Below are 230,686 nucleotides of genomic sequence, written 5' to 3'. Positions count from 1 at the left end.
TCAACGCCGAGACCGGCCAGCGGATCGAGGTACTGCCCGGCCGCGAGGCCGCCACTTTGGAAGCCTGGCTGCGCGAGCATCCTGGCATCGAGGCCGTGTGCCGGGACGGATCGGCCACCTACGCCGAGGCGATCCGCCGAGCCCTGCCCGACGCGGTCCAAATCAGCGACCGCTGGCACCTGTGGCACAACCTCGCCGAGGCCGTCCGCAAAGAGGTCGCCGCACACAGCACTTGCTGGGCGAAAACAGGCCCACCCCCGGCCGATGGCCGCCAGGCCGCCACCACCCGAGAGCGTTGGCAGCAGGTCCGCGCCCTGCGCGAGCGTGGAGTCGGACTTCTGGAGTGCGCACGCCGCCTGAACCTGGCTCTCAACACCGTCAAGCGCTACGACCGCGTTGCCGAACCCGAGCGGCTCATCCGCGCCCCCAAGTACCGGCCCACCCTCGTGGATCCCTACCGCGATCACCTGCGCCAACGCCGGCTGGAGGACCCGGCCGTCCCCGTCACCCATCTCCTCCAGGAGATCAGGGATCCGGGCTACACCGGCAGCTCGAACCTGCTCGTCCGCTACATCAACCAGGGCCGTGTCGAGGCCGACCGGCCCGCGCTCTCGCCCCGGCGCCTGGCCCGCTACCTGCTCACCCGCCCCGACCGTCTCAAGGATCACCAGCGGGAACGAATCGAGGCCGCCCACGCCGCCTGCCACGAGATGACCGCTCTGGCCGACCTCATCCACCGCTTCGCCGCGCTACTGGAACCCGCTGACGGAAATGCCGCCCTGCTGAGCACGTGGATCGCCTCAGCCCAGGCCGAGGACCTGCCACACCTGCACGCCTTCACCCGCGGCCTCGAGAAGGACCGTGCCGCAGTTGACGCCGCCTTCACCCTGCCGTACCACAACGGCGGCACCGAAGGAGTCAACAACAAAACCAAGCTGATCAAGCGCCAGATGTACGGCCGCGCAAGCTTCCCCCTCCTCCGCCACCGCAACCTCCTGGGCTGACCACACCCACCGTCACCACCGACTACGGAACAGACCCATTCGCTGGACAGACCCCACCCCGGCGGGATCGCCCGGCCAGTTCTGGTGTGCCGGTGCGGGCGGCGAGATCGGCCGCAGCGCCGACGGCAACTGGCCGCTCTGCGCCCCCACGGCCCACCTCACCCACCAGCTCGTCTTCCCCGACTGCTGGGACGGCAAGAACCTCGACAGTCCCGACCACAAGTCCCATGTCGCGTTCACCTATGACGGCAAGTGCAGCGGCGCCTACCCGGTCGCCATCCCGAACCTCTCGTTCGTCATCGACTACCCGACCAGTGGTAGTGCCGGCAACCTCCGGTTGGCCACGGGCATGGCATCGTCCATCCACGGTGACTTCTTCAACGCCTGGGACAACGCTGCCCTCGGGCACCGCGTGAAGGACTGCATCACCCAGAAGGCCAAGTGCAACTCCGCCGGCACCTTCTGACCCTGCGGTCGGTGTGCGCTCTGGCGCTGCTGGCTGTCGGCTGCACCGCGCAGCCGACAGCCGGCAGGTCGTCGGCAGCGGCTTTCAACGCCACCGACACCGCTTGGATTCAGCTGATGATCCCCATGGATGAGCGTGCGCAGTTCCTGACCGAGCTGGCTCCTTCCCGCACAACAGACCCGACGCTGGCCACGCTTGCGGCGAAGACCGGATCGACACTGCGCGGAGACCTGCGCCGCCTCCGCGCCGCGCTGCAGCTTTCAGGCATCCCCGATACCCGCCCCCACGAGGGGCACAACATGCCGGGCATGGTCAGCCTCGACACCCTCGAAAAGGCGTCCCCCACAAACGGCCAAGCGTTCGACCGGATTCTCACCGACGCGCTGAGGGCCCATTTCACGCAGTCCCGGATGCTCTGCGCCAGCGAGCAAACCCAACGCCGGGCCGACACGGCGAAGGCACTGGCCGCAGCCATCGCGAAGAGCGCAGCCGAACAGACCTCCCGGCTGGACAAGCTGCGAGCGGCCCAGCCTGCGACGTCCGGCGCCGAGACCACGGTGACGCCCTGATGAGGGACTGCGCACACCGGGAAGGGTACGAATCCGGGTGACCGACCGACACCGGGCAACCTGACAGCGCCTCAGATTCGAGCTCGGAGCGAGAGGTATATTTGTGGCGCAAAACGCCTTAGGAAGCGTCAGAAAACGCTCTGACCTGCGGAAATTCCGGAAACTCCGGAGCCGTGTGCGCAGGTTCGAATCCTGCCTGGGGCACCCACAACATGGGAACGGGCATGTCGGTTTTGCCGTGTTCGTCCATGCTGGGTGTCATGATCGGGCGCGCTCACCTCGGTGAGTGCGTCCGATTTTTTGTTCCACGGCGCTAGCTCACGGGTGACGGACGTCAGTTCGTCAAGCTGATGTCCGGGGATGGTCACCCTCAGGGTCACTTCTTCGCGTGGCCGGCTGTAGCGGACTTCTAGTCCGAATGCGGTGTAGAGCCGTCGTTGGATTTCTTCCGGGACCAGGGCGAGGTCCACGTCGAGGAGCGGGAGTGCCTCCAGCAGTGCCGCGTTGTCGGAGTGGCGAGCGGCCGGTTTCGGTGTTTTCAGGCGGGCGAGTTGTTCGGCGAGTTGTGTGCGCTGGGCGCCGAGCGTGGCGTGCTCCCGGCGGATCGCGTCGCGGAACTGCTTTTCCTGGTCCGGGTCAAGATCTCCCGGGTCGTCGTCGGCGCCGAAGCCGTCGGCGAGGGTGCGGATGAGTCGTGCCTGACGCCGGCCGATGGCGCTGATGGCCTGTTCCAGGGCTGCCTGTTCCGTGGCGGTGCGGTCGCCGGTGTCCTGTGTGGTGTGGGCGGTTTGGAGTGCGGTGGTGAGGTGGCCGCGCCGGTCGGGCCCGAAGATTCTGGTGGCGAAGAACCGGGAAATACAGGTGATCAGGATTTCCTCGCGGATCCACAGACTCTTCGGGTGCTCAGGGAACCAGGGCAGATCACGGTGTTCGTTCGCATCGGGCTGGCAGGCGAAATACGGAATCCGGTGGCGGGTCTTGCCGAACATGCGGCGCCCGCAGATGTCACAGCGCACGTAGGACCGCAGGACATAGGAGCGCCTGGTGGCAGCATGCGTGTTGGCTCCACAAGCGGTGCGGGATCCCTGGCGCTTGCTGCCCACGCTGGAGGCGACATCGAACAGTTCCTTGGTGACCAGAGGCTCGTGGGTGGGGCGCTGGGACCAGATCCACTCCTTCGCATCGTTGTTGCGTCCCCCCTTCTTCGTCGCGCGGCGGTTCCAGACCTGATAGCCCGTGTATTTGGGATTGCGGAGAATCTCCCGCACGGCGGATCCGGTCCAGCGCCCGAGGGCCGCGTCGGGGCGGGTCGGCTCAGGCGGCGGTAGGTGGTGAGGTCCCGGTTCAGCCGGCCGGCGATGGCGTCGTAGCCGAGCTTGTCCAGCCCGCGGAGCTGGAAGATGCAGGTGACCGCCGGGGCCCGTGGCGGGTCGGGGATGAGCCGGTGCTTGGTACGGCCCTCGGCGCGGCGGGCCGGGACGGGGTGGGGCACCTTCTCGGCCAGATAGCCGTAGGGCGGCTTGCCCACGTTCCAGCCCTGGGAGATGTGCTCGACGAAGCCGTCCCAGGACAGCTCCAGCATCTGCAGTACGTACCACTCCGAGACCGCCTGCTTGACGCGCCGGGTGAGGGTCGGTGTGGCGCGCTTGGCCCTGGGGCCGGTGACGATGGGCTCGTCGGCAGCGCACAGCGCGACCCCGGCCTGCTCCAGTTCGTACTCGATCTTGGTGCCGAAGTAGGTCCGGCGGGCGACGCGTTCGATCGACTCGCAGATCACCGCGGCGAAGCGGCGGTCGGGGCGCTGGGCCTCTTCGAGGAGATCGGAGATGCTGCCGTCACGCGGGATGGGGATGCTGAACTGCCGGTGGGCGAGGGAATGGCCCCGCTGGTCCAGTTCCTTCCGGCCGGACTCCACGTCGTAGAAGCGGGCCACGATCACCCACCCGGGCGGCAACGCCGCCCGGGCATTGCGGAGCTGACGCGGCAGGGACAGCGTCGGGTCCTGGGCGTCCTCGGTGGACGTACGCCCCAGCCAGGCCACCGGCACACTCACCGGGACAGCTGCCGCGTCCGGGATGCCCGGCGCGGACCACGGCCGACCGGGTAGCGGGGTGCCCCAGGGCGGGGCGCCGGACGAGAACTCCGACATGTGCTGTCCCTTCCGACAGGTCAGGGCAGGAGCTCACGCCCGGCTGTCTCGAGCCGCGCCGCCGCGGTGGGCGTACAGCCACTCCAACACCATGCGGACCGCGACCGCTTGGCGCCGAGCCAGAGCGTGGGCGTCCTCGCCCTCGACGACGACGTACTCCACGACCACCCGCAAGCCGTCGTCTATGCAGGGCAGTTCGTCGGGGATGCGGGCGACCGACGACCATGGACGCTCCACCTCGGCCGTGCCGTCAAGACCGCGATCTTGTTCCTTGGCCCTGGGATCCGGTGAGGTACTCACGGTCCGTCTTCCGGCCGGGCGACACCCGCATGCGCTGTATGCGGATCGGTGTGCGCGTGCCAGCCGCGGTGACCTCCGAGAGCCAAGCCGTATGCCGCCGAGAACCGCCTGTCGATCGGGAGATCAGTGGCCTCCACGGTGACTCCTCCGGGCGCAACCTCGGTGCCGGATCGACGCCACGGGTTCATGTGCGCGGACGGTTCTGGCCGTGCGCGCGGATGCTTCAGGGCAGCGGTGCGCCGTTGCGGTACCCGCGGCGTTCTGGCCCGGCCGGGTGAAGACCAGGACGTCCTCGTGCTGGACCACCGCGAGCGGGATGCCCTGCCGGCGGGCGTCGCGGACGTTCTTCATCTGGAAGAACGACGGGCGCGCGATCAGTCCGCCGTCGCGGATGCCCGCGAGGAGGGCGACGCACCGCTCGGCCGGAGTGAGGCCGGCGGCCTGTCCGGCGGCCAGGACGGCCGAGGGCAGGTCGACGAGTTCGCCGCGCTCGCGCCAGGGACGCGTGGTCACGACCACGGTGCCGCCGGGGCGCAGGACACGTCGGCACTGGGCAAGAATCTCGGTGAAGGCCTCCAGGAGCCGGTCGGTGGAGACGTGGGCGAGGTTGGAGGGGTCGTGGCTGTAGCGGTAGTCCTTCTTGGCCACGCCGCGCTCGCCGGTGTCGCGGGTGGAGCGGACCTGTCCGTGCGCGGAGTTGCCGTACGGCGGTGAGGTGACCACGAGGGCCACCTCACCGTGCAGCGCGGCGGGGATGAGCCGGCCGAGGTGACGGGCGTCACCGCGGTGCACGGTGCCGGTGCCAGCGTCCGTTTCGCGGGTGGCGGAGGCCGCGTTGCGGCGGGCGAGGCTCGCCCACCGGGGTTCGTACTCGACGCCGATGGCGTGGCGGCCGAGATGGACGGCCTCGACGAGGGTGGTGCCGATGCCGCACATCGGGTCGAGGACCAGGTCGCCGGGGCGGGTGTAGGTGGAGATGGCGTGGGCGGCGATCCGCGGGAGCATCTTGGCAGGGTGGGCCGCCGAGCCGGGCACGTACCGGCCCCTGCGCTGGACGGGAGCAGACGTAGGTGCGGTGTTCCACACCGAAAGAGGAGAGGACACAGCGATACCTCCTTCGACCTGGGCCTTACGCGTGACGGATCGTGGACAGGGCGATGAGGTCACAGTGCCCCACGCCGCGCGAACCGTCTGCGGGAAGAGCGGGTACCAGGCCGTCTCCGGCGGGGCGGCCGTAGACGACCACGATGTGCTGCAGATAGCGGAAGCCGGCCGTGCGGGCGGCCGCGATCAGCGCGCCGAGCGGGTCGGTCAAGCGTCCGGACTCCCGGCGCTGACGCGTGGCCAGGAGAAGAAGCCCGCTATCGGGGAGGAGCCGGTGGACACGGTGGAAGAAACCCGACCAGCCGTCCTCCACAGCGCAGGGCATCCCGCTTCCCGCGGCCGGCAGCTCGCCGGTGCGAGTGGGGAGTGCGTCGGGGTGGAGTTCGGCGAGGAGGATAGACAGCCCCTTCGCTTCGCCCTCACCATCGGCTGACGTGAAGGACATGGAGGGGATCCGGGCGTCCATCCCGGGTGCCGCGTCCCGGATCGCGATCTTGAGCAGCGGCAGGGGCCGGTGGGGCGGGCGTCCGACGAACTCGGTCCGGACCCTGTCGATGGCCCAGGCAGGCAGCACCGCCCCGGGGATCGGAGCGACGTTGGGCTCATCCGAGCCGGGACACCAGACGGTCATCGGCAGCGGATGCTGGGCGGTACGGGGACGGGGAGCGGTAGAACTCGACATGGGCTGAGCGGCACCGGAAAAGAAGGCTCGCCGTGCTCGTGCTGACGCGAGTAATAGAGACTCACCGGCCGATCTTTGTCACCCCCTCACGCGCATTCAGCCTCCCGGACCACCCGCTCCCCCTCCAACAGCTCCCCGGTCACCCTCATCACCTATGACGTCTGCGCAGGTGGACCTACGTACGAACCAGTCACGGGCCATCAGCGAACCACCCGCGAACCACCCCCGCTCGCGCGAGAGAACGGTGCCGGCACCGTGCCGGTAACGGGCGTCATCGGACCACCCCCGCTCGCGCGGGAGAACCCCCGCCTCGGCACCCGCCGCACCGACATCAGCGGACCACCCCCGCCCGCGCGGGGAGAACGCCGAGCTGCTCCAGGATCTGTTTCCCGAGGTCGGACCACCCCCGCTTGCGCGGGGAGAACAACGTCACTGTCAACAACAGCATCGCGCCCACCGGACCACCCCCGCTCGCGCGGGGAGAACCCTTCACGATCAGGTGGTTTGGAGGGGCTTGGCCAGTTCTTGAAGTGCGTTCTGCGGCATGGCATCAGTCTCGCAGAGGCGAACGACCGAGCGTCTGGGTTTGTTCATGCGAGCCCGTCTCCCATGGGGTCATTGCTTCCGCGCGATCCGGTTGTCGGAGCGGGTCTCCCCGATGAGTCGGCCAGTAGATCAAGTACGCATGTCCGGCTAGTGCGTTGGCCACGAACGTTCGCTGGGTCGGTGTGACACTCCTGTCGGTGTTCGCGGTGCGCAGGCGTCATCCTCGTTGGCAACGTGATGGCTGTAGGGGATGGGGCGAAGATGGCAGATCCGGTCAGGGCACGGCGATTAAGTGATCAGGAAGGGCAGCGGCTGCAGCAGATCGTTCGGCGGGGCCGTCACGAGTCGGTGCGGATGCGCCGGGCGCTGATCATCATGGCCTCGGCGTCGGGCACCACCGTGGCGGCGATCGCCCAGCTGGTCACCGCGCACGAGGACACCGTCCGCGACGTTATCCACGCGTTCAACGACAGGGGGCTGGCCGCGCTGGACCCTCGGTGGGCGGGAGGCCGTCCCCGCCTGATCAGCGATGAAGACCGTGAGCGAGCTGGCGCTGTGCCGTCAGATCGACCTGACGGGCCTCGGTGGCCTGGCGGGCGGTCGAGCGGTCGAGCGGTCGAGCGGTCGAGCGGTCGAGCGGTCGAGCGGTCGAGCGGTCGAGCGGTCGAGCGGTCGAGCGGTCGAAGGACGGTCCCAGCCGGTTCGCGTGGTTGGTGATCGTGCCGACCGACCACTACGTCTGACGCGATGTCATTCCTGCTGACGCCGTCAGCGTGGAGCTGACGGAGACGTTCCTCGTCTTCACGGGAGAAGGTGCGGGCCATGGCCGGCTCACCCCCTTATGCGTGCGGGATGACGGATGACCGGTCAGGCGCTGACGGGCAGCAGGAACCGTCATGGTGATGGTTGCGTCGCAGATTCCACAGTCGGCTCACGTGGGGGTAGTCGTGACAACCGTGGTGACCTTGGTGACCGCTATCGGCGGCTTAATCGGCCTGATCGTCTCGTTGTTGTACGTGGCGAAGCAGACCAGGGCGGTCCTTGATCAGGTGCGCACTGGTAACAACCTGGCGGGGAACAGCGCACTGGATGTGCCACTCGCCAACCTCCGGGACGTCTACTTCAAGATGCTGGAGTACCCCGGCATGCGTGCGTACTTCTACGAGTCCAAGGCAGTGCCAGAGAGCGATCCGGAGCGTGAGCGCGTTTTGATCCTCGCGGAACTCCTGGCGGACGTTTTGGAAGGCGGGCTCATGTCCACTCGCCGTATTCCAGAGTCGGAGTCCTACGAAGACTGGCGGGACTTCTGCCAATTCATCCTGACGCACAGCCCTTCGACGCGCCTGATCACTTCGGAGCACCCGATGTGGTGGCGAGAGCTTCTCGCTCTATGACGGCTGGTGCGTTGGCCACGAACGTTGCCGGGGGTTGGTCAGGCGGCTTTGGGGTGTGGGCGGCCCCAGCGTTGTTGGCGTTCGCTGCGGATCTTGGCGCGTTCGCGGCGTTGGGCGGCCAGGACGTCGGGGTGGCGGGCGTTGGCGTTGCGCCAGCGCAGGTAGTCCTGGAGTCTGCGGGCGAGCACGGTGTGGTTGGGATGGTTCGAGCCGCCCATCACGAAGTTGCGCAGGGGCCCGAACCGGGCCTCGATCGGGTTTGCCCATGATGCGCTGGTCGGGGTCAGGCACAGCTCGACCTTGTTCTTCTTCGCCCAGGCCCGGACGGCCGGGGTCTTGTTCGCCGAGAGGTTGTCCATGATCACGTAGACGGGGGCGCCGTCGGGTCGGGCGGCCCGGATGGACTTCAGTGCCGCCAGGCTGTGGTCGCCGCCCTTGCGGCGGCGGGCCACGCCCCACAACTGGTCGTCCCCCAGGGAGTAGCAGCCGTGGAAGTACCGGATCCCGTGGGTGCGGTGGTAGGTGGCCGGCAGCCGGTCCGGCCTCTTCTCCCGGGCCCAGCCGGTCCCGGGGCACGGCCGGATGGACAGCGGGCCGAACTGGTCGAACGCGAAGCACCGGTCGGGGAAACGGCTGGTCACATGCTCGATGCGGTCGAGTTTGGTGTCCTTGTCGGGGTCGGTGGATTCCTTCCAGGTGCGGGTGCGCTGGAAGGAGATCCCGTGCTCGCGCAGGATCTGACGCAGCCGTTCGCGGCCGATCCGCACCCGGCGGCCGGGATTGCGGGCCAGGTAGTCGGTGAGCTTGCGCAGGCTCCACTGCGTGAACGGGCGCCCCAGCGCGGTGGGGCGGGTGGTGGCCGCCTGGATGATGAACTCGCGGTCCTCATCACTGATCAGGCGGGGACGGCCTCCCGCCCACCGAGGGTCCAGCGCGGCCAGCCCCCTGTCGTTGAACGCGTGGATAACGTCGCGGACGGTGTCCTCGTGCGCGGTGACCAGCTGGGCGATCGCCGCCACGGTGGTGCCCGACGCCGAGGCCATGATGATCAGCGCCCGGCGCATCCGCACCGACTCGTGACGGCCCCGCCGAACGATCTGCTGCAGCCGCTGCCCTTCCTGATCACTTAATCGCCGTGCCCTGACCGGATCTGCCATCTTCGCCCCATCCCCTACAGCCATCACGTTGCCAACGAGGATGACGCCTCCGCACCGCGAACACCGACCGGAGTGTCACACCGACCCGGCGAACGTTCGTGGCCAACGCACTAGCGTCGCAGGGGTAGGCAGTCCCGGCCCGCGGGAACGCGACCGCCACGGTTAAGTTAGCGCTCACACTCCAAGGTGGTGGGATGGAGAGTGCATGACGCATCGCCGGGACATCTTCGGGCGACCGTTCACATGAGACTGACACAACCTTCAGCGGAACCTCAAGAGGTGTGCAGGGACCGACCGTGGGAGGTTCGGGGATCCGGCATCCCGCGACGCGATGCTCGCGGAGCCTCACGGGGTGGCCTTGTTGACACCGCGAGCGGAGGGGAGCACTCTGCTCCCGCCGCCGGACCGGGCTTTGCATGCTGTCGGCCGGCGCCTCCGTCCAGCATTGTTAGCGCTCACTTTCTGCTGGTCGGTTGACCTTCCTCAACTAGCCCAGGGAGATCCCTTTGTTCAGCACGGCAACGAGTCTGCTGCACCCGCCGGAAGGCGCGGGCAACGGCGGTCGGGCGAACGCCCACGCCGGCCGCGACCGCAGGCGAGCCGCGCGTTTCGGCCGCCTGCCCACCGCCCGGTATCTGGTCGCCGCCCTGGCCGCCGCCGCCCTGGCCGCCTCGGGGCTGGCGGCCGCCGGCACCGCGCGGGCCGCGTCACCCGCACCGGTCGCCGCCGCCCCCGCGTCCACCAGCCAGTTCCACGGAGTGAACTGGGCCGACCCCAACGACAACTTCATCACCGGGCCCAACCTCCCGGTGGGGCTGTCGCAGTCGGACAGCTACGCGACCGTCTACGCGAAGTCCACCGCCATCCTCAAAGGCTTCCAGGGCCTCGGGGCCAACACCGTCCGCATGGGCTTCAACGCGGCGACCACCTCGGGAAGTTGGTGGGGCAGCTACACCGCGGCGCTCGACGCCGCCACCGATCTGGGCATGAACGTCATCGTCGCCCCCTGGTTGCAGGGCGGGAAGGTCAGCGATACCGCGTCCTTCAACCAGATGTGGGACACGATGATCAACAAGTACGGTGCGAAGAGCAACTTCTACTTCGACATCATGAACGAGCCGTACTCGTACAGCGCGACCGACCTGAACAACTTCGAGGCGTCGTGGCTGGCGCGCTACCCGAACCTCCCCCGCGGCCACGTGATCGTTCCCGGTATATGGGACGCGAGTCTGTGCTCCACCGGCAGCGACTCCCGGCTGTCCGGCACGCTGCTGTCCATCCACATCTACGGGATGTTCGGTGACTCGCACACCACCGAGGCCGCTTGGGTCAACGACTTCACCAACCAGCTGTGCGGTCACGCCGACCGGGCGGTGCTCACCGAGTTCGGCGTCCCCATGAACACCGGCGCCAACTACAACGGCCCCAAGGACGGCAACAACGACCTTTCCTACCTCTACGGCATCACCGACACCGTCCGCAACCTGGGCATGGGCTCGGTCCTGTGGACCGGTGTCAAGAACGCGACCCAGACGCAGGGCCCCGGGCCGTGCGAGAACGCCTCCTGCGCCATCACCACCCTCAGCGGCAGCGGCACCAACCTCTCGGTGAGCGTGACCAACCAGTCCGGTCTCGACCGGCTCCAGTGGGGCTGGGGCACCGGCACCAACCCTGGCGGCGGGACCGGCACGGGCGGCGGCAGCGTGCTGCGCGGCGCCGGCTCCAACCGCTGCCTCGATGTGCCCAACGCCTCTTCCACCAACGGTGTGCAGACCGCGATCTGGGACTGCAACGGCGGCGCCAACCAGCAGTGGAACCTCACCTCCGCCAAGGAGCTGCGCGTCTACGGCAACAAGTGCCTCGACGCCGCCGGCAGCGGGACGTCGGCAGGGACCAAGGTCGACATCTGGGACTGCAACGGCGGCGCCAACCAGCACTGGAACGTCAACAGCGATGGCACCGTGACCAACGTCCAGTCCGGCCTGTGCCTGGACGTCACCGGCGCCTCCACCGCCAACGGCGCCCTGGTCGAACTCTGGAACTGCACCGGCGGCAGCAACCAGAAGTGGAGCAGGCAGTAGGCAGTAGATAGCAGGTAGCAGGCGGTCGTTGCCGGGACCCTGACGGGTCCCGGCACGACCGCTCCCCCGCGGCCACCCGGGTGTGCGCGCGGGCGGTACGCCCCCGCGGGCTGCCGCCAAAGAATCGGTTCGCGTCGTCGACGCCGAACGAGAGGGTACAAGCTCCGCAACAGCGTCGAACGCACCATCAACAAGATCAAGGACTGGCGTGGCCTCGCGGTCCGCTACGACAAAAAGCCTGAAAGCTACCAGGCCGGACTCGAATTATGCGCCGGCCTCCTCTGGATCCGACACCTCGGATCACAGCCTTGATCACAACTCCACACAGGCCCTCGGTTGCCCTCATCTCATCCGATGTATCACAGGGGGAGTGGCAGCCGTGCGGCAACGGGACAAGACTTTCCAGGCGATCGAGGTCGGCGACGGCGGCGACGGGCGGTGGGCCGCCTACGCCCGGGCCCTGTGGCAGGAGATGGAGGGCCTGCTGACCGTGGAGGGCCGGACTCCGGAGGGCGCGGAGCGTGTCCGGGCGCTGTTCGGTGCGCACATGCCGGAACTGGTCCCGGTTCTGGACCGCCTGGCCGGCCAACTCGACCGGCCCGAGGCGGAAGCCCTGCTCACCCATGCGGCATTGCGGCCGTTCTCCCAGTCCTGCACCCAGATCGGCCGGAACGGCACCCTGTTGCGCAACTATGACTTGCCGCCCGATCAGTGCGAGGGGACCATCGTCTCCTCGCGCTTCCTGCGCCCCGTGATCGGGATGCAGGACATGCTGTGGGGCTTGCTGGACGGGATGAACGATGCCGGTCTCGCGGTCTCGCTCACGTGGGGCGGACGCTCCGCCTACGGACCAGGATTTTCCATCCTCATCGTGGTGCGCTACCTGCTGGAGACGTGCGACACCGTCGATGAGGCGGTCGGCAGGCTGCGGTCCCTGCCGGTCGCCGTCCCACAGAACCTCACCCTTGTCGATCCCAGGAAGGCGGTGACGGTGTTCGTGGGGCCGGATATGTCGCCGACGGTGGCGCCGGATGCCTGCGCCGCCAATCACCAGCACCTGCCCGTGACCGACGAGCAGGAGCGGGCCTTGCGGACGCAGGAGCGGCTGCGCGCTATACGCGCCGCGGGTACGGACGTGGCGGCGATGCTGAAGCCGCCGCTGTATCGACCTGTCGATGCGCAGGGGTCGAGAACGCTCTACACAGCCCGCTACCGGCCCGTCGAGGGCCGTGTGACGTACTACTGGCCCGGTGAGTCCTGGCAACAGTCCTTCGGCGACTTCACGCCCGGATCCCGCACCGTGACCTTGGGCCTGGCCGGCTGAGAGGCTTTCCGACCCCGCTCACCCCTGCACGAAGATCTTGCAGGAACATGCTTTCACCCCCCGCTGACAGGCCCTCCCCCGACTGGCCCTGCCATAGCCGCACAGTGAACCGGCAGGGGCTCGGCACCGCTCCACTGGTCGGACGAGCGCCCCGCCCGATACATCCCCAGGCGTCTTTCGCTACGTGGGCACCAATCCACAGGTATTGACAATTGCTCATGCGCTCAGGGTGCAGGAGTCGGCCGCCAACAGAACCGAGGGCGAAAATCCCCGGTTCACAGGGGGATGCGCCCTGTGAGCGTCAAAAGCCTCCTGCCGGATCCGAACCGACGACCTTCGCTTTACAAGACCGAAAGTGTTCGTGCTGGGTAGTGCCGCACCGTGCCGACTGGTGATGTTCTGCCTGATCAGAACAGGTACAGCGAGTTGAGTTGTACCGACCCGTGCTGCACCGTCCAAAGGCGTCTGTCCACCGGCTGTCCACCGGCGAGGCTCTGAGGACAACGCCTGGCGGCTCACCGCCGACCTACTGGCCTGGCAGCATCCGCCTCGGAGGCCCGCAGCGAGGCCATTGTCCGAACTGGACAACACTGCTCTCGGATGGTCTTGCCGAGCATACCGACAGGCCGCCCAGAATCTTGTCCATAGCCGACTTTCAGCCGCACCGCCGGTGTCCATATCGCTCGCCAGCCCACACGCAGTCGGAGCAAACCCCCGCGCACGGCACCGACGGCCAAGCTCAGCGAGGGGATCCTGCGCGCCAGCCGAAGAAGACTCATGCGGTGAAGGAGCAGCAGTTGCCCAGCGACCGGCCCGCACGGGCGCAATGACCTGCGGAAAGAGAGTCGGCGTGTACGAACTCAGACGCTCGGCCAGTCGCTTCTGCGAGACTGGTCCCATGCTGCGGCGCTCACCCCAAGGAATGGCAAAGCCCCTCCAAACCAGCAGGTCGTGAAGTGTTCTCCCCGCGCGAGCGGGGGTGGTCCGGCGGGGTGGTGGCGGCGTGGGTGGGTTGCCCGGTTCTCCCCGCGCGAGCGGGGGTGGTCCGCAGGCGGGCCGGTCGGCATGGCTGCTCGCCGAGTTCTCCCCGCGCGAGCGGGGGTGGTCCGCCACCTGTGTGAGCGCGCACCCGATCCAGGTGGCCAACGCCGATGCCAACGGCACCGTCACAGACCTGTCGGGGCCGGTCTGGGTCATCGCCGACGTGGTGGTCGCCGCCATCCGGGGCGCCTACGTGCCGCCCCCGCCCGGCAGCGACCGCGACGCGCTGCCACCCGAGCTGCGCCGGCTCATCGCCCCGCAGATGCGGCCCTACCTGTCCACCGCGTGCGAAACCGCCGACGTCTGCCGGCGGGCCGCCGAGGTCCACCCCGACCGGGGTGACGAACTCCGCGACTGGGCGGCACGGGAACACGGCGACTGTCGGATCACGCGGAAGCAGGACATGGCGGGATGCGGGTGCGACTGCCACGGGGAGGCCATTCCGTGATCTGCACCCCCTGCGCCGACGCCGCCGACCGTGGCGCGCCCCGTACCGACCACCGTGACGACGCCGGATGCACCTGCGGACACCGGGTCGAGCGGTACGAGACCGTGACGGGACAGATCGCGGGCACAACGGGCGACAACGGGTCCAAACCCCCGCCATCACTGGGAGGATGACCGCATGGCGAAGAAGACCGTGGAACACAAGGCGGACAAGGGAAAGACGCTCACGCTCGACGAGGTGGCCGCGTTCGTTCAGGACGCGATGCGATCAGGCGCGAACGGGGACGAACTTGTGGGCGGCCGCATCTCCTGGGGCGGGAAAATCCAGAAGCTCAACGTCGAAGTGCAGACACCGGCCGCCGCCGCGAGACTCGACAAGGCCTGAGCCAACGGCACTCCCCGGCCCCTGCGGTTCTCCCCGCGCGAGCGGGGGTGGTCCGTCGGTGGAGGCGAGACAACCGCCCATCGCAGCGTTCTCCCCGCGCGAGCGGGGGTGGTCCGCTCGGCACCCGCGTCCACGTGCGGGCGCAGGCGTTCTCCCCGCGCGAGCGGGGGTGGTCCGGCGCTGGAGCGCTACCGGGAGATCGGCGGGGTGTTCTCCCCGCGCGCGAGCGGGGGTGGTCCGTCGACTCGGACGGTGGCGCACCCGGCGGTCGCGTTCTCCCCGCGCGAGCGGGGGTGGTCCGCTGCGCGCCGAACTGGTCCAGGTCGCTGCCGTGTTCTCCCCGCGCGAGCGGGGGTGGTCCGGTATTGAACTCGGCCAGAAGAGAATTGACGGCGTTCGGCGCAACGCCACGCGTAGTCGATCAGGTCCGGGTCGTGCACGTACCTGTCACGGCTGTTGTCGTAGTGCCGTATCCGCCCATTGTGCCGGGCGCAGAGCGGCCCCCGGATGTAGCCGTGCCGGTGGCAGTGGTCCCAGACCATGATGTTGACGGCATCTGGCGGCGGATCGGAGTCCGTGGTGCAGTACGGCCCCCAGCCGGCCAGCGCACACGGGTAGGTCGCGGCGGACTCCCCAGAGCGGTGCGTGGGCCGGTATGCGGTCCGCCAGGGGGTCGGGCCGATCACCGAGACCTGGAGGCCGGAGCGTGATGACCAGCCAACTCAAAGTGTTGCAACTCCCGCGCGGCCACCTCAAAGCTCCTCCGCTTCGATCTTCTCGTAATGGCGACGGACGGCTTCGCCCAATCCTGGGCGCAGGGTCCCTTCCGTAGCCGCTCGCTTCTCGGCCTCCGAGGCCATCCTTGTCTCCATGGCAGGAGTGCCCACCCCGAACAGAATCTCCGGACGGCCGTCGCTGCCCCACCTGATGTACGGATTGGGGGGCGTCCGCATCCCGATCTGCGCCATCTCGTAGCCCCACTGGGCAGAGGAGCGCAGCAGGTCTTCGACAACTTCCCTGCGCAGGACGGAAGTGTCGGGAGTTGACGTCTGTTCACCGGCGATGGCTGCAAGTTCGACATCGCTGGCCACCGCGGCCCGCACGATCGCACTGGTGGCGGGCGTTATGGCCTCGAACTCGGCAGGCCCCATCTTCCCTCGCACGTCCCGCTTCTCAACGTAAGCCGCGATCCACTTCCGCAGGTTCGGGTGTTTCTTCATCGTTCGGCTGCCATAGCCCAACAGCACCAGCACGACGACGGGCCACTTCAACGAGGCGATGAATTCCAAGACGCTCACGGCGTCATCCTGCCGCGCGAGTTGGCTGACCGTGGCCGGTTCACCCAAACCCCTCGACTGTCGTACTCGACACATGCTCTACTGGGTGCATGACCGCACCGATCCGTCTGACGAAGCCCACGATCGCGGTGCTTGACGTCCTCATGGCCGCGACCGACGACAACCCCGCCTGGGGCCTGTCGATCTGCCAGGACGCCGACCTCGGGTCCGGCACCGTCTACCCCATCCTCGACCGGCTGTTGCGCGTCGGCTGGGTCGAGAGCTGTGAGGAGACCGGCCCTCACCCTGGTCGGCCGGCGCGCCGGTATTACGAACTCACCGGCAATGGCCGGGCGGCAGCTCAGGCCGCACTGTCCGCGCGCCGGAACCGCATGCGTATGTGGGCTCCAGTGCAAGGCGGTGCCCAACCGTGATCGTGGTTCACGTTCTGAGGTTCACGGCGTCCATCTACGGGGTCTTCTACGTCCTTGTCTGCACCGCCCTGTTGGGATCGTCATTGGCCTGCCACACGCTTCCCTCGGCGCGTCAACGTCTCCGTGAGGGGGCGCGGACGGCTTTATACGGCGCGCCCATGCTCGCGGTGTCCACGATTGAGTGGGCTGTCGAACGCGATTTCGCGAGCAGCGTCAATGCGGCCTACGGGGGGATGATCCTTACGGCGGTCCTCACGGGTCTTGTGTGCGCGGTGATCCGAGGGGTTCGCAGGACGCGTCTCGCTGATCGACAGGCCGGGCGCCTTCGTCTGTCGCGCCTCGTCTCGGTCGCTGCCGCGGTCGCCGGTGAGGGCAGGAACCTTCGTGGACCGTGGCTGGCTGATCTTGCTGGGGATCCGGCTTCCGGCTGCGCGTTGACCGAGCGGCAGCGTCGTCACATGGCGGTGGGTTTCCTGATCGCCGCGTTCCGGATGCGGGCTGCTGACGTGACGCGCCCGGTATGGCGGCGTGTGGACTGGCTGCTGTCCCGCGAAGAGCGCACCAACACGCTGATCACAGCGCTCGCCGGCGCCCTGGCGATCTACTTCGCCATAACGGACGGCGTCCACGCCCTGCTCACTGCGGATTGGCAGTCGTGCGCCGGCCTGGGGGGTGGTCTGTTCGCAATGGCGCGGTGGCTGCGGCGGATCCGCGGTATCGAACTGGCGGAGCGGCGGCGTCGCACCGGCGGCGAAAGTTAATCGAATGCGTCACCACCTCCGCCCCCTGGTTCTCCCTGCGCGAGCGGAGGCGGTCCGACACCCGCGCGGAAGGGCGCCGCCAGGCGCCGGTTCTCCCCGCGCGAGCGGGGGTGGTCCGGTCCGCACGTACCGGATCCCGTCCCCTTCGGAATTCTCCCCGCGCGAGCGGGGGTGGCCCGGACGAGCGGCGGAGCGGTGCGCGGTAGGGCTGGCTCGCCCCGCGGGAGCGGGGGTGGGCCTCGTCATCGGCCTGCCACCATGCGGCCAGAAGCGTTCTCCCCGCGCGAGCGGGGGTGGTCCGCTGGTGTTCCCCTCGCGGTCCAGGACCCGGTAGTTCTCCCCGCGCGAGCGGGGGTGGTCCGGATCACCATGGCCGTACTCACGCATGCCCAGAGTTCTCCCCGCGCGAGCAGGGGTGGCCCAGTTCGGGTGGGTCGAGTTCAGGTTCGGCGTCACGTTCTCCCCGCGCGAGCGGGGGTGCCCCGGACTCCCGCTTCCTCACGGTGTCAACGTGACGTTCCCCGGCGCGCGGGCGCATGTCTGAAGCCGCCGAGTCCTGGATAAGTCAAGGCGCGATTCCAAGTGAGGCAGCCGCTCTAAGATCCATCTGAGGGCGAAGGGGCTGCCCTGACGCGGTTATCCGCAGGAGGCCAATCACGGCACCCTACTCGGTCCGGTGTTTGTCGGTGGCTGCTCGGGGCTATGGAGTGGGTCGCCGGGCACGGTTTCGGCCGTAGCCGCAAGCTCTTCGTCCTGGGGGCGAAAGGCGATGAGGGTGAGGCCGTCGAAGTCGAGGGGGATGCGGCGGCGGTCGCCGGCGGTGTGGAGGGTGAAACCCTGCTCGTTGGCTTCGGGGTGGAGGAGCACGGCGGCTCCCGAGCCGATGGAGGCAGAGACGACCGCCCAGAGTTCGGTGCGGACGCGGGCGGAGAGGGTGCCGACGTACAGGCCGGGAGTGGGTTCGATCATCCAGCGGGTGAGGGCGCCACGGACGTGGTCGGGAACGGCGGTGGTCGCCAGGACGGTCATCGTCGGCATGGCCACCCAGCCATTCCGGTCGCCGCGCAGCACGCGTGCGGGGCTCGGTCATAGCCCATCGGGCACCTCCTGCGGGGCGTAGTTGACGCCGGCGGGCACGGAACCGGCCTCCGGGTCCCAGAGGTTGACCATGTCCACGGCGTGGCCGTCGCCGATGGGCTCGGCTTCGTCGGGGGCGAGGAGGGCCTGGACGTCGGCGACAATGCGGGGCAGGAGCCTGTAGAGGCGTAACTGCTCGCGGAAGCTTCGACGTGCCGCGGCCTCGGGATTGGTGGAGGCGTGGAGGGAGAAGGCGAGGGGGACGGTGAGTTCGGCTTCGTAGAGGTCGGCGATGTCGTAGACGAAGGCGAGTTGGGTGCCCTGGTGGACGAAGCCGAGAGCGGGTGAGCAGCCGAGGGCGACGAGGGCGGAGTGAACGATCCCGTACAGGCAGGTGCTGGCGGAGGACAGGGCGAGGTTGACGGGGTCCTGGATGTCCCACGCGTCAGGGTCGTAGGCGCGGCGGAAGCGGCCTATGCGGTGCTGCTGCGCGAGAAGTCTGGATGGTTCAGCGGGCGAGGAGGACGCGTTTGCGCAGGAGGTCGAGGTTGGCGCGGCCGAACATCTGCCGTTTGAGCATTTTGATGCGGTTGACGTTGCCCTCGACCGGTCCGGAGCTCCAAGTCAAGGTCAGGCCGTTGCGGACGGCGTCGAGGTCGCGGCGCAGGTTGCGGGCGAAGGATGCCAGGACCGGCAGGGTGTCGGCTTCGACGCCGGTGATCCATTCCTCCAGGCGGTGGCCCTGAAGGTGGGTCATCATCGTGGCGAAAGAGCGGACGTGGCCGGTCAGCCGTCCGAGTTCGGGATCGCGGGCGAGGATGTCCTTCAAGGTGACTGCCTTGCCGGTGCTGAGGCGTTCGGGGTGCGTCATGATCCATCCGGTGACCTCGCGGACAGACGGGGGCTTGGGTCCGCTGCGCGGGATCTGCCCCAGACCGTCGCGAAAGCGCCGCAGGTGCCGTTGCACGGCTAACTCTCCACCCCGGTAACCGCGTTCGGTGATCTCGCGGAACAGCTGTGTGGCGTTGCGTATGCCCTCGTTCCAGCGGCGGTGCAGGTACTCGGTGTGGGCATCGACGATGTGGACCCGTTGCTCGGTCTTGGCGATCAGGTCGTCCGCCGACCGGGCCTGAGCCAGCTTCCGCACGGTCGCCGGATGCATGCCCAGGCTGCGGCCGATCGCCGCATAGGACTCGCCCCGGACACGAAGATCCCGCACCGCCGCGTAGTTGTGGCGCATCCGGGCCACGATCTTCTTCTCCGGCAGAGACTGCAAGACCGGCGGCGACTGCGTCGACGCCGGGGCTTGCGGCACGGGTTCGGCCAGGGAAGCGCGGTGCGCGTTGAGGATCTTTTCGACGACCTGGCCGAGGTTCTGCCACAGGTGGAACCGGTCGGCGACCTGGTCTGCCTTCGGTGCCCCCCGCCGGGCGCCGTCACCGTACCCGCTGGCGCGGTCGCGACAGATGACCTCCACCCCAGGATGCTCGCGCAGCCAGGCCGCGAACGCCTCACCGTCGCGCCCATCGATCACATCCACCGGCCGGCGGGTCTCCATATTCACCAACACCGTGCCGTAGCGGTGCCCGCGCCTGGTGGCGAAGTCATCAACTCCCAGCACCCGCACCGTTTCCAGCCGCACTTCTGGGATCGCGCGCACGCGCCGCAGCAGCGTGTCCCGACCCACCGGCACCCCCAGGGATGAGGCCATCCGAGCCCCGGCCCGGCCGGCCAGCGCCAGCCCGATCGCGGTCAGCATCTCCTCCAGCATCGGCGTGCACCGGCTGTGCGGCCGGGTCAATCCGGGAACCTGCTCGGCGAAGGTGATCGCCGGGCAGCCGCCGTTCGAGCAGCGGAACCGGCGGACCAGCAACTCGATGACCACCCGCGCACCCCCGACCGCCATATCGGCCAGACACCGCCCGTAACGGCCATGCACTACCTGCGACAGGCTCCCGCACCAACGGCAGCACGCCGAACCCGCACGCACCCGCGCGGCGAGCACCACCCTCCCCTCCGACCGTTCAATCTGCTCAATCACCAGCCCCGACAGGTGCGGGAAGAGGACCTCAACGACACCAGGAGTACACAGCGATCATGATCACAGAAGTCGCGCAGACGCCGTCGCTGCGTCCGGATCACAAGATCGGCGACAGAGCCTCATTGGGATCTGGCTCACTTTTCGTGGTGGCGGAGGGTGACCGGCATGATGCATGGCTGTGCTCAACATCAACTTCCTTGTCAGGACAGTCTTTTCCGGGCTGTCCCCGCTGGTTGTCGGGGATGTCGCAGACCGGGGCGGCGACATCGTGGTGCGGGCCTGCACGCCTGATCGGCCGGTGGCGTGTCCGGGGTGTGGTCTGCTGACAGCAAGGGTTCACGGCTACTACATGCGGCGCCTGGCCGACGTTCCGGTCGACGCGCGGCGCGTAGTCCTGGAGGTCCGGGTGCGCCGTTTGCTCTGTGCGTCCCCGCGGTGCCCACGGCGGACGTTCCACGAGCGGTTGCCCGGTCTGCTGGAGCCTTACCAGCGGCGCACGCTGCGTCTGACCAGGCAGATCAGCGTTCTGGTCAAGGAGTTGGCCGGCAGAGCCGCGGTGCGGGTGCTGCCCGTGCCGGCTGCGGAGTTGTCGCGGCACACAGCACTGCGCATCCTGGTGCGTGTCCCCTCACCGGCCCGGCAGGTGCCAAAGGTGGTGGGGGTGGACGACTTCGCCCTGCGCCGCCGCCATCGCTACGGCACGATCGTGATCGATGCACGCACCCGGGACCGCATCGAGGTGCTGCCCGATCGTGAGGCCACCACCCTGGAAGCCTGGCTGCGTCAATATCCGGGTATCCAGGTCGTGTGCCGCGACGGGCCGGCCGTCTATGCCGAGGCTATCCGTCGTGCGCTGCCCGATGCTGTGCAGGTCGCCGACCGCTGGCATCTGTGGCACAACCTGTGCGAAGCCGCCCTGAGCGAAGTCAGGGCACACAGCACCTGCTGGGCCACCGTGCTGAACGCGCCCCTCCACGACGGGCCCCGTGCCCAATCCACCCTCGAGCGCTGGCACCAGGTCCACGACCTGCTTGACAAGGGTGTGGGCCTGCTGGAATGTGCCCGTCGTCTGCAACTGGCATTGAACACCGTCAAGCGCTATGCCCGGGCTGACCAGCCCGAACGCATGCTCCGCGTCCCCAAGTACCGCTCCAGCCTCGTCGACCCCTACCGCGAACATCTCCGCCAACGCCGGGCCGAGGACCCCGGCGTCCCCGTCCTCCACCTCTTCGAAGAGATCAAGACCCTCGGCTTCACCGGCTGCCTCAACCTCCTGCACAAATACATCAACCAGGGCCGCGCGGACGCCGACCGCAGCCACATCTCCCCGCGCAGACTCGCCAGGATGCTCCTCACCCGGCCCGACGACCTGGCCGCCGGACATCGCGAACTCCTCGACCAGCTCACTGCCGCCTGCCGCGAGATGACCCGGCTGGCGTCCCATATCCGGGCCTTCGCCCAGCTCCTGGTACCCGACCAACGAAATGCCCGCGCCCTTGAGGACTGGATCACCCAGGTCCGGACAGTGGAATTGCCCCACCTTCACGCCTTCACCCGGGGCCTGGACCGTGACCACGACGCCGTCATCGCCGCTCTTACCCTCCCTTACCACAACGGTGGCACCGAAGGCGTCAACAACAAAACCAAGCTGATCAAGCGTCAAATGTACGGCCGGGCAGGCTTCCCGCTCCTCCGCCACCGCATCCTGCTGGGATGACGTAACCCTCCGCCACCACGGAAAGTGAGCCAGATCCGTTTATTAGACACTCCCTCGAACGGGTGACACGGCATCCGAACACCGCCACAGAGCGAGGCCGAGATGGTTCTCTATTGCGGACTGTCGACGGGTCGTCAAGCACGACCAGGCACGGTGACGGCGACGACAGGCAATCCGAATCGGAGAACAGTGACAAAAGCACTGATACAGGAACATTTACGCGGCGTGGGCTATTTGTGGGACGCGGCGGTTGACGGCCCGTCAGATAACGCGCTGACCTGCGGTGACTTTCTGTAAAGCCCCGGCCTCCGGAGCCGTTTCTCTTCTTCCAGCGACTGACGGCCCGTCTCAGGCGGTCGGATGCTGGGCCGTCCCAAATACGTCCCATGGGCGGCCAAGGAATAACGCGGGGCAGTGCATTAGCGCAGGTCAGAGCCATAGAGGATGGGACACGCCGGGTGTCTTCTAAGCGCTTGGTCCCTGTTGAGGCCGACATGTGTCTCCCTGATGCCGCGTGGCGCAGTGGACGCCAGGGCCTCCAGTAGGTCTCGATTGCTGCTACGTGATCGAGTGGCTGCTGTTGCACCGTGCCTATGGAAGTGCCGGTGCCGGGGGTGCCCTTGCTTCTAAGCTCTGCTGCGAAGCTTGGAACCGTAGCTCCCGGAGGACAGCCGCACATGACCCGCTACTGTGTCGTACCCGACCGGAAGGAGCTGCTGGCGGTCTGGTCCACCGGTGAAGGGGACCTCGCCGTCCTCGTCGCGGCGTTGGGCTCCGCCGACACCGGCGAACTCCTCGGCATCGCCCGTGCCTTGACCGAGCTCTCCAGTGCCGCCTGGCGCACCTATACCCACCCTGCGAGCGCGGCCGGGTCCTCCCTTGAGCCCAACAGTGAGGGGTGGCGGCGCGAGGAGGAGCGCAAGCAGTTCGGTGCGGTCGCCGATGCGCTCGTCCAGCCGAACCTGCCGAGCGGTGGCGGGCTCATCGTCTCCTACAGTCGTCTCCTTGAATCGGCTCACCGTCTGGGCCGCGCCCTGCACCAGCTCGGTGCGCCGGACCTTGCGAAGGCGGTTGCCGCCGAGGTCGCCGTGGAGCTGGCTGCCGTGGAGAGCGCTGAGCTCGGTGATCTCAGCGGGCGGGCTCAGCAGGCTGTTCTGCTCAGCCGGGAGGATGCCTCGCCCGTCCAGGTCGCGGCTGCCGACGAACTCCTGCGCGACGACCCGCTCGGCCCCGGGGAGCTGTTCACCCTAGTCGACCCCACCGCGGCCGCCGTTGCTGCCGCTCACTGGCTCGACGCGGCAGCACAGGTCGCCGCCGATGCCAGCGGGCAGGACCCCACTCAGGTGGTCGTCGAAGCCGACAACATCGAAGCGCTCCCCCACGCGACACCCACGGTTGTCCTCGGTCTCATTGACGGCGGTGTCAGCCCGCGCGAAGCGGTCACCGGCCTGGTCCGCCACGCACTGCACGTCGCCGACGGCCTTCTGTCCGACCCCACGGCACTTCGTGACGAGCTCGAGGATCTGGAGGAAACCGTCGCCCAGTACACCGGCGACGAGGACCCCGACCTCGACGGTGTCGCCTTGCGTCTGACTCCACTCGATCCCCGGCGCCCGGCCCGTGATCTCCTCGAAGACCTCATCACGGGCATCCACGGCTGCTGGCTCCTGTACAACGAGTACGCCGAAGACGACGCGGAGGCCGCCACCGGCGACGCGGAAGACTGGGACGACGAGGAAGCCGAAGGGCACCACAACCGCAGCCGCGCACGCTTCGCCCAGCAGGTGCGCGTCCTAGCAGAACGCCGCCACAGCCGGCTCATCTGAACTGCCGCCCCACCGAGGGGCGGAGCGCTCAGCTGCCCGCCGGCCGGAAATCTCGTCCGTGCCGGGGGGACACCCCGGTGATTCCCGGCCAGCCATCAAGGGCTGCTGCAGGCCGCTCAATTCCGCCGGATTCCCCCGCTGACCCTGCCCGGAGTTCCGGAATATTCGCCGCTGCCAATCGGAACGCCCGCAACCGCGACTTTTCCCTGTGCTGCTCGATAACACGGAAATCACCGTCAGGCAAACCGGCGTTTCCGAAGAGACTGGAAGCATCAGCCGCAGCCGACGGGCCGTGTTCTCCGGTGGAGAACTGCCAGCCCACCAGCTGGACTTCGCGTGCTTTTCGTCCATTGTTGTGCCGAGCCCCGCAGGACCGAGAATCCGCCGATTCAGCCGTCCCTCCGTCAATCGAACTCAGGATGTGCATGTCGCTGAGCAACGCGCCGCTGCCCGCCCGGCAGAGAACCCGGGAATCCGGCGCCGTACCCGATGAATACCCGCCTGGCCACGCGCCGACGGAAATGCTGACCACGCAGGAAATCGCCCGGCTCCTTCGGGTGGACCCCTCCTCCGTCCGCCGCTGGCGCTCCCAGCAGCCGCCGCAGGGCCCGCCCTTCGTGCGGCTGTCGCAGCGCAAGGTCCTCTACGACGCCACAGACCTCCAGCACTGGCTGGAGCAGCGCCGCACCGACACGGAGCAGGTGGCCGCCTGATGCCCTACATCCACCAACTCCCCCTCGCCGTAACGCTGCGGGAGGACATCGAGCACCGCCCCGGCCGCCCCCTGCCCTACAAGGCCCGGGTCCGGTGGACCGACCCGCACGACCATGAGCGCCGCTCGCTGTCCCAGTCCCACCCGACGCAGGAGTCCGCGCAGGAGTGGATCGACTCCCTGCGCGCCTCCGCGGCCCGCGGCATCGACCCTGCCGCCTCCACGCAGAGCCTGGCCGCCTACGGCAACGCCCACATGGAGCTGGCGCTGCGCGGTCTGGAGCCAAAGACCACCGACCCGTATCTGGCCGGGTGGCGGCTGCGGGTGGTGCCCGCGCTCGGGCATCTGCCCGTCACGATGGTCACCAACGGCGCCGTCGACCGCACCGCCTACGCGTGGATCGCCGACGGCGAAGGCCGCTCCACCGTCAAGAACACCCTGGCCGTCCTGGTGCGCGTCATGGAGCAGGCCGTGCGCGACGGGCTGATCACCACCAACCCGGCCCGGATCAGCGGCTGGCAGAAGCAGTACAAGCTCGCCGAGGACGAACTCGACGACCCCCGCTCCCTGGCCCTGCGGGACTGGGCCGCGCTGCAGGACCTGTCCGCCGCACTGGTCGCACGCTCCCACGGCCACTACCCCGGCTGGGGCGAGGCGGTCACCTTCGCCGCCTGCACCGCCGCCCGCATCGGCGAAGTCTCCGGCGTGCGCGTCAAAGACCTCGACCGCACGAACTGGATCTGGACGGTGCGGCGCCAGACCACCCCCTCCCCCGGCGGCCTCACCGACAAGAACACCAAAGGCAAGATCGCCCGCCGCGTGCCCCTCATCGAAGAAGTCCGCCCGATGCTCGCCCAGCGCCTGCTCGCCCTCGGCGGCGAGCCCGACGCCCGGCTGTTCACCGGACCCCTCGGGGGCCGCATCACGACCGCCGTCCTGCGCGATGCCACCCACTGGGACGACGTCATCCGCTCGCTCGGCTACCACCACCTGCGCCGCCACGACCTGCGCCACACCGGCCTGACATGGATGGCCGACGCCGGCGTCCCCCTGCACGTCCTGCGCCTGATCGCCGGACATGGCTCCCTGCAGACCACCCAGCGCTACCTCCACCCCGACCTGCAGGCCGTCATCCGCGCCGGCCACTCCCTCACCGCCCACCTCACCCAGGCCCCACAGCCCACCCCCGGCCTCGCCGCAACCCTCACCGCCCTGTAGGAACCCGACAACCACAGGACGGAACAAAAACTCCCGGTCCCCGGGAAAACAGATCCTGATCTGCACGTTTCCTTCAGCCCCGGTCCCCAAACGGTCCCCAGGGGCTGACGGATCGTCAGGTGAAAACCGTTGCCGGGAAACGGCGAAGAGCCCGCTGACCTGGCCATATGCCAGTCCAGCGGGCCCTTCAGCACCGTCGGGACGACAGGATTTGAACCTGCGACCCCTTGACCCCCAGCGTTCGACAAGGGATGACAGCAGGTGACACGTAGTCCAACGTGCCCAGGTCAGGGCCTGTTACATCCGCCCCGTATGCAACCTACTGCCGCCTCGTGACACCCAGTCCGTGAGAGCCCTGTGAGAGGCGCGCAGGCCGGAACACGCTCCCTCGCCCCAGCTTAGAGCCCGAGCAAGGCACGAACTCCTATGAACCTGTGCCCCACCCAACGGCTGGTCTATGTGCACTCCGTGCTCAAGTCAGCCCTGGAGCACGCCATCCACGAGGAGGAGATCCCGCGCAACGTCGCCCACAACGTCCGCACGCGCCATAGACGTTCCTCAGCGATACCTTCGCCCCATGTCTATTGAACTGACGGCCCGCCTCCTGGCATGGAGGCGGGCCGTCGGGGTTGTGCCAGATGTTACGAGCCTAACTCAGCTTCCCGCATCGGACTCTTCCCTGGAGCATTTCAGCTGAGCGTCGATCTGATCTGCCGTGCGAGGGCCTCGATAGGTCCAGTACTGGTCGGCCGCGAGCCGTGCTTTGCGGACCTCCCCGAGGTCGAAGACATCACCTGTTCCATCCCCTTCAACGGGTGAGTAGTCGACTTCGATCCGTTCCGGAGTCGCGTCAGGCGCCGGTGGATTGGAGCTGCGCAGGAAGCCCTTCCCGGACCAGAGGTCGAAGACGCCTCGGGCAGCTACATTGCTCTTCGGAGCGGTGGCAGACCAGATGACGGGAGGCGATGCATCCTCCGTCGCATCAGCATCGATGACCGAGACGCGCAGCACTCGTTCCTGGGGGCACAGGGGAATCTTTATCTCAATGGCTCCCTTTGATTCACGCGCACCGAAGTAGAACGGTTGAGGGTCCGTCGGCGCCACGGCGCATCCAGTCGTCACAAGCGCGAGACCCACTGCACACGCTGCCGCCGAGGCTATGTGGTTGTGTTTCAGCAACGATACCCACCATCTCGCAGTCCCGCGCCTCGTTCCCACCGATTCCGGCAGGGGTTGCTTCCAGCGCGAGCATACATCCAGCCGAAGATAAGTCCGTGACGCTCCCATTGCGCGCGGTGTTTCGATTCGTGTCTGATCCGAGCTCGCGTCACGGTGTACGGGGCTCCACCGGTGAAATATGTCGTGCCGATGGTGGTTCCGCCGCGTGCGTGAAGCAGTACGCCGCCATGGCAGACCCTCATCCCATATCTACGAGAGCAGTGATATCCCAACTTCCTGCTGAGCGCGGCTGACGTCCAGCCCAGAGCTTTCGCCTCGAACTTGTGCACGGGGTGGCGTACCGCGTGCCAGAGCTTTCGGAACGGCCACTGCCCATTGAGGTGGGAGTGTCTAATAAACGGATCTGGCTCACTTTTCGTGGTGGCGGAGGGTGACCGGCATGATGCATGGCTGTGCTCAACATCAACTTCCTTGTCAGGACAGTCTTTTCCGGGCTGTCCCCGCTGGTTGTCGGGGATGTCGCAGACCGGGGCGGCGACATCGTGGTGCGGGCCTGCACGCCTGATCGGCCGGTGGCGTGTCCGGGGTGTGGTCTGCTGACAGCAAGGGTTCACGGCTACTACATGCGGCGCCTGGCCGACGTTCCGGTCGACGCGCGGCGCGTAGTCCTGGAGGTCCGGGTGCGCCGTTTGCTCTGTGCGTCCCCGCGGTGCCCACGGCGGACGTTCCACGAGCAGTTGCCCGGTCTGCTGGAGCCTTACCAGCGGCGCACGCTGCGTCTGACCAGGCAGATCAGCGTTCTGGTCAAGGAGTTGGCCGGCAGAGCCGCGGTGCGGGTGCTGCCCGTGCCGGCTGCGGAGTTGTCGCGGCACACAGCACTGCGCATCCTGGTGCGTGTCCCCTCACCGGCCCGGCAGGTGCCAAAGGTGGTGGGTGTGGACGACTTCGCCCTGCGCCGCCGCCATCGCTACGGCACGATCGTGATCGATGCACGCACCCGGGACCGCATCGAGGTGCTGCCCGATCGTGAGGCCACCACCCTGGAAGCCTGGCTGCGTCAATATCCGGGTATCCAGGTCGTGTGCCGCGACGGGCCGGCCGTCTATGCCGAGGCTATCCGTCGTGCGCTGCCCGATGCTGTGCAGGTCGCCGACCGCTGGCATCTGTGGCACAACCTGTGCGAAGCCGCCCTGAGCGAAGTCAGGGCACACAGCACCTGCTGGGCCACCGTGCTGAACGCGCCCCTCCACGACGGGCCCCGTGCCCAATCCACCCTCGAGCGCTGGCACCAGGTCCACGACCTGCTTGACAAGGGTGTGGGCCTGCTGGAATGCGCCCGTCGTCTGCAACTGGCACTGAACACCGTCAAGCGCTATGCCCGGGCTGACCAGCCCGAACGCATGCTCCGCGTCCCCAAGTACCGCTCCAGCCTCGTCGACCCCTACCGCGAACATCTCCGCCAACGCCGGGCCGAGGACCCCGGCGTCCCCGTCCTCCACCTCTTCGAAGAGATCAAGACCCTCGGCTTCACCGGCTGCCTCAACCTCCTGCACAAATACATCAACCAGGGCCGCGCGGACGCCGACCGCAGCCACATCTCCCCGCGCAGACTCGCCAGGATGCTCCTCACCCGGCCCGACGACCTGGCCGCCGGACATCGCGAACTCCTCGACCAGCTCACTGCCGCCTGCCGCGAGATGACCCGGCTGGCGTCCCATATCCGGGCCTTCGCCCAGCTCCTGGTACCCGACCAACGAAATGCCCGCGCCCTTGAGGACTGGATCACCCAGGTCCGGACAGTGGAATTGCCCCACCTTCACGCCTTCACCCGGGGCCTGGACCGTGACCACGACGCCGTCATCGCCGCTCTTACCCTCCCCTACCACAACGGTGGCACCGAAGGCGTCAACAACAAAACCAAGCTGATCAAGCGTCAAATGTACGGCCGGGCAGGCTTCCCGCTCCTCCGCCACCGCATCCTGCTGGGATGACGTAACCCTCCGCCACCACGGAAAGTGAGCCAGATCCGTTAACTGGACACACCCGGCCGAGGTGGGGTTGGTGCCGCTCAGGGCTGGTCCGGCGGGGGCCCGTCGGAGACGTTGCCCTGGTCGGGGTTGGTCATGGAGCCGGGGTCGCGGACGGACTGCTGCTCCGTGGCGCTGGCCACGACAAGGCCGGTAGTGGCGTCGACGTAGACCTGTGCTGTGGCTGGCTTGATGGCGAACAGCCACTGGACCCGCCATTGGTCGCCGCGTTGGACCGCGAGCAGCTCGCTGTCCGCCACGCTGGCGTGGGTACCGCCGGGAAGCGTCTTTTCCGCTGTGGCCAAGGCGGTGGCGGCGGCCTTCGCGTTGCTCACCTTGATGGGTGGGAGCGATGTTGGATCATCGACGTGGCGGACGAGGAGTTGCGAGACGCGCCCGCCGGTGTCGATCTGCACGTCGAGCCGCATCGGCATGAGGACGCCGTTGGCGTCCCGGCGCCGCCAGCTGACCACCCAGCCGAACTGCGCACTGTCACCGACCGGGTAGGTACGCGGTTGCGCGTTCTTCAGCCCCCAGGGGAAATGGTCGCGGGCGTACCGGGAGGCGATGGGCAGGGCGTCCTGCGGACGGCGGGGCGCGGAAGTGAAGCCCGTGACGGGGAAACTGGCCTGCGTGACGGTGGTGGAGGATTCGAGGCTCGCGAGGAGTTGGGTGGTGTCGGGCCAGCTGAGCGTGGCAAAGCCGTCTTTGAGAGTAATGAGCAGTTGGGTGGGGGCGCCGTTGGACCCCGGCTGTACCTGCACGTTGACGATGGTGTACCGGTTGCCGAAGGCTTCGTGGATCGCCTTTTCCGCAGCCGCCTTCTCCTTGCCGCTCGCCAGTTGCAGGCTGGTGGCGTCGACCGGGATCTGCGTGATCAGGCTCGCCCACAGTACGGCCACGACCGCGAGTACCACTCCGGAGACCTGGGCGGTGCGCCGCGCTCCGGCTCCCGCATCGGGGAGGGGTCGTCGGGTGAGACGCAGAAGCAGCCATCCGATTGCCGCTCCCGCCAGACCGCCGAGGGCGTTCATCTCCACGTCGCTGGTGTCGCACAGCCGGCCGACCGCCGGGACGAGGGACTGCGTCAGCTCGGTGACCACCGGCAGCAGGATCGTGAGCCCCAGGACCGGCGCGAGCGCGCGCAGCGCGAGAGCGGCGAACAGGCCGACGGGAACGAACAGGACGAGGTTGAGGAGACCCTGGTTGGTGTGGAAGGGCTGCATCAGGTCGTGGTTGACGACGCACCTGCGAGTGAGCACCCCTCCGCCGGGCGTGAGCAGCGTGACTGAGGCCTCCGCGCCCAGTGACGCGCCCAACCCGGCCCACTCGAAGGAACGTCCGTCCGCCCGCCGAGCCAGAACGAAACACAAGGCGGCTCCGGCAAGAGCCATGACAACTGCGGTACTGACGGATCCGTACAGTCCACTGGTGATCCCGGAGAACATCGAGCGCGTGATTCCCATCGAAGAGGAGGACGAGGAAGGGACGGCCGTGCTCCGGCGCCCCCGGGGAGGGGACGCCGGAGCAGGCACAGGGGGAGAACTATCAGCAGCCGGTGGCCTGCGGAGTCTGGAACTGTCCCTGGCCCGAAACGGAGATGATGCCGACGGTCAGAGTGCAGTAGGCGACGCCGGTTCCCGTCCAGGTCCCGGTCTTGGTCTGGCCCGACGACTCGGTGACCGAACCGGTCCACCGGGTTGTTCCGCCGGCGGTGAATCCCAGCTTGAGAGTGATCGCCGACCCGCTGGTCTTGGTGTACCAGGTCGAGATCACATCGTTGGTGTACTTGCGGTGGAACAGGCCGCCGCTCGACAGCGACGTGCACACGTAGTTGGTGTCGAGTTGTCCGTCGCTCGGGCAGCCCGCCGTGGCCGGCGAAAGCGTTCCCTGCGAGGTGGCTTCCTGGGCGTCTGCGACGCCGGCACTAGCAACGACCCCCAGTACGGCAGCCGCAGCAGCGATAGCCAGACGACCGGATCGGGGTGCTGTGACACGCATGATCGGATGTCCCCTCCACGGACCCCCCCCCCGCGTCGCCCCGAGCCAAAATGAAGCAGGCGTTCGAGGCGCTTATGATCATACGGATGAACGGGTGTGACTGAAAGCGATTTAAGTATCACCTGAGGTTGCAGAGTCGAAATCTGACGAACCGTCCGCATTTAGCCCATCACTTGGAGTGATGATGGTGGTCTAGGGGCTGTCCGATGGGTCGTGTGAGCTGATCAGGGCCGTGGGAGGCACAGATGAGCTTCTCCGAAGGCGCCGTCGCCGCGGTCGGGGCCGTCGATGAATTAGTGGGGCGCTTCGCGCTCTGTGGCTGTCGCGTGCATGACGTAGTTGGCGAGGTCGCTGGGGTCGATCAGGCGGGTGGGGATCGGTTCGGGGTGGTGGCCCAGGTCCTCCAGGAGGGGGCGGACTTGTTTGATGAGTGCTCTCATCTGGTTCTCTCCGGTGCGGAAGAGGTAGGAGGTCAGCGAGCGGGACAGGCCGCGCTGGTCGAGGACGGCGGCCCAGATGATGTTCTCGGTGGTGAGTTTGCGGTGCTGGGGCCGCTGCTTGGGCGGCAGGGCGTCGAGGCGGTCACGGACGCTGTTGGTGAGACGGTCCAGGTCATGGCGCTCCAGGCCGGTCAGGAGTGGGTGCGTGGCCAGGACCGCGCCGTAGGTGTGTGCGTGGCGGGGATGTGACCGGGGGCCGGGCGGTTGGAGCGGGATGTCGGGGAGTCCGGGTTGGGGTGGGATCGTGTAGTTCCACTCCCCGTGGAAGGCGTCGGGGCGGATGGTCAGGGCGGCCGCGTGCTGCTCGCTGATCTCGATCCCCGTGGGGTAGCTAGCGGTGTCCAGGCGGGCGGTCACCGTAAGTCCGGTGCGGGTGGTGGTCGCCGAGATCAGGTTCAGGGCGGTCTCGTAGCTGGTCAGGGGGTGGGCGCGCCAGTTGAGGGAGATGAAGGAGAACAGGCGGTGCTCGACCCGGTTCCATTTTGATGTTCCCGGCGGCAGGTGACGCACGCTGATCTCGAGGCCGGTCTCGGTGGCGAGGACGGCGAGGTTGGCCTTCCATGCCTTGGCGCGGGAGCTGTTGGAGCCGCCGCCGTCCGCGGTGATCAGCAGCCGTTTCGCGTGCGGGTATGCGGCTCGTCCTTCTTCCTGCCACCAGCGGCGCAGGCTGGAGACGGCAAATGCTGCGGTGTCGTGATCGGTGCCCACCACGACGAAACCGGTGTTGCGGCCCAGATCGTAGATGCCGTAGGGGATCGCGGTGCCGGACGCCTGGGAAGGGAAGTCGTGGTCGAGGACCTTGACCGGAGCGCCCGGCGGGGCCCACTCGCGCCCGGGCCGGGCAAAGAGGCCGATCTGCTCCTTCTTCTTGGTGTCCACGCTGATCACCGGCTCCCCGGCCTGGAGGAACTCGGCCACGGTGGCGTTGAGGTGCCGGAACTGGGCGTCCCGGTCCGGGTGGTGGCTGCCGGCCAGTACCCGCGCGTTGCCGCGCAGGCTGAACCCGGACGCCTTCAGCAGGGCCGCGACGGTATCGCGGCCCACACTCCGGCCCTGGGCGGCGAGTTCGTCCGCGAGGCGGCGTAACGACTTCGTCGTCCACGTCAGCGGTCTCATCGGATCGCCCTGCGTGCTGTCTTCTACCAGCGCCAGCAGGGCCGGCACCAGATTCGGGTCCTTCACCGCCAGGGCTGGGCGCCCTGCCCCTGGCCGCCGCACCCGCCCGTCCGGCTCCCCACCCGCATCGAGTTCCGCCAGGCCCCGGCGGACACACCCCTTCGAAACACCCGCAGCACGTGCCACCACGGTGATCCCGCCATGCCCGAGCTGCCGCGCCTCCGCTGCATACACGATCCTGCGCTGCCGCTCGTTGAGATGAGGCGTCACCGCCTCCAGCTTCTCCCGCAGCGACCCGATCGACCCATAAAAGCCCCCCATACCACGCCAACGAGCCCAACTACCGGAAGAAACTCACTAATTCATCGACGGCCCCACGAGTACTGCTGATGTAGCGATCTCGAATTTTCCAGGTCAGTGCCGAGGACCTGTCTCCCCGAAGGCTGGAAATCGAAGACGTACGGCCCGCGCTCGCCGGCCACCGCCAGCCCCTGCCCGTCCGGCAGCCAGCAGCACCCCCTTGCCCCTCCCTCGACGCGCATCATGGCCATTGTCTGTCCCGACGCAATCTTCCAAATCCGCACGGTCCCGTCAGCCCCCGCTGCGGCGATCCATCTGCCGTCAGGGGAGATCGCCAAGGTGAGCACAGTTTCGAGGCGGCCTGCCAGAGGCTGCCAGCCACAGCCGGATACGGTGTCCCAGATCCGCACGGTCCCGTCTGTGCCGGCGGCGGTGATCCATCTGCCGTCAGGGGAGATCGCCAGCGCACGAACAGGCCCGCTGCCTGTCAGGGCCCGCACTTTGCGTCCGGACGCGATATCCCGGATGTGGACTCCTGTGCCGGCTGCGACGACAAGCCAAGTGCCGTCGGGTGCGATCGCCAGCGCCCGTGCGGAAGAGGGAAATTGCCACAGGGTCTGGACGATGCGACCGCTTGCCATGTCACGGATAAGGATGCGGGTGCTGTCGACAGTGGCGATTCGTGTCGCGTCGGCAGAGAGCGCCATCGCACGCACCGCGACGGAGTGCCCGCCGAGCCTTGCGCGGACACGGCCGGTGGCGGCATCACAGACCCGCACCGTGCGGTCGTCGTCGAGGATGACCAACCGGGTGCTGTCCCCGATCACGGCCATGGCGCGAACCCTACCTGTTCGGTCAGGAAGGCTCCGGATGACCCGACCTGTCGTCAGGTCTATGATCCGCACCCTCCCGTCATCTCCGGCGCTGGCGAGCCACGCGCCGTCGGGTGAGGCGGCCACCGCACGACTGCCGGTCACATCGCTTAGGCTCGTCGCGTCCGACGGCCCGGAAGAGTCCCAGATGCGGACGGTCTTGTCGTCTCCGGCGCTGGCGATCCAGCTGCCGTCGGGAGAGATCGCCACGGTCCGGACCAGCTTCGTGTGGCCCGTCAGTTTCGCCGTGGCATGACCCGCCGCGACGTCCCAGATGCGGACGGTCCTGTCGTCTCCGGCGCTGGCGATCCAGCTGCCGTCCGGGGAGATAGCCACTGCCCGGACGGCTCCCTCGTGGCCGGTGAACGTCCCTGTGGCCTCGCCTGTTGAGAGGTTCCAGGTCCTCACCGCGCCATCGGAGCCGCTCGCGGCAAACCACTGTCCGCCGGGCGCGACCGCCACGGAGTACATATCATAGGAGGCTCTCGGTGCGGCGATCAACTCGCCGGTCTCCACGTCCCAGACCCAGGCACGTCCAGCGCCGCAAGTGACGATCCGTGTGCCGTCGGGAGAGATCGCCACTGCCGGGTCTGTGTAACTCGCAACCGTGTCGATGATCCGGCCTGTCACCGGGCTCCACATCCTGACCCGGCGATCGCCACTGGCGACAGCCAGCCAGGTGCCGTCCGGGGCGATCGCTGTGTTCAAGCCCCAATTGGCGAGGCCGAGGGTACGGCGGACCTGGTACGTTATTGCGCTCCAGATCCGCACGGTCGAATCTCTGCTTGCAGTGGCGAACCACATGCCGTCTTTCGAAATGGTGACCGAGAGCACCCCGTCTGTGTGATTCATGAGTCGGCCGGTGGGCTCGCCCGTGCCAACGTCCCAGATGCGAACGATTCCATCGACGTCAGCGCTGGCGATCCAGGTTCCGTCGGGGGCCACGTCCACCGACAGCACCCAGCCGGTGTGACCGGTCAGGATACGGCGCAGCTCGGGGCTGGACGAGTTGGCCGGGGCCCACCGGATATAGAGCGTAGGCCGGGACGAGCGCCACGTGGCGACAGCCGCGCGCCACATCTCGGACTCGGCTAGGCAGCTGTGCAGCACCGCCGATTGCGAGTAGCCGGGATCCGTGGGTGCCAGCAGGTGTGTGACGCGGCTAAGCTCCCGGGCGGCGAGCCGCGCTCGGGGAGTAGCGACGATGTCCAGATCTCTGATGGGTGCGAAGGCTGCACGGGACTCCAGCCGCCAGGCGATCCAGCGCAGATCGCACGCCAAGGTCTCCGCTTCCTGCGTCCGGTCCGCCCCGATAAGGTGCGTGACGAGATGGTCGGCGAGATAGCCGTCCGGCATCTCCCACCAGGCTCGGGAACTAACGTCCGTACCGCTCTGCGGCGGCACCGGGGGAATCGGGAACGCGGCATCGACCAGAGCACCGTGCAGTGTGCGCAGACGCTCCGCGCTGAGGCGGCCCTCGAGGAAATCGCGGATGACGTCGTGCAGGCGGACACGTCCGCCGCCGTTCGGGTCGAGGCTGATCAGAGACAGTCCCGCCAGGCTCGCGCATAGATCGCGGCTCTGTTCCTCGCTCATCGCGGACGTCGCGGTCCACAGCGCCACGATCAGATCGACCGGGATGGTCTCATCCTCGGCGAAGACCGCGAGCTCCGCGAAGCGGTCGTAGCCGCCTTCCCCCAGTAGGAGGGTCCCGGCTTCGATGGTGGCACCCACGGCAGTCTGCCGCTGCCGGGAATCGTTCAGGTCCACCCCCTCCTCGTCCAGGCTGGTCGGGCCGAGCTGGCGCAATTGTTCCAGCACGGCGGCGCCCGCAGCAGCCGGCTCGACCCCGGTGGTCACCCGTTGGTAGATGAGGCTGTTGGCGAGCCGGAGCAGCAACGGCCAGTGTCCGGTCGCCCGCAGTAGACCGCGGGTTGTCTCCTCGGGCAGGCCGCATGGCAGGCGGAAGCCGAGCATCCGCCGCGCCTGCTCCGACGTCATCACGTCCACCTCGACCCCCCGGGCGTCGGCCGGTAGCAGCTCCGGCAGCCGTGTGGTGACCAGCCGCGGCGAACGACGGCCACCGCGCAGGAACGGATCGAGCTGCTCGCGCCACCACACATCGTCCACGATCAAAAGCACCGGCGGTCCTTTGTCCAGCAGCCGCCCAAGATGGGCTCCTGCCATGCCGGGGTCCTCGAACTCGGTGCTGTCACCGGTGATGAAACGGGTGACCTCGGCGACTTTCGCCGAGATGGCACTCGGGCTGCGCACGTCACGGCCGAGTACGGCCTGGTAGATCCTCCCCCGGAAGTGTTGCTGCGTGCGCTCGTCCGCCCAGACCATGGCCGCCAGCGTGCTCTTGCCGAAACCGCCGGCACCGTACAGGCCCGCGCTGGCAGTGATGCCTACCGCCCGTCGGCCTGCACGCCGTGAGCAAAGTGCCTTCACGATGTCGCCTGTCGCCTGGGAACGGTCGATGACCCACTCCGGCAGCGGGGGAGGCGACTGCGGTAAGAAGTTCTGCTCCGGCTCCGCAGAGCGTCCATCCCGCAAGATCACCACCACGGCCGCCAGGGCACTTATCGCCACCAGAACAAGGAAGGACGTCCACGGACTTCTGCGCAAGTGGTCCAGCAGGCCTGGCCACCGGTCCTCGCCCGTCGCCGCGTTCCCGGCCAGTGAAGCGCCCGCCGCAGCGGCCACGTCGAGAACGGCGAGCACCGCAAACATCGAGGTGCTGCGACGACTCATGGTGACCCCCCTGTACCCACCGACAGAGGATAGTGCGCGCCGAAGGCGTCGGGCCGGGGAATGTGGACTCTGGGATCCGCTCCGCCAGCCGGTCGGACGGACACCTCCTGCGCGCCTCGCTGCCGGAGGTTCCGGCAGCGGTACGCGCCGGCAGGCTCATCGACGTCGTGGGCCAGGAGGCCGGTGCCGAGGACGCTGTGCTGCAGCTGTGCGTCCTGGTCGACGTCCTCACCGCCCGGCCCTGACCGGGCGAGCGGCCACGCACCCGCCCCGGGGGGCCGGGCCGTCCGTACGCGGGTCTGTCGGCCCGCCCCGGCGCTATCTGGGATCAGCCGGTCTCGTGGAGCGCGTGGAGGTAGCACATCGGTTCGGCCGCGAGCAGGGATCGCGGGTCCCGGAAGGCGGTGAGAAGGAGCGCGCGGGTGTCGCGCCCGGCGGCGAGGTCGACGCGACAGTCCAACGGAAACAGCGGGACCTCCCGCCGGTGCCCTCGCCGGTGACCGGTGAAGTCGAGGCCCGGCTGATCGCCCTGGCGTGCTCCCAGCCCCCGGCGGGCCGTGCCCGGTGGTCGCTGCGGCTGCTGGAGGAGCACGCTCCGGAGCCGTTTCTCTTTTCGCCCGTGTCAGGCGGGTAGATGCCGGTCATCCCAAGTGCGTCCCAACTACGGCCCTCGGCCGCTGCAGAGCCGGGCATTTTCCCAGGTCAGGTCCATAGATGGTGGGATACGCGAGGCGCCTTCTCAGCGCTCGGTCCTTGTTGAGGCCGGCATGTGTCTCCCTGGTGCCGCGTGGCGCGGTGGACGCCAGGGCCTCCAGTAGGTCTCGATTGCTTCTACGTGATCGAGTGGCTGTGGTTTCACTGTGCCTGTGGGAAGTGTCGGTGCCGGGTGTGCCCTTGCTTCTGAGCTCTGCCGAGAAGCTTGGAACCGTAGCTCCGGAGGACAGCCGCACACGACTCGCTACTGTGTCGTGCCTGACCGGCAGGAGCTGCTGGCGATCTGGTCCACCGGTGAAGGGGACCTCGCCGTCCCCGTAGCGGCGTTGGGCTCCGCCGGCACTGGCGAACTCCTCGGCATAGACCGTGCCTTGACGGTCCTTTCGAGCGCTGCTTGGCGCACCTATGCCCACCCTGCGAGCGCGGCCGGGTCTCTTGAGGTGGCGGCGCGAGGAGGAGGAGGAGGAGAAGCAGTTCGGTGCCGTTGCGGAGGCGCTTGTCCAGCCGAACCTGCCGAGCGGTGGCGGGCTCGTCGTCTCCTACAGTCGTCTCCTTGAATCGGCTCACCTGAGGTTCCCCCGAGATGCGGGGAAGGGTGACAGCAGGTCAGATGGGTCTCATGAGAGGAGCCCTGACGATGCCTGCCCCGAGGAAGTACCCGCTGGAGTTGCGTGAGCGTGCGGTCCGGATGTACCGGGCGGCCGAGCCGAAGCCGGTGATCCGCCGCATGGCCGAGGATCTCGGTGTCCACCACGAGGCCCTGCGCAACTGGATCCGCCAGGCCGAGGCCGACGCCGGCGAACGGGAGGACGTGCTGACCACTGCCGAGCGCGAGGAGTTGGCCGCCCTTCGCAGGGAGAATACCCAGCTCAAGCGGGCGAACGAGGTCCTGCGGACAGCCTCGGCTTTTTTCGCGGCCCAGCTCGACCCGACCCGGCCCAGGTGACCGCGCTCCTCGATGAGCACGCGCACCTGGGGGTCGAGCCCGTACTCCGGGAACTGCACATCCCCTCGTCCACCTACTACCGCTGGCGCCAGGCAGAAAAGGAGCCCTGTGAACGGCGCCGTCAGGACACGGAGCTGACCGGCCGGATCCGGCAGGTCCATGAGGAATCCGGCGGGGTCTACGGCTCGCCCCGTGTCCATGCCGTCTTGAAGCGCGGTGGAGTGCACGTCGGCCGCAAACGGGTCGAGCGCCTCATGCGCGAGGCCGGTCTCGTCGGCATCAGCCCCCGCCGCGGCAAGGGGTTCACCCGCCGCGATCCGGACGCCGATCTCGCCCCTGACCTCGTGCAACGCGACTTCACCGCGCCCGCGCCGAACCGGTTGTGGGTCACCGACCTCACCATGATCCCCACCGGGGAGGGGCCTTTGTGGCTGTCGGCGATCCGCGACGCGTTCTCCCGCCGCGTCGTGGCATGGGAGACCTCCGCCCGCGCGGACGCGGACCTGGTCCTGTCCTCGTTGGAGTATGCCCTGGCCAGCCGTGAGGTCGCCCCGGGCGAACTGGTCCACCATGCCGATCACGGCTGTCAATATACGAGTATCAAGCTGACGACGCGCCTGGTCAGAGCGGGTATCCGGGCGTCCATGGGCTCCGTCGGGGACTCCTTCGACAACGCCCTGGCGGAGAACCTGTGGATGATCATCAAGACCGAGTGCATCCGCGGCCGCGTCTTCGCGACCAGGGCCGAAGCCAATCTGGCGCTCTTCGAGTACATCGACGGCTTCTACAACCCCCGACGCATCCAAAAACGCCTCGGCTACCTCAGCCTGATCGAGTTCGAGGAGAAGCGCTACGCCGACCAGGCAGCGGCCGAACCGGTGAACCTGAAACCAAGCCAACCCGCCCTGACCAGCTAGTCAGCCACTCCCGCACAGCGGGGGAACCTCAGTCGGCGACCTCCGTCGCGTCCATCCGGCACTCGGGGCAGCACAGCTTCTCGCTCTGCTTCTTGCTGTACTCAGCCCACGCTTCGAGCGAGCCGGGCGTACTGAACTTGTGCGGCCTCTCATCAGCAGCCGCGCACACCAACCCCAGGACCCGGAGTTGGTACTCCACGTGGACCAGCGCTCTGAACGACTCCTGCTGCGAGTCCGGCGCAGCGACGAGGTCCGCGATGGTCACATGCACTCCAATGTGCGCAGAGGGGCGAGAGAGCGATAGCTGACACCTGAACATCAGATTGCCGTCGCTCTGTCAAACAACCTAGCAGTCAGCGCTGGTGAGCATGCCCGCCGGACGCCGGGAAACTCTGGCGGCGAGGGCCGTGCGGTGTACGGCGCGCGCACCCGAGGTGCTGATCCTGTCGCGCCAGCCTTCGGAACTGACCACCGCTAGAACGCGATGTGCAGGCTCCGAATAGCGCATAATCGGAACACTGCCTCTTCCCCAGTCCGGCATGACCAGGTCGCGGTATACGAGAACCGCAGACGGATGGACTTGGTGCGCTACAGAGTCTTCGACGGCGGCTTGCTGAGCCTGATGCTGATCGAGTCGTCGCCCGCGTCTGTCGGCCGGGGCGGGTGAGGCAGCGCAGACGGGTGGGAGAGACAGCAGCTAACGGCGCGGTTCGGGCGGTTTCAGACTTCCCGAATGCCTGCAAGAGCTAGACGAGGCATTGTCCGCGTGGGGGCGAAGTAGAGGTGGCCCGGCTCCAGGACTACATCGCTTATCGGCGGATGGTGAACCTTGCCCGCCTCCTCTTCCGTCCGTCATACGGGGTGATCCTCGTGTACCTCACCCTCGACCCAGAGACGGTCGAGGTGCAGGAAGGCTTCACGCGCGACATGCGCGGGATCGGGCACCTCGACACGGGCGACCTGGAGGTCCGGATCGCGTCGAAGGCCGATCTGGTCAAGGCGGCCCCATTGATCAAACGAGCGTTCGGGACGGCCTGAGAGGGCGGCAGAGATGATGGCTCCCGACCGCCCGGCGGGATGGACGGTCGGGCACAGAGCGAGGTCGCCAAACTGATTCTTCTCACCACCACTGACACGAACGGCATCCTCCCCCGGCTGCACGAGTTCCTCGAAACCGCCGCAGACATGACCAACATCGTTGACCGCCTCGGCGAACTCGACGAAGACCTCTACTACATGGCCGTGGACGCCTGGGAGGACATCAACACCGCGCAGCGCCGCACCAACGCCGCCACCAGCACCTCTCCCGCCGCCGGCACCCGGCCCACCACCGCCGCCCCGGCCCCGCCTGGCGGAGAGAATGTTCCGCCCCTCACAGCGCACGTGCACGCGCCACCATCGACCTACCGATGAGGACGTAGGAAACGACGGCCATTCCCAGCAGAATCAGCATCCATCCCCAGGATCGGGCGAATCCGAAGAGTGCTGCGTCCCGGAGGCAGCGAATGCCGTAGGTCACCGGGTTGGCCCACGAGGCGTACCGCAAGACGGGAGCCATTTGGGCCGACGGGTAGAAGGAAGGGCTGGCAAACAGCAAGATCGGGGCCGCGACGTTGATCGTCACCATGAAGCGCTGGAAATCCTCGAACCGCGTGGCGACCAGCAGATACAGACCGTTGAAGGCCATGGATGCCACCACGATCCCGCATAGCACCGCCGCCCAGTGACTGGCCGACCAGCGGAAGGTGAACACGCCCAGGGCGACGAGCAGGGCCGCCGTGCTCTGCAGCAGGATCAGCAGTGTGGTCATCACGATCTTGCCACCGACGTAACTCGCCCGGCGCAACGGATACGACCACAGTTCCACATCCATACGGCCCATGCGCTCCTGGAACAGGGACGTGCCGGTGGTCGTGGCGGCGGCGAGCATCGATGACAGCAGTACTGCCGGGACCGTGAACTCGGAATAGCCGACCACCCGGCCCTCGTAGCGCACGTGCTGGACGAGGTGGGAAAGCGACGTGGCGAACAGAAGCAGGTACACCGCGCTTGGAGTGACGGCGAGCAGCAGGTTGGTCCGGTTTCGGGTGAGCAAGCGGTATTCGCGGTACAACGTGGCGCCGAAGTCGTGGTTGCCCGACGGGCGGCGGTCGCGCGCGAGGGAAAGCATCGAGCCAGGGCTGTCAGCGGTCATCTGCTGCTCCCACCAGTTCGATGAAGGCGTCTTCCAACGATGGTGCCCGGTACTCGACCGAGTTCACGCCAATACCGAGCGCTTCGGCGTCGGCGAGGAGGGCCGGAAGGCGCCCCCGCACATCTCGGCAGGTCACTTCCACCCAGTCAGCGCTGACATGGATCCGCAAATCCGGCTGTTCCAGCAGAGCCGCCAGCCGGGCCGTCTTCGCCGGGTCCGACGGCCGCAGTAGCGCGGCGCGATCACCGCACCGCTCGGCGAGGTCGCGCGGCGCGGCGAAATCCACGAGGTGACCTCGGTTGAGTATGAGCACCTTCTGGCAGTTGCGTTCTAGTTCCTCGACGTAGTGACTGGTCCATACCACGGTTGTCCCGTGTTCCCGGCGCAGGGTGTCGAGCAGCGCCCAGACCTCGCGTCGACCGCCCACATCGAGTCCGGCGGACGGCTCATCGAGAAGCAGCAGCGGCGGTGAGCCAAGAAGCGCCCGGATGACCTGTAGCCGCCGCAGTTCACCGCCAGACAGCGAGAAGGTGAGCTGGGAAAGGTTCTGCTCAAGCCCGAAAGCGCTGATCAGATCATCCACCCAGGCACGGACGTCCCGCCAGCGCAGTCCCTTGAACCTGGCAGCAATCCGGAGGTTGTCCAGGGCCGGCAGCATCATGTCGAATGGCCCGGTCTGGTGGACGACCCCGATGTCCTGCTTGGCACGTCCGCCGTGGGCAGCCGGATCCGAGCCGAAGACTTCGACCGCACCGCTGTCGGGCAAGGTGGCACCGCAGAGCAGCTTGATCAGGGTGGACTTGCCCGCGCCGTTGGGACCCAGCAACCCGACGACGGCTCCAGCGGGAATATCGAAGGACAAATGGTCCACCGCGTTGCGCGGCATGTCTTTGTACTTCTTGACCAGGTCCTGCACGTGTACCGCTGCGGTCATGAGGCACCTTCGGCGGCGACCGACTGCTCCTCCTCAGTCACGATGCCCTCCTCAGCGAGTCCAGCCAGGAAAGTGCGGACGTCCTGGGCCACTTGGGCGCCCCAGTCCGGATCCTCTGGTGCGTAGCGGCGCGCCATCTCGGTACAGATGGCCTCCGTGGTGGCGCCTTCGGCGAGCAGAGGCCAGACTTCAGCCGCAGTGCTGTTTAGCGTGCGGAACTCGCCCGAGGCCGCGTCGTACATCCGCACCTCACCCTCTTCGGCGATCCACACAAGGTCCTCACTGATGCGGTAGAACACGTCTTCTCCGTTCGGATTCTGCCGTCAGGTGGCGAGGGGGAGCAGCCGGCGGCCGTCCAGCTTCCAGTCCTCGTAGACCGGGTGGACACTGTCGTCCCTGACCATGCGCGGGAGCAACAACTCCGCTTGGTTCGCGAGGAGCTCCGGGCCGGTAACTCCGTTAGCCCGCCACCAGGAGGTGATCATGGAATGGCGGAGAGTCCGGCACAGATGACGTCCGTTGCGGTGGATGTCGCCAGTCTCCGCCAGGTGGTAAGCACGGCACCCACCGCCACAGGCCGCCCGGATGTAGCAGCGGCGGCAGTCGCTGAGGTTGTCGCCCTCGAACACGCTGTTGTGGCGCATGTCCGCTAGCAGGGGCGTGGCGAATATCTCGGCGAGGGTCTGCTGCCGGATGTTCCCGGCCTTGTGTACACGTTCGGTGACCAGTTTGCACGGGTAGACAGTTCCCAAGGAATTCACGTAGATCTCGTTGCCGCCCATACCGCAGTTTCCGGCGATCGAACAGGGTTTGCTAGCCGTTGGGCCGTCTGGCAGCAGGTTGTCGGCCTTCGGATTGGTCCACATGAATTTCTGGATCTTCTGAAACTCGGACCAGCCGAATTCATAGCCGTCGGTTGCCGCTCTGCCGAGGTCTGAGTGGTACATCATCCGCACCCTTCGGACTTTGAGGTCGCCGACGAAGTCGCAGAGGTCTTCGAGCGCGTCCACGTTGTCCGGAGTGACCACGTGGTTGATCGTGGGAATCACACCGGCCTCGTTCAGCAGCCGCAGCCCTTCGCGGGTCCGGGCGAATGTCCCTTTGCCGCGGGTGCGCTCGTGGAGCTCCTCGGTGCCGCCGTCGATGCTGACCGTCACCGTATGGAAGGTGTCGGCAATTCGGCGTGCGGTCTCGGCCTTACGGATCAAGGTAGCGTTGGTGATCATGTTGACGGTCATGCCAAGGCTCCGGGCATGGCCCGCCACGTCGAACAGGTCCTTGCGCAGCATCGGTTCGCCGCCGGTGAAGATGAACTGCTTGACGCCCATGGCAGCCGCCTGCTCCACCACATCGAGCGATTCCTGCGTGGACAGCTCACCCGGCAGACGCTTCTCCGAGGAGGCGTAGCAGTATGGGCACCGCAGGTTGCACCCGTCGGTAATGGCATAATACACCGTGGTCAAGGCGGGTTCGGCAGGGCGGACCGCCGGCCGGTGGCCCGGTATGTACACCATCCACTTCAGGACCAGCCTGGCCAGGAACTTCTCTGTGCGGGTGTCGTCGGTGTCCGGACGGGGGCCACGTGGCACGGCGGTCAACTGCCGCAGGAGTCCCATGTCCTGCTCGTCCAACATGCACCAGGCGGCGAGTTCAGGGTTGGCGACCAGTAGATTTTGCGAGCGCCGGAAATACACGAGATCCTCGGGGACAACTAAGTCGTCCCAGTACTGCAGCAGCTTCATCTCCACCTCCGCTGTGGGGGTGGGGCCCAACGCTGCGTTGGGCCCCACAGTCACGCCTGACGCCTGACGCCTGACGCCTGCCGCCTAACGCAGCGTCAGATGTCGAGCTCGGTCTCGTCCTCGGCGTTGCCGGAACCGGCGCCGGCACCGCCGGAACAGTTGCAGAGGCACTTGCCGACCGGAACGGTTTCGAGCGGAAGGATCTCGGGCCTTATCCAGGCGGGGATTTCCATACCTTTTCCCTTTCCCTTGGGCGCAGCAAACGGTTGCCGTAATTTTTCCAACCACGAATCAACAGTGGGCTTGAAACGCGGCAACGGGAATTATATCCCGCTATAAACGAAGTATGGAGAGCCGTCTCAGCACGTGTCAACCAGCCGATAGCCCTGCTGCCGGTTGCTCTCACCGATTCCGGCCGAAAAGGAAGATCAACGGCCAAGCGTAGTCATCACACTGCGTTGACAAAGGTGATCTCTGATGACACGACAGACCGGTGGATGAATACGATACCGACACGTTGGGCGGCAGCTCCGACCGTGTCAGGAGGGACAGGCGGACAGGCCGCGCCCTACGGGCAGCAGCAACCACAGCAACCGTCAGTACTTCACGCACACAATCGACTACCAGAGGTGACCGACGATGGCTGTGCCCAATGTGCCGGATTTGGCCAGGAGTACGCCCCAAGATGCCGCTGAAACGGCCAGAGCCTCTTCGATCGATCAGGTGTGGAGCCAGATGTCGAGAGCACGGGTGATCGTGCTCACCCAGTCGTAGCGCTTGACACATCGCGTGGCCTCGGGCCGGGACACTCTCAGCTTGTCGACGGCGTACGTCCCGCAGCGACCCAAGTCAGTGATGAAACCGCCCCAGAAACGGCCCAGTCCCTCACCTGCTTCACCAGGCGGCCGTGCAGGCTCTGCCAAGGAGGCTCGTCCTGGTGTGCGGCCGGCCCCTTTTGACGTAACAGGCACGGGCGACGGGCTGGTGCGGGCTCCGGGTGCGCGCTGACGGACGCGCACCACCCTGGGATCCGCCCCAAAGTCCCAGTGAACCGTTCCGGGTTCGGTGGAGACTCTAGATCTTGACTGTGACCTGGGGTTTTGTGTCGGCTTGGTGGTGGTTGGCTTCGTATTCTGCGGGTGGGATGTGCCCTATTTCACCGTGGAGGCGGTGGTGGTTGTACCAGTCGACCCATTCGGCGGTGGCCACTTCGACGTCGGACAGGGTTCGCCAGGGCCTGCGGCGCTTGATCAGTTCGGTTTTGAACAGGCCGATGGTGGATTCCATCAGCGCGTTGTCGTAGGCGTCGCCGACGGAACCGATCGAGGCCGCGATGCCCTCCCGTTGGAGGTGCTCGGCCAGGGCGAAAGATGTGTATTGGGACCCGGCATCGCTGTGGTGCACCAGTTGCCCGGGCTGATGGGGGTTGCCTTCTCGGTCGCGCTGCCCCAGGCCCATCTCAACGGCGGACATCACGAGTTCGGTGTGTTTGGTGGTGGCAGCGGACCAGCCGACGATGCGGCGGGAGAACGTGTCGACGACGAAGGCCACGTAGACGGTGCCGGCCCAGGCCGCGACGTGGGTGAAGTCGGCGACCCAGGTCCTGTTCGGCGCCTGGGCGACGAAGTCGCGATCGAGCAGGTCCGGGGCCCGCTCGGCAGCCCGGTCCTGGACCGTGGTGACGATCTTCTTCCCGTGGACCGCACCGGTGATGCCGAGCTCGCGCATCAGCCGCTCGACCGTGCAGCGGGCGACCTGGTGGCCCTGCCTGCGAAGCTGGTGCCAGATCTTGCGGGCCCCGTACACACGGTAGTTGGCCTCGAACACCTGGAGGACCAGGGCCTACAGTTCCGCGTCGCGCACGGCCCGGGTCGAGGGCGGGCGGCCCTTGGCGGCGTAGTACGTGGAGGGTGCGATGCTGATGCCGTGCTCGGAGAGCACGGTGCAGATCGGCTCGACGCCGCCGAAGCGGTCCCGGTGCTCGTCGATGGACGTCACGAGCGAAGGTGTGGCCGGTCGAGCTCGGCCGCGAAGAAAGCCGAGGCCGCCTTGAGGATCTCGTTCGCCCGCCGAAGCTCCGCGACTTCCTTCTTCAGCGCTTTGACCTGCGCGGATTCCTCCGTCGTGGTCCCCGGCCTGGTTCCGGAGTCGATCTCGTCCCGGCGAACCCACTGGCGCACCGTCTCGGCCGTGCCGATGCCGAGCTTGCTCGCGACGGCCTTCATCGCGGCCCACTCGGTCTCGTAGTCCGGGCGCACCTCGGCGACCATGCGCACCGCACGACGCCGCAGCTCAGCGGGATAAGGGGAGGGACGTGCCATAACTCGATCCTCTCAAAGAATCGAATCTCCACCGAACCCGGAACGGTTCAATTGACTGATCCCGGAGCGCCGGACACAGACCCTGCCGACATGAGCACCTCGGCCGCACCCTGATCCGGAACCAAAGCTTCGCGCGCTCAGGGGTTCAAGACTTTCTACAACGCCCACAGACCCTACCGGCCCTGCGCCAAGCCACTCCACTCCGGCCACTCCCCCACCTACTCGACGAACCAGCACAGAACAGCCATTTCCAGGTCCATCGACGAGACCGACGCAGCGGGACACTCCACGAATACCAAGATGCCGCATGGCCAGGCCGGATGATTTATCGGCACCCACAGAGCCGGATGAGGGAAACCAACCGCCTGGCTCCGCGGCTTCAAACGACTCCGCATCCGCTGGGAACGCCGAGCCGACATCCACGAAGCCCATCTCAAACTTGCCTGCTGCCTCCTCAGCCTGCGGCAAATCAACTCATTGCTTTAGCCGTTGTAAGATCAGATAGCCGGCAGTGAATTCTCAGCAACCCTTATGATTCAACATCGCCGCTCCCCGCTTGATGGGCTTCACGACCAGCCGCTTCTCGCTCGGCAAGGTTAATAGCCTCGTACCAGGGAGCCAGTGCCTGTCGCAATTTCTCAGCGTGATGAGCAGAGAGCGAAGGGTCACGCGCCACGGATGCCGTACGCGTAACAACATCACGAGCCGCATGAATCATCTCGCGCAAAGATGGTTCAAGGGCGTCAAGTGGTGACGCCTCCGGGGAGCCATCTACCCAGGTCCACGGCCCGTAGCGAACGAACCGCGTCGCGACATGCGCATCAGGCAACCGGTCATGATGCACAGAAAGGTAGGTCTCGGCTTCCTTCCGCGTCGCGAATCTGCCAGCCGACTCTTCACCCTCCAAAACCGCATATTCACGTACCATGACAGGGCTCAAATCAGGCATTCCGACTCCCAGCCTTTACTCTCATAAGCACATTGCATTTCGACGACAAGAAGACTCCGACATCCAGTCATCATCGGAAAATTAGGACATGCATCCAATACGCACTTAAGGACGTGAGCACGCAAGCATTACATTGAGAATCTGTATAGCCACTGGAATAAAATAACTCTTCGCAGAGCAGATTTTGCCCCGCCTTTAGATCTCAGAGGCAGCATATCTCCTACGGAATCGCTCCCGATCCCCCTTCAGCGGCTTCAGATTGAAGCTGTAGCGACGGCAAGACCGACCTCCTCGACACCTGGTTCGACAGAACCATGCACATCCACACCAGCGGCACCGACACCAACAGCAACGTCACCATGACCGCCGGAGCCTCCATCGGCAGCAACTGGGAAAGCGCGAAATTCCTCATGGCCGGCGACTTCAACGCAGACGGCAAACCCGACCGCCTCGACGTCTTCTCCGGCCAGCTCCGCTACAGCCAAGGCAACGGCAACGGCACCTTCGGCGCACCGGTCGTCATCGACCCCTCCACCGCCTGCGGCACCATGCGCCTCGTGGACTGACACCGCACCGCGATTGCTGGTCACCGCCACAGGGGCTCCCTCAATGCGTTGAAGGAGCCCCCAGCGGCATCAGGCTTTCCATCTCCAAGCGAGCACCTTCCCGACACAAGGGACAGGCACCTTGAGATCATCAACTCAGCTTGAGATCCGAACACTGCCCACCCCGGCAGATGACACGGGTCAAAAGGTCCCCGCAGTTCGAGCCGCTGACCTGCGGGGATGCCGCCGGGGGGACGGCTTCTCACAAGCCCTCACATCTGAAACGGACAATCCAGACGCCAAAAGCCTGCCCCCGCGAAGCGGAGACAGGCTCTGACCTGCGAAAACACCGTCGGGACGACAGGATTTGAACCTGCGACCCCTTGACCCCCAGTCGCGAAGAGGACCGGGATTTCCCCACCATTCGGGACGAACTCCCCCCGCATTACGTGCAGTTATGCGGCAATCGATCACCAACGCGAGCGGCGTGCGGTCCCCGATCGGTCCCCAGCAACCTATTCCGATGCTTCACAAGACGTCTCCATCTGAGGATGCCTCGCTTGGCCACACCTGACAATCGAACATCGGCACTGCATTCGAGAGGTCCGTGCCCTCAGCAGGAAACACCGGTCCCATCCCCCAGGCCGGCTGCGGACTCAGTCTGCGAGCCGTGGGCAGGATCGAAGATCCGCATCGGCGCTGAACACGCGGGGCGCCTTGTTGTGCCGTCCTCGGTTCCCAACGTCCGCCCACTGGACCCGTTGCCCTCACCAGCCACGGATCCGTGGAAGATCGGCGCTCGGCAGCCGAAGACGCGACCGACTCGGCAGCATCCACTAGAAGTACCAACGTGCCGTCTGACTTGCACGGAAGAGGTCTTCGGCAGGCGCAGCGTCAGGCTGGATGCCGGAAACGGCGACACTGCGGGCAGGCGACGCCGCACGCCACCGCCCGATTTCACTCGACGGTGACGGCGTTCACGTCCACCGTGCCCAGGGCGTGGCGCACCAGGACGGCGTCGGCTTCCGGCAGCGCCACGTCGTACGACCCGTCACCCGTCACAAGGATGTACCGGCGGAACTTCCGCATCAGCGGAACTTTCTCACCCTCGCCCTCCAGCGACAGCGGGGGCGCCAGAGTGACCCTCTGCTTCGTGCCGATCTGCCCCCGCCCCCACAAGGGCGCCCGCCCGGCAGTCAGATGCAGTGCACCGATCATCGTCCGGGGCGTCGACTGCCCGCCGATGGATTTGCTGTGCGCGGCCACAATCAGGGTCTCCCCCGCGTCCAGATCCGCGCAGTCCCCCTCGGGCGAGCGACGCTGTATCCCGATCCAACTCAGCCAGACCTGCAGTGCCGATCTTGTCCCCGCAGCGCGCCGCACGTTATCTCCTCGAGGAATGGATCATGGTGCCGACACTGTACAGGCTTCAACAGCAGGCAGCCTCGCGAACATGTCAAACACTCGCGCTGTCGGCACCGGCCGCCCAGGACCAGGCGTTGTCGGTCAGGACGCGTTCGATCCGGGTGATGCCCAGGGCGGCGAATTGGGCGGCTGCTCTGCGCAGGAACACGGCTCAGGTGGCGACTTTCTCGTCGGGGGGGATCTCGCTGCAGGCAAGGCATGTGTGGTCGTAGACGTCGGAGTTGGACGCAGTCGAAGCCGACGCCATGCCGGGTGCCCCTGGTTTGCCTGCCGGCCCTGGATCCGCCCGCCGCCGTCGGGGATCCGGCCGAGCTTTTTCACGTCGATGTGGATCAGTCGACCTCGCGGGACGGGCGAAGCGGACGGCGGAGTTCTCCGTCACCCCCGTGGTATTCGGCAGTGCCTCCGCCCAGGACGCGCCCTCCTCGGTCGGCCTCCAGGTCTCCTACGACGACGGGGCCTCCCGGCACCGGGCGGACCTGAAGCGGAAGAACGACACCTGGACAACGTCCCTCGGCGCGCCGAGCCACGCCGGCTACGTGTCCATCCGGGTCACCGCCGAGCAGCGCAACGGCCACGGCGTCACCCAGACCGTCGGCCTCCGGTAACCCCACCATCTCCAGTAGCCCCGCCAGGACCGGCCGGCGCCCCTGCCCCTGCCCCTGCCCCTGCCCCTGCCCCTGCGGAAAACTCATCCGCCTCGGTGGGGCGCGCGGGTCGGGGGCTCGGGTCCTCAAAATGGGGCGTCACGTACGGCTGGTGATACCCCGGCACGATGGTCGGTCGTGCGGCTGCGACCGGCTTACCTGCCTGTGGCGAACGCGTTCGTCATGCTGCGCCCGCTGCCGATGAGTGACGGGGACGGGCCTTGGCCCAAGACCCCTGTTCGAACTCGCCCTGCGCACCTGACTCCGCAAGGGCGACTTCCTCGGCCTGCGCTGGGAAGACCTCGACCTGGCCGGCGGAACCGCCAGCATCCGCCGCACCCTCCAACGCACCAACAGCGGCGGCCTGACCGCCCTGCCGACCAAGACCCAGAGCTCGGAGCGAAGGATCGCCCTGCCCACCGAGTGCCTGCGCTCCCTCGAACAGCACCGTGCCCGGCAGCGCCAAGAGCGTGAAGCGGCGGGGACGGGCTGGAAGGCGAGTGGCTACGTCTTCACCCGGCCCGACGGCTCCCCGATCGAGGGAGCCACCTTCACCCGGCATTTCAACGCCCTGCTCCGCCGAGCTACCCTCCGCCGCATCCGGTTTCACGATCTCCGGCACTCAGCAGCGACGCTCCTCCTGGAGCAGGTCGTCGAACTCGTCGTGATCAAAGAACTCCTCGGCCACGCCCACATCGGCGTCACCGCCACCGTCTACGCCCACGTCCGGCTCCGCCTCAAACGAGACGCCATCGACCTCCTCGGCAACGCCCTCCGAAGTCCTGCCGAGACCATCGAGCAGCCCGACGACGGCGGCGAACCACCACTTCGTGCAGCACCCGTCCGCTGACGTTGCCGTCAATTACTGCCGTCAAACCGCAAAAACGGCCCTTGCAGGTGGCACCTGCAAGGGCCGTTTCTTTGCGCTTGGGGCGTAGCGCCGGAAACCTTAAATCGGCTCGCCCGCAACTCCGCTAAATCCGACGAGACCGTTCCTCTTCGCCATGTCAAGAATCTCAGGGAGATAATCCAGTTGGCGAACCGAAAGGGTTAGGAGGACGTACTTACCCGCATCGTCCGGCTCCTCTTCTAGGTCGAACCGAGACGGCTCCAGAACGTCGTCCACATCCGGCCACCTGGTCAGCAAATCCTCCCGGAACCGCAATACGTCAGGACTCACGACAAGGTCGCCGGTGTCGCCCTCAGCAAGGTTGTCGAAGACTTCCTCGGGGTCCCCGACAGAGCGCTTCCAGAAGGCGAAGTCGCTACTCACAGGCCATCCTCTCAAGTTAGGGGTTGCAGATCGGACAATCTGTACCGCGCCGGACGACCGAGGTTTCAAACCCGTACGTCTTCGCTAGCCATTCGTCCTTCCTTCGCTGACCCCTGGTGTAATTCGATTTATTCACCTTCACTTCATAAAGGTGAAGATTTCCGTCCGGATTCCTGACCGCGATATCCACTTGACGCCTGCCGTAAGGGGTCCACAGATCAAGTCCATTCCCGTAGCTCTCGCTGTAGATGTCAGACTTGTCATAGAACTTCTCAAACGTATCCGTCATTTCATCGACACCGGCAGCGCCACGGGCTTTGTCATGTGGACGAATTCCGCAGTTGCTGTTGCTGTTGTGAACAAGTACCGGCGTACCGCCCGCGAGTACATAGTACGTGTGCAAGTCGCGGACGGTGAGGTTGTAGGCGGCCTGGAGTCGGTGCAGGTGGGTGACGGCAACGACGGCGATGTTGTCGCCATCGGAAGTCCGAAGGGTCATGCCTGGCTTGAGGTCGGCGGCGTCGATCCAGGCACGAGCGCTGGGTGACCAGAAGGGGTGGTGATCGGTCGCGGTGACGGAGTTGGTTTTGCCGGCGTAGGTGACCGTGACGGTGGTGAAGTCCGTGTCGACCGGGTTGACGATGGTTGCGTCGACGGCGCGGGATCCAGATGCCGACGATTCCGGATCGGTCGATTCGACCTGGTCACCGACCTTGAGTTTGTCGATCGGTTTGACTGTGCCGTCCGCGAGAAGCACGAGGGTGCCTGCGGGGAAGCTGTTGCAACCTTTGGGGGCCGTGGTTCCCTTGCCGTCCCCGCCTCCGTGCTCGCCTTTGAGCATGTTGCCTTCGCCGGCCCAGTCGTCGGGGCTGCCTCCGAATGCGGCGAAGTTCGCGCCGATGAGGTCCGACACGCTGGACCCGTAAATATTCTTGGGACAGCCGCCTACATCGCTGCAGGCCATGAAGATGTCGGTGCTCAGCCTCTGGGTGAGGATGGCCACCCCGTCTTTGCTGGTGGCCTGATTCGGGTCGTTGCAGTAGAAACTGCCGTCAAGTTCGCAGTCTTTGGAGATGCGCTTGTCGAGTGCGGTGGCGAAGGCGAGCCAGTTGTCCCAGTCGCGGGGGATGACAACGGTGGGGTACACCTCGACGGTCGCTGGTTCTGCTGTGGCTGCCGGTGAGGTGTCGCCGTGGGGCGGGAATTGAGTGCCGTCGGAGCAGTGGCCCTTCGCGCAGCGGTCCTGGATATCAGACACCACGTCGTTGACGTGGTGGTTGTCCCCGGTGCATTGGTTCGCCCCGGTGCTGCACTCCTCCTGCCGCTGGCCGGTGGGGTCGGAGAATGTCAGCGGGTTGTTGTTGCTGTAGGTGTATGCGGCCAGGGACTGGGGGTCGTCGGGGACGAGCAGGGGGTCGACGGAGATGAAGCGGCCGGTGGCTGGCTCGTAGTCACGGGCGCCGAGGTGGGTGAGTCCTGTGGCGGTGTCTTTGGTACCGCCGATGAAGCCACGGGTGCCGGCCCAGACGGTGGGGGCGGGGCCGCGGTCGGTGCCGAATGGTGTTTCGTAGTGCTGGGTGAGGGCGCCGGTGGCTGCGTCGATATTTGCGTCGGCGGTGCCGTGGGCGTCGGTCACCTGGAAGGTGATCTTGTTGTCGTCGCTGCGGACGGCGACGGCTGCGCCGAGGGGGTAGTAGCGGGTTGCGGTGGGTTTGGCGGCGCCCTTGACGTAGTTCACCTCGGTGTTGCCGAGGTAGAGCGTGGTGTTCTCGGCGGCCGGGTTGGCGGTGTCGACGGTGTGTTCGGTCAGTCGGCTGCCGTCGGTGCCGTAGACGTAGTCGGTGGTTCTGTTGGTGGTGATGGTGGTGGTGCCGGTGGTGGTGCCGACGGCGTCGGTGGCCTGGTTGAGTGTCCCGTCGGTGCCCCAGACCAGTGTCTGGTCGTCGGTGGTGCCGGCTTTGGGCTCGAGGTGGCGCTGCAGGGTGTTGCCGGCGCTGTCGTATGTGTAGGTCTCGTTGACTGCGGCTGCGGTCCCTACCGCGGTGGCGACGCTCTTGAGGGTGTGGGGGCCGGAGGAGGTCGCCGGGTAGCTGTATGTGCGCGTCGTGTCCGGCGCGGTGGCGCCTGCGGGGTTGTGCTGGGTTTCGGTGCTGCGGGTGCCGTCAGTGTTGTAGGCGTAGGTGCTCCAGTAGGGCGCGGGTCCGCCGAGGGCTGCGCCGGCTGGTGCGGTGGGGCAGGACCCCGCCGCGGGGGTGAATGCCTCGGTGAGGCGGGCGAGGTAGTCGTAGCTGAAGCACTGCAGATCGGTGCCCGTGCGGGAGGCGTCCGCCAGCGAGGTGACGTCGCCAGCCTCGTCGTAGGTGTACTGCGTCGCCCGCGCCGCGCCTGTTACATCCTGCTGGTCGGTGCGGCTGCCATGCAGCCGCTGGGTGCCCCACTCCCAGGAGTTGGTGACCCAGAGGTTCTTGCCCCCGGCGTTGAGGGTGGACTTCAGAGGCTTGTCTGTCAGGTCGTAGCTCTGTGCGGCGAGGTAGGAGGAGAGGTTGCTGCTGATCGTGGCGGGGCGGTGCTGGGTGTCGTAGGTGAAGGCTACGACCTCTGCCGACAGGTTTCCGACTGCGGGGTAGCTGGTGGACTGGACGGTTCCGTCGAGGTTGTACGCGGTGATCGTCGAGTAGTTGCCGGCCAGTCCTTGCTGACCGGCGATTGCGGGGGCGGTCTCGCCGGGGATGGACGGCACCGTGAGTGTGGTCTTCTTCGCCCGGTAGAGGGCGTCGTAAGTGTTCACGGTGTTCTTGTACTGGTATGTGGTGCCGCCGAAGGTGACGTACCGGGTTGAGCTGGCGAGGTGGCCCAGGGCGCCGGTGGGGTCCCATACCTGCGAGGTGAGGAGGGGGCCTGTGGCCGTGCCATCGTGGGTTTCGATCTCGCGTGAGAGGTTGTCGTATACGTGGGTGACGGTTTTGGTCCGGGCATCCGTCGTACTGACCAATTCGCCACGGTCGTTGTACTTGCTCGACGTTGATCCGCTGTCGGGGTCTGCGGCGTTGACGAGGTTGCCGGACTGGTCGTAGGTCCACGTCCAGACGTTGTGCGACGGGTCGGTCAACTGAGCGAGTCGACCCGCGTGGTCGTATTGGTAGGCGGTGGCATCGAATGCGCCGACAGGAGTGTCTGCCTTGTACTGGCGCAACTCGGTGACGTGGCCGGCCACGTCGCTGAAGGTGGTGGTGGGGGTACCGCCCTTCGGCGGGGTCACGGTGACGCTGTTTCCGCCGTACGTCGTGATCGTCTTCGACAAGACGGTGCCCACGCCGTTTCCTGCCAGCAGCGTTGACTGGGTTACCCGGCCGAGCCCGTCGAACTGGCTGGCGGTCTGGGTTTCCACACCGGTGGTGTCATCGACGCTGGACAGCGTGCCCGACGGGGCGCTTTCCGCGTAGTAGGGGGCGTAGGTCAGCTTGGCCTGGCCTCGCTCGTCGTAGAAGGTGTCGGTGAGGATCCGGCCGCCGTCGGCTCCGGGCGACTGGGTCTGCCGTATGCGGCCGAAGCCGTCGTAGAGGGCGTACGACGTGTCTTGCGACGCGTCGTTGTTCAGTGTTTTGGTCGCGACGGATCGGATGTCGGTGTCGGCGTCGTTGTAGACGAACTGCGAGTTGGGGGTCTGTCCATCGCCCTTGGAGCGGTTGGGCAGCCAGACTTTCAGCGGGCGGCCCAGGGCGTCGTAGATCACGTCGGTACGGAGGAGTGCGGGGTCGAGGGCGATGCTGGGGAGCCCGCGCAAGGGTTCGTAGGCGGTGGTGCTGGTCTCGGCTCCGGCACTGGTGGTGGCGTTTGCGGGGGGTGTGGTGATGACGACCTTGGTGGGCCGGCCGGTTGTCGGGGTGTAGGTGGTCAGGGTGGTGCGGGGTTTGGTGTCAGCCGTGGTTCCTACCGTGGTGACGGGCGCTTTGGACTCGTCAGTGGGGTCGAAGACGCTGCTGGAGGCCCGGGTGGTGCTGGACAGTGGCCGTCCGTAGGAGTCGTAGGTTGCCGCGTTGTCCAGGTAGGTGGCTGTCGTGCCGTGCCGTGACTGGAGGGTCTCTGTGAGTGAGGCGAGACCCTTGGTCGGGGCAACCCCATATGCCTTGTTGTCGTAGCGGACCCGCACGTCGGAGATCACCGCGGATGTCCCGTCGGGCTGGGTGTCCCGGTTCACGCTTGCGGAGCAGGCACCTGCGACGGTCTCCGTGCGGATCGCGCCGGTGAAGATCCAGGCGGTGGTGTTGTCGGCGTATGTGGTGCGGGTGCACTGGTCGTCGGAGGTGACGGACACATCGCCGAGGGCTTCGGAGACAGCGGCCCGGCCGTAGGCGTCGTGCGTGGTGTTGCTGCGGGCTTCCCGCCACAGGCTGCCAGCGCCGTTGTCCAGTGAGGTGAAGGAGCGGTTGGTCGAGGTGGCGACCATGTTCGCGGTGGTGGTTCCCCAGTCGCGTACCCGGCTCGCGGTCTGTTTCTTCCAGGGGGTGTTGACGGACTTTTCCAGGATTTTCCCGCCGGGCCTGTCGTAGGTCTCGGTGCGGTATTCGAAGCCGGACCACGCCTCGTCGTCGGTGAGGGTTGTGCCCTCTCCATCGGGTACCTGAATGGTGCGGGTCTTCGTGGCGTCTGTGGGGTTGTTGCGGTCGCCGTCCATCCCGCGCAGGAAGTAGTGGTCTGCTTGTGTAGACATTCCCGCGGTGCCGCCGGTCTCGACCCGGACGTGGCCGTGGCCACGCCACTGGGACCACGTCTTGAGTTTCTCCTTGGTCAGGCCTTCGTCGTCGTCGTAGGCCCATGCGCCGCCGTCGAGGTAGGAGTAGTGCGTGACCATATCGGGTGCGCCGCCGGTACGGTCGGTGGAGATGACCGCGTCGACGACGTATTTGTTGAACCACTCCGTCGTGACCGGCACATCGTTGGTGGGCTGGTACATCTGCGGGAAGCAGCGCGTGGTGTTGCTCTGCGGGGTCGGCAGGTTGTCCCAGTCGCACGCGGCCTGGGAGTAGTTGACGTCCGTCTGGCCGCCCGACTCGTCATCGATGCTGCTCAGCCGCTGCTTGAAGAAGGGAGCGCGGCCGTCACCGGTTTTGTCGAGGCGGTTCTGCCGGACGTCGTAGCCGAGGGTGGTCGGCGGCAGGGGGGCGGGAGCGGTGCCGGCCAGGCCGGTGTGGGTGACGGAGTCGAGCAGCAGCTGGTAGTCGTTGTCGGCGGTGCCCCATGTGTGGTGCAGGGCCCAGGAGTCGATGTCCTTGTAGGTGCCGTTGGTCTGCAGGGTCTGGGTGGTGACACCGGTTAGGCGGGTGCGGGTCCAGAACGTCGGGGAGTAGCGGCCGGCATCGCAGTCGGTGCCGGCCTTGCAGTTCATGTCCCAGGGGGTGTCATACCAGTACTGCCGGTTTGTATCGATGTTCGCCGGGTTGCACAGTGAAGCGGTCGTTTCCAGGCAGCGTTCCGCTGTCGCGAAGCTGACCTTGGCCATCGGTTTGATGGTGCCGGAGTAGATGTCGCCGCTCTGCTGGCCATATTCGATGTGGTCGAGAGTGGCCGCGCGTATGTAGGGGGTGTCGTCGCTGGCCTTCAGATTGCGGCCGTAGGAGTTGGTTTCGGGGTTGTACCAGTAGGTGATGTCGTTGCCGGTTGGGTCGATGACCAGGTCGAGGTTCCAGCGCCAGCCCTGCTGGCACCAGGAATCGGCGAAGGTGGCGGCGTGGCAGGGTTCCGTGGCGTCGTCGCCGAAGACAGGAACGGTTTCTACCGATTTGGTCTCGGGGTTGCCGGTGGTCCAGTTGGTGAGGCGGTTGTAGCCGAAGTAGTAGCGGGTGCCGTTGGTGGTGATCGCTTCGAAGTACTCGCCGTCGTTGTCTCCGTTGCCGCGGGTCAGGTCGCGGGTCCGGATGACTTTTGTGCCGTCGTCGCCCTTGATCCGCCACTCGTCGGCGGAGACCGGGATCAATTCGCCGGCGTGGCCAGCGAAGCTGATGGTGGCGTTGTCGTAGGCCCAGCACATGTCGCCGGGCTCGACGCCGTTGGTCTTGACCCCGTCGTCTCCGCACGGTTTGTAGGACCGCTCGACGAACCCTGGGTCCATGTCAAAGCCGTCGCCGGCCCAGGAGCCCTGGTTGTTGCCGTTGGACGTCCGGCCGTCGACTGCGCCTGAGCTGTACGCGAGCCCGACGTCCGGCAGCAGGCCGCCGGGCACTGCGGGGACGGGCATGTTGTAGTTCCACGAGAAGGAGCCGCTGTTGAGCGATGTGCTCCAGGTGGAGGCGGGCGTCAGGGGTGATGCTTTGTAGTCGCCGGCGAGGCTTGCCGGTCCTGTGGTGGCGCCGAGGACGACGATTCCCGCCGACGCGGTGGACGCGCGGGCCGACGGGGTGGTTGTTGACGTGGCGGGGACGTCCACGGCGTCGGTGGTGACTGTCTGCGTCTCTTCGTTGTTGGTGCTTTTCAGTGGGGTGCTGTTTCGGCACTGTGGAAGGGCGGGAGTCGTCAGGGCGCAGGCGGGCAGTTGCACGATGTGCAGGCGCTTGCCGTAGCCGGCGCCGGCGGCGCCGGCGAAGGCGCTGTAGTCGAGGCTGACCTGGGTCTGCCCTCCGTGCCCGGCGGCGCCGGTCACCGACATCAGTACTCCGTCGATGCCGGCTTTCGCCGCCGCGGAGTGATCGAGAACGCGAACGGTTGCGGTCGTCGATCCGGTCAGTGAGGCGAGCCTGACCGGCAGCTTGCCAGCCTTCACCATGGTGCCCGTTGCGGCTGACGACTTGGCCGCGGTCGATGCCTTGGCGTTCGGTGCCTGCAGCGTCAGCGTCGCCGATCCGCCGGCAGGCCAGGCCGCTTTGGGTGTGCGGGGAGCGGAGACGGTGTGTACCGTCTGGCGTGGTTTGATCTTGGCGTTCACGACGTGTACCGGCTTCTCAGCAGATACGGCCTGTGGGCCCTCGTCTGCGGACGCGTCGGTGAGCGCTGCGGGCACTGCCTGCAGCATCGTGGCCACAAGGGCTGCGGAAATGAACCAGCCGATCCTGCCCCTGGCTGATCTCCAGCCGAACGTGGTCCTGCCCGTACTCGCCAATTCCCCACCCCACTCAAAATGCGGCTCCCTGGATGGAGCCGCAGACGGTCGAATCAGGCAGACGAGCCCTGCGGGTCGTCGGTGCCGCCGTGCTGTGTCGCGGAAGGTGGCGGCGCGCGCCGGATTGCGCGCGCCGCCGGTCGGTTCGGTCCCGCTCACGGACCTGTGGTGCTGTCCAGTTCTTCGCCGTTGGCCAGCGTGATGATCTGGGCTGAGCTCAGGACCCCCTGATAGGCCCAGACATCGTCGATCTGGCCGGAGAAGTACTCGATCTCCGGTCCCGTCGCGTGGTTCCGTCCTATCTGCAGGCCCGCGGTGGCCTCGAAGGGCTGGTTGGCGCCTGCGACGGAGGTGTGATTGATGCAGGTCCCCGAGGTGTCGTCGTCGTCGCAGACCTGGTCCTCGAGTTGTCCGTCGATGTAGAGCGACAACTGGTTGGAGAACGAGTCGTACGCGATCGCCACATGGTTCCAGTTGCCGAGTCCCTGGGCGGGATTGCTGTGGGTGGCGATGGTGTGAACGGCGGTGGTTCCTGTGTCGACCGTCTCGACCTGCCATTCGCCGACGACGGTGTCAAAGGCGGGGTCATCCGGGGAGTCGGGGTCGTGGTCGGTGCGGATGTAGTGCCATCGGACCGTGACGGCGCTGTCGGTTCCGTTGCCCAGGGACCACAAGGTCATGTCGCGGGTGGCTGCTCCGGCGGTCTGTTCCCATCCGGCGATGGTGAAGCTCTGCCCGGTGTGCAGGGGCGGCGTACTGGTCGCCGCGTAGTCGCCGGTGCCGTCGAGGCTCAGAGCGCCGGTGCCCACCAGCGGTGTGTCGGTGTTGATGCCGGCCTGGTCGTGCAGGGTGAGCGGGCGGAGGTTCAGGTCGTCGGGGGAAGTGGTGGTGCCGGTGTTGAGCTTCCAACGGCCGGCCAGCAGCGGACGCTGCTGGATCATGGTCTGAATTTCGGACGGGGCCAGGGGCCGGTCGAAGACGCGCACGTCGTCGATGTCGCCGCCGAAGAACTCGTCGTTGGCGCCCTCCCGGTTGACCGCACCGATCTGCAGGCCGCCAGGAGTCGACCAGGGGCTGGTCTGGGTGTAGGAGTTCGAGCCGACCAGGTAGCCGTTGACGTACAGCTGGATGCGGTGTGCTGTCGCGTCGGCGACGCCCACCAGGTGGGTCCACTCTCCGGTGGTCGGCCCGATGCAGGGCACCCCGTTGCTGTCGGGCTTTCCGACCGTGCAGACGGGCTGATTGGCGTAGATCAGTGGTGCGGTCGCGGAGTCGGACTGGTAGCGGGCGAACACCCAGTCCTTCCCGGAGGCGGAGTAGTAGAGGGAGAACTGCCCGTTGTGGACTCCGTTCTGGGTGACGGCCATTTTTGCCTTGGTGTCTCCGGCTACGGGGGCAGGCAGTTTCACCCATGCCGAGACGGAGAAGCTGCGCGCGCCGTCGACCTGCGGGCCGGGCGTCCTGGCGTATCCGGTGGAGCCGAAGTGGGCTGCCTTGTTCACCACGCCGGGGCCGCCGAGGGTGACCGCGCCGGACAGGTGGGCGCCGGTGGTCTGCGGATTGCCGGTCATCGTGGTGCCGGTCTGGTCAAGGGACCAGACGGCCTTGGCCGGCAGGCCGGTGCTCGGGGTGCCGTCGGCGGCAACGGTGGCGGCTTCTGTGCCGGACAGGGCCCGGTCCCAGACCTTCACCTCGTCCAGGGCGCCCTTCCAGGCGTCGGCGTAGGTGTCCTTCCACAACATGCGCCCGAACTGCATGACTCCTCGGACATCGGGGACCGAGGGTGCCGCCACCGGGGTAGAGCCGACTCCGTTGACGTAGATGGTGATGGTGCCGGTGGTCTGGTTGTAGACGCCGGTCAGGTGGGTCCACTGGCCGGCGACCACCGGGGCGCTGGATGCGACCGACTGCCAGGCGTAGCCGGCGGCGTCCAGGGTGGGGATCTTCAGCGTCCATTTCCCGTCGTAGAGTCCCAGGCTGAAGCCGCCGTTGTAGGTGCCGTCCTGGCTGACCGCGGCCTGGCCGACGGTGGTGTCCGAAGTCTTCACCCAGGCGGAGACGGTGAAGCTGGCCGGGGTGTCCAGCACGGCCCGGTCGGTGGCCGCGTAGTCGGTCGGCACCGAGGACGCGTCGGTTGCTCCGGGCAGGGTCAGCGCGGTGTTGGTGTGACCATCCGCGCCGCCGGCCGCCCCGCCGTAGAGGGTGGCGTTGTACGTTCCGCTCCGGCCCGCGAGATCCGTTGTTCCGCCCTGGTCGTCCATCGACCAGCCGGCCCGGTCGGGGTCGCCGGCCATGACGTTGAAGTAGTACGAAGTAGCGACCGAGCCGTTGCCGGCGGCGTCGACGGCTCTCACCGAGAGGAAGTGCGGTCCCTCCTGCTGCATCAGCAGCAGGACCGATGCCGGCGCCCCGGCAGTGGTACTGACCGCGTGGGCGGAACTGGCGCTGGTGTCCAAGGCGTACTGGTAGCTGACCGCGTCGCTTTTGACACTGGTGAAGGTGAACGTGCCGTAGTGGCCGACTCCGTTGATCCAGGGCAGAGGTGCGGTGGCGTCGGCGGAGCCGGGGAAGGAGGCGGAGGTTGTCACGGGGCCGGGCGGCTTCTGCGAGTCGATCGTGAAGTAGCAGTCGGTCTGGACATCACCGGCCGAGCTCCACGGTCCCCACTGCGCGCCGTCCCAGGCACGGACCTCCCAGCCGACCGTCACGCCGGTGTTGCCGGGCACCGACGCCGGCAGCGTGGCCGAGAACATCGAGCCGGACGCCTTGAACGTAGTAGTGCCGGGCGAATTCGCTTCGGCCCCGGTGGACCACCAGTGACGTCCGAAGCCCGAGCTGTTCGTCCATGCAGCGGCGAACTGCACCCCGATCTTCTCCCCGTCGAGGTCGTAGACCTTCGCTGTCACCTGGGGCCACTTGTTGACCGGGACCACCGCGGTCTGGCATGCCGACCCCGGAGACATTGACAGGTCCTTCATCAGCGGCTGCTTGGGCGGCAGGTTGTACTCAACCCGCATCGACCCGTCGCTGGTGAAGCGCTTCCACTCGTCGCCGTTGGCCGACGTCTCGTCTTGAGCCTTCAGCCCCAGCGTTAGATTCGCCGAGTTGGCATCCGAAGTCTTCTGAAGCTGCGCCCGCAGCGCCGTAGACTCGTCCCCACCGAACTCCTGGTAACCGGCGGGGCAGGAGGAGCTCCACCCCTTCGACTCGCTGACCGTCTGCAGCCGGGTCGCCCAGAACGGCGACGACCCTGTGGTGCTGCTGGCGTTGTTCCACGTCGTGCCGGAACTTATGGCCTTGGTCGCGTACAGCTGCACGGGCTCATTGGTGCAGCTGTAGGAGTGTGATTCGTACACGTCGAACTCCGCGGACAGGATGTGCTTGCCGGCGAACGGCTGGCCCTTGACTGGCAGGGCGTACAGCACGCGTTTCACGTCCCCGGCCGCGCAGGAGGAGTCGACGCAGTAGCCCATGCCGAAGTCGCCGGAGAACTTCCAGTAGGAGTTGCTGGGCCATGCCTTGGAGATGCCCGCCCAGCTGCCGGCGTGCGGGGTGGTCCAGTTCGGGTCGATCATCACCGGGTAGACCGTGCCGGGAGCGTCCAGCAGGGTCTGGTCGGGGGTGAGGGCCAGGGTGTGGTCGCCAGCCGGGATGTCGACGCCAACCGGGGCGGCGTGCGGCCCGCCGGAGTCGTCGGCCAGGGAGACCTGGCCCGTGGTCTTCGCTACCGTCTTGTTCCCTGAGTCGCTGGCCGGCGGGTCGATTCCTGCTGCGGCGCTTCCGGCGGCTGTCGAGTCGTACATCACCGGGATGGGAGCGGTGAAGACCGTTCCGCCGCCCGCGGCGTCCACGGCCGACAGTGAGTTGTCCGTGTTCTCCTTCACCGTCAGGTCCGTGCTCGACAGACCCAGCCGGACCTGGTCCAGTTGCGGGTTCTTCGCGGCCTCGGCGGACTTCACCACGATCGTCTGCGCGAACCCGCCCGTGGTGGCCGTCATCCGCAGGTCGACATCGGGAAACACCGACGGGTAGGTGGCTGTCGCCCCGTCAAGGACCGGGGCCGGCAACGACGTCGGCCAAGTCAGGCTCAGTTCCTTGCCGGCCTGGGCCATCCGGACCAGCGGCTGCGAACCGCCCCCGGAGAACTCCACGTCCGAAAGCACTGCCTTGGGGGCGACGGACCCGTCGGGCAGCGTCGCCAGCCTCGTGTCGATCAACGCCCAGGCCCCGTCCTTGCGGGTGCGGACCGGCTGGCTGTGGACCGTGGCCACCAGCGTGCCGTCAGCCTGCGCGGTGACATCGGTCGACTCCGTCGTCAGCGCCGGCACCGCCACATCCTTGCCGGACTTCCGGGCCGCAGCGAGGGCCAGCGACTCCGGGGAGTCCACCGGCGCGGACACCGCGCTACCGCCCGGCGAGCCGTCAGCCAGAACAGGATCGTCGGCAGACGCAGGAACGGCCCCGCCGGCCAGCACCGCCCCCGACAGCACCGCCGCCACGCCTAGCTGTGCCACGAAACGGCGTCGCCGCGCGCCGAAAACGCGCATGCCTCTTACAGCCATACCCACCCTGTCCCACCCCATATGAAACCCAAAGCAAATGGCCTCCGGATCAAACAGGGAACCCACAGGATTCGTCAATGTGACCTAGGTCACATTGACGCTTCCGCAAGCTGCAACTATTACACGCAAGAAAGACCAAGGGAATGGAATTTTCAAGAGCTTGAAATAATAACTCGAACCGCAAAAACCTGATCAATGCGGGAAAAGTCGCAATTATCACCCCGTACTGCACCCTCATGTTTCCTGCGGTGCGCAAAAACACGGAAGACACCAACAGCACCTCTCGCTGGCATCGGATAACCCGCCCCAAAAAACCTCCGCCCGCCGGCAATACTTGGGCGAGCCGCTCTGCACAGACCCGCAGAGACGGCACGTCACAGTCGGCACGCCCATCAGCGACGAAGATCGGCGATCCGCCCGAAGCGGCAGCCCGCCGCCACAGAACCGAGGGCGAAAACTCCCGGTTCACAGGGGGATGCGCCCTGTGAGCGTCAAAAGCCTCCCACCGGATTCGAACCGACGACCTTCGCTTTACAAGACCGTGAGTATTCGTGTTGCCTGGTGCCCGGTCGTGCTGTCTGGTGCTGTTCTGCCTGATCAGAGCACGTGCGGCTTGTTGGCCTGTGCTGCCTCGTGTTACCTCGTCCAAAGGCGTCCGGCCACCGGTCGGCCACCGGTGGCCGCCGGAGGGCGGCTCAACAGGGTTGTAGGTTGCCGACAGATGCCTATCGGGGGGCAGTCAACTCCCACGAAATTGGGCCATCTGAACCTCTCCAGGATAGCTGGTGGCCGAGTCGATTGGAGATCGTCTCCTCGGTAGTGGCACGCCTCTGGAGCGGAGTGGTTGAAGCGGAGACGACCTCCTGCGGCCCACCTGATCCGTCCCTCTTACTCGGCCCTGAACCCGTCTTCCGTCCGGGTGAACAGCGCTCCCCCCCAGTTTGATCACACTCCTGACACACAGTGGTCATCCCGATACCCTGCCGAGTAGCGACTTGGCCTGAGCGCTGAACTGGGTTGGGGGCACCCGAACTTCAAGGTCAGCTCGCGAGTCGCTTTCATGGAGGTAGGGGGCGTTTTGTGACGGCAGTCAGGAACTGGCTCGGCGAGGACTGGGAGGCGTGGTGCATGCTCCTCGTCCGCCGTCGGTACGGTGCCGAGCAGGTTCAGGTAGTGCCGGCCAAACACAAGGGCGATCTCGGTATCGAAGCGTTCACTTACGACGGGTGCGCCTTCCAGTGCTATGCGGCCCAAGAGCCAATCCCGGTATCTGAGCGCTATGAGAAACAACGCGACAAGCTCACACGCGATCTGGCAAAGCTTGAGAACAAGCAGGCGGAGTTCCTGAAACTGCTTGGCACGGTGCGAATTAAGCGATACCTGCTAATGGTGCCGTTCTTCGATTCACACGAGCTCGTCCAGCACGCCTCGACTAAATCAGACGAGTACCGGAAGAAGAACCTGGGAACGCTCGACAGCGACTTTCAGGTTGTCGTTGTGGATGAGGCTGCATACGCAGATGAGGCTGAGGCCTTGCGACTCCGCCCAGAAATTCTGGTGGACGTCCCGGATCATACACGGGCAGATATCCAAACCTGGAAGCAAGCGAACGAACTCGCCGTGGAAACTGCCGATCGCAAACTCCGGCCTCTAATCGCCACAGATCCGCAGAGGCTCTCAGTCCTAGAGTCCTTGATCACGCAGTACATCAAGGGAGAGAACGCGCTCGGAAGCCTTCGACAGAAATACCCAGACAACTGGGAACTGACACGGAGATATCGAAGCCATAAAGAGAGTCTTCTGGTCCTTCAGTATCCGACCGGTTCGCTGAATATCACTAGCTTGGCGCAGATAGCAAAAGAAATCGACGATGAGCTCAAGGCGGCCGTTCCTGCTGCGGATTCGATTCTCAGGACTACCCTTGCCTGGGCATCTATCGCAGACTGGATCATGCGCTGCCCTCTGGACTTCTCCTAGATGGGGCCCATAATGCTGAACGCTGACGAGCTAGCTGACCTCTTCGCTTCCACGGAAGCCAATATCACGTTTACTCAGCGACCTGATCCGATCCCAGGGGATCTGCGGATCGGCTGGCGTCTGTCTGCCCTCGCTATCGTCCTCGACAAGTGCCGTGGAGGAACTGCAAACCCGGAACAAATTCATCTGCTGATTTGGGCACTGCGTTCATCATCGTCTCGTGAAATGATTCAGCGCTGGATCTCCGGGGAGAGAATGCCTGATGACTTTGCAGTTCGATACGACCCCGCCTTGAGTCGCACGATCTCCATTGCGGTAGCTAGCGGCCTCGCCGAACGGCGGCCCAATCAATCGATCGCCCTGACTTCTCAAGGCAGTGCGCTCGCCAGAACTGTTTGGTCTGACCGGGAAGTCCTTCGCGAAGAGAAAGGCTTGCTCTCCTCACTGCCAGGCAAGATTACCCAGAAAGCCATTCGCGACCTGATGTCTTGGAGCTAGGCATGTTGAAATTGCGGCATCTCCGCATTCGCGTTGAGACATCAGGCCCGGAGTGCGGAACCGATATCGAGTTCACGGATGGGCTGAACATCCTTCGAGCCGACAATTCCAGCGGCAAGTCTACGTGCATGCAGGCAATCCTCTACGCACTGGGGCTGGAAGGCATGCTCAGTGCGAAGCGAGATGTCCCGCTACCACACGCAATGACGGACCTCATTGAAGTCGAAGGGACCGAATACCTCGTACAAGAGTCCTGGGTCGCACTAGAGATTGAAAACTCCCGGGGCGAGGTCGTTACCGTTCGACGTTCGGTGAAGAGCTATTCGAGAGACAGGGCGCTCATCGAGGAGTTCGAGGGTCCGTGCTTGACAGAGTCCAGGCCATTGGTGCACTCCCGCGACTACTTCGTCAGGCGGGCCGGCGCGGCCCAGCGGGAACAGGGATTCCATTACCATCTGGCACAATTCCTTGGCTGGTCGCTGCCGATGGTGAGCCGACTCGATGGCAGCGAGGTTCCGCTGTACCTGGAGTGCCTGTTCCCATACTTCTTCGTCGAGCAGAAGCATGGCTGGTCCGGGATCCAGGCTCGAATCCCAACTCACTTCATGATTCGCGACGTTAGCCGGCGAGCAGCAGAGTTCATTCTGGCACTCGACGAGTACGAGGCGATTCTAAAGAAGCAGCGACTGGATGCAGCAGCTGCCATCATGGAGTCCGAGTGGCGGCAGACCGTCGAACGCATGGCTGGCGTCGCAAAGGGTGGGTCCGTGGTACTTCGCGGATTCCCGACCAAGCCGACTGAGAGTCCCGCGATCACGCCCGAGGCTGTTATCGCAACGTCCGATGGCTGGATTAGCGTAGACGCCGAGCTGGAACGCCAGCGTGCACGGTATGCCGAGCTCGAAGACTTGGTGATCCCGACGACTGAGGAAGACTCGGGTCCTCTCGAAATCAGGATTTCCGAACTTCAAGACCAGCTTGCAGTGGTGAATTCGCTGAGCGCTTCGAATCTCTCCGATTTGCAGGATGCGATGAGTCGGAAAGACGGGCTTGAACTTCGAGTCGAAGCCCTGGAAGAAGACTTGCAGCGACACAAGGATGCGGCTCTTTTGCGCAGACTGGGTTCCCGGCATGCATCGATCATCAGTGGGGACGCGCACTGCCCGACTTGCCAGCAATCACTTCCCGATGGATTCGATATCACCCTTACACCAATGTCGCCGGATGAGAGCATCGCGTACATCGAGCAGGAGATCCGAACTTTCCGCGCGATGTACGAAGATATCTCCAGGATCGTCGAGGTGAACCAGTCCAAGCTTGCCGGCCTTCGAAACGAGGGGGCTCAGATTCGACGAGAGATTCGTTCAGCCAAGCAGTCGCTGACCTCCCCCAACGGAACTCCGTCAATCGCAGCCGTTGCCGAGCGGGTGCGCTTGGAAGACAGCATCACATTCCTTGAGCGAATTCAGGAAGAGCTCTTTGGCACCACAGAGGAGCTCAAAGCCAGGAGCGCTTCCTGGCGGGCCAACCGGGACGCCATCCGAAGCCTCGCCAGCCGAGAAAGGTCTCCTAGGGACAGGTCAAAGATCGAAGCCCTAGAGTCGTCTCTCAGAGAGCAACTTGCCGCGTACCACTTCCACTCGCTAGCGCCGGGGAGCATCGATATCGACCCCGACACTTACCGCCCGACTCACGAGGGGTTTGATCTCGGCTTCGACCTTTCCGCCAGTGACATGATTCGCGTCATTTGGGCGTATTTGCAGGCTTTTCTTGAAACGTCAATGCGTTTTGACACGAACCACGCGCGGCTGTTGGTCTTTGATGAACCACGTCAGCAGGAGACAAATCGCATGAGCTTCGCTGCTCTACTGGCGCGAGCAGCGAACAACGGTCGCATGGGTGCGCAAATTGTCTTCGCCACGAGCGAAGAACGGGAGGCGTTGGAGGGCATGTTGGGTCAGGCCCCACCGCACTTGATCTCCGTTCCTCCCGGTCAGAAGCTGCTTCGTCGCCTCAGCTACTGACCTTGAATGCGTGATGTCGTCATGCTGGGGCGGTTGCGAGAGCAGAATAAGACATGATGCCCGATTTTTCGTGTGACGCGGGGCAGGCGGGCAGGTCGTGGTGACATCGGTCGACTACGGCCGGGGCTGGGTGAACAAGCCCTGCTCGGTCTCGCCTCCGTCGCCCTGGCGGCCTGACCAACCCCCGAAGGACTTACGAACTCGACCACTGTAAGTAATTGCTCGTCGTCACGGCTGCGGATTCCGATCCTGGCGTTCTGGAATAGCGGTCCACCGTTTTGGATTGCTCCTCATGCGCTGATCACAGGAGGGAGCACAGATGACGGACCTCAAGCTGTTCCGGCTGGACACCCGGGTCGGGGACGTGGAGCTGCGCGGGTCGACGGTGGCGCTGGAGGTGGAGTTGCAGCGTCGGGTCGAGGCCGGCATGGAGGCGATGCTCGGCATCCGGTTCCTGGCGTCGGAGTACCCGACGGGTCCGTGGCACCGGGGCCGGATCGACACCCTGGGCCTGGACGAGAACGGCGCTCCGGTGGTCGTGGAGTACAAGAAAACGGCGGACAGCGGGGTGCTGTCCCAGGCTTCCTCCTACCTGTCGTGGCTCTGCTCCGCTCGTCATGAGTTCGAAGCGCTGGTGCGGGAGCGGCTGGGTTCCGAGGCGGTCGAGGAGATCGACTGGCGGAACGCGCGGGCCGTGTGCATCGCCGGCGACTTCTCCCGCCATGACCGGGTCGCGGTGTACGACAACCGCAGACGGATCGACCTGGTGCGCTACCGGGTCTTCGACGGCGGCCTGCTCAGCCTGATGCTGATCGAGTCCTCACCCGCTTCTGCAGGCCCGGCTCCGGCACGGCAGCGCAGCCGCGAGCGGCAGGAAGGGGCCGGCGACGGGCTCCGGGCGGTGCCGAGCCTTGTTCCTGACGGGCTGCGGGACCTGTACGGCGAGCTGGACGAGGCGTTGACCGCCTGGGGCGAGGTCGAGGTGGCCCGGCTTCTCCACTACATCGCGTACCGGCGAATGGTGAACCGTGCCTCGGTTATCTTCCGTCCGTCGCACGGGGTGATCCTGGTGTATCTCACCCTCGATCCGGACACGGTCGAGCTGGAGGAGGGCTTCACGCGTGACATGCGCGGCATCGGGCACCTCGGGACAGGCGACCTGGAGGTCCGGATCGGGTCTGCGGCTGACCTGGACAAGGCGGGGCCGCTGATCCGGCGGGCGTTCGAGGCTGCTTGACGGCAAGGGGAAGGGTGGCTGGCGCATCGGTCTCCCGGTGCGCCAGCCACCCTTGTGTTGTCTGAGGTCCATCGGCCTGGTCTGGGGGTTCTCGTGGTCATGCCTCCGGTCCGGCCAGGATGAAGTCGTCCCGGGTCAGTTCGGCCTGGAGCCTGCGTTCGGCGACGGCGGCGTAGTGGTCGGAGAGTTCGATGCCGACGAAGTGGCGGCCTTCGCGGAGGGCTGCGACTCCGGTGGAGCCGCTGCCGGTGAAGGGGTCGAGGACGGTGCCGTCTTCGGGGCAGATGCGGACGAGCTGCTGCATGATTTCGACGGGCTTCTGGGTGATGTGGACCCGGTCTTTGCGGGGCTGGGAGGCGACGAAGTAGCCGGGCAGGTAGAGGTCCCGGCTGTGGTCGAGGGTGCCCTTGACGCCCCAGGTGATGAACTCCGACGCCTGCTTGAAGCCGCCCTTCCTCGGGCGGCTCGCGGGCTTGATCCAGGGGATCGTGCCCGACCAGGTCCAGCCGGCCATCTGCAGGGCGTCGCTGGTGGTGGGTTCCTGGCGCCAGTCGGAGAAGACAGCGGCGACCGCGTGCTCGACCGCGGCCCGGTATGCCTCGGTGAGCAGTTCGGTCAGCCACGACCGGTAGGAGCGCTGGTCGCGGTTCTCGCCGGGGAAGTTCTGCAGGTCGTGCGCGCTGTTGCTGGTGACGTACTTGGCGCGGGCGGTGCGGCCGGTGCGGTCCGAGCTGGTGCGCCCGCCGGAGTTGTACGGCGGGTCGGTGATGACGGCGTGGACGCAACTGTCGGGCAGGGTCTTGAGGACGGTGAGGGCGTCGCCTCGGTGCAGCGTGTAGGTCATGCGCGGGGCCTCTTTCCTGGGCGCGAGGGAAATGCCCGCTCCGGGGAATGCCGAAAGGCGGCGATCCGGAGCGGGGGTTGCGCCGGAGGTTAGCCACCAATTCCGGACCGACCTAACGAGGCCATGCCTCCTCCACGGCCTGGACTGGGGTTATTTGGCGCGTCCGGATTTCCGGTCTACTGTCCCGTCAGGTCACCGGGGCGGGGCGCCGCTTCACCCATGTTGACCTGTGCTGATCCGTGTTGCCATGTCCAATTGGGCAGCCGGAAAGGCACGTGCGCCACTGCTTTCCGCACCGAGAGGGGGCCTGTTGTGTACTGCCTGAGATTACGAGCGCGGCCGGCTGCCGCGCACGACCCGATACCGGCGTCCGGGAGCTGATAGCTCCGTGATCCGGGCCCGCCCCTAGGGGCGGATTCACACCGGCGCGGTGCCGGCGGCTTTGCACGAGAAGCCGGCACCGCGTCTCCTACCAACGCAAGGAGCCGCTGCGATGCAGCATGCCCTGATACGCCCACGCCCCGTCCCGAACCTGTTGCGCAGTAAGGCCACTGGCCATCGTGGACGGTGGCCGCAGTGAAGAAGACCGCCGGAGTCGTCGTCGGCCTGGCCGCTGCCGGTCCGCTGCTGCTGGCCGTTCCTCTGCTCGGCATTACCGCGGGAAGTGCGGCGGCCTCGTGTTCCACCAGCGGTGCACAGGCTGTGGATACCGCAGCGGTGGCCGCGCAGGTGCAGGCGATCCTGGACGGCGGCGGCACGGTCACCGTGGCGGTGCCGGGGCTGGATGACCCGGCCGAGCAGGTGCACAACGCCGAGACCATCGCGGCCACCGGCCTGGCCATGGGCATTCCTGCCCGCGGGCAGGTCGTGGCGCTGGCGACCGCGCTGCAGGAGAGCGGCCTGCGCAATCTCACCTACGGCGACCGCGATTCGCTGGGCTTGTTCCAGCAGCGTCCGTCGCAGGGCTGGGGTACCGCAGAGCAGATCCTCGACCCGGTCCACGCCTCGACCAGGTTCTTCGAGGCGCTGGAGCAGGTGGCGGGCTGGCAGTCGCTGTCGGTCGCCCAAGCTGCCCAGGCGGTGCAGAAGTCGGCCTTCCCCGACGCCTACGCGACCTGGGAACCGCTGGCGACCGCGCTGCAGAAAGCCATCGAACCACTGCTGGCACAGCCGGGCAGTTCAACACCGGCTCCCATCCCGTCAGGATCCGGCGCCATCGGCACCGTGCCGATGGGTATCGGCGGCGATTGTTTGCCCGGCGGGGACGGTACCGGCTTCGGGGTCATCCCGCCGGGTTCGGTGCCGGCCGGATACACCATCCCGGCGGACGCGCCGCCGAAGGCGCAGACCGCGATCCGCTGGGCGCTGGGCCAGCTCGGCACCGACTACCAGTGGGGCGGGAGCTGCACCGACTCGCACGGCCCGGACCCGATGGGCCGCTGCGACTGCTCTTCGTTGATGCAGCAGTCCTACAGGGCCGCTGGCGTCACACTGTCGCGGACAACGTACACACAGGTCAAGGAAGGCAAGCCGGTTTCGGTCGCTGCCCTCCAGCCCGGTGATCTCGTCTTCACCGAGGGCACGGCTGCCGCTCCCGAGCACGTCGGGATGTACATCGGCTCCGGCCTGATCATCAATGCCCCCCACACCGGCGCGGTGGTCGACATCAACACCCTCGCCGACTGGAGGCCGCAGATCCTCGCGGCCCGCCGCGTCGTCTGACCCGGCGTTTCTCCCCTCCTCCCTTTTCTTCTTCCCCTTCCCCTTCCTTCCGCGCCATCGCTGCGGCCCTGCGGGCTTCGGCGCGTCCTGAATCGAACTGGAGTTCTCATCATGTATCTCGCCGACAAGCTTGTGCGGCTCGCCTACGACCCCGGGATCAAGCCGAACGAGGGCGGGCTGCCGGGCCTGGCCGTGCTCAAGGAGGTGATGGGCTCGGTCAACCTGTTCGGGATCATCGCGGTGGTCGGGGCGCTGGCGGTCAGCGCCGGGGTGTGGGCCTGGGGCCACCACTCCGGCGGCCACCAGGCCGAGGCCAACGGCAAGAAGGGCGTGCTCGTCTCAGCGGGCGCGGCCCTCCTGCTGGGCGCTGCCAACGGCATCGTCGCGTTCTTCTCCACGCTCGGAACGCAGGTCCACTGATGCCTTCCACGTCCTCGAACCTCGACCGCGCGTCCCGGATACGCCGGCGGGCGCTGCTCGGCGCCGTCTTCCTGCTGGTGCTCGTTGCCCTCGCCGGGCTCACCGCCTACCTCACCCGCGACGGCCGTTCCCCTGCCAAGCCCGAAGCTCCTCAGACGAGTTCGGCGTCCACGACACCCGGCTCCTCGGCGGCGGCGACCACGCCTGCGCCGCACGGCGTCAATCCCGCGCTGCCCGTTCCTCCGGATACGCACGACCCGATCGCCTTCGGAAAGGCGGCGGCCGTCGCGCTGTGGTCCTACGACACCCGCGCCTACTCCCAGCCCGAGCTGCTGGCCGCGCTGCACCGGTGGATGACCACGGAGACCAAGTACGCGGACACCGCGTCGGTCGACGCCCTGGTGCCCTCGCCCGTGCTGTGGGAGCAGATGGCCGACCAGGGGCAGTTCGCCACCGCCACCGCGGCCGAGGGGCACTTCCCCGCCTCGTTCACCCGGGCCCTGCAGGCCGACCCCGGGGCGATCACCACCGCGTACGTGTACGCCGTGACCGTCACCGGTCAGCAGTCCATCGCCTGGACCGGGGCACCCCGCGGCGGCGCCGAGGCCCGCGCGATCACCCTCGCCGTCCAGTGCCGCCCCGGCCGGCCCTGCTCGCTCGCCGGCGTCCTGCCCAACGTCGCCCCCTGACCGCCCATTTCTGAAAGGAGGTTCCGCTATGGGAGCCTGTGATCTTCCCCTGATGTCCCAGGTGTGCGATGCCATCGGCGGTGTCGTCTCCGGCACCGGCCAGGCCGTCACCGACGGCATCGGCGCCTGGCTGGCCAAGTCCGCGGGCGATCTGGCCGCAAGCGCCGCCGACCTCGCGGCCAGGGCTGTCGACGAGACCACCGCCATCGATTTGAACGCCCCGTGGTTCCGGGAGAACTACGAGCTGCTCCTGCCGATCGGCCTGGCCCTGACCGTCGGCACGTTCTGTCTGCAGCTGATGTCCGCGGCCTGGCGGCGCGACGAACGCGCTCTGGCCCAGGCCGCCGTCGGCACGATGGTCGGTGTCCTGTTCTCCTTCTGCGCCGTCGCCTTCACGTCGGTTGCCATCACGGTGGTCGACGCCTTGTCCGACGGCCTCTTCCAGGCGGCGAACACCTCGGTGGACGACGCGATCCGCCGGGTGGTCGAAGTCGACGAGCTGGGGCCGATGTTCGGCCTGGGCTGGGGCGTGCCCTCCCTTGTCGCGCTCGGCATGGCGATCGGCGCGTTCATGTACTGGGGCGTCATGGTGGCCCGCAAGGTCGGCGTGCTGATCCTGGTCGCGCTCGCGGTCTTCGCCGGATCCGGCGGCGGCTGGGAAGCCGCCAAACGGTGGCGCAGGGGCTGGATCGAGGCCACCGCCACCCTCGTGGTGAGCAAACTGCTGATGACGGTGGTGTTCCTGATCGGCGTGTCCGCGATGGGCAAGTCCGATTCGCATGACGGTCTGTCCGCGTTGTCCGACGCGATGGCCGGCCTGGTCGTCATGGTCTTGGTCCTGCTGTGCCCGTACGCCACCTACAAGTTCGTCCACTGGGCCTCCGACGGCGGCGGCCACGACGACCTGCACCGCACCGGTATCGCCGGAATGGCGGTCGCTGCAGGCGCGGCCAAGACCGCGGGCAGCCTCGCCATGCAGGCCGGCACCGGCACGCCCGCGCCGCAAGGGCCCAGCCAGGTGCCCGGCGCGGGCGCCGACGGCGTCGCCTCGGGCATCGACCCCGCCGGGTCCAACCTCAGCAAGGAAGGTATCGACGGCACCCCGAGTCCGAAGACCAGCTTCCGCTACGGCGAGGACGAGACCGCCGCCGGCGACCAGGGCCGCGCCCTGATTCAGCGACCCGGCATCCCCCCGCTGATCACCCGGCCCGCTCCCGCTGAATCCGAAGGCTCCCCAGCCGGCACCCCGGGAGCGGCGGTCCCGGCACCCGGCCCCTCAGACGCGGGAGCGATGGGAGCGCCGCCGGACGGCGAACCGTCGGCTGCCGGCTCCACGGCGCAAACACGCTGGTCCTACCCCGATCAGCCGCCCTCCTGACCGGTCACCCGCCCGGGGCGGGCTGCAGGCCACCTTCCCGCAGCCCGCCCCTCCCCAAGGCCGCGCGGCACCGCTCGGCTCTACCCGCCCCTTCTTATCTCCTGGATCCGCCATGTCTGACAACCGCAACCCCGAAGGTGCCCCGGCCACCGTGAAGTTCCCGCACCGCAGCCGCCGGGGCATCCTGCTCGGTCTGACCGCCCCGCAACTGACCGTCGTGACCGTCACCGGCATGCTGCTGCTGGCCGTCATCCTCACCCGCGGCGTGGTCGGCGCGCTGGATCTCCTCCCGGTGTGGGCCGCGATCCTGCTGCTGGTCTTCGTCCGCTCCCAGGGCCGGAGCCTGGCCGACTGGACACCGATCCTCACCCGCTACGCCCTGCGCCGCGCCCGGGGCCAGCTCCTCTGGCTGGCCCGCCCGTCAGCCCGCCCTGTCCGCGAGGGGCTGCTGCACCTGCCGGGCACCGCTGCCTCGCTGCGGGTGGTCACCGCACCCGACCGCCGGTACGGCGCCGTCCACCACCCCGGCACCGGCACCCTCACCGCGGTTGTGAAGGTGTCCAGCCGTGCCTACGCCCTGCTCGACCCCGGCACGCAGAGCGCCAACGTCGCCGGTTGGGGGCGCGCTTTGGCGGCCCTGGCCCGCACCGGACAGGTCGCCCGGGTCCAGGTAGTCGAGCGCACCGTCCCGGACTCCGGTGACGCGCTGCGCCGGTACTGGGAGGAGCACGGCAACCCCCAGGCTCCGCTGGCCGGGCAGGTCTACGGCGAGCTGATCGCCTCCGCCGGCCCGGCTGCGGCGCCCCACGAGGCGTATGTCGCGGTGTCGCTGGACGCCAGGGGAGCGCGGCGGTTGATCCGGCAGGCGGGCGGCGGCCTGACCGGCGCGTTCTCCGTCCTGGCCCAGTTGACCTCGATGTTCGACCAGGCGGCGCGCACCGCCGGACTCAACCCATCGGGCTGGCTCACGGCCACGGAGATCGCGGCCGTGGTGCGGACCGCCTACGACCCCAGGGCCCTGGCCGCGCTGGACCGCTGGTCGGACTCCGGCCGCCCCGCAGCCCACCCGGCTGCCGCAGGTCCGGTCGTGGTGGTGGAGAAGGCCGACCACATCGCCACCGACTCCGCCTTCCACACCACGTACTGGATCGAGAACTGGCCCCGCATCGAAACATCGGCCGGGTTCCTGCATCAGCTCCTGTTCACCGCCGGAGTCCGCCGCACCCTCAGCCTGTCGTACGAGCCGAAGGGACTGGACGCCGCACTGCGCGACGTCCAGCGCAAGAAGGCTTCGGTGATCGCGGACGCCGCCGAGCGCGCCCGGCGGGGCCAGGTGGACTCCGAGGCCGATTCGATCGAGTACGCCGACATCAAGGCCCGCGAGCGCCAGCTCATCGCCGGGCACGCCGACGTGGCACTGACCGGCCTGCTCACCGTCAGCGCGGACTCCGAGGACGAGCTGCGCTCGGCGTGCGCGGTCGCGGAGACCGCGGCCGTCGGCGCCCAGCTCGACCTGCGGGTCCTGAGCTGGCAGCAGGCCGAGGCGTTCACCGCCGCCGCCATGCCGCTCGCCCTCGCCGTCTGATGCCGGCCCCATCCCTTCCTGCTGAAAGAGCACCCCCATGTCCCGCACCGCCCACGCCCCGACCGCGCAGGACTTCGTGCCCTTCGCCACCGCCGCCATCGACTTCCACCGCGCCCTCAACCTCCCCGCAGGCCCGCTCGTCACCTCCCGGACCGAACTCGACTTGCTGCACGGGCACTTGATCGCCGTGTACGAGCTGCTCGACGCGCACGCGCTGCGCACCGGCTCCCTCGTGCCGGTCGAGGGCGACTGCCTGAGCGCGGCGCGCACCCGGATCTGGCAGGCCGCCGACCACGTCCACGCCGCCTTCCACGCTGCGCCCCGGCCGGACTCCGGTGAAGTTCCCGACCGCGAGGCGTGCCGCGCCGGGCTGCCCGAAGGCGCCCCCGAGCCGACCATCTGCCGGCGCCACCAGACCGCCGCCCGGCTGGTGCGCCGCCGCAGCACCCCGGCCGATCTGCACGGGCCGTTCACCGGCCTGATCCGCCATTGATCCCACCGCTCTGTCTGGAGAAACGCTCATGCCCCGCACCCGCGCCAGCGCCACAGCCGTGTTCGTGCCGCGCAAAGCCTCCCGCGCTCAGCAGCGCGCCGCCCGCGCCGGATTCGCCGAAGCCCGCCGGCAGGCCCGCCGTGCCGAAACCCCGCCCAGGCGGCAGGGCGAGGAGGGCCTCGACCCGGAGCTGCGGCCGACATATCCGCCCTCCGGGCGCCCCGGTCCCGCCTCCGCCCGCGGCGGAAAGCTCCGCCTGCCCGCCCACCGCATGACCACCGCAACCGTCTCCGGGGCGTATCCCTTCCTGGCCGAAGGCGGACTTGGCGCGGAAGGCATCTTCATCGGCCGCGATGTCCACGCCGAGGCCGCGTTCTGCTACGACCCGTTCTCGCTGTACTCCAGCGGCCGGATCGAGGGCTTCACCAACCCCAACGCCGTCCTCGCCGGCATCATCGGCATGGGCAAGAGCGCACTCGCCAAGTCGATCGCCACCCGGGCCATCGCCCACAGCTACAAGGTCTACGTCCCCTGCGACCCCAAAGGCGAATGGACCCCGGTCGCCTCGGCATTGGGCGGCTACACCATCGCGCTCGGCCCCGGCCTGCCCGGCCGGCTGAACCCGCTGGACGCCCCCGCCAAGCCGGAGGCGGTGAGCGAAACCGACTGGGCCACCGAGACCCGCAAGCGCCGCCTCTTGCTGCTGGCAGGCCTCGCCCGCACCGTCTTGAAACGCGATCTGCTGCCGATGGAGCACACCGCGCTCGACCTCGCCCTCGACCTGGTCGTCACCCAGGCCGAGGCGACCGGGACCGTGCCGCTGCTCGGCGAGATCGCCCACGCCCTCGGCTCGCCCGAACGCCTCGACGCAGCGCTCGGCGACCACGCCGGGCACATGGGAACCGCAGCCCAGGACCTCGCCCACGCCCTGCGCCGCCTCGTGCACGGCGACCTCAGCGGCATGTTCGACGCCCCCTCGACCGTGGTCTTCGACCCGGGCACTCCGATGCTGTCCATCGACCTGTCCCGGCTCGGCGGCTCCGGCGACGACACGGCGCTGGTCCTTGCCATGACGTGCGCGTCGGCATGGATGGAGGCCGCTCTGGCGGATCCGGACGGCGGCAAGCGCTGGGTGATCTACGACGAAGCCTGGCGCGTGATGCGGCACGTCGGCCTGCTGGAGCGCATGCAGTCCCAGTGGAAACTCTCCCGGGGTCTGGGCATCGCCAACTTGATGGTCATCCACCGGCTGTCCGACCTGCTGTCCGCAGGCGATGCCGGCTCACGCGGCCGGGTGCTCGCCGAGGGCCTGCTCGCCGACTGCTCCACCCGCATCATCTACCGCCAGGAACCCGACCAACTCGCCACCGCAGCCGCCCTGCTCGGCCTGACCGGCGTCGAAACCCAGGCCGTCTCCGCCCTCACCAAAGGCCGGGGATTGTGGAAAGTCGCAGGCCGGAGCTTTATTTCGCAGCACCTGCTGCACCCGGCCGAGCGGAAATTGTTCGACACCGACGCCCGGATGCGCTGAACCCCACCCCACAGCAGAAGGAGCCAGCCCGTGTTCCCCAACCCCGACTTCGAACTCTCCGACAACCCCGGACGGACCACCGAGCAGATCAACGCCGCCAAGACCGGCGTGCCCACGCGCGACGACCTGCGCCGCTGGTCGGTCAAGGAGGGCTCCGTACCCGAACCGGTCGGGCCCGCCATCACCGCCTGGACCGACCGCCTCCACGACGCTGACCACAGCGAGGTCGCCCAACTGATCCTTCTCACCACGAGCGACCCGAACGGCATCCTCCCCCGGCTGCACGAGTTCCTCGAAGCCGCCGCGGACAAGCTCCAGCAGGCGGGCGCCGGCGAAGCCGCTGCAGACGTGACCGGCATCGTCAGCCGCCTCGGCGAACTCGACGAAGACCTCTACTACATGGCCGTGGACGCCTGGGAGGACATCAACACCGCACAGCGCCGCACCTCCGCTGCCACCAGCACCTCTCCCGCCGCCGGCATCCGGCCCACCACCGCTGCCCCGGCCCCGGACCAGCAGCCCGCTGCTCCCCCGGCTCCGCCCCGCCCGGACAACCCCCGCACTCGCTGACCGCACATCAGAAGGGACCTGCCATGCCCCGAACCGACAGACGCTGTCCCGCCCGCGCCCGCTCACCCGCTCCCGCGAACCCGCATTGGACACGCCCATGCCCGCATCCGATCCGAACGGGCGCCTTCTCCACCCCGCGCCTGCCCGCCACGACCGGGCCCCTGGCCGGCTGCGGGCCTTCAGCGACGCCCTCGCCCGCCGGCTGCCCGGCTCCTGGAACGCGGCTACCAAGGACCACTTCGCCTATAGCCCGGCCTACGCCTATGTGATGGACAGGCTGTGGGACCACGGCCATGCCGAATGGGGCCTGCAGGACTATGTCGACGACGAGGCCACCCTGCTGGACGGCTCCGGCAAGGAACTCCTCGTCGTCCTCCCCCGTCCCCACCACCGCGCGCAGTTCCTCGTGGCCGCCCTGGCACCGCCCGGAATCGACGGCGTGCTGCGCACCGACAATGCGCCTCACGGCATCGCCGTATCCGGCGACCCTGTCCGGGCAGCGGCTGACGTCGAACGCCGACTCCTGCCCCGCTACCGGCACGCTGTGGAAGCGGTGCGCACCCCCGCGCTGCGAGAAGCACACCGGCTCGCCCAAAAGGCCCTGGACGACTGGGACGCGGTCTCGGACTCCCTCTGCGACCAGCAGGGCATCCCGCTGGACGAAGACGCCTACGGCGTCCGGCAGACCCAGCGTGACGCCGAAGCCTGGCAGCCCTTCGAGACATTCCTCTTCCACGGCTCAGCCGCGATCGACCACGCGACAGCCGCCCTGCCCGCTCTCTCGCTGCCTGCCTCCACCGTCGACCGGTGGACCTACCAACTGCGGTCCCTGAACGACGCCTTGGCCAAAGGCACCCGCATCCGCGACAACTGGGAACCCCGCCTGGTCGCCAAGCTCGACCAGCCAACCGGCCCGGACCGCTGGACCGCCTTCAACGACACCCTAGACGAGCGCAACGCCGAGGGCTGGCACGCGATGACCCTCTTCATCGACCACGCCCCGGTGCTGCACGCCATCGCCGACGCCGAACGGGAGCGCGCCGAGTTCGCCGCTGCCCGCGTCGCCGCCGCTCAGGCACGCTCCACCACCGCGGTGCCCGCTCCCAGGCCCGGCTCCCGTCTGCCGATGCCCGAGGCACCCACGCCGCCACCCGGACCTCCGGCACGGTCGCACACCCCTGGCCGCTGACTTCCCCCTGCGTCCCACCCCTTCGCCACGAAAGCCGAACCGTTATGCACACCAATCCTGAGCACCTCCGTCAGCAGCCCCAGCCGGACGGTCCGCCGGGAGTCGGTCTCCGGGAGTTCGCCGAAGCGATGGCGGCCCGGCTGCCGGGATGGGACGCCGATGTACGCGATCTCACCTCGGACGTCGACCACGCCGCCATGGCGGAACTCCTCTGGGACAGCGCCCCGCTGCACAGTGCCTTCGCTCGGTACCGGCTCCAGGAGGCGGCCGTGCTCACCGGCCCCGGCGGGGCACGGCTCACCGCGTTCCGCACCCGTTCCCGCGACCATGTCTCGATCAGCCTCCTGCGACCGGACTGGATGCCGGCCGACCTCGTCGGGCCCGGTGACCACCAGATGCCGATGGCCCTCGCCGTCGACCGCGACCCGGTACGGGCCGCCGCCCAGGTCCAAGAGCGCATCCTGCCGCGCTACGAGCAGGCCGTGTGGCGGGTACGGGTCCGTGCCCTGACCGAGGCTGCCGACGGCATCGCCCAGGCATCGGCGAGGTGGGACACGCTCGCGGACTCCTTCCGGGACGCCGACGGGAGGAGCAGCACGGCCGGGTACAACGAGGGCAAGGCGGCGCGCAACGCAGTGGCCTGGCAGCACGTCGAGACGTTCCTCGCGCACGGCCACGAGGTGCTCGCCGGGGTGAAGGCAACCACGACCGGGGCCGACTACCTCCACGGCCCGATCAGCGCCGACCTTCGGCAGATGCGGGGCATCGACAGCGTCCTGGCCAGGGCCGCCACCATGCGCTCCAGTTATGAGGACGCCGCCTCAGCGCTGGCCGCAGCACCGCCGGGCACCCGCGAGATCTACCTGGAGCGCGCTCACCGCCTGCGCGACTTGGACGGCTGGCGCTACGCGGACGAACTCAGTTACAGCGGAGCCGCACTGGCCAGGGCCGCAGCTCATCTGACCGACCGGATCGGAACTGAACAGCCGCCGGCCGACCGGCGCGCGGATGCTGCCCTGACCCGTTCGGCGCCCGGCCCGCACCGTACGACGGCCGCGCCCGCGCCCGTCCCGCCTGCGCACGTTCCGGCTGCCGAGCGCCGCACCCGCTGACGCTCCTACCACCGGATTCCGGACGGGCCAAAACGGTGATCCGCCGGATCCTCGACCCGTTCGCACCGTGAACTTCGGTTCCTGTTCGGAAGGTCCTGCTGTGACTGCTTCTCCTCTTCATATCGTCTCCACCGGTCCGGCCATGGGCCTCGTCGCGGGAGGCCCGTACGACGAACTGGCCGCCGCCCTATTGCGACAGGCCGGGTTCGTGCCGGTCTCCACCGGCCGTTCTTCCTACTGGCAGATCCCGGAGGACCTCGCCCCCGCCGACGCTCGTGAGATCGCGGGTGCGGCGTACGACATGCTCCGTGCCGCGCGCTACGAGGTCACCATCGCCCCCGAACTGCGGCCGGTGCCGGCAGCGGTGGCCCGCGAGATCAAGGCGATGGCGGGCGAGATCGCCGACGCCGAGAACCTGGACACCGTCATCGCGCTGCTGGCGCCGCTGGCGGCTTCCGAGACCGGCGTCCTGGCGGAGATCTCCTGGCTGATCGGCCACGCGGCCCGCTGGACCGCGGTGGAATCCGCGTGCACCTACCGGGAAGGTCTCGCCCGCATGGTCTTCGGCGCGGCGCAGGCCCTGGAGGTCGCCCAGGGAGAGCTGAACCGGGTTGTCGCGGCGCTGTCCTGGGTTCCGGAGCAGATGCGGGGACGAAACGCACCCCCCGTCAGGGCGGAGGCTGACACCCACCCGCAGGTGACGGCAGCCCGCGCCCGCTCGGCGAGCCCCGCCGGTCCTGGCGAGCAGTCTTCGCCTCCGGCTGCGCCCGCACGTCGGCCGCCCGCCCCCGGACGCCGGCCGTGAACGGGGAAACGGCAACCTCCATGGGCTCCATCCAGGCCACCGTCACCTTCCAACGTGAAGGGGCTGGCGTCACCGCCCAGGTCCGTGGCGACGACCCGCAGCGGGGATTCGCCGACTCGGCGCTGCACTACGCCGGCTTCGTCCCGGTCGCGCGCCTGCGCGAGCACTACCACCGCCTGCCGCTGGGCATGACCCGCCCGGACGAGCAGCGGCAGACGGTCACCCGAGCGATCGACCTGCTCCAGGCCGACGGCATCGACTTCTCCGCCGATCCCGACCTGATCGACACCACACTCCTCTTCGACGTCGACACCGATATGAGCCTCGGCGACCGCCTCGCCCAGCTCACCGACTCCCTTTCCCGCGCCCACCACACCACCGAGGCTGTCGCCGCGCTGAGCGAGCTGACCGCCCCCGGCACCGGCGCCCTGCAGCGCGTCGTCGAAGCCCTCGAAGCAACCGCCGACTGGTGGGAAGGACTCGGCGGACCCGCCGATCCCCTCTACGCCGCCCGGCTGCGCCGCATCGCCGGGCACGTGGACATCTGCGCGCTGGAGATCCGGTCCCTGCGCGGCGAACTGGCCGACCGGCACACCGACCATCCCGACCGTGTCCGCGTCCACACCGACCGCGTGGCCTCCGACGATCCCACCGCCTCCCGGGTCACCGCGGCCCTCGCAGTCTCGCCGACCGCACGGCGCGACACTCCCGCCGCGATACCGCCAACTCCCGCCGAACGCCCCGCCCTTCCCGCCGGCCGGCCACCCGCCACACCCGGCCGCTGAAACAGAGGAAACCGCCGATGCCCCGTGCCCGCAGAGCCCTGCCCAACCGCCCTCGCTCCAGCGCCCGCTCACGTTCCGGATGGATCCGCCATGCCCGCCTCCCAAGCCAACCCGCTTCCCGACGTCGTGGTCGGCCGCCACCCCGACTTCGGCATCGTCGCCACCAACCCCAGTGACCTCGCCGCCAACGCCTGGATGCTGCGCGGCTTCGACTTCCACCCCGTCCCCGGTCACCCCGACCTGTACGCGCTGGCTGATCAGCAGCACGACGGACGAGACCGCGCGACCCGGGCCGTCGACCTCCTGCGCCGGGCCAACTACCGGGTGGAGACGGACGCCGAATTCGACACCTTTCCGACGGACCCGGGCACGGTGCCGACCGCCGCCGTCCTTGTGCGCAGCGAGCCCGAGGTGGCCTTCGCTGAGCACCCCCGGCTCGGCATCGTCGCCGCCACCACTGACAACGATGTCCTCGGCGGGCAACTCCTCGAAGACCACGGCTGGCGGCACAACCCCAGCCTGGACATCTACACCCTGCCCGTGACCACCGGCCGCGACCAGGCCCTCGGCAAGGTCGCCCAGGCCACCGTCACGATGCACCGCGCCGGCCTCCAGGTGGCCGTGCAGCCCGCCCTCGCCCGGGACACCGCCGCGCGCCGCCCGCCCGCGCCGACCAGGCCAGCACCCCGGGAACGCAGCCCGGACACCGCCGCGCGCACGTTCCCCACCATGAACGCCGCCGCACTCGCCGCCAGCCCGGCCCGCGCCGGTCTGCCCGGCACACCCCCGGTCCCCGTTCCGGACGCCTCCGCACCGGCCTCCCGGCCGGTGGACCCGCGCGTGGCGTTCTCCCACACCCGCTGACCACGACTCCCGTAAGGAACAGCTCTCATGGCCGTTGTTGGTACTCCCGGCTATCAGAACGTGCGGAAAGGCGAGGTAGGTAGCTGCGGGGCGGTGAGACCCGCCCTGGAGCACGCCGGCAGTCATTGCCCATCGTTCGTGGTCAAGCCACGCACCGTTGATGCGCTAAAGGCTCCGGGCCCGCCTCGCCTTCGCCCCACACCCCACCGGCTTTCCCGCCACCACCGATAGGAGATCCGCCGTGCCCGAAGCACCAGGAGAGCCGTTCATGACGATCCGGCACACCATCACCGGCGAGGTCACCACCACCGGCTACAACTCCGCCGCCCGGCGGATCCTGCTCCAGGACGGCTTCGAAGAGACGCCCGTCTGCGCCTGCCGAGCGACGGAACCCGGTACGCAGCGGACGCACGGGCCTGCTCGCCAGCCGACGAGCTGCTCGTCGCCGGCCACCCCCTGCACCTGGACCACCGAGCCCTCGGTCGGCCGGTGAGCGCCGACGGTACGCCCCGGTTGGCCCGCTCGCCGATGTCGGCACAGTCCGTAAACCGCTCCGAGACCGGCCAGCCCCTCCAGCCCACGCCAACCCCGCCCGCCCCCCTACCTGTTGAAGGAGCCTCGTTGTGACCACACCCGGACCGCCTACCAGTCCAGCGCGCACCAAGGGCGGCGAACTACGGGCCAAGGTGGCCCAACTGCTGGCCGACCGGTCGGCAGATGCGCTCACCATCGGGCACATGGCCAGGCAGCTGGGCCACTCCCACGGCGCCGTCCGCAACGCCGCCCTCACCCTGGTGCGACGCGGCGAGGCCGACCAAGGCGGAAGCGGACAGCCGGAGTTCCGCGCGAACGCGAAGACTGCCGCAGCCGCGCAGACCGCTGTGATCAGCCCCCCGGGCACCCACTCTCCCCGCGTCCAGGCGGCCACGGCCCGCACGACCATTCCCGCCGCAGCCAGCACGCCCCAGCAGGGCGGCCCGATCCGCCGCGCGGGGGGTCAGCTCTACCACCCACGGGAGCTGGCCGATCTGCCCGACGTCGAGGCGCTGAACCGCCTGCGCGACGCCGACGTGCCGGTGCTGCTCTACGGCCCTCCGGGCACCGGCAAGACGAGTCTGGTCGAGGCGGCGTTCCCGGACCTGCTCACCGTCGCCGGGGACGGCGACACCACGGTCGGCGACTTGGTCGGCGAGTACACACAGGCCGACAGCGGAGGTTACGTCTTCCAGTACGGTCCGCTGGTCACCGCGATGACCGAGGGCCGCGCCCTGCTGATCGACGACGCCACCTTGATCTCGCCGAAGGTCCTGGCGGCGCTGTATCCCGCGATGGACGGGCGCAGGCAGATCCAGGTCAAGGCCCACAAGGGCGAGACCATCAAGGCCGAGCCGGGCTTCTATGTGGTGGCAGGTCATAATCCCGGCGTCCACGGGGCGGTGTTGACGGAGGCGCTGTCGTCCCGGTTCAGCGTGCAGATTCAGATCGGCACGGACTATGACCTCGCCCTGGCCTTGAGGATCGATGCCCGGGTGGTCCGGGTCGCCCGACACCTCGCCCGCCAGGTCGAACTGGGCGAGCTGGGCTGGGCCCCCCAACTGCGCGAACTGCTCAGCTACCAGAAGACCGAGGCCGTCCTCGGCACCAAGGCAGCGCTCGCGAACCTGGTCGGCATCGCTCCGCTGGAGGATCGCGACGCCGTCGCCGCCGCTGTCACCAAGGCTGCCGGCGTCAAGGAGGTCGCGCCCCTCACCCTCGGCAAGCAGCTTCCCGCCTCGGCCGTCCGGCAGCCCCCGGGCAGCACCGGCTCCGCACAGCGAGGCCGCTCGCGATGAGCGCCCACCACCACGTCCAGTCCCCCGCCACCACGCCGGACGTCGACGCCGATCTCGCGCGCTGGGACGACGACGGCGCCCCGCCCGCGCAGCCCCGTTCCTCCCCGGCCGCGTGGCTGCGCGTGGGTGCCGAACTCGGCGACCGGCTGGTCGCGCTCTCCGGCCGCCAGGACCTCCTCGTCACCTGCCGTCCCGGCACGCGTAGCGGCGCACCGGCCGCGTTCTTCCCCACGCTGGGCGAGGTCGAATTCGACGCCCGGCTGTTCGCCCCGCTCCAGCCCCATGAGATCCATCCGCGGATCGTGGGCGACGAGGAACGGTACCCCGCCGCCTGGGGAGTGTTCGTCCACGAGGCCGCGCACGCAGCCCACTCCGTCTGGAGGGAACCTGCCGGAGCGGACCTCCGTGTCGTGGAGGCCGCGCTCCTGCTGGAGGAGAGCCGTGTCGAAGGCGCACACCTGATCACGCGGCCCACGGACCGCACGTACCTGCGTACCAGTGCCCGCACCCTGGTCATGCCCGACATCGCCCACCCCACCCTTCAGGGCATCGAGCACGCCGCCGGCGTGGCGGCCCTGGTCCTCGGCCGCCGTGACGTCGGCATCCTGGACGCCGGCGAGACCCGGGCGGTCGCCGATCTGTGCGAAAAGGTGCTGGGCGCAGACCTGTTGGCCGCCCTCACCCGCGTCTGGACCGCAGCCCACCAGTGCGTCGACCACGACGCCACGACCATGCTCGCGCACGCCCAGGACTGGTGCGACGCTCTGGACGCCGCTGCCCCCGCCCTGCCCGTGCCGGAGAACCTCGCCGATCTGCTGTCCGGCGCCGTGGGGGTCGTCATGGACAGCATGGCAGCCACCGACGCCGCCGACCTCGCGGCACAGGCCGCAGCGACCAACGCCATGGCCGCTCAGTCCAAGGCGCAGGCTCAGGACCGAGCCCAGCGGGCCGGCCAGCGACGCCAAGCCGCCGCCACCGCCAAGTCGGTCTTCAACACCCGTGGCACCACCGTCAGCCCCGACGGCACACCGGCGCCCTACGGCAACCCGGTCACCGGCACCCGTAGGCCCACCGCCGCCGAGCAGAGTGCCGCCGCGCGCCTGAGCCGCGCCCTGCGTGCCGCCGCCTACCGCGAGCGGACCGAGGAGCGGACCACCAGCCCCACCCCGCCCGGCCGCCTCAACATGCGCGCGGCCCTCGCCCGCGACGCTCAGCGCGCGGCCGGGTCGGTCCCCACCGCGGAACCGTTCACCCACACCCGCCGCCGCAGCTCGCCCACCCCACCGCTGCGTGTGGGGATCGCCGTCGACGTCTCCGGCTCCATGCGTGCCGCCTGCGCGCCCGTCGCGTCCGCTGCCTGGATCGTGGCACGCGCAGCAGTCCTGACCGACCCCGACTCCCTTACCGCCACCATCGCCTACGACACGCACCTGACCGCCTTGACCCGACCCACCCACCGGGCACCGGAGCGCGTGACAACGTTCGGCGCCAACGGCAGCAGTCACAACCTCGCCTATGCCCTGGACGCGCTCGACCACGGCCTCGAACTCAGCCGCCCCGGCGCCGGCCGCCTACTCGTGATCGTCACTGACGCCATCTACACCCCCGACGAAACCGCTCAAGCCGTCACCCGCGTCAAGCAGCTCACGACCGCCGGCTGCGCCGTACTCCAGCTCACCCTCACCGCGGAGTCCCCGCACCTGCCGGGGACCACCTTGCTGCACTTGACCCAGCCCTCCAGCGCTCCCGCCGCCATCGCCACGGCGGCCACAAACGCCATTCGCAGGACACGCTGAGACGACGCAGAAGGCGGAAGCGTCCCCGAGACCACCGCCAAGCAGTCCAGACCACCTCCGTCCGCCGCATGAATCGTGCATCTGATGCACGACCCTCCGCAGCGACGCAGGCCACCACCCCAACCGCCAACGAAAGGCACTCGATATGAAGCCCCAGACCAGCAGCCCGACCTCGAACGTAACGCCCATCAAACGGAATTCCCCGGGGGTGAAAACGATCTGGAACATCGACTTCTCCTGCGGGCACAGCGATGCCCGCGACCTGTCCGACCGCCCCGCCGACGTTCGCGCGGGCTTCGCCCGCTGGCTGGCAGAGCGCCCGTGTTCTGTCTGCTGGAGGGCAGCACACCAGGCCGACGCCGCCGCCACGCAGCAGTGGCTGGAGGCCAAGCGCGCCGACGAACAGGCCGCCGCCGAAGCGTGGTCGACCCAGTACGCGATGCCTCCCCTGGAGGGCACCGAGCGCGCCGTGGCCTGGGCTGTCCGCTGCAGGCACCAGACCCTGGCCGCCGCCTACACCGCCCTCGTCATCGAGGGGGACACCACTGAGACGGCGTGGGAGGCGATGGAGGACAAGGCGCGCACCGTCACCCGCGCGGGTTGGTGGCTCGACCAGCGCTCCTGCGAGCCCGGCGATCTGTCCGGGCTGCTCGACGCGGCCACCGACGCCGACCGGCCGACCGAGAACCCGCACTTCTGACCTCCCGGTGCCCCGCCCCCGGGGCGGGGCACCGGCTCCCCCTTGGCCCTTGCTCACCGGTGCGGATCTGCCGTGCCCCGACTATCCCCTGCGCTGCGACGTGCGGCGCACCGAAAGCATTCCACCACCCTGCTCGCCCAACTGCACGGCAGTGAACCCGGCTTCCAGCCGTACCTCCTCAGCGCCTGGTCGCCCGAACTGACCGTCCAGGACGCGGTCGCCCTGCCGCTGCTGGCGGAGCTGCTCGATGAGCCGCTCGCCCTGCGGAAACCGCGCACCGGACACGATCCGGCCCGGCGGCTGACGTGGCACTGCGCGATCCGCAACGCCACCACTGCGGAACTGGAGGACGACGACTGGTTCGAGCTGACACGCGAAATCCTCGACGCAACCGGCGTCGAACCGGACGCCGACCCGGCCGCCTGCCGCTGGGCAGCCCTGCGCAACCAGGCCGGCGGGCTGGACATCGTCGCCACTGTCATCCGCCAGGACGGCCGCTGGGCCCGGCTGCACAACGACACCTACTTTGCGCGCTCAGCCTGCGCGAACTTCGCCCACGACCACGGCCTCCACCCGGCGGCGTGACGACAACACGGGCTTCTACCACCGGTTTCCGGACGGCCCAAATCGCGGAACCTGCGGATCCTCATCACCCGGAAGCCCGACCACGGGCCCCGCCCCTTCGCTCTCCTTCGAGGTCAGTGCCGTGATCGCCCACCTTCAGCGCGCCAGCCACACCGCCGGCCTGCTCGCCTACCTGTACGGGCCGGGCGAGCGCAATGACCAGAGCAATCCCCGTCTGGTGGGCGGTGACTGCCACGGCGCCCCGCTCGACCTGCTCACCCACGCAGGCTCCCTGCCCTATCTGGCCCACGCCCTGGACGCGCCCGTCGAGCGCCTCGGCAGCAGGGCGCCCGAGCGGCCGGTGTGGGTGTGCTCGGTCCGCTCCGATCCCCGCCAACTCGACCTGACCGACGCCCAGTGGGCCGAGGTCGCCCGCCGGGTGACGGCGGTCACCGTCGCATCCGGCGGCGATCCGGACGCCTGCCGCTGGATCGCGCTGCGCAACCAGCCCCGCCAGGTGCACGTCGTGGCGACCCTCGCCCGCGAGGACGGCGGCCTCCACAACGCCTATCGCGACGCCTTCCGCCTGCAGAGCGAGTGCCACCGCATCGCCACCGAACTCGGCCACCTGCCGGCCTCCCCCACGCCCACGACCTCAGCACCAGCCCCGGAGATCTTGATGCCTATCACCGTCACCATCGCCCCCGAGCCGACCGGCAGTGTCGTCGCCCGCGGCGGCGACAGCCTCGCCAAGTCCCTCCTCAACCATGCCGGATTCGCCTACGCCAACGACTGGCACGGCCCCCGCCACCGCCTGCCGACCTCCATGGGACGCGACGAGCAGGCGGCCATCTCCTCGCATGCGGCGCAGATGCTGCGCGCCGCCCGTTACACCGTCGAACTCGACCCCGTTCTCGACACCTCTTCCGCCGGCCCGCAGCGTGGGCAGTCCCTCGGCGACCAGGTCCTGGCGGTGACCGACCGGATCCGGGGTGCGGAGAGCGGCGCCGAGCTGGCGGACGCGCTCGCCCCGCTCCTCGACCCGGAGCAGGGCGTTCTGGAGCGGGTCCGGGAGGCGCTGGAGGCAGCCGGGGAGCAGATCACCGATCTGGCTGACGAGGCGTACCAGTTGGGTGACCGGTTCGGCTTCGCCAGTGACTTCATCGTCGCAGCGCAGTCCGAACTCGCCGACGAGGACGAGGAGTTGCGCCGTGTCGTCCTCCCGTCGCAGGAGCGCGCGGCGCCGCTGTCGGCTGGGGTTCACGACGCCCTCGGCGCCGCGCTGGCCGCCTCGCCGGCGGCGACCCGGGCACCGGCTTCCCGGGACGCCTCCCCCTCGGCCCCGGCTGCGGCGCCACCGGCAGGTCCGGCGGGCAACTCCGCCTCCCGGACGCGGTGAACGGCGATGCGCTTGTTGCCGGCCCTCCGCCGCCGTTGCGACGGTCTGGCGCCCCTGTATCTGATGCGGGCAGCCGATGCCCTGGCCAGCACGACCGCCGCTTACGCCATCCCGCTGCTGGTCCTGATCACCACCGGCTCCACCGCCCTGACCGGCATCGCGTTCCTGCTGGAGTGGACGCCGCGTCTGGCGGCCTTCACTTTCGCCGGGATGCTGACCGACCGCTTCGGTGCCGGCTGTGTCTTCCGGTGCAGCAACTTCGTCCGGGCCACCGTGGTCGCGCTGGCCGCTGCGGTGCTGACCGTCCTGCCCGGGACGGGGGCTGCGACAACAACCGTTGTTTTGGGGTTCGGGGCGGTGTCCGGGCTGCTGGCGGAGGTCTCGTTCGTCGCGGTGGAGACTCTCGGTGCCGAGGGCGGCCGACACCTGGGGAACCGGGTGCACCACCTGCAGGCAGTACAGACTGGCATCGATCAGGGCGCGATGCTCGTCGGTCCGGTGCTGGGCGGCCTGTTGCTGCTGGCCGGGCCGAACGTTCTGCTGACCGCTGTCGCGGCCCTGGCGATGATCGCCGCCGTCGCCGCCCACGGCAACGCTCTCCCGGCAGACCGCCACCGTGCACCCAGCAGTCTGCTGAGCGGATGGCGGACCCTGCGCCGGACCCCGGCGCTGGCCTGGCTGATCGGCGGGCTCGCCGCCTCCAACCTGGCCAGCGGCGTCCTGCAGGCCGCAGCCCCCATTACGGTCATTCACCGCTTCCACTACTCCACCGCGGATGTCGGTGCGGTGTGGAGCGTGGCGGCCGTCGCCTCCCTGCTCACCGTGATCGTCACCCGACGGGCCCTGGACCGCTGGCAGGTGTGGCCGGTCGGGGCGGTCGCCGCCGCCGTGTCCACCGTCGCCTGTCTCAGCGTCGCCCTGGCCCCCGGCTTCGCCGTCTACACCGCGGCCGTCGCTGTGCTGATGGCGGCCGAAGGCGCGCTGACCGTGGTGCTGCGCACGCTGCGCTCCCGTCTCATCCCCGCCGCCGCCTTCGGCTCGACGCTGGCCGTGGTGATCATCCTGGTGCTGCTGCCGCTGCCGGTGGCCGGAGCCCTGGTCGCGGCCGTGCCCGCCCCCGGCCTTCCGCACCTGCTGCTGGCCTGCGCCGTCCTGCAGGGCGGCGTGCTCACCGCGTGCTTCGCCGGCCTGCGGCGCCACCGCGCCGCATGCGAACCGCCGCCCGAACGGGTCCTCGTGGTGCACCGCAGCGAACAGGTCCAGCCCGTGGACGCACCGTGACCACCGTCGTCCCGGCTCAGACGCCCCTTTTCCTCTCCCTTCTTCCCGTTCGATTTCCGCCCTCTGGAGGGTTTCCCATGTCCCGCACGTCCAGCCCGCTGCTGATCGTCGTCGGCGGAACCGATCCGCTGTATCGCGGGTACTGCGTCGAGCAGGTCGCCGCCGCGTACCCGATCGCGCTGATCGACACCAAGCCGCCGACCTGGCAGCAACATCTGGTCGCCGACCACGAGGTCGCCGACACCCACGACCCGAGCGCCGTGGTCGCCGCCGGTCTTGCGCTGGCCGAGCGGCACGCCATCGCCGGGGTGGTCACCTGGGACGAGTACGCGCTGGTGCCGGCAGCCGAACTCGCCGCCCGCCTCGGGCTGCCCGGAAACAGCGTCGCAGCGGTGAACGCCTGCCGGGACAAGGCCACCAGCCGCCGCCGGTTCGCCGAAGCGGGCGTGCCCTCGCCGGTCTCCGCCCGGGTCGAGACCCTCGCCCAGGCCAAGGTTGCCGCGTCACGTACCGGTTTTCCCCTCGTCCTCAAGCCGTCCTCGCACGCGGGCAGCGTCGGGGTGATCCGTGTCGACAGTCCCGAAGAACTAGCCGGTGCCTGGGAGTTCGCTGCTGCCGGGGCCGGCGGGCAGGGTCCGGAGGGCAGCGGGATCCTCGTCGAGTCGTTCATGGGCGGCGAGGAGATATCGGCCGAGTGCGTCACCTTCCGCGGGGTGACCACCGTGGTCGCCATCACCCGCAAGGAGGTCGGCTTCGCGCCGTACTTCGAGGAGACCGGCCACGTCGTCACCGCCGGCGACCCGCTCCTGCCCGTGGTCGCTCCCGTCGCCCGCCAAGCGGTCCAGGCGCTCGGCGTCACCGACGGTGTGACGCACGTGGAGATGAAACTCCCGGCGTCCGGCCCGGGACTGGTCGAGGTCAATGCGCGCATCGGCGGCGACCGGATCGGCACGCTCGTCCACCTCGCCACCGGCCTCGACCTCCCCCGGATCGCCACCGATATCGCCTGCGGCAAGGCCCCCGACCTCACCCCCACCGCGCACCGCTCGGCCGCCATCACGATCCTGTATCCGCCGGCTCCCGGCATCCTCACCGCGCGCCGCCTGGCGATCGAGCCCGCCCCGCAGCACCCGTGGCTGCACCAGGTCGTCTGGCTGCACGAGGTCGGTGACCGGGTCGCCCCGCCGCCGGAGGGCAGCGTCGACACCGCCCGGATCGGGTTCTTCATCGTCACCGCCGACAGCCCCGCCACCGCCCGCCAGCGCCTGGCCGTTCTCACCGGGGCCCTGACCCTCACGGTCGCCCCGTGACCTGGACGTTGGCTCCCGACCGGCCCGGATTCTGACCGCCCATCCGACCGGGCGGGGAGCGCGCACCACCGTGTGCTCCCCGCCCCCGACCCGAGGAGCCCTCGTGCCCGAGTTCTATCCGAGCATCGGCGATGCCGTCGGTGCGGCCATGGCCCACAACATCAGGCTCGCCCACGGCGAACCCACCGGCCCTGACGCGCCGTTGCAGGTCAGGTACCTTCCCCATCCGTCGGCCGAGCCGTACTCGGTTCCCGGGATGATCGCCCGGCTGACCGAGACCGCAACGCCCCAGGAAGTCGCTGGAATCCTCGAAGAGATCAACGGCGCGCTGGTCGGGGCCCTCCCGCAGTTGAGCGAACTCGTCGCCGCAGCCGCCGACTGGACCCGCCTGCGGCTGACCTTCCTCGGCGAGCCGCATCGCGAGCTGGTCTTCGAGACCTGGACACGGCTGGCCGCCGCCCGCGGACTGCTCCGCGAGGTGGAGGAGAACCTGGAGGCCGCGCAGAACCTGGTCACCGCTATCCCTGGGGATCTCCGCGACCCGCGATGCCTGGACGAGATCCCGGCCCTGCGCACCCTGGACCTCCTCCAAGACGTCCTCGGCAGCAACGACGCCGCACCCGACGACGAACCCCGCGCCGCCTCCGACCCAGCGGCAGACCGGCAGCGCGCCGCACGGTCCTCGTCGCCGCACGCCTCCGCCCACCGCACCGCTGCGTCCGGCACCGCACCCACCGGACCCCCAGCCCCGCCACCGGCCTCACCGCCGCGCAGCCGCTGACCCGCACAGAAGGGAAACGCTCATGAACCCCCCGCCCCCGCCCAACCGCGCCGACCAGTACGGCACCGACGTCGAGATCTGGTACGACCACGCTGTCTTCGCCGACGTCCGTACCGGGACACCGCAGGCCGCCCACCAGATCCTGTGGGAGCACGGCTTCACCCTCGACCACGCCTGGCTGGGCCCCAACTGCCGCGTCCTGGCCCGCGACGACGGCTGGAACGACGACAGGGCCTGTGCGACCCGGGCAGCCGAAGCTCTGTCCCGCGCTGGGTTCACCACGAACTTGGACCCGATGCTGCTGTCCCGGGACGCCCTGGCCGCCGACCACTCCCGGCACCTGGACCGACAGCACGCCGCGACCCGCACCTCGCCGGCTGCCGGCACCCGTGAGTCCAGTAACCCCGATCCCACTGCGGCCCGGCCTCCGGTCACCTCGACCACCATCCGCCGTACCCGCTAGGAGAACCGCGACGGCCAGCAGAAGAACCCGCCGCCCCGCCCCTGGGGACGAACCGTCCGCCACCCCGGACGCGGAGGCCGACGGGCAGCGCGCCGCGCGGTCTTCCTCACCCACGCCTCCGCCCCCCGCACCGCACCTTGCGGACACGCGGCGTCAGCAGCCGGTCCGGCTACCGGCTTCGCCCCGCGTTCCCGCTTCCCCGCTGCCCGAGGACACGCCATGACACTGTCAGCCAACGTCAACCACGCCGATGCCTTCGGCGTGGACGTCGAGATCTTCCACTGGCGCGACCAGAGCATCTGGGCGGACACCCGCACCGGCATACCGGACCTCGCACGGCAGCACCTGGCAGCCTACGGCTTCGTCCGGATCCACCACGTCAACCTCTTCGACGCCCACGAACTGCCAACCGACCTGCCCTGGCCGGAGCAGAAGAGGCGCGCCAGCCTGGTCGCGGAATCACTCACCCTGACCGGTTTCACCGTCAACATCGACCCCGCCCTCTACGACCAGGCCGTTATTCCCCCCATCCTCGCCGAGACCCGCCGGCAGCAGGCAGCGGCCACCCGCACCTCCCCGGCCGCCCGCGCCCACCAGCACTCAACTTCCCCGCAAACGACATCAGTTGCTCCGGCGCCGATCCCGCCCGCCCCCACACTCATCCGCCGCACCCGATAGGACCCCGCCATGACCAGCAGAAGAACCCACCACCACCCCGCCGCCCGCAAGCCGATCACCGCACACCCCTGGACCCCGCCATGCCATCTCCGCGTACACGCGCGCCCTCGACCACCACCGGCACCGACGCACTCCTGATCCTCCTGTTCGGCGTCCTCGGCGCCGCCCTCGCCTTCGGCTCCCTCGCCTGGCTCACCGGCAACCTGACCAACGACGTGTACGGCGCGGGGCCATGGACCCCGTTCCGGGCCACCGACGCGCTCCTCCACCCCGACGTGCTGTGGCCACACCTGGGCCCGACCGCCGTACTGATCGGGGCCCGGCTCCTCCCCGGCCTGCTCACCGCCGGCCTCGTCGTGACCGGCTGCGTCCTGTGGCTGCGCATACGCGGCGGGACCACCAACGGTCTAGCGCGCAAGGCGGATCTCGCCCCGCTGCTGGCCAGGGAGATCACCGCCAAGGCACGCAGCCTGCGGCCGAGCCTCGCCGACCTGGAGAGTAAAAGAGGTCGCGCCCGCTGACCGCGGCATCCTGCTCGGCACGCTGTCCCCCGGCCGGGCCGAGGTCCGCGCAAGCTGGGAAGACGTCCTGGTCGCCATCATGGCCCCCCGCTCCGGGAAGACCACCGGCCTGGCCATCCCCGCAATCCTCGCCGCTCCCGGCCCGGTCCTGCTCACCAGCAACAAAGCCGCAAGCGACGCCTTCACCACCACGTTCGACGCCCGCGCAGCCGTGGGCTCGGTCTGGACGCTCGACCCGCAGCAGATCGCCCACCACCCGAGGCAGATGTGGTGGGACATCCTGGCCGACGCCCGCGACCTGGCCGGCGCCAAACGCCTTGCCGGGCACTTCGTCGCCGCGTCCGTGGACGAGTCCGCCGGCTCCGACTTCTGGTCCACCGCCGCGAGCAACACCCTGGGCGCGCTGTTCCTGGCTGCCGCCTCGCACCGCCGCCCGATTACCGACGTCCTGGCCTGGCTCGCCTCACCGGCCGACCGCACCCCGGTCGATCTGCTCACCGATGCCGGCCACGACGCGGTCGCCGCCCAGCTCCAGGGCACCGTCTCCGGCGCGACCGAGACCCGTGACGGCATCTACGAGACCGCGCGGCAGTACGCGAGCTGCCTGCTCGACCCCGGCGCCGCCGCCTGGGTCACCCCCGCACGGCACCTGCCGCAGTTCCGCCCGTCGGCGTTCGCCACCTCCCGCGACACCCTGTATCTGCTCAGCAAGGACGGCGGCGGCTCCGCCTCGGCGATCATCGCCGCAGCCGCCGACGCCGTGATGCGCGCGGCCGTGGTCGTCGCGGAGCGCTCCGGGGGCAGGCTCGACCCGCCCGCGCTGTGCGTCCTGGACGAGGCCGCCAACGTCTGCCGCATCTCGGACCTCCCGGACCTGTACAGCCACTTGGGCAGCCGGGGCGTCATCCCAATCACGATCCTTCAGTCCTACCGGCAGGGGCAGAAGTGCTGGGGCGAGGCCGGGATGGACGCCCTGTGGTCCGCCGCCACCATCAAGATCATCGGTAGCGGGATCGACGACGCCGACTTCGCCGACAAGTTGTCCCGCATGATCGGCGACCACGACGTGCCAACCATGTCGGTCTCCACCTCCGAGTCCGGCAAGTCCACCTCGGTGTCGATGCGCACCGAGCGGATCCTGCCTCCCGACGCGATCCGGGCACTGCCCAAGGGCCGCGCGTTGCTGTTCGCCACCGGCATCCGGGCCGCGATGCTCGACCTCCGCCCCTGGTACAAGGAACCCGCCGCCAGGACGATCGGCCCCGCCTCGGCCGCCGCGACCAAGGCCATCACCGAGCGCGCCATCGCCAACACCGCCCCGGCCCGTGACGACTTCGGAGCGGTGTCATGAGCGGGGTATGGAATGTCCCCGCCGCCGAACGGGCGGCGATCCTGCGCGAGCACGCTGTCCAGTCCGGCTCGCCGGGGAAGGATCTGTCGGATCTGGAGCTGCTGAACGAGGCGTACGAGTCGGTGCTGCGCGAGCAGATCGACACCCGCGACCGCTACATGGGCCTGCTCACCTCCCTGACCGGCCACGAGGAAGCCGTGCGCACCGCCGCCGTCGCCGCCCTCAAAGAAGACGCCGACCACTACGCGAAGTACGCCGTGCGCGCCCGCATGAAGCCCTTCGACGCGCTGCTGCACCGGGCCGCCAACCTCCCCGACCGCCCCAACCTCGGCCAGGTCGAGGGGCTGCGCGCGGCAGCGGAACGGGTGAGGCTGGAGCTGAAGGACGCCGGCCCGGCAGAGGACGTCGTCGACCCCGGCGACGCCCGCCACATCCTGCGCACGCTGCGGCACGTTGTCGGCGTCCTCGGCGACCTGGAAGGTCTTGACGGCTCCGACGTGCTCCGGCTCGTCACCGACGCCCTGGACAGGGGCCCCCTCGCGGACCTCTTCACCGTCGCCGACCAGGGCACTCCGAAGCCGGTTCCCCCACTGCCGCAGCCGACGTTCGCCGGACCCGACTGGGCCCACGCCCACCGCCTGTGGACCTACCAGCCCGAGCGCAACGGTGCGCACGTCAAGGCGTATCCGCTCGGCGAGGACTGGTACCTGGACCTGTGGTCGCACGCCGGGCAGTTGCTCGCCTTCGGCACCGTACCCGAGACCGAAGTCGCCGCCCTCGCCCCCGCGCTGACCGCCCGCGCCGCCACCTGGTCCCACGACCGGTCCGACTACGCCTGGCGCCGTTTCACCGACACCGCCCAGGCCACCCGCACCGCCGCATCCCCGCCCGAGCCCAGCCCCAGCGCGCCCGCGGCGCCGCGTCCCGACGACGCCCGGGTCCATGCGGCCACCGTTGCTTCGCCCAGCCGGTCCGCCGCTCAAACGGCAGCCGCCCCGATGCCCCCGGCGAAACCGCCCCCGGCACCCGCGGTGGCGTCGGCGTCACCGGCCCGCCGCCGATAACGCCACCACGGGCACTCGCCTCTCGCCACGGGGACTTCGCCACGCCCACTACCGCTCCGCCCGCTGCCGAACGCCAGACGGCTGTTCACCGTGGTCCTGCCAGCCGGGCGCACCCGTGCAGAGCCGCGTCGGCAGCACCGCATGACCGCCCCTGTCCTCTCCCCGCCCATTGGAGCCTTGATGTCCACCTCTGCTTCCTCTCCCATCCTGCGACCATTCCGCGATCTGCCGGTCCTGCGACGCGGCGGCCGGTGGCTGCTGGCCGCCTGCGACAGCGCAGTTCCCGCCGACCGGGCCCTGGCCACCGAATTGGACCGTTTCGCGGTGGCGATGGCTGCCGCCGACCGGGCCGTCGCCGCCCTGCCTCCGCAGCCCGGGGGGCGGTGATGAGGCCGCTGCTGCAGGCCGAGCAGGCCGTGCTCGGCGCGGTCCTGCTCGATCCTGGCCAGCTCGACCGCCTCGGCTGGCTGGAGCCGGAGCACTTCTACCGGCCAGCTCACCAGGCGCTGTTCGCCGCACTGCGCCACCTGCGCAAAGCCGGGCAGCCGGTCCTGACCGCCGACGGCACCGTGCCGCTGGCGTGGGTGAGCGACGCCGTCGCCGAAGCCGGGAAGCACACGCGCGGTCTGACCTCGGTGTACGCACACACCCTGATCTCAGCCTGCCCCCGCCCCGCCCACGCCCCCGTCTACGGGCGGATGGTCCTTGAAGGTGCCATCCACCGCACGGTCACCGAGCACTGAAGTTCCCCCACTGAGGTGGACAGCCTGATACTGGGACGGTTGGTCCCGGAGGAAGCAGTCCAGAGCGTGAGTGGCAAGAGCAACATGAGCAAGCGGTACACGGCTGAGTTCAAGCGGGATGCGGTCGCTCTCGTGCGGTCCTCGCCGCATCGGAACGTCACCGAGATCGCCCGGGAGCTGGGCGTGAGCCCCGAGGGGCTGCGGGGCTGGGTCAAGCAGGACAGCACTGACCGTGGCCAGGGGCCGGCGGGTGCGCTGACCAGCGCGGAGAAGGACGAGCTCGCCCGGTTGCGGCGGCAGAACCGCGAGCAGCAGCAGACCATCGAGATCTTGAAAAAAGCCGCGGCCTTCTTCGCCACGGAGTCGATGAAGTAGGTGAAGCCTGCCGTTTCGTCGACGCGGAGAAGGCCGCCGAGGCCAACCCCGGCGGTTACAGCGTCGCGCTGCTGTGCCGAGTCATGGGCATCAACCGCTCCACCTACTACGCGTGGCTGGCCGCCCGGCCTGCCGCACGGATCCGGCAGGAGGCGGAGGAGGAGCTCGCCGGGGAGATCCGCGGGATCCACGCCGGCTCGCGGGGCGCCTATGGTGTCCCGCGAGTGCACGCCGCGCTGAAGCGGGTCGGCCGTGCGGTGAACCGCAAGAAGGTCGAGCGGATCATGCGCGAGCGCGGCATCCGCGGCATCACCCGCCGCAAGCGCCGCCACCTGACGGTTCAGGACGGCGGGGCCGCCCCTGCCCCGGACCTGGTCGGCCGGGACTTCACCGCCGCCCGGACCGGAACGAAACTCGTCGGGGACATCACATACCTGCCGACGATCGAGGGCTGGTGGTACCTGGCCACCGTCATCGACCTGGCCACCCGCGAAGTCATCGGCTACGCGATGGCCGACCACCACCGCGCCGAACTCGTCGTCGACGCCCTGCGGATGGCTGCCGGCCGCGGCGATCTCCAGCCCGGCTGCATCATGCACACCGACCGCGGCAGCGAGTACACGAGCAGCGAATTCCGCCGTGCAATAAGGGAATTGGACCTCCAGCAGAGCATGGGCAGAACCGGCATATGCTACGATAATGCCGCAGCTGAGAGCTTCTTCGGCCTGCTAAAAGCGGAGATCGGCACCACCGTCTGGGACAGCCGCCGGGCAGCCCGGGCCGACGTCTTCCGCTTCATCGAAGTCGAATACAACCGCACCAGACTCCGGAAACACCCCGAGTTCGGCTACCTCACCCCACTCGAAACCCGAGCCAAACTGCGACACGACTTCACCCCCGCAGCGTAAACACACGCTGTCCACGATCAGGGGGGAACTTCACGCCGGCCTTCACCCCTGTGCAGGCCGCCGCCCGTGCCCGCTCACCCCACGCCCCCGTCGCCGCCCCGGCCGTATCCATGACCGCGATCCCCCCGGCCCCGACGCCACCCTGCGTGGTTCCGGCTACCGCGAAGGGGCGCTGACATGCCAGCCCGCTCGACCGCCGGCCCTCCGATCGGCAGCCTCTGCTCCGGGTACGGCGGACTCGACCTCGGCGTCCAAGCCGCCCTCGGCGGCACGGTGGCCTGGCACGCCGAGACCAACCCCGACGCCGCCGCGATCCTGGCCCGGCACTGGCCGCTCGTCCCCAACTACGGCGACATCACCACCATCGACTGGGCTGACGTGCCCCGGGTGTGCGTCCTGACCGCGGGCTTCCCGTGTCAAAGACGTCTCGGTCGCCGGCCGCCGCGCCGGACTCAACCCCGCAACCCGCTCCGGGCTGTGGCTGCACGTGGCCCGTGCGGTCGAAGCCCTCCGCCCCTGCCTGGTGGTGATCGAGAATGTCCGAGGACTCCTCACCTCGCCCGCCGGTTCCCCTGGCGACGTGGAATTCTGCCCGTGGTGTCTGGGAGACGACCCAGCCCAGCCTCCTCTGCGGGCACTTGGTGCCGTACTCGGATCCCTGGCCGACCTCCGGTACGACGCACGGTGGCTCGTGCTTCGCGCCTCCGACGTCGGAGCACCCCACCGCCGTGAGCGGACCTTCCTCGCCGCCTGGCCCGAAGCGCGCGGGTTCGAGGAATCCTGGAGGATCCCGAGGTGAACTCGTATGCGGGGGAGAGCGAAGGGGCGGGTTTGGTGCGGGTTCCGGCTTGGACTTCAGTGGACTTCAGTCGAGTTGAAAGATCGGTAGTGCTGCCGGGCGTGGCGGAGAAGTGCGTCGATCTGATGATCGGGGTTCTGGTCGGCCGCCAGTGTGCGGCAGTAGCCGTTGATTTCCGACTCGGTTGCCGGCACTGTCCACCTGCGGGTTCGTGATCACGGACCGAAGTGTCGGCAGGCGATCGTTTTCCGGCGCTTGCTTTTTGCGGCTGGCTCCAGCGTTCTCAGCCCGATCGCGGGCCTCCCACCGGTAGCCGAGATTTCAGTTGCCAACATGCATGTGCGCGGCCCACCGTGTCGGCACGGCCGGGTAAGCGTCCCGCATACGGCGCGACGTCTCCGTGAGTGCAGAGGCCGCCTGAGCGGTGTCAGCGGGTCGGGTGCCGTGGGCGGTTAGCGCCGCGTACACCGCCACGGCAGTCTCGGTGCTGTCTGCGGTGTGCCACTGGGTGCCAATGACGCCGCGGAAGCCGGCGAGGTGGAAGGCCGATGCCAGGTTCAGCGGCTCGTCCAGCAGCGCCGGGTCGGGACTGGCGGTGTCGCACGCGGACAGGAACGCAAGCTGCGCTTGCGTGGTGCGCAGGTCGCGCACGAACGATGGGCGGAACCACCCGTTGTTTAGCATCAACCCGCCGAGGTGTGGGTTTCCGTCTGAGCTGACTGCACGGCCGTGGCAGGCGAAGTGGGCGATCACATGGTCTTGCAGGCCTTCCATAATGGCGTCTGCGGAGGCGGCGGAGTCGAGGAGCACAGCGGAGCCGGGCAACAGTCCGGCCACAGCCTCGGCCTCGTCGCGGGCGCTCAGCAGCGTGGGCACGCCCTCGCTCTCGCCGACGCCGACCGCGAGCGCGGTAGGTCGGGCGTATTGCGGCGGGGGTGTGGTGACGGTGTCGGCGAGCGCGGTGAGGGACGGCGTGTACGACGAGACAACGCGGTCGAACACAGTCAGCCCGGCACCGTCGCGGTGCCTGCCCGCTGCGTGTAGCGGCAGCCCTGCCGCGACGCCGATCGGGCACCACCACAGCCGCGAGTCCGCGACCCGATCCAATATCGGCCCGGCCGTGGTGTCCCACAACCACTCCAGAACCGCGTGCACGTCCAGCTGGGCCTGCTCGCGCCGGTCGAACGAGCACCCGGCGGCCTTCACGTCAGCGAGCGCCGCCCGCAGCTTCGTAACCTGGGCACGGGCTGTGAGCTCGGTCATCCGCCGCAGTGGCACGGCCTCGACGGGCTGCAGGTGGTCGCCGGGAACGAGGAGCGCGGTGCCCGCTGCGCTGACGATCACCGCGGTGTGCCCGATCAGGCGTGCGCGCAACGTCTCAAGGTCCGCCGGCATCAGGAGGTTCTCGCACCCCTGAACCAACCGCGCGTTCTCGATCAGGCGGTCCCGCTGCGTCGCGAGCCGCCTGATCCGTTGCACGGCCTGCGGTCGCGGGTCCCAGCGCGTGGTGGTGGTCTGGCCCTTGTACTCCACTTCGATATTAAATGTCAGGTCGGAGTGGGAGTCGGCGTCGGCGAGGTCCTTCTCCACTTGGCTGAGCTCTTCGGCGAGCTCCGGCCGGATCTCGACCAGCTTCGCCCAGCCGCGGCGGATTCCCCACGCATCGCCGAACAGCACGGCCCGGCACTGTTCGAGCAGCTCCAGAGCCCGGTCGAGCCTGCCCGACCGCAGCCCGGCCTCCACCACGCGGTCGGCCAGACCGTCCAACTGCGCTGCCGCCCGGAGCCGCTGGGGCTGCGGCAGCGCCCGGCTGACCGTCACGGGAATGGCAGCGATCACACGTTCCAGCGCGTCCAGCGCCGTCGCCGGATCCGCCTCGGTGAGTATCGCGGCCTGCTCCCGCTCACACAGCATCCGGTGCTGGGCGGTGGCGGCCGGGTGCGCGCCGACCGCCCGGTAGTGGGTGACCGCCTGCTGGCGCAGCTCGTCGGCGCGCGGCCCGCCGAACGTAGCAAGCGCTTGGGCCGAGCGTGCGAGTGCGAACGCCCGCAACGGCCACCAGTGGTGGTCCCGCGGCGTCTCGCGAACAGCTTTCACGGCGAGGTCGAGCGATTCGTCCAGTGCGGCGAAGTCGCCGCACTGCTCGTAACGGTGGTAGAGCAGGTCGGCGATCGTGCTTTCGATGCGGGGGTTGTCGGGGTGGTCGGGAGGCAGCAGGGCGAGCGCGGCGCGGTAGGCGCGTTCGGCCTCGCGGAACGGCTCGGCGTCCGTCACATTGGTGGTGACCGCATGGGACTGCACGGCGGAGGCGTAGTTGTAGAGCATCCCGATACGGCGCACGTCATCCGCGGGGATAACGGCCACCGCCTGGGCGCCCGCCTCGACGGCCCGAGCGAACAGGCTGTGGTCCCCGGCCTCAGCCACCTTCCGTGCCGCGATTGACAGTGTCGACCAGCGCAACGGGAGGTTCTTGTCGCCGGGTGCGGTCAGCGCGACGGCCTTCTCCGCGTCGGTGACGGCCTCCTGGCCGGCCGCCGGGTTGGCGCCGAGTTCGAATTGCTGGAGCAGCGCGGATGCCAGGGTGGAGAGCCACAGTGCTCGCTGACCTTCGTCACGGGCAGGCATCTCCAGCAGGGTGCGTGCGGCGGTGACCGCGACTGTCGCGTCATCGGGGGAAACGGTCTGGACGGAGATGGCCGTCGCGGCGTAGGCGAACGCCTCCAACAACTCGGCTCTGCGTGCGTGTTCGGGTGAGGTGGTGAGCATCGCTTCGTAGGCCGTGTCGAAGGCGAGCCCGCCCGCCTCGGTGTCTCCGCCGACCTCCCAGAGCTCCATGTGCTGGTGATAGAGGTCCAGCAGCGCGTCCGGCCTGCCCTCGTGGTCGAGTGGCAGCCCGATGGCGAGCAACCACGCCTGGTCTCGCCGTTCCACCAGCACGCCAGGCCCGATCTTCTGCCGCAACAGAGCTTCGACCGTGTCCCGCTGCGCCCGCAGAACGTCGGGCTCGTGGTGGCAGGTCAGCAGGAACCGCGCCACGTCCGGTCCGATTCGGCGGCTGACCTCCTGTTCGAGCTGGGCAAGCACGGGCACTGTCGCAGTGTTACCGAAATCCCGCTCCAGAGCGTCGGCGAGGTCGCGGCACGTGACGAGCGCACCGGCCAGATAAATCGGCGCGGCGCCGTTCGCATAGAGGTCGTACTCGTACTGCGCGACCTCTATCACGACATCGCGCCACACCGGGCGTTCGCGCAGTGCCAGTTGGGCCGCGGTCCGGTAATCGGCGAGCACCTGACCCGGCCGCCTGCCCGCGTTCGCCCGAGCGCGGGCAAGATCGACCCGCCGGCGGGCGCATTGCGGATCATCGGGGGGCGTGCGGACGAGCACCCACTCCAGCCCGTTGACAACAAGCTCGGCATACTCGTCCGTGCCGCGGTGCTCGTCGAGCATGAGCAGCCAGTCGCACTGGTCGACGATGAGGGCGGCCTCCATCCGCTCGTCGTCCACCGCCTCCAACAACGCGGTGTAAGCATTCCCGAGGGCGACGAACGTCCAGGTTTCCTGGCGTCGGCGGAGGGCGTTTCGCGCCGCCACCAGCTCCCGATATTGCTCCGCGGCGGTGACGGCGGTGACCGCGGGATCAGGCTCCTCGCCCACGATGGACGCCCACGACTCCCGCTCAATCAAGCCGTCGAACCCGCTCTGCGCGCGGTACCGGTGCCAGTGCGCCTGCGCCAGGTGCGGCAACAACTCCCGAGGGCACAGCGACGGCCGTGGGAGGGCGGCGGCGAACAGTGCGCCGACATCACCGGAGTACTCGAAGTTCTCGACCACTAAACGGACGTCTTCGTACACCTGCGGCCTCCCCCATCCCTGCCGTCCACGGTAGCGTGTCCGAAATCACGGAGAAGGGGGTTCTGAGATCGGCATGGAACCGACAACTGGTCCACGTGTCGGAGCCCTCTGCGAGCAGGCAGGACAGGCGCTGGCGGAACGCGCCGCGCGATACGGCGTGGCGGACGTGCTGGCGAGGGTCGTCACGGCAGCTTCCGGGGGCGAAGTACCCGAAGCCGACCTCGACCTGCTCGACAGCGCCTTCGCCGAGCACGGCATCGACAACCTGACGCGGGCGTACCGCAGTTTCGAACCGTGGCCCGGAGCACGAGGTGTGGTCGTCACGGCCTGGGTATGCCCGACCGGCGCATGTTCGCGCACGGCGACCGACACGCAGCCGTCATGCCGTCTCACCCGGCAACCGTTCCGCGAGATCAGGGTCAACTTGTGAACGCCTTTCTCACGGAGCTCGGCAAGAACCTGGCAGGTCGCTGGGCCGCCGTACTCGCGCTGCCCGCTGCGGTGTTCGTGGCCGTCGCGGTGGCGGCTGTCGTGCTCGGCCCCTCGCACCCGCTCGACATCGCACTGTTGCGGACGCGGGTGACGGCTGTGTCCACAGGACCAGCCTTGGCGTGGACCGCAGCGGGGTTCCTTCTCGCGACCGCTGTGGCAGGCGTCGCGGTGACTGCGATGGGCGGTGTCGTGATCACAGCCTGGGGAGCGACGGGCATGGGCCTCGGCAGACCGTTTACCGCGCTGCGCCTTCGCCGTTGGCATCAGGCCACGGCGAAGGTGAACACTGCAGTCAGGGCTGTGCTGTCCGACCCGGACAACCGCCAGGCCAGGGCCAATGCCCGTCGCGCCGTAATGCGCCGCGACGCGATCTCCGAGATCGAGCCGAACTGCCCGACATGGGCGGGCGACCGGCTACGTGCCGTTGCTGACCGCGTCCACCACAACACCGGCCTCGACCTGACCACCACGTGGCCACGGCTGTGGCTAGTGCTGCCGGACGCGGCTCGGCTGGAGGTGACAACGATCCAGGAGCGGTGTGCCTCAACCGCCCGCACGCCGGTGTGGGGCCTGGCCTATCTGGTCGTCGGCGCGTACTGGTGGCCTGCGCTCGTACCAGGGCTTTGGCTGTTGTTGGCGGCGCGGCACCGGATCCGCCGCTCGGTCGGTGTGTACGCGGACCTGGTGGAGTCCTCGATCGACATGTACAGCCGTGACGTCGCCAAACAACTCGGCTTCGAACTGACGGGCCGGCTTACTTTGGAGATCGGCACGCAGATGGCCGAGGCGTTTCAGAAACACCAACCACAACCAGCAAACCCAACGCAGCGATAGCCCGTGGTGGCGTAAACCGCATAACCGCCGTGCTGACCTCCGCGTTATCGGCGGAACCCGCGCGCCGAACGGCCTCAGCGGGTGTTCGGCGCGCGGGTCCTGTGGTGATGGCAGTGGTTCTGGTCGGGCGCCAACGGCTGCTTTCGCTCTGACGCATGCAGGCGTCAAAATCAGGAGACGAGCGCTGCCCATGTTTTCGGGCCGACGACGCCGTCGGCCGTAAGGCTCTTGCTGGTCTGGAAGGCGAGTACCCCGCTCCGCGTCGCCGGACCGAATTCACCGTCCACGGTGACGGGGTGGCTATGTGCGGTCAGTTCGTCCTGCGCGGCCTTCACGGCCGGTCCACCGTCGCCCTCCTGCACGGTGATGATGAGCACCTGCCAGGTGCTGGGGCCGACGATGCCGTCGGCGGTGAGGCCCTGGCTGGTCTGGAAGGCGATTACCGCGCTCCGCGTCGCCGGACCGAAGTCGCCGTCGACTGTGAGGGTGGAGCCGTGGGCGTCGAGCAGGTACTGAATGGTTGTAGTGCTGTGGCCGGTGGCGCCCTGGGAGATGACGGGCCAGCCGCTGCCGGGGGGCGGCGGGGGCGGGGCGTAGGTGCCGTGGGCGAAGGTCTTGAGGTCCGTGGTGGTGCCGTTGAAGACGTCCTGGTCGCCGGGGAAGGTGCCGCTGTCGGCGTTCTGCCAGATGGTGTAGGTGCTCCAGCCGGCCGGCAGCGGGGTGGGCGATCCGCTGTAGTTGGCAATCCACAGGGGGTCGTGCTGGCCGGGCGTGGCGGAGTTGCCGGTGCAGGTCGACCACCAGTCCCGGGTGGAGTAGACGATGGGGTAGCGGCCGGTCTTGGCGTGGTACTCGTTGCTGAAAGCGGTGATCCAGGAGACCATCGCGCTTTGGCTGAGGCCGTAGCAGGTGGCTCCGTAGGGGTTGTACTCGATGTCGAGTGCGCCGGGGAGGGTCTTGCCGTCGTCGGACCAGCCTCCGCCGTGGGCGACGAAGTAGTCGGCCTGGGCGCTGCCGCCGGCGGTGTTGGGCAGGGCGAAGTGATAGGCGCCGCGGATCAGGCCCGCCGCCGCGGATCCGTTGTACTGCTGGGAGAACTGGCTGCTGGTGTAGTCGGTGCCCTCGGTCGCCTTGACGTAGGCGAACGACGCGCCTTTCGATGCCACTGACGGCCAATTGATGTTCTCCTGGAACGCGCTGACGTCCAGGCCCTTCAGCGTCCCCGTGACGTCAGGGGCCGCAGGGGCGGTGACCGACTCGTGCACGGCCCTGGCCGGCATGCGGGCGGTGAGCCCGGAGCCCATGTGGTCGGCGTCCTCGTGCCAGGGGTGGGCCGGTGCCGGGATCGCTGCCGCACGGGCTACGTCGTGCGGCAGACCGGCCGATGCGCCCAGCACGGTGAGGCCGAGTGTGACGGCGGTGGCCAGGGTTCTGTTCATCGGTGGTTCTCCGTTTCGAAGGTCGGCGCAGGCTGGGCCGGCGCCGCGAGGCACGTCATGTGCCTCTGCGGCGCCGGCCGGCAGGCGAGCGGAGATGTCGGTGAGGCCAGTGGTGCCGGTCGTACTAGTACTGCAACGGCGTTTGGTGTGACTGGTGGCCAGGACAGTCGTTGATCCGATTATGGGTGGGGAACTCGGTGAGGTCAGGACGTGGGCAGCGGGTCTGGGCGAGTTGCACGAGCGGTTCGTGCACCGATTCGCTCGGTCGGAGCCGCGGGAGTCGGCACTGGCCTACATGCAGGGGCTGATCGCTCCGTTGGAGCGGAAAAACGGCTGGACGCTCGCGGAGGAGGCCGGCCACGCGGCTCCCGACCGCATGCACCGGCTGCTGAACCGGTGCGACTGGGACGCCGATGAGGTCCTCGACGACGTCCGCGATTACGTCGTGGAGCACCTCGGCGACCCGGACGCGGTGCTGATCGTGGACGACACCGGATTCCTGAAGAAGGGCGTCCGCTCGGCCGGCGTCCAACGCCAATATTCGGGCACCGCGGGGCGGACAGAAAATTGTCAGGTCGGTGTCTTCCTCGCCTATGCCGGAGAACGCGGCCGCACCTTGATCGACCGCCGCCTGTATCTGCCCACGTCATGGACGGACGACCGCGAACGCTGCCAGGCTGCCGGCGTCGGCGACGACGTCGCCTTCGAGACCAAAGTCGTCATCGCCAAAGCGATGGTCCGACGCGCGATCACCGAGAAGATCCCGTTCCGGTGGGTGACCGCGGACGCCGCCTACGGCTTCTCCAAAGGCTGGCGGACCGAACTCGAGCAGGCTGATGTCTTCCACGTCATGGCCACCACCCGCCACGACACCGTCGTCACCCGCTGGGCCATGGACCACCCGGTCCACGACCTGTTTCCCCACCTGCCCCGGCAGAAGTGGAAACGCCGCTCCTGCGGCAACGGCGCCCACGGCCCACGCGTCTACGACTGGGCCAGGGTCGAGGTCCGTCCCTGGCACCGCGAGGACCGCCGGCACTGGGTCATCGCCCGCCGCAGCATCGCCAGGCCGCAGGAGATCTCCTACTACATCGCCTACTGCCCCGCCGAGACCACGCTCGATGAGCTGATCCGCGTCGCCGGCAGCCGGTGGGCCGTCGAGGAATGCTTCCAAACCGCCAAGCAGGAATGCGGCCTGGACGATTACCAGGTCCGCCGCTACCCCGGCTGGCACCGCCACATCACCCTCGCCATGGCAGCCCACGCCTGCCTGACCGTCCTGCGGGCCCGCGCGCTCGACACGGAGAAAGCAGAAACGGATCCTCCCAGCTCATCGGCCTGACCCTCCCCGAAATCCGGCGACTGACCACCCGCCTGACCCGGCCCCGCGCCAACCTCATCGACCACGTCCTGCACTGGTCACGCTGGCGCCGCCGACGACAATTCCAAGCCCGCAACAGCCACTACAAACGACGCGGCCACACACCACCAGAAACTGCCCACACATCAGAACAAAGACCGTTGCAGTACTAGGGCCGGACCAGCCCGTAGAAGACGGAGCTGGACACGGGGTAGCTCTTGTCGTAGACGCCGATCTGGCTGGAGTTGCTCGGGTTGGAGGTGTTGCCCGAGATCACGTAGACGGTTGATGCGCTGACGTGGTCGACGATCCCGATGTGGTAGCGGTTGGTGGCGGTGCCGAAGATGATCATGTCGCCGGGGCGCGCCGAGTGCAGTTGGCTGGTGCCGTACCAGCGGTTGTGGCTGACCGCCCAGTCGTAGACGTTCGGCACGTAGGTCATGAACGGGATGTTCTCTCCGGCGTCCCGCCACACCCAGGTGGCGAAGGCTGCGCACCAGTCCTTGCAGATGCTGTACGGCTTGCCGGGGACGCAGTTGCCGGAGTCTGCGCGGACGCCGAGCTGGCTCTTGGCCACGCTGACGATCTTGTCGCGCTGGGCGCTGCCGGTGTGGCAGCTTGCGACGAGTCGCGTGATGCCCATCGACTTCATGGTGTCGGGGCCGGCGAGGCCGTCGGCGGTGAGCTGGTGCGTGCTCTGGTAGGTCTTTACGGCGCTGGTGGTGCCGCTGCCGTAGTCGCCGTCCCGGCTGACCCCGGCCTTGCCCTGGACCTCCTTGACGACGGTCTCCAGTTCGCCCAGCGTCTGGCTGCCGATGATCCCGTCGACGCTCAGGCACCGGTCGGACTGGAAGGACTCCGCGGCTGCCTCGGTCTGCGGTCCGCTGACGCCGTCGACGGTCCCGGCGTTGTACGCCAGCCCGTTCAGGTCCGCCTGCCCCAGCCTGATATCGGCCGAATCCGCCGACGCCGCGGTAGGCCCGGCCAGCACCGCGCCAGAGACGAGTACCGCCGTGAGGGCTCCGAGTACAGCCCTTCTCGTCCGCAGTAGTGCGGAATGCTTCACATCGCTGCTCATAGTCGTGCGTCCCTCTTCCCCGTGTGACCGTCACCGCCGCGTCTGCGGTGGTGGCTCGTTTGTAAGGGACGAGACGTTGTCCGCTGTCGGCCGCTGGACGCCGGACAACACGCTCCGCACAATGAGCACTCCGCGAGGACAGGTAGGAGGCGACGGTGCCCCGCAGCGAGCGGCCGTTAGACGGTGAAGACACCCATCTGGTCAAGTTCGCTGCGGACTTGAGGAAACTGAGAGACAAGGCCGGCGCCCCGCCGTACCGCAAGCTCGCCCGCGCAGCGCACTATTCCTCGACCACCCTTGCCGACGCCGCCTCCGGCCGTAAGCTGCCGAGCCTGTCGGTCACCCTCGCCTACGTCCGCGCGTGCGGCGGCGATACGGCGGAGTGGGAGCAGCGCTGGCGCCGCCTGTCGGCCGAGTTGGCCCGCGACGATGAGCTCACGGACGCCTCCGAAGGGTACGACGACTGCCCCTACGCGGGGCTCAGCCCCTTCGAAGCCAGTGACGCCGACCGGTTCTTCGGACGCGAACGGCTCACCGACGACCTGGAAGGCCGCGTCCGCGGCCACAGGTTCGTCGCGGTGTTCGGCGCGTCGGGCTCCGGGAAGTCCTCGCTCCTGCGGGCCGGACTGATCCCGCGGGTGTCCGGCGGCGAGGCATCGTGGACCACACTGGTTCTCATCCCCGGCCCGCACCCCTTCGAGGAATGCGCGGCGCGGCTCGCCGCACTCTCCGGCTCCTCCGCCGTCGCCCTCAACGACGATCTGCGGGCCAACCCCCGCGCCCTGCATCTGACCGCGCTCCAACTGCTCGCGCAGCAGCCGCCGGAGGCCGAACTCCTCCTCGTGGTGGACCAGTTCGAGGAGATCTTCACTCTCTGCGCGGACGCGGACGAACGGGCCGCCTTCATCACCTCGCTGCTCACGGCTGCCCGTGCGGCCAACAGCCGGACGCACGTCGTCCTCGGCGTGCGGGCCGACTTCTACGCCGCCTGCTCACCGCACCCCGACCTCGCGGACGCGCTCCAGGACTCGCAACTGCTCGTCGGCCCGATGACCACCGATGAGCTGCGTCGGGCCATCACCCAGCCCGCTGTCCAGGCCGAGTCCACAGTTGAAGGACCCCTGCTCGCCCGAGTGGTGGCCGAGGCAACCGGGCAGGCCGGCGTCCTGCCCCTGGTCTCCCACGCGATGCGCGAGACCTGGCGGCGAAGGCGCGGCAATACCCTGACCCTGAGCGGATATGAGTCGGCTGGCGGCATCACCCACGCCCTGGCCAACACCGCCGAAACCGTCTACAACAGCTTCACCGGGCCGCAACAACGCCTCGCGCAAGGCATTTTCCTGCGCCTTGTGTCCCTCAACGACAACACCGGGGATTCCAAGCGCCGCCTGGCCAGAGACGAACTCGATCCCAGCGCGGAAGCCGTCGTCGACGCACTGGCCCGCGCCAGACTCGTCACCCTCGACACCGACAGCGTGGAAATCACCCACGAGGCACTGCTCCACGCCTGGCCGAGACTGAGCGGATGGATCAGCGAAGACCGGGCCGGCCTGCTCATCCAGCAACAGCTCACCGACGCCGCCACTGCATGGGAGCGCGAACAGCGCGACACGAGCGCGCTTTACCGCGGCTCCCGGCTCTCCGTCGCTCAAGAGTGGGCCCAAACGCACGCGGACGACGCACGGTTGAGCCAGCGAGAGACGGAATTCCTGACCGCCTCCACCCGGCACCAAGGCCGGGCCGCTCGACGCCGCCGCGCGGCAGTGGCCGCGCTCTCGCTACTGACCGTCCTCGCCGTGGCCGCTGCCGGAATCGCCCTCCAGCAGCGATCGACCGCCCGGGCTGAACGCGACAGCGCAGTCTCGGGCGAAGTGCAGGCCCAGGCCGACCAGTTACGCGGCACCGATCAATCACTCGCAGCCCGCCTCGACGTCGCCGGATACCGCATCCACCCCACCAGCCGCCTTTCGACCGACCTGCTGGGCACCCAGAGCACACCCCTGTCCACCCCGCTGACCGGGCACACCGCAACCGTCTACGCGGTCGCCTTCAGCACACAGGGCCACGTGATGGCCACCGCAGGCAAAGACGACACCGTCAGGCTGTGGAACGTCACCGACCACGCTCACCCGGCGCCGCTCGGCAACCCGATCCGCGCCCACGCCGGCGGCATCATGTGGCTGTCCTTCAGCCCCGACAGCCACACGCTCGCCGGAGCGGGCCGCGACCACACCGTGCGGCTGTGGAACCTCGCCACCCCGAAGCGCCCGACGGCGTTGCCCGCACTGCGCGGACACTCGGGCATCGTCTTCTCGGTCTCCTTCAGCCCGGACGGCCGCACCCTGGCCAGCGCGGGCGACGACGGCACCGTGCGACTGTGGAACGTCACCGGCCCCGCCCGCGCGAGCCCACTCGGCAAGCCCCTGCGCAGCCAGAAAGGCGCCATCGCCTCGGCGGCCTTCAGCCCTGACGGCCGCACCCTGGCCAGCGCTGGCCACGACCACACCATCCAGCTGTGGAACGTCACCGACCCCGCGAACCCGAAGCCCTGGGGTCCGCCGCTGCACGGCCATACGGACACCGTCTACGCGGTCGCCTTCAGCAAGGACGGCCGGATCATGGCGAGCGCCGGGAACGACTTCAGCCTGCGGCTGTGGAACGTCTCCGACCCGGCAAAACCGGTCGCCCTGGGCACCCTCCCTGGCGCCGCGACCAACACGATCTACGCAGTGGCCTTCAGCCCTGACGGGAAGGTCGTGGCCACCGCGGGCGCCGACCAGACGATCCGCCTGTGGAACGTCACCGACCCCTCGGCCCCGATCGCACTGTGCCCGCCCCTCACCGGCCACACCGGATACATCTGGTGGCTCGCCTTCAGCCCCGACGGACACTCCCTGGCCAGCGTCAGCGCCGACAACACCGCACGGCTGTGGAACCTGCCCCGAACCGTGCTGCCCACCCGCAGCTACGAGAACACCGTCGCCTTCAACCCCAACGGCCGCATCCTGGCAGCAGGCGCCACCGACGGGGCGATCCGGCTTTGGAACACCGCCGACCCCGCCAACCCGTCTCCCATAGGCACCTCGCTGCTCGGCAACACCAACGCCGTGAACATGCTCGCCTTCAACCGCGACGGCCACCTCCTGGCCAGCGCCGGCCGCGACGGCACCATGCGTCTATGGGACCTCACCGACCCAGCCCACGCGCGCGAGCTGAGCAAGCGCACCCCCGACCCGAGCCACGCCGCCGTCAAGACGGCTGTATTCAGCTCGGACGGCCGCATCCTGGCCAGTGCCGGCGACGACCACAAGGTGCACCGGTGGGACATCACCGACCCCACACGGCCCCGGGAGATCGGCACCCCGATCACCGCGCACTCCGACACCGTACGGGCACTGGCCTTCAGCCCCGACGGCCGCGTCCTCGCCAGCGGCGGCGCCGACGACACCACTCGCCTGTGGAACGTCACCGACCCCACGCACCCCCGGCAGTGGTGCCCGCCCCTGGCCGCCCAGACAGGCGGCGTGGGATCACTGGCCTTCAGCCCGGACAGCCGCACACTTGCCACCGCCAATGACGACCACACGGTGCGCCTGTGGAACGTCAGCGATCCCCGCCACCCCGCCACCCTCGCCGCGCCACTGACCGGACACACCGGCTTCGTCCTGTCCGTAGCGTTCAGCCCCGACGGGCGAACCGTCGTCAGCAGTGGGGACGACGGCACCATCCGGCTGTGGGACGTCGCCGACCCGACTTCACCAACGGCCTTGGGCGGCCCCATCGGCGGCCACACCGGACCCGTCGACCAGGTGGTGCTCGGTCCGGACGGCCGCACCCTCGCCAGCGCGGGCGACGACCACACCGTTCTGCTGCAGTCCGCAAACACCGCCGAAGCCGTCCACCGGATCTGCGCCACCACGACCGGCGCCCTGACGCCATCGGTATGGCAGCGTTACGTGTCCTCTCGCCCCATGCCTCGGGCCTGTCGCTGACGCAGCGATCGGTCGTTGTCAGGCCAGGTTGTCAGGCCGTTGTTGTCAGGCCCAGCAGGCCCGACAGCGGACAACAGGACCGCGTGTAGACAGGTCGTCGTGGGGTTCGAGCGCCGATGCCGGCGCATCCGGGAGAACCCTCCAGCACCCATCTGAGTCGAGGTTCGAGGGTCCTCATGGCTATCGGCGATCGCGGAACGACCACAACGAAAGCTGTGTCCTTAGGGGTCGCGGTGACGATCGCAGCGGCCCTGATGGCGGGCTGCTCCGCCGTGGGGAGCCGGCCTGCCGCCTCACCTGGACCGGTGGCCGGCCTCAGGGACCTGACCTTCGGCGAACACGCCGCCGTCCAGCGGATCCAGGAACAGTTGGTCGGGCGGTGTATGCGGAAAAACGGCTTCCCGTACTGGCCGGAACCGGTGCCCACCGTCCCCGACTTGCTGAGCCACGGCTATGTACTCACGGACATCCACTGGGCAGAGAAGTACGGCTACGGGAAGGCCTTGGACGAGCAGGCCGACAAGGCCAGGCTCACCGACCGGAACACCGTCTATGCGAACAAACTGTCGAAGGGAGAACTGAGCCGTTACAACGCCGACCTCTTCGGCACCCCGGCGAACGGTCTGGTGACCGTTGACCTGCCCACGGGCGGCACCGTCAGAACCACTCAGAACGGCTGCCAGGCGGAAGCGACCCGCCGCCTGTACGGCGACCTGCATGTCTGGTTCCGCGCCGAGGAAGTCGCCACCAACCTCACCCCGCTCTACGCCCCGGACATCCTCAAGGACCCGCGCTTCCGGACGGCAGTCGGGCTCTGGTCCGCGTGCATGCGGGCCAGGGGATACCGCTACGCCAATCCGCAAGAGATCAGGCAGAAACTGCCGGTCATCACCGCCGCTCCGCGCGGCACAGCACGACAGGCCGCCGAGGTGAAACTCGCGGTCTCCGAGGCTACTTGCGCCACCAGCACTCCGCTGGCAAAAACCGCCCACGTTCTCGAAGGCGACTACCGGGCCAAAAAGTTGCGGCGGTACTGCGGCGCCATAGCGACCTACCAGCGGTTGAGCCTCTCCGCGCTGAGCCGTGCGAAGTCGCTCGCTGGCACCCTCTCTTGACCCCACCGTCCGCACCTCACGCGGCGCTTCGCCGCAAGTCATCACTCTGAGAGAATCGGAAGGACGCACCATGCGCAAACCGTTCGTCATCCTTGCGACCGTGGCCCTGACCGGGCTCGGCGCCCTGCTTCCCGCCACCTCCGCGCATGCCTCCACCGCATGCGACAACGCCTGGGCCGGAGCCACATCCGGCTACTTCTACGCCTACTCCAACGCGAACTGCAGCGGCTACCTCGGAAAGGCCGAAGGCGACGACTCCAACTGGGGAGACAGCTCGGCGTCCTTCCAGGGCAGCGACACCAACAGTGCTAGCTCCGTCCTCACCCGAGGCACCTCGGGCGAGGCGGTGGCCTTGTACAACGGCACCGGCACCGACTGGGGCGGCGGCTACACCTGCCTCCGCAAGAACGAGTACTACGCGAGCAACCTGAGCGACAACACCTTCACGAGCGGCGCTGGCGTGGACAACGCCATCAGCTCACACCGCTGGGTCTCGGAATCCGCCTGTTACGGCCACTTCCTGACCTGATCACCAGCTATCGCCTCCTGCGTGCTCGTCGTTGAGCACGCGCGCCGCGCGGCTCCGCCACCCGGCGGAGCCGCGCGCGGTGGACCTCGGGCTTGCGCAAGCTGTGCGCTTTGCCCGGCAAATGGTGGCCATGCGGCTGGTCGACCAGGTCGACGGCGGAGTCGACAGCTGGGGCCGCGGTGGCTTGTCGCCGTCCGACTCCGCGCCCGGTCGCCTCGTGCACGGACTTCCTGAACTCCGGCCGTGGAGCGGCGGTGACACCGTGCGAGATGGTGTCACCGTTGTGCTTCGTCTGCCGCAGCGCGGGTGCTACCGGTCGCGGCCTGCCCCGCATCGCTTCGCGCTGGGCTGTCCCAGACGCACCTTGCAAAGGTGGCAGGCGTGAACCGCGTCTTCTACATGGGCGTCAAGGGAGGCCGGCGAAACGTCTCGCTGGCCTCGCCATCGCAGAGGCGCTTGATGTGGACGTGGAAGAGCTCTTCCGGTGACCCGGAGCAGCCAGCTGGTTGAAGCGGCGGGCTACCGCGGTAGCTTCGCGGTGCGCTCAGGGTGGGCTGTTCCGACGTAGCGCATGGCGGTCCGCTCGGTGATCCCGAACAGGCGCATGAGTTTGAGGGGGTCGGCGCTCTCGAACGCCTCGTTGAGGATGCGGTCTTGTCGCAGGCTGTCCAGGGTAACGCCCTTGGGCAGGACGGCGCGGAGCATGTTGGTGCTGATAGCCGGCCGGTCGGGGTCGAGCGCGGTCTTCTGGCTGACCAGGAGATGCGGGTTCGCGCAGGCGGGCCAGCGGCGGTGGCGGTAGGCCAGCCACTCGGCGGCCTGCCGGTGGGTGAACTCCTCCAGGTAGAGGGTGTGTCGCAGTAGTCCGCGACGGATTTCGAGGGTGCCACGAGCGAGGTCCGTATTGGCGGTCAGGATCGTGCGGATGTCGTGGCCGGAGAGCGCGTGCACGGCGGCCAGGGCAACGGTCAGGCGCCCGATTGGGCAAGAGGCGTGGTCGAGAAGCCCGCGCAGCAGGTCGCTAGGCACCGACCGTGGAACCCCTTTCAGGTCGCCGACGGGCAGGTTCCGGGCGGGGTCGCGGAAGACGATGCGTTGTCGCTTCAAGGACCGGAACAGGCTGCGCAGAGCGATGGCCAGCTGCCGGCGGGCGTGCCCGGACAGGCTCTCCAGGGCACTTTCGACCTGCTGCTGCGTGATCTCCCGCAGTGTGGTCACCCCGGCCGCCGTCCACGCGGTGAGCGCCGGCTGGAGGTAGGTGAGGTAGCGGCGGATGCCGTCCCAGCTGCGGTTCTCGCCTTCGCGGCGTCCCTGGCTGCGCAGGACGTCCACCCACGTACGGACCTCGCTCGCAGCCGGCTGCGGCAGCGTGGCCAGGGTCGCCTCGATCCAGGCGAGGTCGGCGTTTCGGTTGAGGTCCGGGTCGTCGACGAGCAGGCCGCACCTTCGCAGGAACTGGCAGACGGGCTTGGCCGCTAGGTTCGGATCGAGCTGGGCCAGGTCGTGGACATCGCGCTCGAAGATCGCCGACTCGGCGCCGAGCCAGTACATGACGATGGTGAGGGTGTGGACGTTCTTGCGGTAGTCGGGCGTCTGCTGGTCCCTGCGCATCTGGCCGTACTCCTCGACCAGCATTCGTGCTGTCTCTGTCAGCGGCAGTTCGGCCCGCGGTCGGCCCCGGAGCCGGGCGAGCAGCGGCGACCAGTCACGCCGGAGGGTGAAGAGAGCTTCCTGGCCGCGGGCCGTCAGTCCCGCGGGTGTCTGCTCAGGAGCGGCGGGCGGGGAGCCGACCGGCACCGGCAGGGCCGGCCCGCGCACGCCGGTGGGAAGGACGATCTCCAGTTGCGTGGCGCGCGATGTGGCGGGCCAGGCCTGGTCCAGGAGCCGGTACGCGTGGCAGGTGCGGCAGCGTTCGGCCCGCAGTGGTAGGTCCTCACGGGAGCATCGTGTGCACCGGCCGCGCGGGTGCTTCTCGCGCCAGTGCCGGCACGCGGTGCAGCGGAACCCGGCCCGCCGGCCTGCGGGAATCCAGGAGTGGCAGTCACGGCACTGCCGCGGCGCAAGCGGTGGAATCGGCACCGGGGTGGTGATGTAGCGGGTGAGGGTGGGCAAGTCCCTGCGGGAGAACCGCATCGGCTCCGGTGCCGGTTCCAGCAGGCCGGCCCGCAGCAGGACCAACCGCACCGCATCCCCGTGCGTGGGCAGGTCCCGCAGCGCCGGCTCGGGCAGCCGGACGGTTCCCTCCGCTTCGCCGACCGCCAGGGCGAGGCGGACCATCTCGCCGACCTGGTAGTACCAGCCCTGGCTCATGCCGTGCTCGGCCGCCATCTCCACCAGGACCCCACGGGCACGATCCCAGCCGGACAACGGCCGTCCGAAGATCGCCCGCACCGTGGCATCGGTCAGCGTGCGCGGCGCGGTGAACAATGCGAGCTGGCCACGCAGCCCCGGCAGCAGTACGGCTGCCTGCCCGGCGGGCGCCTGCTCCTGCGTGAATTTGAGCCGCCATGCCTGGCTCACACTGCGAGTACCGTCTGCGCTTCGGACCAGCTTCCGGGCCTGCGTCGCGTAGTCGCGCCACGCGCCGATGATGAGCTGCAGGTCGCGCGGCCGGGATCCTGGAACGCGCAAGGCCCACTCGGCGTCATCGACGGCCCGGATCGCCTGCAGACACGGCTTGCACAGGCCATCGGTGTTCAGATGGGCCTCGTGCCGGCACCGCGGGCACACCCCGACCTCCGGGTGCGTTCGCTTCCAGGCCCTGCAGCCCTGGCACGTCCGGGTCCACCGCAACACAGACCAGCTGAGGCACATCTCGCAACTGCGGGCGCTGCCAACATCCTTCGCCATGCCGGAGCCTCAGCTCGGAGGCAGCGAGCGTGGTCCGCCACTGCGACGGCCGCGCGGCACCGGCCGCACCGACCCCGACGGCTGAGTCTCAGCGCCCACGGCCACGTCGCCCGCCTCCCCCGCGGGCTTGGCGCCCACGAGCGGTTCGGCTTGAAGCAACTCCGCGACGGTGCAGTTCAAGGCCGCGCACATCAGGTCCAGGTCGTCGAGCCGCACGGTGACCGGCTTGCCGCCCCACAGCGCGGCGACCTTGCTCAGCGAGGGGTTGAACCCCACCTGCTGGAAGGCGGCCAGCACCTCGGTCGGCCGCCACAGGTCCCTTTGGGCTGCCACCATCCGCAGATTCCACTTCACCGCAGGTTCCCCTTGTCCATCACCAGTCGTTGGGCCGCCCGAGAGCTGGCCGCCAGGTTCGCGTGCTCCGGGTCGGCGTGCGCGGTCGCCATGTACCGAAGTGTCGTGGTCGCCCAGTCGTGTCCGAGAACCTTCTGCACCTCCCACAACGTCATCCCACGCTCGTAGTTGTGGGTCGCGCAGGCATGGCGCAGCAAGTGGGGGAACAGGTCGCTGACCGGCCCGGTCAGATAGCTCGCCGCCGCGCTGTGCAGGGCACGGCGGAACGTCGAGGGGACGATCGCCGGTGCGATCGGCAGGTTCAGCGCTGCCACCGCTGTCGGCTTGCGCTCCGACGGCCACAGCGGCGCCCTCGGGTGCTCGACGTCGTCGCCGAACTCGCCGCGGATCTCCTCGATGTACCACCACAGCAGGGCGCGGCCCTCCTGGAACATGTACGCCTCGCGCGGCCGGGGCCCCGACCCGCGGGCACCCTTGCCGAGCACGACGAAGCGCCCCCACTGGCCGTGCTCCCAGTGCAGGTCGCCCATGCACACCCCGCACAGCTCAGCCGCCCGAACACCGGACAGATACGCGACCTTCGTCATCACGTAGTCGCGGCAGGCGACCAGGTACTTCCGGGCGTTCGGCAAGTCCTCACGCCAACGGCCGAAGAAGTCACGCAGCGCCGTCTGCGACGGCGGGATCCGCAGGCCGAAATCGCCGCGGTGGCGAGGCCGGTTGAACGGGTCGATCGGCGACTCGACAGCATGGCCGAAGCGGCTCATGATCTCGCCGGCATAGCGCTGTTCGAGGAACGCGAAATAGGCGTCGATCTTGTTGATCTTGCTGCGCAGAGTGGACTGTGCGCGCTTCCCGGGTCCGGCGAAGTACCGATCGACCTCCCGGGACGTGAGCTGCCACGGCACCGTGCCGTAGAACTCGCAGACCTCCACCACCGGCTTGATCAGCCCGTCCAGCGTCGCCGGTGCCAAACCGGCCGAGTCCCTCGCCCACTGGTACTCCGACAGCGTGTCAAGGAAGAAGCTCTCCTCGTCCCGCACCGAAATGCGCGCCTGACGGCGACGCTGGAGCGTGACAACGTCCGCAAGCCCGGTCTCGACAGAGACGGTGGCCAGGTCCACCGGCACGGCCGCCTCCAGCCCGGGACGCACGAGCGTCAACACGCGACTTTCAGAATCTGACACGAGGCCGCACATTACGCCGATCACACGCAGAATCCGCCAGCTACTGCCGATATCTCACACCATCGAGTGACGGACCGACACGGCGCCATCTACCTGCTGAAATGCGGGTTAGCACCGCCGGAGCCGCCATCGGGAACCCGCGCGTACTCCACTAACCGACGATCCTGCTCAAGACGCCGACGTCCAACATCGCGAGCAACGGCGGCTCGCAGCATCCGGACAAGAGGAAGAGCGGCGGTCACGGGCCGAATCTCGCGGACGAGGTGGAGTGGCTGCTGCCGACGCCGAAGGCGTCGGACGGGATCAAGGGCTCCCCCCGCCAGCGGCACGGCAACGGCGACTTGACGCTCCCGTCGGCGGCGGCCTCGCTGCTGCCCAGGCCGTCGGCGGGCCAGATCCGCACTCCTGGACGCCGTCCGGACAAGGGCCGGCGACTGGCGCTGCCGGCGGTGGTCCTACCGCTGTGGACGGAGGTGACCCCGAACGCGCAGCGTCCGAGCGGCGATGGGGACCGTACGGCGCCGCCATCACCCGATGGGAGACCCTCACCCGCCCCGCACCCCCGCCGACCGATGACGGTGGCCGCCTTCGGGCGGACTTCGTGGAGTGGATGCAGGGCCTGCCCGAAGGCTGGGTGACCGCCACACCCGGACTTGGCCGCCCCGCCCAGCTCACCGCGCTCGGCAACGGAGTCATCCCCCAACAAGCCGCCCGCGCAGTCCAGTTGCTCCGCCCGCCGTTCCCGCGCTGTCACCACTGCCCGCGGCTGTAGCCGCACTACCGCTTTTTCCCGGACCGGCCAAATCGAGGATCCTCCGCATCCTCTTCCCCATGCCCACTTCCTTCCCGAGGAGCACAGCCGTGGCCGCCAGAAGAACCCCGCCCCCGCCCCCGCGCCCGCCGCCTCCGTCCTGCTCACCCACCCCTGGAAGCGCCATGTCCGATCCCACCACCGTCGCCCCCGAACCCGAGCCGTTCCGCGTCCCCGACGAGAACCTCGACGACCTGGCCACCACGCTGGCCGCGACCATGGCCGAGGTCCGCCAGCACGGCGTCATCCTCGACCGCCTCGGCTCCGAACCCGACACCGCTGCCGCTGCCGCACGGGCCGATGACACCGCCCCCGACACCGCGGCTGCCGCCGCACCGGACGGCGGTCCGAGCAGTGTGTTCATACTCGCCCTGGGGGGCGAGAAGTACGCCACCGAGCTGGCCGCGCTCGCCGACTGGGTGCACTACCTGTTCCTGCCTGTCTACGGCCGGGAGATCAGCACCACCCGCCCGTGGTGCGAGAAGTGGTACGAGCACCCGGAAGCCGTCGCACGGCTGCATGCCCTATGGCTGGCCTGGCAGCAGCTCACCGACTCCGAGGCGGGCCTGTCCGGTCCCTCCACGTGGCACCGTGACCACCTCGACCAGGCGCTGGTCCATCTGCGGGCTCCCGACGGGCCGTTCGCCGCGTGCACCACCAGCCCGGCCCGCCCCACGCACCGCGTGCTCGCCACCCCGGCACCCGTAACCGCGGACGGTGCCAGGTGACCGCTGACCTGGACTTCGCACTGGACGACCTCGAACCAGCCGACATCGACTCCGAGCAGGCCGAAAGCCTGCTCTGGGCTGGTGACCTGACGGTCCTGGCCGAACACCACACCGCTCCGCTCCGGTCGCACAGCTACGTCGTCGCCCACGACACCTCCGTGACCTGGGGCGTGCCCGGGGCGCCGCAGGTCGCCGCGATCAAGGTCGCCCGCGACTTCGGCCTGGGCACCTTCACGCTGGAAAGCGAGTACCACGCCAGCGTGCCGTTCGCGCAAGCCTGGCTGATTGAGCGCGGGTGCCCGCCCGAGAAGATCGCCCTGGCTGAGGGCGACTTCGTGGAAGCGGCCGACGAGCAGACCCTGCGGGTGCAGCAGATGATCCGCGACGGCGGGCAGCGCTACGACGTCATCGACACCTGGACCTGGGATGACAACCCGTGCGAGAACTGGACCCTGGCGCGTGACAGCGCCGCAGCCGAGAAGCCGGTGCGGGTCTTCCTCGAAGTAGTCGACCCCGCAACGCATACCTACACCGTGCGCGAGGGCGCGTTCCCCGACGAGGACACGGCCCGGGACTGGCTGGAGGACCGCAGCACCCCGCTGCCACCGGCGCCCGAAGACCACCTCGCCGCCGATGCCCTGCGTGCCTCCGTCGCACTCGCGCGCTCCACCGGCCACCACGCCGGATCGGTGACCGCCTGCGGTCTCGACCGCATCCCCGCACCCGCGCCCTCGACCGCGTCGGTGCAGGGGCCCGGTCCGGGGAGGTCGCTGTGACCTTCGCCCGCCGCGCCTTCGCCGCCCACCCCGACGCCCTCACCGACCTGCGCAACCTCCCCGAACCGATACGCGACCAGGCGCTTCTGCACCTGCAGGACCTCGTCAACGGAGAACGGGTCGCCATCCGCCTGACCGGACGTCTCGAAGGCTTCCACAAGGTGATCCTCGGAGTGGGATCCGATTGGGCCACGCACCGATTGGTCGTCCAGTTCCGCCTCGCACCCGCCACCTCGCAGCACGACCGCGAGGTCTATCTGGTCGCTGCCGGCCCCCGCGCCGACTACGCGGTCTACCGCACCGCCCAGCACCGGACGGGTCGCACGCAGACCCCGCCGCCCGACCCGGCGACCGCAGCCCGCGCCCGCTCCCCCCACGCCGAGAACCTCACCGCCAACTCGCCCACCGTCGCGGTCGCTTACAGCACCAGCACGCCCAACACCGCCCGAAAGGCCGTCCGATGAGCACCAACCGCACTCCGCTGTCCCGCGCCGAGCTGGCCGACCTGCTTACCGGTGCCGCGCACAGCATCTCCGGCGTCCTGACCGCCGAGTACCCCACCCCGGCCACCCGCTCCTACCTCCACCCCGTCCTCGGCGCGCTGTCCGCCGGGCCCCGGGTCGTCGGCGAACTCACCGACCGGCTGGAGGGCTTCCTTGACGAACCGCTGCCCGACACCCCGGCCGGTCTGTTCACGCTCGCCTCCTACGCCGCCGCCCTGGGATGGCTGACCGAGTCCCTGGCCGAGCTGACCGACGCGGTCGACCGCATCTGCACCCAGGTAGGCATCCCCGCCGCACCGCCCGATGCCACCCTCGCCCCGCTGCTCCCCCAGGAGGACGGCGCGGCCGGGGCAGGCTTCGGGTTCAGCGTGCTGGAGCTGGCGGCCATCCGCGCCGCCGCCGAGACCGCCAGCCTGTCGTCCAGTGACTACGTCGAGGTCCTGTCGCAGTCGCTGCTGGCCGCGGCCCGGATCACCGACGCCTGCATGGAAATCGCCAGCGGCCTGGCCGAGGACGCGGCGTACGTGCTCGGCGAAGCAGGCGGACATCTGCGGATCGGTGAGGGCCCGGACAGCCTGCCCACGCTGGTGCGCACCTTGCTGACCCGGATGGAGGCGGCCCGGTGAACCCCCACGACCCGGCCGTCCGGCCCGGCGCGCACCTGGTCTTCGCCGAACTCGGTGTCGAGGACCCCTGGGAACTCAGCGACCGCCATCCGCCGCGCGATCCGCTGGACATCGTGGGCAGGCTCGTCGCCACTGCGGCACACGAGGTTGACGACCTGCACGGTGACCTCACCCGCGCCGCCCAGTCCGCGATGCAGTCCCTGGAACCGATCAGTCGGGGCAAGGCCCCCCAGACGCGGGGTTCCTACGGGCTCCTGGGCGCGGCCGGTCCGCAGCTCGAACTACTGGCCGCCCGCCGGGAGGCGGCCTACCAGCATCTGACCGGCGCCGTGTCCGCTTACCGGCGGCTGCTTCCCGACGCCGTTGACGCGGTATCCGAGCGCCTCGGCCCTGCCCCGGAGCGAACGACGCAGGAGGCTCCGGCCCGGGACGACGACTGGGCTGTCTCCGGTGACCGGCAAATTCAGGCTCTTCGGACGGTCGAGCGGGGCGGGCTGCACCTCAAGCAGAGCGCGCTGTCCGAACACGACCGGTACCTCTCCGACGGCACCGGCGTCCTGGTCCCGGTCTGGGCGAAGACCGTCGAGCGGATGATCGCCGACGGGCTGCTGGACATCGACACCAGCACCACGCCCACGCAGGGCCAGCTCCTGTCGCTGACGCCGCTGGGCCAGGAAGCCCTGCGGGCCGACGATGCCGCAGCCGGGGCGAGCACTGGCCCTGGGCTCGCCTCGCGGGAGGCTGTCAATCCGGTTCAGGGAGCGCGCAGTTCGGATCCTGCCGTCGATCCGCTCCCTACGCGCGAGGAGCTGCTGGCGCTGGAGGAGATCAAGCGCGGCCGGGTGCTGCTGAAAGAACGCGCCTTCCGCTCCGGCCTGCGTGTCGAGACCGGCTCGGGGGTTCGGATCTCCACCACCACGGTGGAGGAGATGCAGGAGCGGGGCTGGATCGAGCGGGACACCGGCGCCTCGCTGAACTTCGGCCAGCAGCTCTCCCTCACCGAGTCCGGTGAGACGGCCTTCCGCGCCGGCTGCGCCCAGGACCCACGCACCACCGCCGCCCTGCTCCGCAGCACCCGGAGCACCCGCCCCTCCCCTCCGGCGGACACCCCCGCCGCGAGCACCGGCGCCGCCGATCCGGCGAAGCCCACCCATACCCGCTGACCTGCCCGAAAGGAATCACCATGTCCAGCACCCTCCACGCCCGCCGCCTGGTCGAGCACCGGTACGGCCGCCCGCTGGAACACCTGCAGCGCGAAGTCGCCGGTGGCCGCTCGGCCGATCCGGTTCTGCCGATCGTGCTGCGCCGCCTGACCGTCCTGGAGCAGACCCGCGAACAGGGCCGCGCCGCACACCGCGCCCTGCGCACCACACTGCAGAAAGCCGTCGCCGACGGGAGCCCCCGGGACGACCGCCTGCGCCCCTACATCGCCGAACTCTTCGACCTGGAACAGCAGGAGCAGTCCCAGACCGAGGCGCTGTGGGACTTGCTGGACGTCCGTCTGCTGCTCGACCAGCCCGGTGCCGGCCGGACCTCCACCCGCCACACCGGTCGCAGTCCCGGAGACGAGAACCTGATGGGCGCCGCCCGCGACGCCGCCGTCTGCCTGCCCCGCCTCACTCGCGACGCCCTGCGCCTGGCCCTGCGGGAGCGCGGCATCCACATCAGCAACCGCCGCCTCGGCCTCGTCCTTCGGCAGCTCCGCGCCGAGCGCACCCACTGACCTCTCTCCTTCCCTCTCCTTACTTCCACCGGCCTCATGGAGTACGTCATGTCCACTCTCGCCCAGCCCGGCATCTCCCAGACCAGCTCCGCCCACGCCCAGCGCATCGAGGACACGCTGTCCCTGATCGCGCCGAAGTGGACCACCTGGGTCGCGCAGACCCTGGCCACCCAGCGTGACCCGATGCGCGTTCGGGACGTGGCAGCCCGCGTTCCGTTCGTGAGCGAGCAGCTCGTCGGCAAGCGGCTGGCCCAGATGCAGGCCGACGGCCTGGTCACCCGTGCCGAAGACCTCCCGGGAGCCCCCTACCGGCTCAGCGCGTCCGGCGCCGCGCTCGCCCCGGTACACCGGTCGCTGGCGCAGTGGTCCCAGGATTACCTGCCGGGACGGATGGCCGGCGCCGAGCGTGTCGAGGACGCGGTACGGCGGCTGTACCTGCGCCACACAACTGCCGTAATCCAGACGCTGGGCGAGGGACCGATGCGGTTCGTCGAACTCGCCGAGCAGGCCGGGCTCGACCACAACCACACCCATCACCGCCTGATCCGGCTCCAGCTCGACGGCCTGGTCACCCGCACCGGACCCCACAGCCGTGATCCCTACGTCCTGACCGACGCCGGAGCCGCGCTGGGCCCCGTCTACGCCGCCGTCGAGCACTGGAGCGACCCGACCGCCGCAGCGCGACCCGCCGCCGGTCCCGGCCCCCGGGCTGCCCGCACCCACAGCGCGGCCCGGCCCGCACCGGAAGGCATACGGACCGCGGCAGCCCTGCGCCGCAGCCCCGCCGCACCCGGTGGCCTGTTCAGCCACGCCCCGCAGCCGCAGCCACGGGTGCCGGCCACCATCACCGCCCAGTCCTCCCCCTCCCGCAGCAGGTGATCCGCACGGACCTCATCGCCAGACCGGCGCCCATGCCGCCTCTGATCCCGCGCGCAGCTTCCGGCTGCGTGCGGGCCCCTCCCCTCTTTTCTGGAGCACCTCCGTGAACACCCAGCAGCCCGACGAAGAGCACACGGACCCCCAGGTACTGGTCAGCCCCGTATACCTGGCCGGGCGCGGCGACCCCGCCGCCATCGGCAACGCCCAGTATGCGCACCGCGACTGGGGCTGGACCAGCACCGAGGCCGGGCAGGTCTTCGTCAGCCCCCACCACAACATCCACATCGCCTACCTGCCCCACAGCCGCGACGGCGGCTGGCGCATCACCCGCTACCACGAGCCGCTCGGCATGCCGGTCTGGTCGGCGTCGTTCAGCCGCAACACCCCCACCGAGATCACCAGCGCCTTCACCAACGCGCTGGTCGAGTGCCTGGAAAGCGACCACCCCCACCCCTGGCACTTCGGGCCCAACAACGAGATAACCCTTCCCGCCGATGCCCTGGCCGAGCACGGCTGGCTCACCGAGCACACCGACATGGATCTGTCCCAGCACTCCCCGGACGGCCGCGCCTACTTCAGCCAGCGCGACTACGACGTCGACGACTACACCGAGCTAAAGGGCGACGGCCGGGCGATGTGGACGATGTACGCCCGCATCGACGGAGTCGACGGCGAGCGCTGGCACGCCGACTTCACCAGTTGCACACCCCTGTATCTGCTCACCGAGACCGCGCGTGCGTTCAGCAGCACCGAACCCGTCGAGCGGCCCCGCTCCGGCATCCCCGAGCGCAACCTGCCCTACGTCACCATCACGCCCGCCCCCGGGCCGGATTCCGACCGCCGCCGGTCGGCCGCGCTCGCCCGCACCCCGCACGCGCACCCTGCCGCCGCCCCGCCCCCAAGCCGCACCGGCTCCGACCCCGCCCCGCCCGTGCCCTTCCGGCGCCGCTGACCACCGGAGGAGCACTCCCATGCCGTACAACGCAACGGACGAGCAGTGGCGCGAATACCACGTGACCCCCCGGTACCTCGCCGGGTCCGACGGGACCGGAGACGCCGGCTTCGCACCCGTCGCCAACTGGTCCCACCACCACCTGGACGAGGGCCCCTGCCAGCTCCTGGTCACCTCCCCCGACCAGCGCATCCGCATCGGCTGGTTCGGCGACGACTTCGAGCTGTGGAAAATCACCGCCTCCGAGGACGCCGCCTCCGCGCCCCGCTGGACCGCCACGTTCAACCACGTCACCCCGGCGGAGATCGTCGCCGGCCTCACCACCACCCTGGCCCACGACTACGACGCAGGCGAACAGCGCTTCCTGGCCCGTCCGTCGATGTACTGGGCCGACGCCCTCAAGCCACTGACCGATGCCGGATGGATCCGCCGTAAGCCCGAGCGCGGCACCGTCGAGTTCATCGCCCCCGACGGGCAGGCAGGTGCCCTGGTCGACATCACCCTCTCCGGCCGGGACGACGAGACCATCGTGTTGTGGGCCGGCCCCCCAGGCTGGGGCACCCGAGCGGAGGCCGTCTTCACCACCCGCACCCCAACCCACCTGATCGCCGCCACCGCCGCCGCCATGACCGACCTCACACCGGTGATCCGCGAACGCCACGCCATCCACCCGGCCATGGAGCACCTGGTCACGCTCACGCCCGTCCACCCGCCCGCACCGACAGCCCCCCGATCACCGACACCGCTCGACGTCCGCCGCACCGCCGTCACCCAGGCCGTCCACCGCGCCGCCGTCACCCAGGCCGTCCACCGCGCCGCCCGCAACCCGCGGACAGCGGCCGACCTCCGCGTCCAGGCCGCCCGAAGCCGCACCGCCATCCCGGCACCCACAAGTGCGGACGGCCCCCGCAACACCCCCGGATCCAGCCCGCCGGCCAAGCCGCCGACCCCGGCTCACCGCCGCTGACCACGGAGGAAGCCACGGCCTACAACCTCACCGACGCCCGGTGGCGCGATCACCACGTCACCCCCCGCTACCTCGCCGGGCCGACCAACACCGGCGAACCGGCCATTGCGCCTCTGCTCGATCTCGGTTGGCACATGACCTACGACAAGCTGGCCAACGTCTATGTCCAAGCCCCCGACCAGAGGGTCCGTCTCGGTTACCTGCCCGAAGGCGACGACGACGCGCTGTGGAAGATCACGGCGTACTCCGACCCCTTCGCCATGCCCCGCTGGCTCGTCACCTTCCAGGACAGCGCCCCCACCGAGATCGTCGCGGGCTTCACCACCGCGCTCGCCGCCGCCTACGCCGAAGGCCCGGACTCCTATCTCTACTACGGCAACAGCAACCTCGCCGCGCTCGACGTCGGCACTCCCCTGGCGGCTGCGGGGTGGAGCCACAGCTTCGGAACCGCAGACGTCTCCTTCCACTCCCCCGACGGCCTGGCAGAGGTTCACCTCCGCCGAAGCCGCCTCGACCACAGCGCCGAGATGACCGGGCACCAGGAGCGCTGGCTCACCCTGGCCGGCCCGCCCGGCAACCAGTGGTACGCCACCGCCTCCTCCTTCACCCCCGAGGGCCTGGTGGCCGCGATGCACACCGCCCTCACCGACCCCGCCCCGGTCATCCGCTACGGCGACGGCCTCCGGCACCTGCCGCCGCAGGCCACCGCGACCGCGGTCAAACCCATGGTGCCGACGCCGCTTGAGGTCCGCCGCGCCCAGGCCGCCCGCGCCCGCTCCACCCTCGCGCTGCCCGCCGGCGCCGCCCGGCCCGTCATCCCGGCGCCACGCCAAGCCCCCGCTCCGCACCGCCCGGGGCCGGGCCGCTGACCCAAACCCACGTTCAAGAAAAGGAGTTCACCCGTGCCCGACGCCACGGTCTTCGAGCAGGCCACCGCGATGATCGAGAACGCCTGGGCCCAGCCCATCGACGAGCTGGAGACCCTCGCGGTCCACCGCCCGGTGCACGACGCGCTCCTGCGCTCGGCCATGCATATCCGCTCGGCGCTGGTCGTTTCGTCCAACGCTGCCGTTGTCCACCAGGACCGCCTGCACGCCATGACCCGGCCCGGCCAGGTGCCGGCCTTCTACGACCTGGAACGGATCACCAGGTCGGCGGTGGATCTGCGGGTCGCCCAGGCGGAAAGCCAAGCCCGCCTGCAGGCGATCGGTCACATCATCGATGCCCGCGAAGCGGCCCTGCCCGCAGACCGGGCTCCGGCGATCCGCCTGGCCCAAGCCGCTGTCGCCCGCTCCGTGCAGGCGCCCCGGGCCCCGGGCCAGCCACCGGGCCAGGCCGCCATCCCGGCCGCTGCCAGCGAGGCGGCGGCCACCAGCAGGCCCCGCCGGTAGCCCCTGAGCACGGCTCAGGGCCGTCGACACCATCACCATTGTCCGAGTGCCGAAAAGAGAGTGGACATCTCGGTCAGCGGCGGAGGGGGAGCGCCCATGGTCGCCCTGTACTGCGGATTTCTGCCGCCCAGGCCGGGAACCATGCCTCCCTGCAGACGGTCAGCCGCATCACCGGCGTCCAGGAAGTGGCACTGCCCGACGAGCATGGCCCCTGCGGTCCGCCGGCAGTCATCACACCACGGTGTTGATCCGCACCGTGGAAGACGCAATGACCACCAGGAGAGGAATAACCCATGGCCTGCGAACGCCCCGCCTCATGGACCGACGCCTACCCCACACTCCTACGGCTCCTCGACGCCACCATCGAGGCGAACCGGACCACCACCCGCCCTACCGTGGATGTCCCCGCACTCCGCCGAGTCCGCCGCGACCTCGTCCAGATGGACAACGGCCACCAGCCCTACCCCGACAGCGTGCTCGAATGGAGCCCGCATGCCGCATACCGGCTCATCCGCGAGGTCATCACCGCAGCTCCGCTCGGCCACCCCGCTGTGGGTGATGTTCTCCGGCTTGCCGCGGACATCGCAGACCAGAACGCGGCGGTCCGCGCCGCCGCCTCCCCCACCAAGCAGAGCTGACAACCCATCAGTCGATGTGGTCGTCGTGGTGGGCGGCGTCCCCTGAACGGGGGCCCACCGCGCGGGCCAGCTCCTCCATGGTCATCTCCACGCGCCGCCCGTCCGCGACTCGTTGCTCCCATACCCTGTCCGCTTCTGGGTCCTCCTGGGCGGTGAGGCCCACGGCCCACTGACCGTCGGCGACCATCGCGATGTCGCCGACCGTCCACGGCCGCCCGGCAGCGCGGATCTTGCGCTCCAGCCCGGCCCCATCCCCGTGTCTGCCGTTCTGCTCCGCCATGCGCTGCCCCTTCGGCCTCGTACGGCCGTGCGCCGCAACCCAACTACGACAACCGGCCGCCCCGATCCATTCCAGGGCGGCCCGTCTGCCGACGTCGACGGCCAGTTCGCCCACGGCAGACACGATCCCCCGCCATACGACTACGAGCTTCGGCACACCCCATGTCAACGTACGGGTGTCGGGAAAAACCGCAGGTCAACGAAGGGACCGTCCCGTTTTGAACACCGCCGGCAGCAACTTGCCCGCCCTCTTCCGCCCCGTCGTCACCGAGCGCCCCTCCCTGGTCGGCGACGGCTGCGCGGACCCGGTGATCAGCCTGCTCAGCGAGCGCGGCTGGGCGATCGTGGCCACCCCGGAGGCCAACACACACTGCACCAGCCCCGACGGGCGCGTCTACGTCGGCTGGCTGCCCGAGGACACCGCCGCCTGGCGGCGTGGCATCGTCTGGACCGTCCAGGCCACCCCCGCCGAAGGCGACGCGGAGCCCTGGGTACAGGAGTTCGGCCCGGACATCCCGAGCCGGGCCGTCGCCGGATTCCTCGAAGCGCTCATCAGCCACGCCGACCGCTGAACCACCGGCGGCCCGGCTGCTGCCGGACCGCACCCTGCCCACGGCCCCGCACGAAGGAATCGCCCTTGAAGCTCCCGCTCAGCCCGCACCGGTTCGCCGGTCCCGCCATCACCACCCTCGGCCTCACCCTGGCGGCCAACACCCCCGTCCACAGCACCGCCTTCGCGCTCAGTCTGGTCGTCACCGTCAACGGACTGGTGCACACCTGGGACTACGCCTACGAGAAGTCCCTCACCCGCGACAGCGACATCGTCGCCTTCCTCGCCGCCCTGCCCGACGGGGCCCGCATCCCCGTGATCGCCCACGTCATGCGCGTCCGCGACGCAGACACCGCCATCTGCCTGCTCCGCCTCCTCCACCGGGGCCTGATCACGGTCGGGAACGACACCGCGCCAGTCCCCGAGCGACTGTTCCGCCTGGCGGCGTGAGTATCGCCCCGGGCCGGTAGGCCCCGTACCAGGCCGACCGGCCCCCGGCCGAGGACCCCGGCAAGGGCTACGTCAACGAATCCCGCCGCCACCTGGCCGCACACCCCGCTCCGGAACCGGGCCCGGCGAAAGGCCCGAAGGTCCTGCGCGACCGGCTCCGCCTCCCGCGCTGACCCTCAGCCGCACCATCGCCTTCCTCTCCGTATCCCACCTCTCGTATCCCACTTCCCGGAGGTTTCCGTGCCCCACGACCTGACCGTCGGCTACCTGCTCCAGCAGCTCCAGGACCTCGACCCCAACCTGCGGATCCGCCTCGCCGTCAACCCCGACTGGCCCTTCGCCCACTTCCTCGGCGCCAGCATCATCATCAGCGACGGACTCGTCTACATCGCCGAGGACGGACAGGACGGCTACCTCCCGCCCGAGGTCCGCGACGCCCTCGCCTGGACCTGAACCCGCCCGACAGCTCCTCCTGGAGGCACCCATCCCCGCGCCACTTCACGCTTCCGCCGCGCTCCCGTTGCGCAGCCTCGCCCTCCGGCCGATGCCGAACGACGCCGGCGGTGCACTTGTCCGCCGTATCTCCGGCCTTCCCAACGGCCCGCTCGACGTCCCCTGGCTCCCCGCCAGCACCACCAGACTCCCCCTCGGCCGCATCCGCCTGCGCTGGGAACCCGCTCCCCGTTGGGGCTGGACCGTCTACGCCCGCCTCGGCCTAGCCACCACCGAAGTCCTTCTCGCCCGCTGGCCCACCACCCCCGACGACCGGCCCGCCCTGATACGTCCCACCCTCTACGAGGTCACCGGCCTGTGGCGCGCCCTCGGCCATGCCACCGCCGCCCTCGACCTGTCCAACCGCCTCGCCGAGGTGTGACCCGATCCGTCTGACCGCGACCGCAGAAGGCCGCCCTATGCCCACCGGCAGGGGCGGCCTTGCCGTGTGTCCGATCAGGCCGGCGAATGCGTACGCTCACCGTCGAAGACGACCAAGGAGGAACGATGGCCGACGACCAACCACCCTGGGGATACCCGGAGGTCGCCGCCGACCTGGGCACTACCGTCAGCGCGGCCCGCAGCCACAAGAGCCGGGGCAGCCGGCCCGAGCCCGACGACACCACCGTGCCGGACCGGCCCCGCTGGAAACCCGCCACCTTCGAAGGCTTGAAGCCTCTCGGCCCGGACGCACACCGATCACCGCCAACGTCGACTCTTCATCACGGCGCGGCTCCGCCAGCACCTGCCCGACCATCTCAGGAGCGATCACGACTCGCTCGCGCACGACCTCCGCCTCCCGAAGTTCCGCCTGCAGAGGCTCTACTCGCTGCCGGGCAGCACGTGCCCCTACACCTGCATGAGCCTGCTGACCGCGCCATTCGGCTCGTTGGGGCCTCAGCTGTCGCAACTTGCAGGGTGACGGCGAAGACGTCATCTGGTTGAGCCTCGACCCCTCTGCGACAAGTGTCACAGACATCGAAGTAGTCGACGGACACGATCTGGGCCCCGAGACCCGCGAAGGCAGCGCATCCGAAGTCAAGCTGCAAGAGTTGGACGCGCGGGCACTCAGGCACGGCCACTGTCGGATAGCGGCACGCGGTGCTGCGCTGCGCAACGGGCGTACCGGGTGATGTGGCTGATGCTGGAAGCTCTGGCTGGCATGACAGCGACTACCGACTTCTGCGGAAATCCCCGGTGTGGAACGAAGTTGGCCGACAATGATGTCGATGAGACAGGGGGAGTGTGTGCCTAGGGAAGAGGATCCCCGTCCAGCAGAGGGGATGGCGCAGGGGATCATGCTGATGATCTCCGAGCATTCGGAGTTCTCCTCGCTGCGTGAGTGGATGCGCAGTCAGCCTGGTGTGCAGGTGGCAGTGGTCGCCGGGAAACCTGAGCATGGGGAACTTGGTGCACTGGATGTACTGACGCTGCTTGCCAGCAGCGCTGGAGCGGTGGCAGCGGTCCGGACGCTGCCGGACTTCATCCGCTCGCGGCGCTCGGGTATCCGGGTCGAGACGACCATACGGGGGCAGCGGTTCGTGCTGGACGCGACCAATGTCGAGGAGATCCTCCCGCTACTGGAGCGACTGCTCGATGAGTGACCGTGCCCCGTTGCGCGACTACTCGCGCTCTCGAGCGGTACTCATCGGCATATCGGACTACACCTACCTGCGCCCTCTACGGCCGGCGGCGGGCAACAGCCTGAAGCGGATGACGAGGCTGCTGACCGGCCCATTGTGCGATTGGCCGCAGCAGCGCGTGACGGTGGAGCCCAATGCCCGTCGGCGCGGCCGCTTGCCCGACCAGCTGATGGAGTGGTTCGAGGATGTCACCGATGTCGCCTTGTTCTACTTTGTCGGGCACGGCCAGCTGGTTCAGGACGAACTGTGCCTGGCGCTTGGGGATTCGCCTGCGGAGGGAGCGCGGCGCATGACGATTGGGCTGCCATTTTCCGATGTCCGCACCGCGATGCGCGAGTGCGACGCACAGACCAAGATAGTAATCCTGGATTGCTGCTTCGCTGGGCGTGCCACTCACCCCGAAAATACCCTCGGGCCCGTCCTTGCCGATGTGATCACCACGACGCTCGGGACCGGCGCGGTCACGCTGGCAGCCAGCGGCGCGTACCGCACCGCCGGGTTTGAGGCCGATTCGCTCACCGCCAACCCGCAGACCTTCTTCACCAAGTATCTGGCCGACGTCGTTGAGCAGGGCCTGCCCGACTATCCCCAGGGACTGCCGCTGGGCGTGGTCTATACCCACGCCGCCGATGCACTGGCCCGCGACCGTCATCCGGAACCCACCCGGTCCATCCGGCACGAAGCAGACCGCTTCATCCTGGCCCGCAACGCCTTCGCGCCCATCGAACCCACGACGCCATTCCCACCCCGGCGCGGATGGCAGACTCCGGAGGACCGGAACACACCTCCCCCTACGACCCCAGTGCTGCCTGTACTCAACCTGCGTCGCCGATACGTCTTTCTCAGCCTCTTGACCGGCGTTTCCGGCACGGCCCTCCTCATCGAAAAGATTGTGGGCAACGGCCATCACCGGGACCCTCGCCTGCTGGACACCATCACTGGCCACACCGACGCGGTGGAGTCGGTGGCGTTCAGTCCCGACGGCAACACCCTCGCCAGCGCCGGCGATGACAAGACAATCCGGCTGTGGGACGTGGCCACCACGACCGGCACCGCCATCCTCACCGGCCACACCCACCACGTGAATTCGGTGGCGTTCAGTCCCGACGGGAACACCCTCGCCAGCGGCAGCGACGATAAGACGATCCGGCTGTGGGACGTGGCCACCACGACCGGCACCGCCATCCTCACTGGCCACACCGACGCGGTGGAGTCGGTGGCGTTCAGTCCCGACGGCAAAACCCTGGCCAGCGCCGGCTTCGACGACACTATCCGGCTGTGGGACGTCGCCGCGAAGACCGGTCCGCCGACCCTCACCACCACCCTCAAAGGACACAACGACCATTTGGTCGCGGTGGTGTTCAGCCCCGACGGCAAAACCCTGGCCAGCGCCCACTACGACAAAACTGTTCGGCTGTGGGACGTCGCCGCGAAGACCGGTCCGCCGACCCTCACCACCACCCTCAAAGGACACAACGACGGTGTGATCGCGGTGGTGTTCAGCCCCGACGGCAAAACCCTGGCCAGCGGCAGTGTAGATAGAACTGTTCGGTTGTGGGACGTAGCGACCAAAACCAGCACCGCCATCCTCACCGGTCACACCGGCCCGGTGAATTCGGTGGCGTTCAGTCCCGACGCCAACACCCTGGCCAGCGGCAGCGGCGATGAGACGATCCGGCTGTGGGACGTCTCCGCGAAGACCGGTTCGCCGACCCTCACCACTACCCTCAAAGGACACAACGAACCTGTGTTCTGCCTGGTGTTCAGTCCCGATGGCAAGATCCTGGCCAGCGGCAGCAAAGACAAGACGATCCGGCTGTGGAAGCACCCTTGAGCGAACGAACGCTGCTGTCGGGCTCGTCCGCGGGGGTCAGACTGTCCTGTTGGGACAGCACCAACTGACTAGCTTCAGCAGCCAGCCTCGCGGAGCAGGCCGCTGGTACTGGCCGTCGGCACAGCGGGAGAGTTGCCGGTCTTCCTGCAGGCGGACTTCCTTCCCGAGGAGCTGCCGAGGCTTACGAGGCGCGCGGGCAGTGCCTGCCGCTGCTGCTGGGGCCCCGGTCACCTCACCCTGACGTCGGGTGTCGTGGAAGTCGCGCCGCAAGTTCCGTCACTGTCACCGCCGCAGCGACCCGGGCATCTCGTGGATCAGTGTTGATCGACACGTCCAGGCGCCCGCAGAGCATTCCGCCTTCCATGGTGAGGAGCTGGTGCGCCAGCCCTACGGTGTCGCCAACAGGACGATCCACTTTGGAATGCCCCAGTCGGACCGCTTCTGCTTCTTGCACTCACCGTGCCGCTATTTAACATCGTCAGGTCCGTGTTGGGGAGTTTGGGTGGAAGATCGACCGCCGCGACGCGGGTTGCTGCCTGTCTTGTGGCGAGCGGGTCGGCTGTATGCCTCGCCGGTGGCGAGGACGCGTCGGACCTCACAGCGGGTGGTGGGCCGCCGGTTCTTCGAGCCGGGCGGTCGTCCGGGGCCCGGCGGGTGGGTTTCGGTGCACCGGCTGATGTGCCGGTCTTCGCCCGCAGGTTCCTGAACCCGCGACGGACCCGGGCGCAGGTGAGTCTGTTCGGTCCCGCCGGGCCTCTCCCACGGGCGCGCGGTCCTCCACGCCGCTGTTCACGGCTGGTACGGAGGCCACATCGAAGGCGAGGACACCTGTCCGGGCTGCGACTACCGGGGTCAGCTTCCCAAACACAGCAACCGCGGCTGACCACCGCACAACGACGGAGCGCCACCGGAACCCGGTGGCGCTCCTCGGCGTTGCCAGCTTCCCCGCCCGGCTATTCCAGGTAGATGCCGGCGAAGCTCCCGTCGAAACCCATGGCGGCTACGCCCTCGGCCACGCTGGCGTATGTGGTGGTGTCCGGGAGGCGGGTCAGGGCCTGGAAGGCGGCGCGGGTGATCTCGGGTTCGTGCCACTGGTTGTTGCAGCGGCAGTGGATCCAGACGTTGCGGCCCTGGTTGATCAGGAGCCAGTCCCGGCGGGCTCGGCAGGCCGTGCACATCACTGGAATCCCGCGCAGGGCCAGTTCTTGGGGGTGGCGGATGTAGTGGAAGGCGTGGGGACCACTGGGAGGCTGGGGCGCGTACCGCAGTTGAAGCAGCGGGTCGCTGTCTACGGGGGCGGCAGGCGGAGCGGTGGGTGCCTCTATGGGGTGGTCGGTCGTTCTGGGCACGAGCGTCATCTCCATCTCCAGGCCTGTCTGTTCATCCATAACAGCAGGTGGGGCCGGTTGTCCAGAGACTTCGACCGGTCCGGCAGGCCGAGCGCCGGCCTGCCGGACCGATGTTCAGCGGCGGGGCGGACGGTTGCGGGGGTCCCGTGCGGCGGGCGGCGCGCTGTGGACGCCGGTCCGGGGAGCCGGTGGCGCGGTGCGGGCGGTGCCGGTCTTCCGGGATGGGGCGGTGTCGCCCGGGTGGGCGGGGAGGTCGGCGAGGCGGCGCAGTCGCCACACCAGGACGTCGTTCACATCCTCAGCTGAGTCGAGTTCGCGCATGTCGATGGCTCGCTGCAGAAGAGTCTTGGGGTCGTGGCCTGCCTGTTCTGCCTCGGCGAGGGTGGCGGCCAGCGCGTCGTGCTGGGTATCGGTATCGGCGTGGGTGAGGTGGTGCGGCAGTGCCTTCCGGATGGTGCTCTCGTGGCTGCGGCGTTCGGCCTCGGGCAGGGCGCGGCCTTGGGCGTGCAGTGCCTGCATGGGTGCGGCGGCGGCCTGTCGGTAGGCGGCGCGTAGGTGCTGGACGGTCTGGCGGGAGGCTTCGGCTTGCTGGGCGTGGCCGCGGGCGGAGTGCCAGCGGGCTGCGGCGATGGCGGCCAGGACCAGAGTGGACAGCAGCATCGCGGTGGTGCCGCCGTCCTCGCCCCGGCCGAGCGCCCCGCCGGCGTGGATGATGCCGCGGGCGGCGGAGCGCAGGGCGCGGGTTTCGGCTTGCTGCGCGCGGGTGTGGCTGCGGGTGGCGCGTTCGAAGGAGCGGGCTGCGGCGGCCAGCTCGGCGCGGGTCGCGGCCGGGGAGGTCTGGGCGACGGCGTCGAGCAGTTCGCCCATGCCGGTGAGTTGGGCGGCGGCACCGTCGTCGTCGCTGTCCAGGATGACGGCGGCGCGTTCGGCGATCCCGGTGGCGGTGCGCCGTCCCCGGGCGGGCGGCGACCAAACGGTTCGGCCGGTGCCGGCCCCCGGTGTTGCCGGATCGTCGCCGGGTGCGTCGGCCAGGCGGCGGCGGATCTTGGGCAGGGACAGGTCGGGGGCGAGGGTGGATCCGGGGAACCAGACCGGTTCGCCGTCGCGGTTGCGGTCGCCGGGCAGCGCGACCGAGTAGCCGATGACGTCTCCTGAGGGTGCGTCGCGCAGCTTAACGCGCACCCCCTTGTCGCGGAGGCGGGTGAAGAACTCCTCCTCGGTGGCGGCTCCGGCGAGGGCCTGGCGGACGGCTTCGCGCAGTGTCTCGCGGGGAGTTTCGGTGCGGCCGGTGCGTTCGGCTTTGAACCGCTCTGCGCTGGTGGGGTTTTTGGCTGCGGTGCCGTCACCGGGCTTGAGCCGGCGCAGGCCCATCTCCTTCTCGATGCGGCGGCATTCGGCCTGGGCCTTTTTGAAGTCGTAGTTCATGCGGGGGCGGCGAAGGTCGCCCCGGACCATGGTGGCCACGATGTGGATGTGGTCCTCGGCGTGGCGGACAGCGACCCAGCGGCAGCCGTCCGGGTCGCCGTCGGGTGCCAGGCCGATGGCCTGGACGAGGCGGCGGGCGACGGTGTTCCATTCGGCGTCGCTCAGGATGCGGTCGCCGGGGTCGGTGCGCACCGAGCAGTGCCACACGTGCTGGGCTGGTGCGCTGGCGCCGGCCTGCGTGACGCGCAGGTCCAGGGCTGCGGCCAGGCGGGCGAGGGTGGCCTTCGGGTCGGGGTCGGGGCTGGTGTCGCGGCCCGGGTCGGGAGCGAAGCCGTCCCAGGAGCCGACGAGGTGGGGGTCGGTGTGCTCGTCGCGCTTGCCGGGGCCGAAGAGGTAGACGAGCACGCCGTGGGTGCGCGAGCCGCGCCGGATCTTGGGGACCATCAGAGCCGCCCGCGCGCGAGAGTGTCGGCCGTGTCATCGACGCGGGCCAGGATCCGGGTCAGCACGCCGAGTGCGTGGTCGAGTTCGCCGGGGCGGGACTGGCCGCCGGAGTTGTAGACGTAGGCGATCTGGTTGATGTTGTTGCCGACGCGGGAGACGGCGGTGCGCAGGGCGGCCAGCTCGTCGATGGCGGCGTCGAGCTGCTCGTTGCTCTGCACGGGCAGCGAACCGCGGGCGGCGGTCAGGGCGGCGGCGGCGAGAAAGCGCGCGACGGTGACGGCGCGCTTCGCTGCGGCGGCGCTGATCTCGGTCTTCTCGGCGAGGGACAGGCGCGTAGTCAGCTTGTGGGTGCGCTGGCTCGGGTTGCGGGAGCGACGGCGCGGAGCGCGGTCGGGGAACGCGGGCGCGCTGGGGCTGGGCTGCTCGCGCGGCACGCGATCGGCTGCTTGTCCCCCCGCGACCGGCGCCCCCTGGTGCCGGACCTCCGGCTGGTCCCCGTGCGCCCTCGCGCGGGGACCAGCCGGACTTCCCCCGCCCCCCTGGGCGGGGGCAAGTGCGATCGACGGGCCGTAGGACCGTCGACCGCGACAACTTGCTGTGCGACGTGAGGCCGCACGTTCTGAAGTGAGGTCCGTCTTGTGGAGAGGTTCAGGCATGACAATTCCTCCGGATTAGTGTCCCGATTCCGTCCCCGCGCTCACGTGCGTTGCTGGCAACGGCAGGGTGTGGAGCTGAGCGTTCAAGCCCAAGGGTTTCTCGGCCGTCGAGGAGCCACAGGCGAGGGGAAGGCTGGACGGGCGAACTCGTGTGAACCCCCGGTCAATGTCTCGTTATGTGAACCCTGTAGATGGCGTGTTGTCGGCAGGGATTGGCCCGCGTTGAGAGGCGCAGACGGCTTCCGGTGCAAGCAACATCGGTTGTGGGACACCGTCGGCCACGGGACAGAGGGGGCGCCCACCCCAGCCGCATCTTCAGCGTGCGGAACACGGAAACCCTGTCGGGGTCCGGGGAAACCCGGTAAGCCGACCGTAAGGGGAGCCCAACTCCCCGGCAGGAACAGGATGGTCCAAGAAGCCAATGCCGGCAGGCCGAAAGGCCAGGGGAAAACCGCGAGGTGGCCGTCTCCACGCGCCACGCGGCATAACCCGCCGGATACGGGCCCTGGTGGCCCGGCCCGAAAGGGAGCCCACGTGGACCAGGTGAGCCCTTGAAGCACCAACGCAAAGACACCAGAACCGAAGGACAAGTTAGACACCGGAGGCGTGCATGAGCATCACAGCGGCAGAAGCGACTGCCCGCGCGCCCGAGGTGAACGGACCGGAGGACGGGAAACTCGACTGGCACAGCATCGACTGGGCCAGGTGCGAGGACAACGTACGGCGGCTGAGGCAGCGGATCTTCAAGGCGTCGAAGGACGGGGACCTGAAAAGCGTCCGCAATTTGCAGAAGCTCATGCTGAAAAGCCGCAGCAACACGCTGGTCAGTGTGAAGCGGGTGACACAGCAGAGCAGTGGCCGCAAGACCGCTGGCATCGACGGCGAACGGGTCCTGACCCCTGCGGGCAGGGCCAGGCTGGCGACCGAGATCCATCGGCCGCCGGTGCCGTGGACGGCCAGGCCGGTCAAGCGGGTGTACATCCCGAAAGCGAACGGGAAACAGCGCCCGCTCGGCATCCCGGTCATCCGTGACCGGGTGCTCCAGGCACGCGTGAAGAACGCCCTGGAGCCCGAGTGGGAAGCGCGGTTCGAGCCGAGGTCCTATGGATTTCGGCCCGGCCGCTCCTGCCAGGACGCGATAGCGGCGATCCGGGTCACGGCCCGGGGACCGCTGGCCAAGCGCCGATGGGCGCTGGACGCGGACCTGGAAGGGGCGTTCGACCGCATCAGTCACGACCACCTGACCGCCATGATCGGACAGTTCCCCGCCAGGGACCTGATCGGCGCGTGGCTGCGGGCCGGCGTGATGGAACGCGGGCGTTTCGCTCCGACCGGGGAGGGAACTCCTCAGGGCGGCGTGATCAGTCCGCTGCTGCTGAACATCGCGCTGCACGGGATGGAACAGGCCGCGGGATTCCGCTTCGAAGGACGGAGAGGCCGTGAAGGCCATACCGCCATCGGGGCGCCCGTGCTGATCCGCTATGCCGACGACTTCGTGGCCCTGTGCCACAGCAGGGAAGAGGCGTACCGGGTCAAGGAGAAACTGGTGACCTGGCTGGCTCCCAGGGGTCTTCGCTTCAACGAGGCGAAGACCCGTGTCGTGCACCTCGACGAAGGGTTCGACTTCCTGGGATTCACCGTGCAGCGGCACGGTGGAATGCTGGTCATCAGGCCGAGCAGGGAAGCATGCAGCAAGCTCCGGAAGCGGCTGAAGGAGGAGATGCTCCGCTTGCGGGGTGCGAACTCCATGGCCGTGGTGGCGAAGTTCACCCCGATCGTTCGGGGCTGGACGGCGTACTACCGGGGTGTGGCGTCCTATCAGGCATTTCGCTCGATGGACCACTACATGTTCACGCTTCTCTACAAGTGGGCGAAACGCGGTCACGACAATCGTTCGGGACTGTGGATCAAGAACCACTATTTCGGCAGGTTCAACAAGTCCAGGCAGGACTACTGGGTGTTCGGTGTCCGGCATACCGGCGCCTACCTCCCTAAATTCGCCTGGACCCGTTATGCCAGACACACCATGGTCAAAGGGGCCTCGTCGCCAGACGATCCGGCCCTGACCGGTTACTGGCATGGCCGTCGCCGCCAGAAAACGCCGCCGCCGATGGACAGGACCAGCTTGTACCTGGCAGCCGTACAGAAAGGGCTGTGCCCTCTATGCGGTCTGGCGCTGATCGACGGAGCCGAATACGAACCGGACAGCCCACGCGAGTGGATCAACTGGTTCGCGGCGTCGAAGAAGATGCTCAACAAGCACCACTTCGTTTACCGGAGAGACGGCGGCACGGACCAACGGACCAACCTCCGCCTGGTACACACCGAGTGCCACCGCCAGCACCATGCGGGTGACAGCAAGCGGACTCCCGGGTAGCCCGTCCGGGTGACGCCCTCGCGGCTTGCTTGAGCCGGATGCGGTGAAAGTCGCACGTCCGGTTCTGAGGGGGCCGGGACACAGCAATGTGTCCCGGCTACCCGACCCGCCAGGAGCCGAGTTGACCTGTCGCTGCTGGTCAGGGGTGGCGGCCACCGGGTCGTCGGCGGTCACCGATCCGACTCCGCTTCGCTCTGGTGGACGTCGCGCAGGACGTCCTCGATCCAGTCCATCGCCAGGACCGGGTGGTGCAGGGTCCACGGGCGGCTGTGACGGCCTCGCTGCACGATCCAGGTGCGGTCGGGTCCGGTTTCGGCGCGGTAGAGGTGCCCGCGCTCGTGCAGAACGGCCAGCCAGGTCTCCACCTCGGCGGGGGCGGCAGGGTTGGTGCGCATGGTCGTGCTCTCCAGTCGGTGGGAGGAAGTCGGAAGGTGGCACTTCGGGGGCGGGTGACCGGCCGGGCTGTCCGGCCCGGTCACCCGCCCCCGCGCGGTGCGGTCAGTCGCGGGAGGTGGTGACCGGCTCGTCGCGCTGTTCGCGGAGCTGGGCCATCAGGGCGGTCAGCGTGTCGCTGGACAGCGGGATCCGCTGACCCCGGATGGCCTGGGCAACCACCTGCCGGGTCAACTTGTCCTGGGCCCTGACCGCTGACCGGGCGATCTCCAGCAGCTCCTCGGTGTCCAGGTCAGGGCGCCGGTCACCGGCTCTGCGGGGCTCGCGGTCACCGACCGGCGCAGGAGTAACCGGCCGGTCAGTGACCGGCGGGTGGCTGACCGGGCCGGTGGTGACCGGCTCGGTGGCGGCCGGTCGGTCACTGACCGCCGGGCCGCTGTCCGGCTGACCGCCCAGGTCAGCGGCCTGCGTCCGTCGAACGCGGGTGTCGTGGTGACCGCTGACCGAGCCGGTGCCGCCCGCCGGGTCACCGGCCCCGGTCAGTGACCGGGTGACCAGGGTGGGCGGGTTCCCGGCCGCCGAGGGCGGGTCGGTCGGCGCGGTGACCGGCTGACCGGCACCGGACTGACCGGCGTGCGGTGACCTCTGACCGGCCCGGTCAGCCGCGGTGACCGCGATGCCCCTGGCGGGGTCAGACTGACCGGATCGGTCGGCCTGACCGGGGTGACCGACCTGACCGTGACGGCCAGTCCGGTCGGTGCGGGCGGCGTGGTTGTCCGGGCCCCGGGCGATGAGGATGTACAGGTGGACCGCTCCGGCCAGGGCGAGCGGGGCGACCGTGGACAGGTAGGCGACCACCGTGTCGCCGAGCTGCAGTCCGCCGGCCGGGGCGGTCTCGTTGAGCCGGACCGCGTGCAGGGCATTGGCCCAGACGCTGACCCCGGTCGCGGTGCCCACCAGCGTCCAGACGTACAGGCGGGCGCGCAGCGGGGCGGTGCGCAGGACCAGCAGCGCCCGGATGCCGTAGGCGATGAACCCGTCGACCACCAGCGGGAAGAGCCAGCACAGGGCGGGGCGGATGTGGATGGCGATGGCCATCTGCATCAGGGCGCTGGCCGACAGGGCGCACCCGGCGCCGCCCAGGACGATCACGGCCAGGCGGTCCCAGCCGGTGACGAGCACCGTCTCCGGCACGCTGGCGGTGCTCACGCCGCCGTCCCGAAGTCGTCGCGGCCCAGGTGCTGTCCGCCCTGCTCCGGCGGCGGGCTGGCGGGTGTGGTGGGCTCCGCGTCGCGGTGGCGCAGCGCACGGCGGATCTCGCGGTAGCGCTTCTGCGCGGTCTCCTCGTCGACCTTCAGGATCGACGCCAGGCGGTGTGCGGGCACGCCGTGGCGGTAGGCGGCGTGGATGACGGCCTGGCGTTCGGCGGAGGTGAGGTGGATGTCGCGTCCGGCGACGGCGGCGTTGACGCGGGAGTAGTCCAGGCGAGCGGGGAGCCGGGTGTGCATCGGGGCACGTTCCTCCCCGGTCAGGCCGCCCCGGATGCCGTGGGTGTCGCCGTTTTCCAGGGCTGCGTCCAGACAGGTCTGGCGGACGGGGCACTGAGCGCACAGGGCCTTGGCTGCGCGGATCTTGTCCATCTCCTCGGGGTAGGGGAAGAAAATTGCGGGGTCGACCCGGTGGTAATCGGTGCTCTGGCAGACCGCCTGGTTCTGCCAGGTCTGGTCCCCCAGCGAGCGGTGTCGGGCAGGGGTGTTCGTCGTGCTGGGCATGCGCGGTGTGCTCCGATCGCCCTCCGCGCGCAGTCGGCGCCGGCGGAGGTGCCTGGTCGGGAAGTTCGTGCGGGCGGCGCGCTGGGGGCGGGCCCGCCGGACCGTCTGACCGCAGGTCAGGCGGCAGCGCGGGTGCGTCTACGGTCGACCAGGTCGAACTCGACCCGCGTGGTCATCTGAGTGAGCCTGCTGGCGACGCGGTCACCGACATAGGCCCGCAGGTCCCCGATCCGCAGGTTGCTGGTGATCAGGGTCGGAAGCTCGTGGTTGTACCGGCGGTTGACCAGCCGGTACGTGATCTCCTCGGTCCACTCCGACGCCTTCGCCGCGCCGAGGTCGTCCAGGATCAGCAGCGGCACCCGGGCCACCGCCGCCAGCTCCCGCTCGCTGTCCACCCCGGCCCTCGGCCGCAGTTCGGCGTACAGGTCGGCCGCCGTCGTCGCCCGCCACCGCACCCCGACCCCCGCCCCGACCAACGCGCGGACCGCGCCGTACGCCTGGTGCGTCTTGCCCGCGCCGACCACCCCCGCCATCAGCAGGCTGGGGCCGGTGCACACCTGCCGACGGGCACCGACGCCCGGCGCGACCGCCTGCGCGGCGACCTCCCGGCACCAGGCCAGGACCTGCGGGTGGTCGGCCACCGCGTCCCGGTAGCGCGGCGGCATCGAGGCCCGTAGCGCGTCCAGCGGCGAGTACGGCTCCGGCTCGTCCGCCACGGCGGCGGCTGCGGGGTCGATGTTCCGGGCGGCCAGGATCCGGGCCATCCGCTCCAGGGTTCCGGATCCGCCGAGGGTCTGCGGTTCGCGGGTCTTGGTGCGCATCACAGCTCCTCGGCGTAGGCGGTGGCGGCGTCGACCGGGTTGGTCCACGCCCTGTGAGCGGGCACGTTAGGCCGGAATCCCGGACCGGCCAAACCGGCGGCGGGTGCGTTCATCGCGTCGTTGACCAGGCTCGGCAGCCGCGACGGGTGCCCCTGGATCTCGCCGAAGCGCCGCAGCCCGGCCCGCACGTGCTCCACCGCGATGCCCTCGGCGAGGAGCTTCTTGGTGACGCCCCCGAGGTGGCCGATCACATCGCCCGGCGGGCGCTCCCGGCACGAGGCGACGTACTCGCCGATCAGCTCCTTCGCCGAGACGCTGCTCGCGTTGGGCGCATCGCGCCCCGTAGGGAAGAAAGATCCAGGATCCAAGATCCTAGATCCAGGCGCCGAGCCCTCCCCGACCTTTCGGGGAGCCTTCGGAGAGGTTTCGGCGAGTCGCGTCTGACCTGCGGGTTTGTCACCCGCACCCTGGGTGGTGGTGGCGGGGGCGCCGGGGGCGTCCTGGGCGGGCGTAGGGGTGTCCGGGGTGGGTGCGGGAGGGGTCGGCGCGGGCCGCGCGGGCGGTTCGAGGGTTCCGGGAAGGTTCGGAGAGTCCTCCCCGAATCCTCCGGGAGCCTTCGGGGAGGCGTCGGCGCGCTGGGCGCACGGGCCCTTGCAGACCCCGCACCGCTCGGGAGCGCACTTCGGGCAGGCGGGGAGCCGCGACGCGCTGGGCTTGTCGATCTTCTGGTGCTTGAACCAGGTCGGGTAGTGGAAGTAGCGCTTGCCGTCGCAGCCGGTGTACCGGCAGATCGCTCCGACGTCTTCGAGCTGGGTGAGGTCTTCCTCGACGTGGACCGCGCTGTGCTCGGCGCGCAGCGGCCAGATCAGCCCGAAAATGATTGCCGCGTTGTCGCGGTGACGGCCATGGTCGTCGGCCATGTTGGTCATGGCCAGGAAGGTGACCATGGCGGGGATGCTGACCGCAGCGAGCGTCTCGCTCGTCCAGGTCTCGGGCTTTACGGGGCGTATCCGTGACACGTCAGCGGCCCCGGCCCGCGACCAGGTCGCTGCGGGTAAGCGTGGCGCTGGCCACGTCGAAGATATGGGGCCGGGTCCAGTCGGCCTCCGGCCAGACCCGCAGGATCCAGCGCGCCGCAATCTTCGCGGTCGCCCGACTCAGCTCCACCGGCTGCCCCGCCCTGTCCTTGGCCACGGCGTGGGGATGGGGCCAGGTCTGCGTCGGGCCGGTGAGGCTGACGCGCAGGGTGGCCACGCCGGGGATCATGTCGGCGAGCTGGGCGGCGAGGCGATGCGGGCGGTCGGCGTCCGGGCAGGCCGAACTTCCGCCTTGGGCGGTGAGCATGCGATACTCCGTTGTTCGTAGGAGCGCGGTGCGGCGGTTCTCGTGCAGAGAAGGCCCCGCCGCCCGCGGGATGTGAATCGGCGCCCTTCGCGGTGCCGGCCCGGCGCCTTGGAGTTCGTAGCTCCCGGGCGCCGGTCGCGTTAAGCCCAGCCGTCGTCACGGCCCTCGTCCATGCATGGCCCCTCCCCTCCCTGCCCGCCTCTCCGGCATCCGGCGATCTTGCGCCGGGACCAGAACCATAGGGCGACCCCTGGCACAAGTCCAGCCTTCACACCCACTCCCACCAGGCAAGGAACACTGCACTGGACGGATACGGTGGTCAACGTACACCGCAATAACCCGCCTACGTCAACTGCAATGTCGAGATATGACGCCCCGGAGAGCAGGGACGCCACTGGAGTGGATAGGATCGCAGGTATGACGAAGGAGCCGGAGATGACCGAGACACCGGAGCGCTCCTTCGCGGAGCTGCTCGACTACCTGTTCCAGGAGGTCCGCCCGAAGGGAAGGGGCTCCTTCACGTACGCGGAGGTCTCACAGGGCATCCGGGAGACCTCCGGGGTGGCCATCTCGGCGAGCGCCATCCAGCAACTGCGCACCGGGACCAACACGAATCCCAAGATGCAGACGATCCGCGCACTGGCGGGCTTCTTCGGCGTCCCACCGGGCTACTTCTTCGATGAGGAGGTGGCGGAGCGGGCGCGGGCCGAGATCAAGGTGGTCGCGGCGATGCGCGACCAGGAGGTGCGCCGGGTCGCCCTTCGCGCCAACGGACTCAGCACATCCAGCCTGCAGATGCTGAATGCGGTGATCGACCAGGCCCGGCGGCTCGAAGGCATGCCGGACGACTCGGACAGCTCGGAGCTGCTGGACGACGAATAATCGGCCGCAGAACCATCGGGCGGGAATCCCGCGCCGCCCTTCACTTAGTGGAGGCGCCCCCTCGGCCTTCCATGAACACGACCACGCGAAGCCGTGCGCTGCGCGCGGGGGCCAGATCGATGGTTCGGACCGGGACTTCCCGACCCGCGTGGTACGGCAACCTCAGTCTGCGCACGTCGCGTTCGGGGTGTTCGTAGACTTCTCGCCGGCCCCACATCTCGCGCATGTCCCAAGGTCCCGCAAGGACATCGCGTTCCAAGCGGCGAAGGGCTTCGTTCTTGGGATACTGACTCAGCGCATAGCGGATTTGCCCCAAGGCCGGACGGGCCCAGTCTTCGCGCCAATTGACGAGCCGGTCACGTGCTTCCGGATCCAGGAGAATCCAACGCATGAGATTCCCATCGCGAACAGCCCAGGGGAACCATGCGCGAAATGGCTGATTGCGCCCGACGATGTTCCACGCCACGTCGGACACGTAGGCGGGGTTGGGAGGTTGGGTGTCCAGGAACTGCTGGAGCTGCTCATCCATCTCTGCGGCAGCATCAGGCTCTGGGGCGGCCAGGAGCGTTGGCGGCCTTCCGGTGGCCCTCAAGTACAGGGCGTGCCGCTCGGCACCGCTTAACCCCAGTCCCATGGCAAGGCGGTCGAGGAACTCGACCGAGTAGTTGGCGGACTTTCCGGCCTCCAGGGCTCGGTACCACCGCTCACTGACCCCGCCCAAGTGGGCGGCGTCCCGTTGGGACAGACCATCGCCACGCCTGCCGGTGGACTCCAGCCCAGGGACCTCCCGCGGGTCCAAGCGCCGGCGCCATGAGCGCAGCAGCTCAGTCAGGGACTCGCCTCGGAATCTGTCATCGCCTCGCCCCTCGCGGGAGTCCATAGGGACAGATCGTAGGGCGACCATCTGTGATGTGGGTCACAACATGCCGTGACTTTCCGTCAGAAAATCGCCCGTTCGTCATCCTCCGTAGTCAGACATAAGGGACGACGGCCCCACGGAGGGGGACTTGGCGCGCGATCCGACCCCCGAAATATCGGGGGCCGCGGCCTCAAGAGAGCCAAAGGGCGGTTGTCGATGGACAGTCACCTCTTGCGTCACACCCGGCGCAGCAACACCGTGCGTAACCGGAAGTACCAGTTCCTATAAACACCAAATCCACAACCTTCTTGGCATCCTCTCCTCATCAGTCGCTCGCAGTTGAAACAACTCCGGCTGAGGGGGGAACTACCATGTCTTTGCCTTGGGTCGACGACAATCTGCTGCGCACATCCTGTGAGCAGAAAGTCGACCGCTTGTCCCTGCCGTATCGCTTCACTACGAGGGAGCTGCGTGAAGCGATAACCGCAGTTCGCGGGAAGCCCATCTTCTTGAAGCCCTTGAACACGCTCGGGGCAATCGACGCCCCCTGCGGCATACGCCTGGAGACGCCACAGGCCGACCTCCTCTTCTACGAGGAGGGGACGTCCGTCCACCATCAACGGCACATACTCGCCCACGAACTGATGCACGTGTTCCTCGACCACCCCGGGAGCCTGGAAGTGGACGCCTCCACGGCGCATTCCCTCGGGGTGGATCCGACTCTGGTGATGCGCATGTCGGGGCGCACGAGCTACTCGACCGCGGATGAACGCGAAGCGGAGATGATGGCGACCATCATTCGCCAGCGTATGTACCGCGAACGCATATCGCCTTCCCGCCGACCTGAAAAGGGGTCGGACAGTTGGGATGCACTCTTCGCCCAGCCCATCAAGAAAGGCCGGTTCCGCTCACAATGAATGCCCTCTTTCTTGGCATGGCCTGTCTCCTGGCAGTGGCCGCCGGCTACTGGATCCTCGGGCGGGGCACCCCGCGCCCCGCGGGAACCTGGGCCATGGGAAGCCTGCTCGCCTCCTTCGCGGTGGCCTTCGCCTCCTACGCGCCGCTGGTCGAGAACGCCGTCGAGGCAGTCGTACCAGACGTGGCCCGGTTGCTGAGCAACTCCGCCTCCCTGGCCGCCGCCGCCTCCGTCGTGGCCGTCTCCTTCCAGCTCAACCTGGAATCCGCGGAAGCACGACGCCGCATACGGCTGCGCCTCCTTCTCCTGGCTGCCTCCGTCTTCGGCATGACGGTGCTCTTCGCCTACGAGCAGATGACGCACCGATCGCCGCAGGTGTACGCGCTCTACCTGCTCGTGTTCATCACCTACCTCGGCTTCGCCATCATCGACTTCCTGCAGCAGGCTCTGCGGCAGTCCAAGTCGACTCGCCGGAGCAGCGTCCGGCTTGGCCTCCGCCTCGCAGCCGCCGGCTGCTTGTTCGCGCTCGTCTACGCGGCGTACAAGGTGACGGTTCTCGTCTCCTTGGGCCTGGGATTCCACCTGATCCCTGATCACCAGCACTGCTCGACCTTGACGTCCTCGCCCTGCGTCTTCAGCGTGACGTCCCCCGCGCTCGCGGTTCTCCTGATCTGCGTCGGCCTCACCCTGCCGGCCGTGGTCTACCCGGTCAGTCAGGCCCACCGCCGACGCTGGGAGGTGCGGTCCTTCGAAGCACTCGGTCCGCTCTGGCAGGACCTGTCGGCCGCCATGCCGGAGATCGTTCTCCCGGCCGAAGACGTCAACGCCAACGCATCCACCGACGCGGACTTCCTGCTCCAGCGCCGGGTCATCGAGATCAGCGACGGCATCCTCGCCCTTCGCCCCTACCGCTCCCGCAAGGACCTGGAGACGGCCCAGCGGACTACCGACGCCGTAACGGAGGACCAGGCCGCGACCATCGAGGCTGCCGTCGTAAAGGCGGCACTTGCGGCAATGAAGGCCGGTCTCCTCGCCGAGGAAGTCGCCCTGCCGCCGGCGGAAGCCCCGTCACGCAAAGACCTCCGCGAAGAGACCCAGTGGCTCCTCCAGGTGGCCAGCGCCTATTCGCAACGTACTGCGCGCGTCGCCGGCGGCGAGCAGCCCGAACCAGTTGGAGCCTGACCACATGACCGACCCCACTCAAGACCCGTACGCCACCTACGCGGCCATGCGCTCCGCGTGCCCGGTGCAGGCCGTCCCCACCGGCTCGGGCGGGCACATCAACTACCTGGTCCTCGGCTACGCCGAGGCCCGGCAGGCCCTCGCCGATCCCCGGCTCTCGAAAGACACCGCCGCCTTCTTCGCCGACAAGGGCTCACGGCGGCGGCTGCACCCGGCAGTCGCACACAACATGCTGGCCACCGATCCGCCCCACCACACCAGGCTCCGCAAGCTGGTGACCAAGGCATTCACCACTGGCGCTGTCGCTGAACTGCGCCCGTTCATCGCGCAAACGACCGACCGCCTGCTCGATCAGTGGCCCCTCGGCGAACAGATCGACCTCGTCGCCAGCCTGGCCGTACCGCTGCCGGTCATCGTGATCTGCGAACTGCTCGGCGTGCCGGAAACCGACCGGCCCGACGTCCAGCGCTGGTCCGCCCAGTTGTTCGCCGCCGGCAAGCCCGACCTCATCGACGAAGCCTCGCACTCCATGGCCGAGTACATGACCGGGCTTATCGCGGCCAAGCGCTCGCGGCCCGGCGGCTCACTCCTCGACGGCCTCATCGCGGCTCGCGACGGGGAAGACCGCCTCAGTGAGGAGGAGCTGGTCTCTCTGGCGGTGCTGCTGCTGGTCGCCGGACACGAGACCACCACCAACTTCCTCGGCAACGCCGCCTTGGCACTCCTCCAGCACCCCACCGAACAGGAGCGCCTGCGCAGCAAACCGGAGAGCATCCCGGCCGCCTTGGAGGAACTGCTGCGCTTCGACTCGCCCGTCAGCACGGCCACTTTCCGATACACCACCGAAGCCATCACACTCGGCGGCACCGAGATCCCGGCCAATGTTCCCGTGCTGATCACCCTCGGCGCCGCCAACCGAGACCCGCAGCGGTTCCCGGCCCCAGACCAGCTCGACCTCAACCGTGAGGCCACCGGCCACCTCGCCTTCGGCCACGGCATCCACCGCTGCGTCGGTGCCCCGCTCGCCAGAGCGGAAGCTGACATCGCTCTGCGGGCGATTCTGACCCGTTTCCCCCGGCTCAGGCTCGCCGTCCCGGCCGACCAACTGGAATGGCGCCGAACCCGCCTGGTGCGTGGTCTGGTCGCGTTGCCTGTTAACGCATAGTCAGCGAGGTCTTCACAACGAAGCGGGGTGCTCAGGGGAGCGGGGTCAGGTCCGGTCGCTCGGCGAGGGTGTCGCGCAGGAAACTGAGCTTTGAGTAGAAGGTGGCTTCGGTTGTGAGACCGAGCGCTGATAGGTAGGACAGGAGCCAGCGGTGTAGGCGGTCCATCTCGTCGAGGACTTCGCTCTCGGGGCGCTCGACGACGCTGCGCGAGCGCCGGTACTCCATCTCGCATTGGGACAGGACCACTTCGGGTGCTGCCAGCAGGGAGCAGCGGTCGAAGATGATGCTGTAGATGTGTCCGGTGGCCATGGATTCGCACTGCACGTCGTAACGGACTCTGTGGAAGGGGGGCATCGCTCGGACTTGGAGCCCCAAGTCCGAGCGCAGGTACTCCGCGAAGCCGTTGGGCTGGACCGTGATGGCGGGGTGGTGGATCTGCTCGCGACGAGCAAGGGCGTCCTTGTCGAACCACTTGCGCTTGAGGACGTGTCCACCGTTCGCGGTGGGGATGAGGGAGGCGTAGCCACGCTCTGCCTCGGGTCCGGTGACCTCGAACATGTGGTTGTCGAAGTACGCGTTGTGGAACTCCTGCCGGTATTCCGGTCGGCAGCCGGGCACATCGCCGTGGGTCAAGGCTCGCAGTAGAGCGTGGGACACCGCCCAGATATCCGCTTGGGGCGTCAGGTTGTACTTGTATTCCAGTTCGGTGCCAGCGAAGTGGGTGCGGAAGTATCGCTGATGGTTGTTCAGCCGTAGTGCTGCCGCGGCGTGAGCGGCCAGGGCGGATTCGAGCCAGCGCAGCGCCTCAGGAGGTGCGCCCGCGCCGACCGGCTCGCGGGTCGTGCGGACGAAGCAGGCGTCCTCGGCGTGGAACTGGATCTGCGCATAGACGTGATAGCCGCCGCCAGGATCTGCGGCGAGGTAGCACAAGGGGACGAGTCCTGGAGCTGCCGCCTCGCCGACGAGAGTGCGAAGCGGGTGTCCGGCGATGGCGTCGGGAAACAGAGTGCTGCCGTGGATCGTGCCGGTGGTGATCTCATCGCCATTGGTTTTCAGGGCCGTGACGTGGCAACTGCCGAGACGTGCCCACGGCACAACGACCGTGGTGCTTGGCACGCATACCTCCTGCGGGGGCACCTGAATCAGCACAATCGGTTCGACCGGGCCACGCGGCGCGGTTCCATTGAGCAGGTGAATCCCGCCCAGAACAACCCAGGCGCGGGCGGGGTTGAGGTCAGTGACCACTGGCGCTCCTTCGGAAAGCGGGCGCCATGGTGGCGCCGCGTATGTCGTTGGGTTCTCGCCTGTGCCGGGCTGGCGCCGCCCACCAGCCGTCATGCGGGGCCCTGATGGGCGTGCAGCGTGCCGTTGGGGAGCCTGCGCTGCTCTCGGATCGCGTCGGCATAGGGTCGGTCGAGTGAAGTACGCAGCAACTGAACAGGTGCTCATGGACGCGGTGGCCGCTGACGTGGGGTGCGCAGCGCTGGAGTTCGACGACGCGAGGGCCTGGCTGGAGCTTGCTCGCCAGGCACCGATGGATCCCCTCGCCGCCGAAGTCTGGGTATTCGATCTCGCCTTGAGGCACGTTGTGCTAGTCAGGCACCGGGTACGCGGGTGGGTGCCGCCCGGTGGCAAGGTCGAAGCCGGGGAGACACCGCGCACGGCTGCGGCCCGCGAGCTGGAGGAGGAAACGGGCCTGCGGACGCAGTTGCTGGCCGAACCCGGGGCCGCTGCGGTCCGCTCCTACCGTTCCGATTGGTCGCCCACCTTGGGCTTGTCCTACGTGGCGGTCGTCGGTCGTGACATGCCGTTGAGCGGTGAGAGCGGCCAGCCGGCGGTGTGGGTCGCACTCGATGAGGAGTGGGAGAGCGTCTTCCCCGAGGACCGGACCCGGATTCGCGCGTACGCTCGCCGACTCGCGTCCAGACCCGTGGCCGCGACACGTTGAGGCTGCTCCCCCGGTTCCGGTCAGATGATGGTGTCGATCCCGGCGAGGACCTCTTCGGCCAGGGTCACGATTTTCAGTTCGTGCAGGAACCGCACCCACACGGGAGCCATACCTGGCCGCCTAGTGAACTCGACATCGCTGAGGCCGCCTTGGGCATAGGCCTCGGTGCGCAGAGCGAGCTGGTGGAGCTTGTAGGGGTCTATCCATCGGGGAGCGCGTACCTCTCGGTCGGACGGGCTGAGGGAGCCGAACGCCTGTGCCTCGTAGATCCACCACTGGTGGCCGACGGCAGCGGTGGCGGGACGGCGGCACCGGTTCGCCCGCCACCCGGTGAGGAGCAGGCGCAGGTGGGTGAGGGACAGGCCGACCTCTTCGGCCGCCTCAGCGCGGGCGGCTTGCTCCGGGCTGCCGTGGTGGTCGATATGGCCTGCAACCGGCGCCAATCCGACTGGTGGCGTAGCCCGTTCGAAGAAGAGCAGGCCATCCGGGGCGGAGATGAGCACCCCGACGCTGGTGTGGTCGCAGCTCGCTGGGTCCAGGTCGGCTGTAGGGGAAGTCATGGCCGGCGCCCTGGTCGTTGCGCTACGACGACGAGCCAGCTCGTCACGGTTGGTGCGCCGGGATCGATCAGGGCGTACGCCGCCTCGAGGATCTGCATGCGCTGTTTGAAGGTCAGGGTTCCGTCGGGCCGGGAGAAGACCGGAATGGACAGCCACGCCTTCTTCTCCGCGATCGTGCTGTGCTGGGCGGTGACCTCGGTTTCCACGACGGTCATCCCGGCAGTGGCCAGATGCTCGGTGACCTTGTGTAAAGGCAGCTTGGGGGGTGAGCCGGTGACGGGGGGCGGGACGTAGCCGAAGTCACGGGCGGCGATCTGCTGGATCAGGCTGTTCAGCGATGGCTTCGTGTGGGTGATCGCCTCGTCGGGGTGGGTGATCCCGGCGAAGCCGCCGCCGATGTTGAAGACGAACCGGCCGCTGGGGCGAAGCACGCGACGGACGGCAGTGAAAACGGCGGGAACATCGGTCTTCCAGATCGCCGAGTTGCACACCACGGCGTCGGCCGACTCGTGGACGTGGTCGGCGAGTTGTTCGGCAGGAGCGGTGATCCAGCTCAGGCGGGAGTCTGTCAGCGTTCGGCGGCCGACGCGCTGCATGGCGGCTGCGGAATCCAGTGACACGACGCGGGTTCGGGCAGGCGCGACGTCGAGGACCGCTTGGGCAGTGGCGCCGGCGCCGCCGCACAGGTCGATGACAAGTCGGCTGTCGGTCACGTGGGCGCGGCATACGAGATCGCGGCTGGTGGAGCGGTACATCGGGAAGTTGCGGGTGAAGGCGGCGTACGCCTCGGCCGTGGTGTCCTCGTCCCAGCCGAGGATGGCGTCGGGTGGTGTCATCGCGGAATGCCTCACTCACGGGGAAGGGCCCGGCCGACTGATCCGGGCGGCTGGTCAGAACAGGGATGACTGGATGACTGCCCTTGGGGAGGTGAAGTCGCCGAAGGTGATGCGGCAGCCTTTGAGCGCTCCGAGGTCGAGGAGATAACTCATCTCGGTGTCCTCCAGTACGGCGAGCGTGTTGGAGCCCACGCAGGACAGAGGGGTGAAGCCGTGCTCGCCCGCACGCGGGTCGTGCGGGTAAAGCACGCACTGCGTGCCGAAGGCCCGGAGCAGGTCGCCTTCGGCTGGCGGCGCCCACTTCTCCGGTGCCGGGGGGATACCCATATCGGCCAGGGCGTCAACGGCGCGGTCCACAGCGTCATCGTGGGCCACGCCGGCTTCGGACAAGTCGCTGACATCAGCCAGGGCGCGGAGCTTGGCCTGGGCCCGTACGGTCTGGGGCAGGTGGAGGCGCTGGGTGAGGGCGTCTTCTGCGTAGCGGACGGTGCGGCCGTCGGAGGCCCTGGCCAGGTAGGTGGCGAACACCGGGCCTTGTTCGTCGAGTCGGGATTGCTTGCGGGGTTCGGCTGCGGTGCCGACCTTGGTGCCACCGTCGGCGAAGGTGGCCAGGTACAACCAGTGCGGCTGAGCCATATACCGGACGACTGCTTCCGGAGCATGGCCGCCTTGGTGGTACTGGTGGGCGAAGCGGAACTCGTCCTGGGCGGCGCACCGGGCGCACTGGCCACCGTGCTTGGCGGGCGCGCGGTCGGGGCAGGCGACGGCTTCGACCTGGATGGCGCTGGCGAAGCCGTACCGGCCGGTGCACCACCGGCCGGCCCCAGCTTGGAAGCCGAGTCGCTGCTTCATGATCTCGGCGTAGATCAGCGCCCCGCCGGGGAGCGGGGCGAGCAGGAGACGGGGGTTTCCGGTCGCCCAGGTGATGCCGTGGCACACGTAGGTGCTTCCTTGCGACCAGGTCACCGGCATGATGTGTTCCTCGCGTGGGGTTGGGGTCGGTCAGATGGTGATGTGGAGACGGTCGGCGAGCGCGCCTGCCGCCGCTTCGAAGACGGCATCGCGGTCCATACCGGTGACGTCGATGGACAGCCAGCCGCCGGGCCGCTCCTGCTCGCGGAGGTGGCCCAGGACCGCGTCCTGGTAGCGGACGAAGTCCTCCCTGCGGGCGCCGGAGTGCCCGGTCTCCAGAGAGGTGAACGCGCCTTTGCGGGCCAGGGCTTCACGGGCGCCGATCCGCAGAAAGATCACCAGGTCGGGTTCGCTGAGGTGTGCGAAGACCTGTTCGGCCAGGGGGGTGGAGACGCCGGGGGTGACGGCGTAGCGGGCGAGGATCTTGTGGTGGGCGTTGTCCAGGATGACGTGGGTGCCGGCGGCGAGGGCCGGCTGGATCACGACGGTGTCCTGGAGGGTGTACCAGGCGGCCAGCGCCAGCAGCCAGTAGTGGTCGCCGCAGGCTTGAGCGACGCGGGGATCGCGGCGGTAGACCAGTGCGTTGAGGCGGTCGAGGTAGGCGGACAGTTCGGTGTCCATGGGCACAGTGGTGTTGTTCTTGCCGATCAGGAGGACTGGGTGGCCAGCGTCGGCGAGGGCCTGGTGAAGGCGCGAGGCGAGGGTCGATTTGCCCGCGCCATCGATGCCGGTGAGGGTGATGACCCGGCCGTGGGCGGTTTCGGGTGGTGGCGGCGTCATGGTCAGTTTCTTTCTCGTGTTCAGCGGGGGCCGGTGGCCAGGCGGTCTGCGATGATCGCGCGTATCCGGTGCACGAGGGCGGTGCGGCGCTGGATGACCTCGTGGTGTCGCTCGTTGGACAGATCCGCGGGGTAGTGACGGGCGAGGTTGTTGGAAATGACGTGGAGGTAGCCGAAACCGATGGCCGCCTCGCGCGCGGCTGCCCCCATGGGGCCTATCTCCGGATCGACGAAGGCGTACGGGGCGTGTCGGGCGAGCCAGTCCCGGTTTTCCAGCAGGATCGACGGCGAGGTGACGTGGACGCCGGTGTGCACACCGGGCTGGGCGGCGGCGAACCCTGCGAAGAAGTCCTTCCACGTGACGAGCACACCGCTGACCAGGCTGCGGTTGCCCGTGGCCAGTGCGGTGTTGGGCTCGATACCGGGGATCAGGGCGCCGACCTTGCCGACGTAAACGACATCGCCAGCGCCGAGCGCGGCGAGCCGGGCGACGACCCGTCCGGCGACATCGCCCCAGATGCTGTGCTGGAACCCGAGGTAGACCACCCGGCGGCCGTGGACGGTGGCTCGCTGATAGGCGTAGCCCGGCCCGGGTGTCCACAGCCCTCCGGCGGGAGCCAGGTGCTCCAGACCCCAGCCGACCACGACAAGGTCGCCGTCGAGTTCGAGGTGGAGGAGTTCCACGACCTTACGGCATGTATCCGGAGCGGGTACGTGGAAGGTGACGTGCCCTGCGTCCCGGCCGACCATGGACAGGTAGGTGGAGATGATCAGGCCGTAGTGGTGGACGTAGTCCGTTCCGGGGAACGCCTGGAGCGTGAGGTGGCGTCCGCTGGCCTTTGCCGTAGGGCGCTGCCAGTTGAACAGCTTGCCGGTCTTCTCGAATCTGGAAATCACGGTGGACCGGTCGTAGCCACCGACCACGCTGATGGTGTCCCAGGGGCGGTTCTGGATGAGGTGATGCACCTTGATCGTTAAGTAGCGCAGGAGACTGTCGGGTCCCATCGTGTGCTCGGCGACCTCGATCGGCGCTGCGAGCAGCACGTGTGCCGGTGCCTTGAGCAGGACGGGGTCGGGGAGAAGGCTCATGCGTGGGCCCCGCTGATCCGCACGCTGCTGCCGGCCGCTTCGCGGACGACGGCGATGTTCTGCCGGACGAGGCCGACGCGGTCCGCGGGGATGGGGCCGAGGTGTTCGACGCGGGGGGTTGCCGGTTTCTCGTACGGGCCGCCAGGCAGCATCGCGATGCCCATCGCGCCGAGGATGACCGGTGCCGCGCCGTCGACGGAGGCGATCCACTCGTGCTCGCGCTGCTCGACCAGTTCCAGGTGCCCGGTCCGGCCCAGCCCGAGGAGTCGGTAGATGATCCGCTCCTCGACCAGGCCGTTGTCCTCCAGATAGGCGGTAGCCGTCCACCGGGTGCGGCACAACTCCTGTTCAGGTGCGGGGCGCCGGGAGGCCGGCAGGGCGATCGCGCCGATGTCGTCGCTGGAGGCGAGGTGGTCGTAGGTGCGCAGCCACTCCTGGTCGTCGGCTGCGTGCAGGACGGCGCACAGGCGGAAGTCGTCGGTCAGGTCGCGGATTTCGCGGGCGGCTTCGTCGCTGGCTTTCACGGTGGCGGGGCCGTCGCGCATGACGTCCGGAAGGATGATCTCGCGGGCATCGACCGCGCGGGCGGCTGCGATCAGGTCGGCGACGGGCAGGGCGTGGCCGAGGTCGAAGACGCCATTGTCGACGATGATCTCCGCGCCGCGTTCGGCCTCACAGGCGAAGAAGGCACGATAAGCGGCGTCGGTCAGGACACGGTGGGCGGCGACGTGGTGCACACGGGCCGGATCCTGGGCGACGAACTCTTCCAGGTAGGCGGGCGGTGCGATCACGGAGAAGTCGATGGTATTAGTCATCACGCCACCGCCTGCTGCCCGGTGGCAAGGGCGAGGAACTGCTGGGAGAGCACAGGATCGCTCTGGAACCGGCCGCCCGACTGCAACGTCGTCGTTCGGGCGGATTCCATCCGCACGCCGCGCATGCTCATGCACAGGTGCACGCCCCGCACGGCGACGGCCACATCCTGGCTTCGGATCAAGTCGACGACATCCGCGGCGACCAGCCGGGTGAACCGTTCTTGCACCTGTAAGCGTCCCGCGTGCCGCCTGGCGATTCGTCCGAACTTCGACAGCCCCACCACCTGGCCTTCGGGAACGTACCCGACCGAGACGTCCAGGTTCATGGGCAGAAGGTGGTGCTCGCACAGGGACCACACGCTCATGGAGCCGACCACGACGAGCTGCTCGCCCAGGCGGGTCTCGGTAAAGCACGTTGCCTCGGAAGGTGGCTCCGGTGACAGGAATGCGGCCCACCAGGAGGCGACCCTGGCCGGGGTGTCGAGCAGGCCCTCGCGCGCGGGGTCTTCACCGAGAGCGGTCAGGAGCTGGTTGATCAGGCCGGTGATGCGTTCGGTGTCGACCCGGCCGACGGCCGACGGGGCGACAGAGAGCGGCCCAACGGGCGGTGTGCCGCCGGGTGCCTGGCTGTACAAGGTGTTCGTCATGGGCGTTGCCTCGCTTCCGAGGTCTGGGGGACGGGGGGAGGGGTCGGCAGTGGTCAGCGCCCGCGGGTGTCGGCGAAGGCCAAGACGTGCAGACGCGAGGCGAGGTGCCAGCGGCGGGCCGCGACGGCGTCTGCGATCAGCCGGGTGGTGGCGATCAGGCTGTCGGCGGTGGTGCCTTCCGGCATCACGTACACCGGGGCCAGCCCGTACCGGTCGACCAAGGCGGCGATCTCGTCCAGTTCCGGCACCGCGCGGGTGACGAACTTGAAGGCCGCTTGCCCACTGGCCGCAAATGCCACCAGCGCGGCAGGCACGATCCTCCGGTCGTCGGCGACCCCGGAATTGCCGAGTTTCGGAGATATGTTGAAACCGACGCCGTCGACCAGCAGTGCGGTCTCCGGCACGACGGTGCCATTGGTCTCGAATTCGACCCGTTTCCCGCCGGCCAGCAAAGCCAGCACCAGCGGGACGAGAGCATGCTGCTGGAGGAGCGGCTCTCCCCCGGTGATGACCACCAGTTTCACGGGGGAGGCGAGCGCCCATGCCAGCAGGTCCGTCGCCGACCGCCGTACCGACTCTTGCCGAGGGTCGAAGTGCTCCCAGTCCCAGGTGTACTTGGTGTCACACCACTCGCAGGTGAGGTTGCACCGTGACAGCCGGATGAACAGGGCCGGCGCACCGCAGCTCGGGCCCTCACCCTGGAACGTCGGCTGCTCGGTTCCGAAGCATTCGGCGATGATCAGCGAAGGTCCTGCGTCGCTAGCACCGCCCTTCCCGGTGCCGCCGCCCACGGAGGTCATCACTGCTCCACGTCGAAGCGCGCCCAACTGCGATCCGTCTCGCAGACCATTACGCCGACCAGCCGACCCTGAATGGTGGGCTCGACATGTTGGGCGAACCATCCCGCCAGGAACTGGGCCAGGAGTTCCGACGTCGGCTCGAAGGGCAGGATGTCGTGCAAGTTGTGATGGTCGAGTTCGGCATCCAGGAACTGCTTGAACGCCGACAGGTCGCCGAAGTCCGTCACGAAGCCCGGACCCTCCAGCGCGGGCGCGGTGAGGACTACCTCGACCTGGTAGCTGTGGCCGTGCTGCCGTGAGCACTTGTGTCCGGGCGGCAGGCTGGGGAGCCGGTGCCCGGCCTCGAACTCGAATCGCTTGCCGATGGTGTGCCTGCCGTTCGGAAGCGATACCTCACTGAAGTCCATAAAAACTCCCTTTGGAAGTTCGGTGTTGCGGCGCAGAAGGGTTGCGCTGTCTTCGCCGCGAACGCGGGCTGAATGTCGGAACCGGCCAGGAGGCCACGCGACCAGGGACGGATGCGGAACGGTCGGACCAGTGGATGCGCTGCTCATCGTGGAGCCAGCAGACGGGGCAGTCATTGCCGCTCGCGGGGGCGCGCATTGCGGACAACCCGCAATGTGGAAGCGTCTGAAGCGACGGGCTCTCCCCGTAGAGCAATAGGTCGGATACCGTGACACGGTGTCAGCCTCATCGCCGGGGGTGCGCAAGTGATGACGATCAGTCGATCGCGTCGCGCCATCATCAAGCGGGCCGCCACCCAGATCCGGGTACGGTGCCGGAGCTACGGGCATGACGTGCAGCAGACGGCCGACGTCATCCGCACCGAATTGCCAGAGGTGCAGCCGCTGGAAGCATGGCGGTTCGCACTGGGCTGGCCGCGCTCGCGCACCATAGAGCGAGTCGGGGCCCTCTACCGCTCCCGCGGGCTGTTGCCACCTGGCTTGTCGGAGTCGATGCTCTGCCGGTGGGAACACCGGCCCTACGAGAAACCGAGCCCGGAGTACGTCGAGGCGTTGTGCGCCGTGTACCAGGCCCTGCCCCGGCAGCTCGGACTCGAGCGTGGTGCCGCGCACGAAGTGGCCGGTTGGGGGCACGCCACTCGATACAGTGCTTCCGGGCCCACGACCCGCGGGCTTCCCGCACGAGAAAGCGTGGTGCTCATGACCACCTCTGCCGGCCTGCCAGCCGTCCGGGAATCCCTCCACCTGGCGCTGCTGGCTGATCCGGCCGGGAGCAGCACCGTGACGAGCCTCTCCGAGGCCGCGATCGAGCACTACGCCCTCGGCTACAGCAAGCACCCGCCCCACGTGCTGTTCAACGAAGTACATGCGGTGCGCGGCCTGCTCACACAGGCCCTCACCAACCCGCTCACCCCTCAACCGATCGGTGTCGACCTGCGCCGTAGCCTCGGCTGGCTCTCCGCTCTCCTGGGCAACCTCGCTTTTCACCTCGGCGATGCGACGGGTGCACGGGTCCACTTCGGCACAGCCGCGACCTACGGCGATCGCGCCGGAGACGGCCGGCTGACGGCATGGGCGTGGGGTGCTCAGGCGATGGTTGCGCGCTCCGCCGGCAAGCACACCCTCGCACTGGACTACGCCGAACGCGGCCTGGCCTGCGCGCCGTCCGGGCTCCCGCACGTCCAGTTGCTCGCATGGGCACAGCTTCCCTCCCTCGCCGCACTGGGTCGCGAACGCCCGGCAGACGCCGCCCTGGCCGACGCGACCCGGGAACTGGAGGCCGACGCCCAGGGATGGGCGCCGGGACGGTTCGGCTACGACATCGCCGAGCACAGCCTGCACGAGGCAGACGCCCAACGCACCCTTGGCCGGGCCGAACGAGCGGCGGCTTCCGCCGAACAATCCCTGCGCGCCACTACCCCGGGGACCCCCGGCTGGGCCGCCGCGTCTCTGGCCCTTGCCCAGGTCGAGTCGAGTGCTCAGCCGTCCGACGCCGCACAGCGCGCGGCGGAAGTCCTCGACCGTGTTCCCTCGGCCCGGCTCCGCGCAACCTCCCGCGACCGCCTCGCCCAACTGGGCACGGCACTGGGTGGAACCGGAGCGGCAGGCGCGGAAGATCTGCGAGAGCGCCTGCGCCTCCTGCCGCCATTGATCGACGCGAGCGGGGTCGCAGCGAGTGCGTAGCCGGCAGCCAGTCGTCTTGCCCGCACCGCAATTCATCACCGTCATCGCGCGTTCGGCAGGCGCGAGATCTTGCCCGCGGGCCCGGAACACTTTCCCGGGGGAGAGTTCTGCCGGCCGCCCACGGCGATGCCTGTCCTGGGGCATGCGGCAAGGTGGGCGAGCACTGGCCCCTCGATCCCGCGTGTTGTAGCGGGCGAGAGCCGGGACGCGCGGCCAGGCGATCACGGCAGGCGCGACTGCGGGGGCGGTTCCGGACAGGTACTGGCAGGCGATGTAGGCGATGGACCGGTGCGTGTCGGGATGGCTCCGCCCGCCCAGGGACACGAGCGCGGCGGTGCGCGCTCCCGTCTCCTCTCCGGTCTCACGGACCGTGGCCTCCTGTGGTGTTTCACCCGTCTCGATGATTCCGGCGGGAAACTGCCAGGTCACTCTGCCTTCCGGAATTCGGCGCCGGACCAGCAGTACGCGTCCTTGACAGGGGATCACGGCGGCAGCAACGACTGGACGGAGTGCGGGCAGGAACTGGGCGGTCTCGTATCTGCCTGGCGGATTGCTCATGATGTCCTCGATCGAAGGCGGTGGTTCGAGGATGTCGACTGGGCACCCCAGCGGTTCGGCCATCTTGATGAGACGACCTGGGGTGGTTCCAGCCCGGCTCTGCGGCCTCCTCGGGCAGCAGTCGGCGCGCCAGCCTTCGCTTTCGGGCGCGATGGCCGCGCCCGCCGGGAAGCAGTTGCCGCAGACGACGCACCGTCCCGCGTGATCGGCGCAAACCGAGTCGGGACGGGACTTCAGCAGGGGCGTTCGCAACGGGTCAGTGCCGTCTGGGAGGTTGCTGAGGCAGTGCGCACAGCTCGATGGCATCAGGCCCGTCACCTCGCACACGGCCAGAGCGCTGACCGTGCTCATCGCATCACCGAGTTGCGGCTGCGCTTCGCGTCGGCGGCCGGTCGGGCAGGTTTCCCGGCCATGGCCAGCTCGCGGTCGATGTCGGTGACCGTGACGCGGGTCAGTCGGCGCAGGAGCTGCGATGCCAGTACCCACGGAGTCAGCTCACGCATGGTGTAGGGAAGGGGAAGGTCCGACCCATCGGGGCCGACCAGCGGCGGAAGCGGCTCCAAGACGTTGTCCACCGGCGTGTAGACCTGGCCGAGAACGCCGTGCAGCCGCGGGACCTTGGAGCGCAGCAGCACGTAACCGTGTTCGATCAGGTGACTGCACATCTCGATCCCCGCAAGGGCGTGGTCCAGACACACGGGCGGCTGACCCGTTGTGATGCCCTCGGGATCGCCGTCGTTGCCGGCCTTCTCCAGGAAGAGGTAGCCCTCTTCGGTTCGAGAGGGCTGTCCGCCGCACACTTGGCACCGGAGGGAGGCCATCATCTCCCGCTGGCGGGAGGGGTGCATGGAGGCGAAGATCGGTTTGCCCGCCGGCCGCTTGGTGTCCGGTGAGCGGGACTGGGACGTGCGGGCCCACAGCACACCGCGGTCATCCCGGTCCCGGGGCATTTCCCACCGGTAGCAGAGGCCGATCGGTACGCCGGTCCGGTTGTAGCGGATGCCGAGCATCGATTCCGGCACCGATTCTTCGCCCTTGCGCAGCGTGATGTAAGGCACTGCCCATTCCGGCCCGCTCACGTCGTCAGCGCCTGTGCGGCGGCCAGGGGCGTCAGCGGGCGGTGCGGCGTGGCGGTCACGGGATCGCCGTCCACGAGATGGTCGTCGCGCTCTGTGTCGGGCTGGGCCGGAGCGGGGCTCATCAGATGTGTTCCTTGAGCGTGGTGGCGGAGCGGTGGGCCGTGGTGCTTCGGATGGCGGGGATCATGCCGGCCGCCAGGCAGGTGCGGATGGCGATCCCGATCGGGGATGCGACCAGTTGCGAGGTGCCGATGGCCAGGTCGAACGTGGTGTGCCCGAGGAGCATGGGGGTCAGGCGGCGGTGCGTCCGGTAGAGGGTGACCCGGCGCCAGGCGTACGGGAACATGCCGATGGCGGGGAGCCCGAGGTAGGCGTGGGCCCAGGCTTCGAGGGTGCAGGAGACCAGGTAGATCGACCAGACCGGCCGGCCGGCCCGCGTGAGGAGCAGGCATACGGCGCCGAGCATCACTGCGTCTTCGAGTGCTGCCGCCCCGAGTGTGGCGGAGACCAGTGGGAGGGGGCGGGTGAGGCCGAGCAGGTCTTGCTGGCTGACCCGCATGACGGGCACGACCTCGTGCAGCGGTTTCAGTGCCAGCGTCAGAAGGCCGGTCGCGGCGATCCCCACGGCGCAGGCGAGCATCGTCTCGACGGCGATGGTCCACTGCGTGCGCCGATCGGTGGGGGTCCCGGATCCGGGCGGCCGGACCCCGGGCCACGCGCCGTGGTGCCGGCAGACCTCGACGGTCAGCCACACCACGGTCACGGCATCGCACAGTTGGCTCAGGGTCGGTGACGGGAGCACGCCGCCGGCGGGTACCGCCGCTGCGAGGGACGCACCCCCGACGGTGACAGCGGCCCCCCGGACCGCCATACGCCGCAGCAGGTGTCCGGTCCGGCGCGGCGTGCGGCCGATGACCAGATACCCAAGCCACAGGAGCGCGCTGACGGATAATGCGAGATGTCCCGCGTCCAGGATCTGCGTGGTGAGGGGCTCGGGCCAGCGCAGACCGCACAGAGACCCGAAGTCGACCGTGGCGGTGAAGAGGCTCGACCAGCCGGCTATGAGCACCAGGACGGCAAGGACGGCGCACACCCGGGCGGCCGAGTACGGGGAAGCAGCTCGGACGGCTACCTGACCAGGGCCGGCGTCATGGCGGTCGGCGAGCGGCGCGAGGACTGAATGCTGCGACAACCCGGTCTTCCTTTGCGGTTTCGGTGATGTGCTGGGCGGGGTGCCGGTCCCCGCTGCGGGGCGAGGACCGGCGGAGACAACAGGGACTGACGGAAAATCAGATCCCGACGCGCTTCAGCCAGGTGTCCGGAGCGTGGATCTCCTGGTCCGTCGGGACGAGCGCGGGGTCGCTCCAGACCAAGTTCCACGCCCCGAGGTCCCCGACTCCGCTCACCGTGTCCTGCACGAACCTCAGCCAGGGCTCGGGAGTGAGCAGGGCGGGCTGATCCCGTTGGAACGCTGCCCGGCGCTGGTCTCGTGGCGGCGGCACGGGGGCCGGTTCGCCGCTGCGCCAGGCGGTCCACCGGCCCCCGACCCGAGCGCGGGCGTAGACGAGCCACTGTCGGGCGGCGCTGTGGATCGAGATGCGCCGCATCTCCTCCTCCGGCCAGTGACCCAGCAGGTGATGACTGGCATGGAGCTCGGCCCAGGCGGCGTGGCCCTCCATCAGGGCGGGTGCCGCCCGGTCGGAGAAGAGGCGGGGCCGCACTGACGATGGTGGCGGGACGACGACGCCGCGGCTGGCCCGGATCTGCGCGTGATGCACCGCCTCGTGGATCACCGTCCGCTCAAGCCCCCAGCGGGTCCGGTCGAGTCCGGCATGGCGCACCGCGTCTGCGGTGATGATGGTTTCGGGCTCACCGTCGGGGTGGGTGATGGTCATGGGCGGGAGCAGCGGCCAGGCCCACCGGGTCGTCACTCGCCAGTGCACGCGCATGAGTTCGGCCCGCTGCTGCTCCTCGGCGGTGGCCGGGGAATCCGCGAGAGCCCGTGCGACGCCCCGGCCAACGAAGCCGCGGACCTCGGCCCGCCAGCGTGCCGGTTTGAGAATCCTGACCGTGCACTGGCGAAGGGGCAGGCCGGTGATGGCCTCGATGACCGGCACCGCGTCGGATAGCACGCAGGCGATGCGCTCAGCCAGCTCCGGGCTGCTGCGGGTCTCGTCCCGCACATCGGCGCTCACGCCATCGGCCCAAAGTCGGCGAGGGGCCTGGCCTCGGCGACGGTGATCCGTATCGCGACCGGTCCCGTCGGCAGCGGAACCACGGCTCTCCCCTTCGAACCGGGAACGACCGTGCTCCGACTCCGATCGACATCGAAAGGTACATGTGTCGGCGGGAACTGCTGGGGCGGTAAAAGACGTGACACCGGATCGGATCTTTCTCTTGATTCACAGGAGGATGGACGGGGCTGGCCGGCGGACCCGATGACGGGGTCGGACCAGCGCCGCAGCGCGTAAGTGGTGGCCGGGTCGTCTCCGGCCGAAACGCTGCGGAGTCAAAGTGATGGCGGTAGCCGGAGGACGCCCGCCTCGGCGGTAGGCACTCTTGCGGGAGGGGGTGAAGCCGCACGTCAAGCGGTCCGGCTGAAAGTGTGTCTATGGCCGTGCAGAGTGAGCCCTATCTCCGCGTACTGCTCTCGCAGTTCGCGCTGCCGGGCGGTAAAGGTCTGGTGGGAGAGCCAGTAGCGCTCGGGAGGCGGGCCCCAGGTGGCGTTGTAGACCTGGTGGGTCAGGCACCCCGGCTCGTAGGGAAGGGCGTGGTCGGGGGTGTGGTGGATGATGCGGACGCCGGATCGGCCGGTGATTCCCCGTAGTTCGGTGACCTGTGCCATGAGGGCGTAGACCGCTTCTGCTACCGGGCCGGGGACCGGCAGGGAGGCTGCGAGATCCTGGCCGCTGGTCAGGCCCGCGGAGGCGTTGATCGCCAGTACGCGCCCGGCCTCCACCAGCAGCGGTCTGGCATCGGTGGCCAGATCGAGGCGGTCGATGGTGGTGATGCCGACCAGCGCGGACCAGCGGTGCAGGTGCACCAGGGCCGCGGCGGTCAGCGTGGGCCAGGCGCTGTCGGCCTTCCACAGGGTCAGACATTCCTGAGCGGTGCCCGCGAGGCGTTCCACAGAGGGCAGTTGGTTCATGCTGCACCCTCGTGCCGGAAGGTGGCAGCTTCCAGGGCCCGCAGGATGGGCGGAGGGGCGAACCAGGCCAGGTCTGTTCTGGTCAGCAGGTCGCTGGTAGGGATGCCCTCGGGTATGACCAGGCGCGGGATGCCGTCTGCGCTGATCCGCACCCGGGGCACCTGGCTGGCGGGCGAAATGGGTGGAGCCGCAGACAAGTGGACCTGCATGCCGCAGGCGGTGCCGCATTCCCCTAAGGCTTGTGCAGCGGGGTGGCGGGCGGGGTCGGGGCCGGTCAGGACGAGGTGGTGAATCCCGCTGTCCGCCGCGGCGCGTACGGTGCTCAGCCAGTCGACGCCGCGCATGTGCCCGATGCCGAGGGCGAGTTCGAGGACCGGCGGGGAGTGCACCGGGGAGGGGGGCTGGCTGGTCACGCTGTTCACGGCGGTGGTCTCCAGGATGGACGAGGGTAGATCGGGCGCCTGCCGGGTTCGGCAGCGACGGGGTCAGGCCGGCACCGGGAGGGGCGCCGGTCGCGGGTCGGGTGCCGGCGAAGCGCTGCGACCACTGGCGGCGAGGCGGATCGAGGGCGATCTCTCCCAGCCGGTGGAGCTGGAAGTCACCGGGCCAGCCGCCGGGCAGGGGCGCCATGCCCCGCGAGCCATGTGCTCGATCGGGCTCTCGGTGAGGCTGCGGGGCGACGGATCTGGTGTCGTGACGGTCTCGCGGGCGCGATCTTGACTGTGGAGCGACCGGTCGACCATTCCATAAGCGGATCACCCCGTGCCGAATGTGCACCAGACGGAGGTTCCGTCTCCGCTGACGCCCCAGTCGTCAGCGAGCTGCTGCACAATGAACATGCCGCGTCCGCCTTCCTCGTCCAGGCTCACTTCGCGGACAAGGGGCTGTGCTCGCGAGCCGTCGGTAACCTCAACGAGCAGGACGTTCGACCTGATCGAAAGACAGCACGTGATGTCCCGCCCGGCCCCGTATTTGAGAGTGTTTGTGGCGAGTTCGCTAAGCACCAATTCGACGTCGTCGACAAGAGCGTGAAGGCCCCAGCTACGGAGCCGCGAAACACCGAAGCGGCGAAACGCCTGAACGCCTACTCCAGAGTCGTCGCCGCTCGTGGCCAACCGGACCGTCAGGGCTTCGCGGCTTCCCCCGTTCCCGGGGGCAGGCCGGGTTTCAACGGTCTGAACGGTTGGACCGTGAGCCGCCGACGGGGCGGAACACGGGCTGCCCACCATGGCACCGGTGGTTCTCCTTGTGGTCATCTTTGCCCCTCAGACGTCGGCCTTGGCACCACGATCCCGCCGATGAAGGGCTTGGGTCACGGGCGGCAGTGTCCGGGAAAGGCGGACAGCAAGCAGATGCTTCAACCTGCGAAGACATCACATCCTGCTGCCGATACCGGGCGCCGATTCGCCCCAGAAAGCGGGCACCTCAGACATGGAGATCCATGACCCCGGGTAGCTTTGACACGCCATCACGCACCGCGCAGACCGGGAAACCGCCATGAACCAGCGCACCAAGCCCGGCAGCAAGTCCGAACGTGACGCGCTGCGACACGAGATGCTGACCGCCGGCTTCACAACCGTCGAGATCGCGGGAGAGATGCGCGCGCGCTTCGGCTTCCGCTTGCGCGAGGCATTGCGACACGCTCACGGCTGGTCAACCCAGCAAACCGCCGACCACATGAATGAGACCGCCGCACAGGGTCCGAGGGTGTTGAGTGCGGATGCCAGCCTCGTCGGGAAATGGGAGAAGTGGCCAACACCCGGCGGCCGGCGGCCGAGCGACACCGTGCTGGCGGTCATGGCAGCGACATACGGATGTGCGGTGGCAGATCTCTTGGACGTCACAGACGTCAAGGCGATGCCGAATGGAAGGCAAGCCCTGCACTCGGTGCCTTCAGCAGTACCCGAGAACGACCGCCGTCTCAAACGAGGGACGAAGGCTTCAGCAACCCCGATCCTCGTCGAGGATGCGCCGACCGGGACCACTGCTGTGCGCAAGGCTGCGGAGGAATCGGCCACATGGGCCGCATGGGCCGAGCCGACGAACGTCGGCGACATGGCGCTCGAGCAGATCCACACCGACGTGCAACGCCTGTCCGCGGAATATCTCGGGGGCGACGCGGTCAGCGTCTTCGTCCGCACCCGCGAGTTGCGCGACAAGGTGTTCCGCCTCTTGGAGGGCCACCAAAGCCCCCGACAGTCCGTCGAGCTGTACGTGGCTGCCGGCTATCTCTGCGCTCTGCTGGCGTGGATGAGCAGCGATCTGGGCCACTTGGCCGACGCGGATACTCACGGACGCACCGCCTGGCTTTGCGGAGAGAAGGCCGGCCACCTGGATCTGCTGGCCTGGACGGCCTCCACCCGATGCAAGATCGCATTCTGGGACGGGCGGCTGCGCGACGCCATCCAGCACGCCCGCCGCGGGGTCGCTTACGCCGCCCAGGGGACCGTGACCGCGCTACTGGCGGCACAGGAAGCAGACGCCTGGTCCCGGTTGGGCGCCGCTGATGAGACGCAGAACGCGCTGCGACGGGCGCAAGCCGCCCGTGACGTCACTACGGGTGGAGACGAGGTCGGCGGCTTGTTCGCGTGCAGCATCGGCCGGCAAGAGCAATACCATTCCGGTGCGCATCTTCGGATCGGGATGTACAAGTCCGCATTGGACGAGGCCGACAGCGCGCTGGCACACCTCCAGGCGCAGGAGGTGCGGGCTTACGGAACCGAGTCGCAGACTTCAATCTCCCGCGCCATGGCTCACGTCGGCCTGGGCCAGCCAGAGGCCGTCTCCGAAGTCCTCGCGCCGGTCATCGCCCTGCGACCGGAGCGACGCTTGGACACGGTGGTTGGCCGTATGCGCGACTTGACTTCGATGATCGCCGGCGCGCCTGGAGGAAGGGGAGGCGCCGCGGTGAGGCTGCGCGCCGAACTCATGGAGTGGTGTCAGGACTCGGCGCCGGCGCGCCTTGCTCTCAACCCCGGAGGTCGAGTCCCCTGACTGCTGGTCGCGTGCTACGTCCTGCCTCCCGGACGGGTGGCGTATACCTGCGATGCGAGGAGTGCCCGCGTGAGTGACAAAAACACGTCCGAAGAGATGCGTGACCACTGGTGGTGGCGTCCGGGCTGGCGTGAAGGGCGCAGTTTCTACACCTGGCACCTGACGTTCGAAGACCAGCCGGACGTGCACCGTTTCGCCGCCCAGTACCGCCGGGTATTGGGCGGCCTTCCCGGGCTGGACCTCATCCCGGACCGCTGGCTGCACCTGACCATGCAGGGCATCGGCTTCGTCGGCGAAGTGGACGAGGCCACCGTCAATGCCGTGGTCGCCGCAGCCCGACCAAGGCTCGCAGCCCTGCATGCCCCCGCCGTGACACTCCACGCGCCGGTCGTCGACCCTGAGGCGCTGCTGGTCCCCGTTCAGCCAGCCGAACCGATCGTAGGGTTGCGCACGGCAATTCGGGAGGCGATCGGCGATGTCCTGGACGAAGTGCCAGAGACGGCTGAAGGATTCGTGCCGCACGTTTCGTTGGCCTACAGCAACGCCGTAGGCCCTGCCGCCCCGTTCGTTGGGGCCATCGCCGATGCCCGGGTCGATCCGGCCAAGGTGCTGATCACGCACGCCGATCTGATTCGCATCAACCGCGACCACCGGATGTACGAGTGGACGCAGGTGGCCGAGGTTTCTTTGGGATGAATGCCGGCTTTTGATCCCGGCCGATGTGCCGGAGCTGCGAGGGTGCAGAGGTAGACCTCCGCCTCAAGCACAGAGGTCGTGCCGCTTGCCCTCGTCGCCAACTCGGCTGGCGTCCAGTGGCTGACGTTCCAGCCCAAGCAGCTTCAGGAGGTCGGCCGTCACAACGCGGTACGCGTTCCCCAGTCGGAGAACCCTGACCGGGTAGCGCCCCTGCCTGGCGAGCGCGTAACCGGTGGACCGCCCGATCATGATGGCTCGGTTGGCAGTGTCGAGGTCGATGACCGCCGGTAGGCCGAGTATTTCTTCGCCCGTCAGCCCGCGCACCTCATGGGACGAGTTGAGTGCCTTCACGATGACCTCCTGGTGCTTACTGGTGCTCTGTGCACGGAGAAGGTGTACCACAGAGTTGCGGATGCACTTTTCTCGATCGTAAAGTGCATCCATGACCTCAGACCATTGGCCAACGATCTTTACCGCACGCGCGGTCCAGGCGATGCGCGAGGCGCGGCAAGCCGTCGGCCTCACCATGGCGGACGTGGCTCAGGGCTGCGCTGACCGCGGGCACCCCGAAATCAAAGAACAGACCATCAAGAACCTGGAGACCGGACGCCGGGCCAGCATGACGATCGCCGACTTCGTCGTCCTGGCCGACGTCCTCGGCGTCCCCCCGGTCAGCCTCCTCTTCCCTCTCGGCACCGATGCCACTGTCGAGGTCCTGCCGGGCCGGGAAGTCTCCACCTGGGATGCCCTCGCCTGGTTCACCGGCGAAACCCCTACCGACCAGCCAGCCCCCCAGGGCACCGCCCGCGACCTGCTCGACCTCTTCCGCAGCCACGGCGACCTCGTCACCGCCGCCACGGCCTCTAACGCCCTGGCCAAGGAGCGTCGGCGCGAAGCCAGCACCACCCTGGACCGCGACCGCAGAGCCGCCCTCTTGGACCGCGCAGCCGGCTATGAGGAGCACGCCTTCGAAGACTGCGCGGATCTGCGTGCCTTCCGTACCCGGATGCGCGAGCGGGATCTCGTACCTCCGACCCTCCCTGACGACCTCGCATTCGTCGACCAGCCCGAAACCCCGTCCCGCCCAGAGGACCGCCCGCAGTGAACGGAACCACGACCCGGCGGTGCTCCTACCTCGACCACCGGATCGGGGAAAACAGTGGCACGACTTGCACGAAGTTCGCTGGCAAACGCCACGATGCCTACGCCGTGCGCCACGAAGCGCTGACCGGCAGGACGGCACCCGCTGCGAGTAACACCGCTCGGGCTTCACTACTGCCCCAAAGGCAACCGAGGAACTGAACAAGGGAGCCGTCGATGATAGCCAGAAGCCCAGGGGCTTCCGTGACCGGATGCGCGCGCGAGATCCAATACCACCCGCTCCGCCCAGCACCCGCCTTCGTGGATCAGTCCGAAAACTACTCCGAACCCGACGAGTGAACAGCCAACTGCCAGGGCCGGATCACCCGCTCGATGCGGCCGATGCCGGCCAGCGCGCGCCACCGCTGGTCAGCATCACTACGCCCATCCGGTTGAGAAGCAAGGAAGGCACGTGAAGGAACCCATACGCAAGATCACCCACAAGGACGGGAGCACCCGCTACCGCCTGGTCGTGGACATCGGCGTTGACGCCAAAGGCAAGCGCAAGCAGCTCACCCGCACCCTCAAGACCAAGAAAGAGGCGGTCGACGAACTCTCGCGCATCCGGCACGAGCTCAGCATCGGCAGCTTTGTGGTACCCACCAAGATGACGCTGAACGACCTGCTGGACATCTGGCTGAAGAGCGCAACACGCGATGTCGAGGAGGGAACCGCCTCCAACTATGAAAGCGCCATGGTGCCGGTACGCGCCCACAGCGGCGACAAGGAACTCCAAAGCCTCACCGAGGAGGACATCGAATCCCTGGTCGACTGGATGCTGACCAGCGGCCGTCGCCGCGGAGGACAGCCCGGCACCGGCCTCGGCGTCAGGTCCGTACGACTCTCCCTGGGCCGCCTCCGAGCCGCCATGAACCTTGGAGTCCGCCGCGGGCTGATGGTCCGCAATGTCGCTCAGCACGTGACCATCTCCCGCGACGCCAAGAACAAGGCAGCGGCGAACAAAGCAGCCAACCGACCCTGGGACGAAAGTGAAGTCAAGACCTTCCTGGAGTCGATAAAGGCACACCGCCTTCACGCGGCGATGATGCTGGCACTCATCGCCGAGCGCCCCGCCGAGGTCTGCGGCACGCGCTGGGCCGAAGACGTCGATCTCGACGGAGCCGGCACCATCGCCATACAGAACACCCGCACCATCGTCTACGACCGCCGGCAGGAGAAGGGATCGCGCAACAAGGTCGTCGAGAAGGACACCAAGACCGACGCCGGGAAGCGCACCCTGCCCCTGCCGGCCCCCGCCCACAAGGCGCTCAAGGGCTTCCGAGCGATCCAGGCGAAAGAGAAACTCACCGCCGGAACCGCGTACACCGACAGCGGATACGTTCTCGTGGACGAGCTGGGAAACCCGTTCAAAACGGACAAGCTGCGGCGCGAGGCGTACAAACTCATGAAGGCCGCCGGCGTCCGAAAAGTCCGCCTCTACGACGCCCGCCACGCCACCCTCTCCTGGATGGCCAACAACGGCGTCCCCGACACGGTCGTCTCCGCCTGGGCCGGGCACTCCGACCTCAGCTTCACCAAGCGGGTCTACGTGCACCCCGATCCACAGAGTCTGAAGGCGGGGTCGGAGAAGCTGGGAGACCTGCTCGGCTGACCATGATCATTACCGATGTGAGAAGTTGTGAGAGGCAGGCCCGGAAAACGATCAAGGGCCCCGCTCCACTTTCGTGAAGCAAGGCCCTGACCTGCGACTTGGAGCTAGCTCCCAGTCGGGACGACAGGATTTGAACCTGCGACCCCTTGACCCCCAGTCAAGTGCGCTACCAAGCTGCGCCACGTCCCGGTGCTTGGTCGGTCCGGAGTGGTAGGTCCGGGTGACCGTGCATGAGAAGAATAGCGCACCTCGGGGGGTGGTTGCTCGCGGCGCGGGGGCGGGGCGGTTTGGTCGGTCGGTGGGGCCGCGGGGTGGGGTGGGTAGGGGCTCGGGCTCAGGAGGAATGAGTAGGCGTACTCATGCGGGGGCGGCCCGGGGCGGGGATCGTGGGGGGATGGCAAAGGTGATTCAGCAGACGACGGCGGCTTACGCGGCGCAGGCGGCGATCTCGTTCGCGATAGCGCTTGGCTCGATGGTGGTGGGGGTGGCGTATCTGCCCGTGGGCGGGTGGGTGCGGGCGTTTTTGGGGGTGGGGCTGCTGTACGTGGTGACCGCGACCTTCACCTTGGCGAAGGTGGTGCGGGACCGGCAGGAGGTGGGGCAGATGGTCAGCCGGGTGGACCAGGCCCGGCTCGACAAGCTGCTCACGGAGCATGATCCGTTCAAGGTGGAGGGGGTTTAGGTCGGGGCACGCCGATACGGCGGGTGACTGAACGAATACCGATGCCGTCATTCCCGGCGGCACCCACACCCAGGGCCCGGTCGCTGACGCGACACGGGCCCATGCGGGGTTCCGGGGCCTCTTCGGTACGGGGTCCGGCCACGGGCCCGGGGGTCTGGGACAGGGTCGGCAAACTCGGGGGTCCGGGGGCAGGCCTGCGGTCGGGGCCCGGAGCCGGCTGCGGGAGTATCCCCGGGGCCCGGGGATCTGGGGAGCAGAGTCGGAGGTCAAGGGGGCAGGCCCTGGGGCCCGGGGGTTCGGGGTTCCGGCGGTCCGGGGGCCGTCGTGCCGGGGGCGCGGGTCCAGGGGCGGGCCCGGCGCCGACGCCCGGGAGTGCTGGGGCAGGGCCGGGGGCCGGGGGCAAGCCCGGGGTACGGGGGCCGGGCGAAGGGGTTACCGGCCCCTTGGCTGCTCCCGCTCGAGGCGCGACGGGTCCGATACGCGATCGCCACGTCCGGGGCGTGTTTCAGAAGTAGCGTCGTCCGCGCGCAGGGCGGGCTCACGGGGTGCCCCCAGCTCGCAATGGCCGTGGGGGCACCCCCGGCGGTAGCTGGGGGAGGGACTGCTCAAACACGCCCTAGCGGGGGGACCGCTTCGCTGAGGAGAATCGGGGCCGACACCAATATCCCCAGATGCGAGCGAAACCCACCGGATCCGATCAGCGGCCGGATCCGGTCCCAGGGAACCGAAGACTCGAAGCCGGTGGACCTTGGCACCGCCCGCCCCGACCGCCGCACCCGGAACACCCGCCGACCCGGAGACCGGAGAACCGTAAAGCCACACACCGGCCGACCCGGCCAACCCGGCCAACCCATAGACCCATAGACCCGTAGGCCCCTAGACCCGCAGAAGCAACAGACCCGCAGCCCCACAGATCGAGGAGCAGCACCATGCACGAGGCGCCACCGCCCGCGGCACTCCCCTACTACGAGGATGTGTCGCCCAGTACGGGGGCGCTTCCGCCGCGGGCGTGGTGGGCGGTGTCCGACGCGCGGCGGGTCAACCTCGGCGGGGCGTGGCGGTTCCGGCTGTCGCCGACCGCGACCGCGGAGGACGACTCCTTCGCCCGGCCGGGGTACGACGCCTCCCGCTGGGACGTGCTGCCGGTGCCGGCCCACTGGCCGCTCCAGGGGTACGGGCAGCCCGCCTACACCAACGTGCGCTACCCCTTCCCGGTCGATCCGCCGTACGTGCCGACGGAGAACCCGACCGGCGACCATCTGCGGATGTTCGACCTGCCGGACGACTGGCCGGGCGGCGTGGCGGTCCTGCGCTTCGACGGGGTGGACTCCTGCGCGCGGGTCTGGCTCAACGGCGAGGAGTTGGGCACCTTCAAGGGCAGCCGGCTGCCGGTGGAGTACGAGGTCGGCGAGGTGCTCAGGCCGCGCGGCAACGTACTGGCGGTCCGGGTGCACCAGTGGTCCTCGGGCAGCTATCTGGAGGACCAGGACATGTGGTGGCTGCCCGGCATCTTCCGGGACGTCACGCTGATCGAGCGGCCGGAGGGCGCGGTCACCGACTTCTTCGTGCACTGCGGTTACGACCACAGCACCGGGACCGGCACGCTGCGGGTGGACTGCTCGCCTGAAGGCACCATCACCGTCCCCGAGTTGGGCCTGGACATCCCGACCCGTGAGCAGGTGATCGTGCCCGTCGAGCCGTGGTCGGCGGAGGTACCGCGGCTGTACGACGCGGAGTTGGCGACCGAGGGTGAGCGGATCCCGCTGCGGATCGGCTTCCGTACGGTGGCCGTCGAGGACGGCGTGCTGAAGGTCAACGGCCGGCGGATCCTCTTCCGCGGGGTGAATCGGCACGAGTTCGACCCCGACCACGGGCGGGTGGTGGATCCGGAGACGATGCGCCGCGATCTGCTGCTGATGAAGCAGCACAACATCAACGCGGTGCGCACCAGCCACTATCCGCCGCATCCGGCTTTTCTCGATCTCTGCGACGAGTTGGGGCTGTGGGTGGTCGACGAGTGCGATCTGGAGACGCACGGCTTCGAAGTGGTGGGGTGGCGCGGCAATCCGGTGGACGACGACCGGTGGACGCCCGCGCTGCTGGACCGGGCGGCGCGGATGGTGGAGCGCGACAAGAACCATCCGTCGGTGGTGATGTGGTCGCTGGGCAACGAGTGCGGCACAGGGCGCGGGCTGTCCGCGATGGCGGCGTGGATACGGGAACGGGACGCGGCCCGGCCGATCCACTACGAGGGTGATCTGTCGAGCGCGGACGTGGATGTCTACTCGCGGATGTACACCGACCACGCGGAGACCGAGTTGATCGGCCGCCGGGAGGAACCGCCACTCGCCGAAACGGAGTTGGACCTGCGCCGACGCGGTATGCCGTTCATACTCTGCGAGTACGCGCACGCGATGGGCAACGGTCCAGGCGGCCTGACGGAGTATCAGCGGATCTTCGAGACCTACGAACGCTGCCAGGGCGGTTTCGTCTGGGAGTGGATCGACCACGGGCTGCGGCGCAGGACCGCGGACGGGACGTCGTACTACGCCTACGGCGGCGACTTCGGCGAGGAGCTGCACGACGGGAACTTCGTCTGCGACGGACTGGTCTTCCCGGACCGGACCCCGTCACCCGGGCTGGTCGAGTACAAGAAGGTGATCGAACCGGTGCGGTTGGCGGGGGACGCGGCGCGCGGGCTCGTGACGGTCACCAACCGCCTTGTTTTCGCGGACCTTTCGGGGTTCGCCTTCCTCTGGTCGTACGAGGAGGACGGTACGGCGGTGGACGGCGGGCTGCTGGCGGCGCCTCGGGTGGGGCCCGGCCGAACCGCGGAACTGGCGCTGCCCCCTTCGCCGAAGTCGGCGGGCGGCGCCCGGGAGGCGTGGTGGACGGTGCGGGCAGTGCTGGCGGAGGACACCGCGTGGGCGCCGGCCGGGCACGAGGTGGCCTGGACGCAGTTCGCGGCGGCGGAAGCGATTTCGGCGGCGGCCGGGGAAGGGGCTCCGGCCGTGGCGGAAACCCCGGCGGACGCCCCGGACCGGGACCACACCCCGGACCCGGCCCACGTCCCGGGCCCGGCTCACACCCCGGACCACGCCCATATCCCCAGCCATCGCCGGCCCCCGGCCCTGGCCTCGGTAGCCGCCCCGCCACCGACGCCCCCCGAGGAACAACCCCACGCGCCGCGCTTCGCCGAAGGCGGCGTGATCGTGCTGGGCCCGGGCACCTTCGACGCGGCGAGCGGCACGCTGAAGTATCTGAGCGGCAACCTGGTCGCGGGCCCGGCGCTGGACGTGTGGCGGGCCCCGATCGACAACGACCGCGGGATGTCCTGGCGTCCTGAAGGCCAACTCGACCGCGAGTGGCGGGCCTTGGGTCTTGACCGGATGCGGCACCGGGTCGTCGGCGTCACCCTCGGCGATGACGCGCTGACCGTGGAGACGCGCGTCGCGCCCGGCGCCTCGGACCTCGCGCTGCGGACCGTCCACACCTGGACGGCGGCCGGCGACCGGCTGCGCCTGGCGGTACGGGTGACGCCCGAGGGCGAGTGGACGCTGCCGCTGCCCCGGCTGGGGGTACGGATGGGGCTATGCCCGACGCTCGACCGGGTGGAATGGTTCGGCGGCGGGCCCGGCGAGGCGTACCCGGACTCGCGCGCGGCGTCCCGGATCGGACGGTACCGCTCCTCGGTGGACGCGTTGCAGACCCCGTATGTGCGGCCGCAGGAGAACGGCGCGCGGGCCGACGTCCGCTGGGCCGAGTTGCGGCGGACGGACGGTACGGGCATGCGGGTGGCGGGCGAGCCGGCCTTCTGGCTGACGGCGCGGCCGTGGAGCACCCAGGCGCTGGACGCGGCCGGGCACACCCATGAGCTGCGGCGGGACAATCTGCTGTGGCTGCACCTGGACCACGCCCTGCACGGGCTGGGCAGCCACTCCTGCGGGCCCGAGGTGCTGCCCGGCTTCCGGCTGCCGGCGGCCCCGGCCGCCTTCTCCTTCACCTTCAGCACGCTGGGCGCCCTCGACACCGATCCGGCGGACGGCGAGGTGGCCGAGCCGTTGCCCGGACCGGATCCGTCCGTTCCGACGGGGCCGTGGGACGACCGACTCATCGATGGAGAGAGGCGGTGACCGCCGCGGTCCGCCCGTACCGGCCGGCCGACCTGCCGGCCCTGTACGACATCTGCCTGCGCACCGGGAACGCCGGTGCGGACGCGACCGCCGACTACCCAGAGGGGGACCGGGAGTTGCTGGGGGCGAACTTCGCCGCACCGTACGCCGTACTGGAACCCGAGCTGACCTTCGTGGTGGACGACGGGCAGGGGCAGGCGGTCGGCTACGTGCTGGGCACCGGCGACACGGCCGGCTTCGCCAAGCGGTTCCGCGAGGAATGGCTGCCGACGGTGGCCGATCGCTGGCCCGCGCCGACCGGTGAACCGGCCACGCCCAGCGAGGTGATGGCCTGGCTGCTGCACACTCCCGAGCGGATGGTCCAGCCGGAACTGGCCGCGTATCCGGCGCACTTGCACATCGACGTCCTCCCGGCGTTCCAACGGGGCGGCCTCGGGCGGGCGTTGATGGAACGCTTCCTCGGCGCCCTGGCCGGCCGGGGCGTGCCGGCGGTCCATCTGGGGGTGCTCACCGCCAACGTCCGCGCCCGCCCCTTCTACGACCGGCTCGGCTTCCACGAGATCGCGATGCCGGACCCGGGAGAGCTGACGTATCTGGGGCGGGCCACCGGCTAGCGCGGACGCGGGGCCGCGGGCGGCCGGTGGAGGTTGAGCCCGTCAGGAACGGGCTCGGCCTCCACCGGCCGCGAGCGGGCCGCGGGTCCCGCAGGCCCCGCGGGTCCACCAGGCCCACCAGGGGTCCGCGAGCGCCCTCGCTACGCCTCCGCCACGACGTCGCCCTGGAGGGCGGAGGCCGGCGGCGGCCAGGGTGCCCAGCCCGTCGCGGGGGCCACCGCGACCTCGCGCCACCAGGGGTCGGCGGGCGGCGGGTCGGCCGGCTCGAAAGGCGCGCCGACCCTGGGGGTGGCGACCTGCGCGCCGACCGCCCGGGCCGCGGCCACCGTGCCCTCGCCCGGCTCCGCCCAGGGGTGCTGGGCGAGGTTGAAGGTGGCCCAGTGGATGGGCAGCATCACACCGGCCGCGGCGCCGCCGGAGAGGTCGAGGTGGGCCTGGATACCCTCGGCCGGCGTCATGTGAATGTCGGGCCAGAACTCGCTGTAGGCGCCGATCTGGATCATCGTGGCGTCGAAGGGGCCGTGCTCGGCGCCGATGTCGGCGAAGCCGGGGAAGTAGCCGGTGTCACCGCTGTGGTAGATGCGGTGGGTGCCGTCGGTGACGGCCCAGGAGGCCCACAGGGTCTGCTGGCGGCCGCGCAGTCCGCGCCCGCAGAAGTGGCGGGCCGGGGTGGCGGTGAGCCGGAGTCCTGCCACGTCGGTGGACTCGTTCCAGTCGAGCTCGCGCAGCCGCTCGGGCGGCACGCCCCAGTGCTCAAGGTGGGAGCCGACGCCGAGCGGCACCGCGAACACCACGTCGGTGCTGATCAGCGCGGTGATGGTGGACATGTCCAGGTGGTCGTAGTGGTCGTGCGAGATGACCACCACGTCGAGGCCGGTGAGCGCGGTCAGCGGCACCGGCGTCGGGTGGATCCGGCGCGGCCCGGCGAAGGCGAAGGGCGAACAGCGCTCACCCCATACCGGGTCGAAGAGCACCCGCCGGCCGCCGATCTCGGCGAGCACCGTGGAGTGGCCCATCCAGGTGATCCGCAGCCCGGAGGCGGCCGGGGTGGCGAGATCGGTGAGGGTGGTGGGGTGTATCGGGACCGGGCGGGCCGGCTTGCGGGACTGCCTGGCCTCCTTGCGGAGGTTGGCCGGCAGGGACTTGATCAGACCCCCGCTGGGCACGCTGCGTGCTCCGACGGGGTTGACGAAGGCACCGTTCGCCCAGTTCGGCGACTGGTGGATGCGCTCCAGCCGGGCTCCGGTCGGGTCGGCGCCGAAGGGTGCGGGGCGCAGCTTCACGAGGGGGGAGGGCTGTCGGCCGGCTCCGGTCACGGGACCTCCAGGGCGGATCGTCGATCGGCGGGTTCTCGCCGCTCCCATTATGCTGCGGCCCCCGGGCCGCCACGGGCCCCGGATGGCGCTGCGTCACGCGTTCCGCAGGGATTCCGCGGGGATGACGGGTCCGGATCGGTGAACGACAAGGTCACATGGTCGCGAACCGGGACATAGCCCAGCCGCTGGTAGAGGCCGGTACTGACCGGGTTGGCGAGGTCGGCGAAGAGGATTACGTCCCCGGCGCCGGCGTCGAGCGCGGCCCGGGAGACGGCCGCGGTGGCGGCGCCCGCGTATCCCCGGCCGCGCAGGCCCTTGGGGGTGTAGACGTCGACGACCCGTATCGCGCCGTCCGCGGGCGCGGTGGATCCCGCCATGGCGACCGGTGCGCCGTCCACCTCCCACAGCAGCCGGCCGCCGTACGCGAGGGCGTCGTCCACCAGCCGCTCGCCGGGGTGGTTCGGCTCGCCGAGTTCCTCGGCGAACTCCCGCTGCCAGGTGAGCAGCAGCTCACGGTCGGCGGGACCCGCGGTCCTGGGCCGCCCCGGCGGGCCGGGCAGCCGCGGGGTGAGCGCGCCGAGGCGGTAGACGCGCAGCGCGCGCTCGGCGCGGACGGCGGCGCCGGTGCGGTCGCGCCACGCCTCGGCGAACGTCCAGGCGGCCTCGCTGTCGCCGCGGACTCCGGGGAGCGGCGGCGACAGACCGGCGGCGAGCGAGCGGGCGGCCTCCGGTGTGCCGCGGGTGAGCAGCGGGGGGTGGGGCGGTGTGCGCAGGAAGGCGGCTGCCACCGGGGCCTCGTGGGTGGGGCGCCACCAGCCGAAGAGCGGCGGGTCGGCGCCGTAGGCGTGCGGACCGTGGCGGCTGAGGGTTCCGCAGAGGGTGCGGGGCACCGAGTTCTCGACGGGGTGCCGGGCGAGGAAGGGCCCGGCCTCGTCCTCGAAGCGCTGCCGGTCGGGTGTGTACGTCCATCCCATCGGGCCATCCTGGCCCGGCCGTTGACCGGAGGGCACCGGATTTATCCGGCCAACCCCCGCCTGGCCAGCAGCGGTTGCATCCTGGCAGGCCTGCCGCGGACGGTGGCGAAGGCCTGGAGGGGGTCGATGCTGCCGCCCCTGGAGAGGAGTTCGCGGCGGAAGGTGTCGCCGGACGCGCGGCTGAGGCCGCCGTTGGCGGTGAACCAGTCGACGGTGTCGGCGTCGAGGACCTCGCTCCAGATGTAGGAGTAGTAGCCCGCGCTGTACTGGTTGGCGAAGATGTGGGTGAAGTAACTGGTGCGGTAGCGCGGCGGGATGGCGGGCAGGGCGAGGCCGGCGTCGTGCAGGGCCTTCGCCTCGAAGGTGATCGCGTCGCCCGGGTCGGCGCCGGCCGGGAGGGTGTGCCAGGCCCAGTCGAGCAGGGTGGCGGCGAGGTATTCGACGGTGGCGAACCCCTGGCCGAAGAGTGCCGCCTCACGCACCCGGGCTGCGGTGTCGGCCGGCATCGGCGCACCGGTCTCGTGGTGGACGGCGTAGCGGTCGAGGATCTCGGGCCACAGCGCCCACATCTCGTTGACCTGGGAGGGGTACTCCACGAAGTCGCTCGGCACCCGGGTGCCGGCGAAGTACGGGTAGCGCACCGCGGAGAAGAGGCCGTGCAGCGCGTGCCCGAACTCGTGGAAGAGCGTGTCCACTTGGCTGAAAGTGAGCAGGGCGGGCGCGCCGGGCGCCGGCTTGGGTATGTTGTGGTTGTTGACGACCACGGGCCGCCGGCCCAGCAGGGTGGACTGCTCGACCAGTGAGTTCATCCAGGCGCCGCCGCGCTTGGACTCGCGGGCGAAGAAGTCGCAGAGGAAGAGGCCGAGGCCGGTGCCGTCGGCGTCGAAGACCTCGTAGACCCGTACGTCGGGGTGGTAGCCGGGCAGGTCCGGCCGTTCGGTGACGGTGATGCCGTAGAGCTCGTGGGCGGCGTGGAAGACGCCGTCGCGCAGCACCGTGTCGAGGGCGAAGTAGGCCCGCAGCCGTGCCTCGTCGACGTCGTAGCGCCGCTTGCGGAGCCGGTCGGACCAGTACGCCCAGTCCCATGCCTCGACCGGGCCGCCGGCGAGTTCGGCGAGTTCCTCGGCCTCCCGCTCGGCGTTGGCGACGGCGGGCGGCACCAGGCGGGCCAGCAGGTCGGTGACGGCTTCCGTGCTGCCCGCCGTCCGGTCGGCGACGGTGTAGGCGGCGTGGCTGGAGTAGCCGAGCAGCGCGGCCCGTTCGGCGCGCAGGGTGGCGATGGTGGCGGCGAGCGGGCCGTTGGTGTCCTGGGCGCGGTTCAGCGAGGCGTCGAGCAGCCGTCTGCGGACCTCACGGTCGTCGAGCGCGGCCAGTTCGAACTGGTTGGAGAAGTTCTTCAGGCTGATCACCCAGCGGCCCTCGTGGCCCAGTTCACGGCCGTTCGCCGCGGCGGCCGCGACGGCGTCGGGCGAGAGGCCGGCGAGTTGGGCGGGGTCGTCGAGGACGAGCGCGTCGGCCGCGTTGGCGGCGAGCAGGTGCTGGCCGAAGGCGGTGGAGGCGGCGGCGATCTCGGCGTTGAGTTCCCGCAGTCGCCGCTGTCCCTCGGCGGAGAGTTCGGCGCCCGCCCGGCGGTACGCGGTGTGGTAGCGCTCCAGCAGCCGCAGCGACTCCGGATCGAGGCCGAGCGTGTGGCGGGCGGCGTGGAGGCCGGAGATCCGGGCGAACAGGCCCGCGTTGAGGTGCACGGCGTCGCTGTGGGCGGCGAGCAGCGCCCTGACCCGCGGTTCGATCTCCCGCAGCGCGGGGGTGACATGGGACGACGCCTGATTGTCGAAGACCGCGCGGACCCGGCCGAGCAGATCGCCGGAACGCTCCAGCGCCACCAGGGTGTTGTCGAAGGTGGCGGGCTCGGGGTCGGTGGCGATCGCCTCGACCTCGGCCAGGTGTTCGGCGATGGCGCGTTCGAAGGCGGGCAGGTAGTGCACGTCCCGGATCTCGGCGAACGGGGGCAGCTCGTACGGCAGGGTACTGGGACTGAGCAAGGGATTCGTCGTCACCGCTCCCAGCCTACGCGGCGGGGTGTCATCGGGCCCCGGGATCCGGACAGGGTGGAGCGGCGACGCGAGGGGCGGCTGATGCCCGCCCGGCATGATCGTCCGGCGTGATCGTCCCGGGCGGGGCGGTGGGTGAAACGTGCGCGAAAGGTGGGTGAAGGTGAGTGAAGGTGAGTGAAGGGGTGGCCGGGCAGTATCCCGGCGGTGTCCCGGCCGGGCGGGCGGTGGGCGCTGTGGACCCTGGACCGGCCGGGCCCCCGGGACCCCCGCCGCGTCAGCCGCTCTTGCGGCGGAACTCGCGGGGTCCCCCGGCGCGGCCGTGGGCGCTGTGGACCTTGGACTGGTCGGGGCCCGCGCCGCCGGTGCCGCCCTGACGGGCGCCCTGCTTGCGGTCGAGCGCCTCGCGGAACTTCCGCTTGACCTCGTCCTCGTCCGGTTCCGGTGTCGCGCCCGGCGGCGTTTCCGGGTCGTCGGACGCGTCGGCGTCCTGAGGGTTCTGGTCGGCGGCCGCGGCGGCCTCGTGCTCTGGGTGGGTCATGACACCAGCGTCGCACGTCGGAGCACGGCCCGGGGCACAAGGCCACCCGATATCGCGCTCCTGGAATGCGCGTGTACGGTTCCGGTCACCACCTCCGAGGAGGAACTGACCTCATGACTTGGCTGTTGTACGGCGCCACCGGCTACACCGGGCGCCTGATCGCCCGGCGCGCCGCTGCCCAGGGCCTGCGGCCGGTGCTGGCCGGTCGCAATGCCGCGAAGCTCGTCCCGCTCGCCGCCGAACTCGGCCTGGAACACCGGGTGTTCGGGCTGGGCGAGCCGGCCGCGGTACGGCGCGGCCTGGACGGTGTGACGGCCGTGGCGCACTGTGCGGGGCCGTTCGCGCGGACCGCGCTGGCGATGGCGACAGCCTGTATCGCGACGAGGACGCCGTACCTCGACATCAACGGCGAGATCGAGGTTTTCGAGTCGCTGCACGCGCTGGGGCCGCGGGCGGCGGCGGCCGGCGTCCCGCTGCTGCCGGGGGCCGGTTTCGACGTGGTGCCGACGGACTGCGTGGCGGCGCTGCTCGCCGCGCGGCTGCCCGACGCGACCCAGCTCGATCTGGCCTTCCTGGCCGGCGGCGGGCCGAGCCCGGGCACCGCCCGGTCCGCGGTGGACGGCGCGTCCTACGGCGGCCGGATCCGCAGCGGCGGGGAGATCCGTACCGTCCCTTTCGGCTCCCGCCAGGTGCGGGCGGCTTTCCCGTCCGGCGCCCGTACGGTGGTCTCGGTGCCGTGGGGCGATGTCAGCACCGCGTACTACTCGACGGGCATCCCGGACATCACCACGTACACGACGATGCCGGGTCCGACGCTCGCCATGACGCGGGTGCTGCGGCTCGTCCCGTTGCGGGGCGTGGTCTCCGACGCGGTGGGCCGGGTCGTCCGCGGCCCGGGTGAGCGGCGGCTGGACGCCACCCGGTCCGAGGTGTGGGGCCGTGCCCGGGACGCCGCGGGCAACGCGGCGACCGCGACCCTGACCGGGCCGAGCCCGTACCGCCTCACCGCCGACGCCGTGCTGCGGATCGTGGTCAGGCTGGCGGAGCTGCCGGCCGGCTTCCAGACGCCGTCGCTGGCGCTGGGCGCGGACTTCGCGAGCACGCTGGACGGGGTGAAGGTGCGGGTGCAGGCGCCGCGTTGAGCGTCGGCGCCGCTGCCGTCCGGGCCGCCTCGCCCCGGGGTGGGCCCGGCCGGCGAGACTCCCCCATGAAGTCTCGCCGGCCGGGCACCGGAACCCGCGGCGCGGGGCGGCCCACGCCGCCGTCAGAGCTTACGTGCCCGGCCGTGGCGGCGGGCCGGCCGACCGGTCAGTTCTTGCGGCCGACCCCGCCGTAGACCGAGATGCCGCGCAGCTCCTCGGGCTCGGGCTCGGGGCCGTCCGGGCGCCACAGCGGCACCTGGACCAGCCCGGGGTCGACGAGCTCGAACCCGTCGAAGAGCCGCAGCACCTCGGCGTGGCTGCGGGGGGTGAGCGAGGCGGTGGCCTTCTTGTAGATCTCCAGCACCTCGTCCACGTGGTCGACGTGGAAGTCGCCGGTGGCGTGCGAGAGCACCAGCGGGCTGCCGGCCGGCAGGCTGTCGCGGTAGGCGGCGATCATGCCCGCCGGGTCCTCCTCCTCGGTGACGAAGTGCAGCACCGAGACCAGCATCAGCGCCACCGGCTCCTTGAAGTCGATGAGTTCGCCGATGGTGGGGTGTTCCAGGATGCTCCGCGGGTCGCGCATGTCGCCGAGGAAGAAGCCGGTGTTGCCGGTGCCGAGCAGCCGGGCGCCGGCGTGGGTGGCCACGATCGGGTCGTTGTCGATGTACGCGACCCGTACGTCCGGGGAGACCGCGTGGGCGATCTCGTGGGTGTTCGGCGAGGTGGGGATGCCGGTACCGATGTCGATGATCTGCCGGATGCCGCCCTCCACCAGGAAACGCACCGCGCGGCTGAGGAAGTCACGGTTGGCGCGGGCGCTGGCGGGGACCTCAGGGGCGATGTCCAAGACGCGGTCGGCCGCCTCCCGGTCGACCTCGTAGTTGTCCCGGCCGCCGAGGAAGTAGTCGTACATACGGGCCGGGTGCGGCCTGCTGGTGTCTATCTCCTCGACGGTGAATCCCTGGTCGGTCACGCCGTCCTCGCCTTCATCGGTCCGTGGTGCTGGTGGTGGATCGCAGATCCCTGGCGCGGCCGCGGCTCGGTGGGCCGGCGGCGGCCGTGGTGTCCGGCGTGCCGGTCGGGCACGGGGCGGGCGGTCATGAGAGGAGGAAGTCCGCCTCGCCGGCCTTGGCGCCGAGGATGAACGAGGTGATCTCGTTGTTGGTGTAGATCAGCGCCGGACCGTGCGGGTCGGTGGACTGCCGCAGCGCCACCCGTCCGTCGTTCAGCCGCTTCGCCTCGACGCAGGACCCGCCGTTCCCGCCGCTCCAGGGCTTCCGCCAGCCGTCGGCACCGAGGTCGGTGGCGGGCATTCCGTTGTAGACACCGTCGTACGAGGCTTCGTAGCGGGCGTCGTACGCGTACCCGCCGTTGTATATGGCGTCCGGACGGTCGTTGGTGATGCGATCCATGGTTCAGATCTCCTTGCGCATGCCATCCAGGATGGCCTTGGTACTTTGTGCCGGCGCTGCCTGCGCGCACATCCGGTCCAGCGCTTCCAGGAACGTGGACACGTCGTCCCGCTCGTCGAAGTAGACGCCGCCGACGAGGCTCTCGGCGTACGCGATATCGGGTATTTCCTGGAGCTGGAACCGGAAGATGTGGAACGGTCCGTACATGGCCGGGTGCGGGCCCGCGTTGAACGGGATCACCTGGAGCCGTACGTTGGTCCGCTCGGTGGCGTCCATCAGGGCGCCGATCTGGTCGCGCATGACCTTCCGGCCGCCGATCGGGCGGCGCAGCACGGTCTCGTCCATCACCACCCAGAGCAGCGGCGGGGCGTCCTTGCCCAGCAGCAGTGACTGGCGCTCGATCCGCAGGGTGACGAGGCGGTCGATCTCCTCCGGCGCCGCGTGCGGCAGTCCGGCCCGCAGCACGGCGCGGGCGTAGTCGGTGGTCTGGAGGAGGCCGGGTACGTAGTGCGGCTCGTAGGCGCGGATGACGGTGGCCTCGCCCTCCAGGCTGACGAAGGCGCTGAACCAGTCAGGGAGGACGTCGCGGAAGCTGTGCCACCAGCCGGGGCGGTTGGCCTCACGGGCCAGGGCGAGAAAGCCGCCGATCTCCTCGGCGGAGTTGACGCCGTAAGTGGAGAGGAGCTTTTCCACGTAGGGGAGTTTGAGCCCGACTTCGGCCTTCTCCATCCGGCGGATGGTGGCGTGCGTGACGTCGAGGGCCCGCCCGGCTTCCTCGTAGCTGAACCCGGCCTGCTCCCGCAGGACCTGGAGGCGTTTCCCGAGCACCATACGCAGGACGGTCGGAGCACCACCCGGCCGCGGGTCCATCACGAGCCTCATCCTCCAACTCCCTTGACTGGCAAGTAGTGTGTCATGACATCGGTACTGGGGGACAGCTTGTCCAGGCGATTCTGCAAATTACAGATCGGACCTTGCCATGTGTCCGACACGGGCCCCATAGTTGCGACGTGGTTCCTTCACCTGACGCCCTGCGGTACGACACCCGTTACGGCGTCGGCGTTTCCAGCCGCCGTGACGTCTTCCGGCTGCCCGCGTCGACCGCCTCCGTGGCGGACGCCCGCGGGCGGGTCCGCGCGCGCCTCGGCGCGTGGGGAGCCGATCCGGAGCTGTGCGACGACGTGAGCCTGGTGGTGACCGAACTCTTCACCAACGCCGTACGGCACACCGCGAGCGAGCAGATCACCTGCGTACTGCGGGATCTGGGTGCTGTCATCCGGCTGGAAGTGACCGACCAGGGCAGGGGAACCGGGGTCCCCGAGCCTTGTGCCGCCGAAGCCGACGAGGAAGGCGGACGGGGACTGCTCCTCGTGAGTGTCCTCTCGCAGGCCTGGGGATCGGACCCGGTGGACAGCGGCACGGGGCGCGTGGTGTGGGCCGAACTGGCCCAGCACCACGCGCCCTTCTGATCTTTCACGCTGCGTTTTTCCCGCTGACTTCGCCGCCGCGTCTCTCCCGCTGACTTCGCCGCGGCCGTTCGCGGCGCTCGGTCCCGGGCGGGGCCACAGCAGATCCGGCCGCTCGGGTGTGACGCCGTCACCTGAGGACTCCCCGCGCGGACCCGGGTACGGCCCGCCGCGGACGGGTGGAGCCAATCCTCGGCGCGCGTCCCGACCGGGGTCTACCAGCCGGTACGAAACGGCCCGGCTGCCGTATCGTCGGCACTGCCCGGCGGACGCCTCCGACGGCTCGACCAGCCGGAACAGCCTGACCGGGCAAGAGCAGCCAGGCCCCCAGACCAGCCAGAGCAGCCACGTGAGGAGCGCCGGTGAGACAGGAAGTGCGGGAGTCCGCGCCGAGAGAGCCAGAACGCGAACCCGAGCTGACCGGTGTGCGCAATTTCCGCGATGTCGGCGGGCTGCCCACCACTGACGGCCGCCGGGTCCGGCCGGGCGTGCTCTTCCGCAGCGGCCATCTGGCGCACGCCACCGCGGACGACGCGGCGCTGCTCGGCGAGCTGGGCCTGCACACCGTCTTCGACTTCCGCAACGGCGACGACATCGCGCTCGAGGGTCCTGACGCCCTGCTCGCGGGCACCCACAACCTCAACATGCCGCTCAGCGACCCGGCCGAGGGCTCCGGCTTCTGGCACACGGTCCGCGACGGCGACGTGGCGACCCTCCATGACCTGCTGGGCGACGGCAAGGGCGAGGCCCGGATGTCGGAGGCCTACCGCAGGCTCATCCTGGAGCGCACCGGTGAGCACTCCCGGATGCTGGCGCTGCTCACCGACCCCGAGGATCCGGCGCTGCCGGCGCTGCTGCACTGCGCGGCCGGCAAGGACCGGGCCGGCACCTCCGTCGCGATCATCCTGCTGGCGCTCGGCGTGCGGCGCTCGGCGATCGAGGAGGACTACCTGAAGAGCAACGCCCGCAACCACCGCTACAAGGTGGTGCGCGGCGACGGCAGCACCGGCACCGCGATCGACCCGGCCATCCGCGAGCTGCTCCGGCCGCTGTTCGAGGCCCGGGTGGAGTATCTGCGGACCGCCTTCGCGACCATCGAGGAGCGGTGGGGCACGGTCGACCGCTATCTGGCCGAGGGCCTGGGCCTGACGCCGGAGCGGCGCGAGCTGCTCAGGGAGCGGCTGCTGACGCGGTGACCCCGCGGCCACCGGCGCCGGGGGCGGCCCTTTCCGGCCCACTCCCCCGGTCCCGGCCCGCTCCCCCGGCACGACGGCCGGCGCTCCCGGCGCGAGGGCCGGCGCTCCCGGCCGGCGGACACCCGCGCTAGCGGTTGGCGACCGCCTGCTTGACCAGGGTGCGCCCGAAGTCCCACATCAGACCGCCGCCACCGTGCGCGTCGTCCATCACCTCGGTGAACGCGGTGATGAAGCGGTCCACGTCCGCCTCGTCGATGATCAGCGGTGGGATCAGCTTTATCACTTCGAGGTGGTCCCCGGAGACCTGGGTGAGGATGCGGTGCCGCTGGAGCAGCGGTACCACCACCATCTGGGCGAACAGGCCCTTGCGGGCCGTCTGGAGCATCGTCCAGCGGCTGCGCAGGCCGAGGGACTTGGGGCGGCCGAACTCGATGGCGATCATCAGACCCCGGCCGCGTACCTCCTTCAGCAGCTCGTAGCGGTCGGTGAGGGCCGCCAGCCGGGTGCGCAGCAGGTCGCCGACACGGCGGGCGTTCGCCACCACCTGCTCGTCCTCCATCACCGCGAGGGTGGCGAGGCCGGCCGCCATGGCCTGCGCGTTGGAGCCGAAGCTGGCGGAGTGCACCAGCACCCGGTCCATCGAGGAGTAGACCTTCTTGAAGATCCAGTCCTTGCCGAGGGTGGCGCCGACCGGCACGTATCCGCCGGACAGCGACTTGGCGACGCACACCAGGTCGGGTTCGACGCCCTCCTCGTGCTGGTAGGCGTAGAAGTCCCCGGTCCGGCCGAGTCCGCTCTGCACCTCGTCGGCGATCAGCAGTGCCCTGTGCTTGTGCAGGAGCTCCTGGGCGGCCCGCAGATAGCCGGGCGGCGAGAGGTAGACGCCCTTGCCCTGGATGGGTTCCACGATCAGGGCGGCCACGTCGCCGCGCTTCAGCTCCCGCTCCAGCGCGTCCAGATCGCCCATCTCGAGCGCGGTGTCGGGCAGCAGCGGGGCGAAGCCGTCCCGGAAGCCGCCTTCGCCGTTGACCGAGAGCGAGCCGGTGGTCAGGCCGTGGAAGGCGTGGGTGCAGTACAGCACCCGGGGCTTGCCGGTGGCGTAGCGGGCGAACTTCAGCGCGGTCTCGACCGACTCCGTACCGCTGTTGCCGAAGAAGACCCGGTCCAGGTGCGGGGTGTACGCGAGCAGCTTCTCGGCGAGCAGGCCGGGCAGCGGCTGGCAGTCGAAGCGGGTGAGGTCGGGCAGCCCGGCGTCGATGACGTCGTGCAGCGCCTTGCGGACCACCGGATGGTGCCGGCCGATCCCCATCACCCCGAAGCCGGCCAGCATGTCCAGGTAGTCGTTGCCCTCGCTGTCCCAGAAGTGGGCGCCCTCGGCCCGCTCGTAGTACTTGTCGAAGCCGATGGTGTGCAGCATCCGCGGGAGCTGGTGGTTGAGGTGGCGGGTGTGCAGGTCGTAGCGCTCGCCGCCGCGTTCGGCGAGCAGCGTCGCCAGATCGAAGCCCTTGTGCTGCCCGCCGGGCGCCGCTCCGGCCGCGGGTGCGCCGCTGCCCTCGGGCGTCGCGTCAGACGATGTCATCGCTCACCTGCTCCTTGCGTGGGTGGATCCGTACCGAGGTGTGCGCGGGGGTCCCCTCCGGTGCCTCCTGCGCGGAGGTCCCGGTGGCGCCGGCGCTGGGCGCGGGGATGGCCGCGCCGAAGGCTCCGCCCGCGATACGTGTCAGTGTCGCGCCGATCGCGCCGGCGATCTCCGCCGGGGTCAGCCCGATGTCGGCGAGGATCTCGCCGCGTTTGGCGTGCGCCAGGAACTCCTGCGGGATGCCGAAGTCGCGCAGCGGTACGTCCACTCCGGCGTCGCGCAGCGCCTGGGCGATCACGGAACCGACGCCGCCGGTACGGCCGTTGTCCTCGACGACCGCGACCAGCCGGTGGCGGGAGGCCAGTTCGGGCAGGGCGGCGTCGACCGGCTTGACCCAGCGCGGGTCGACCACGGTGACGCGGACGCCCCGGTCGGCGAGGAGTTCGGCCGCGGTGAGGCAGGTGGCGCCCAGCGCGCCGACCGCGACCAGCAGCACATCGCCGCCCGAGCCGTCGGCCGGCCCGTGCAGCACGTCCATGCCGCCGATCCGGCCGAGGGCGGGCAGCGGCACGCCGGCCGTCTCCTTGGGGAAGCGGACGACGGTGGGCGCGTCGGACACGTCGAGCGCCTCGCGGAGTTGGGCGCGCAGTTGGTCGGCGTCGCGGGGCGCGGCGATCCGCAGCGACGGGACGACCTGGAGGATGGACATGTCCCACATGCCGTTGTGCGAGGCGCCGTCCACCCCGGTCACCCCGGCCCGGTCCAGTACGAAGGTGACACCGCACTTGTGCAGCGCCACGTCCATCAGCACCTGGTCGAAGGCGCGGTTGAGGAAGGTCGCGTAGACCGCGACGACCGGGTGCAGACCGCCGGTGGCGAGCCCGGCGGCGGAGGTCGCGGCGTGCTGCTCGGCGATCCCCACGTCGAAGACCCGGTGCGGGTACGCCTTGGCGAAGCCTTCGAGGCCGACCGGCTGGAGCATGGCGGCGGTGATGGCGACCACGTCGGGCCGTTCGTCGCCGATCCTGACCATCTCCTCGCCGAAGACCGAGGTCCACGAGGGGCCGCCGGCCGGCGCCAGCGGGAGACAGGTCAGCGGGTCCATGGCGCCGACGGTGTGGAAGCGGTCGGCCTCGTCCTGCTCGGCCGCGGGGAAGCCGCGCCCCTTCTCGGTGAGGCAGTGCACCACCACGGGACCGCTGAAGCGGCCGGCCCGGCGCAGCGCGGACTCCATGGCGGCGATGTCGTGGCCGTCGATCGGGCCGAGGTACTTCAGGCCCAGGTCCTCGAACATGCCCTGCGGCGCGAAGGCGTCCTTGAAGCCCTTCTTGGCGCCGTGCAGGGATTCGTAGAGCGGCTGGCCGATGACGGGGGTCTGCTGGAGGACCTGCTTGCCCCAGGACAGGAAGCGTTCGTAGCCGTCGCTGGTGCGCAGGGTGGCCAGGTGGTTGGCCAGGCCGCCGATGGTGGGGGCGTAGGAGCGCTCGTTGTCGTTGACCACGATGATCAGCGGGCGGTCTTTGGCGGCGGCGATGTTGTTCAGCGCCTCCCAGGCCATGCCGCCGGTGAGGGCTCCGTCGCCGATCACGGCCACCACGTGGTCGTCGCGGCCGCGCACCTCGTTCGCCTTGGCCAGGCCGTCGGCCCAGCCGAGCACGGTGGAGGCGTGGCTGTTCTCGATCACGTCGTGCTCGGACTCGGCGCGCGAGGGGTAGCCGGACAGACCGCCCTTGCTGCGGAGCTTGGAGAAGTCCTGCCGGCCGGTGAGCAGTTTGTGCACGTACGACTGGTGGCCGGTGTCCCACAGGATCCGGTCGGCGGGCGAGTCGAAGACCCGGTGCAGCGCGATCGTCAGCTCCACCACGCCCAGATTCGGTCCCAGATGGCCGCCGGTCCTGGCCACCGCCTGGACGAGGAAGCGGCGGATGTCGGCGGCCAGCTCGTCGAGCCGGCCGTCGGGCAGTGCCTTCAGGTCGTGTGGACTGCGGATGTTCTCCAGCATCGACATGTGCGGACCTCGTTCCCCCTGCCGGGATTGCTGCGTCACGCCGGCCGCCTGTCCTCGGCCGGCGACGGTACGCCGACGAGCCACCGGTGTCGGCGCGTGCACCGCGCCGGTGGCTCGTCAGGCGTCTATCGGGAGGTCACTTCGCGCGGTTCGAGGCCACGGTCTCCCGGGCGGCGCGGATCGACTCCTTGAGGGAACCCATGGTGGCCAGCACGGCGGTGGGCTCGTAACCGCAGTGCGCCATGCAGTTGTCGCACCGGTCGTCCTTGCCGCGGCCGTACTTGTCCCAGTCGGTCTTCTCGATCAGCTCGTCGTACGTGGGCACATAGCCGTCCGCCATCAGATAGCAGGGGCGCTGCCAGCCGAAGAGGGAGTAGTTGGGGATGGCCCAGGCGGTGCAGGGGAAGTCGGCCTTGCCCTCCAGGAAGTCCAGGAAGAGCGGGGTGTGGTTGAGCCGCCACTTGCGCCGGTTGCCGTTGTCGAACGCCTTCTTGAACAGCTCACGGGTCTGCGTCACCCCGAGGAAGTGGTCCTGGTCGGGCGCCTTCTCGTAGGCGTAGGCGGGCGACAGCATCATCTCGTCGACCTCCAGCTCGTCATTGAGGAAGTTCATCACCTCGATGATCGTCTGCGGAGTGTCGGTGTTGAAGAAAGTGGAGTTGGTGGTCACCCGGAAACCGCGGCGCTTGGCCTCCTTGATGGCCTCGACCGCCTCGTCGAAGGTGCCTTCCTTCGCCACCGACTCGTCGTGGCGCTCCCGCATCCCGTCGATATGCACGGTGAAAGCGAAATACGGCGACGGGGTGAACTTGTCCATCTTCTTGCGCATCAACAGGGCGTTGGTGCAGAGGAAGACATATTTCTTGCGCTTGACGAGCTGGCGCACGATCTCATCGATCTGGGGGTGCATCAGCGGCTCGCCACCCGCGATGGAAACCATCGGCGCACCCGATTCAAGCACCGCGCCGACGGCCTGCGCCACCGGCATACGCTGCTTCAGCACACCGGCCGGGTGCTGGATCTTGCCGCAGCCCTCGCACTTGAGGTTGCAGGCGAAGAGCGGTTCGAGTTCGACGATCAGCGGGAACTTTTCGCGTCGCCTGACCATTTTCTGTTCGACGAGGTACGACGCGACGCGGATGGACTGACGGAGCGGCATAGCCATCTGGCTCACCTCCAGGGGAGCGTGGTAGTGCGGTGCCAATCATGAAAGGCGGGAACAAGATCTCTCAGCACCCGGAATGCGATCAATCCGGTGCGCAGCGTTCCGACCCGCACGAGTTCGAACTCGGGCGTGTCGACGACAACGCGGGCCGCCGCGACGTGGTGGACGCCCTCGGCGAGGGCGGCGCGCCGCATCGCGGCCGATTCCATGTCGACGGCGATGGCACCACTCGCCGCGAGTGCGGTGCGCTCGGCGCCCCGCACGACATGGTCGGATTCCGCGAGAGTGCCGATGTGCACGGTGTGGCCGACGGCCTTGAGCGTGGCGGCGAGCGCCGCGCTCTCGTATCCGTCATCGGAGACGACCACATCGCCCGGCCGCATACCGGGGGCGAGCCCCGCGCAGAAACCGGTGGTCAGGACGGCCGCGTCGTGCAGCGCGGGGTCCCGCAGGGCCTCGCGTACGGCGCGGTCCGCGGCCTTGGGTCCCATGCCCGTTCTGAGCACGGTGACCGGTTCCGCGAGCCTGGCCGTGCCCCTGCGCAGCGCGAACCTCTCAATGCGCAGAGCACACACCACCAGCAGCGGCGGCTGGGTTCGGCCCACGAACTAGGCCCCCTTTCCGGTGCTGCCGATGCTGGGGCCGACGCCCGCCGCCGCGACCGCGGTGTTGCCGGGGTGGCCCGCGCCGAACGGCTCGTTGCGGACGTAACGGCCCAGCGCGGTCAGCGGGAAGACCATCCGGTACAGGTGGTAATTGATGGAGAAGTCCCGGGGGAAGCCGGTCCCGGTGAAGTAGGGCTCGTCCCAGGAGCCGTCGGGCAACTGGGTGTCGATGAGCCAGCGCACCCCGCGGGCCACCGCTTCGGTCTCCCGCCGGCCGGCCGCCAGCAGGGCGAGCAGCGCCCAGGCGGTCTGCGAGGGGGTGGAGTTGCCGCGGCCGATCCACTCCTGCTCGGTGTAGGAGCGCAGGTCCTCGCCCCAGCCGCCGTCGGTGTTCTGCACCGACTCCAGCCAGGCCACCGCCCGGCGGATCGCCGGATGGCTGGCCGGCAGCCCGGCGGCGGCCAGCGCCGGCACCGCGGATCCGGTGCCGTAGATGTAGTTGACCCCCCAGCGGCCGAACCAGGCGCCGTTGTCCTCCTGTTCGGCGAGCAGCCAGTCGATGCCGCGCCGGGTGTGCGGATCGTGCTCGAGGCCGAGCGCGGCCATCATCTCCACCACATGCGCGGTGACGTCGGCGGACGGCGGATCGATGACCTCGCCGAAGTCGCAGAACGGCAGCCGGTTGGGGAAGGGGCTGGTGTTGTCGGCGTCGAAGGCGCCCCAGGCACCGTTCCTGGACTGCATGCCGACGTTCCAGCGCACCGCCCGTTCCACCGAGGCGTCCAGGCGGGCCTGGTCGGGGTGGGCGACCCGGCGCAGCGCGAGGACCACCTCCGCGGTGTCGTCGATGTCCGGGTAGTTGTCGTTGTGGAACTCGAAGGCCCAGCCGCCCGGCGCGAGTTGCGGGCGCTGCACCGACCAGTCACCGGGCCGGGTGATCTGCTCGCCGAGCATCCAGTCGGCCGACTTGAGCAGCGCGGGATGGTCGGCGGGCAGTCCGGCGTCGGCGAGCGCGATGGCGGCGAGACAGGTGTCCCACACCGGGGACTGGCACGCCTCGATCATCCGCACCCCGTCCTCGGGCCAGACCGCGAAACGGTCGAGCGAGTCGAGGCCGGCCTTGATGACCGGGTGGTCGAGGTCGTAACCGAGCAGGTGCAGGGCGATCACCGAGTAGACGGCGGGCGGCTGGATGCCGCCCCAGCAGCCGTCCGCCTCCTGGCGCTCGATGATCCAGCGTGCGCAGGCGTTCATCGCCGAGCGCCGCACACTGCGCGGGGTCACCCGCCGGTAGACGTGCAGGACTTGGTCGAGGCGCTGGAAGATGCCGTCCCAACTGGTGATCGGGGCCTTGCGCTGCTTGGGGCTCGGCTGCTGGGGATTGATGTGCAGCTCGTCGATGCCGAACGGAGCCGGGCGGACCGGTCGGTGGGCGCCGACGACGGTCAGCGGCACGATGGTCTGCCGGGCCCAGCAGCCGAACGAGTAGATGTTCAGCGGCATCCACTTGGGCAGGTAGATCAGCTCGGGCGGCAGCTCCGGCAGGTCGTCCCAGCTCCACCAGCCGAACAGGGCGAGCCAGATCCGGGTGAACACCCGGCTGCCGGCCACTCCGCCCTCGCCCCGCGACCATTTGGCGGCAAGCGACATGTGTGCCTCGTCGGGGGCGTCACCGGCGAGCCGCAGCGCCACATACGCCTCGATGGTGGCCGAGAGGTCGCCCGGACCACCGTGGAAGGTCGGCCAGGCGCCGTCCTCGCGCTGCTGCGAACGGATCCAGCGGGCGGACGCGGCCAGGATCTTGTCGTCCCGGATGCCGAGGAACTCGCGCAGCAGCAGGTCCTCCGCATCCATGGTCACGTTCGTCTCAAGGTCGCCCTTCCACCATCCGTCGGCGTGCTGCCGTGCCAGAAGGTGGTCGGTGGCGCGCTGCACGGCACGCTGCGCCGCCGCCTCGGGAGCGCCGGCTGGATCAGGATCCGGCTCCGAGGTACTGCTGGCCGAGGGTGTCCGGTCGGTTGGCTTACCCGGACTGCCATCGGTCGTCGCTGTCATGGCTTCCCCTTTGCAGTTGAGACTTCTGCGGTGTTGGGGGCGGCCGTCGGCCGTCACATGAAAGGGACTGGCGACGTCAAACGCTCCACTGGGTTTTCTCTACTTCTCGCGAACCACCACAAAATCCGCCAGGCCGACAAGCTTCCGTTGAACGTGTTCCGGCATGTCCATCGAGTCGAGCGCGCCGATCGCGGTCGCGTACTGCCTCCTGGCCTCCTGCGAGGTCCATTCCCGGCCACCGGCTTCTTCGATCAACGCTGCGCGCAGGGCGAACTCTTCCTCGCTGAACGCATCGTTCTCCGGATTTTTCGCGTCGGCTGCCAGGAGTTCACCCAGCCGCTCGGACGCGGGGCCGCCCGCGGCGAGCGCGGCGACCACCGGCAGGGACTTCTTGCGCTGCCGCAGGTCACTCCAGGTCTGCTTGCCGGTGGTGGCCGGATCGCCCCAGATGCCCAGCAGATCGTCGATCGCCTGGAAGGCGAGACCGAGATGGTACCCGTACTCCTCCAGCGCGTCGGCGTCCGCCTCGGAGGCGCCGCCGAGCACCGCGCCGATGGAGGAGGCGCAGGCCAGCAGGGCGCCGGTCTTGTTGCCCTCCATCTCCAGGCACTCCTCGACGGTGACCCGTTCGCGGTGCTCGAAGGAGATGTCCTGCGCCTGACCGTCGATCAGTTTGCGGGTCGCGGTGGTCAGCCGGCGGGTGGCGCGGCCGGCGTCGACGGTGCCCTGTTCGAGCAGCACCTCGTTGGCGAGCGCGAAGAGCGCGTCGCCGACCAGGATCGCCTGCGCCGGGCCATGCACCTTCCACACCGTGTCGCGGTGCCGGCGCTGCTCGTCACCGTCCATCAGGTCGTCGTGCAGCAGCGAGAAGTTGTGCACGAGCTCCACCGCGACGGCGCCGGGGACGCCGGTCTCGGCGGGCGCGCCGGCCGCTTGCGCCGACAGCAGCGCCAGCGCGGGGCGGACGGCCTTGCCGCCGTCGCCGTCCGCGGGCCGGCCGGTGCTGTCGATCCAGCCGAAGTGGTAGGAGGCGACGGTGTCCATCGGGGGGGCGAGGCGTGCCACGGCCGCGCGGAGCACCGGAGTGGTCAGGATGCGGCCGTTCTCCAGCAGCCCGATGACGCTGTCAGCGGTCACGTTCTCTCCTCTTGTTGCACCAATAGCACTCATGCCGCCTCCAGGACGCCGTTGTCGAATGGCAGCCCGAGGGCGGTCACCGCGTCCCGGGAGGCGTACAGCCCGCTGCGTACCGCGCTTTCCATGGTCGCGGGCCAACCGGTGGCGGTCCATGCCCCGGCCAGGAACAGGCCGGGGGCGCGGGTGGCAGGTCCGGGGCGGAGAGCGGCGACACCCGGCGCGGGCGCGAAGGTCGCGGTGCGCTCCCGGGTGACGAAGAAGTCGCGGACGCCGGCGCCGCGAGCGGCCGGCAGCAGCTTCTCCAGCTCGGGCAGATAGCGGTCGCGCAGTTCGGCGACCGGCAGGTCGATCTCGTCCTGCGCCGCGGACTGGGACAGCGCCAGATACTGGCCGCCGCCGGTAAGTCCGGAGGTCTCGGTGCGATCGAAGACCCATTGGACAGGGCTGCCGAGCGCCGCGAGGAACGGCTGCCCGAGCACCCTGCGGTCGTAGATCACATGAACATTGAGGATCGGCGCGGTGTCGATGCGCAACAGTTTTTCCGGATCGTCCAGCGCGCCGGCCGGCAGCAGTCCATGGGTCTCGCGCTGAGGGACGGCCAGCACCACGGTGCCGGCGTCGAGTTGCGCCGGCTGGCCGGGTCCGGTCTCCACCGAGACCTGCCAGCCGCCGTCCGGGTCCGCCGTGATCCCGGTGGCCCGGGTCCGCAGCAGGGTGCGGACGCCGGCGCGGTCGAGCGCGGCGCGGGCCCGGTCGTCGTGGAGTTCGCCGAGCGGGGCCGCGGCCCAGCCGATGTCGGCTGCGCCCGGCTGCGAGAGCAGCCCGGTCTTGAAGACCATCGCGGCCAGGGCCAGCGAGGAGTCGCCCGCGACCGCGTTGAGGGTGGCCACTCCGACCAGGTCCCACAGCGCCTCGATGGTGCGCGGCGACTGGCCGCGGGCGGCCAGCCAGCTGCCGAAGTCGACGTCGTCGAGCACCGGGTCGGCGAGGTCGAGCCCGCGCAGCGCGAGGGCGGCGCGGCCGACCGAGGCGCGCTCGCGCAACGACAGGTGCGGGTAGCGGATCAGACTGGGCGCCAGATGCAGCGGCACCGGCAGCCCGACCCGGCCGATCCGGCCGAGGCGTCCGGTGGCCACGTCGCGCACCGGTACGTCGAGCCGGTCTTGCAGGGTGACCAGGTCGCGGGCGGCGATCCGGTCGAGAAACCACTGGTAGGCGGTGCAGCAGCGCAGGAAGACGTGCTGGCCGTTGTCGACGCTGAGGTCGCCGCGGCGGAAGGAGAAGGCGAGTCCGCCGAGCCGCGGGCGGGCCTCGGTGAGGGTCACCCGGACGCCGGCGTCGGCGAGCGCGAGCGCGGCGGTGGTGCCGGCCAGTCCGCCGCCGACCACCACCGCGGTACGCGGGCCGGGCCCGGTCCCGGACCGGACGGCCGGTCCTTCGGCGGTGTGGGTGCCGCTCATGCGCCCTCCCCTGGGTCGGCGCCCGGCGGGGTGCCGTGGGCCGTCGCGGAGGGTGACGCGGTGTGAGGGGCCCTGGTTGCCTGGTGCGGTTGGTTGCCTCCGGCCGAGCCCGCGCCCTCGCGGGTGGGACTCACGCGTCCCCCTGCGGCAGACGGGCGGAGCGGCGGGCGTCGAGGCCGGCGAGGCCGCGCAGCGCGACGTACGCCTTCTCCCGGCCGGGCAGCGAGACCCGGCCGCGCAGCACCGCCTCGGGGTCGGCGGCGATCCGCTCCAGCAGCCGGCGGTAGATGCCCGCCATGGCGGAGACACACGCGCCGCTGCGGCGGTCGAGCATCGGCAGTAGCTGGTAGCCGGTTTCGAACAGGGCCCGCGCGCGGCGCACTTCGAACTCCACCAGACCGGCGAAGTCGGAGCCGGCGGGCGCGGTCTCGCCCTGGAATCCGGCCGCGCAGCCGAATTTGGCGAGATCCTGGGCGGGCAGATAGGTACGGCCGTTGTCGGCGTCCTCGCGGACGTCCCGGAGGATGTTGGTGAGTTGCAGGGCGAGGCCGAGCGTATCGGCGTATTCGGCGGCACGTGCGGGATCGTTCCCACCGACGGTGCCGAAAACGCCGAGCGAAAGCCTTCCGATGGCGCCGGCCACACAGCGGCAGTAAACGGCCAGATCCTCCCAGGTTTCATACGTCTCGCCTCGAACGTCCATCTGAACGCCGTCGATGAGTTCGTCCAGGCCATCGAGCGGAAGGGTGAACTTGGCGGCCGCGTCGGCGAGCGCCACGGCCACCGGGTCGATGTCGTCCTCGGCGACCTCGCCGTCTTTGACCCGGGTGAGGGTCGCCCGGGTCAGATCGAGGCGGCGGACTTTCTCGTCCGGCGGGAGTTCACCGTCGCCGATGTCGTCGACCCGCCGGGAGAACGCGTAGAGAGCCGACATGGCCTGCCGTTTGGGAGTCGGCAGCAGTCGGATTCCATAGGCGAAGTTGCGGGCCTCGTGGCCGGTCACGGTCTCACAGTACCTGTATGCCGCAAGTACCTGTCCGGACGTGTGGGCGGAACCGTTCACGGTCCGGCTCACCCCTCTCTTCGCAATGTCGAACCCACCTCGCGCAGCAGGCCGGGCTTGGTGGCTTTGGGCGAAACCGCCAGCACGTCGTATCCCGCATTCTCCACGGCCGTCAGCGCGGCACGTCCACCGCCCACGAAACCGGCGAGTAGCAACCGGAGCCGGCCGCGGACGGTGCCGACCAGAGGCGCGCCCTCGGCCAGCAGCTCGCGGGCCCGGCCGGTTTCGAAGGCGATGAGTTCGCGGACCTGGGTGCCGGCACTCGGTGCGGCGAGGTCGGCCTCGTCCACCGAGAAGCGTTTCATGTCGTCGGCCGGCAGATAGATCCGGTCCTGGCCGAGGTCCTCGGCCACGTCCTGGAGGTGCTCGGCGATCTGGAGCGCGGTGCAGACCGCGTCCGACAGGCGGATCCGTTCGGGGGTGGCGGTGCCGGTGATGGCGAGCACCAGCCGGCCGACCGGATTGGCGGACAGTTCGCAGTACGCCAGCAGGTCGTCATAGGTGGCGTAGCGGCGCACCGACTGGTCCTGCCGGTTGGCGCCGATCAGCCCGCGGAAGGGTTCCGGGGTGAGGCCGTGCTTACGGACCGTCGGCTGGAGGGCTGCCAGCAGCGGATGCCGGGGCGTCGAGTCGAACACCCGGTCGAGATCGGCCTCGAAGGCGTCCAGCATCGCGATCCGGTCACCGGCCGCCGCCGGATCGAGGCCGAGACGGACCGCGTCGCCGCGGCCGCCGCCGGCCAGATCACCGTCACCGATGTCATCGACCAGCCGGGCGTATCCGTAGACCGCCATCAGGTCCTGACGCCAGGCACGCGGCAGAAACACCGGTGCCACCGGGAAGTTCTCGCGCGCGGCCTTGTCCAGGACGGCCCGGGACGCGTTGTCCCCGGTCACCGCGGGGTTCCCGGCACACAGGCGGCGAACGTGCCCCGGAGCAGGATGGTCCCGATCATCATGGCCGCCACACCCCCCGTTCTACACCGCGCGGTCGAATCTTCCCATTTCGGACACGCCGCACCAGGCTTCCACCACACCCGGTCTCGATCATCAGCAGGCTCCCAGCACCGGTACAGCTTACGTCCGGCCATCCCCCGGCGTACGCCGGGGGCGTGACCCCACGGACAGGTCTCGACAACGGTCACAACACACGACCCCCGCCGGATCATCCGGCGGGGGTCGCCCATCATGCCCTGGGAATGTTGCGGTTCGGTCACTTACCCGTGTGGGCCTCGTAGGCCTTGAGCACCTCGTCGGTGTCGCCGTCCATCAGCAGCTCACCCTTCTCCAGCCACAGCACCCGGTCGCAGGTGTCCCGGATGGAGTTGTTGTTGTGGCTGACCAGGAAGACCGTGCCCGCTTCCTTGCGCAGCTCCCGGATCCGGTCCTCCGAGCGCTTCTGGAAGGCGCGGTCACCGGTGGCCAGTGCCTCGTCGATCATCAGCACGTCGTGGTTCTTGGCGGCGGCGATGGAGAAGCGCAGCCGGGCGGCCATACCCGAGGAGTAGGTCCGCATCGGCAGCGAGATGAAGTCGCCCTTCTCGTTGATGCCGGAGAAGTCCACGATGCCCTTGTAGCGGCTGCGGACCTCCTCCTGCGACATGCCCATGGCGAGACCGCCGAGCAGCACGTTGGTGGCACCGGTCAGGTCGTTCATCAGCGCGGCGTTGACACCCAGCAGGGACGGCTGGCCGTCGGTGTAGATCTTGCCGCTCTCCGGCGGGAGCAGGCCGGCGATGGCCCGCAGGATCGTCGACTTGCCGGATCCGTTGGAGCCGATGATGCCGATCGCCTCACCGCGGTAGGCGGTGAAGGTGACACCGCGGACCGCGTGCACCCGGCGGATGTTGGGCGAGCCCTTGCGGGCCACCAGCCGGTAGAGGGCGGCGGTCGCGCTGCCCTTGCCGGTGCCGGCGCCGTACACGGTGTAGACGATGTGCACGTCGTCCACGATCACCGTCGGCACCCGGGTCTGGGCGGCCGGCGTGCTTACCAGGGTCTGCTGCTCAGCCACGGCCATATTGCTCTTCAGCCTTCCAGAAGTAGATGTAGCCACCGACTCCCACCAGCACGGCCCAGCCCACAGCGCTCGCCCACACATGCGGCGGGAGCTGCGAGGCGGTCACGCTGTCGATGAGCGCGAAGCGCATCAGGCCGATGTAGACCGCGACCGGGTTGATGTCGAGCAGGATGCGGACGAAGTGCGGCGCGGACGCGGTCAGCTTGTCGATGCTGTACATGACGCCGGAGACATACATCCAGGTGCGCAGGATGAACGGCATGAGCTGCGCCAGGTCGGTCATCTTGCTGCCGAGGCGGGCCACGATCATCGCCAGGCCGGTGTTGAAGACCCACTGGGTCAGCAGCGCCGGGATGACCAGCAGCCAGGACATGTCCGGTGTCTCACCGGTCATCAGCACGATGGCGAAGAGTACGAACATCGACATCATGAGCTGCTGGAGCTGCATCAGCGTGAACGCGATGGGCATCGAGGCCCGCGGGAAGTGCAGGGCCCGGATCAGACCGAGGTTGCCCGCGACCGCCCTGACCCCGCTCATCACCGAGGACTGGGTGAAGGTGAAGATGAAGATGCCGGTCACCAGGAAGGCGATGAAGTTGTCGATGCCCTTGCTGGTGCCGATCAGCAGACCGAAGATCAGGTAGTAGACCGCCGCGTTGAGCAGCGGGGTCATCACCTGCCAGAGCTGTCCCAGGCGTGCCTGGGTGTACTGGGCCGCGGTCCTGGCTTTGGCGAACTCGTTGATGAAATGTCGACGGCCCCACAACTGCCGCGTGTACTCCGTCAGCCCGGGACGGGCACCACTGACGGTGAGGCCGTACTTGGCCGCAAGCTGGGAGGGGCTGAGGCCGTCATCGGCCGAGGGTGCGGGTGGGGCACCGACGGCGACCGCACCATTGTGCGTTGTCTCGCTCACAGTTGACACTTTCGTCCTCAAGGTGCGCGCCGGGACACGGGGAATCCCAGGCTGCGCCTGATGCTCTCAGGTCTGAGCTTTTCAGATGATCGGGGGTCGGCCCAGCCGGGTCAACCGCCAGACCGTGCGCCAGCGCATCGGTCGGCGTTCTCCGCAAGGAGACGACCAGCCCTCCCGGAACCCGCCGAGCCAGGCGCGCAACGCCTGACGGGACGGCCGGCGCACCAGCGTAAGTGCGAACCATACGCCGAGATAGATCGGGACGAGCAGCCAGGGCAGGTTGCGACGGGCCAGCCACACCCGGTTACGCGCCACCAGACGATGGTAGACCGCGTGCCGGGCCGGTGAGGTGGCCGGATGGTGCAGCACCAGATCGGATCGATACTCGATCTGCCACCCCGCGTCAAGAGCACGCCAGGCCAGATCCGTTTCCTCGTGAGCGTAGAAGAAGGCCTCGGGAAGGGGGCCCACCTCCTCGATGACCCGGGTGCGGACCGCGCTGGCGCCACCGAGGAAGGTGGTGACCCGCGAGTCGCGCATCGGGTCGGAGGCGCGCAGCCGGGGCACGTGGCGGCGCTGGGTGGTCCCGGTCTCCGGGTCGGCGATCCGGAAGCTGATGATGCCGAGCTTCGGATCGGCCGCGAAGGCGGCCCTGACCAGCTCGCCGGTGTCCTCGGAAGGCAGCAGGCCGTCGTCGTCGAGGAAGAGCACCACGTCCACCTCGCGCCCGGCGGGACCGAAGAGCTCGATGCCGACGTTGCGGCCGCCGGGGATGCCCAGGTTCTCCGGCAGTTCGACGGTGCGCAGGCCCTCGGGCAGCGGCGGCAGCGGTGAGCCGTTGCCGACCACCGCCACCTCGATCTCCGGGCCGAGCTGCTTGGCCACCGAGTCCAGCAGATCCCGCAGCTCGGCCGGCCGGTTGCCCATGGTGATGATCACCGCACCGAGCTTCAGCGTGCTCATTTCAGCCTGCTCGACGCGAGGATGCTCACCAGGTGCAGCAGCGTCTGGAGCACCGCGACCGCGGCCAGCACCACGACCGCGATCCTGGTGAAGAGCAGATCGCCGTGCGCGTAGTCGGCGATCGCGGCCGCGAGGATCAGCAGCGACGCCTCGACGCCGCCGACCAGCCGGTGGAACTTCAGTGCCGACGCCGCCCGGCGGGCCAGCGCCATCCCGGACGAGCGGGGCACATTGGCGGTCTCCTCGGCGGCGGTCATGCCGCGGCGGGTCCGCGCCACGTCCACCAGGTCGGTCTCGGCCTTGATCAGGATCGCGCCGAGCGCCGCCAGCGTGCCGAGGAACGCCCACTGCCACTGGATGGCCGCGCCGTCCTGGTGGAAGACGTCGGCGGCCCGGATACCGAAGCCGACCAGCAGCGTCGCCTCGGAGAGGTAGTGCCCGACCCGGTCCAGGTAGACACCGACGGTGGAGGTCTGTTTGCGCCACCGGGCGAGTTCGCCGTCCACACAGTCCAGCAGCAGGTAGAGCTGGATCAGCAGGGCGCCGAGGATGCCGCCGGCCAGCCCGGGGATCAGCAGCGCGGCGCCGGCCGCCATCCCGGCCACGATCATCAGATACGTGTACTGGTTGGGGGTCAGTGGCGAGTTGAGCAGGACCCGGGTGCAGCGCAGCGAGATCTCGCGCATGTAGAGGCGCCCGGCCCAGTGCTCGCCGTTCTTCCGGTCCTTGATGCCACCGGGGTGAACGACCGGGCGCAGTTCAGCTACTGATGGCTTTGGCATAGTCGGCGTATGCGTCCCTGATATCGGTGTCGGACAGGTCGAGATGTTCCAGAATCGTGTAGCGCCCGGGGCGGGTCTGCGGGGCGTACGCCACCGCGTCGGCGAATTCCCGGTCGGTGAAGCCGATCTCCCCGGGCGCGACGGGCAGCCCGTGGTGGCGCAGCGCCTCGGCGATCAGCCCCGCGTCCTCGTGGGCGCCGCGCAGGTGCATCGCGAAGGCGGCGCCCAGGCCCACCTGCTCGCCGTGCGCGGCGGCCCGCTGCGGGTGCAGCAGGTCCAGGGCGTGGCTGATCTCGTGGCAGGCGCCCGACGACGGGCGGGTGTCACCGCTGATCGACATGGCGATACCGGAGAGCACCAGCCCCTCGGAGAGGGTGACCAGGAAGTCGTCGTCGCCGATGCCGCCGGGGTGCCGCAGCACCGACTCGCCGGCGCTGCGGGCCATGGCGGCGGCCAGGCCATCGATCGGCTCGCCGTTCTCACGGTGGGAGAGCTCCCAGTCGGCGATGGCCGACAGATTGGAGATCGCGTCGCCGATGCCGGCCCGGACGTAGCGGGCCGGGGCCTCGCGGATCACGTCGAGGTCGATGACCAGCGCTATCGGCGTGGGCACGCCGTAGGAGCCGCGGCCGTTGTCGTTGTCCAGCGTGGATACCGGCGAGCAGATGCCGTCGTGCGAGAGGTTGGTGGCGACCGCGACCATCGGCAGTCCGACCCGCGCGGCGGCGTACTTGGTGACGTCGATGATCTTGCCGCCGCCCAGGCCGACCACCGCGTCGTACCGCTTGCCGCGCATGGCGTCGGCGAGCTTCACGGCCGCGTCGATGGTGCCGCCCCGCACCGGGAACCAGTCGGCGCCCGGCAGTTCGGGGGCGAGCCGCTCGCGCAGCTTGGCGCCCGAGCCCTCGCTGACCGCGAAGGCCAGCTTCCCCGAGGTGGAGATCCGCTGGTCGGCGAGGACCTTCGACAGGCCGGCGAGGGCGCCGCCCCTGATGTCGACGACGACCGGCGAGGGGATCAGCCGGGTCAGTACTGGCACGCGATCTCCCGGCCCTTGGCGAGATCCGCGTGGTTGTCGATCTCGACCCAGGGCACGTCGCCGATCGGCGCCACGTCGATGGTGAAGCCGCGGTCGACCAGCTCCTGGTAGCCGTCCTCGTAGTAGAGCTGCGGGTCGCGCTCGTACGTGGTGCGCAGCGCGTCGGCCAGTTCCACCGCCGCGTCGCCCTCGATCAGGGTGACGCCGATGTACTCGCCGGTGGCCTCGGCCGGGTCCATCAGCTTGGTGATCCGCCGGACGCCCTTGTCCGCCTCGGCGACGACCTTCATCTCCTCGTCGGCGAGCTTCTTCCTGGTGTCGACGGCCAGGATGATCCGGCGCCCCGCACCGCGGGCGGCCAGCAGCGTCTTCTCGACCGAGACCGGGTGCACGGTGTCCCCGTTGGCCAGAATCACCCCCTGCCGGATCACGTCGCGGGCACACCACAGGGAGTAGGCGTTGTTCCACTCCTCGGCCTTGTCGTTGTCGACCAGGGTGAGGGTCACGCCGTACGCGGCCTCCAGCGCCGCCCGGCGCTCGTAGACGGCCTCCTTGCGGTAGCCGACGACGACCGCCACCTCGGTGATCCCGACCGCGGCGAAGTTGCGGAGGGTCAGGTCCAGCACGGTGAGGCTGTCCTCGGCGCCCTCCGGGCCGACCGGCACCAGTGCCTTGGGCAGGGTGTCGGTGTAGGGGCGCAGACGTCTTCCGGCGCCGGCCGCCAGCACGAGGCCGATCATGCGGGTTCTCCTGACTCGTCGTGTACGGCGGGGGCCCCGGAGGACACCCAGAAACGGATGCTCTCGGTGAGGACCAGGGCCGCCAGCACGGCGGCGAGCGCCCCCAGCGCGACCTGGAACCCCGAGTGGTGTGCGAGAGCGGCAGCGAGGACGGTCACCAGCAGCGCCCGGCCCTCGTGGCCGCCCGCCAGCTTCACCAGGGCCCGCGGCGGCGCCCCGGCGCCGCCGCGGATGCGGTACACCGTGTCGTAGTGATGGTAGGCGACCGCCGCCACCAGGCAGAAAGCGGCGGGCAATGCTCCGTTCACCTGGGAAGAGGCCGCCAGGCCCAGCACGGTTCCATACTCGGCGGCCCGGAACAGCGGAGGTACCAGCCAGTCCAGGGCGCCCTTCAGCGGCCGGGCCACCGCGATGCCCGAGGTGAGGACGTATACGACGGCGGCGAGCACCGGCCAGGCGCTGCCGCTCGGTGCGAGGGCGGCGGTGGCGGTCAGCGCCGCGGCGCCGGCCAGGGCGATGGCGGGCGGTGCGAAGGCGGGCAGCCGGCGCGCGAGCGGCCGGGTGAGGCGGGCGACGGCCTCGGCGAGCGGGCCGCTGTCCGCCAGGTCGGCCAGCGCCAGCGCGGCCCGGTCGGTGCGCCGGGCCTTCCTGGTCAGCGACCGCAGCACCCGTCCGGCGGTGGTGTAGCAGGCCGCGAGCGCGCAGCCGACCAGCAGGACGACGAAGGTGATCCGGGGGGTGGTGGCCGCGGTGAGCACCGCGATCAGCGCCCAGCGCTCGCCGATCGGCAGCACGATCATCCGGCGCACCCACACCGTCCAGCCGACGCTGTCCAGGCGGCCGGAGAGCGCGGCCGTCGGGCTGGTGTTGGCCGACGCGTCGTGGTTGGCCTCGTTGAACGCGAAGTCGACCACGTGGCGGCAGGTCTGGAGCACCATCGCGCCGAGCGCCAGCGCCCACACGTCGTCGCCGCCGCGGGCCGCGCCGAGGGCGAGACCCGCGTAGTAGGCGTACTCCTTGGCCCGGTCGAAGGTCGCGTCCAGCCAGGCGCCGAGGGTCGAGTACTGGAGCGAGTAGCGGGCGAGCTGGCCGTCGGTGCAGTCCAGGACGAAGGAGGCGAGCAGCAGCACACCGGCCGCGACGTAACCGGCCCTGGTCCCGGTGGCCGCGGCCGCGGCGGCGATCAGCGCCACCACCAGCGAGGCGGTGGTGACCTGGTTCGGGGTCAGGCCGTGGCGGGCGCACCAGCGGGCGATGTAGCGGGAGTAGGGGCTGATGCAGTGGGTGGTGAAGAAGCCGTCGCGGGACTTCACCGCGCTGCGCAGCCGTACCGCTTCCTCGTCCACGGCGTCGATGGCGGCGGTGGCCGCCGTCCGGCGGTCCTGGTCCTCGGGCACCGCGGCGACCAGGATGCCCAGGTCGGGGCGGTACGGGGCGGCGCCGTCCGCGTCCAGCACGGCGGCGAGCCGGTCCGGCAGGGTGTCGGCGGCGGAGCCGGCCGGGGAGAGCAGGACGCCGTGGGCACCGGGCGGCGGGCCCGCGGGCAGCCGGCCGGGATCGCCGGGACGGCCCGGCCGGCCGGCCTCGATGTGGCCGGACTCGCCCGGGAGGTGCGGGGCGGCGAGCGTCTTCGAGGCGGCGGCCGACTCCAGCGCCCTGGCCAGGGCCGGCCGGGCCGCCGGCTTGACCCCCAGCGCCCCCGGGATCGCGGCGGCGTCGAAGCGGGGGTCGGTCAGCGCCAGCCGCAGCGCGTGGCGGTGGCCGAGGAAGCGCGGGTCGACGAAGGCCACCCGGTCGGCGACCGGCACGGCGGCGAGCCGCGCGGCGGTGTCGGCCGGAGTGGCCGCCTCGACGACCTGGAACCCCAGCGCCCGCAGGTCGTCGGCGAGCGGCGACGGGGCCCCGGTGGCGGGGCCGGTGAGAATTGCGGTCGGCAGCGGACCCACTCCCTCAAGGCGTGCAAGGCGTGCGGAGAACGTGCCCATGGGCCGCCGGCAGCGGCGCCGGGCCGGGCACGTCGGCGAGGCTATCGGATCGCCGACGGCCGCCGTTCACTGCGTGTTCGCCGAAACGTGGCACATCCGATGTGATCATCATCCTCGATCAGTTCGGTTGTGGACAACCGGCCTCCCCCATCCGCCGTACGGGTGAGGTCCGCGGCGGGCGCACACCCCCGGACCACCCCTCATCACCGCAGGTCACCGTAGATGACAACGGTCTCCAGTACCGGCTTGCCCACCGTGCGTGACCGGTGTTGACTTGGCCGCCGCGGGCACCGAGGGCCGCGGCAGGGATCCGGCGGAGAGGGGACCGAGCCGATGGGGGCAGGGCACAGCCACGGTCATGACCGCGGGCACGGGCACGGACCGCACGGCGAGGGCCGTACGGTGAGCGCCCGGTACCGCGGCGGCCTGCGGATCGCGCTCGGCATCAGCCTGCTGGTGCTGGTCACCGAGGTGGTGGGCAGCGCGCTCACCGGCTCGCTCGCCCTGCTCGCCGACGCCGGCCACATGGCCACCGACGCGGCCGGCCTGGCCATGGCGCTGCTGGCCATCCACTTCGCCGCCCGCCCGGCGAGCGAGCGCCGCACCTTCGGCTTCGCCCGCGCCGAGATCCTGGCCGCGGTGCTCAACGCCGTGCTGCTCTTCGGCGTCGGCGCGTTCATCTTCTACGAGGCCGTGCGCCGGCTGATCACCCCGCACGGCATCGACAGCGGCGCCACGATCGTCTTCGGTGTGATCGGCCTGGTCGCCAACTCGGTCTCCCTGCTGGTGCTGATGCGCGGGCAGCGGGAGAGCCTCAATGTGCGCGCCGCCTTCCTGGAAGTGATGGCGGACGCGCTCGGCTCGCTGGCGGTGGTGATCGCCGCGGTGCTCATCTCGACCACCGGTTGGCGGCAGGCGGACTCGGTGGCGTCGCTGCTGATCGGTGTACTGATCGTGCCCCGCACCTGGCGCCTGCTGCGCGAGGCGGTGGACGTCCTGCTGGAGGCGGCGCCCAAGGGCGTCGACATGGCGCGGGTGCGCCGCCACATCGAGGGCCTCAAGGGCGTCGAGGGCCTGCACGACCTGCATGTCTGGACGATCACCTCGGGTCTGCCGGTGCTCTCGGCGCACGTCGTGATCAGCCAGGACGTGCTGGACGCGGTCGGGTACGAGAAGATGCTGCACGACCTGCAAGGCTGCCTCGGCGTCCACTTCGACGTGGAGCACTGCACCTTCCAGTTGGAGCCGGCCGGCCACGCGGCGCACGAGGCGCGGCTGTGCCACTGAGCTCGGCTGTGCCGCTGAGCTCCCGCCACGCGGCCGCCCCGGCCGCGGGCGGCGGGGGCGGGCGCCGGACCGGACAACGTGCCGGACACCCCGCCTGATACCGGCCGGACACGCCTGCGACACCGGGTGAGCCGTGTACCCACCGCCGCGCCCCGAAGCGCTGGTACGGGTGCGCGGTGCGGTCACGGGACCGGGGTGGGAGTGAGGCAGACTAAGCACCTGCCGTCGAACGCGAAGGATGGATATGCCCACCAGTCCTGCCACCGGCCGACCCGCCGCCCCCGAGCCGCTGTCCCCGAACGGGGTCATGGAACCGATCCTGCTGGAACTCGTCGACGAGAACGGCGTGACGATCGGTACGGCGGAGAAGCTGTCGGCACACCTGGCGCCCGGGCGGCTGCACCGCGCGTTCTCGGTCTTCCTCTTCGACGACGAGGGCCGGCTGCTGCTCCAGCGCCGGGCGCTCGGCAAGTACCACTCCCCCGGTGTCTGGTCGAACACCTGCTGCGGCCACCCCTACCCGGACGAGCCGCCCTTCGTCGCCGCGGCCCGGCGTACCGCCGAGGAGCTGGGAGTCTCCCCGGTGCTGATGCGGGAGGCGGGCACCGTCCGCTACAACCACCCGGATCCGGCGTCCGGGCTGGTCGAGCAGGAGTACAACCACCTCTTCGTCGGGCTGGTGCGCGACCCGCTGCGCCCGGACCCCGCGGAGATCGGCGAGACCGCCTTCGTCGGCCCGCAGGCGCTGGCCAGGCTGCGCGCGGACGGGCCCTTCTCCGCCTGGTTCCAGACCGTGCTCGACGCGGTGCTGCCGACCGTGCGCGAGGTGACCGGCGGCCGGGCCGGCTGGTGAGCGGGCCCGGCGGACCGGCGGCGCGGCGGACGGCGGCGCGGCGGACGGCGGCGCGGCGGACGGCGAACCGGTCCCCGCGCGGGTGACGGCGTCAGTCGCCGGCGAACCGCAGCGGCAGGGCCGCCCAGACCACCTTGCCGCCGCTCGGGGTCCGCGTGATGTCGCAGGAACCGCCGGCCTCGTCGGTGATCGCCTTGACCAGCAGCAGTCCCCGGCCGCCGGTCCGGGCGTGGTCGGTCGCCAGCGCCTTGGGCCGGTAGGGATGGTTGTCCTCGACCGCCACCCTGATCCAGTCGGCGCCGATCGCGATCTCCACGGCGGTCTCCGGCGAGAGCACCGCCGCGTGTTTCACCGCGTTGGTGACCAGCTCCGAGACGATCAGCAGCAGTCCGTACCGCAGGTCCTCGTCGATCGGCACACCCAGGTCGGCGATCAGTTCACGAACTCCGCGCCGCACCTGGGGTACGGACGAGTCGACGGCCGGGGCCGTGAAGCGCCACACCCCCTCGTACGGTCGCGGGATGCGCACCTGATCCGAAGCCTGACCTGCCGGGATGCTCCCGCGGACCTCCATGACCGCACCCACCGTCGCTTTCTCGTGGCATGTCTCCGCTTCCTCCGCCGACGCTCCGGCAGCCTCCGCCTCACAGGAGGAGAGTCTTGGCGTCTATTCCAGGCGCATGTGCGGGAAACCGTAAGTCCGCACCTTTCCTCGACTTCCGACCGCTTTTGACCGGATTCGACCTCCTGACCTGCAATTTCGGCGTAGTTTCGCTTTAGATAGGACCACTCGACCCATGCAGGACAAACGCACGTCCGGTCCCGGTCTGCCGGTCCGTGTCGAGGACGGCACCGCGACGGTCACCATCAGCAATCCGCGCCGCCGCAACGCGATGACGCTCGCCATGTGGGAGTCACTGCCCCGGCTGCTGGCGCCGCTGGCCGCCGACCCGCGGGTACGGGCGCTGGTGCTCACCGGCGACGGCGACACCTTCTGCGCGGGCGCGGACATCAACGAACTGACGACGCCCGACGGGCTGCGGCGCTCCCAGCGGGCGGCGGTCGAGGCGGAGGAGGCGGTGGCGGCCTTCCCCAAGCCGACGCTCGCGGTGGTGCGCGGCTTCTGTGTGGGCGGCGGCTGTCAGCTCGCGATCGCCTGCGACCTGCGCTTCGCGGCGGAGGGCGCGCGGTTCGGGGTGACCCCGGCCAGGCTGGGCCTGGTCTATCCGGCGGCGGGCACCCGGCGGCTGGTCGGGCTGACCGGCCCGGCGACCGCCAAGCACCTGCTCTTCTCGGCCGAGCTGATCGGCCATGAACGCGCGCTGCGCACCGGCCTGGTGGACGAGGTGCTGCCCGCCGCCGACCTGGCGGCACGGGTGCGGGAGTACACCGCGGTCCTCGTCTCCCGCTCTCAGCTCACCCAGACCGCGGCGAAGGAGTTCGCGGCGGCGCCGCCGGCCGCGGAGCGCCTGGCGTACTGGGCCGAGCAGGTCCGTGGGGCCGGTGACGCGGCCGAGGGGTCGGCGGCCTTCCTGGAGCGCCGCGAGCCGCGCTTCACCTGGTCACCGCCGGTCGACTGACCGGCCGGGCGGCCCGCCCGGTTGACTTTGATCGGGTGAGCCGCCGATCGGCTGAGTCGCTGCTCGGCCGGCGGCCCGACCGGCACGGGTCAACGGCGGGCCCGCCCGGCCCGGCGGACAGCACGACCGCCGCCGGCGGCGGCCCTCACCGATCGGACCGGGTCGCCCCGACCTTGGGTTTGTGCTGGGTGATCCCGGACGGCATCGCCGGGTGGCGGCCGAGCAGGACGACCCCGAACACGATCGCCGCCAGCCCGACGGCCGCCCACGCCAGCGCGCCGGGGGTGACCCGCAACCGGTCGCCGAGGAAACCGACCCCGCACGCGATGCCGGCCAGCGGCTGGGCGGCCGTCAGGGAGGGCAGCGAGTTGCGCAGCGGCGCCATCTCGAACGCGCTCTGCACCAGCAGGATGCCGGTCAGGCCGATGACCGCGACCGCGTAGGGCTGCCAGTGCGAGAAGAGGTCGGCCACTCCGTCGTCGCCGATGATCTCGCCGCAGACCCGGGTCAGCGCGTCCTGGAGCCCGTAGAGCAACCCGGCGGCCAGCGCCAGCAAGGCCGCTTTGCCGCCGGGCTGGAGTCTGCGGCTCTTGATGACGAGCAGTACCGCGAGGCCGGCGACGATGCCGAAGACCAGCCAGTGCCGTAGCGCCCCGGCCTCGTTCCCGCCGCCGCGTGGTCGTCCGGCGACGATGAAGGCGGTGACACCGGCCGCGAGCAGGGCGACCCCGCCCCAGCCGGACCAGCCGAGGGGCTGCCGGGTGAGCCAGCGGGACAGCGCCAGGGCGAAGAGCAGGTTGGTGGCGGTCAGCGGCTCGACCAGCGAGACCTCGCCGTAGCCCAGCGCGATGGCGGCGAGTACCTGGCCGATCGCCCCGAGCGCGAGACCGAGCAGCCAGTCCGGCATCCGGGCGAGATCGAGCAGCAGCCGGAAGGAGAGGAAGTCGGCGAGCGGGGCACGCATGGCCGCGCGCTGCTGGAGCACGAATCCCAGCCCCAGGCAGCAGGCACCAGCCAATCCGAGCAGGAACACGGCCACCCGGTCACTCTAACGCCCAGGTCGGGCCGCCTGAGCGGTGCGGCGCGGCCGGGGTCGGACCCGGCCGCGCGCCGAGTGGCCAAAAACCGTACCCCCGCGGTGTCCTGGCGATTCCGCGGCGGTCCGGGATTTCCCGGCGCCCCGTGACAGGGCCGCGTCAGCGCGATATCGGGCGCGTGTCATGGCCGTGCCATCGCTGGGGCATGGCTGTGGGTCACGGTCGGGCCGCCGGCACCGGCTCGGCGCTGTCCCACACGGTGAGGAAGGCCAGCCGCAGGCAGGAGGCGAGCGCCGGGTGGTCGATGTAGAGCGCGGTGGTCGCGCCGGTGCCGGCCACCGGGTCCGGCATGTCGCACAGCACGAGTGAGGCGTCGGCGACCACCAGCTTCAGCGGCAGCCGCGCGGTGAACCGGCTCTCCTCCCCGGCCGCGCCGAACCTGCGGACGCTCTCCAGCACCTCCAGGTCGTCCAGCGCCTCGTGGGTGTAGATGGCGCGGACCGAGCCGCCGGCCCTGCGCAGCCGCCGGACGGCTTTGATGCCCGGGGTGTTCAGCGCCGGAGCCACGATGGGCGGCTTGCAGAAGCTGAGCAGCTCCTCCTTGGCCTGGGCCTGGATGTCGGTGAACGCCTCGGCGATGGACTTCGGGTCGCGGAGTATCTCCACGTAGTCCAGCGGCACGGTGTGGGTACGGCCGTCGGCCCAGACCGGCACGAGGCTGGCGGTGAGCGCGGTGGAGAGCTCGTCGAGCCGTTCCAGCGCTTCGCGCTGGAGGGCCATCAGCCGGGCGACGGCGAGTTCGGGGGCGACCGCGGAGAAGGTCGCGACCCGGCCGGGGTGCGCGGTGGCGAGCCGGCGCCGCACCAGTGCGTCGAGCACGTCGTAGACCCGCTGCCTCGGCACGTCGGCCTCGCGGGCGACCTCGGCCGCCGTATACGACTCGCGGCGGACGAGGGCAAGGTAGACCCGCGCCTCGTAGCGTGCGAGACCCAGCGCGACGAGGTCGTTGACCGGTCCTTCCTCCGTCTCCATGGCGCCTCAAGGTATACGCGGGAGATCGTCCGGCGGAAGCGGATCCGGGACCCGCGGCGGAACAGAGCCGGATCCCGGCCGGGAGAAGCCGAGGGGAATCCTTTGCCATAACCCGGTGGTCCCTTGGTGCGGTGCTCACTACCTTCAAAGCGGTCACCACTCAACGGGGTGGCACCTCGCAGCAGTTGGCGGTGACGGAGCGTCGCTGACAGCAGATCACCAGTGAACGTGCGCCACACGAAGTCCCGGGCGATGCCGCACCGCGCGATCGGTTGTCAGCTGTGACCATGTCCGAACCATGGTCGTCGTTGTCATGACCTTGACATGTCGAACGGATGCGCACGCCCTCGGGAGCCGATCCCCCCATGGAGGGCAGTTCATTGCAGTCGATGAGTACCGGCCGGGTACGACGTGCCGTCCGCCGGGTCGCCGTCGCGCTCGTCGCGACCGGCGCACTGGTCACCGGTGGCCTGATGGCCACCGCGGCACCGTCAGTCGCCGCCACCGCGGCGCCCACCCACGCCGTCGCCGGCTCGGCCGTCACCTCGGCCTCGGCAGTACCGACCGAGCGTCTGTGCGCCACCCCCGCCAAGGGCTTCATGTCCTGTATGGCGCTGGTCCGCACCGATGTCACCCATCACCTCGGCGTCACCCCGGACGCGACCCCGTCCGGATACGGCCCCACCGACCTCCAGAGCGCCTACGCCCTGCCGTCGAGCGCCGGTTCCGGCGCGACCGTCGCGATCGTCGACGCGCAGGACGACCCCAACGCGGCGGCGGACCTCTCCACCTACCGCACCCAGTACGGGCTGCCCGCCTGCACCACGGCCAACGGCTGTTTCCGCAAGGTCAACCAGACCGGCGGCACCAGCTACCCCACCGCCGACTCCGGCTGGGCCGGTGAGATCTCACTGGACCTGGACATGGTCAGCGCGGTCTGCCCGCAGTGCCACATCCTGCTGGTCGAGGCGAGCTCGGCGAACATGGACGACCTGGGCACCGCGGTGAACGAGGCGGTCTCCCTGGGCGCGAAGTACGTCTCCAACAGCTACGGCGGCGACGAGGACTCCAGCGACACCACCGCCGACTCGCAGTACTTCAACCACCCCGGCGTGGCCATCACCGTCAGCTCCGGTGACGAGGGATACGGCGCGGAGTACCCGGCGGCCTCCAAGTACGTCACCGCGGTCGGCGGCACCGCGCTGAAGCGCGCCAGCGGCACCACCCGCGGCTGGTCCGAGAGTGTCTGGAACACCTCGAGCACCGAGGGCACCGGCTCCGGCTGCTCGGCCTACGACGCCAAGCCCACCTGGCAGACCGACACCGGCTGCTCCAAGCGCACCATCGCCGACGTCTCCGCGGTCGCCGACCCGGCCACCGGCCTGGCCGTCTACGACAGCTACCAGGCCAGCGGCTGGCAGGTCTACGGCGGCACCAGCGCCTCGTCGCCGATCATCGCCTCCGTCTACGCGCTGGCCGGTACCCCGGCCGCCGGCACCACGCCCGCCTCCTACCTCTACGCGCACACCGGCTCGCTCAACGACGTGACCAGCGGCTCCAACGGCTCCTGCGGCAGCAGCTACCTCTGCACCGCCAAGGCCGGCTACGACGGCCCGACCGGCCTGGGCACCCCCAACGGCACCGCGGCCTTCACCAACGGCGGCGGGGGCGGCGGCGGCAACACGGTGACGGTCACCAGCCCTGGCAGCCAGTCGACCACGGTCGGCACCGCGGTCAGCGTCCAGGTGCACGCCAGCGACTCGGCGTCGGGCCAGAGCCTGAGCTACAGCGCTTCCGGGCTCCCGGCCGGCCTGTCCATCAGCTCCTCCGGTCTGATCTCCGGCACCCCGACCACGGCCGGCACCTACAGCGTGACCGTGACGGCGACCGACTCCACCGGCGCCAGCGGCTCGGCCTCCTTCACCTGGACCGTCAGCACCAGCGGCGGTGGCGGTGGCTGCACCGCGGGGCAGCTGCTGGCCAACCCGGGCTTCGAGAGCGGCGCCACCTCCTGGACCGAGTCCTCCGGCGTCATCGACAACAGCACCGGCGCCCCGGCCCACAGCGGCTTCTACAAGGCCTGGCTCGACGGTTACGGGACCACCCACACCGACACCCTGTCCCAGTCGGTGACCATCCCCTCCACCTGCACCAGCGCCACCTTCACCTACTACCTGTCGATCACCACGGCGGAGACCAGCACCACCACCGCCTACGACAAGCTGACCGTCCAGGCCGGCAGCACCACCCTGGCCAGCTACTCCAACATCAACAAGAGCAGCGGCTACGTCCAGCACTCGGTCGACCTCACCCCCTACAAGGGCACCACGGTCACCCTGAAGTTCACCGGCACCGAGGACTCCAGCCTCCAGACCTCCTTCCTGGTGGACGACACCGCGGTCAACGTCAGCTGACCCGCTCGTCATGAGGTAGCACGTCCGCACACACCGGCCCCGACGGGCCGGAGATCGAAGGACCCGGACCGGCCCCCACTGCCGGTCCGGGTCCTGGCCTCTCTCGGGCCACCTTTCGGCGAGGGGCGCCGGCTCAGCGCACGTCGACGGTGACCGTCCACTGACGGATGGCGTCGCAGGACACCTCGCCGGGCCCCGGCTTCGGGCAGACCCGGTGGCTGCCGCTCACCTCGGCCCGGCCCTTGAGCACGCCGAGGTAGACGCCGGGTGAGACCTCCTTGAGCGCGGCGCCGTGCTCGGCGGCGCCGTCGTCCTGGCCGAGCCGCAGCCGCAGCACGCTGCCGACCCGCAGACAGGTGGTGCTGTCGGTGCCGCCGGCGATCACCCGGTCACCACACGCGGAAGGCGTCGCCGACGCCGATGTCGAGGCGGACGCCGAGGCCGACGGCGCCGGCGCACCCGGATCCCGGCCCGGCTGGGTGGCATCGCCGCCGGCGCAGCCCGTCACCACCGCGAGAGCGGCCGCCGCCGCGACGGCCGCGGCCAGGGTGCTCGCCCAGCGGGAGCGCGTCGCCTCCGTTGTCGCCATCTGCCGTCCCCCGTTTCCCGCCCGCCATCGCCAGGTCGGCTCTTCCTGCCCAGCCCGTGTGCCCGACCCGCTCCCGGGAGCGGCCGGACGGGGATGGGACGCGGCGGCCGGACAATCGGTTCCACGGTCCGCGGGTGTCCGTAGTGGCCGGGGCCGTGGGTCCGTGGGTCCACGGCGACAAGGGCCGTTGGCGGAAGGCGGCTTCGGCTCAGTGCTCGGTGATCCGGCCTTCCGCGACCTCGATCCGCCGGGTGACCCGCACCGCGTCGAGCATCCGGCGGTCGTGGGTGACCAGCAGGAGAGTGCCTTCATACGTGGCCAGGGCGGCCTCCAACTGCTCGATGGCGGGCAGGTCGAGGTGGTTGGTGGGCTCGTCGAGCACCAGGAGGTTGACGCCTCGGGCCTGGAGCAGGGCCAGCGCCGCCCTGGTCCGCTCGCCGGGCGACAACGTGGCGGCGGGCCGCAGCACATGGGCGGCCTTCAGCCCGAACTTGGCGAGCAGCGTACGGATCTCGGCCGGATCCAGGTCGGGCGCGGGCGCCCGGAAGGCGTCGAGCAGCGGTTCGCCGCCCCGGAACAGCGCCCTGGCCTGGTCGACCTGCCCGACGAGCACGCCGGGGCCGAGCGTGGACCGGCCCTCGTCCAGCGGGAGTCGGCCGAGCAGCGCGGCGAGCAGTGTCGACTTGCCGGAGCCGTTTGCGCCGGTGATGGCCACCCGGTCCGCCCAGTCGATCTGGAGGTCGACCGGGCCGAAGGCGAAGTCGCCGCGGCGGACGCGGGCGCCGCGCAGCGTCGCCACCACTGATCCGGAGCGGGGCGCGGCGGCGATCTCCATCCGCAGCTCCCACTCCTTGCGGGGCTCGTCGACGACATCGAGGCGTTCGATCATCCGGTCGGTCTGGCGGGCCTTGGCGGCCTGCTTCTCGCTGCTCTCGGTCCGTGCCTTGCGGGCGATCTTGTCGTTGTCCGGCGCCTTGCGGACCGCGTTGCGCAGCCCCTTGTCCATCCAGCCGCGCTGCATCCGGGCGCGGGCTTCGAGGCCGGCCCTGGTGTCGGCGTACTCCTCGTACTCCTCGCGGGCGTGCCGCCGGGCGGTCTCCCGCTCCTCCAGATAGGAGGCGTAGCCGCCGCCGAAGACGTTGACCTGCTGCTGGGCGAGGTCGAGTTCGACGACGCGGGTGACGGTGCGGGTCAGGAACTCCCGGTCGTGGCTGACCAGTACGGTGCCGGCCCGCAGGCCGGTGACGAACTTCTCCAGCTTCTCCAGACCGTCGAGGTCGAGGTCGTTGGTCGGCTCGTCGAGCAGGAAGACGTCGTAGCGGCTGAGCAGCAGGGAGGCGAGCCCGGCGCGGGCCGCCTGGCCGCCCGACAGCGCGTACATCTCCAGGTCGAGGCTGACGCCGAGGCCGAGCGTGGCGGCCGCCTCCTCGGCGCGTTCCTCCAGATCGGCGCCGCCGAGCGCGAGCCAGCGCTCCAGGCCGGTCGCGTAGGCGTCGTCGGAGCCGGGTGCCTGGTCGACGAGGGCCTGGGTGGCGGCGTCGAGTTCGGCCTGCGCGGCGGCGACCCCGGTCCTGCGGGCGAGGAACTCGCGGACCGTCTCACCCCCCGGGCGCCGCTCCGGCTCCTGCGGAAGGTGCCCGACGGTGGCGGTCGCCGGACTGAGCCGCAGACTGCCGTCCTCCGGCACGGCGAGGCCGGCCAGCAGCCGGAGCAGCGTGGACTTCCCGGCCCCGTTGGCACCGACCAGACCGACCACGTCCCCGGGCGCTACGACCAGGTCGAGCCCCGAGAAAAGCGTACGGTCGCCGTGTCCCGCGGCGAGATTCTTGGCAACGAGGGTGGCACTCATCAGACCTCGAACCCTATCGCCCACCCCCCGCTCCGTGCGGTCCGCCCACGGAAAGCCCGCCCGGGTCTGCGCACCGGCAGGCCGCCGCGTGGCCGGCTCGCCAGATCGCGGCGGTTTGCCGGGGCGGCTGTCGCGGAAAAAAATGCAAGCACGCTTGATTGTTTTTGGGCGCACTGCCACGCTCGTCCCGCGCGGCCCGGGAAAGCGATCGCTTCTCACCGCGCCGCGCTCTCTCCGTACGGAACCGTCCGAGGGGTGGACCATGGCCGATCCGCGCTCCGTCACGACTCTGCTCGATGATCTGCGCGCCGAGAGCGACGGGCTCGACCGGCTGGTGGCCGGGCTCAGCGCGGCGCGGTGGGCGCTGCCCACGCCGGCCGAGGGTTGGACGGTGGCCCACCAGATCGCCCACCTCCACTGGACCGACGGGCGGGCGCTGCTCGCGGTGGAAGATCCGGACCGCTTCACCCGTGAACTCGCGGTGGCCGCCGAGCGCTGGAACACCCTGGTCGACGAGGGCGCGGCGGCCGGCGCCGAGCTGCCACCGGACGTGCTGCTGGCGCGCTGGCGGGCCGGCCGTGCCCGGCTGGCGGCGGCGCTCGACGGTCAGCCGTCCGGGATCCGCTTCCCCTGGTACGGGCCCCCGATGAGCACCGGGGCGATGGCCGGCGGGCGGCTGATGGAGACCTGGGCGCACGGCGAGGACGTGGCGGACGCCCTCGGAGTGTCCCGGCCGCCGACCGCCCGGCTCTGGCACGTCGCCAGGATCGCGGTGGCGGCCCGCGACTACGCCTTCGCCGCGCACGCCCGGCCCGTGCCGACCGCTGAGTTCCGGGTCGAACTCACCGCCCCCGACGGTACGTTGTGGACCTTCGGACCGCCGGACGCGGCGCAACGGGTATCCGGTTCCGCGCTCGGCTTCTGTCTGCTCGCGGTGCGGCGGCGGCACCGCGACGACGTGGCCGTGGTGGCCAAGGGCCCGGACGCGCGGACCTGGCTGTCCGTGGCGCAGGCGTTCGCCGGCCCGCCGGGTGAGGGCCGGGCGGCGGGCCAGCTGCCGGGCGCGGCGGTGAAGCCGGCCGGAGCGGGCTCGTGAGCGCGCTCGACCTGGGCGGCGCGGAGTTCGCCGAGCGCCGCACCGTGATGTTGGAGCGACTGGCCGAGGTCGACGCCGCGCACGCCGAGGCGCTGGCCGGCGGCGGCGCCAAGTACCAGGAGCGGCACCGCGGGCGGGGCAAGCTGACGGCCAGGGAGCGCGTCGAGTTGCTGCTCGACCCGGACACGCCGTTCCTCGAACTGTCCCCGCTGGCCGGCTGGGGCAGCGACTTCACCACCGGCGCCTCGATCGTCACCGGTGTCGGGGTGGTGGCGGGCGTCGAGTGCGTGGTGACCGCCAACGACCCGACGGTGCGCGGCGGCGCGAGCAATCCGTGGACGCTGAAGAAGGCGCTGCGCGCCAACGAGATCGCCGCCGCCAACCGGCTCCCGGTGATCAGCCTGGTGGAGTCAGGCGGCGCCGATCTGCCCAGCCAGAAGGAGATCTTCATCCCCGGCGGCGCGCTCTTCCGCGATCTGACCCGGCTGTCCGCCGCCGGTATCCCCACCGTCGCGGTGGTGTTCGGCAACTCCACGGCCGGCGGGGCGTACGTACCGGGCATGTCCGACCACGTGATCATGGTCAAGGAGCGGTCCAAGGTCTTCCTCGGCGGTCCGCCGCTGGTCAAGATGGCGACCGGCGAGGAGAGCGACGACGAGTCGCTGGGCGGCGCCGACATGCACGCCCGGGTCTCCGGTCTCGCCGACCACTTCGCGGTGGACGAGCCGGACGCGCTGCGGACCGCCCGCCGCGTCGTCGCCCGGCTCAACTGGCGCAAGCTGGGGCCGCGGCCGCGCCCCGAACCGCGGCCGCCGCTCTTCGACGCCGAGGATCTGCTGGGCATCGTGCCGGGCGACCTGCGGACCCCGTTCGATCCGCTCGAAGTGATCGTCCGGGTCGCGGACGGCTCCGAGTTCGACGAGTTCAAGCCGCTCTACGGGCCGAGCCTGGCCACCGGCTGGGCGGAGGTGCACGGCTATCCGGTCGGGATCCTCGCCAACCGGCGGGGCGTGCTGTTCAGTGCGGAGTCGCAGAAGGCCGCGCAGTTCATCCAGCTCGCCAACCAGCGGGACATCCCGCTGGTGTTCCTGCACAACACCACCGGCTACATGGTCGGCCGCGAGTACGAGCAGGGCGGCATCATCAAGCACGGCGCGATGATGATCAACGCCGTGTCCAACTCGCGGGTCCCGCACCTCTCGGTGCTGATGGGCGCGAGTTACGGCGCCGGGCACTACGGCATGTGCGGTCGCGCCTACGATCCGCGGTTCCTCTTCTCCTGGCCGAGCGCCAAGTCGGCGGTGATGGGCCCGGCCCAACTCGCCGGCGTGCTTTCGATCGTGGCGCGGGAGTCGGCGCTGTCGAAGGGGCGCGTCTTCGACGCGGCGGCCGACGCGGGGTTGCGGGCGATGGTGGAGCAGCAGATCGAGGCGGAGTCGCTGCCGATGTTCCTGTCCGGGCGGCTCTACGACGACGGGGTGATCGATCCGCGCGACACCCGCACGGTGCTCGGCCTGTGTCTTTCCGCCGTCCACAGCGCCCCGGTCGAGGGCGTGCGGGGCGGCTTCGGCGTCTTCCGGATGTGAGGTGCTTGGCTGATGAACGGTGAGTCCGAGGTCGCGGCGGCTCCCGCCGGCGCGGCCGGCGCCGCCGAAGGGGGTCCGGGCGCTTCCGCCGGGCCGGTACGGCCGGCGATCGGGTCCGTGCTGGTGGCCAACCGGGGGGAGATCGCCCGGCGCGTCTTCCGTAGCTGCCGCGATCTGGGGATCGCCACGGTGGCCGTCCACTCCGACGCGGACACCGGCGCGGCGCACGTGCGTGAGGCGGACGCGGCGGTGCGGCTGCCGGGCCGGGCGCCCGCGGACACGTATCTGCGGGCCGATCTGCTGGTCGCTGCGGCCCGGGCGGCCGGCGCGGACGCGGTGCATCCCGGGTACGGATTCCTCTCCGAGAACGCCGGGTTCGCGCGGGCGGTCCGCGACGCCGGACTGGTCTGGATCGGGCCGCCGGCCGAGGCGATCGGGGCGATGGGGTCCAAGACCCGGGCCAAGGAGTTGATGGCGGCGGCCGGGGTGCCGCTGTTCGCGGCGCTCGACCCTTCCGCGGTGACCGCCGCGGATCTGCCGGTGCTGGTGAAGGCCGCCGCGGGCGGTGGCGGCCGGGGGATGCGGGTGGTCCGCGAACTCGGCTCACTGGCAGACGAGTTGGCGGCGGCCGGGGCGGAGGCGGCGGCGGCCTTCGGGGACGGCGAGGTGTTCGTCGAGCCGTACGTGGTCAGCGCCCGGCACGTCGAGGTGCAGGTGCTCGCCGACGCGCACGGCACGGTGTGGACGCTGGGCGAGCGCGACTGCTCGGTCCAGCGGCGCCATCAGAAGGTGATCGAGGAGACCCCGGCGCCGGGGCTGTCCGCCGAGGTGCGGCGGGCCCTGCACGAGGCGGCGGTCCGGGCGACCCGCGCGATCGGCTACACCGGGGCCGGCACGGTGGAGTTCCTGGTCGCACCCGGCGCGGACGGGGCGGCGCGGCCCTACTTCCTGGAGATGAACACCCGGCTCCAGGTCGAGCATCCGGTGACCGAGTGCGTCACCGGGCTCGACCTGGTGGCCTGGCAGATCCGCGTCGCCGAGGGCGCCGCGCTGCCGCCCGTGGCACCCGGCCCGCGCGGCCACGCGATCGAGGCGCGGCTCTACGCGGAGGATCCCGGCCGCGACTGGCAGCCGCAGCCGGGCCCGCTCCATCTGCTCGAAGTCCCCGGTGTCGACGTGGAGTTCGCGGTGGTCCCGGGCCGGGAGGCGGGCCTGCGGCTGGACGCCGGGGTGACCGGCGGCGAGGAGATCGGGGTGCACTACGACCCCTTGCTGGCCAAGGTCATCGCCTGGGCCCCGACCCGCGCCGAGGCCGTCCGCCGGCTGACCCACGCGCTGACCCGCACCCGGCTGCACGGCCCGGCCACCAACCGCGACCTCCTGGTCGAGGTCCTGCGCCACCCCGATTTCCGCACCGGAACGCCGACCACGGCATTCCTCCAGCAGCACGCCGCCGAGTTGGGCATCGGCGGGGCCCCGGCCGGATCCACGGCGCCCGAGCCCGGACCGAAACCGTCCGTAACCGGGCCGGAGGGCGTGGACCGCCTGGGGCGGCAGGCGGCACTGGTGGCGGCGGTTGCGGACGCGGCGGCTCGTACGGCGGCGGCGGCCGTGAGCGGCGGGCCGGTCGCGGCGCGGCTCGGGGGGTGGCGGAACGTGGCCTCGCAGGCGCAGCTCAAGCGGTACCGCGCCGAACCCGGCGGCCGGGTCCATGAGGTCCGTTACCGCCACGGCCGGCTCGGCCCGGTCGCCGAGGACTTCCCGGATGTCACCGTGGTGTCCGCCACCCCCGCCCGGGTTGTGCTGGAAGTCGGCGGCGTGCGGCGGGCGTTCGACGTCGGCGTCTACGGCGACCGGGTGTACGTGGACTCCCCCGTCGGCTCCGCCGCGCTGACCGCCCTGCCGAGGTTCACCGCCCCGGGGGCCGATGCCGCGCCGGGCTCGCTGCGGGCGCCGATGCCCGGCACGGTGGTCCGGCTCGGCGGTGCGGCCGCGGGCGACCGGGTCACCGCCGGACAGCCGCTGCTGTGGCTCGAAGCGATGAAGATGGAGCACGTGATCACCGCGCCGGCCGCCGGCACCCTCTCCGAACTCACCGCCGAGATCGGCCGGCAGGTCGAACTCGGCGCCGTACTGGCCGTCGTCAAGGAGGACACGGGACCATGAGCACGGCTTCTGGCACCTTCGACAGCGCGTTGCTCGACACCGAGGAGCGGCGCGCGCTGCGGGCCGCCGTCGGCGAGTTGGGCCGGCGCTACGGCCGCGACTACTTCACCGCCACCGTCCGCGCGGGCAAACAGACCGACGAGCTCTGGCAGGAGGCGGGCCGGCTCGGCTACCTGGGGGTGAATCTGCCCGAGGAGTACGGCGGCGGGGGCGGCGGCCTCACCGAACTCTCCATCGTGCTGGAGGAGTTGGGCGCGGCCGGCTGCCCCCTGCTGATGCTCGTGGTGTCTCCCGCCATCTGCGGCACGGTGATCGCCAGGTTCGGCACCGAGGCGCAGAAGCAGCGCTGGCTGCCCGGACTGGCCGACGGCTCGCGGCGGATGGCCTTCGGCATCACCGAGCCCGACGCCGGTTCCAACGCGCACCGCATCACCACCACCGCGCGCCGCGATCCGGCCACCGGCGGATGGCTGCTCACCGGCCGCAAGGTCTTCATCTCGGGCGTGGACATCGCCGATGCCACGCTGATCGTCGGCCGGACCGAGGACGCCAGGACCGGCCGGCTCAAACCGTGCCTGTTCATCGTGGAACGGGACTCCCCCGGCTTCGACTTCCGGCAGATCGAGATGGAACTGTCCGCGCCGGAGCAGCAGTTCCAGCTCTTCCTCGACGATGTGGCGCTGCCGGCCGACGCGTTGGTGGGCGACGAGGACGCCGGGCTGCTCCAGCTCTTCGCCGGGCTCAACCCGGAACGCGTCATGACCGCCGCCTTCTCCATCGGCATGGGCCGCTACGCGCTGGCCAGGGCCGTCGAGTACGCCGGCACCCGCACCGTGTGGAGCGCCCCCATCGGCGCCCACCAGGCGATCGCGCACCCGCTGGCGCAGGCCCATATCGAGTTGGAACTTGCCCGGTTGATGATGCGGAAGGCCGCGTATCTCTACGACGCGGGCGACGACATGGGCGCCGGCGAGGCCGCCAACATGGCGAAGTACGCGGCGGCGGAGGCCGGGGCGAAGGCGGTCGACCAGGCCGTGCACACGCTCGGCGGCAACGGGCTGACCGCGGAGTACGGTCTGGGGTCGCTGCTCACCGCGTCCCGGGTGGGCCGGATCGCCCCCGTCAGCCGGGAGATGATCCTCAACTTCGTCTCGCACCACACCCTGGGCCTGCCCAAGTCGTACTGAACGGCCGCGCCATGATGGGAACCGCGGGACGGCGGCCGGCCGGACGACCCGGCGACCACCCGACCGGACAAGCCGTACACGCTGAACACCCTCAACAACACCGCACACGCCGTACCGACCGACAGGAGCCCGTACGTGACGACCGCGCCCCTGGTGCGCCTGGCACACGACCGCGGTGTCGCCGTCCTCACCCTCGATTCCCCGCACAACCGCAACGCGCTCTCCGCCCGGCTGATGGACCAGCTCAGCGACGGGCTGACGGCGGCCGCCGCCGAGCCCGGCACCCGGGCCGTGCTGCTCACCCACACCGGCGGCACCTTCTGCGCCGGGGCCGATCTGCGCGAGGCGGGCGCCGCGGCCGGGCCCGGCCGGCTGGTGGACCTGCTGCGGCTGATCGCCGGGACGCCCACCCCGGTGGTGGCGGCGGTGCACGGGCACGCCAGGGCCGGCGGACTGGGGCTGATCGCCGCCTGCGACATCGCCGTGGCGGGCCCGGCGGCCACCTTCGCCTTCACCGAGGCCAGGCTCGGCCTCGCGCCCGCGGTGATCTCGCTGCCGGTGCTGGCCCGCGCCGACCCGCGGGCCGTCGGCCGCTACTTCCTCACCGGCGAGACCTTCGGCCCCGCCGAGGCCATCGCGATGGGCCTGGTGACCGCGCCCGCCGAGGCGCTCGACACGATCCTGGACGGACTGCGGGCCGGCTCCCCGCAGGGCCTCGCCGAGTCCAAAGCGCTCACCGCCGAACGGCTGCGCGGTGCCCTCGACGAGCGGGGCGCCGCCGTGGTCGAGGTCAGCGCCCGGCTCTTCGCCTCCGCCGAGGCCGCCGAGGGCATGCGGGCGTTCCTGGAGAAGCGGAAGCCGTCATGGACACCATGACCGGCCGGGCGACGACCGAGCGGGCGCCGACCGACCGCGCGCCGAAGCAGGACCGCAGCCGCGCCACCCGGCTGCGGATCCTGGAGGCCGCCGTGGCCTGCCTGGCCGAGCGCGGCTGGTCGGGCAGCACGATCGCGGTGGTCTGCGCCAGGGCCGGGGTCTCCCGGGGCGCCGCCCAGCACCACTTCCCCACCCGTGAGGAGCTCTTCACCGCGGCCATCGCCCAGGTGGCCGAGCAGTGGCTGACCACCGTGCGGGACCGGGCCGGGGCGCTCCCCAGCGACGATCCGGACCGTACGTACGCGGTGGTGGACATGCTGGTGGCGGTCCACACCGGCCCGCTCTTCCGGGCCGCCCTGCACCTGTGGGTGACCGCTGCCGACGAGGAGGCGCTACGGCCCCGCGTGCAGGCGCTCGAGGCGCGGATCGGCCGGGAGACGCACCGGCTCGCGGTGGAGTTCCTGGGCGCGGACGAGTCGCTGCCGGGCGTCCGGGAGACCGTGCAGGCCACCTTGGACATGGCCCGCGGGCTCGGCCTGGCCAATCTGCTCACCGACGACACGACCCGCAGGACCCCGATCGTCCGCCGCTGGGCGCAGATCCTGGACGTGGTGCTGGGTGCCGAGCCGCCCGGCCGCTGACCGGCGGGCGGCTCGCCCCCGCTCGCGGTGGGATACGGGGTGGGGCCGCCGCAGGGGTGCGCCTGGCGCCCCCGGACGCGCCCGCCTCAGTGCAGGGACGCGTCCGCCGGGCCGGTGGCGAGCCGGGTGAAGCGGACCCGCAGGCCGCCCCGCTGCGGCGAACAGCAGAAGAGCCCGGCCCGGGCCTCGGCGGTCGGGTCGAGCCAGGCCAGCCGGATCATCCGCCACGGCTCGTCGCCCGACCTGGCCCGTACGGTCACCGCGTCTCCCGACCGGCTGACCCGGACCGTCACCTCGCGGCCCGCCCACGCCGGGACCGGGGCCAGTGACCAGTCGGAGGTGCCGTGGGTGACGACCGCGCCCAGTTGCGGCTCCCCGTCGGACACCTCGACGCCCGCCTTGATCCAGGTTCCGGCGTCGACCCGCACCAGCGCGCCGGCCTGGTCGTACAGCTCGGTGAAGTCGGCGACGAAGGTCACTTCGAGCGCGCTGCCGATGGGGAAGGGCACGAGCAGGGCGTGGCCGGTGTCGCGGACGAAGCCGTAGCTCGTGGTGCGCCAGAAGTCGCCGCCGTCGCGGGTGGTGACCACGAGGGCGGCGCCGTCCTCGGCGACGTCGGCGGGCGGATTGAGCCAGGTGCCGGCGGACCAGCCCAGGTCACGCTCGGTCGGTGAGGTCACGGATGTACCGCCATTCGGTGCCGCAGGGTTGATAGCCGAGCCATCGGTTGACGGCCAGCATGGGGCCGTTTCCATCATCGTTGCTGGTGTAGGCCGCCCGCAGCCCCCGCGCGCGGGCCAGCCGCAGCGAGTGGGTCTTCGCGGCCTTGGCCAGCCCCCGGCCCCGGAACGCGCGGCGGGTGCCGGTGCCGCCCGACCAGTACCGGGCCTCGCCGTCGGTCTGGACGATGACGAGGGCGGCCACCTGGCCGTCCACCACCGCGACCGTACTCAGCCCGGCGTCGAAGTCGGGCCGGTCCCAGGTGATGGCCCGCCAGTCCGGGAAGCTGATGGCGTCGGCGGCCACGTCGCCCGGTTCGTCCCTGAAGCTCTCCAGGTCCGTCTCGTACAGCGGCCGGGGGTCGTCGGCCCAGTCGGAGGCGGGCAGCAGCCGGACGCCGGCCGGCCGGGGCGCGGGCTGGTCGGGCAGCGGGCTGCCGGGACCGAGGTCGAGCCGCAGAAAGCTGGCGGGCCGGCCGCGCCGGTAGCCGTGGCGGGCGGCGAACGCGTGCGCGGCGGCTTCGTCGGCGGCCCAGGCGTAGGCGGTGGTGGCCCCCGCCTCGGCCAGGTGCGCCTCGGCGGCGGCGAGCAGCGCGGTGCCCGCGCCGCGGCCCCGGTCGGCGGGGCGCACGGCGGGGTTGACGAAGCCGAGGCCCGGATCGCCGGTGTCCGCGAAGAGGCCCACCCGGGCGCAGCCGACGGGCCGGCCGTCCTGCTCGGCGATCAGCACGGTGTAGCGCTGGCGGGCCGGTGAGGCGACCGCCTGGGCGTGCACGGCGGTGGCGGAGGTGACGAAGTGGGGTGAGGTCTCGCGCAGCACGGCGGCAACGCTGTCGGCGTCCGCGCGGGCGTATTTTCGTATGACCAAGGACACGGAGAGGCACCTTACGCCGGCGGCGGGCGTGGGGGCTTTTCGCTGCGCTGGGCTCCCGCTGTGCGGTGGCGCGGCTTCTGCTTCTGCTTCTTCTGCCGTGGCTGGGATGATCCGCGGGCCCGCGGCGGTGGCGATTTGGTCTGACGGTGCACACCCCGTAAGGTGATGTTCACCGACGCGGGGTGGAGCAGCTCGGTAGCTCGCTGGGCTCATAACCCAGAGGTCGCAGGTTCAAATCCTGTCCCCGCTACACAGAGAAGGGGCCCGGCGCTGTCGCGCCGGGCCCCTTCGGCTTTTTGGTCCGCGCCCTCGCCCACGCCGTGCCCGCACCGATATCGGGGCCCGATGCCCTCAGGCGGTGCCGTTTTGCCTGGGGGCGCGAGGAACTGCGCGCTCAGCAGGCCACCCGCCGCCAGCCGGCAAACAACCGCAACCGGCAAGCGGCCGACCCCGCAGGCCCCCGCACCCCGCAGGGGCCCTCACCTGCGGTGCCGCTCCTCCTCGTACCACCGTCGCCACTCCGGCCACGGCTTCCGTTCGGGTGGCCGCTCCTTGTCCGCGGGGGCCTTCTCCGCCGGGCGGTACGGCGGGACGTTCCGGCCGGGCTGATACCGCGCCCCCTGCCGCATCCGCCGGACCACCAGCGCGACGTCAGCCAGTGCGATCGCACTGATCGCCGCCAGCAGCCCGGCCCACCCGGGTTGGTCGGCAAAGGCAAACCCGACCGCGGCCCCCGCCGCCCAGACCACCCCGAATATGGCCAGCCCCAACCGCAACCGCAGCGGGCTGCGGGCCTGAATCGGTTCTGATCCGCTTCTGCGCATAGGCGCCATCTCCCTCCTTCCAGCATCCACCCGTTTCCCGCCCGACGGGACCTCCCGCCCACCCGATTCCGACCGGCCGGGCAGCCCCGGCCCGGGGGCGGCGCCGACGCGCGGCGGGCCGTCGCGGGCCGGGCGCCGGGCCGGCCACGGGCGGGGTCGGCGCAGCGACGCGCCGTGGAGGTTTGGCGGCGGGCGTGGCGCGCCAGGTAAGGGCATGACCAGTGAACGATCCGTACCGCACAGCCCCGCCGTCGTGCTCTCGGAGGAGATCGCGGACGCCCTCGCGCGGCGCGCCCCTGTCGTGGCCCTGGAGTCGACGATCATCGCGCACGGGCTGCCCCGGCCGCGCAATCTCCAGGTCGCCCGGGAACTGGAGGGGATCGTGCGGGACGCCGGCGCGGTGCCGGCCACCGTGGCGGTGCTCGACGGGGTGCCGAGGGTCGGCCTCGGCAAGGACCAGGTCGAGCGGATCGCCGAGGATCCGGCGCTGCGGAAGCTCGGGTTCCGCGATCTGGCCCCCGCGGTGGCCACCGGGGCCAGCGGGGCGACGACCGTCTCCGGCACCGCGTTCCTGGCGGCGCGGGCCGGTATCCGGGTGTTCGGTACCGGCGGGCTCGGCGGGGTCCACCGGGGCTGGGTGACGGTCCAGGACGAGTCCGCCGACCTGTCCCTGCTGGCCAGGACCTGGATCACCGTGGTCTGCGCGGGCGTGAAGTCGATCCTCGACGTACCCGCCACCCTCCAGCGGCTCGAAACGCTCGGCATCGGGGTCATCGGCTTCGGCACCGACCGCTTCCCCGGCTTCTACCTCACCGACTCCGGCGAGCCGGTGGACTGGTCGGTCGCCGATCCCGGCCAGGTGGCGGCGGTGATGGCCGCGCAGGACACGCTGGGCGGCCACCACTCCGCGCTGATCGTCGCCAATCCGGTCTCCCCCGAGCTGCAACTCGACCCCGAGCTGCACGACCGGGTCCTCGCGGAGGCGCTCGCCGCGGCCGACCGCGAGGGCGTCAGCGGCCAGGCGATCACCCCCTACCTGCTGGCGTACCTCACCGACCGCACCTCGGGCGCCTCGCTGGAGGCGAACCTCGCGGCGGTACGCGGGAATGTGGCGCTCGCGGCGGCCATCGCGGTCCGCTGGGCGGGGCGGTCCGGGGCGTGAGCGCGGATCCGGTCGCCGGGCGCGGCGACGCCGTCTCCCGGGCCCCGGCCGGCCGGGCGCCGAGCGACCCGGGTGCCGGGCCACCGCCGGCCGCGACGTCGGCGCGGCCACCCGCGCCGCTCGTCCGGCCACCCGCACCGCGCGGGCTGCTCGTCGTCGGGGATGTCGTCACCGACGTGGTGGCGCGGCACGCCGAGCCGCTGGCGGCGGATACCGACACGGCGGCGCGGATCGCCGTGCGGCCGGGCGGCGCGGGCGCCAACGTGGCCTGCTGGGCGGCCCGTTGCGGTGCGCGTGTCCGGCTGCTCGGCCGGGTCGGCGCGGACAGCGCCGACTGGCACCGGGCCGAACTGCGGGCGGCGGGCGTCGATCCGGTGCTGCGGATCGACCAGGACCTGCCCACCGCCGTGGTGATCGCGCTGGTCGACGCGGCGGCGGAACGCACCTTGGTGACCGACAGCGGCGCCGCCTTCCAACTGGGCCCGGCGGACTGGGCGGAGGAGCTGCTCGACGGCTCGGCACGCGTCCACCTGTCGGGCTATCTCTTCTTCTCGCCGCCCGGCCGGGAGTTGGCCGCCGTCGTGGCCAAGTCGGCCCGCGCCAGGGGCCTGCCGGTGAGCGTCGACCCGGCCTCCGCGGGTTTCCTGCGGCAGTTCGGCGTGCCCGGTTTCCTCGACGCGGTCAGCGGTACGGATCTGCTGCTGCCCAATGAGGCCGAAGCCGCCCTGCTCTCGGGGCAGGCGGAACCGGCAGAGGCGGCGCGGGAGTTGAGCGCACGCTGCGGCGGCGCCGAGGTCGTGGTGACACTGGGGGCGGGCGGCGCGCTCGCGGCGGTGGGCGGCCGGGTGGTGGCCCGGGCGCCGGCCGTGGCGGCTGGGGCGGTGGACAGCACGGGCGCGGGCGACGCCTTCACCGGCGGTCTGCTGGCCGCCCGGCTGGCCGGCGCCGATCTGCCGACGGCGCTGGCCACGGGGTGCCGTGCCGGAGCGGCCGCGGTGACGACGGTCGGTGGGCGGCCCCCGAAGGCCGGTTGACCGCCCTCAGAGGGCGTCCCAGGGCGCGGACTCGTACACCTCCCCTATCCGCTTGAGGAGTTCCGCTCCGGTGGGCACGCTCGTAGCATCGACGCTTTCGACCGGGACGACGCCACGGGAGTTGCCCACGAAGACGCCCTGGTAACCGGGGATGTCGGCGAGCCGTACCGGACGGCTGGTCTGCGCGATGCCCGCCTCGCCGAGCCGGCGCTCCAGCACTTGGAGCGTGACCCCGCGCAGCAGCGGCGCCTCGGGCCAGACCACGGTGTCGCCCTCGATGAACCCCACATTGGTGACGGCGCCCTCGGCGATCGTGCCGTCCGGGCCGGTCAGCAGGGCTTCGTGGTAGCCCTCGGCCTCGACCTGCCGGACGTGGTACCGCTGGGCGAAGCCGCCGAGGTGCTTGAGATGGGCGACCGGCCGCTGATAGGGCACCGACTTGAGCCGGTACGGGCCGCCGGCCGCGTGGGCGGGCGCCCCGACCTTGACCATGACGGCGACCGGGGCGCCCGGCGCGTCGTCCGACGGGAAGACGTAGACGCGCACGGAGGCGTCGGTACGGCCGGCCGACCCCAGGGCGTGCCGGACGAAGGCGCGGACCCGCTCGCCGTCCAGCTCGGCGCCGAAGAGCTCACGTGTCGCCGCGTCCAGCCGGGCGAGGTGGAAGCCGACCCCGCGCACCCGTCCGTCCCTGACCTGCATCGCGGTGAAGTGCCCGTAGCCGCCGAGGGCGGGGGCGAGGGTGGCCACCGTAGCGGCCTCACCGTCGATCTCGATCAGCGGCGAGGCGGGATCCCGCGTCATCGGCTCTCCTTCGATCTGCCCGGCACCGTCCCGGCCCGCCGCGAAGCGCGCCGCCTCATCCCGGCAACGCCGCCGTCAGGTCCAGCTCGACCAACTGCCCGGCGAATCCTAGGGCGTGTTTTAGAAGTCCCTCCCCCAGCTACCGCTGGGGGTGCCCCCACCGCCCTTGCGATCTGGGGGTACCCCCGGACGAAGTCTGGGGGAGCACCAGACGCCGTGAGCCCCGCCCTGCGGGCGGACGACGCTACTTCTAAAACACGCCCTAGCCGCGCCACCCCGAGCAGCGTGCTCGCCGTACTGAAGGCGGCACCGATCGGTGAGGCGTTGAACGCCTTCCAGACCGCGGAAAGCACCGCCCGCTCGTCACTGACCACGTAGATCACCGACCGCACCACGTCCCCCGGCCCGGCCCCCACCGCCGCCAGCGCGACCAGCGCGTTGGCGGCCACCTGTCCGGCCTGCCCGGCATAATCCCCGGCCCCGACCAGCTCCCCCGCGGCGTCCAGCGGACATTGCCCCGCCACATACGCCATCCGCCCGGCCTCGACCACGGTCACATGGTGATACCCCGGGGTCCGATGCAGCCCCGCCGGATTGACCTTCTCCACCCGCACACCTCCATGATCCCGTCCCGGGAGCGAGACCGGTTCGCCCGCCTCGTCCCCGGGCCCTGCCGAAGAGCCTGGGAAAAACGAAAAGACCCCAGAGGCTGGGGTCTTTGGTTGGGTGTCCGAGGGGGGACTTGAACCCCCACGCCCGATAAAGGGCACTAGCACCTCAAGCTAGCGCGTCTGCCATTCCGCCACCCGGACCGGGTGTGCCGTTCGCGACCGGGGAGGTCGCGGCGACGGGGTCCACGATACCAAGGAATGGGACCGCTTCTCACCTGCGATTGCCGGGCCCGCGGTGGGCGGGCTGCCCGGGTGGTCGAGGGGCGCGGGCGGCACGGGGCGGTGCCGGCGGGTGGCGCGGGAGGGCGCGGTCAGGCGGGGGTGTCGTCCGGGCGGGGACGGGCCGCGATCGCCCGGTGGTGGCGGACGACCTCCTCGATGATGAAGTTGAGGAACTTCTCGGCGAAGGCCGGGTCGAGGCGCGCCTCCAGCGCGAGACGGCGCAGGCGGTCGATCTGGTCGGCCTCGCGGGCCGGGTCGGCCGCCGGAAGGTCGTGCGCCGCCTTCAGCTCACCGACCTGCTGGGTGCACTTGAAGCGCTCGGCGAGCAGATGGACGAGAGCCGCGTCGAGGTTGTCGATGCTGCCGCGCAGGGCCCGCAGCTTCTCCACGGCCTGCTCGGCACCGGCCAGCGTGCTCTTGGCGGTCGGCTGATCGTTCATCTCACTCGGCCATCCTTCC

The 230,686-nt window shown here is 69.6% G+C and carries 204 protein-coding genes, 3 tRNA genes, 16 pseudogenes and 1 CRISPR repeat array (1 of these 224 running past the window's edge); of the genes and pseudogenes, 118 read left to right on the top strand and 105 right to left on the bottom strand.

All coding sequences use genetic code 11. From position 1 onward, the window contains the following. The 3 genes and pseudogenes from OG519_RS29195 to OG519_RS29185 all read left to right on the top strand — a co-directional run. Positions 1-1,004, top strand: a pseudogene (locus tag OG519_RS29195) (ISL3 family transposase) (it extends 502 nt beyond the left edge of the window). Between the two features lie 37 nt (positions 1,005-1,041). Continuing rightward, positions 1,042-1,470 (top strand): DUF1996 domain-containing protein, encoded by a 429-nt coding sequence (locus OG519_RS29190; protein ID WP_405593105.1) that lies wholly within the window; start codon positions 1,042-1,044, stop codon positions 1,468-1,470. 11 nt (positions 1,471-1,481) lie between these two features. Then, positions 1,482-2,039, top strand: coding sequence for a DUF305 domain-containing protein (locus tag OG519_RS29185; protein WP_405590030.1), 558 nt, complete (start codon positions 1,482-1,484; stop codon positions 2,037-2,039). Between the two features lie 128 nt (positions 2,040-2,167). Here OG519_RS29185 and OG519_RS29180 read toward each other — a convergent pair whose 3' ends face one another. From OG519_RS29180 to OG519_RS29165, 4 genes are all read right to left on the bottom strand, one after another. After that, on the bottom strand, positions 2,168-3,307 hold the full coding sequence (locus tag OG519_RS29180; RefSeq protein WP_405590028.1) for a recombinase family protein: 1,140 nt from the start codon (positions 3,305-3,307) through the stop codon (positions 2,168-2,170). A gap of 914 nt (positions 3,308-4,221) precedes the next feature. Beyond that, positions 4,222-4,488, bottom strand: a complete 267-nt coding sequence (locus OG519_RS29175; protein ID WP_405590026.1) for a hypothetical protein — start codon at positions 4,486-4,488, stop codon at positions 4,222-4,224. A gap of 123 nt (positions 4,489-4,611) precedes the next feature. Beyond that, entirely contained in the window at positions 4,612-5,592 is a 981-nt protein-coding gene (locus OG519_RS29170) for a TRM11 family SAM-dependent methyltransferase (protein WP_405590023.1), read from the bottom strand. 25 nt (positions 5,593-5,617) lie between these two features. Next, a complete protein-coding gene (locus tag OG519_RS29165; RefSeq protein ID WP_405590020.1) occupies positions 5,618-6,274 on the bottom strand; it encodes a hypothetical protein in 657 nt (218 codons plus the stop codon). 945 nt (positions 6,275-7,219) lie between these two features. Between OG519_RS29165 and OG519_RS29160 the strand changes: the two genes are divergently transcribed. Both OG519_RS29160 and OG519_RS29155 read left to right on the top strand, forming a co-directional pair. Then, complete coding sequence (locus OG519_RS29160; RefSeq protein WP_405593103.1) at positions 7,220-7,537, top strand: helix-turn-helix domain-containing protein; 318 nt, start codon at positions 7,220-7,222, stop codon at positions 7,535-7,537. Positions 7,538-7,716: 179 nt separating this feature from the next. Then, positions 7,717-8,214, top strand: coding sequence for a hypothetical protein (locus OG519_RS29155; RefSeq protein ID WP_405590017.1), 498 nt, complete (start codon positions 7,717-7,719; stop codon positions 8,212-8,214). Positions 8,215-8,252: 38 nt separating this feature from the next. Here the strand turns inward: OG519_RS29155 and OG519_RS29150 are convergent, their stop codons facing one another. Then, entirely contained in the window at positions 8,253-9,371 is a 1,119-nt protein-coding gene (locus OG519_RS29150; RefSeq protein WP_405590014.1) for an IS630 family transposase, read from the bottom strand. Between the two features lie 506 nt (positions 9,372-9,877). On the opposite strand from OG519_RS29150, the gene OG519_RS29145 reads away from it, so the two are divergent. The 4 genes from OG519_RS29145 to OG519_RS29130 all read left to right on the top strand — a co-directional run bounded on the left by OG519_RS29145 (position 9,878) and on the right by OG519_RS29130 (position 14,649). Further along, positions 9,878-11,452, top strand: a complete 1,575-nt coding sequence (locus OG519_RS29145; protein ID WP_405590012.1) for a ricin-type beta-trefoil lectin domain protein — start codon at positions 9,878-9,880, stop codon at positions 11,450-11,452. 370 nt (positions 11,453-11,822) lie between these two features. Continuing rightward, a complete protein-coding gene (locus OG519_RS29140) occupies positions 11,823-12,776 on the top strand; it encodes a C45 family autoproteolytic acyltransferase/hydolase (protein WP_405590009.1) in 954 nt (317 codons plus the stop codon). Between the two features lie 1,003 nt (positions 12,777-13,779). Then, the gene (locus tag OG519_RS29135; protein ID WP_405590007.1) at positions 13,780-14,265 is read left to right on the top strand and encodes a hypothetical protein; all 486 of its coding nucleotides are present in this window, start codon (positions 13,780-13,782) and stop codon (positions 14,263-14,265) included. A 177-nt stretch (positions 14,266-14,442) separates the two neighbouring features. Next, the gene (locus OG519_RS29130) at positions 14,443-14,649 is read left to right on the top strand and encodes a hypothetical protein (RefSeq protein ID WP_405590004.1); all 207 of its coding nucleotides are present in this window, start codon (positions 14,443-14,445) and stop codon (positions 14,647-14,649) included. 25 nt (positions 14,650-14,674) lie between these two features. After that, positions 14,675-15,011: direct repeats of the CRISPR family, unit length 29 nt; unit sequence GTTCTCCCCGCGCGAGCGGGGGTGGTCCG. Positions 15,012-15,110: 99 nt separating this feature from the next. Here the strand turns inward: OG519_RS29130 and OG519_RS29125 are convergent. Further along, positions 15,111-15,335, bottom strand: a pseudogene (locus tag OG519_RS29125) (endonuclease domain-containing protein); the annotation flags it as partial. Positions 15,336-15,401: 66 nt separating this feature from the next. Beyond that, positions 15,402-15,947: a hypothetical protein gene (locus tag OG519_RS29120; protein ID WP_405590001.1), complete on the bottom strand. Its 546-nt coding sequence runs from the start codon at positions 15,945-15,947 to the stop codon at positions 15,402-15,404. An 89-nt stretch (positions 15,948-16,036) separates the two neighbouring features. Here OG519_RS29120 and OG519_RS29115 point away from each other — a divergent pair, with 89 nt between their 5' ends. Beyond that, a complete protein-coding gene (locus OG519_RS29115; protein WP_405589999.1) occupies positions 16,037-16,360 on the top strand; it encodes a PadR family transcriptional regulator in 324 nt (107 codons plus the stop codon). 158 nt (positions 16,361-16,518) lie between these two features. Beyond that, on the top strand, positions 16,519-17,121 hold the full coding sequence (locus OG519_RS29110) for a hypothetical protein (protein ID WP_405589996.1): 603 nt from the start codon (positions 16,519-16,521) through the stop codon (positions 17,119-17,121). Between the two features lie 654 nt (positions 17,122-17,775). Here OG519_RS29110 and cas2e read toward each other — a convergent pair. The 3 genes and pseudogenes from cas2e to OG519_RS29095 all read right to left on the bottom strand — a co-directional run bounded on the left by cas2e (position 17,776) and on the right by OG519_RS29095 (position 20,188). After that, complete coding sequence (cas2e, locus tag OG519_RS29105) at positions 17,776-18,159, bottom strand: type I-E CRISPR-associated endoribonuclease Cas2e (RefSeq protein WP_405589993.1); 384 nt, start codon at positions 18,157-18,159, stop codon at positions 17,776-17,778. Between the two features lie 48 nt (positions 18,160-18,207). Next, a pseudogene (locus OG519_RS29100) lies at positions 18,208-18,699 on the bottom strand (CRISPR-associated endonuclease Cas1); the annotation flags it as partial. Between the two features lie 7 nt (positions 18,700-18,706). Beyond that, a complete protein-coding gene (locus tag OG519_RS29095; protein WP_405593101.1) occupies positions 18,707-20,188 on the bottom strand; it encodes an ISL3 family transposase in 1,482 nt (493 codons plus the stop codon). A 229-nt stretch (positions 20,189-20,417) separates the two neighbouring features. Between OG519_RS29095 and OG519_RS29090 the strand changes: the two genes are divergently transcribed. The 5 genes from OG519_RS29090 to OG519_RS29070 all read left to right on the top strand — a co-directional run bounded on the left by OG519_RS29090 (position 20,418) and on the right by OG519_RS29070 (position 26,300). Beyond that, the gene (locus OG519_RS29090; RefSeq protein WP_405589990.1) at positions 20,418-21,956 is read left to right on the top strand and encodes an ISL3 family transposase; all 1,539 of its coding nucleotides are present in this window, start codon (positions 20,418-20,420) and stop codon (positions 21,954-21,956) included. Between the two features lie 677 nt (positions 21,957-22,633). Then, positions 22,634-23,782, top strand: coding sequence for a hypothetical protein (locus OG519_RS29085; RefSeq protein WP_405589987.1), 1,149 nt, complete (start codon positions 22,634-22,636; stop codon positions 23,780-23,782). 425 nt (positions 23,783-24,207) lie between these two features. Continuing rightward, on the top strand, positions 24,208-24,495 hold the full coding sequence (locus OG519_RS29080; protein ID WP_405589984.1) for a helix-turn-helix transcriptional regulator: 288 nt from the start codon (positions 24,208-24,210) through the stop codon (positions 24,493-24,495). Beyond that, on the top strand, positions 24,495-25,712 hold the full coding sequence (gene xerC / locus OG519_RS29075; RefSeq protein WP_405589981.1) for a tyrosine recombinase XerC: 1,218 nt from the start codon (positions 24,495-24,497) through the stop codon (positions 25,710-25,712). The genes OG519_RS29080 and xerC (OG519_RS29075) overlap by 1 nt, the downstream gene beginning before the upstream one ends. Before the next feature lie 426 nt (positions 25,713-26,138). After that, positions 26,139-26,300 carry a hypothetical protein gene (locus OG519_RS29070; RefSeq protein ID WP_405593213.1) on the top strand — a complete coding sequence of 54 codons (162 nt, stop codon included), beginning with the start codon at positions 26,139-26,141 and terminating at the stop codon, positions 26,298-26,300. A 66-nt stretch (positions 26,301-26,366) separates the two neighbouring features. On the opposite strand, the gene OG519_RS29065 is transcribed toward OG519_RS29070, so the two are convergent. Further along, positions 26,367-26,816, bottom strand: coding sequence for a hypothetical protein (locus OG519_RS29065; RefSeq protein WP_405589980.1), 450 nt, complete (start codon positions 26,814-26,816; stop codon positions 26,367-26,369). Between the two features lie 527 nt (positions 26,817-27,343). Here OG519_RS29065 and OG519_RS29060 point away from each other — a divergent pair. Beyond that, positions 27,344-28,882: an ISL3 family transposase gene (locus OG519_RS29060; protein ID WP_405589977.1), complete on the top strand. Its 1,539-nt coding sequence runs from the start codon at positions 27,344-27,346 to the stop codon at positions 28,880-28,882. 77 nt (positions 28,883-28,959) lie between these two features. Here the strand turns inward: OG519_RS29060 and OG519_RS29055 are convergent, their stop codons facing one another. From OG519_RS29055 to OG519_RS29040, 4 genes are all read right to left on the bottom strand, one after another. Continuing rightward, positions 28,960-30,180: a VanZ family protein gene (locus OG519_RS29055; RefSeq protein WP_405589975.1), complete on the bottom strand. Its 1,221-nt coding sequence runs from the start codon at positions 30,178-30,180 to the stop codon at positions 28,960-28,962. Positions 30,181-30,466: 286 nt separating this feature from the next. Further along, complete coding sequence (locus OG519_RS29050; protein WP_405589972.1) at positions 30,467-30,919, bottom strand: hypothetical protein; 453 nt, start codon at positions 30,917-30,919, stop codon at positions 30,467-30,469. Between the two features lie 293 nt (positions 30,920-31,212). Continuing rightward, on the bottom strand, positions 31,213-32,856 hold the full coding sequence (locus tag OG519_RS29045) for an ISAzo13 family transposase (protein ID WP_405589969.1): 1,644 nt from the start codon (positions 32,854-32,856) through the stop codon (positions 31,213-31,215). Between the two features lie 41 nt (positions 32,857-32,897). Continuing rightward, the gene (locus OG519_RS29040; protein ID WP_405589968.1) at positions 32,898-36,461 is read right to left on the bottom strand and encodes an NB-ARC domain-containing protein; all 3,564 of its coding nucleotides are present in this window, start codon (positions 36,459-36,461) and stop codon (positions 32,898-32,900) included. A gap of 62 nt (positions 36,462-36,523) precedes the next feature. On the opposite strand from OG519_RS29040, the gene OG519_RS29035 reads away from it, so the two are divergent. Continuing rightward, complete coding sequence (locus OG519_RS29035; RefSeq protein ID WP_405589965.1) at positions 36,524-36,706, top strand: hypothetical protein; 183 nt, start codon at positions 36,524-36,526, stop codon at positions 36,704-36,706. 83 nt (positions 36,707-36,789) lie between these two features. On the opposite strand, the gene OG519_RS29030 is transcribed toward OG519_RS29035, so the two are convergent. Beyond that, the gene (locus OG519_RS29030) at positions 36,790-36,921 is read right to left on the bottom strand and encodes a hypothetical protein (protein WP_405593211.1); all 132 of its coding nucleotides are present in this window, start codon (positions 36,919-36,921) and stop codon (positions 36,790-36,792) included. 45 nt (positions 36,922-36,966) lie between these two features. Here OG519_RS29030 and OG519_RS29025 point away from each other — a divergent pair. The 3 genes and pseudogenes from OG519_RS29025 to OG519_RS29015 all read left to right on the top strand — a co-directional run. After that, positions 36,967-37,062 (top strand): annotated as a pseudogene (locus tag OG519_RS29025) (helix-turn-helix domain-containing protein); the annotation flags it as partial. A 750-nt stretch (positions 37,063-37,812) separates the two neighbouring features. Further along, the gene (locus OG519_RS29020; protein WP_405589962.1) at positions 37,813-38,121 is read left to right on the top strand and encodes a transposase; all 309 of its coding nucleotides are present in this window, start codon (positions 37,813-37,815) and stop codon (positions 38,119-38,121) included. After that, the gene (locus tag OG519_RS29015; RefSeq protein WP_405589961.1) at positions 38,118-39,038 is read left to right on the top strand and encodes an IS3 family transposase; all 921 of its coding nucleotides are present in this window, start codon (positions 38,118-38,120) and stop codon (positions 39,036-39,038) included. The genes OG519_RS29020 and OG519_RS29015 overlap by 4 nt, the downstream gene beginning before the upstream one ends. A gap of 28 nt (positions 39,039-39,066) precedes the next feature. On the opposite strand, the gene OG519_RS29010 is transcribed toward OG519_RS29015, so the two are convergent. After that, positions 39,067-39,303 (bottom strand): hypothetical protein, encoded by a 237-nt coding sequence (locus tag OG519_RS29010; protein ID WP_405589958.1) that lies wholly within the window; start codon positions 39,301-39,303, stop codon positions 39,067-39,069. 518 nt (positions 39,304-39,821) lie between these two features. Here OG519_RS29010 and OG519_RS29005 point away from each other — a divergent pair. Then, positions 39,822-40,076, top strand: a complete 255-nt coding sequence (locus OG519_RS29005; RefSeq protein WP_405589955.1) for a hypothetical protein — start codon at positions 39,822-39,824, stop codon at positions 40,074-40,076. 39 nt (positions 40,077-40,115) lie between these two features. Next, positions 40,116-40,451, top strand: coding sequence for a hypothetical protein (locus OG519_RS29000; protein ID WP_405589952.1), 336 nt, complete (start codon positions 40,116-40,118; stop codon positions 40,449-40,451). Here the strand turns inward: OG519_RS29000 and OG519_RS28995 are convergent. The 6 genes and pseudogenes from OG519_RS28995 to OG519_RS28970 all read right to left on the bottom strand — a co-directional run bounded on the left by OG519_RS28995 (position 40,411) and on the right by OG519_RS28970 (position 46,229). Then, the gene (locus tag OG519_RS28995; protein WP_405589949.1) at positions 40,411-41,232 is read right to left on the bottom strand and encodes an ABC transporter permease; all 822 of its coding nucleotides are present in this window, start codon (positions 41,230-41,232) and stop codon (positions 40,411-40,413) included. The two genes, OG519_RS29000 and OG519_RS28995, sit on opposite strands and share 41 nt — an antisense overlap. Continuing rightward, complete coding sequence (locus OG519_RS28990; protein WP_405589946.1) at positions 41,222-42,166, bottom strand: ATP-binding cassette domain-containing protein; 945 nt, start codon at positions 42,164-42,166, stop codon at positions 41,222-41,224. Before OG519_RS28990 ends, OG519_RS28995 begins: the two co-directional genes overlap by 11 nt. Further along, the gene (locus OG519_RS28985; RefSeq protein ID WP_405589943.1) at positions 42,163-42,465 is read right to left on the bottom strand and encodes a PqqD family protein; all 303 of its coding nucleotides are present in this window, start codon (positions 42,463-42,465) and stop codon (positions 42,163-42,165) included. Before OG519_RS28985 ends, OG519_RS28990 begins: the two co-directional genes overlap by 4 nt. A 24-nt stretch (positions 42,466-42,489) precedes the next feature. Further along, on the bottom strand, positions 42,490-43,908 hold the full coding sequence (stsB, locus tag OG519_RS28980) for a StsB family radical SAM/SPASM domain sactipeptide maturase (RefSeq protein WP_405589940.1): 1,419 nt from the start codon (positions 43,906-43,908) through the stop codon (positions 42,490-42,492). Positions 43,909-44,003: 95 nt separating this feature from the next. After that, positions 44,004-44,225, bottom strand: coding sequence for a StsA family sactipeptide RiPP (gene stsA / locus OG519_RS28975; RefSeq protein WP_405589937.1), 222 nt, complete (start codon positions 44,223-44,225; stop codon positions 44,004-44,006). A 757-nt stretch (positions 44,226-44,982) separates the two neighbouring features. Beyond that, positions 44,983-46,229 (bottom strand): annotated as a pseudogene (locus OG519_RS28970) (IS3 family transposase). Between the two features lie 363 nt (positions 46,230-46,592). Here OG519_RS28970 and OG519_RS28965 point away from each other — a divergent pair. After that, positions 46,593-46,715 (top strand): annotated as a pseudogene (locus tag OG519_RS28965) (IS5/IS1182 family transposase); the annotation flags it as partial. Between the two features lie 43 nt (positions 46,716-46,758). Here the strand turns inward: OG519_RS28965 and OG519_RS28960 are convergent. Next, entirely contained in the window at positions 46,759-47,178 is a 420-nt protein-coding gene (locus tag OG519_RS28960; protein WP_405589935.1) for a hypothetical protein, read from the bottom strand. 314 nt (positions 47,179-47,492) lie between these two features. On the opposite strand from OG519_RS28960, the gene OG519_RS28955 reads away from it, so the two are divergent. Further along, positions 47,493-47,744, top strand: a complete 252-nt coding sequence (locus tag OG519_RS28955) for an FG-GAP repeat domain-containing protein (RefSeq protein ID WP_405589932.1) — start codon at positions 47,493-47,495, stop codon at positions 47,742-47,744. Positions 47,745-48,680: 936 nt separating this feature from the next. Here OG519_RS28955 and OG519_RS28950 read toward each other — a convergent pair. Next, positions 48,681-49,106 carry a hypothetical protein gene (locus OG519_RS28950; protein ID WP_405589930.1) on the bottom strand — a complete coding sequence of 142 codons (426 nt, stop codon included), beginning with the start codon at positions 49,104-49,106 and terminating at the stop codon, positions 48,681-48,683. Between the two features lie 103 nt (positions 49,107-49,209). Next, positions 49,210-49,490, bottom strand: a pseudogene (locus tag OG519_RS28945) (IS481 family transposase); the annotation flags it as partial. 44 nt (positions 49,491-49,534) lie between these two features. On the opposite strand from OG519_RS28945, the gene OG519_RS28940 reads away from it, so the two are divergent. Together OG519_RS28940 and OG519_RS28935 are read left to right on the top strand one after the other, a co-directional pair. Then, complete coding sequence (locus tag OG519_RS28940) at positions 49,535-49,756, top strand: hypothetical protein (protein ID WP_405589927.1); 222 nt, start codon at positions 49,535-49,537, stop codon at positions 49,754-49,756. Between the two features lie 274 nt (positions 49,757-50,030). Beyond that, positions 50,031-50,645 (top strand): annotated as a pseudogene (locus OG519_RS28935) (site-specific integrase); the annotation flags it as partial. 99 nt (positions 50,646-50,744) lie between these two features. On the opposite strand, the gene OG519_RS28930 reads toward OG519_RS28935, so the two are convergent. From OG519_RS28930 to OG519_RS28920, 3 genes are read right to left on the bottom strand one after another with little or no spacing between them, the layout of a single operon-like run. Then, positions 50,745-51,068: a hypothetical protein gene (locus OG519_RS28930; protein WP_405589924.1), complete on the bottom strand. Its 324-nt coding sequence runs from the start codon at positions 51,066-51,068 to the stop codon at positions 50,745-50,747. A 16-nt stretch (positions 51,069-51,084) separates the two neighbouring features. After that, positions 51,085-58,320: a polymorphic toxin-type HINT domain-containing protein gene (locus OG519_RS28925; RefSeq protein WP_405589921.1), complete on the bottom strand. Its 7,236-nt coding sequence runs from the start codon at positions 58,318-58,320 to the stop codon at positions 51,085-51,087. Further along, on the bottom strand, positions 58,317-62,561 hold the full coding sequence (locus OG519_RS28920; protein ID WP_405589918.1) for a LamG-like jellyroll fold domain-containing protein: 4,245 nt from the start codon (positions 62,559-62,561) through the stop codon (positions 58,317-58,319). Before OG519_RS28920 ends, OG519_RS28925 begins: the two co-directional genes overlap by 4 nt. Before the next feature lie 1,242 nt (positions 62,562-63,803). Between OG519_RS28920 and OG519_RS28915 the strand changes: the two genes are divergently transcribed. From OG519_RS28915 to OG519_RS28900, 4 genes are all read left to right on the top strand, one after another. After that, positions 63,804-64,700, top strand: coding sequence for a hypothetical protein (locus OG519_RS28915; protein WP_405589915.1), 897 nt, complete (start codon positions 63,804-63,806; stop codon positions 64,698-64,700). Positions 64,701-64,712: 12 nt separating this feature from the next. Further along, positions 64,713-65,198: a hypothetical protein gene (locus OG519_RS28910; protein WP_405589912.1), complete on the top strand. Its 486-nt coding sequence runs from the start codon at positions 64,713-64,715 to the stop codon at positions 65,196-65,198. A 2-nt stretch (positions 65,199-65,200) separates the two neighbouring features. Next, entirely contained in the window at positions 65,201-67,222 is a 2,022-nt protein-coding gene (locus tag OG519_RS28905; RefSeq protein WP_405589909.1) for an AAA family ATPase, read from the top strand. 319 nt (positions 67,223-67,541) lie between these two features. Next, complete coding sequence (locus tag OG519_RS28900) at positions 67,542-68,459, top strand: hypothetical protein (RefSeq protein WP_405589906.1); 918 nt, start codon at positions 67,542-67,544, stop codon at positions 68,457-68,459. A gap of 97 nt (positions 68,460-68,556) precedes the next feature. On the opposite strand, the gene OG519_RS28895 is transcribed toward OG519_RS28900, so the two are convergent. After that, the gene (locus OG519_RS28895) at positions 68,557-69,303 is read right to left on the bottom strand and encodes a DNA-methyltransferase (protein WP_405589904.1); all 747 of its coding nucleotides are present in this window, start codon (positions 69,301-69,303) and stop codon (positions 68,557-68,559) included. Between the two features lie 576 nt (positions 69,304-69,879). Between OG519_RS28895 and OG519_RS28890 the strand changes: the two genes are divergently transcribed. From OG519_RS28890 to OG519_RS28735, 32 genes and pseudogenes are all read left to right on the top strand, one after another. Next, a complete protein-coding gene (locus OG519_RS28890) occupies positions 69,880-71,025 on the top strand; it encodes a C40 family peptidase (RefSeq protein WP_405589901.1) in 1,146 nt (381 codons plus the stop codon). A gap of 111 nt (positions 71,026-71,136) precedes the next feature. Next, a complete protein-coding gene (locus tag OG519_RS28885) occupies positions 71,137-71,445 on the top strand; it encodes a DUF6112 family protein (protein WP_405589899.1) in 309 nt (102 codons plus the stop codon). Beyond that, entirely contained in the window at positions 71,445-72,134 is a 690-nt protein-coding gene (locus tag OG519_RS28880; protein ID WP_405589896.1) for a hypothetical protein, read from the top strand. The genes OG519_RS28885 and OG519_RS28880 overlap by 1 nt, the downstream gene beginning before the upstream one ends. A 28-nt stretch (positions 72,135-72,162) precedes the next feature. Continuing rightward, positions 72,163-73,512, top strand: coding sequence for an ATP-binding protein (locus OG519_RS28875; protein WP_405589893.1), 1,350 nt, complete (start codon positions 72,163-72,165; stop codon positions 73,510-73,512). 112 nt (positions 73,513-73,624) lie between these two features. Beyond that, the gene (locus OG519_RS28870) at positions 73,625-75,097 is read left to right on the top strand and encodes an SCO6880 family protein (RefSeq protein WP_405589890.1); all 1,473 of its coding nucleotides are present in this window, start codon (positions 73,625-73,627) and stop codon (positions 75,095-75,097) included. A gap of 37 nt (positions 75,098-75,134) precedes the next feature. Further along, on the top strand, positions 75,135-75,590 hold the full coding sequence (locus OG519_RS28865) for a DUF6238 family protein (protein WP_405589887.1): 456 nt from the start codon (positions 75,135-75,137) through the stop codon (positions 75,588-75,590). Between the two features lie 28 nt (positions 75,591-75,618). Further along, positions 75,619-77,121: an ATP-binding protein gene (locus tag OG519_RS28860; RefSeq protein ID WP_405589884.1), complete on the top strand. Its 1,503-nt coding sequence runs from the start codon at positions 75,619-75,621 to the stop codon at positions 77,119-77,121. Between the two features lie 30 nt (positions 77,122-77,151). Continuing rightward, on the top strand, positions 77,152-77,691 hold the full coding sequence (locus OG519_RS28855; RefSeq protein WP_405589881.1) for a hypothetical protein: 540 nt from the start codon (positions 77,152-77,154) through the stop codon (positions 77,689-77,691). A 97-nt stretch (positions 77,692-77,788) separates the two neighbouring features. After that, positions 77,789-78,880, top strand: coding sequence for a hypothetical protein (locus tag OG519_RS28850; protein ID WP_405589878.1), 1,092 nt, complete (start codon positions 77,789-77,791; stop codon positions 78,878-78,880). Positions 78,881-78,924: 44 nt separating this feature from the next. After that, positions 78,925-79,992 (top strand): hypothetical protein, encoded by a 1,068-nt coding sequence (locus OG519_RS28845; protein ID WP_405589875.1) that lies wholly within the window; start codon positions 78,925-78,927, stop codon positions 79,990-79,992. A gap of 100 nt (positions 79,993-80,092) precedes the next feature. After that, on the top strand, positions 80,093-80,797 hold the full coding sequence (locus OG519_RS28840; RefSeq protein ID WP_405589872.1) for a hypothetical protein: 705 nt from the start codon (positions 80,093-80,095) through the stop codon (positions 80,795-80,797). 20 nt (positions 80,798-80,817) lie between these two features. After that, a complete protein-coding gene (locus tag OG519_RS28835; RefSeq protein ID WP_405589870.1) occupies positions 80,818-81,582 on the top strand; it encodes a hypothetical protein in 765 nt (254 codons plus the stop codon). A gap of 90 nt (positions 81,583-81,672) precedes the next feature. Beyond that, entirely contained in the window at positions 81,673-82,446 is a 774-nt protein-coding gene (locus OG519_RS28830; RefSeq protein ID WP_405589867.1) for a hypothetical protein, read from the top strand. A gap of 268 nt (positions 82,447-82,714) precedes the next feature. After that, the gene (locus tag OG519_RS28825; RefSeq protein WP_405593099.1) at positions 82,715-82,939 is read left to right on the top strand and encodes a hypothetical protein; all 225 of its coding nucleotides are present in this window, start codon (positions 82,715-82,717) and stop codon (positions 82,937-82,939) included. A gap of 193 nt (positions 82,940-83,132) precedes the next feature. Beyond that, positions 83,133-84,278 (top strand): AAA family ATPase, encoded by a 1,146-nt coding sequence (locus tag OG519_RS28820; RefSeq protein WP_405593097.1) that lies wholly within the window; start codon positions 83,133-83,135, stop codon positions 84,276-84,278. Next, entirely contained in the window at positions 84,275-86,074 is a 1,800-nt protein-coding gene (locus OG519_RS28815) for a hypothetical protein (RefSeq protein ID WP_405589864.1), read from the top strand. Before OG519_RS28820 ends, OG519_RS28815 begins: the two co-directional genes overlap by 4 nt. A 208-nt stretch (positions 86,075-86,282) precedes the next feature. Continuing rightward, complete coding sequence (locus OG519_RS28810) at positions 86,283-86,774, top strand: hypothetical protein (protein WP_405589861.1); 492 nt, start codon at positions 86,283-86,285, stop codon at positions 86,772-86,774. A gap of 72 nt (positions 86,775-86,846) precedes the next feature. Continuing rightward, complete coding sequence (locus tag OG519_RS28805; RefSeq protein WP_405589858.1) at positions 86,847-87,359, top strand: hypothetical protein; 513 nt, start codon at positions 86,847-86,849, stop codon at positions 87,357-87,359. Between the two features lie 121 nt (positions 87,360-87,480). Continuing rightward, entirely contained in the window at positions 87,481-88,737 is a 1,257-nt protein-coding gene (locus tag OG519_RS28800; RefSeq protein WP_405589856.1) for a hypothetical protein, read from the top strand. 63 nt (positions 88,738-88,800) lie between these two features. Then, complete coding sequence (locus OG519_RS28795) at positions 88,801-90,018, top strand: MFS transporter (RefSeq protein ID WP_405589854.1); 1,218 nt, start codon at positions 88,801-88,803, stop codon at positions 90,016-90,018. 77 nt (positions 90,019-90,095) lie between these two features. Continuing rightward, a complete protein-coding gene (locus tag OG519_RS28790) occupies positions 90,096-91,328 on the top strand; it encodes an ATP-grasp domain-containing protein (protein WP_405589851.1) in 1,233 nt (410 codons plus the stop codon). A gap of 103 nt (positions 91,329-91,431) precedes the next feature. Next, the gene (locus OG519_RS28785; protein ID WP_405589848.1) at positions 91,432-92,109 is read left to right on the top strand and encodes a hypothetical protein; all 678 of its coding nucleotides are present in this window, start codon (positions 91,432-91,434) and stop codon (positions 92,107-92,109) included. Between the two features lie 22 nt (positions 92,110-92,131). Beyond that, positions 92,132-92,572 (top strand): hypothetical protein, encoded by a 441-nt coding sequence (locus OG519_RS28780; protein WP_405589845.1) that lies wholly within the window; start codon positions 92,132-92,134, stop codon positions 92,570-92,572. Positions 92,573-92,791: 219 nt separating this feature from the next. Next, positions 92,792-93,250, top strand: coding sequence for a hypothetical protein (locus OG519_RS28775; protein WP_405589842.1), 459 nt, complete (start codon positions 92,792-92,794; stop codon positions 93,248-93,250). A gap of 80 nt (positions 93,251-93,330) precedes the next feature. Beyond that, a pseudogene (locus tag OG519_RS28770) lies at positions 93,331-95,122 on the top strand (type IV secretory system conjugative DNA transfer family protein). After that, positions 95,119-96,186: a hypothetical protein gene (locus OG519_RS28765; RefSeq protein ID WP_405589840.1), complete on the top strand. Its 1,068-nt coding sequence runs from the start codon at positions 95,119-95,121 to the stop codon at positions 96,184-96,186. The pseudogene OG519_RS28770 and the gene OG519_RS28765 overlap by 4 nt, the downstream one beginning before the upstream one ends. Before the next feature lie 180 nt (positions 96,187-96,366). Continuing rightward, positions 96,367-96,573 (top strand): hypothetical protein, encoded by a 207-nt coding sequence (locus tag OG519_RS28760; RefSeq protein WP_405589838.1) that lies wholly within the window; start codon positions 96,367-96,369, stop codon positions 96,571-96,573. Next, a pseudogene (locus tag OG519_RS28755) lies at positions 96,573-96,926 on the top strand (DnaB-like helicase N-terminal domain-containing protein); the annotation flags it as partial. The gene OG519_RS28760 and the pseudogene OG519_RS28755, both read left to right, overlap by 1 nt. 69 nt (positions 96,927-96,995) lie before the next feature. Continuing rightward, positions 96,996-97,304: a transposase gene (locus tag OG519_RS28750; RefSeq protein WP_405589836.1), complete on the top strand. Its 309-nt coding sequence runs from the start codon at positions 96,996-96,998 to the stop codon at positions 97,302-97,304. Positions 97,305-97,312: 8 nt separating this feature from the next. Next, positions 97,313-98,212: pseudogene (locus OG519_RS28745) on the top strand (IS3 family transposase); the annotation flags it as partial. 177 nt (positions 98,213-98,389) lie between these two features. Next, positions 98,390-98,572, top strand: a pseudogene (locus tag OG519_RS28740) (DNA cytosine methyltransferase); the annotation flags it as partial. Positions 98,573-98,687: 115 nt separating this feature from the next. Further along, on the top strand, positions 98,688-99,011 hold the full coding sequence (locus OG519_RS28735; RefSeq protein WP_405593095.1) for a DNA cytosine methyltransferase: 324 nt from the start codon (positions 98,688-98,690) through the stop codon (positions 99,009-99,011). A 321-nt stretch (positions 99,012-99,332) separates the two neighbouring features. Here OG519_RS28735 and OG519_RS28730 read toward each other — a convergent pair whose 3' ends face one another. Continuing rightward, a complete protein-coding gene (locus OG519_RS28730) occupies positions 99,333-102,863 on the bottom strand; it encodes a CHAT domain-containing protein (RefSeq protein WP_405589834.1) in 3,531 nt (1,176 codons plus the stop codon). A gap of 157 nt (positions 102,864-103,020) precedes the next feature. Between OG519_RS28730 and OG519_RS28725 the strand changes: the two genes are divergently transcribed. Then, positions 103,021-103,293, top strand: coding sequence for a hypothetical protein (locus OG519_RS28725; protein ID WP_405589832.1), 273 nt, complete (start codon positions 103,021-103,023; stop codon positions 103,291-103,293). After that, complete coding sequence (locus OG519_RS28720; protein WP_405589830.1) at positions 103,290-104,189, top strand: hypothetical protein; 900 nt, start codon at positions 103,290-103,292, stop codon at positions 104,187-104,189. The genes OG519_RS28725 and OG519_RS28720 overlap by 4 nt, the downstream gene beginning before the upstream one ends. A gap of 170 nt (positions 104,190-104,359) precedes the next feature. On the opposite strand, the gene OG519_RS28715 is transcribed toward OG519_RS28720, so the two are convergent. Continuing rightward, on the bottom strand, positions 104,360-105,628 hold the full coding sequence (locus OG519_RS28715) for a GH25 family lysozyme (RefSeq protein WP_405589828.1): 1,269 nt from the start codon (positions 105,626-105,628) through the stop codon (positions 104,360-104,362). A 181-nt stretch (positions 105,629-105,809) separates the two neighbouring features. Here OG519_RS28715 and OG519_RS28710 point away from each other — a divergent pair, with 181 nt between their 5' ends. After that, on the top strand, positions 105,810-106,970 hold the full coding sequence (locus OG519_RS28710; RefSeq protein ID WP_405583131.1) for an IS701 family transposase: 1,161 nt from the start codon (positions 105,810-105,812) through the stop codon (positions 106,968-106,970). Between the two features lie 187 nt (positions 106,971-107,157). Here the strand turns inward: OG519_RS28710 and OG519_RS28705 are convergent, their stop codons facing one another. Then, positions 107,158-107,979: a peptidoglycan-binding protein gene (locus OG519_RS28705; protein WP_405589826.1), complete on the bottom strand. Its 822-nt coding sequence runs from the start codon at positions 107,977-107,979 to the stop codon at positions 107,158-107,160. 305 nt (positions 107,980-108,284) lie between these two features. On the opposite strand from OG519_RS28705, the gene OG519_RS28700 reads away from it, so the two are divergent. The 3 genes from OG519_RS28700 to OG519_RS28690 all read left to right on the top strand — a co-directional run bounded on the left by OG519_RS28700 (position 108,285) and on the right by OG519_RS28690 (position 113,702). Beyond that, on the top strand, positions 108,285-112,058 hold the full coding sequence (locus OG519_RS28700; RefSeq protein WP_405589824.1) for a hypothetical protein: 3,774 nt from the start codon (positions 108,285-108,287) through the stop codon (positions 112,056-112,058). Between the two features lie 233 nt (positions 112,059-112,291). Next, a complete protein-coding gene (locus OG519_RS28695) occupies positions 112,292-113,173 on the top strand; it encodes a hypothetical protein (RefSeq protein ID WP_405589822.1) in 882 nt (293 codons plus the stop codon). A 70-nt stretch (positions 113,174-113,243) separates the two neighbouring features. Beyond that, positions 113,244-113,702, top strand: coding sequence for a hypothetical protein (locus OG519_RS28690; protein WP_405589820.1), 459 nt, complete (start codon positions 113,244-113,246; stop codon positions 113,700-113,702). Positions 113,703-114,221: 519 nt separating this feature from the next. On the opposite strand, the gene OG519_RS28685 is transcribed toward OG519_RS28690, so the two are convergent. The 4 genes from OG519_RS28685 to OG519_RS28670 form a co-directional block, all read right to left on the bottom strand. Continuing rightward, the gene (locus tag OG519_RS28685; protein ID WP_405589818.1) at positions 114,222-116,552 is read right to left on the bottom strand and encodes a hypothetical protein; all 2,331 of its coding nucleotides are present in this window, start codon (positions 116,550-116,552) and stop codon (positions 114,222-114,224) included. A gap of 9 nt (positions 116,553-116,561) precedes the next feature. Further along, a complete protein-coding gene (locus OG519_RS28680; protein WP_405589816.1) occupies positions 116,562-116,888 on the bottom strand; it encodes a helix-turn-helix domain-containing protein in 327 nt (108 codons plus the stop codon). A 14-nt stretch (positions 116,889-116,902) separates the two neighbouring features. Continuing rightward, on the bottom strand, positions 116,903-118,030 hold the full coding sequence (locus OG519_RS28675; protein WP_405593093.1) for a tyrosine-type recombinase/integrase: 1,128 nt from the start codon (positions 118,028-118,030) through the stop codon (positions 116,903-116,905). 301 nt (positions 118,031-118,331) lie between these two features. Beyond that, a complete protein-coding gene (locus OG519_RS28670; protein WP_405589814.1) occupies positions 118,332-118,496 on the bottom strand; it encodes a hypothetical protein in 165 nt (54 codons plus the stop codon). A 60-nt stretch (positions 118,497-118,556) separates the two neighbouring features. On the opposite strand from OG519_RS28670, the gene OG519_RS28665 reads away from it, so the two are divergent. The 13 genes from OG519_RS28665 to OG519_RS28605 all read left to right on the top strand — a co-directional run bounded on the left by OG519_RS28665 (position 118,557) and on the right by OG519_RS28605 (position 128,087). Next, positions 118,557-118,865 carry a hypothetical protein gene (locus OG519_RS28665; RefSeq protein WP_405589813.1) on the top strand — a complete coding sequence of 103 codons (309 nt, stop codon included), beginning with the start codon at positions 118,557-118,559 and terminating at the stop codon, positions 118,863-118,865. A gap of 164 nt (positions 118,866-119,029) precedes the next feature. Beyond that, the gene (locus OG519_RS28660) at positions 119,030-119,632 is read left to right on the top strand and encodes a DUF4913 domain-containing protein (protein WP_405589811.1); all 603 of its coding nucleotides are present in this window, start codon (positions 119,030-119,032) and stop codon (positions 119,630-119,632) included. Next, positions 119,629-120,408: a glycosyl hydrolase gene (locus OG519_RS28655; protein WP_405589809.1), complete on the top strand. Its 780-nt coding sequence runs from the start codon at positions 119,629-119,631 to the stop codon at positions 120,406-120,408. Before OG519_RS28660 ends, OG519_RS28655 begins: the two co-directional genes overlap by 4 nt. Next, complete coding sequence (locus OG519_RS28650) at positions 120,405-120,872, top strand: hypothetical protein (RefSeq protein ID WP_405589807.1); 468 nt, start codon at positions 120,405-120,407, stop codon at positions 120,870-120,872. The genes OG519_RS28655 and OG519_RS28650 overlap by 4 nt, the downstream gene beginning before the upstream one ends. Beyond that, the gene (locus OG519_RS28645) at positions 120,869-121,537 is read left to right on the top strand and encodes a hypothetical protein (protein ID WP_405589804.1); all 669 of its coding nucleotides are present in this window, start codon (positions 120,869-120,871) and stop codon (positions 121,535-121,537) included. Before OG519_RS28650 ends, OG519_RS28645 begins: the two co-directional genes overlap by 4 nt. Beyond that, entirely contained in the window at positions 121,534-122,700 is a 1,167-nt protein-coding gene (locus tag OG519_RS28640; protein ID WP_405589802.1) for a hypothetical protein, read from the top strand. Before OG519_RS28645 ends, OG519_RS28640 begins: the two co-directional genes overlap by 4 nt. A gap of 20 nt (positions 122,701-122,720) precedes the next feature. Then, on the top strand, positions 122,721-123,260 hold the full coding sequence (locus tag OG519_RS28635) for a hypothetical protein (protein ID WP_405589800.1): 540 nt from the start codon (positions 122,721-122,723) through the stop codon (positions 123,258-123,260). 48 nt (positions 123,261-123,308) lie between these two features. Beyond that, positions 123,309-124,139, top strand: coding sequence for a winged helix-turn-helix transcriptional regulator (locus tag OG519_RS28630; protein WP_405589797.1), 831 nt, complete (start codon positions 123,309-123,311; stop codon positions 124,137-124,139). Between the two features lie 103 nt (positions 124,140-124,242). Continuing rightward, on the top strand, positions 124,243-125,091 hold the full coding sequence (locus OG519_RS28625; protein ID WP_405589796.1) for a DUF317 domain-containing protein: 849 nt from the start codon (positions 124,243-124,245) through the stop codon (positions 125,089-125,091). A 19-nt stretch (positions 125,092-125,110) separates the two neighbouring features. Continuing rightward, entirely contained in the window at positions 125,111-126,058 is a 948-nt protein-coding gene (locus OG519_RS28620) for a DUF317 domain-containing protein (RefSeq protein ID WP_405589793.1), read from the top strand. A 134-nt stretch (positions 126,059-126,192) separates the two neighbouring features. After that, positions 126,193-126,927: a DUF317 domain-containing protein gene (locus OG519_RS28615; protein ID WP_405589790.1), complete on the top strand. Its 735-nt coding sequence runs from the start codon at positions 126,193-126,195 to the stop codon at positions 126,925-126,927. Between the two features lie 33 nt (positions 126,928-126,960). Beyond that, positions 126,961-127,449, top strand: a complete 489-nt coding sequence (locus OG519_RS28610) for a hypothetical protein (protein ID WP_405589787.1) — start codon at positions 126,961-126,963, stop codon at positions 127,447-127,449. A gap of 293 nt (positions 127,450-127,742) precedes the next feature. Beyond that, positions 127,743-128,087: a hypothetical protein gene (locus OG519_RS28605; RefSeq protein ID WP_405589784.1), complete on the top strand. Its 345-nt coding sequence runs from the start codon at positions 127,743-127,745 to the stop codon at positions 128,085-128,087. A 7-nt stretch (positions 128,088-128,094) separates the two neighbouring features. Here OG519_RS28605 and OG519_RS28600 read toward each other — a convergent pair whose 3' ends face one another. Then, entirely contained in the window at positions 128,095-128,367 is a 273-nt protein-coding gene (locus OG519_RS28600) for a hypothetical protein (RefSeq protein ID WP_405589781.1), read from the bottom strand. A gap of 217 nt (positions 128,368-128,584) precedes the next feature. Here OG519_RS28600 and OG519_RS28595 point away from each other — a divergent pair, with 217 nt between their 5' ends. The 6 genes from OG519_RS28595 (at position 128,585) to OG519_RS28570 (ending at position 133,335) form a co-directional block, all read left to right on the top strand. Continuing rightward, complete coding sequence (locus OG519_RS28595) at positions 128,585-128,938, top strand: DUF317 domain-containing protein (RefSeq protein ID WP_405589778.1); 354 nt, start codon at positions 128,585-128,587, stop codon at positions 128,936-128,938. A gap of 65 nt (positions 128,939-129,003) precedes the next feature. Next, entirely contained in the window at positions 129,004-129,366 is a 363-nt protein-coding gene (locus OG519_RS28590; RefSeq protein WP_405589775.1) for a hypothetical protein, read from the top strand. 240 nt (positions 129,367-129,606) lie between these two features. Beyond that, positions 129,607-129,819 carry a hypothetical protein gene (locus tag OG519_RS28585; RefSeq protein WP_405589772.1) on the top strand — a complete coding sequence of 71 codons (213 nt, stop codon included), beginning with the start codon at positions 129,607-129,609 and terminating at the stop codon, positions 129,817-129,819. 91 nt (positions 129,820-129,910) lie between these two features. Next, positions 129,911-130,240 (top strand): esterase, encoded by a 330-nt coding sequence (locus tag OG519_RS28580; protein WP_405589770.1) that lies wholly within the window; start codon positions 129,911-129,913, stop codon positions 130,238-130,240. A 901-nt stretch (positions 130,241-131,141) separates the two neighbouring features. Next, on the top strand, positions 131,142-131,462 hold the full coding sequence (locus OG519_RS28575; protein WP_405589767.1) for a hypothetical protein: 321 nt from the start codon (positions 131,142-131,144) through the stop codon (positions 131,460-131,462). A 10-nt stretch (positions 131,463-131,472) separates the two neighbouring features. After that, positions 131,473-133,335 carry a caspase family protein gene (locus OG519_RS28570; protein ID WP_405589764.1) on the top strand — a complete coding sequence of 621 codons (1,863 nt, stop codon included), beginning with the start codon at positions 131,473-131,475 and terminating at the stop codon, positions 133,333-133,335. 465 nt (positions 133,336-133,800) lie between these two features. On the opposite strand, the pseudogene OG519_RS28565 reads toward OG519_RS28570, so the two are convergent. The 4 genes and pseudogenes from OG519_RS28565 to OG519_RS28550 all read right to left on the bottom strand — a co-directional run. Beyond that, a pseudogene (locus OG519_RS28565) lies at positions 133,801-134,103 on the bottom strand (transposase); the annotation flags it as partial. Positions 134,104-134,288: 185 nt separating this feature from the next. After that, complete coding sequence (locus OG519_RS28560) at positions 134,289-134,723, bottom strand: hypothetical protein (RefSeq protein WP_405589761.1); 435 nt, start codon at positions 134,721-134,723, stop codon at positions 134,289-134,291. A gap of 75 nt (positions 134,724-134,798) precedes the next feature. After that, positions 134,799-136,553: a relaxase/mobilization nuclease domain-containing protein gene (locus tag OG519_RS28555; protein ID WP_405589759.1), complete on the bottom strand. Its 1,755-nt coding sequence runs from the start codon at positions 136,551-136,553 to the stop codon at positions 134,799-134,801. Next, positions 136,553-136,987: a plasmid mobilization protein gene (locus tag OG519_RS28550; RefSeq protein ID WP_405589756.1), complete on the bottom strand. Its 435-nt coding sequence runs from the start codon at positions 136,985-136,987 to the stop codon at positions 136,553-136,555. The genes OG519_RS28555 and OG519_RS28550 overlap by 1 nt, the downstream gene beginning before the upstream one ends. Before the next feature lie 832 nt (positions 136,988-137,819). Between OG519_RS28550 and ltrA the strand changes: the two genes are divergently transcribed. Then, positions 137,820-139,586 carry a group II intron reverse transcriptase/maturase gene (ltrA, locus tag OG519_RS28545; RefSeq protein ID WP_405589753.1) on the top strand — a complete coding sequence of 589 codons (1,767 nt, stop codon included), beginning with the start codon at positions 137,820-137,822 and terminating at the stop codon, positions 139,584-139,586. Positions 139,587-139,756: 170 nt separating this feature from the next. Here ltrA and OG519_RS28540 read toward each other — a convergent pair whose 3' ends face one another. From OG519_RS28540 to OG519_RS28515, 6 genes are all read right to left on the bottom strand, one after another. Continuing rightward, positions 139,757-139,981: a hypothetical protein gene (locus tag OG519_RS28540; protein WP_405589750.1), complete on the bottom strand. Its 225-nt coding sequence runs from the start codon at positions 139,979-139,981 to the stop codon at positions 139,757-139,759. A 103-nt stretch (positions 139,982-140,084) separates the two neighbouring features. Next, entirely contained in the window at positions 140,085-141,188 is a 1,104-nt protein-coding gene (locus OG519_RS28535) for a DUF2637 domain-containing protein (RefSeq protein ID WP_405589747.1), read from the bottom strand. Next, positions 141,185-141,751: a WhiB family transcriptional regulator gene (locus tag OG519_RS28530; RefSeq protein WP_405589744.1), complete on the bottom strand. Its 567-nt coding sequence runs from the start codon at positions 141,749-141,751 to the stop codon at positions 141,185-141,187. Before OG519_RS28530 ends, OG519_RS28535 begins: the two co-directional genes overlap by 4 nt. A 116-nt stretch (positions 141,752-141,867) precedes the next feature. Continuing rightward, complete coding sequence (locus tag OG519_RS28525; RefSeq protein WP_405589741.1) at positions 141,868-142,572, bottom strand: ATP-binding protein; 705 nt, start codon at positions 142,570-142,572, stop codon at positions 141,868-141,870. Further along, on the bottom strand, positions 142,572-143,591 hold the full coding sequence (locus tag OG519_RS28520; RefSeq protein WP_405589738.1) for a hypothetical protein: 1,020 nt from the start codon (positions 143,589-143,591) through the stop codon (positions 142,572-142,574). The genes OG519_RS28525 and OG519_RS28520 overlap by 1 nt, the downstream gene beginning before the upstream one ends. 1 nt (position 143,592) lies before the next feature. Then, positions 143,593-143,916 (bottom strand): transcriptional regulator, encoded by a 324-nt coding sequence (locus OG519_RS28515; RefSeq protein WP_405589735.1) that lies wholly within the window; start codon positions 143,914-143,916, stop codon positions 143,593-143,595. A 435-nt stretch (positions 143,917-144,351) separates the two neighbouring features. Between OG519_RS28515 and OG519_RS28510 the strand changes: the two genes are divergently transcribed. Continuing rightward, a complete protein-coding gene (locus OG519_RS28510; protein WP_405589733.1) occupies positions 144,352-144,798 on the top strand; it encodes a Secondary metabolite protein in 447 nt (148 codons plus the stop codon). Positions 144,799-144,838: 40 nt separating this feature from the next. Here the strand turns inward: OG519_RS28510 and OG519_RS28505 are convergent, their stop codons facing one another. Then, positions 144,839-145,327 (bottom strand): hypothetical protein, encoded by a 489-nt coding sequence (locus tag OG519_RS28505; protein WP_405593091.1) that lies wholly within the window; start codon positions 145,325-145,327, stop codon positions 144,839-144,841. Between the two features lie 78 nt (positions 145,328-145,405). Then, positions 145,406-145,678 (bottom strand): annotated as a pseudogene (locus OG519_RS28500) (helix-turn-helix domain-containing protein); the annotation flags it as partial. Positions 145,679-146,028: 350 nt separating this feature from the next. On the opposite strand from OG519_RS28500, the gene OG519_RS28495 reads away from it, so the two are divergent. Genes OG519_RS28495 through OG519_RS28485 form a run of 3 tightly spaced genes read left to right on the top strand, consistent with a single transcriptional unit; the run spans position 146,029 to position 148,920 of the window. Continuing rightward, positions 146,029-146,574, top strand: coding sequence for a regulator component (locus OG519_RS28495; protein WP_405589730.1), 546 nt, complete (start codon positions 146,029-146,031; stop codon positions 146,572-146,574). Positions 146,575-146,591: 17 nt separating this feature from the next. Further along, entirely contained in the window at positions 146,592-147,755 is a 1,164-nt protein-coding gene (locus OG519_RS28490; protein WP_405589727.1) for an MAB_1171c family putative transporter, read from the top strand. 4 nt (positions 147,756-147,759) lie between these two features. Next, positions 147,760-148,920 carry a cytochrome P450 gene (locus OG519_RS28485; protein ID WP_405589724.1) on the top strand — a complete coding sequence of 387 codons (1,161 nt, stop codon included), beginning with the start codon at positions 147,760-147,762 and terminating at the stop codon, positions 148,918-148,920. Positions 148,921-148,951: 31 nt separating this feature from the next. On the opposite strand, the gene OG519_RS28480 is transcribed toward OG519_RS28485, so the two are convergent. Continuing rightward, on the bottom strand, positions 148,952-150,166 hold the full coding sequence (locus OG519_RS28480; RefSeq protein ID WP_405589721.1) for a hypothetical protein: 1,215 nt from the start codon (positions 150,164-150,166) through the stop codon (positions 148,952-148,954). A gap of 172 nt (positions 150,167-150,338) precedes the next feature. Between OG519_RS28480 and OG519_RS28475 the strand changes: the two genes are divergently transcribed. Continuing rightward, positions 150,339-150,869 (top strand): NUDIX hydrolase, encoded by a 531-nt coding sequence (locus OG519_RS28475; protein WP_405589718.1) that lies wholly within the window; start codon positions 150,339-150,341, stop codon positions 150,867-150,869. Between the two features lie 20 nt (positions 150,870-150,889). Here the strand turns inward: OG519_RS28475 and OG519_RS28470 are convergent, their stop codons facing one another. The 9 genes from OG519_RS28470 to OG519_RS28430 all read right to left on the bottom strand — a co-directional run bounded on the left by OG519_RS28470 (position 150,890) and on the right by OG519_RS28430 (position 157,714). Beyond that, complete coding sequence (locus OG519_RS28470) at positions 150,890-151,429, bottom strand: NUDIX domain-containing protein (RefSeq protein ID WP_405589715.1); 540 nt, start codon at positions 151,427-151,429, stop codon at positions 150,890-150,892. Continuing rightward, entirely contained in the window at positions 151,426-152,142 is a 717-nt protein-coding gene (locus tag OG519_RS28465) for a class I SAM-dependent methyltransferase (protein WP_405589712.1), read from the bottom strand. Before OG519_RS28465 ends, OG519_RS28470 begins: the two co-directional genes overlap by 4 nt. 177 nt (positions 152,143-152,319) lie before the next feature. Then, the gene (locus OG519_RS28460) at positions 152,320-153,237 is read right to left on the bottom strand and encodes a DUF2797 domain-containing protein (RefSeq protein WP_405589709.1); all 918 of its coding nucleotides are present in this window, start codon (positions 153,235-153,237) and stop codon (positions 152,320-152,322) included. A gap of 30 nt (positions 153,238-153,267) precedes the next feature. Continuing rightward, entirely contained in the window at positions 153,268-153,957 is a 690-nt protein-coding gene (locus OG519_RS28455) for a dTMP kinase (RefSeq protein WP_405589706.1), read from the bottom strand. Between the two features lie 20 nt (positions 153,958-153,977). Further along, on the bottom strand, positions 153,978-155,045 hold the full coding sequence (locus tag OG519_RS28450; RefSeq protein ID WP_405589702.1) for a hypothetical protein: 1,068 nt from the start codon (positions 155,043-155,045) through the stop codon (positions 153,978-153,980). After that, complete coding sequence (locus OG519_RS28445) at positions 155,042-155,860, bottom strand: hypothetical protein (RefSeq protein WP_405589700.1); 819 nt, start codon at positions 155,858-155,860, stop codon at positions 155,042-155,044. The genes OG519_RS28450 and OG519_RS28445 overlap by 4 nt, the downstream gene beginning before the upstream one ends. Next, positions 155,860-156,507, bottom strand: a complete 648-nt coding sequence (folE, locus tag OG519_RS28440) for a GTP cyclohydrolase I (RefSeq protein WP_405589697.1) — start codon at positions 156,505-156,507, stop codon at positions 155,860-155,862. The genes OG519_RS28445 and folE overlap by 1 nt, the downstream gene beginning before the upstream one ends. Positions 156,508-156,560: 53 nt before the next feature. Next, complete coding sequence (locus tag OG519_RS28435) at positions 156,561-157,307, bottom strand: 7-carboxy-7-deazaguanine synthase QueE (protein WP_405593089.1); 747 nt, start codon at positions 157,305-157,307, stop codon at positions 156,561-156,563. Beyond that, a complete protein-coding gene (locus OG519_RS28430; RefSeq protein WP_405593087.1) occupies positions 157,307-157,714 on the bottom strand; it encodes a 6-pyruvoyl trahydropterin synthase family protein in 408 nt (135 codons plus the stop codon). Before OG519_RS28430 ends, OG519_RS28435 begins: the two co-directional genes overlap by 1 nt. A 306-nt stretch (positions 157,715-158,020) precedes the next feature. Between OG519_RS28430 and OG519_RS28425 the strand changes: the two genes are divergently transcribed. After that, a complete protein-coding gene (locus tag OG519_RS28425; RefSeq protein ID WP_405593209.1) occupies positions 158,021-159,454 on the top strand; it encodes a Twin-arginine translocation pathway signal in 1,434 nt (477 codons plus the stop codon). 306 nt (positions 159,455-159,760) lie between these two features. Here the strand turns inward: OG519_RS28425 and OG519_RS28420 are convergent. From OG519_RS28420 to OG519_RS28385, 8 genes and pseudogenes are all read right to left on the bottom strand, one after another. Beyond that, positions 159,761-160,012 (bottom strand): annotated as a pseudogene (locus OG519_RS28420) (NUDIX hydrolase); the annotation flags it as partial. A gap of 347 nt (positions 160,013-160,359) precedes the next feature. Beyond that, positions 160,360-161,070, bottom strand: a complete 711-nt coding sequence (locus OG519_RS28415; RefSeq protein WP_405589695.1) for a hypothetical protein — start codon at positions 161,068-161,070, stop codon at positions 160,360-160,362. Positions 161,071-161,087: 17 nt separating this feature from the next. After that, entirely contained in the window at positions 161,088-161,213 is a 126-nt protein-coding gene (locus OG519_RS28410) for a hypothetical protein (protein WP_405589692.1), read from the bottom strand. Next, on the bottom strand, positions 161,213-162,283 hold the full coding sequence (locus OG519_RS28405) for a hypothetical protein (protein WP_405589689.1): 1,071 nt from the start codon (positions 162,281-162,283) through the stop codon (positions 161,213-161,215). Before OG519_RS28405 ends, OG519_RS28410 begins: the two co-directional genes overlap by 1 nt. A 97-nt stretch (positions 162,284-162,380) precedes the next feature. Continuing rightward, positions 162,381-163,286, bottom strand: coding sequence for a hypothetical protein (locus OG519_RS28400; RefSeq protein ID WP_405589686.1), 906 nt, complete (start codon positions 163,284-163,286; stop codon positions 162,381-162,383). 389 nt (positions 163,287-163,675) lie between these two features. Then, positions 163,676-164,239, bottom strand: a complete 564-nt coding sequence (locus OG519_RS28395; RefSeq protein ID WP_405589684.1) for a hypothetical protein — start codon at positions 164,237-164,239, stop codon at positions 163,676-163,678. Continuing rightward, positions 164,236-164,661 (bottom strand): hypothetical protein, encoded by a 426-nt coding sequence (locus OG519_RS28390; protein ID WP_405589682.1) that lies wholly within the window; start codon positions 164,659-164,661, stop codon positions 164,236-164,238. Before OG519_RS28390 ends, OG519_RS28395 begins: the two co-directional genes overlap by 4 nt. 333 nt (positions 164,662-164,994) lie before the next feature. Next, positions 164,995-165,468 (bottom strand): ATP-binding protein, encoded by a 474-nt coding sequence (locus OG519_RS28385; RefSeq protein WP_405593085.1) that lies wholly within the window; start codon positions 165,466-165,468, stop codon positions 164,995-164,997. Positions 165,469-165,736: 268 nt separating this feature from the next. Here OG519_RS28385 and OG519_RS28380 point away from each other — a divergent pair, with 268 nt between their 5' ends. Continuing rightward, on the top strand, positions 165,737-167,233 hold the full coding sequence (locus OG519_RS28380) for an XRE family transcriptional regulator (RefSeq protein WP_405589679.1): 1,497 nt from the start codon (positions 165,737-165,739) through the stop codon (positions 167,231-167,233). A 69-nt stretch (positions 167,234-167,302) separates the two neighbouring features. Then, on the top strand, positions 167,303-167,929 hold the full coding sequence (locus OG519_RS28375) for a 2'-5' RNA ligase family protein (protein WP_405589676.1): 627 nt from the start codon (positions 167,303-167,305) through the stop codon (positions 167,927-167,929). 63 nt (positions 167,930-167,992) lie between these two features. Here the strand turns inward: OG519_RS28375 and OG519_RS28370 are convergent, their stop codons facing one another. Next, a complete protein-coding gene (locus tag OG519_RS28370; protein WP_405589674.1) occupies positions 167,993-168,280 on the bottom strand; it encodes a hypothetical protein in 288 nt (95 codons plus the stop codon). Positions 168,281-168,371: 91 nt separating this feature from the next. Here OG519_RS28370 and OG519_RS28365 point away from each other — a divergent pair, with 91 nt between their 5' ends. Both OG519_RS28365 and xerC (OG519_RS28360) read left to right on the top strand, forming a co-directional pair. Further along, positions 168,372-169,034, top strand: a complete 663-nt coding sequence (locus OG519_RS28365) for a helix-turn-helix domain-containing protein (protein WP_405589671.1) — start codon at positions 168,372-168,374, stop codon at positions 169,032-169,034. Positions 169,035-169,481: 447 nt separating this feature from the next. After that, a complete protein-coding gene (xerC, locus tag OG519_RS28360; protein WP_405589668.1) occupies positions 169,482-170,681 on the top strand; it encodes a tyrosine recombinase XerC in 1,200 nt (399 codons plus the stop codon). Positions 170,682-170,796: 115 nt separating this feature from the next. On the opposite strand, the gene OG519_RS28355 is transcribed toward xerC (OG519_RS28360), so the two are convergent. Further along, a tRNA-Pro gene (locus OG519_RS28355) sits at positions 170,797-170,870 on the bottom strand. A 205-nt stretch (positions 170,871-171,075) separates the two neighbouring features. Between OG519_RS28355 and OG519_RS28350 the strand changes: the two genes are divergently transcribed. The 3 genes from OG519_RS28350 to OG519_RS28340 all read left to right on the top strand — a co-directional run bounded on the left by OG519_RS28350 (position 171,076) and on the right by OG519_RS28340 (position 176,110). After that, a complete protein-coding gene (locus OG519_RS28350; RefSeq protein ID WP_405589666.1) occupies positions 171,076-171,363 on the top strand; it encodes a YiaA/YiaB family inner membrane protein in 288 nt (95 codons plus the stop codon). Positions 171,364-172,292: 929 nt separating this feature from the next. Next, the gene (locus OG519_RS28345; protein ID WP_405589663.1) at positions 172,293-175,496 is read left to right on the top strand and encodes a glycoside hydrolase family 2 TIM barrel-domain containing protein; all 3,204 of its coding nucleotides are present in this window, start codon (positions 172,293-172,295) and stop codon (positions 175,494-175,496) included. Then, positions 175,493-176,110, top strand: a complete 618-nt coding sequence (locus OG519_RS28340) for a GNAT family N-acetyltransferase (protein ID WP_405589661.1) — start codon at positions 175,493-175,495, stop codon at positions 176,108-176,110. The genes OG519_RS28345 and OG519_RS28340 overlap by 4 nt, the downstream gene beginning before the upstream one ends. A gap of 140 nt (positions 176,111-176,250) precedes the next feature. Here OG519_RS28340 and OG519_RS28335 read toward each other — a convergent pair whose 3' ends face one another. The 4 genes from OG519_RS28335 to OG519_RS28320 all read right to left on the bottom strand — a co-directional run bounded on the left by OG519_RS28335 (position 176,251) and on the right by OG519_RS28320 (position 180,992). After that, positions 176,251-177,426: an MBL fold metallo-hydrolase gene (locus tag OG519_RS28335; protein ID WP_405589658.1), complete on the bottom strand. Its 1,176-nt coding sequence runs from the start codon at positions 177,424-177,426 to the stop codon at positions 176,251-176,253. Between the two features lie 47 nt (positions 177,427-177,473). Beyond that, the gene (locus OG519_RS28330; RefSeq protein WP_405589655.1) at positions 177,474-178,400 is read right to left on the bottom strand and encodes a GNAT family N-acetyltransferase; all 927 of its coding nucleotides are present in this window, start codon (positions 178,398-178,400) and stop codon (positions 177,474-177,476) included. Between the two features lie 41 nt (positions 178,401-178,441). After that, positions 178,442-180,442 (bottom strand): M3 family metallopeptidase, encoded by a 2,001-nt coding sequence (locus OG519_RS28325; protein WP_405589654.1) that lies wholly within the window; start codon positions 180,440-180,442, stop codon positions 178,442-178,444. A 286-nt stretch (positions 180,443-180,728) separates the two neighbouring features. Further along, positions 180,729-180,992, bottom strand: a complete 264-nt coding sequence (locus OG519_RS28320; RefSeq protein ID WP_405589651.1) for a DUF5302 domain-containing protein — start codon at positions 180,990-180,992, stop codon at positions 180,729-180,731. 113 nt (positions 180,993-181,105) lie between these two features. On the opposite strand from OG519_RS28320, the gene OG519_RS28315 reads away from it, so the two are divergent. After that, positions 181,106-182,134: a saccharopine dehydrogenase family protein gene (locus tag OG519_RS28315; RefSeq protein ID WP_405589648.1), complete on the top strand. Its 1,029-nt coding sequence runs from the start codon at positions 181,106-181,108 to the stop codon at positions 182,132-182,134. Positions 182,135-182,300: 166 nt separating this feature from the next. Here OG519_RS28315 and OG519_RS28310 read toward each other — a convergent pair whose 3' ends face one another. The 3 genes from OG519_RS28310 to OG519_RS28300 all read right to left on the bottom strand — a co-directional run bounded on the left by OG519_RS28310 (position 182,301) and on the right by OG519_RS28300 (position 184,377). Further along, positions 182,301-183,107, bottom strand: a complete 807-nt coding sequence (locus OG519_RS28310; RefSeq protein ID WP_405589645.1) for an SAM-dependent methyltransferase — start codon at positions 183,105-183,107, stop codon at positions 182,301-182,303. Between the two features lie 124 nt (positions 183,108-183,231). Then, positions 183,232-183,447, bottom strand: coding sequence for a DUF397 domain-containing protein (locus OG519_RS28305; protein WP_405593083.1), 216 nt, complete (start codon positions 183,445-183,447; stop codon positions 183,232-183,234). 102 nt (positions 183,448-183,549) lie between these two features. Then, positions 183,550-184,377 (bottom strand): helix-turn-helix domain-containing protein, encoded by an 828-nt coding sequence (locus OG519_RS28300; protein ID WP_405593081.1) that lies wholly within the window; start codon positions 184,375-184,377, stop codon positions 183,550-183,552. 179 nt (positions 184,378-184,556) lie between these two features. Between OG519_RS28300 and OG519_RS28295 the strand changes: the two genes are divergently transcribed. Both OG519_RS28295 and OG519_RS28290 read left to right on the top strand, forming a co-directional pair. Next, positions 184,557-185,015, top strand: a complete 459-nt coding sequence (locus OG519_RS28295; protein ID WP_405589642.1) for an ATP-binding protein — start codon at positions 184,557-184,559, stop codon at positions 185,013-185,015. A 359-nt stretch (positions 185,016-185,374) separates the two neighbouring features. Next, positions 185,375-186,208 carry a tyrosine-protein phosphatase gene (locus tag OG519_RS28290; protein ID WP_405589639.1) on the top strand — a complete coding sequence of 278 codons (834 nt, stop codon included), beginning with the start codon at positions 185,375-185,377 and terminating at the stop codon, positions 186,206-186,208. Positions 186,209-186,335: 127 nt separating this feature from the next. On the opposite strand, the gene OG519_RS28285 is transcribed toward OG519_RS28290, so the two are convergent. From OG519_RS28285 to OG519_RS28210, 16 genes are all read right to left on the bottom strand, one after another. Then, complete coding sequence (locus OG519_RS28285; protein WP_405589636.1) at positions 186,336-187,787, bottom strand: aspartate aminotransferase family protein; 1,452 nt, start codon at positions 187,785-187,787, stop codon at positions 186,336-186,338. Further along, the gene (gene dxs, locus OG519_RS28280) at positions 187,774-189,795 is read right to left on the bottom strand and encodes a 1-deoxy-D-xylulose-5-phosphate synthase (RefSeq protein ID WP_405593079.1); all 2,022 of its coding nucleotides are present in this window, start codon (positions 189,793-189,795) and stop codon (positions 187,774-187,776) included. Before dxs ends, OG519_RS28285 begins: the two co-directional genes overlap by 14 nt. Positions 189,796-189,931: 136 nt before the next feature. Further along, the gene (hpnH, locus tag OG519_RS28275) at positions 189,932-190,960 is read right to left on the bottom strand and encodes an adenosyl-hopene transferase HpnH (RefSeq protein WP_405589633.1); all 1,029 of its coding nucleotides are present in this window, start codon (positions 190,958-190,960) and stop codon (positions 189,932-189,934) included. 5 nt (positions 190,961-190,965) lie between these two features. Further along, complete coding sequence (locus OG519_RS28270) at positions 190,966-191,565, bottom strand: 1-hydroxy-2-methyl-2-butenyl 4-diphosphate reductase (protein ID WP_405589630.1); 600 nt, start codon at positions 191,563-191,565, stop codon at positions 190,966-190,968. A gap of 3 nt (positions 191,566-191,568) precedes the next feature. Beyond that, positions 191,569-193,620 (bottom strand): squalene--hopene cyclase, encoded by a 2,052-nt coding sequence (gene shc / locus OG519_RS28265; RefSeq protein WP_405589627.1) that lies wholly within the window; start codon positions 193,618-193,620, stop codon positions 191,569-191,571. A gap of 99 nt (positions 193,621-193,719) precedes the next feature. Further along, on the bottom strand, positions 193,720-194,790 hold the full coding sequence (locus OG519_RS28260; protein ID WP_405589624.1) for a polyprenyl synthetase family protein: 1,071 nt from the start codon (positions 194,788-194,790) through the stop codon (positions 193,720-193,722). Further along, the gene (hpnE, locus tag OG519_RS28255; RefSeq protein ID WP_405589621.1) at positions 194,787-196,217 is read right to left on the bottom strand and encodes a hydroxysqualene dehydroxylase HpnE; all 1,431 of its coding nucleotides are present in this window, start codon (positions 196,215-196,217) and stop codon (positions 194,787-194,789) included. The genes OG519_RS28260 and hpnE overlap by 4 nt, the downstream gene beginning before the upstream one ends. Before the next feature lie 130 nt (positions 196,218-196,347). After that, entirely contained in the window at positions 196,348-197,292 is a 945-nt protein-coding gene (gene hpnD / locus OG519_RS28250; RefSeq protein WP_405589618.1) for a presqualene diphosphate synthase HpnD, read from the bottom strand. Then, complete coding sequence (gene hpnC, locus OG519_RS28245) at positions 197,289-198,176, bottom strand: squalene synthase HpnC (protein ID WP_405589615.1); 888 nt, start codon at positions 198,174-198,176, stop codon at positions 197,289-197,291. The genes hpnD and hpnC overlap by 4 nt, the downstream gene beginning before the upstream one ends. A 316-nt stretch (positions 198,177-198,492) precedes the next feature. After that, entirely contained in the window at positions 198,493-199,293 is an 801-nt protein-coding gene (locus tag OG519_RS28240; RefSeq protein ID WP_405589612.1) for an ABC transporter ATP-binding protein, read from the bottom strand. Next, entirely contained in the window at positions 199,286-200,215 is a 930-nt protein-coding gene (locus OG519_RS28235) for an ABC transporter permease (protein WP_405589609.1), read from the bottom strand. Before OG519_RS28235 ends, OG519_RS28240 begins: the two co-directional genes overlap by 8 nt. 81 nt (positions 200,216-200,296) lie before the next feature. Next, positions 200,297-201,169, bottom strand: a complete 873-nt coding sequence (locus tag OG519_RS28230; protein ID WP_405593077.1) for a glycosyltransferase family 2 protein — start codon at positions 201,167-201,169, stop codon at positions 200,297-200,299. A gap of 5 nt (positions 201,170-201,174) precedes the next feature. Then, positions 201,175-201,960, bottom strand: a complete 786-nt coding sequence (locus OG519_RS28225) for a CDP-alcohol phosphatidyltransferase family protein (RefSeq protein ID WP_405589607.1) — start codon at positions 201,958-201,960, stop codon at positions 201,175-201,177. After that, the gene (locus tag OG519_RS28220) at positions 201,938-202,999 is read right to left on the bottom strand and encodes an iron-containing alcohol dehydrogenase family protein (protein WP_405589604.1); all 1,062 of its coding nucleotides are present in this window, start codon (positions 202,997-202,999) and stop codon (positions 201,938-201,940) included. Before OG519_RS28220 ends, OG519_RS28225 begins: the two co-directional genes overlap by 23 nt. Beyond that, positions 202,987-203,739, bottom strand: coding sequence for a sugar phosphate nucleotidyltransferase (locus tag OG519_RS28215; protein WP_405589601.1), 753 nt, complete (start codon positions 203,737-203,739; stop codon positions 202,987-202,989). Before OG519_RS28215 ends, OG519_RS28220 begins: the two co-directional genes overlap by 13 nt. Further along, positions 203,736-205,724: a DUF5941 domain-containing protein gene (locus tag OG519_RS28210; protein WP_405589598.1), complete on the bottom strand. Its 1,989-nt coding sequence runs from the start codon at positions 205,722-205,724 to the stop codon at positions 203,736-203,738. Before OG519_RS28210 ends, OG519_RS28215 begins: the two co-directional genes overlap by 4 nt. 333 nt (positions 205,725-206,057) lie before the next feature. On the opposite strand from OG519_RS28210, the gene OG519_RS28205 reads away from it, so the two are divergent. Continuing rightward, positions 206,058-207,011, top strand: a complete 954-nt coding sequence (locus OG519_RS28205; RefSeq protein ID WP_405589596.1) for a cation diffusion facilitator family transporter — start codon at positions 206,058-206,060, stop codon at positions 207,009-207,011. Between the two features lie 244 nt (positions 207,012-207,255). Next, on the top strand, positions 207,256-207,864 hold the full coding sequence (gene idi / locus OG519_RS28200) for an isopentenyl-diphosphate Delta-isomerase (RefSeq protein WP_405589593.1): 609 nt from the start codon (positions 207,256-207,258) through the stop codon (positions 207,862-207,864). Positions 207,865-207,955: 91 nt separating this feature from the next. On the opposite strand, the gene OG519_RS28195 is transcribed toward idi, so the two are convergent. Further along, positions 207,956-208,438 carry an ATP-binding protein gene (locus OG519_RS28195; RefSeq protein ID WP_405589590.1) on the bottom strand — a complete coding sequence of 161 codons (483 nt, stop codon included), beginning with the start codon at positions 208,436-208,438 and terminating at the stop codon, positions 207,956-207,958. Positions 208,439-208,661: 223 nt separating this feature from the next. On the opposite strand from OG519_RS28195, the gene OG519_RS28190 reads away from it, so the two are divergent. Further along, the gene (locus tag OG519_RS28190; protein ID WP_405589587.1) at positions 208,662-209,444 is read left to right on the top strand and encodes an enoyl-CoA hydratase/isomerase family protein; all 783 of its coding nucleotides are present in this window, start codon (positions 208,662-208,664) and stop codon (positions 209,442-209,444) included. Positions 209,445-209,589: 145 nt separating this feature from the next. On the opposite strand, the gene OG519_RS28185 is transcribed toward OG519_RS28190, so the two are convergent. Then, positions 209,590-210,483, bottom strand: coding sequence for a DMT family transporter (locus tag OG519_RS28185; protein ID WP_405589584.1), 894 nt, complete (start codon positions 210,481-210,483; stop codon positions 209,590-209,592). 214 nt (positions 210,484-210,697) lie between these two features. Continuing rightward, the gene (locus OG519_RS28180) at positions 210,698-211,513 is read right to left on the bottom strand and encodes a TrmB family transcriptional regulator (RefSeq protein ID WP_405589581.1); all 816 of its coding nucleotides are present in this window, start codon (positions 211,511-211,513) and stop codon (positions 210,698-210,700) included. Positions 211,514-211,902: 389 nt separating this feature from the next. On the opposite strand from OG519_RS28180, the gene OG519_RS28175 reads away from it, so the two are divergent. Next, the gene (locus OG519_RS28175; RefSeq protein WP_405593075.1) at positions 211,903-213,927 is read left to right on the top strand and encodes a putative Ig domain-containing protein; all 2,025 of its coding nucleotides are present in this window, start codon (positions 211,903-211,905) and stop codon (positions 213,925-213,927) included. A 133-nt stretch (positions 213,928-214,060) separates the two neighbouring features. Here OG519_RS28175 and OG519_RS28170 read toward each other — a convergent pair whose 3' ends face one another. Together OG519_RS28170 and OG519_RS28165 are read right to left on the bottom strand one after the other, a co-directional pair. Further along, complete coding sequence (locus OG519_RS28170) at positions 214,061-214,516, bottom strand: hypothetical protein (protein ID WP_405589579.1); 456 nt, start codon at positions 214,514-214,516, stop codon at positions 214,061-214,063. Between the two features lie 208 nt (positions 214,517-214,724). Then, positions 214,725-216,365 carry an ABC-F family ATP-binding cassette domain-containing protein gene (locus OG519_RS28165; RefSeq protein ID WP_405589576.1) on the bottom strand — a complete coding sequence of 547 codons (1,641 nt, stop codon included), beginning with the start codon at positions 216,363-216,365 and terminating at the stop codon, positions 214,725-214,727. A gap of 262 nt (positions 216,366-216,627) precedes the next feature. Between OG519_RS28165 and OG519_RS28160 the strand changes: the two genes are divergently transcribed. The 6 genes from OG519_RS28160 to OG519_RS28135 all read left to right on the top strand — a co-directional run bounded on the left by OG519_RS28160 (position 216,628) and on the right by OG519_RS28135 (position 223,917). Continuing rightward, positions 216,628-217,461 carry a TIGR03084 family metal-binding protein gene (locus tag OG519_RS28160; protein WP_405589573.1) on the top strand — a complete coding sequence of 278 codons (834 nt, stop codon included), beginning with the start codon at positions 216,628-216,630 and terminating at the stop codon, positions 217,459-217,461. A gap of 47 nt (positions 217,462-217,508) precedes the next feature. After that, the gene (locus OG519_RS28155) at positions 217,509-219,047 is read left to right on the top strand and encodes an acyl-CoA carboxylase subunit beta (RefSeq protein ID WP_405593073.1); all 1,539 of its coding nucleotides are present in this window, start codon (positions 217,509-217,511) and stop codon (positions 219,045-219,047) included. Between the two features lie 12 nt (positions 219,048-219,059). Further along, entirely contained in the window at positions 219,060-221,213 is a 2,154-nt protein-coding gene (locus tag OG519_RS28150; RefSeq protein ID WP_405589571.1) for a biotin carboxylase N-terminal domain-containing protein, read from the top strand. Next, positions 221,210-222,400, top strand: coding sequence for an acyl-CoA dehydrogenase family protein (locus OG519_RS28145; protein ID WP_405589568.1), 1,191 nt, complete (start codon positions 221,210-221,212; stop codon positions 222,398-222,400). Before OG519_RS28150 ends, OG519_RS28145 begins: the two co-directional genes overlap by 4 nt. Positions 222,401-222,535: 135 nt before the next feature. Further along, entirely contained in the window at positions 222,536-223,276 is a 741-nt protein-coding gene (locus tag OG519_RS28140; RefSeq protein ID WP_405589565.1) for an enoyl-CoA hydratase family protein, read from the top strand. Next, positions 223,273-223,917: a TetR/AcrR family transcriptional regulator gene (locus OG519_RS28135; protein ID WP_405593071.1), complete on the top strand. Its 645-nt coding sequence runs from the start codon at positions 223,273-223,275 to the stop codon at positions 223,915-223,917. The genes OG519_RS28140 and OG519_RS28135 overlap by 4 nt, the downstream gene beginning before the upstream one ends. 86 nt (positions 223,918-224,003) lie before the next feature. On the opposite strand, the gene OG519_RS28130 is transcribed toward OG519_RS28135, so the two are convergent. Together OG519_RS28130 and OG519_RS28125 are read right to left on the bottom strand one after the other, a co-directional pair. Further along, on the bottom strand, positions 224,004-224,597 hold the full coding sequence (locus tag OG519_RS28130) for a DUF1349 domain-containing protein (RefSeq protein ID WP_405589562.1): 594 nt from the start codon (positions 224,595-224,597) through the stop codon (positions 224,004-224,006). Next, positions 224,575-225,510, bottom strand: a complete 936-nt coding sequence (locus OG519_RS28125; protein WP_405589559.1) for a GNAT family N-acetyltransferase — start codon at positions 225,508-225,510, stop codon at positions 224,575-224,577. Before OG519_RS28125 ends, OG519_RS28130 begins: the two co-directional genes overlap by 23 nt. Positions 225,511-225,686: 176 nt before the next feature. Between OG519_RS28125 and OG519_RS28120 the strand changes: the two genes are divergently transcribed. Continuing rightward, a tRNA-Met gene (locus tag OG519_RS28120) sits at positions 225,687-225,760 on the top strand. A gap of 229 nt (positions 225,761-225,989) precedes the next feature. Here the strand turns inward: OG519_RS28120 and OG519_RS28115 are convergent. After that, on the bottom strand, positions 225,990-226,334 hold the full coding sequence (locus OG519_RS28115; protein ID WP_405589556.1) for a DUF6343 family protein: 345 nt from the start codon (positions 226,332-226,334) through the stop codon (positions 225,990-225,992). Positions 226,335-226,548: 214 nt separating this feature from the next. On the opposite strand from OG519_RS28115, the gene OG519_RS28110 reads away from it, so the two are divergent. Together OG519_RS28110 and OG519_RS28105 are read left to right on the top strand one after the other, a co-directional pair. After that, entirely contained in the window at positions 226,549-227,496 is a 948-nt protein-coding gene (locus OG519_RS28110) for a pseudouridine-5'-phosphate glycosidase (RefSeq protein ID WP_405589553.1), read from the top strand. Positions 227,497-227,642: 146 nt separating this feature from the next. Next, positions 227,643-228,530 carry a carbohydrate kinase family protein gene (locus OG519_RS28105; protein WP_405593069.1) on the top strand — a complete coding sequence of 296 codons (888 nt, stop codon included), beginning with the start codon at positions 227,643-227,645 and terminating at the stop codon, positions 228,528-228,530. Positions 228,531-228,536: 6 nt separating this feature from the next. On the opposite strand, the gene OG519_RS28100 is transcribed toward OG519_RS28105, so the two are convergent. The 4 genes and pseudogenes from OG519_RS28100 to OG519_RS28085 form a co-directional block, all read right to left on the bottom strand. Continuing rightward, a complete protein-coding gene (locus tag OG519_RS28100; protein WP_405589551.1) occupies positions 228,537-229,334 on the bottom strand; it encodes an aminotransferase class IV in 798 nt (265 codons plus the stop codon). Positions 229,335-229,594: 260 nt separating this feature from the next. After that, positions 229,595-229,918 (bottom strand): annotated as a pseudogene (locus OG519_RS28095) (RidA family protein); the annotation flags it as partial. A 143-nt stretch (positions 229,919-230,061) separates the two neighbouring features. Then, positions 230,062-230,146 (bottom strand) — tRNA-Leu (locus OG519_RS28090). Positions 230,147-230,316: 170 nt separating this feature from the next. Further along, positions 230,317-230,667 carry a chorismate mutase gene (locus tag OG519_RS28085; protein WP_405589548.1) on the bottom strand — a complete coding sequence of 117 codons (351 nt, stop codon included), beginning with the start codon at positions 230,665-230,667 and terminating at the stop codon, positions 230,317-230,319. Positions 230,668-230,686: the final 19 nt, after the last annotated feature.

Origin of the sequence: Streptomyces sp. NBC_01190 (genome assembly GCF_045039895.1) — a bacterium.
In the GTDB taxonomy this organism is placed as follows: Bacteria; Actinomycetota; Actinomycetes; order Streptomycetales; family Streptomycetaceae; genus Actinacidiphila.
The sequence above is the reverse complement of the archived record's forward strand: the minus strand, read 5'-3'. Positions and strand labels throughout refer to the sequence as shown.

Bases quoted from the DNA above. Each gene is read 5' to 3' on its own strand.
- OG519_RS28425 (WP_405593209.1), top strand. From the start codon at position 158,021: ATGACGATCAGTCGATCGCGTCGCGCCATCATCAAGCGGGCCGCCACC.
- OG519_RS28215 (WP_405589601.1), bottom strand. From the start codon at position 203,739: ATGATCGGCCTCGTGCTGGCGGCCGGCGCCGGAAGACGTCTGCGCCCC.
- OG519_RS28435 (WP_405593089.1), bottom strand. From the start codon at position 157,307: ATGACCTCCGTGGGCGGCGGCACCGGGAAGGGCGGTGCTAGCGACGCA.
- OG519_RS28635 (WP_405589800.1), top strand. From the start codon at position 122,721: ATGTCCAGCACCCTCCACGCCCGCCGCCTGGTCGAGCACCGGTACGGC.
- OG519_RS28315 (WP_405589648.1), top strand. From the start codon at position 181,106: ATGACTTGGCTGTTGTACGGCGCCACCGGCTACACCGGGCGCCTGATC.
- OG519_RS28765 (WP_405589840.1), top strand. From the start codon at position 95,119: ATGAGCGGGGTATGGAATGTCCCCGCCGCCGAACGGGCGGCGATCCTG.
- OG519_RS28885 (WP_405589899.1), top strand. From the start codon at position 71,137: ATGTATCTCGCCGACAAGCTTGTGCGGCTCGCCTACGACCCCGGGATC.
- OG519_RS28645 (WP_405589804.1), top strand. From the start codon at position 120,869: ATGAGCACCAACCGCACTCCGCTGTCCCGCGCCGAGCTGGCCGACCTG.
- OG519_RS28195 (WP_405589590.1), bottom strand. From the start codon at position 208,438: ATGGAGGTCCGCGGGAGCATCCCGGCAGGTCAGGCTTCGGATCAGGTG.
- OG519_RS28170 (WP_405589579.1), bottom strand. From the start codon at position 214,516: ATGGCGACAACGGAGGCGACGCGCTCCCGCTGGGCGAGCACCCTGGCC.
- OG519_RS29110 (WP_405589996.1), top strand. From the start codon at position 16,519: ATGCTCGCGGTGTCCACGATTGAGTGGGCTGTCGAACGCGATTTCGCG.
- OG519_RS28365 (WP_405589671.1), top strand. From the start codon at position 168,372: ATGACCTCAGACCATTGGCCAACGATCTTTACCGCACGCGCGGTCCAG.
- OG519_RS29045 (WP_405589969.1), bottom strand. From the start codon at position 32,856: ATGGGGGGCTTTTATGGGTCGATCGGGTCGCTGCGGGAGAAGCTGGAG.
- OG519_RS28260 (WP_405589624.1), bottom strand. From the start codon at position 194,790: ATGAGTGCTATTGGTGCAACAAGAGGAGAGAACGTGACCGCTGACAGC.
- OG519_RS28600 (WP_405589781.1), bottom strand. From the start codon at position 128,367: ATGGCGGAGCAGAACGGCAGACACGGGGATGGGGCCGGGCTGGAGCGC.
- OG519_RS28540 (WP_405589750.1), bottom strand. From the start codon at position 139,981: ATGCGCACCAACCCTGCCGCCCCCGCCGAGGTGGAGACCTGGCTGGCC.
- OG519_RS29050 (WP_405589972.1), bottom strand. From the start codon at position 30,919: ATGCGTGTCACAGCACCCCGATCCGGTCGTCTGGCTATCGCTGCTGCG.
- OG519_RS28100 (WP_405589551.1), bottom strand. From the start codon at position 229,334: ATGACGCGGGATCCCGCCTCGCCGCTGATCGAGATCGACGGTGAGGCC.
- OG519_RS28175 (WP_405593075.1), top strand. From the start codon at position 211,903: ATGAGTACCGGCCGGGTACGACGTGCCGTCCGCCGGGTCGCCGTCGCG.
- OG519_RS28385 (WP_405593085.1), bottom strand. From the start codon at position 165,468: ATGGTGGGCAGCCCGTGTTCCGCCCCGTCGGCGGCTCACGGTCCAACC.
- OG519_RS28190 (WP_405589587.1), top strand. From the start codon at position 208,662: ATGCAGGACAAACGCACGTCCGGTCCCGGTCTGCCGGTCCGTGTCGAG.
- OG519_RS28795 (WP_405589854.1), top strand. From the start codon at position 88,801: ATGCGGGCAGCCGATGCCCTGGCCAGCACGACCGCCGCTTACGCCATC.
- OG519_RS28605 (WP_405589784.1), top strand. From the start codon at position 127,743: ATGGCCTGCGAACGCCCCGCCTCATGGACCGACGCCTACCCCACACTC.
- OG519_RS28135 (WP_405593071.1), top strand. From the start codon at position 223,273: ATGACCGGCCGGGCGACGACCGAGCGGGCGCCGACCGACCGCGCGCCG.
- OG519_RS28710 (WP_405583131.1), top strand. From the start codon at position 105,810: ATGGGTGGGGAACTCGGTGAGGTCAGGACGTGGGCAGCGGGTCTGGGC.
- OG519_RS29070 (WP_405593213.1), top strand. From the start codon at position 26,139: ATGAACCTGTGCCCCACCCAACGGCTGGTCTATGTGCACTCCGTGCTC.
- OG519_RS28115 (WP_405589556.1), bottom strand. From the start codon at position 226,334: ATGCGCAGAAGCGGATCAGAACCGATTCAGGCCCGCAGCCCGCTGCGG.
- OG519_RS28205 (WP_405589596.1), top strand. From the start codon at position 206,058: ATGGGGGCAGGGCACAGCCACGGTCATGACCGCGGGCACGGGCACGGA.
- OG519_RS28410 (WP_405589692.1), bottom strand. From the start codon at position 161,213: ATGAGCCCCGCTCCGGCCCAGCCCGACACAGAGCGCGACGACCATCTC.
- OG519_RS28615 (WP_405589790.1), top strand. From the start codon at position 126,193: ATGACCTACGACAAGCTGGCCAACGTCTATGTCCAAGCCCCCGACCAG.
- cas2e (WP_405589993.1), bottom strand. From the start codon at position 18,159: ATGCCGACGATGACCGTCCTGGCGACCACCGCCGTTCCCGACCACGTC.
- folE (WP_405589697.1), bottom strand. From the start codon at position 156,507: ATGACGAACACCTTGTACAGCCAGGCACCCGGCGGCACACCGCCCGTT.
- OG519_RS28455 (WP_405589706.1), bottom strand. From the start codon at position 153,957: ATGACGCCGCCACCACCCGAAACCGCCCACGGCCGGGTCATCACCCTC.
- OG519_RS28345 (WP_405589663.1), top strand. From the start codon at position 172,293: ATGCACGAGGCGCCACCGCCCGCGGCACTCCCCTACTACGAGGATGTG.
- OG519_RS28180 (WP_405589581.1), bottom strand. From the start codon at position 211,513: ATGGAGACGGAGGAAGGACCGGTCAACGACCTCGTCGCGCTGGGTCTC.
- OG519_RS28955 (WP_405589932.1), top strand. From the start codon at position 47,493: ATGCACATCCACACCAGCGGCACCGACACCAACAGCAACGTCACCATG.
- OG519_RS28555 (WP_405589759.1), bottom strand. From the start codon at position 136,553: ATGGTCCCCAAGATCCGGCGCGGCTCGCGCACCCACGGCGTGCTCGTC.
- OG519_RS28225 (WP_405589607.1), bottom strand. From the start codon at position 201,960: ATGCCAAAGCCATCAGTAGCTGAACTGCGCCCGGTCGTTCACCCCGGT.
- OG519_RS28830 (WP_405589867.1), top strand. From the start codon at position 81,673: ATGCCCGCCTCCCAAGCCAACCCGCTTCCCGACGTCGTGGTCGGCCGC.
- OG519_RS28445 (WP_405589700.1), bottom strand. From the start codon at position 155,860: ATGACTAATACCATCGACTTCTCCGTGATCGCACCGCCCGCCTACCTG.
- OG519_RS28875 (WP_405589893.1), top strand. From the start codon at position 72,163: ATGGGAGCCTGTGATCTTCCCCTGATGTCCCAGGTGTGCGATGCCATC.
- OG519_RS28530 (WP_405589744.1), bottom strand. From the start codon at position 141,751: ATGCCCAGCACGACGAACACCCCTGCCCGACACCGCTCGCTGGGGGAC.
- OG519_RS28395 (WP_405589684.1), bottom strand. From the start codon at position 164,239: ATGAACCAACTGCCCTCTGTGGAACGCCTCGCGGGCACCGCTCAGGAA.
- stsB (WP_405589940.1), bottom strand. From the start codon at position 43,908: ATGAAGCTGCTGCAGTACTGGGACGACTTAGTTGTCCCCGAGGATCTC.
- OG519_RS28515 (WP_405589735.1), bottom strand. From the start codon at position 143,916: ATGCTCACCGCCCAAGGCGGAAGTTCGGCCTGCCCGGACGCCGACCGC.
- OG519_RS28380 (WP_405589679.1), top strand. From the start codon at position 165,737: ATGAACCAGCGCACCAAGCCCGGCAGCAAGTCCGAACGTGACGCGCTG.
- OG519_RS28630 (WP_405589797.1), top strand. From the start codon at position 123,309: ATGTCCACTCTCGCCCAGCCCGGCATCTCCCAGACCAGCTCCGCCCAC.
- OG519_RS28305 (WP_405593083.1), bottom strand. From the start codon at position 183,447: ATGCCCGCCACCGACCTCGGTGCCGACGGCTGGCGGAAGCCCTGGAGC.
- OG519_RS29115 (WP_405589999.1), top strand. From the start codon at position 16,037: ATGACCGCACCGATCCGTCTGACGAAGCCCACGATCGCGGTGCTTGAC.
- OG519_RS29130 (WP_405590004.1), top strand. From the start codon at position 14,443: ATGGCGAAGAAGACCGTGGAACACAAGGCGGACAAGGGAAAGACGCTC.
- OG519_RS29165 (WP_405590020.1), bottom strand. From the start codon at position 6,274: ATGTCGAGTTCTACCGCTCCCCGTCCCCGTACCGCCCAGCATCCGCTG.
- OG519_RS28330 (WP_405589655.1), bottom strand. From the start codon at position 178,400: ATGGGATGGACGTACACACCCGACCGGCAGCGCTTCGAGGACGAGGCC.
- OG519_RS28320 (WP_405589651.1), bottom strand. From the start codon at position 180,992: ATGACCCACCCAGAGCACGAGGCCGCCGCGGCCGCCGACCAGAACCCT.
- OG519_RS28960 (WP_405589935.1), bottom strand. From the start codon at position 47,178: ATGCCTGATTTGAGCCCTGTCATGGTACGTGAATATGCGGTTTTGGAG.
- OG519_RS28910 (WP_405589912.1), top strand. From the start codon at position 64,713: ATGCTGAACGCTGACGAGCTAGCTGACCTCTTCGCTTCCACGGAAGCC.
- OG519_RS28470 (WP_405589715.1), bottom strand. From the start codon at position 151,429: ATGACTTCCCCTACAGCCGACCTGGACCCAGCGAGCTGCGACCACACC.
- OG519_RS28760 (WP_405589838.1), top strand. From the start codon at position 96,367: ATGTCCACCTCTGCTTCCTCTCCCATCCTGCGACCATTCCGCGATCTG.
- OG519_RS28780 (WP_405589845.1), top strand. From the start codon at position 92,132: ATGAACCCCCCGCCCCCGCCCAACCGCGCCGACCAGTACGGCACCGAC.
- OG519_RS28575 (WP_405589767.1), top strand. From the start codon at position 131,142: ATGGCGCAGGGGATCATGCTGATGATCTCCGAGCATTCGGAGTTCTCC.
- OG519_RS28430 (WP_405593087.1), bottom strand. From the start codon at position 157,714: ATGGACTTCAGTGAGGTATCGCTTCCGAACGGCAGGCACACCATCGGC.
- OG519_RS29150 (WP_405590014.1), bottom strand. From the start codon at position 9,371: ATGGCAGATCCGGTCAGGGCACGGCGATTAAGTGATCAGGAAGGGCAG.
- OG519_RS28860 (WP_405589884.1), top strand. From the start codon at position 75,619: ATGCCCCGCACCCGCGCCAGCGCCACAGCCGTGTTCGTGCCGCGCAAA.
- OG519_RS28835 (WP_405589870.1), top strand. From the start codon at position 80,818: ATGGGCTCCATCCAGGCCACCGTCACCTTCCAACGTGAAGGGGCTGGC.
- OG519_RS28560 (WP_405589761.1), bottom strand. From the start codon at position 134,723: ATGGATGAACAGACAGGCCTGGAGATGGAGATGACGCTCGTGCCCAGA.
- OG519_RS28165 (WP_405589576.1), bottom strand. From the start codon at position 216,365: ATGAGTGCCACCCTCGTTGCCAAGAATCTCGCCGCGGGACACGGCGAC.
- OG519_RS29000 (WP_405589952.1), top strand. From the start codon at position 40,116: ATGGACGGTCGGGCACAGAGCGAGGTCGCCAAACTGATTCTTCTCACC.
- OG519_RS28490 (WP_405589727.1), top strand. From the start codon at position 146,592: ATGGCCTGTCTCCTGGCAGTGGCCGCCGGCTACTGGATCCTCGGGCGG.
- dxs (WP_405593079.1), bottom strand. From the start codon at position 189,795: ATGTCGATGCTGGAGAACATCCGCAGTCCACACGACCTGAAGGCACTG.
- OG519_RS28790 (WP_405589851.1), top strand. From the start codon at position 90,096: ATGTCCCGCACGTCCAGCCCGCTGCTGATCGTCGTCGGCGGAACCGAT.
- idi (WP_405589593.1), top strand. From the start codon at position 207,256: ATGCCCACCAGTCCTGCCACCGGCCGACCCGCCGCCCCCGAGCCGCTG.
- OG519_RS28510 (WP_405589733.1), top strand. From the start codon at position 144,352: ATGACCGAGACACCGGAGCGCTCCTTCGCGGAGCTGCTCGACTACCTG.
- OG519_RS28495 (WP_405589730.1), top strand. From the start codon at position 146,029: ATGTCTTTGCCTTGGGTCGACGACAATCTGCTGCGCACATCCTGTGAG.
- OG519_RS29080 (WP_405589984.1), top strand. From the start codon at position 24,208: ATGTCGCTGAGCAACGCGCCGCTGCCCGCCCGGCAGAGAACCCGGGAA.
- OG519_RS28620 (WP_405589793.1), top strand. From the start codon at position 125,111: ATGCCGTACAACGCAACGGACGAGCAGTGGCGCGAATACCACGTGACC.
- OG519_RS28880 (WP_405589896.1), top strand. From the start codon at position 71,445: ATGCCTTCCACGTCCTCGAACCTCGACCGCGCGTCCCGGATACGCCGG.
- OG519_RS28460 (WP_405589709.1), bottom strand. From the start codon at position 153,237: ATGCCGGTGACCTGGTCGCAAGGAAGCACCTACGTGTGCCACGGCATC.
- OG519_RS28905 (WP_405589909.1), top strand. From the start codon at position 65,201: ATGTTGAAATTGCGGCATCTCCGCATTCGCGTTGAGACATCAGGCCCG.
- OG519_RS29085 (WP_405589987.1), top strand. From the start codon at position 22,634: ATGACCCGCTACTGTGTCGTACCCGACCGGAAGGAGCTGCTGGCGGTC.
- OG519_RS28450 (WP_405589702.1), bottom strand. From the start codon at position 155,045: ATGAGCCTTCTCCCCGACCCCGTCCTGCTCAAGGCACCGGCACACGTG.
- OG519_RS28825 (WP_405593099.1), top strand. From the start codon at position 82,715: ATGACGATCCGGCACACCATCACCGGCGAGGTCACCACCACCGGCTAC.
- OG519_RS28990 (WP_405589946.1), bottom strand. From the start codon at position 42,166: ATGACCGCAGCGGTACACGTGCAGGACCTGGTCAAGAAGTACAAAGAC.
- OG519_RS28085 (WP_405589548.1), bottom strand. From the start codon at position 230,667: ATGAACGATCAGCCGACCGCCAAGAGCACGCTGGCCGGTGCCGAGCAG.
- OG519_RS28350 (WP_405589666.1), top strand. From the start codon at position 171,076: ATGGCAAAGGTGATTCAGCAGACGACGGCGGCTTACGCGGCGCAGGCG.
- OG519_RS28660 (WP_405589811.1), top strand. From the start codon at position 119,030: ATGTCCGATCCCACCACCGTCGCCCCCGAACCCGAGCCGTTCCGCGTC.
- ltrA (WP_405589753.1), top strand. From the start codon at position 137,820: ATGAGCATCACAGCGGCAGAAGCGACTGCCCGCGCGCCCGAGGTGAAC.
- hpnE (WP_405589621.1), bottom strand. From the start codon at position 196,217: ATGAGCGGCACCCACACCGCCGAAGGACCGGCCGTCCGGTCCGGGACC.
- OG519_RS28145 (WP_405589568.1), top strand. From the start codon at position 221,210: ATGAGCACGGCTTCTGGCACCTTCGACAGCGCGTTGCTCGACACCGAG.
- OG519_RS28845 (WP_405589875.1), top strand. From the start codon at position 78,925: ATGCACACCAATCCTGAGCACCTCCGTCAGCAGCCCCAGCCGGACGGT.
- OG519_RS28485 (WP_405589724.1), top strand. From the start codon at position 147,760: ATGACCGACCCCACTCAAGACCCGTACGCCACCTACGCGGCCATGCGC.
- OG519_RS28850 (WP_405589878.1), top strand. From the start codon at position 77,789: ATGCCCGCATCCGATCCGAACGGGCGCCTTCTCCACCCCGCGCCTGCC.
- OG519_RS29155 (WP_405590017.1), top strand. From the start codon at position 7,717: ATGGTGATGGTTGCGTCGCAGATTCCACAGTCGGCTCACGTGGGGGTA.
- OG519_RS28525 (WP_405589741.1), bottom strand. From the start codon at position 142,572: ATGCGCACCAAGACCCGCGAACCGCAGACCCTCGGCGGATCCGGAACC.
- OG519_RS28300 (WP_405593081.1), bottom strand. From the start codon at position 184,377: ATGGTGCTCGGGAAACGCCTCCAGGTCCTGCGGGAGCAGGCCGGGTTC.
- OG519_RS28870 (WP_405589890.1), top strand. From the start codon at position 73,625: ATGTCTGACAACCGCAACCCCGAAGGTGCCCCGGCCACCGTGAAGTTC.
- shc (WP_405589627.1), bottom strand. From the start codon at position 193,620: ATGACAGCGACGACCGATGGCAGTCCGGGTAAGCCAACCGACCGGACA.
- OG519_RS28685 (WP_405589818.1), bottom strand. From the start codon at position 116,552: ATGGCGAAGGATGTTGGCAGCGCCCGCAGTTGCGAGATGTGCCTCAGC.
- OG519_RS28715 (WP_405589828.1), bottom strand. From the start codon at position 105,628: ATGAACAGAACCCTGGCCACCGCCGTCACACTCGGCCTCACCGTGCTG.
- OG519_RS28815 (WP_405589864.1), top strand. From the start codon at position 84,275: ATGAGCGCCCACCACCACGTCCAGTCCCCCGCCACCACGCCGGACGTC.
- xerC (WP_405589981.1), top strand. From the start codon at position 24,495: ATGCCCTACATCCACCAACTCCCCCTCGCCGTAACGCTGCGGGAGGAC.
- OG519_RS28680 (WP_405589816.1), bottom strand. From the start codon at position 116,888: ATGGTGGCAGCCCAAAGGGACCTGTGGCGGCCGACCGAGGTGCTGGCC.
- OG519_RS28150 (WP_405589571.1), top strand. From the start codon at position 219,060: ATGAACGGTGAGTCCGAGGTCGCGGCGGCTCCCGCCGGCGCGGCCGGC.
- OG519_RS28285 (WP_405589636.1), bottom strand. From the start codon at position 187,787: ATGACATCGTCTGACGCGACGCCCGAGGGCAGCGGCGCACCCGCGGCC.
- OG519_RS29020 (WP_405589962.1), top strand. From the start codon at position 37,813: ATGCCTGCCCCGAGGAAGTACCCGCTGGAGTTGCGTGAGCGTGCGGTC.
- OG519_RS28995 (WP_405589949.1), bottom strand. From the start codon at position 41,232: ATGACCGCTGACAGCCCTGGCTCGATGCTTTCCCTCGCGCGCGACCGC.
- OG519_RS28210 (WP_405589598.1), bottom strand. From the start codon at position 205,724: ATGGGCACGTTCTCCGCACGCCTTGCACGCCTTGAGGGAGTGGGTCCG.
- OG519_RS28690 (WP_405589820.1), top strand. From the start codon at position 113,244: ATGCGCAAACCGTTCGTCATCCTTGCGACCGTGGCCCTGACCGGGCTC.
- OG519_RS28580 (WP_405589770.1), top strand. From the start codon at position 129,911: ATGCCGAACGACGCCGGCGGTGCACTTGTCCGCCGTATCTCCGGCCTT.
- OG519_RS28155 (WP_405593073.1), top strand. From the start codon at position 217,509: ATGTTGGAGCGACTGGCCGAGGTCGACGCCGCGCACGCCGAGGCGCTG.
- OG519_RS29040 (WP_405589968.1), bottom strand. From the start codon at position 36,461: ATGAGTCGTCGCAGCACCTCGATGTTTGCGGTGCTCGCCGTTCTCGAC.
- OG519_RS28895 (WP_405589904.1), bottom strand. From the start codon at position 69,303: ATGACCTACACGCTGCACCGAGGCGACGCCCTCACCGTCCTCAAGACC.
- OG519_RS28775 (WP_405589842.1), top strand. From the start codon at position 92,792: ATGACACTGTCAGCCAACGTCAACCACGCCGATGCCTTCGGCGTGGAC.
- hpnH (WP_405589633.1), bottom strand. From the start codon at position 190,960: ATGGCTATGCCGCTCCGTCAGTCCATCCGCGTCGCGTCGTACCTCGTC.
- OG519_RS28900 (WP_405589906.1), top strand. From the start codon at position 67,542: ATGACGGACCTCAAGCTGTTCCGGCTGGACACCCGGGTCGGGGACGTG.
- OG519_RS28160 (WP_405589573.1), top strand. From the start codon at position 216,628: ATGGCCGATCCGCGCTCCGTCACGACTCTGCTCGATGATCTGCGCGCC.
- OG519_RS28110 (WP_405589553.1), top strand. From the start codon at position 226,549: ATGACCAGTGAACGATCCGTACCGCACAGCCCCGCCGTCGTGCTCTCG.
- OG519_RS28505 (WP_405593091.1), bottom strand. From the start codon at position 145,327: ATGGATGAGCAGCTCCAGCAGTTCCTGGACACCCAACCTCCCAACCCC.
- OG519_RS28865 (WP_405589887.1), top strand. From the start codon at position 75,135: ATGTCCCGCACCGCCCACGCCCCGACCGCGCAGGACTTCGTGCCCTTC.